At 65.2% G+C, this 174,177-nt stretch carries 151 protein-coding genes, 2 tRNA genes and 1 pseudogene (1 of these 154 running past the window's edge); 71 read left to right on the forward strand and 83 right to left on the reverse strand.

The features are described from left to right. The 4 genes from DAD99_RS02610 to nhaA all read left to right on the forward strand — a co-directional run. Positions 1-618 carry the end of an SDR family oxidoreductase gene (locus tag DAD99_RS02610; protein ID WP_309233185.1) on the forward strand. 936 nt of this gene lie to the left of the window's left edge, so only the last 618 of its 1,554 coding nucleotides appear in the window; the start codon falls outside the window, past its left edge; its stop codon occupies positions 616-618. A gap of 48 nt (positions 619-666) precedes the next feature. Then, positions 667-1,164 (forward strand): DUF2505 domain-containing protein, encoded by a 498-nt coding sequence (locus tag DAD99_RS02615; protein WP_185262984.1) that lies wholly within the window; start codon positions 667-669, stop codon positions 1,162-1,164. A 3-nt stretch (positions 1,165-1,167) separates the two neighbouring features. Further along, positions 1,168-1,389, forward strand: coding sequence for an SCO4848 family membrane protein (locus tag DAD99_RS02620; protein WP_193340218.1), 222 nt, complete (start codon positions 1,168-1,170; stop codon positions 1,387-1,389). A gap of 69 nt (positions 1,390-1,458) precedes the next feature. Continuing rightward, entirely contained in the window at positions 1,459-2,772 is a 1,314-nt protein-coding gene (gene nhaA, locus DAD99_RS02625; RefSeq protein WP_193340219.1) for a Na+/H+ antiporter NhaA, read from the forward strand. Positions 2,773-2,803: 31 nt separating this feature from the next. Here the strand turns inward: nhaA and sufU are convergent, their stop codons facing one another. The 9 genes from sufU to DAD99_RS02670 all read right to left on the reverse strand — a co-directional run bounded on the left by sufU (position 2,804) and on the right by DAD99_RS02670 (position 14,733). Beyond that, entirely contained in the window at positions 2,804-3,253 is a 450-nt protein-coding gene (gene sufU, locus DAD99_RS02630; protein ID WP_193340220.1) for a Fe-S cluster assembly sulfur transfer protein SufU, read from the reverse strand. A gap of 24 nt (positions 3,254-3,277) precedes the next feature. Beyond that, on the reverse strand, positions 3,278-4,603 hold the full coding sequence (locus DAD99_RS02635) for a SufS family cysteine desulfurase (RefSeq protein WP_193340221.1): 1,326 nt from the start codon (positions 4,601-4,603) through the stop codon (positions 3,278-3,280). A 422-nt stretch (positions 4,604-5,025) separates the two neighbouring features. Next, positions 5,026-7,746, reverse strand: a complete 2,721-nt coding sequence (locus DAD99_RS02640) for a LuxR C-terminal-related transcriptional regulator (protein WP_375372171.1) — start codon at positions 7,744-7,746, stop codon at positions 5,026-5,028. Beyond that, positions 7,733-10,471 (reverse strand): LuxR family transcriptional regulator, encoded by a 2,739-nt coding sequence (locus DAD99_RS02645; protein ID WP_193340222.1) that lies wholly within the window; start codon positions 10,469-10,471, stop codon positions 7,733-7,735. Before DAD99_RS02645 ends, DAD99_RS02640 begins: the two co-directional genes overlap by 14 nt. A gap of 114 nt (positions 10,472-10,585) precedes the next feature. Beyond that, complete coding sequence (gene pth, locus DAD99_RS02650) at positions 10,586-11,182, reverse strand: aminoacyl-tRNA hydrolase (protein ID WP_193340223.1); 597 nt, start codon at positions 11,180-11,182, stop codon at positions 10,586-10,588. Positions 11,183-11,261: 79 nt separating this feature from the next. Beyond that, on the reverse strand, positions 11,262-11,852 hold the full coding sequence (locus tag DAD99_RS02655) for a 50S ribosomal protein L25/general stress protein Ctc (protein ID WP_185262977.1): 591 nt from the start codon (positions 11,850-11,852) through the stop codon (positions 11,262-11,264). A gap of 239 nt (positions 11,853-12,091) precedes the next feature. Next, positions 12,092-13,072 carry a ribose-phosphate diphosphokinase gene (locus DAD99_RS02660; RefSeq protein ID WP_056348072.1) on the reverse strand — a complete coding sequence of 327 codons (981 nt, stop codon included), beginning with the start codon at positions 13,070-13,072 and terminating at the stop codon, positions 12,092-12,094. Continuing rightward, positions 13,072-14,553 (reverse strand): bifunctional UDP-N-acetylglucosamine diphosphorylase/glucosamine-1-phosphate N-acetyltransferase GlmU, encoded by a 1,482-nt coding sequence (gene glmU, locus DAD99_RS02665; protein ID WP_193340224.1) that lies wholly within the window; start codon positions 14,551-14,553, stop codon positions 13,072-13,074. The genes DAD99_RS02660 and glmU overlap by 1 nt, the downstream gene beginning before the upstream one ends. Positions 14,554-14,661: 108 nt before the next feature. Further along, a tRNA-Gln gene (locus DAD99_RS02670) sits at positions 14,662-14,733 on the reverse strand. A 148-nt stretch (positions 14,734-14,881) separates the two neighbouring features. Between DAD99_RS02670 and DAD99_RS02675 the strand changes: the two genes are divergently transcribed. After that, on the forward strand, positions 14,882-15,508 hold the full coding sequence (locus DAD99_RS02675; RefSeq protein ID WP_193340225.1) for a TetR/AcrR family transcriptional regulator: 627 nt from the start codon (positions 14,882-14,884) through the stop codon (positions 15,506-15,508). 74 nt (positions 15,509-15,582) lie between these two features. Here DAD99_RS02675 and DAD99_RS02680 read toward each other — a convergent pair whose 3' ends face one another. The 5 genes from DAD99_RS02680 to DAD99_RS02700 form a co-directional block, all read right to left on the reverse strand. After that, complete coding sequence (locus DAD99_RS02680; protein ID WP_185262974.1) at positions 15,583-17,409, reverse strand: ABC-F family ATP-binding cassette domain-containing protein; 1,827 nt, start codon at positions 17,407-17,409, stop codon at positions 15,583-15,585. A gap of 37 nt (positions 17,410-17,446) precedes the next feature. Further along, positions 17,447-18,409: a 4-(cytidine 5'-diphospho)-2-C-methyl-D-erythritol kinase gene (locus DAD99_RS02685; protein ID WP_193340226.1), complete on the reverse strand. Its 963-nt coding sequence runs from the start codon at positions 18,407-18,409 to the stop codon at positions 17,447-17,449. After that, complete coding sequence (gene rsmA / locus DAD99_RS02690; protein WP_185262972.1) at positions 18,406-19,278, reverse strand: 16S rRNA (adenine(1518)-N(6)/adenine(1519)-N(6))-dimethyltransferase RsmA; 873 nt, start codon at positions 19,276-19,278, stop codon at positions 18,406-18,408. Before rsmA ends, DAD99_RS02685 begins: the two co-directional genes overlap by 4 nt. A 184-nt stretch (positions 19,279-19,462) precedes the next feature. Further along, complete coding sequence (locus tag DAD99_RS02695) at positions 19,463-20,620, reverse strand: resuscitation-promoting factor (protein ID WP_193340227.1); 1,158 nt, start codon at positions 20,618-20,620, stop codon at positions 19,463-19,465. Positions 20,621-20,903: 283 nt separating this feature from the next. After that, the gene (locus DAD99_RS02700; RefSeq protein ID WP_193340228.1) at positions 20,904-21,863 is read right to left on the reverse strand and encodes a TatD family hydrolase; all 960 of its coding nucleotides are present in this window, start codon (positions 21,861-21,863) and stop codon (positions 20,904-20,906) included. Between the two features lie 164 nt (positions 21,864-22,027). On the opposite strand from DAD99_RS02700, the gene DAD99_RS02705 reads away from it, so the two are divergent. The 3 genes from DAD99_RS02705 to DAD99_RS02715 are packed head-to-tail and all read left to right on the forward strand — an operon-like array spanning position 22,028 to position 27,037. Next, entirely contained in the window at positions 22,028-23,137 is a 1,110-nt protein-coding gene (locus DAD99_RS02705; protein WP_193340229.1) for a MoxR family ATPase, read from the forward strand. 13 nt (positions 23,138-23,150) lie between these two features. Then, entirely contained in the window at positions 23,151-24,554 is a 1,404-nt protein-coding gene (locus tag DAD99_RS02710) for a DUF58 domain-containing protein (RefSeq protein WP_193340230.1), read from the forward strand. Continuing rightward, on the forward strand, positions 24,551-27,037 hold the full coding sequence (locus DAD99_RS02715; RefSeq protein WP_375372170.1) for a transglutaminaseTgpA domain-containing protein: 2,487 nt from the start codon (positions 24,551-24,553) through the stop codon (positions 27,035-27,037). The genes DAD99_RS02710 and DAD99_RS02715 overlap by 4 nt, the downstream gene beginning before the upstream one ends. An 84-nt stretch (positions 27,038-27,121) precedes the next feature. Here DAD99_RS02715 and DAD99_RS02720 read toward each other — a convergent pair whose 3' ends face one another. Next, positions 27,122-28,621: an NAD-dependent succinate-semialdehyde dehydrogenase gene (locus DAD99_RS02720; protein WP_193340231.1), complete on the reverse strand. Its 1,500-nt coding sequence runs from the start codon at positions 28,619-28,621 to the stop codon at positions 27,122-27,124. Positions 28,622-28,791: 170 nt separating this feature from the next. Then, positions 28,792-29,664, reverse strand: a complete 873-nt coding sequence (gene rsmI / locus DAD99_RS02725; RefSeq protein ID WP_193340332.1) for a 16S rRNA (cytidine(1402)-2'-O)-methyltransferase — start codon at positions 29,662-29,664, stop codon at positions 28,792-28,794. Positions 29,665-29,797: 133 nt separating this feature from the next. Here rsmI and DAD99_RS02730 point away from each other — a divergent pair, with 133 nt between their 5' ends. Continuing rightward, positions 29,798-31,480, forward strand: coding sequence for a phospholipid carrier-dependent glycosyltransferase (locus DAD99_RS02730; RefSeq protein ID WP_193340232.1), 1,683 nt, complete (start codon positions 29,798-29,800; stop codon positions 31,478-31,480). Between the two features lie 67 nt (positions 31,481-31,547). Beyond that, a pseudogene (locus tag DAD99_RS02735) lies at positions 31,548-32,966 on the forward strand (AMP-dependent synthetase/ligase); the annotation flags it as partial. A 34-nt stretch (positions 32,967-33,000) separates the two neighbouring features. On the opposite strand, the gene DAD99_RS02740 reads toward DAD99_RS02735, so the two are convergent. Both DAD99_RS02740 and DAD99_RS02745 read right to left on the reverse strand, forming a co-directional pair. Beyond that, on the reverse strand, positions 33,001-34,104 hold the full coding sequence (locus DAD99_RS02740) for a TIGR01906 family membrane protein (protein WP_193340234.1): 1,104 nt from the start codon (positions 34,102-34,104) through the stop codon (positions 33,001-33,003). Between the two features lie 123 nt (positions 34,105-34,227). Continuing rightward, on the reverse strand, positions 34,228-35,220 hold the full coding sequence (locus DAD99_RS02745) for a stage II sporulation protein M (RefSeq protein ID WP_193340235.1): 993 nt from the start codon (positions 35,218-35,220) through the stop codon (positions 34,228-34,230). Positions 35,221-35,288: 68 nt separating this feature from the next. On the opposite strand from DAD99_RS02745, the gene DAD99_RS02750 reads away from it, so the two are divergent. Further along, entirely contained in the window at positions 35,289-36,089 is an 801-nt protein-coding gene (locus DAD99_RS02750) for an RDD family protein (RefSeq protein ID WP_193340236.1), read from the forward strand. Positions 36,090-36,125: 36 nt separating this feature from the next. Here DAD99_RS02750 and DAD99_RS02755 read toward each other — a convergent pair whose 3' ends face one another. From DAD99_RS02755 to DAD99_RS02770, 4 genes are all read right to left on the reverse strand, one after another. Then, a complete protein-coding gene (locus tag DAD99_RS02755) occupies positions 36,126-37,364 on the reverse strand; it encodes an Ig-like domain-containing protein (protein WP_193340237.1) in 1,239 nt (412 codons plus the stop codon). Between the two features lie 63 nt (positions 37,365-37,427). Continuing rightward, complete coding sequence (gene ahcY, locus DAD99_RS02760) at positions 37,428-38,906, reverse strand: adenosylhomocysteinase (RefSeq protein ID WP_193340238.1); 1,479 nt, start codon at positions 38,904-38,906, stop codon at positions 37,428-37,430. Positions 38,907-39,035: 129 nt separating this feature from the next. Next, entirely contained in the window at positions 39,036-39,269 is a 234-nt protein-coding gene (locus DAD99_RS02765; RefSeq protein WP_193340239.1) for a Trm112 family protein, read from the reverse strand. Between the two features lie 80 nt (positions 39,270-39,349). After that, the gene (locus DAD99_RS02770; protein WP_185262957.1) at positions 39,350-39,739 is read right to left on the reverse strand and encodes a DUF3499 domain-containing protein; all 390 of its coding nucleotides are present in this window, start codon (positions 39,737-39,739) and stop codon (positions 39,350-39,352) included. Positions 39,740-39,859: 120 nt separating this feature from the next. On the opposite strand from DAD99_RS02770, the gene DAD99_RS02775 reads away from it, so the two are divergent. Further along, positions 39,860-40,375, forward strand: a complete 516-nt coding sequence (locus tag DAD99_RS02775) for a metallopeptidase family protein (protein ID WP_193340240.1) — start codon at positions 39,860-39,862, stop codon at positions 40,373-40,375. 4 nt (positions 40,376-40,379) lie between these two features. Here the strand turns inward: DAD99_RS02775 and DAD99_RS02780 are convergent, their stop codons facing one another. From DAD99_RS02780 to DAD99_RS22000, 3 genes are read right to left on the reverse strand one after another with little or no spacing between them, the layout of a single operon-like run. Next, positions 40,380-41,972, reverse strand: coding sequence for a DUF5719 family protein (locus DAD99_RS02780; RefSeq protein WP_227007556.1), 1,593 nt, complete (start codon positions 41,970-41,972; stop codon positions 40,380-40,382). Next, positions 41,965-45,297: a glycosyltransferase gene (locus tag DAD99_RS02785; protein ID WP_193340241.1), complete on the reverse strand. Its 3,333-nt coding sequence runs from the start codon at positions 45,295-45,297 to the stop codon at positions 41,965-41,967. The genes DAD99_RS02780 and DAD99_RS02785 overlap by 8 nt, the downstream gene beginning before the upstream one ends. 29 nt (positions 45,298-45,326) lie before the next feature. After that, positions 45,327-45,872 carry a WhiB family transcriptional regulator gene (locus DAD99_RS22000; protein WP_309233186.1) on the reverse strand — a complete coding sequence of 182 codons (546 nt, stop codon included), beginning with the start codon at positions 45,870-45,872 and terminating at the stop codon, positions 45,327-45,329. A 413-nt stretch (positions 45,873-46,285) separates the two neighbouring features. On the opposite strand from DAD99_RS22000, the gene DAD99_RS02795 reads away from it, so the two are divergent. Next, the gene (locus tag DAD99_RS02795; RefSeq protein WP_193340242.1) at positions 46,286-46,984 is read left to right on the forward strand and encodes a TIGR03089 family protein; all 699 of its coding nucleotides are present in this window, start codon (positions 46,286-46,288) and stop codon (positions 46,982-46,984) included. Positions 46,985-47,052: 68 nt separating this feature from the next. Here the strand turns inward: DAD99_RS02795 and DAD99_RS02800 are convergent, their stop codons facing one another. Next, positions 47,053-47,622: a GtrA family protein gene (locus tag DAD99_RS02800; RefSeq protein ID WP_185262952.1), complete on the reverse strand. Its 570-nt coding sequence runs from the start codon at positions 47,620-47,622 to the stop codon at positions 47,053-47,055. A gap of 172 nt (positions 47,623-47,794) precedes the next feature. Between DAD99_RS02800 and DAD99_RS02805 the strand changes: the two genes are divergently transcribed. From DAD99_RS02805 to DAD99_RS02825, 5 genes are all read left to right on the forward strand, one after another. Next, the gene (locus DAD99_RS02805) at positions 47,795-48,991 is read left to right on the forward strand and encodes a 5-(carboxyamino)imidazole ribonucleotide synthase (protein WP_185262951.1); all 1,197 of its coding nucleotides are present in this window, start codon (positions 47,795-47,797) and stop codon (positions 48,989-48,991) included. Continuing rightward, positions 48,988-49,566, forward strand: coding sequence for a 5-(carboxyamino)imidazole ribonucleotide mutase (purE, locus tag DAD99_RS02810; protein ID WP_185262950.1), 579 nt, complete (start codon positions 48,988-48,990; stop codon positions 49,564-49,566). The genes DAD99_RS02805 and purE overlap by 4 nt, the downstream gene beginning before the upstream one ends. Positions 49,567-49,576: 10 nt before the next feature. Next, complete coding sequence (locus DAD99_RS02815; protein WP_193340243.1) at positions 49,577-51,223, forward strand: LCP family protein; 1,647 nt, start codon at positions 49,577-49,579, stop codon at positions 51,221-51,223. A gap of 91 nt (positions 51,224-51,314) precedes the next feature. Next, entirely contained in the window at positions 51,315-52,565 is a 1,251-nt protein-coding gene (gene manA, locus DAD99_RS02820) for a mannose-6-phosphate isomerase, class I (protein WP_193340244.1), read from the forward strand. Positions 52,566-52,568: 3 nt separating this feature from the next. Then, positions 52,569-53,525, forward strand: coding sequence for a lipid II:glycine glycyltransferase FemX (locus DAD99_RS02825; protein ID WP_193340245.1), 957 nt, complete (start codon positions 52,569-52,571; stop codon positions 53,523-53,525). Positions 53,526-53,614: 89 nt separating this feature from the next. Here DAD99_RS02825 and glpX read toward each other — a convergent pair whose 3' ends face one another. Next, complete coding sequence (gene glpX / locus DAD99_RS02830) at positions 53,615-54,637, reverse strand: class II fructose-bisphosphatase (RefSeq protein WP_185262946.1); 1,023 nt, start codon at positions 54,635-54,637, stop codon at positions 53,615-53,617. A gap of 219 nt (positions 54,638-54,856) precedes the next feature. On the opposite strand from glpX, the gene DAD99_RS02835 reads away from it, so the two are divergent. The 4 genes from DAD99_RS02835 to DAD99_RS21475 all read left to right on the forward strand — a co-directional run bounded on the left by DAD99_RS02835 (position 54,857) and on the right by DAD99_RS21475 (position 58,307). Then, complete coding sequence (locus DAD99_RS02835) at positions 54,857-55,537, forward strand: DUF4245 domain-containing protein (protein ID WP_193340246.1); 681 nt, start codon at positions 54,857-54,859, stop codon at positions 55,535-55,537. A 9-nt stretch (positions 55,538-55,546) separates the two neighbouring features. After that, positions 55,547-56,161 (forward strand): carbonic anhydrase, encoded by a 615-nt coding sequence (locus DAD99_RS02840; protein WP_193340247.1) that lies wholly within the window; start codon positions 55,547-55,549, stop codon positions 56,159-56,161. Between the two features lie 76 nt (positions 56,162-56,237). After that, on the forward strand, positions 56,238-57,659 hold the full coding sequence (locus tag DAD99_RS02845) for a class II fumarate hydratase (RefSeq protein WP_111906278.1): 1,422 nt from the start codon (positions 56,238-56,240) through the stop codon (positions 57,657-57,659). A 54-nt stretch (positions 57,660-57,713) separates the two neighbouring features. Further along, positions 57,714-58,307: an MFS transporter gene (locus DAD99_RS21475; protein ID WP_227007557.1), complete on the forward strand. Its 594-nt coding sequence runs from the start codon at positions 57,714-57,716 to the stop codon at positions 58,305-58,307. A 167-nt stretch (positions 58,308-58,474) separates the two neighbouring features. Here DAD99_RS21475 and DAD99_RS02855 read toward each other — a convergent pair whose 3' ends face one another. Then, entirely contained in the window at positions 58,475-59,032 is a 558-nt protein-coding gene (locus DAD99_RS02855) for an A24 family peptidase (RefSeq protein ID WP_193340248.1), read from the reverse strand. A 59-nt stretch (positions 59,033-59,091) separates the two neighbouring features. Here DAD99_RS02855 and DAD99_RS02860 point away from each other — a divergent pair, with 59 nt between their 5' ends. Both DAD99_RS02860 and DAD99_RS02865 read left to right on the forward strand, forming a co-directional pair. Next, positions 59,092-59,886, forward strand: a complete 795-nt coding sequence (locus DAD99_RS02860) for a hypothetical protein (protein ID WP_193340249.1) — start codon at positions 59,092-59,094, stop codon at positions 59,884-59,886. Between the two features lie 71 nt (positions 59,887-59,957). Continuing rightward, on the forward strand, positions 59,958-60,605 hold the full coding sequence (locus DAD99_RS02865; protein ID WP_193340250.1) for a GNAT family N-acetyltransferase: 648 nt from the start codon (positions 59,958-59,960) through the stop codon (positions 60,603-60,605). Between the two features lie 70 nt (positions 60,606-60,675). Here the strand turns inward: DAD99_RS02865 and DAD99_RS02870 are convergent, their stop codons facing one another. Together DAD99_RS02870 and DAD99_RS02875 are read right to left on the reverse strand one after the other, a co-directional pair. Further along, on the reverse strand, positions 60,676-62,106 hold the full coding sequence (locus DAD99_RS02870) for a PhoH family protein (RefSeq protein ID WP_193340251.1): 1,431 nt from the start codon (positions 62,104-62,106) through the stop codon (positions 60,676-60,678). A gap of 243 nt (positions 62,107-62,349) precedes the next feature. Continuing rightward, a complete protein-coding gene (locus DAD99_RS02875; protein ID WP_185263686.1) occupies positions 62,350-63,111 on the reverse strand; it encodes an isoprenyl transferase in 762 nt (253 codons plus the stop codon). A gap of 154 nt (positions 63,112-63,265) precedes the next feature. On the opposite strand from DAD99_RS02875, the gene DAD99_RS02880 reads away from it, so the two are divergent. Beyond that, positions 63,266-63,988: a hemolysin III family protein gene (locus tag DAD99_RS02880; RefSeq protein WP_193340252.1), complete on the forward strand. Its 723-nt coding sequence runs from the start codon at positions 63,266-63,268 to the stop codon at positions 63,986-63,988. Positions 63,989-64,045: 57 nt separating this feature from the next. On the opposite strand, the gene DAD99_RS02885 is transcribed toward DAD99_RS02880, so the two are convergent. Both DAD99_RS02885 and mca read right to left on the reverse strand, forming a co-directional pair. Continuing rightward, positions 64,046-64,405, reverse strand: a complete 360-nt coding sequence (locus DAD99_RS02885) for a hypothetical protein (RefSeq protein ID WP_193340253.1) — start codon at positions 64,403-64,405, stop codon at positions 64,046-64,048. A 115-nt stretch (positions 64,406-64,520) separates the two neighbouring features. Beyond that, positions 64,521-65,426, reverse strand: a complete 906-nt coding sequence (gene mca, locus DAD99_RS02890) for a mycothiol conjugate amidase Mca (protein ID WP_193340254.1) — start codon at positions 65,424-65,426, stop codon at positions 64,521-64,523. Between the two features lie 152 nt (positions 65,427-65,578). On the opposite strand from mca, the gene DAD99_RS02895 reads away from it, so the two are divergent. Then, a complete protein-coding gene (locus DAD99_RS02895) occupies positions 65,579-66,037 on the forward strand; it encodes a DUF4307 domain-containing protein (protein WP_193340255.1) in 459 nt (152 codons plus the stop codon). Positions 66,038-66,189: 152 nt separating this feature from the next. After that, positions 66,190-66,684, forward strand: a complete 495-nt coding sequence (greA, locus tag DAD99_RS02900) for a transcription elongation factor GreA (protein WP_193340256.1) — start codon at positions 66,190-66,192, stop codon at positions 66,682-66,684. Positions 66,685-66,740: 56 nt separating this feature from the next. Here greA and DAD99_RS02905 read toward each other — a convergent pair whose 3' ends face one another. From DAD99_RS02905 to DAD99_RS02920, 4 genes are read right to left on the reverse strand one after another with little or no spacing between them, the layout of a single operon-like run. Continuing rightward, the gene (locus tag DAD99_RS02905) at positions 66,741-67,358 is read right to left on the reverse strand and encodes a rhomboid family intramembrane serine protease (RefSeq protein ID WP_193340257.1); all 618 of its coding nucleotides are present in this window, start codon (positions 67,356-67,358) and stop codon (positions 66,741-66,743) included. An 8-nt stretch (positions 67,359-67,366) separates the two neighbouring features. Next, on the reverse strand, positions 67,367-68,605 hold the full coding sequence (ilvA, locus tag DAD99_RS02910; RefSeq protein ID WP_193340258.1) for a threonine ammonia-lyase: 1,239 nt from the start codon (positions 68,603-68,605) through the stop codon (positions 67,367-67,369). A gap of 47 nt (positions 68,606-68,652) precedes the next feature. Continuing rightward, on the reverse strand, positions 68,653-69,966 hold the full coding sequence (locus DAD99_RS02915) for an AI-2E family transporter (RefSeq protein ID WP_193340259.1): 1,314 nt from the start codon (positions 69,964-69,966) through the stop codon (positions 68,653-68,655). 40 nt (positions 69,967-70,006) lie between these two features. Further along, positions 70,007-70,966 carry an aldose 1-epimerase family protein gene (locus tag DAD99_RS02920; RefSeq protein ID WP_185262934.1) on the reverse strand — a complete coding sequence of 320 codons (960 nt, stop codon included), beginning with the start codon at positions 70,964-70,966 and terminating at the stop codon, positions 70,007-70,009. A 151-nt stretch (positions 70,967-71,117) separates the two neighbouring features. On the opposite strand from DAD99_RS02920, the gene galT reads away from it, so the two are divergent. Continuing rightward, positions 71,118-72,290 (forward strand): galactose-1-phosphate uridylyltransferase, encoded by a 1,173-nt coding sequence (gene galT, locus DAD99_RS02925; protein ID WP_193340260.1) that lies wholly within the window; start codon positions 71,118-71,120, stop codon positions 72,288-72,290. A 53-nt stretch (positions 72,291-72,343) separates the two neighbouring features. Further along, entirely contained in the window at positions 72,344-73,516 is a 1,173-nt protein-coding gene (galK, locus tag DAD99_RS02930; protein WP_193340334.1) for a galactokinase, read from the forward strand. A gap of 103 nt (positions 73,517-73,619) precedes the next feature. Here galK and DAD99_RS02935 read toward each other — a convergent pair whose 3' ends face one another. Further along, positions 73,620-74,504: a Bax inhibitor-1/YccA family protein gene (locus DAD99_RS02935; protein ID WP_193340261.1), complete on the reverse strand. Its 885-nt coding sequence runs from the start codon at positions 74,502-74,504 to the stop codon at positions 73,620-73,622. Between the two features lie 498 nt (positions 74,505-75,002). Here DAD99_RS02935 and DAD99_RS02940 point away from each other — a divergent pair, with 498 nt between their 5' ends. The 4 genes from DAD99_RS02940 to DAD99_RS02955 are packed head-to-tail and all read left to right on the forward strand — an operon-like array spanning position 75,003 to position 79,050. Beyond that, the gene (locus tag DAD99_RS02940; RefSeq protein ID WP_193340335.1) at positions 75,003-76,286 is read left to right on the forward strand and encodes a branched-chain amino acid ABC transporter permease; all 1,284 of its coding nucleotides are present in this window, start codon (positions 75,003-75,005) and stop codon (positions 76,284-76,286) included. Positions 76,287-76,295: 9 nt separating this feature from the next. Then, positions 76,296-77,264: a branched-chain amino acid ABC transporter permease gene (locus tag DAD99_RS02945; protein WP_193340262.1), complete on the forward strand. Its 969-nt coding sequence runs from the start codon at positions 76,296-76,298 to the stop codon at positions 77,262-77,264. Beyond that, a complete protein-coding gene (locus DAD99_RS02950) occupies positions 77,261-78,283 on the forward strand; it encodes an ABC transporter ATP-binding protein (protein WP_193340263.1) in 1,023 nt (340 codons plus the stop codon). The genes DAD99_RS02945 and DAD99_RS02950 overlap by 4 nt, the downstream gene beginning before the upstream one ends. Continuing rightward, the gene (locus DAD99_RS02955) at positions 78,280-79,050 is read left to right on the forward strand and encodes an ABC transporter ATP-binding protein (protein ID WP_185262929.1); all 771 of its coding nucleotides are present in this window, start codon (positions 78,280-78,282) and stop codon (positions 79,048-79,050) included. Before DAD99_RS02950 ends, DAD99_RS02955 begins: the two co-directional genes overlap by 4 nt. 190 nt (positions 79,051-79,240) lie before the next feature. On the opposite strand, the gene DAD99_RS02960 is transcribed toward DAD99_RS02955, so the two are convergent. From DAD99_RS02960 to DAD99_RS03075, 24 genes are all read right to left on the reverse strand, one after another. Then, complete coding sequence (locus DAD99_RS02960) at positions 79,241-80,587, reverse strand: ABC transporter substrate-binding protein (RefSeq protein WP_193340264.1); 1,347 nt, start codon at positions 80,585-80,587, stop codon at positions 79,241-79,243. Positions 80,588-80,810: 223 nt separating this feature from the next. Further along, positions 80,811-80,884 (reverse strand) — tRNA-Leu (locus tag DAD99_RS02965). A 20-nt stretch (positions 80,885-80,904) separates the two neighbouring features. Next, positions 80,905-81,849 (reverse strand): N-acetyltransferase, encoded by a 945-nt coding sequence (locus DAD99_RS02970; protein WP_193340265.1) that lies wholly within the window; start codon positions 81,847-81,849, stop codon positions 80,905-80,907. Positions 81,850-81,957: 108 nt separating this feature from the next. Further along, on the reverse strand, positions 81,958-83,457 hold the full coding sequence (locus DAD99_RS02975) for an NAD(P)/FAD-dependent oxidoreductase (protein ID WP_193340266.1): 1,500 nt from the start codon (positions 83,455-83,457) through the stop codon (positions 81,958-81,960). A 38-nt stretch (positions 83,458-83,495) separates the two neighbouring features. Next, positions 83,496-84,872: a S8 family serine peptidase gene (locus DAD99_RS02980; RefSeq protein WP_193340267.1), complete on the reverse strand. Its 1,377-nt coding sequence runs from the start codon at positions 84,870-84,872 to the stop codon at positions 83,496-83,498. Between the two features lie 35 nt (positions 84,873-84,907). Next, a complete protein-coding gene (locus DAD99_RS02985; protein WP_193340268.1) occupies positions 84,908-85,855 on the reverse strand; it encodes a Ppx/GppA phosphatase family protein in 948 nt (315 codons plus the stop codon). Continuing rightward, positions 85,852-86,523 (reverse strand): DUF501 domain-containing protein, encoded by a 672-nt coding sequence (locus DAD99_RS02990; protein ID WP_185262923.1) that lies wholly within the window; start codon positions 86,521-86,523, stop codon positions 85,852-85,854. Before DAD99_RS02990 ends, DAD99_RS02985 begins: the two co-directional genes overlap by 4 nt. 28 nt (positions 86,524-86,551) lie before the next feature. Next, the gene (locus tag DAD99_RS02995; protein WP_193340269.1) at positions 86,552-87,217 is read right to left on the reverse strand and encodes a septum formation initiator family protein; all 666 of its coding nucleotides are present in this window, start codon (positions 87,215-87,217) and stop codon (positions 86,552-86,554) included. Between the two features lie 135 nt (positions 87,218-87,352). Then, positions 87,353-88,633: a phosphopyruvate hydratase gene (gene eno, locus DAD99_RS03000; RefSeq protein WP_056343550.1), complete on the reverse strand. Its 1,281-nt coding sequence runs from the start codon at positions 88,631-88,633 to the stop codon at positions 87,353-87,355. Between the two features lie 131 nt (positions 88,634-88,764). Further along, positions 88,765-89,349, reverse strand: a complete 585-nt coding sequence (locus tag DAD99_RS03005) for a MazG nucleotide pyrophosphohydrolase domain-containing protein (RefSeq protein WP_185263682.1) — start codon at positions 89,347-89,349, stop codon at positions 88,765-88,767. Positions 89,350-89,467: 118 nt separating this feature from the next. Beyond that, the gene (locus DAD99_RS03010; RefSeq protein ID WP_193340270.1) at positions 89,468-90,619 is read right to left on the reverse strand and encodes an adenosine deaminase; all 1,152 of its coding nucleotides are present in this window, start codon (positions 90,617-90,619) and stop codon (positions 89,468-89,470) included. Between the two features lie 39 nt (positions 90,620-90,658). Then, positions 90,659-91,387, reverse strand: a complete 729-nt coding sequence (locus DAD99_RS03015) for a DedA family protein (RefSeq protein WP_193340271.1) — start codon at positions 91,385-91,387, stop codon at positions 90,659-90,661. A gap of 105 nt (positions 91,388-91,492) precedes the next feature. Further along, positions 91,493-92,122 (reverse strand): DedA family protein, encoded by a 630-nt coding sequence (locus DAD99_RS03020; protein ID WP_193340272.1) that lies wholly within the window; start codon positions 92,120-92,122, stop codon positions 91,493-91,495. Between the two features lie 4 nt (positions 92,123-92,126). Then, the gene (locus tag DAD99_RS03025; protein WP_193340273.1) at positions 92,127-93,440 is read right to left on the reverse strand and encodes a thymidine phosphorylase; all 1,314 of its coding nucleotides are present in this window, start codon (positions 93,438-93,440) and stop codon (positions 92,127-92,129) included. Next, positions 93,437-93,853, reverse strand: a complete 417-nt coding sequence (locus DAD99_RS03030) for a cytidine deaminase (RefSeq protein ID WP_185262916.1) — start codon at positions 93,851-93,853, stop codon at positions 93,437-93,439. The genes DAD99_RS03025 and DAD99_RS03030 overlap by 4 nt, the downstream gene beginning before the upstream one ends. A gap of 5 nt (positions 93,854-93,858) precedes the next feature. After that, complete coding sequence (locus DAD99_RS03035) at positions 93,859-95,184, reverse strand: ABC transporter permease (protein WP_193340274.1); 1,326 nt, start codon at positions 95,182-95,184, stop codon at positions 93,859-93,861. Continuing rightward, positions 95,181-96,548 (reverse strand): ABC transporter permease, encoded by a 1,368-nt coding sequence (locus DAD99_RS03040; protein ID WP_185262914.1) that lies wholly within the window; start codon positions 96,546-96,548, stop codon positions 95,181-95,183. The genes DAD99_RS03035 and DAD99_RS03040 overlap by 4 nt, the downstream gene beginning before the upstream one ends. Continuing rightward, positions 96,541-98,166, reverse strand: a complete 1,626-nt coding sequence (locus tag DAD99_RS03045) for an ABC transporter ATP-binding protein (RefSeq protein ID WP_193340275.1) — start codon at positions 98,164-98,166, stop codon at positions 96,541-96,543. The genes DAD99_RS03040 and DAD99_RS03045 overlap by 8 nt, the downstream gene beginning before the upstream one ends. A 175-nt stretch (positions 98,167-98,341) precedes the next feature. Continuing rightward, a complete protein-coding gene (locus tag DAD99_RS03050; protein ID WP_193340276.1) occupies positions 98,342-99,412 on the reverse strand; it encodes a BMP family protein in 1,071 nt (356 codons plus the stop codon). A gap of 334 nt (positions 99,413-99,746) precedes the next feature. Continuing rightward, on the reverse strand, positions 99,747-100,769 hold the full coding sequence (locus DAD99_RS03055; RefSeq protein WP_193340277.1) for an NADP-dependent oxidoreductase: 1,023 nt from the start codon (positions 100,767-100,769) through the stop codon (positions 99,747-99,749). Next, the gene (locus tag DAD99_RS03060) at positions 100,766-101,197 is read right to left on the reverse strand and encodes an organic hydroperoxide resistance protein (RefSeq protein ID WP_185262910.1); all 432 of its coding nucleotides are present in this window, start codon (positions 101,195-101,197) and stop codon (positions 100,766-100,768) included. Before DAD99_RS03060 ends, DAD99_RS03055 begins: the two co-directional genes overlap by 4 nt. Before the next feature lie 44 nt (positions 101,198-101,241). Continuing rightward, positions 101,242-101,676, reverse strand: a complete 435-nt coding sequence (locus tag DAD99_RS03065) for a MarR family winged helix-turn-helix transcriptional regulator (protein ID WP_193340278.1) — start codon at positions 101,674-101,676, stop codon at positions 101,242-101,244. Between the two features lie 111 nt (positions 101,677-101,787). Next, positions 101,788-102,987 carry an amidohydrolase gene (locus DAD99_RS03070; RefSeq protein WP_193340279.1) on the reverse strand — a complete coding sequence of 400 codons (1,200 nt, stop codon included), beginning with the start codon at positions 102,985-102,987 and terminating at the stop codon, positions 101,788-101,790. An 87-nt stretch (positions 102,988-103,074) separates the two neighbouring features. After that, positions 103,075-104,208 carry a mannose-1-phosphate guanylyltransferase gene (locus DAD99_RS03075; RefSeq protein ID WP_185262907.1) on the reverse strand — a complete coding sequence of 378 codons (1,134 nt, stop codon included), beginning with the start codon at positions 104,206-104,208 and terminating at the stop codon, positions 103,075-103,077. Positions 104,209-104,464: 256 nt separating this feature from the next. On the opposite strand from DAD99_RS03075, the gene sdhC reads away from it, so the two are divergent. The 5 genes from sdhC (at position 104,465) to DAD99_RS03100 (ending at position 108,902) form a co-directional block, all read left to right on the forward strand. Further along, positions 104,465-104,845 carry a succinate dehydrogenase, cytochrome b556 subunit gene (gene sdhC, locus DAD99_RS03080; protein ID WP_082576094.1) on the forward strand — a complete coding sequence of 127 codons (381 nt, stop codon included), beginning with the start codon at positions 104,465-104,467 and terminating at the stop codon, positions 104,843-104,845. Positions 104,846-104,848: 3 nt separating this feature from the next. Further along, entirely contained in the window at positions 104,849-105,340 is a 492-nt protein-coding gene (locus DAD99_RS03085) for a succinate dehydrogenase hydrophobic membrane anchor subunit (RefSeq protein WP_193340280.1), read from the forward strand. Between the two features lie 104 nt (positions 105,341-105,444). Further along, positions 105,445-107,253, forward strand: a complete 1,809-nt coding sequence (sdhA, locus tag DAD99_RS03090; protein ID WP_185262905.1) for a succinate dehydrogenase flavoprotein subunit — start codon at positions 105,445-105,447, stop codon at positions 107,251-107,253. Position 107,254: 1 nt separating this feature from the next. Continuing rightward, on the forward strand, positions 107,255-108,037 hold the full coding sequence (locus tag DAD99_RS03095; RefSeq protein ID WP_058929685.1) for a succinate dehydrogenase iron-sulfur subunit: 783 nt from the start codon (positions 107,255-107,257) through the stop codon (positions 108,035-108,037). Positions 108,038-108,131: 94 nt separating this feature from the next. Next, complete coding sequence (locus DAD99_RS03100) at positions 108,132-108,902, forward strand: S9 family peptidase (protein WP_193340281.1); 771 nt, start codon at positions 108,132-108,134, stop codon at positions 108,900-108,902. Here the strand turns inward: DAD99_RS03100 and DAD99_RS03105 are convergent. The 7 genes from DAD99_RS03105 to glyA form a co-directional block, all read right to left on the reverse strand. After that, positions 108,859-109,941, reverse strand: a complete 1,083-nt coding sequence (locus DAD99_RS03105) for a YihY/virulence factor BrkB family protein (RefSeq protein ID WP_193340282.1) — start codon at positions 109,939-109,941, stop codon at positions 108,859-108,861. The genes DAD99_RS03100 and DAD99_RS03105 overlap by 44 nt on opposite strands. A gap of 37 nt (positions 109,942-109,978) precedes the next feature. Further along, complete coding sequence (locus DAD99_RS03110) at positions 109,979-110,578, reverse strand: 2'-5' RNA ligase family protein (protein ID WP_227007561.1); 600 nt, start codon at positions 110,576-110,578, stop codon at positions 109,979-109,981. A 4-nt stretch (positions 110,579-110,582) separates the two neighbouring features. Further along, a complete protein-coding gene (gene trpS, locus DAD99_RS03115; protein ID WP_193340284.1) occupies positions 110,583-111,626 on the reverse strand; it encodes a tryptophan--tRNA ligase in 1,044 nt (347 codons plus the stop codon). An 18-nt stretch (positions 111,627-111,644) separates the two neighbouring features. Continuing rightward, a complete protein-coding gene (locus DAD99_RS03120) occupies positions 111,645-112,478 on the reverse strand; it encodes an exodeoxyribonuclease III (protein ID WP_193340285.1) in 834 nt (277 codons plus the stop codon). 10 nt (positions 112,479-112,488) lie between these two features. Beyond that, positions 112,489-113,052: a hypothetical protein gene (locus DAD99_RS03125; RefSeq protein WP_193340286.1), complete on the reverse strand. Its 564-nt coding sequence runs from the start codon at positions 113,050-113,052 to the stop codon at positions 112,489-112,491. 139 nt (positions 113,053-113,191) lie between these two features. Next, positions 113,192-114,091 carry a bifunctional methylenetetrahydrofolate dehydrogenase/methenyltetrahydrofolate cyclohydrolase gene (locus DAD99_RS03130; RefSeq protein ID WP_185262897.1) on the reverse strand — a complete coding sequence of 300 codons (900 nt, stop codon included), beginning with the start codon at positions 114,089-114,091 and terminating at the stop codon, positions 113,192-113,194. Between the two features lie 3 nt (positions 114,092-114,094). Then, positions 114,095-115,393, reverse strand: coding sequence for a serine hydroxymethyltransferase (gene glyA / locus DAD99_RS03135; protein ID WP_219729688.1), 1,299 nt, complete (start codon positions 115,391-115,393; stop codon positions 114,095-114,097). A 257-nt stretch (positions 115,394-115,650) separates the two neighbouring features. Here glyA and purU point away from each other — a divergent pair, with 257 nt between their 5' ends. The 3 genes from purU to DAD99_RS03150 are packed head-to-tail and all read left to right on the forward strand — an operon-like array spanning position 115,651 to position 117,743. Then, positions 115,651-116,511 carry a formyltetrahydrofolate deformylase gene (purU, locus tag DAD99_RS03140; RefSeq protein WP_193340287.1) on the forward strand — a complete coding sequence of 287 codons (861 nt, stop codon included), beginning with the start codon at positions 115,651-115,653 and terminating at the stop codon, positions 116,509-116,511. Positions 116,512-116,537: 26 nt separating this feature from the next. Beyond that, complete coding sequence (locus DAD99_RS03145; protein WP_227007562.1) at positions 116,538-117,215, forward strand: class I SAM-dependent methyltransferase; 678 nt, start codon at positions 116,538-116,540, stop codon at positions 117,213-117,215. Positions 117,216-117,224: 9 nt separating this feature from the next. Further along, positions 117,225-117,743 (forward strand): gamma carbonic anhydrase family protein, encoded by a 519-nt coding sequence (locus DAD99_RS03150; protein ID WP_185262895.1) that lies wholly within the window; start codon positions 117,225-117,227, stop codon positions 117,741-117,743. On the opposite strand, the gene DAD99_RS03155 is transcribed toward DAD99_RS03150, so the two are convergent. Beyond that, positions 117,740-119,434, reverse strand: coding sequence for an NAD(P)/FAD-dependent oxidoreductase (locus DAD99_RS03155; protein WP_193340288.1), 1,695 nt, complete (start codon positions 119,432-119,434; stop codon positions 117,740-117,742). The two genes, DAD99_RS03150 and DAD99_RS03155, sit on opposite strands and share 4 nt — an antisense overlap. Further along, positions 119,431-120,969, reverse strand: coding sequence for an amino acid permease (locus DAD99_RS03160; protein ID WP_193340289.1), 1,539 nt, complete (start codon positions 120,967-120,969; stop codon positions 119,431-119,433). Before DAD99_RS03160 ends, DAD99_RS03155 begins: the two co-directional genes overlap by 4 nt. Positions 120,970-121,079: 110 nt before the next feature. On the opposite strand from DAD99_RS03160, the gene DAD99_RS03165 reads away from it, so the two are divergent. Next, a complete protein-coding gene (locus DAD99_RS03165; RefSeq protein WP_193340290.1) occupies positions 121,080-122,762 on the forward strand; it encodes a PucR family transcriptional regulator in 1,683 nt (560 codons plus the stop codon). On the opposite strand, the gene DAD99_RS03170 is transcribed toward DAD99_RS03165, so the two are convergent. Beyond that, positions 122,741-123,520: a nitrilase-related carbon-nitrogen hydrolase gene (locus tag DAD99_RS03170; RefSeq protein ID WP_193340337.1), complete on the reverse strand. Its 780-nt coding sequence runs from the start codon at positions 123,518-123,520 to the stop codon at positions 122,741-122,743. The genes DAD99_RS03165 and DAD99_RS03170 overlap by 22 nt on opposite strands. A gap of 221 nt (positions 123,521-123,741) precedes the next feature. On the opposite strand from DAD99_RS03170, the gene DAD99_RS03175 reads away from it, so the two are divergent. The 11 genes from DAD99_RS03175 (at position 123,742) to DAD99_RS03225 (ending at position 136,442) form a co-directional block, all read left to right on the forward strand. After that, a complete protein-coding gene (locus DAD99_RS03175) occupies positions 123,742-124,932 on the forward strand; it encodes an ROK family transcriptional regulator (RefSeq protein WP_193340291.1) in 1,191 nt (396 codons plus the stop codon). Between the two features lie 130 nt (positions 124,933-125,062). Continuing rightward, the gene (gene mmsA / locus DAD99_RS03180) at positions 125,063-126,619 is read left to right on the forward strand and encodes a multiple monosaccharide ABC transporter ATP-binding protein (protein ID WP_185262890.1); all 1,557 of its coding nucleotides are present in this window, start codon (positions 125,063-125,065) and stop codon (positions 126,617-126,619) included. A gap of 45 nt (positions 126,620-126,664) precedes the next feature. Continuing rightward, positions 126,665-127,933 carry a multiple monosaccharide ABC transporter permease gene (gene mmsB, locus DAD99_RS03185; RefSeq protein WP_193340292.1) on the forward strand — a complete coding sequence of 423 codons (1,269 nt, stop codon included), beginning with the start codon at positions 126,665-126,667 and terminating at the stop codon, positions 127,931-127,933. A 50-nt stretch (positions 127,934-127,983) separates the two neighbouring features. Next, positions 127,984-129,081: a sugar-binding protein gene (locus DAD99_RS03190; RefSeq protein ID WP_193340293.1), complete on the forward strand. Its 1,098-nt coding sequence runs from the start codon at positions 127,984-127,986 to the stop codon at positions 129,079-129,081. Between the two features lie 167 nt (positions 129,082-129,248). Then, a complete protein-coding gene (locus tag DAD99_RS03195; RefSeq protein WP_193340294.1) occupies positions 129,249-130,709 on the forward strand; it encodes an FtsX-like permease family protein in 1,461 nt (486 codons plus the stop codon). A gap of 2 nt (positions 130,710-130,711) precedes the next feature. Then, positions 130,712-131,401 carry an ABC transporter ATP-binding protein gene (locus DAD99_RS03200; RefSeq protein ID WP_193340295.1) on the forward strand — a complete coding sequence of 230 codons (690 nt, stop codon included), beginning with the start codon at positions 130,712-130,714 and terminating at the stop codon, positions 131,399-131,401. Between the two features lie 35 nt (positions 131,402-131,436). Continuing rightward, entirely contained in the window at positions 131,437-132,507 is a 1,071-nt protein-coding gene (locus DAD99_RS03205) for a Gfo/Idh/MocA family protein (RefSeq protein ID WP_193340296.1), read from the forward strand. Positions 132,508-132,701: 194 nt separating this feature from the next. Continuing rightward, positions 132,702-133,400 (forward strand): hypothetical protein, encoded by a 699-nt coding sequence (locus DAD99_RS03210; protein ID WP_193340297.1) that lies wholly within the window; start codon positions 132,702-132,704, stop codon positions 133,398-133,400. 301 nt (positions 133,401-133,701) lie between these two features. Continuing rightward, on the forward strand, positions 133,702-134,481 hold the full coding sequence (locus tag DAD99_RS03215) for an LPXTG cell wall anchor domain-containing protein (protein WP_193340298.1): 780 nt from the start codon (positions 133,702-133,704) through the stop codon (positions 134,479-134,481). A 267-nt stretch (positions 134,482-134,748) separates the two neighbouring features. Continuing rightward, complete coding sequence (locus DAD99_RS03220) at positions 134,749-135,963, forward strand: serine/threonine-protein kinase (protein ID WP_193340299.1); 1,215 nt, start codon at positions 134,749-134,751, stop codon at positions 135,961-135,963. Continuing rightward, positions 135,960-136,442, forward strand: a complete 483-nt coding sequence (locus DAD99_RS03225; RefSeq protein ID WP_193340300.1) for a hypothetical protein — start codon at positions 135,960-135,962, stop codon at positions 136,440-136,442. The genes DAD99_RS03220 and DAD99_RS03225 overlap by 4 nt, the downstream gene beginning before the upstream one ends. A gap of 115 nt (positions 136,443-136,557) precedes the next feature. Here DAD99_RS03225 and DAD99_RS03230 read toward each other — a convergent pair whose 3' ends face one another. Then, on the reverse strand, positions 136,558-138,777 hold the full coding sequence (locus DAD99_RS03230) for an NADP-dependent isocitrate dehydrogenase (protein ID WP_193340301.1): 2,220 nt from the start codon (positions 138,775-138,777) through the stop codon (positions 136,558-136,560). Between the two features lie 740 nt (positions 138,778-139,517). On the opposite strand from DAD99_RS03230, the gene DAD99_RS03235 reads away from it, so the two are divergent. Continuing rightward, complete coding sequence (locus DAD99_RS03235) at positions 139,518-140,504, forward strand: serine protease (RefSeq protein WP_193340302.1); 987 nt, start codon at positions 139,518-139,520, stop codon at positions 140,502-140,504. A gap of 294 nt (positions 140,505-140,798) precedes the next feature. On the opposite strand, the gene purH is transcribed toward DAD99_RS03235, so the two are convergent. Beyond that, complete coding sequence (gene purH, locus DAD99_RS03240; RefSeq protein ID WP_193340303.1) at positions 140,799-142,484, reverse strand: bifunctional phosphoribosylaminoimidazolecarboxamide formyltransferase/IMP cyclohydrolase; 1,686 nt, start codon at positions 142,482-142,484, stop codon at positions 140,799-140,801. A gap of 141 nt (positions 142,485-142,625) precedes the next feature. On the opposite strand from purH, the gene DAD99_RS03245 reads away from it, so the two are divergent. After that, positions 142,626-143,978, forward strand: a complete 1,353-nt coding sequence (locus DAD99_RS03245) for an MFS transporter (RefSeq protein WP_193340304.1) — start codon at positions 142,626-142,628, stop codon at positions 143,976-143,978. A gap of 20 nt (positions 143,979-143,998) precedes the next feature. On the opposite strand, the gene purN is transcribed toward DAD99_RS03245, so the two are convergent. Then, on the reverse strand, positions 143,999-144,562 hold the full coding sequence (gene purN, locus DAD99_RS03250; RefSeq protein ID WP_193340305.1) for a phosphoribosylglycinamide formyltransferase: 564 nt from the start codon (positions 144,560-144,562) through the stop codon (positions 143,999-144,001). Positions 144,563-144,601: 39 nt separating this feature from the next. Here purN and DAD99_RS03255 point away from each other — a divergent pair, with 39 nt between their 5' ends. Continuing rightward, on the forward strand, positions 144,602-145,030 hold the full coding sequence (locus DAD99_RS03255; protein ID WP_193340306.1) for a hypothetical protein: 429 nt from the start codon (positions 144,602-144,604) through the stop codon (positions 145,028-145,030). A gap of 54 nt (positions 145,031-145,084) precedes the next feature. Here the strand turns inward: DAD99_RS03255 and DAD99_RS03260 are convergent, their stop codons facing one another. Together DAD99_RS03260 and DAD99_RS03265 are read right to left on the reverse strand one after the other, a co-directional pair. Beyond that, positions 145,085-146,401 carry a DUF6350 family protein gene (locus tag DAD99_RS03260; RefSeq protein WP_193340307.1) on the reverse strand — a complete coding sequence of 439 codons (1,317 nt, stop codon included), beginning with the start codon at positions 146,399-146,401 and terminating at the stop codon, positions 145,085-145,087. Between the two features lie 101 nt (positions 146,402-146,502). Next, positions 146,503-146,745, reverse strand: a complete 243-nt coding sequence (locus DAD99_RS03265; protein WP_193340308.1) for a hypothetical protein — start codon at positions 146,743-146,745, stop codon at positions 146,503-146,505. 50 nt (positions 146,746-146,795) lie between these two features. Here DAD99_RS03265 and DAD99_RS03270 point away from each other — a divergent pair, with 50 nt between their 5' ends. The 8 genes from DAD99_RS03270 to DAD99_RS03305 all read left to right on the forward strand — a co-directional run bounded on the left by DAD99_RS03270 (position 146,796) and on the right by DAD99_RS03305 (position 159,345). Then, entirely contained in the window at positions 146,796-147,257 is a 462-nt protein-coding gene (locus DAD99_RS03270) for a DUF4383 domain-containing protein (RefSeq protein ID WP_193340309.1), read from the forward strand. A gap of 344 nt (positions 147,258-147,601) precedes the next feature. After that, positions 147,602-148,438 (forward strand): HNH endonuclease, encoded by an 837-nt coding sequence (locus tag DAD99_RS03275; RefSeq protein ID WP_193340310.1) that lies wholly within the window; start codon positions 147,602-147,604, stop codon positions 148,436-148,438. Positions 148,439-148,644: 206 nt separating this feature from the next. Beyond that, positions 148,645-149,799, forward strand: a complete 1,155-nt coding sequence (locus tag DAD99_RS03280) for a glycosyltransferase family 1 protein (RefSeq protein ID WP_309233188.1) — start codon at positions 148,645-148,647, stop codon at positions 149,797-149,799. Next, the gene (locus DAD99_RS03285; RefSeq protein ID WP_193340311.1) at positions 149,796-151,190 is read left to right on the forward strand and encodes a UDP-glucose/GDP-mannose dehydrogenase family protein; all 1,395 of its coding nucleotides are present in this window, start codon (positions 149,796-149,798) and stop codon (positions 151,188-151,190) included. The genes DAD99_RS03280 and DAD99_RS03285 overlap by 4 nt, the downstream gene beginning before the upstream one ends. A gap of 134 nt (positions 151,191-151,324) precedes the next feature. Next, on the forward strand, positions 151,325-153,466 hold the full coding sequence (locus DAD99_RS03290) for an EAL domain-containing protein (protein ID WP_193340312.1): 2,142 nt from the start codon (positions 151,325-151,327) through the stop codon (positions 153,464-153,466). 39 nt (positions 153,467-153,505) lie between these two features. After that, positions 153,506-154,831 carry a rhodanese-like domain-containing protein gene (locus tag DAD99_RS03295; protein ID WP_193340313.1) on the forward strand — a complete coding sequence of 442 codons (1,326 nt, stop codon included), beginning with the start codon at positions 153,506-153,508 and terminating at the stop codon, positions 154,829-154,831. Between the two features lie 102 nt (positions 154,832-154,933). Beyond that, positions 154,934-158,437, forward strand: coding sequence for a response regulator (locus tag DAD99_RS03300; protein WP_309233190.1), 3,504 nt, complete (start codon positions 154,934-154,936; stop codon positions 158,435-158,437). After that, complete coding sequence (locus tag DAD99_RS03305) at positions 158,434-159,345, forward strand: diguanylate cyclase (protein WP_185262870.1); 912 nt, start codon at positions 158,434-158,436, stop codon at positions 159,343-159,345. Before DAD99_RS03300 ends, DAD99_RS03305 begins: the two co-directional genes overlap by 4 nt. Positions 159,346-159,348: 3 nt before the next feature. Here the strand turns inward: DAD99_RS03305 and DAD99_RS03310 are convergent, their stop codons facing one another. After that, on the reverse strand, positions 159,349-159,768 hold the full coding sequence (locus DAD99_RS03310) for a hypothetical protein (RefSeq protein ID WP_193340314.1): 420 nt from the start codon (positions 159,766-159,768) through the stop codon (positions 159,349-159,351). Positions 159,769-160,019: 251 nt separating this feature from the next. Here DAD99_RS03310 and DAD99_RS03315 point away from each other — a divergent pair, with 251 nt between their 5' ends. Then, positions 160,020-160,571 (forward strand): dihydrofolate reductase family protein, encoded by a 552-nt coding sequence (locus tag DAD99_RS03315; RefSeq protein ID WP_193340340.1) that lies wholly within the window; start codon positions 160,020-160,022, stop codon positions 160,569-160,571. Positions 160,572-160,587: 16 nt separating this feature from the next. Here the strand turns inward: DAD99_RS03315 and DAD99_RS03320 are convergent, their stop codons facing one another. Beyond that, complete coding sequence (locus DAD99_RS03320; RefSeq protein ID WP_193340315.1) at positions 160,588-163,557, reverse strand: BTAD domain-containing putative transcriptional regulator; 2,970 nt, start codon at positions 163,555-163,557, stop codon at positions 160,588-160,590. Positions 163,558-163,807: 250 nt separating this feature from the next. Here DAD99_RS03320 and DAD99_RS03325 point away from each other — a divergent pair, with 250 nt between their 5' ends. Then, a complete protein-coding gene (locus DAD99_RS03325) occupies positions 163,808-164,302 on the forward strand; it encodes a hypothetical protein (protein ID WP_185262868.1) in 495 nt (164 codons plus the stop codon). A gap of 3 nt (positions 164,303-164,305) precedes the next feature. Here DAD99_RS03325 and DAD99_RS03330 read toward each other — a convergent pair whose 3' ends face one another. After that, positions 164,306-165,718: a PLP-dependent aminotransferase family protein gene (locus DAD99_RS03330; protein WP_193340316.1), complete on the reverse strand. Its 1,413-nt coding sequence runs from the start codon at positions 165,716-165,718 to the stop codon at positions 164,306-164,308. Between DAD99_RS03330 and DAD99_RS03335 the strand changes: the two genes are divergently transcribed. After that, positions 165,717-166,706 (forward strand): DMT family transporter, encoded by a 990-nt coding sequence (locus tag DAD99_RS03335; RefSeq protein WP_193340317.1) that lies wholly within the window; start codon positions 165,717-165,719, stop codon positions 166,704-166,706. The genes DAD99_RS03330 and DAD99_RS03335 overlap by 2 nt on opposite strands. 4 nt (positions 166,707-166,710) lie before the next feature. Further along, complete coding sequence (locus tag DAD99_RS03340; protein WP_193340318.1) at positions 166,711-167,334, forward strand: FMN-binding negative transcriptional regulator; 624 nt, start codon at positions 166,711-166,713, stop codon at positions 167,332-167,334. 66 nt (positions 167,335-167,400) lie between these two features. On the opposite strand, the gene DAD99_RS03345 is transcribed toward DAD99_RS03340, so the two are convergent. Both DAD99_RS03345 and DAD99_RS03350 read right to left on the reverse strand, forming a co-directional pair. Further along, on the reverse strand, positions 167,401-168,252 hold the full coding sequence (locus DAD99_RS03345) for a hypothetical protein (RefSeq protein ID WP_227007563.1): 852 nt from the start codon (positions 168,250-168,252) through the stop codon (positions 167,401-167,403). 90 nt (positions 168,253-168,342) lie between these two features. Beyond that, positions 168,343-169,161, reverse strand: a complete 819-nt coding sequence (locus DAD99_RS03350) for an SDR family NAD(P)-dependent oxidoreductase (protein WP_193340319.1) — start codon at positions 169,159-169,161, stop codon at positions 168,343-168,345. Between the two features lie 139 nt (positions 169,162-169,300). On the opposite strand from DAD99_RS03350, the gene DAD99_RS03355 reads away from it, so the two are divergent. Next, positions 169,301-169,672 carry a TfoX/Sxy family protein gene (locus DAD99_RS03355; protein ID WP_193340320.1) on the forward strand — a complete coding sequence of 124 codons (372 nt, stop codon included), beginning with the start codon at positions 169,301-169,303 and terminating at the stop codon, positions 169,670-169,672. A gap of 96 nt (positions 169,673-169,768) precedes the next feature. Here DAD99_RS03355 and DAD99_RS03360 read toward each other — a convergent pair whose 3' ends face one another. Together DAD99_RS03360 and DAD99_RS03365 are read right to left on the reverse strand one after the other, a co-directional pair. Then, entirely contained in the window at positions 169,769-171,172 is a 1,404-nt protein-coding gene (locus tag DAD99_RS03360; protein WP_193340321.1) for a GntP family permease, read from the reverse strand. A 51-nt stretch (positions 171,173-171,223) separates the two neighbouring features. Continuing rightward, positions 171,224-171,769 carry a gluconokinase gene (locus DAD99_RS03365; RefSeq protein ID WP_193340322.1) on the reverse strand — a complete coding sequence of 182 codons (546 nt, stop codon included), beginning with the start codon at positions 171,767-171,769 and terminating at the stop codon, positions 171,224-171,226. Positions 171,770-171,957: 188 nt separating this feature from the next. On the opposite strand from DAD99_RS03365, the gene DAD99_RS03370 reads away from it, so the two are divergent. Continuing rightward, a complete protein-coding gene (locus DAD99_RS03370; protein ID WP_193340323.1) occupies positions 171,958-172,692 on the forward strand; it encodes a FadR/GntR family transcriptional regulator in 735 nt (244 codons plus the stop codon). A gap of 94 nt (positions 172,693-172,786) precedes the next feature. Continuing rightward, a partial coding sequence (locus tag DAD99_RS03375; protein WP_193340324.1) for a cbb3-type cytochrome c oxidase subunit I occupies positions 172,787-174,177 on the forward strand: 1,391 nt, incomplete at its 3' end.

Here is a 174,177-nt window from a genome sequence, read left to right on the forward strand (position 1 = left end):
GTTGCCCTAGCCCTGGGCAAGGAGCGTGACGGCCAGGTGGAAACCACGTGGTCAAATGCCGGGGCGGACGCCGATCCGCTGCCCAGCGATCCGGACTGGGCAGGCCACACCGTCTACATGGATGAGCGGACTTTCCACGGGGATGTTGATGCTGCCCACGTGTGGACCATCATCGAAGGGATCGGCGGCCGGAACGGCTGGTATTCACTGCCGCTGGCCTGGCGCGTGCGGGGCTGGCTGGACAAGCTCACCGGCGGCGCGGGCCTGCTGCGGGGACGCCGGCATCCTGGCACCCTGGCCCCAGGCGAAGTGGTGGACTGGTGGCGTGTGGAACGGATAGAGCGCGGAAAACTGTTACGCCTCCGCGCAGAGATGCGCGCCCCCGGACGTGCCTGGCTTGAGCTGTCCGTGGAACCTGACGGGACGGGCAGCCGCTACCGGCAGCGGGCTATTTTCTTCCCCAAGGGCCTCAGCGGAAAGCTCTACTGGCTGGCCGTACTGCCGTTCCACAGCCTCATTTTTCCGGCGATGGCACGGAACATCACCACCGCGGCGCAGAAGATCGCCGGCGCCGACAACGCGGGGGCCGGTTCCAACAACCAGCAGGGCTCCCCGTAGGATGTGGGGAGCAAAAAGCGTTCTGACCTACACATCACTGGAGGACCCATGGCACTGAGTGCAACCACCACCCTTCCGCACGCCGTCGGCAGCGTCGCTGCTGTTTTTATCAACGAGGACTTCCAGCGGCACACCAGCCAATTCGTTGGCGGCACCCTGGAGTCTTTCGAAGTGGCCGGAGACGTTGACGGAGCATTCAGCACCACCTCGGTCCGCACCCTCCCCACCACCCGCCTGCCGGAGATCGCCCGCAAGTTCGTGGGCGAAAAGCTCACAGTGACGCAGGTGGAAAACTGGGAGGCCCCAGCGGCTGACGGTTCCCGCCAGAGCAACATCACGCTGAAGATCGCCGGCGCCCCCCTTGATGTGACCGCGGTCCAGCGGCTCGTCGCAGAGGGCGGCAGCACACGCATTGAACTCGAAGGCAACGTCACGTCCTCTGTTCCCTTCCTGGGCGGCAAAATCGCCGAGGCGGCCGAGCCCATGGTGTCCAAGGCCCTGAACATCCAGTCCCAGCAGGCCCAGGCCTGGCTCGAAAGCCACTAGGCCGTGCAGCTCCCTCTGCTTGCGGGCTGCCTGCTGATCATCGCCGGCGTCTGGTCCCTCGTGGTCTGGCCGCAGTTCCTGCGCCGAGTGATGAAGGACCCCCGGGCGCGGGACGCCGCCGGCAAGGCCACAAAGTTCCTCACCGTCCACGTGGTGCTGGTCAGCATTTCGATGGTGCTGGGAGCTGTCACCGCGGTGATCGGGGTTATGGGCCTGCTCGGGTAGGCTGTAAAGGTGCGCCGGGAAGTCTGGTCGGCAATAATTTTGCCGACCCCTTAATTCCAGGAGCCATTCATGGCCAAGCACCCTTCCCGTCCCGCTTTCGCCGCTAAGGTCCTCAGCCGCTCAAGCTACCCTGAATTCCTGCGGATCTCCGCGATCCTCAGACTGGAAACAGCCGGCGGCGCCCTCCTCTTGTTGGCGACTGCTGCCGCACTCCTCTGGGCCAACTCACCGGCGGCCGAGGGCTACTTCACACTGCGGGACCTGAAAATCGGTTACGAACCCTGGCACCTCCGGCTCTCCTTGGGGCAGTGGGCCTCCGACGGTCTCCTGGCCATCTTCTTCTTCCTGGCCGGCCTGGAACTCAAGCGGGAGTTCGTCTCCGGCGAACTTCGCAAGGTGTCCAAGGCCGTGGTTCCCGTGGCCGCGGCCGTGGGAGGGGTTGCAGTTCCCGCCCTGATCTATACGCTGGTGAACCTGGGACAGGACGCTGAGAGCCTGCGTGGCTGGGCAATTCCCACAGCCACCGATATCGCTTTTGCCCTGGCCGTCCTGGCCGTCATCAACACCCACCTGCCTGCTGCCCTCCGGACCTTCCTGCTGACCTTGGCCGTAGTGGATGACCTGCTGGCCATCGGCATCATCGCTTTCTTCTACTCGTCCGGACTGCAGCCGCTCTTCTTGCTGGCGGCACTGGTTCCGTTGGGGCTGTTTGCCCTTCTGGCCCAGAGGAGGGTCCGCAGCTGGTACCTGTTGCTGCCGCTGGCCGCCGCCACCTGGGGACTCGTGCACGCCTCCGGGATCCACGCCACGGTGGCCGGCGTGCTGCTCGCATTTGCCGTGCCGGTATTGGCGTCGCGGAATCGTGGTGAGACGGGCTCCGGGATGGCTGAGTCCTTTGAACACCGGCTCCGCCCGCTTTCGGCAGGTTTCGCCGTCCCGATCTTCGCCTTCTTTTCGGCCGGAGTAGCCGTGGGCGGCCTGGACGGCTTCCGGTCGGCCCTCGCGGATCCTGTGGCGTTGGGAATTGTGGCTGCGTTGGTAGTCGGCAAGACGGTTGGAGTGTTCGGCACTACCTACCTGATCACGAAGACCACCAGGGCAAAGCTCGACGACGGCCTCGCCTGGATCGATGTTGCCGGCCTTGCAATGTTGGCCGGAGTGGGCTTCACGGTGTCACTGCTGATCGCGGAGCTGAGCTTCGGTGCGGGCTCGGCGCACGATGACCACGCGAAGGTGGCCATCCTCACCGGATCACTGGCGGCCGCCCTGCTCGCCGCCGTGGTGCTCCGGCTGCGGAACCGGCATTACCGCGAAGTGGAAGAGACGGAACGGCGCGATGCTGACGGCGACGGCGTCCCGGACGTTTTCGAGCAGCGGCGCTGACCGCCGCGGCCCGGCTTCGGACCGTGCGGGCCTAGGTTGCCTGGTTCAGGGCGTCCTCGGCGGCCACCCAGGAAATCATGGCGCACTTAACGCGCGCGGCGTAGCGGGCCACACCCTCAAATGCCGCGGCGTCGCCCAGGATTTCGGGATCGGCGTGGACTTTCCCACGCGAGCGGAGCACTTCGCGGAAGTTGCCAATGACGGCACGCAGTTCGTCCACGGTCATTCCCTCCCCGAGTTCGCTGAGGACCGACGCCGATGCCATCGAGATGGAGCAGCCTTCGCCGTCCCAGGAAATCTGCGCCACCTTGCCGCCTTCCACAGCCACCCGCAGCGTGACTTCGTCACCGCAGACGGGGTTGAGCTGGCGGGACTGGCCCGTGGACGCCCCCGCCGGTGCGGCGATTCCTGCCAGTCCACTGCCGTGGCGGACCTTGGAATGGTCAAGGATGATCTGCTGATACAGCTGGTCAAGGCTCATTGCGGTGTACCTTCGGTGATCGCGCTAGACGCGGAAGTAGGAGCGGACTCCGGCTACGGCTTCCAGGAAGGCGTCGACGTCGTCTGTGGTGTTGTACAGGTAGGCGCTTGCCCTGGTGGTTGCGGTCAGGCCCAGGCGGCGGTGCAGCGGCTGGGCGCAATGGTGACCCACGCGGACGGCGATGCCCCGGGAATCCAGGAACTGCCCGACGTCGTGCGCGTGCACGCCATCGACGTGGAATGCGGCAAGGCCGATCCGTTCCTGTCCTGCGCTGGGCCCCAGCACGCGGATGCCGGGAATGGACTCCAGTCCCGCTACCATTCGCTGGCCGAGCTCCGATTCCCAGCGGTGCACGCGGTCCAGGCCGGTTTCCGTGAGGTAGTTGGCTGCGGCGGCCAGGGCAACCGCCTGCGAGATGCGCTGGGTACCGGCCTCGAAGCGCTGCGGGGCGGGCAGGTACTCGGCCCGTTCCATGGTCACGGTGGTGATCATGGAACCTCCGGTGAGGAACGGTGGCAGCACGTCCAGGATGTCCTGTCTACCGTAGAGGACACCGATTCCGGTGGGCGCCAGCATCTTGTGGCCGGAGAAGACGGCGAAGTCGACGTCAAGCTCCTTGACGTTCAACGGCAGGTGCGGCGCGGACTGGCAGGCGTCCAGGACCACCAGGGCTCCGGCCCGCTGCCCCAGCGCGACCAGTTCCTGCACGGGATTAATGGTGCCCAGCACGTTGGAGGCGTGGGTGAAGGCGAGGACCTTGGTTTTTTGTCCCAGGATCTGGGCCGCAATGTCCATCCGCAGGGCACCGGCGTCGTCGATGGGGATGTAGCGCAACGTGGCGCCGGTGCGGAACGCCAGTTCCTGCCAGGGGATCAGGTTGGCGTGGTGCTCCATTTCCGTCACCACGATCTGGTCACCCGGGCCCACTCCAAGCTCTTTCAGCCGCGCGTCACCGCGCCCCTGCGCCGCCCACAGCGAGGCGTTCGACAGCGCGTAGCTGATCAGGTTCAGGCCTTCGGTGGCGTTGGAGGTCCACACCGTTTCCGCGTAGTCGGCACCGATGAAGTCTGCGATGGTCTGGCGGGCATCTTCGAAAACCTCGGTTGCCTCCACTGCCAGATAGTGGGCACCGCGGTGCACGGCAGCGTTGCGCTGTTCGTAAAACTCCTGCTCAGCTTCGATGACGCTCAGCGGGTTCTGCGACGTGGCGCCCGAATCGAGGTACACCAAGGGCTGGCCGTTGACCAGTTGGCCAAGTACGGGGAAGTCGTTCCGAATCCTGAGGACTTCGGCATTATCCATGGCCGGCACTGCGCGTTCCAGCGTGGCAGGCGTTGATACTAGGGCCAAAGCGAACTCCTTGAGATGCCAATGGATTGACACTCAATTGTCCCACAACACCACTGTGGCGGCGGCCCGATGGGCAACCGCCACAGCAGCTCCGGGCTTCAGCCCGCGGAAGTGAGGGCCGGCGACGGCTGGGGGGAGAGTCTCGGTCTCAGAAGACTCCGACGTCGCCGACCCCGTTTCGATCCGGCCGCTGGGGCCGGAAGCTTGCGTCAAAACGAGGCCTAAATAGTCTGTTGGCCGGTCCGCGGTTCCTGTGACTCCGGGTTTTCCTGCCGCACTAAGTCAACCGCACACGAACGCCCGGCACACGAGTAGGCAGTACTCTAGTTTTTTGCGCCTGGGCTACGCGTTAGGCCCCGTGGATACGCATATCCGGACGTCCGCACTCCGGGGCCCGGACGGACGGCTTCCGTACGCAGTCCCTAGTGCGGAAGGGCTGTAGCCAGTTCGTCGCGGCTCCGCACGCCGAGTTTGACGTAGGTGCGGTAAAGGTGACCCTCCACGGTACGCACGGACACCATGAGCTTCTGTGCGATCTCCCGGTCGGTGAGGCCCTGCACAGCGAGCTCTACGATGTCCTGTTCCCTGCGCGTGAGGTGCACGCTCGGTGCTGCGGCGATGAAGTGGCCTTCCCGAAACCGCTCCCCCAGTTCGTGGTCACACTTCTCCCGCAGGGCCACCGCCTGACGGGCCCGCCGGCGCTCCCCGGAGCTCTCAAGGACGGTGCTCGACCGGGCGTAGGCCTCCCTCGCCAGGTTGACGAATCCGGCGCCTTCAAGCATGGCCGCCGTCTCCATGATGGAATCCGCGTCTTCGGACTCCCAATGCTCCGCCAGGGTGAGCATTGCAGCGGCCCAGGGGCCTTCAACGTTCCCCGCCAGCGTGTGGACCAAAGGGATCACGGAATGATCGCCAAGGTCCCAGCAAAGTGCCAAAAGCTCCAGAAGTGTCCCGGCTCGGCTGGTCACCTCGCGCGTGGTGGACAGTGTGTGGAGGGACGCCAGGCCTTTTCCGTCATGCGCCACATACTCTGATGCTGCTGCGGCGTAGGCTGTGGCAAGGAGTCCGAAGCCGGTGGAGCCCAAAGGTGAATCCTTGTAATCCAGCTCAAGCCGGCCGGCCTGGGCGGAGTCACCGAGCCTCGCCGCTACATAGAACGCCAGCCCGGAACCAAACCGGAACAGCTGCAACGGGTCGTTGAGCCGCAAGGTCTCCACAGCCGGTAACAGCGTTTGGTAGGCGCGTTCCATCCGCCCCTGCCGCAGCAACGAGTAGCCACGGAGTACCTCGAGGCTGCCGCTGAAATATGCGATACCCCTCGGCTGTCCGGCGGCGTAGTTCGCCAACTCCCGTTCCGCCGAATCCCACTCCCCCATGGCCAGGTAGTCTGCCACCAGCCGCCCGAGGACAAATTCATTGAAGAAGAACACGCCACCCTGCAGGGCGGGAAGTTCCGAGGCCGACAGCAATGCAGCATCCAGCCCCTGGACGGCGCGTCCGGCCGACGCGAGGGCATGGGCCAGCAGCGCGAGTCCCACAGCATGCAGGGCGTCCTCCGTAGCATCACCCCCGCGGCTGCTACGAAGTTCCTGGACCTTGGCCGCCAAAGCCTGGTGGTTGCCGGCTTCGCCAAGTTCCAACAGGTGAAGCAAGCGCTCCTGCCAGATCTTGTCAGGAGCAGCGGGTGCCTGTTGGGAATCATGCGGCACGGCCAAGGGGCCAGCAGTCATGGCACCGGCGCTCTGAAGCGCTCCGCGGGAATCGGCTGCGAATACTGCCAGCGGTGTCCCCAGAGCCTGATGTGCCATTGCCCGGAGCATCATGACCGGGACAGCCCAGGGCCCCTTCCCCAACTGCAGCCAGCACCCGTCCAGAAGCTTGGCCGCACCAACGAAGTCGCCTTCATTGAATAGGGCCCTCGCCTGGACAGCCTGCGCCTGGGGCACGAGGTCCGGGTCCGCGACCTTTGCCGCCATCGTACGGCTGCTCCAATTTCGGGAGTGGACCAAGGCGGTGCCGGCGGCCTCAAGCAGCTCGGGATCAGATATTTTGAATCCACATTCGAGGGCCCATTCCACGGCCCGCATCCTGCCTTCAGATCCTTCGGGTGCGGTTCCGAGCTGGTCCCGGATCTTTTCAAGCAGCTGCAGGCTCCGCGACACCGAGATGCTGGTGCGGAGCGCCTCTCCGAATACGGAGTTCCAGATCCGGAGTTCGGCCGGAACACCGGAATTTTCGACGATCATCTGCTGGTCCAGAAGCATGCGCACCACTTCGGCGCCAAAGGTATCCTCGATCACCTTCCGGCTCACGGGCCCGGCGAGGGCAACAAGTTTCAGGACTTCCTGTTCTTCCGGGCCGCGGCGGAGCATGTCCTTCACCACTACCTCGGTGAGCCTTGGTCCGTCGGCAGGCAAAGGGCCCAGCAGCATCCAGATCCCGTTCCGCTTTGCGAGTTGGCCCCGCTCTGCGGCATCGTGCAACAAGGCATCAAGAATCCGAGGATTTCCGCCGGAGGCACTCCAGATAGTGTCAATGGTTGCAGCGGGGACTGTTCCATCAAGGGCATGGGAGAGGACTTCCTCGATCTGCTCCCGGTTCATGGGACGCAGATCCACACGCTCGGCCAGGCCGTCGTACCAGAGCTGTGCGAGCGGCTGCGGCAGCCCGGGTCGCGGCCTGCCGGCAGCAAGCACGGTGGCCCAGCCGGCGGTGATCATGTCGGCCACAATGCTGGCCGTTGCCTCGTCCAAGTGGTGGGCGTCATCCATCATCAGAAGCAACGGGGTATCTTTGCCGCCTTTCAGCTTCTCAAAGTACCTCCACACAGACCGCAGCACAGCCACCGGAGACACCGAGTCCTCGGCAGTGAGCTCCGCGGTGTAGGGCGCCAGAACTCCAAAGGGTACGCCGGAGAGCGACGAGCTTCCATGAATCTGAACAATGATCATCTCCTGGGCAAGCCGCTCGGTGATGGCCTCGGTCAGCGTTGATTTTCCGATGCCCGGGCCCGCCATGAGGAACACTGCCTGACTCGTGCGGCTGCGGATGATATTGCAGATCCGGTCCAGCGGTTCACGCCGGCCCGTGAGGAGCCGGTACGGCGGTCCTGGTTTGGCTGCGTGGCCGCTATACGAGTCCAGTCAGATCACCCCTGGACGTTACTCCGAGTTTGGTAAAGACCTGGTAAAGGTGTCCTTCCACAGTGCGCACGGACACTCCCATCTCTACGGCAATGTCACGGTTGGACGCGCCCCGGCCTGCCAGCCGCGCGATCTGCCTCTCCCGCGCGGTCAGGAGCGGGCTGCCGCTGCTCGGTACGATCGGCAGGCTGGCAACGGTGGCTGCAAGGATGTCGAGCCGGGCCTGTGCAGTCCTGGCGGAGACCGAGTCACCGGCCTGCCGGGCGTAGTCAACGGCCAGCGCCATGCAACGGGCCTCAACAGCGTCCAGTTCGAGGGTGGCCGCCAGTTCCCCGCCGGCGAGCAACGCTTTGGCATCGCGGGTCCGGCTGCCCACGGCGATCAGCCGCGAAATTTCGGCCAAGGGGCCCTGGCGATGCCCGGCTACTTGTTCCATCAGCCGGAAGTCAGCTTCCGTGCCGTTGACTGTTGCTCCGAGCAGGCTGACCCCGGCAAGGGTGAACCTGCCTGTTGCGATGTCGCGGCGGGCGGACTGCTTGAGGCGCGTGGCTGCGTCGCTGTCCCCCAGCCAACGGGCGGCCATATCGGCACAGAATTCAGTGCGGCTCCGGGTGGCATGGTCAGCGGCACCTGCTGTCCGCTGCAGTCTGTCAAGATATTTCCGGGACTGCCCGGCATTGCCGATCTGCGCATATGCGAAGGCGATGGCAGCGTAAGAGGCGCGGAGCATGCTCTGGACGGGCCGCAGCTCCAACTGCGCAGCGGCCGAGAGCAGCGAATCAAGGGCCACGGCACCGCGGCCCGAGTACACGTAGGCGATGCCGGCAGCGAGCTCCGCGGCAGCACTCCGGTAAGGGAGCCGGTGGAATTCGCGCGCGGAAGGCGGATCCAGGAGGTCGATACACCGGCGCCACTGCCCTGCCATCAGGAGCACGTTGTACGCCCGGCCAGCGAACTTCTCACGCAGCCCCACGATCTCGCCGGCGTCCGAGATCTGCCCGCCCACCTGCCTCATCAGGCTCAGCGCGTCCATTTCCCGCCCTGTCATGGACAGTGCGCTCATGAGGATTACCGCTGAGTTCATCCTGAACCACGTATCCGGATTCTGCCCGGGGTCCGCGGCGGCTTCCAGCGCCGGCAGGGCAGCGGCGTAGTCCCCCACGAAGGCCTGGTACTCGAATTCGCTCAGGCTGATCCGGTTGGCCGCAGCAGCCAGAGGCTCCGGCCAGCCCTTCGCGATTCCCGGTTCCACGCCAAGCCGCTCCCGTGCCGTCTGCAGAAGTGCCGGCATGCGGGCGGTGTGTTCGGGGAGCCAGACCATAACCCGCGATTTGGCGGCCACCACCCGGGCGAACTCTTCAACGTCCAGGTTGTCCAGCTGCGGCTGGGAAATATCGTCCAATGCTGCCATGGCCTGCACCGGCAGGTCCATGAGCAGGTACGCTGCCGCCTTCTGCCGCTGGGCAGGCACCCATTGGGGGTCATTCCGCTTCAGTGTGTCGGCGTACTTGAGGGCAAAATGAGGGTCAAAGAGCTGCACTGCGGCTTCGGCAGCGGCCAGCGCCATGGCCGGACTCAACTCAGCCTCGCATTCCTGGGTCCAGGCGCCGAACGCCATCAGCTCCTCCACCGTCATAGTGGCAGGGTCAGGCTCCCTGCCGCCCAGGAGGAGGCTCCGCAGTTCCCGACGCCGAGTGATGCTCAGCCAGGAGCGGACAACGTCGCCGAGGTACTTTTCGCGCAGTGAAACCCATCGGTGGTCCGAAGAATCGATCTCCAGCAGGCCCGAATCCTCCATGTCCGCGACCACACCGGCACCGTAGACGGTGGTCAGTCTGGACAGTTCCACGCTGCGGGCGCAGGAGAGCATCTCAATGACGTCCCGTTCCTGCGGAGACTTCCGGGTCCACTGGGACCGGACGATGTCGTCAAGGCTGGCCGCGCCGTCGAGCACCACTTTGTCCCGCAGTGTCCAGACGGAGTCCGAAAGAACCAGGTTCCCCGAATGCTGCTGCTCGGTGGCAAGCGCCTTCAGGAGCAGCGGGTTTCCGCCAACCATGGTGTGGAAGGTGCTGACCAGGGAGGCCGACACGCGGTGGCCCAGCAGGGAAAGCAGCACCTGGCGGGTCTGCAGTTCATTAAGGTTGTCCAGCCTGACCTCGGTGAGCCGGCGGTCGCTGAGGAGCCAGTGGAAGTCGGCCGGAAGGTCGCTGATCATGGGTGCCACGGCCACAATGCGGGCGGTCCCTGTCAGGAGGATGTTGAGCAGTACGCCGGCGCTCATGTCATCAATGCCGCCCGCGGTGTCCAGGGTGATGACACACTGGCGCCCCGCTGCATCGCTTTTGATGAGGGATGTAATGCCACGGAGGATGGCTGTGGGCGAACCCATGTACGCCTGGGGAAGGCGCGCCAGCAGGAAAGCCAGGCAACCGTAGGGCGTTGTTCCGGATGACGGTCCGCTGCGCAGCTGCAACGTCCAGATATCCGGTCCCAGCTCGGAGACGGCCGTCTTGGCCAAGGAGGACTTGCCGACGCCGCGTCCGCCGGTAATGACGACTCCCAGGGATTCGAGGCTGGTCAAGGCTGTACGGACCGCATCGAGGTTGGCGCTCCGCGCGGGCACGGACCATCGCTGCGGCTCTGATACGCCAGCAGTGTCGGTGCGCAGCCCAACGTCGTTGAGCGGTGACCCACGTCCCCAGCTGAGTGGCTCGATTGACATGAACTTGTCCCCTAAATCCCACCTAAAGCGGGATAAGCCCCATCGCCCCCCCGCTTAGGAAGAAGACTACCCCTTGGCACGCGCAGGTAAACAGGGGACAGCCGGTTTAAAGTTTTATTGCTCACCGTCCGACCTGGCCGGATGGAACTTCTGCTGGGCCGCGGTCAGTCCTTCCCTGACCAGCAATTCCACGGCATCGGCCGCCTCATCGAGCAGGAACGGAAGGTCCTTGCATTCTGCAGAGCCAAAATCGCGCAGGACATAGTCTGCAGTTTCCATCCGCCCTGGCGGGCGGCCCACACCCACCCGTACCCGTAAATAATCCTTGGTGGCCAGTGCCTTGGACATGTCCCGGAGTCCGTTGTGCCCGCCCTCGCCGCCACCGCATTTCAGCTTTATGGTGTTAAACGGGATATCAATCTCATCGTGCACCGCAACAACATGGTCAGGATCAATGCCGTAAAAGTTCGCCAGGCCCGCCACCGGGCCGCCGGAAACGTTCATATAGCTCATCGGCTTGGACAGCACCACCCGTGGGCCGCCGATCCCCAGGCGCCCTTCGAGCACTTGGGCGCGTGCCTTGTGTGTTTTGAACTTGCCGCCCATCCGGCCCGCGAGTTCGTCCAGGACCATCTGGCCGACGTTGTGCCGGTTGTCCTTGTATCCGGCCCCGGGGTTACCGAGGCCAACGATCAGCCAGGTGTCAGTCATTATTCAATCCTAAGGTGGTCCGGACATGGCTGTGGCCGGACCCTGACAGGGCCCGGCCACAAATCAAACTGTGCCGTTATTATTCGGCTGAGACTGCGGCTGCGGAGTCAGCCTGTGCCTCTTCCTCAGTGACCTCAGTGGCCTCGGAGATGTGGACCACCAGTGCGTCGGCGTCGGCCAGCAGGACCGAACCCTTCGGCAGGACAAGGTCGGAAGCGTGGATGTGCTGTCCGGCGGAGCGGCCCTCGATGTCGACCTCGATGGCGGTGGGCAGGTGGGTTGCCTCGGCCTCAAGGGAGATGACGGTGAGTTCCTGGTTGAAGACGCTGCCCGGAGCCAGTTCGCCAACAATGTGAACCGGGATGTCCACGGTGACCTTCTCGCCCTTGATGACCGTCAGCAGGTCGATGTGCTCGATGATCTGCTTGATGGGGTCGCGCTGGACGTCCTTGACCAGGGCCAGGTGCTCTTCGCCGTTGACGTCCAGGGTCAGCAGGGCGTTGGCTTTGCGGACTGCCAGTGTGGTGGCCTTCGCCGGAAGCGTGATGTGGATCGGCTCGGCGCCGTGGCCGTAGATGACGGCGGGGATCAGGTTGGCCATGCGCGCGCGGCGGGCAAAGCCCTTGCCGAATTCGGTGCGTACTTCTGCTGCGAGCTTCTGCTCAGACATGTGTATCTCCTCGGAAGACTAAAAGGTGTTCGGCAAGGGCGGAGGTCTGTTACGACCTTCAACGCCGGGCGGCCGTGAGGCGGCTCTTCCAGAAGGGAGATTCAGACCCAGTCGATAACGGAGACCTGCAGTCCGGTTTCCCGGATGCTCTCCCTCGCCAAGGTATCGTCAAAAAGCTTACCAGCGCCGGGGCCAAATACTGAAAACGGGCCCGCCGCCGGCTGCAGGAGCATCGAGAATCAGGCGTTGCCGTCGAACAGGCTGGTGACAGATCCGTCGTCGAACACTTCACGGATGGCGCGGGCGATCAGCGGTGCGATAGACAGCACCGTCAACTGCGGGAACTGCTGATTCGCGGTGAGGGGCAACGTGTTGGTGACCACCACTTCGCGGGCGCCGGATTCGGAGAGCCGTTGTGCAGCAGGCTCGGAGAAGACAGCGTGCGTCGCGGCAATGATGACGTCCTTCGCCCCGGCGTTCTTCAGGACCTGGACCGCTCCGGAAATGGTGCCGCCGGTGTCGATCATGTCATCGATGAGGACGCAGGTCCGGCCCTCGATCTGGCCCACGACGGTCTTGGAGACAGCCTGGTTGGGAACGGTGAGGTCCCGGCTCTTGTGCACAAACGCCAGCGGCGCTCCGCCCAGGCGTTCGGCCCACTGCTCCGCAACGCGCACCCGGCCGGTGTCCGGGGACACGACAGTGACGTTGTCCGCCGCGACGCGGGTGCGGATGTAGTCCGCCAGGAGTGGAATGGCCATGAGGTGGTCCACGGGACCGTCGAAGAAGCCCTGGATCTGCGAGGTGTGCAGGTCAACGCTCATGATGCGGTCAGCACCGGCGGTCTTGTACAGGTCCGCCACCAGGCGGGCGGAAATCGGCTCGCGGCCGCGTCCCTTCTTGTCCTGCCGTGCGTACGGGTAGAACGGGGACACCACGGTGATGCGCTTGGCGGAGGCCCGCTTCAGCGAATCGATCATGATCAGCTGTTCCATGAGGTGGTTGTTCAGCGGCGCCGGGTGGGCCTGGATGACGAACGCGTCTGTTCCCCGGACGCTTTCGCCGGCGCGGACGTAGATCTCCCCGTTGGCGAAGTCATAGGCATCAACGGGCAGCAGCTCGGTACCCAGCTCCTTGGCGATTTCCCGCGCCAGTTCGGGGTGCGCCCGCCCAGCGGCTAGCACCAGCTTCTTCTCGCCACGTGCCGTAATTTCGCTCATTATCGCTGGTCCTCTTCTGTCGATGCCGGGGTATGTGAGGAATCTGAGGCGGCCGCCTTCGCCAGTTCAGCCGAGCGTGAGCCGGGGCGGTTAGCCACAACCCATCCCTCGGCGTTGCGCTGTGCTGCAACGGACAGGACGAGAGCCCCTGCCGGGACATCCTTGCGGATCACCGCGCCGGCGCCGCTGTAGGCACCGTCCCCCACGGTGACCGGCGCAACAAAGACCGTGTTGGAACCTGTGCGTACGCCCGAGCCGATCACCGTGCGGTGCTTCTTCTCGCCGTCGTAATTGGCCGTGATGTTGCCGCAACCAATGTTGGTGTCCTCGCCGATTTCGGCGTCACCGGCGTAGCCGAGGTGGGAAAGTTTGGAGCCTCGGCCAATCGTGACGTTCTTGGTTTCGTAGAACGCACCGATCTTGCCGGTGTCACCGAGCACGGTGCCGGGACGCAGGTACGTGAAGGGGCCTACGGCGGCGTCCGCGCCGATCACAGCGCCGGAACCGTGCGTGCGGGTCACCTTGGCGCCCTCGCCGATGCGGACATCGGTCAAGGTTGAGTCGGGGCCGACGACGGCGTCCCTCGCCACGGTGGTGGCGCCGTGCAGCTGCGTGTTCGGCAGGATACGGACGTCCTCGTCGAGGGTGACGGTCGAATCGATCCAGGTGGTGGCGGGGTCAACTATGGTGACCCCGGCGCGCATCCAGGCCTCAACGGTGCGGCGGTTCAGTTCCGCGCCGAGGGCGGAAAGCTGCACACGGTCATTGGCGCCCTCCACCTGCCAGCGGTCTTCGGTGACGACGGCAGCAACCCGGCCGCCCGACTGCCTGGCGATTCCCAGCACGTCGGTGAGGTACTTTTCACCCTGCGAGTTGTCAGTGGTGATGTGGACCAGCGCGTCACGGAGGACGTCGGCATCGAAGGCGTAGATCCCGGAATTGACCTCGCGGATCAGGCGTTCCGCTTCCGTTGCATCCTTGTGCTCGCGGATGCCGGTGACGGAGCTGTCATCACCACGGAGGATACGACCGTAGCCCGTGGCGTCAGACAGCAGCGCGGTCAGTACCGTGACGGCATTGGCCTCCCGCTCATGCGTGGCCACCAGATCCGCCAACAGGCTGCCGGTCAGGAGCGGAACATCGCCGTAAGTGACCACTACCGTGCCTGCAAGTTTTTCCTGGGCGTCCAGTGCTTGCACGGCCACCTCAACGGCGCGGCCGGTGCCGGGAACGTCGTCCTGGTCCACGATCAGGGCTTCGGGGTCAAGCTCGTTCAGGTGGCGGGCCACCAGATCCCGCTCGTGGCGGACCACCAGGGCCAGCCGTCCGGGATTAATGCTGCGGGCTGCCAGGAGGGCGTGGCCCACCATGGATCGGCCGCCGATTTCGTGAAGGATCTTCGGGGTACGGGATTTCATCCGGGTACCGGCGCCTGCTGCCAGAACAATGACGGCGGCTGGGCCGGTAGTCTCGGGGATCACGTACGGGTTCTCCTTGCTTGGTTGCGCGTTGCGCTGGGCGCGGTGCCTGCCCTGCCAGATGGCTGGCGGGCACCGAGTTCATCCTACTGGACGGTCATAGCACAGCAGTTCCGCCCATAGGATTCGAACCTATACTCCACGGCTCCAAAGGCCGGGGTGCTGCCATTACACCAGGGCGGACCATGCCATAGGCGCAAAGGCCAAGGCACAAGTATTTATTTTGCCATGGGTTCAGGGCCGCCCGCGACATTGGCAGGAATCTCGGCCGCCATGCCCCTGTGCCGCCGACGTTTCCAACTGTTCAGCGGCGCTAGGGCATGATGGAAATGTGAGCAATAACCCACCCCGGATACGGATGACAGGCGCGCAGCGGCGCAGCCAACTGGTCGACGTCGGCCGTGGCCTTTTTGCCGCGCGAGGGCTCGACGGGACCACCATTGAGGAAATTGCGGCCTGCGCCGGTGTTTCGAAGCCCGTAATCTACGAACATTTCGGCTCCAAGGAGGGCCTGTACACGCAGGTGGTGGACTTTGAGTTCCACATCCTGCTGGACTCGATCACCGCTGCCCTGACCGAAGAAGGCAAACCGCGGGTGCTGGTGGAACGCGCCGCCCTGGCCCTCCTCACCTACATCGAGGACCGTGCGGAGGGCTTCCGGATTCTGATGCGGGACGCACCGCCGTCGCAGCCCGAAGGCGCCTTCTCCACCCTGCTGTCCCAGGTCACCGCCCGCGTAGAACACATCCTGTCCGACGAATTCCACCGCCGCGGCTTCAGCGCCCGGGACGGCGCCATGTACGCCCAGATGCTCGTGGGCATGGTGGCCATGACCGGCCAATGGTGGCAGGACAGCCGCCAGCCCGACAAACACACCGTTGCCGCGCACCTGGTCAACCTCGCCTGGAACGGCCTCACCGGCCTCCAAAAAGACCCCGAACTCCGCACGGAAAGCTGAGCCGGGTTGCGTTCGAAAGCGGGATACGAGCAACGCGGAGGATGTCAGCGGCTGCCGGCGCCCCAATATCGAAGCTACTCGCCGAGAACTTCCAGGGCTTCCATCCATTCGAGTTCCAGCGCTTCGCGGTCTGTGGCGAGGTCCTTGAGTTTTTTGTTCTGGTCGGCGAGGGCGTCAAAGTCGGATTCTGCGGTGCTCCTGACCATCTGGTCGTGAATCTTTTTTTCCTGCTGCTCCAGTTTGCCCAGTTGGCGCTCGATCCGGTTTTTGGCCTTCCGGGCGTCGCGCTTTTCGGCTTCGGAGGAGCCGGACGCTGCAGGGGCGGAGCTGCCGCTCGGGCCGGTGACAGGGTTGCCGCCGCCGGTGATCGTGGAGCCGGCAAGAGCCCCTTCGCGGAGTTCGAGGTACTGGTCCACGCCGCGCGGCAGAGCGCGGATCTTGCCGTCGCCCAGCAGCGCCATCTGGTGGTCCGTCACGCGCTCCAGCAGGTAACGGTCGTGGCTGACCACAACGAGCGTGCCCGGCCAACCGTCAAGGACGTCTTCGACGGCGGCGAGGGTGTCGGTGTCGAGGTCGTTGGTGGGCTCATCGAGCATCAGCACGTTCGGCTCCCCCACCAGCAGGCGCAGGAGCTGGAGGCGCCGGCGCTCGCCGCCGGAGAGGTCCTTGACCGGGGTCCACTGCTTTTCGTTGGTGAAGCCCAGCTGCTCTACGAGCTGACCCGCCGTGAATTCCTTGCCGCCCACGTTGAAGGACCGCTTTTCACGCTCGATGACTTCGATCACGCGCAGGTCCGAGACGTCGTCGAGCTCTTTGACCTCCTGGGTCAGCACGGCGGTGACCACGGTCTTGCCGCGCTTGACCTTGCCGGATGACGGCTGAATCTCGCCGTTGAGGAGTTTCAGCAGCGTGGTCTTGCCGGCGCCGTTGACGCCCACGAGGCCCAACCGCTCACCGGGTGCAAGCCGCAGGGTGATGTTGTCGAAGAGTTTCTGTCCGGGGTCGCCGCCGAGGAAGTCCAATGAGACGTTCTCGAGGTCCAGGACGTCCTTGCCGAGCCGGGCGGTGGCCATCTTGCTCAGGGCTGTGGAGTCGCGCGGCTCGGGGACATCGGCGATGAGGGCGTTGGCGGCCTCGATGCGGAATTTAGGCTTGGCCGTGCGGGCCGGAGCGCCGCGGCGCAGCCAGGCGAGCTCCTTCTTCACGAGCATCTGGCGCTTGCCTTCCATAACATTCGCCGCGCGGTCACGCTCTGCACGGGCCAGGACGTAGGCCGCGTAGCCGCCGTCGAACGGGTCCATGATGCCATCGTGGATTTCCCAGGTCTTGGTGCAGACTTCGTCCAGGAACCAGCGGTCGTGCGTGACCACCAGGAAGGCGCCCTGGTTCGCCCGCCAGCGGGTCTTCAGGTGCCGGGACAGCCACGCGACACCTTCCACGTCGAGGTGGTTGGTCGGCTCGTCGAGCATGATGACGTCGTGGTCCTCGATCAGCAGCTTGGCCAGCGCCACCCGCCGCTTCTGCCCGCCGGAGAGTGCGTGGACGTTGGCATGCCAGTCGACGTCGGACACAAGCCCGCCCATGACTTCGCGGATCTGGGGATTGCGGGCCCATTCATAGTCGGCCTGGTCGCCGACGATCGCCGCGCCTACCGTGAGGTCGCCGTCGAGCACGTCGCTTTGGTCCAGATAACCGATGTTGACTTCGCTGCGCTTGGTCACCCGGCCCGAATCCGGGGTTGAGCGCATTGCCAGCAGGCGCATCAGCGTGGACTTGCCGTCGCCGTTCCGGCCCACCATGCCGATCCTGTCACCTTCCTCGAGTCCGAGGGTGATGCCGTCCAGGACGGTGCGCGTTGCGTACGAAACCGAAAGGTTTTCGCCGCCAAGAAGGTGTGCCAAGAGGACTGCTTTCTGCTGCTCAGTAAGGAAGGGGCTCTTAAAGGAGGGTATCGGAGATGATGCGGGCGCCGGGCACTGGCCCGTGGACAGCCAGTGCTGTCAGCCCGTAGTGCCGCAGATCCTCGGCCAGGCTTTCGGCAGCCGTTGGATTGTGCGTCAACAGTGCCACTGTGGGTCCCGAACCGGAGACAATCCCCGCGATGGCGCCATGGGACTCGCCCATTCCCAGCGTATCGCGCAGCGCGGGGGCAAGTTCAATGGAGGCCCGCTGGAGATCGTTCACAAGGACCCGGCTCAGAGCGTCCGCGTCCCCGCTCCGCAGCGCCTGCAGGATTTTGGGATCCACGGCCGTGGGCTCGGCAATGTCCAGCCCCTCGGCCTCGCGGAGCCGGTCCAGAGTGCGGAAGACTTCGGGAGTGGGCAGCCCATAGTCCGCCGCCACGAGGACCCAGTCAGTCTGGGCTTTGGCCAGGGCCGGCGAAAGGTCGTCGCCAACGCCGAGCCCGACGGCGGTTCCGCCGAGGAGGGAGAACGGGACGTCGGCACCCAGTTCAGCAGCCAGGTGTGCCAACTCGTCCCGCGACAGCCCGCTGTTCCACAGCGCATCGCAGGCCAGCAGGGTGGCCGCGGCATCGGCCGAGCCGCCACCCATGCCCCCGGCCACGGGGACCCGCTTGGTGATTTCGAGGTGCACCCCGGTGGAATGCTCGGAGACATCGGCCATGATCGCTGCGGCCTTATGGGCCAGGTTCCTCTCATCCAGCGGAATATCCACGCCGTCCAGGTCCAGCGTGCTGTCAGGACTGATGCTGACGGTGATCCCCGGCGTCTCCGTGCTGGTGGCTGCCACTTCCTCATAGAGGGAAACGGCCAGGTAGACGCTGGCAACGGAGTGGTATCCGTCCGCGCGCAACGGTCCCACGTCCAGGGAAACGTTGACCTTGCCGGGCGCCTTCACCCGGACGGTCCGCGCGGGAAACTTCCCCAAGGGTGCGTTCACGACCCGGCCTCGCGGGCTTCGGCAATCCGGGCGAAGGCGTGGATGTCCAGGACTTCGCCCCGGGCAGAAGGAGCCACTCCAGCGGCGATGAGGCAACGTTCGGCTTCGGGTGCGCCGCCGGCCCAGCCGGCCAGGGCGGCGCGCAGCGTTTTCCGGCGCTGGGCGAAGGCGGCGTCGATCACCGCGAACACCTGCTCACGGGTGGCGGTTGTTTCAGGTGGTTCGCGCCGGGTGAAGGCCACGAGTCCGGACTGGATCTTCGGCGCCGGCCAGAAGACGTTCATGCCGATCACGCCGGCCTTACGCATGCTGCTGTACCAGGCTGCCTTGACCGAGGGCACCCCGTAGGTCTTTGAGCCTGGCCCCGCAGCCAGGCGGTCGGCAACCTCGTCCTGGACCATGACCAGACCGTGCTGCAGGCTGGGGAAGTGCTGGAGCAGGTGCAGGACCACCGGCACGGCGACGTTGTAGGGCAGGTTTGCCACAATGGCGGTGGGCTCAACAGGGAGGGACGTCACCTTCATGGCGTCGGCCTGGACCAGATGGAAAGAGTCCGCCGCTTCAGGGCGCCAGGCCTTGATGGTTTCGGGCAGCTTCGCTGCCAAGACAGGGTCGATTTCAACGGCGACCACCGTCTGTGCGGCGTCCAGAAGGCCCAGGGTGAGCGACCCAAGCCCGGGCCCGACTTCCAGCACGGTCTCGGTTGGCCCAATGTTCGCAACCGAGACGATCCGGCGGATGGTATTGCCATCGATGACAAAATTCTGGCCCAAGGTCTTGGTGGGCCGGATACCGATTTCTTCCGCCAGCCGGCGTATGTCGGAGGCACCGAAGAGGGGTGCGGGCGCGGCGGCAGTCGGTTCAGTCACCTAGGTATCCTATCCCGGCCGCTGTGACGGTCCATCCGCATTCCGGGCGGATCATGCGTGTCAGGCGGCATGTGTTTCCGCTTAACGGCAGCGGCCGGCCCCGGGACAATCCGGGACCGGCCGCCGCCTCCTGCTTACCTGGCGGTTGTGGTCAGCTGCCGCCAGCGCACGTGCTTAATGGCGACTAGCTTGTAGCGGCCCAGCCACAGCCCCACGGCTGGAGGCCTCGCTGTGCGTACACGCGGTTGGCAATGTCGATCTGCTGCGCCTTGGTGGCGAGGCTGGCGTTAGGGGCGTAGGCGCCGCCGCCGGAGCCGATCCAGGTCCGAATATCGAACTGGAGGCCGCCGTAGTAGCCGTTCCCCGAGTTGATGGACCAGTTTCCGGTTGACTCACACTGGGCGATTTTGTCCCACATGGCCTCGTTCATCATGGCCGGGGCTGCGGCGCCGGTGTTCGTTCCGGCCGCGGCCACGGCCGCTGGCTTTGCCTTGGTGCCGACCGTGACCTTTTCAGTCACGGCAGGCACGGAAACTGTTTCGGAGACCAGGGTCCGAGAGGCTTCACGGCCGTCAACCATCACCAGTTTGAAGCTCTTGTCCACCTTGCCGGCCACGCCGGCCTGGGTGACCTTTTTCTCGCCCTTGAAGAGCTCGGCGCTTTCGGTGGTCATGCTGTCGAAAGCAACATTTTCAGTGGTCGCTGCGGTCTGGCTGGTATCCACCCGGGAGACCTTGACCACCATGTTGTTGACCACGTGCGCGTTGCCCGGCTGCGAGGTGCGGTCATCGACGCCTAGGGTGATGCCGGCGTCCTCCAGCACCTGGGCGACGGTCCCCGCGGTGGTGGTGGCCGTGGCGACCTTACCGTCGGCGACAATGCTGACGGACTTGGGCGTGGAGATCGATACAAAGGATCCGGCCACAGCGAGCTGGGCATCCTTGGGGACGGAGACGGAGGAGGAGCTGGCCACCCCGAGTTCGGTCACGAGGCCCGCAACATCCGGCGCCGTGGTGTTGATGGTCTTTTCGGACCCGTCCAGGCTGACCTTCACGGCCTTGGCCATGTTGACGTTTATCACGGTGCCGTTCTCCACTTTGGCGTCCGCCGGGGGCGAGACGCGGTCAGCCGACTTCAGTTCTACGCTTGCGCTTTTTACTACCTGGCCCACGGTGCCGCCGAAGGACTGGACCGAAGTCACTTTTCCATCGACGTTGAGGGTAACGGTTTTGTTATTTCCGACGAAGGCCACCAGGCCCAACACCAGCGCACAAAGCACCACCAGTTGGGTGCCCGCCTTGATAAAACTGAACTTGCCGTCCGTTGTGAAGAGCTTGACCACGATTGCCCGTAACTTTAGATCGATCCGGGCACGGGGAAAAACGCAGTAAAATGGCCGGCGCATGACCCTGGGGACAAGCTCCGGGCACCGTTGCGCCGCCACACTCCGCGCAGCAGGCAGCGGGCATCAAAGCCCTGCCCGGTCCTGCTGCGAATGGAGTGAAATTATCCGAAGGCCTTCCCCGACCCCGGCTAATAGTTTTCTACTGTAACCGTAGCGTTATAAAGCGGCCAAGAATTTTACATACGAAGTATGTGTATCTAGCAATCCGGCGAGGCCGGGATCAGTCCCAGGATCCGTACGCCCGCGCGGTATTTTCGCTGATCCGGGTGCAGAGCTCAGCGAGGTCAGTTCCTGTCAATTCGGCCATGGCGCGGACGGTGTACGGCACCATATAGCTGGCGTTTGGACGGCCACGGTGCGGATGCGGAGTCAGGAAGGGAGCATCCGTTTCCACCAGCACGAGGTCCGGGTCTGCCACCGCCAGTGCGGCGCGGAGGTTGGCTGCATTCTTGAACGTCAGCGTGCCGGCGAAGGACATGTTCCAGCCCGCGGCGTTGCAGATCCTGGCGAGCTCCTCATCACCCGAGAAGCAATGAAACACCACCCGTTCCGGAGCCCCCTCCTCGCGCAGGACCTGCACCACGTCGTCGTGAGCGTCGCGGTCGTGGATCTGCAGCGTCAGGTTCAGTCGCTTGGCGATATCGATATGCCGCCGGAACGAATAGCGCTGGTGGGCCAGGCCTTCCCCTTCCGTGCGGAAGAAATCGAGGCCGGTCTCGCCGATGGCCCTGATCCGGGGATGGGCGGCCAATCGCTCAATCTCCGTCAGCGCATCCTCCAGCTCGCCGCGCCTGGCATAGTCCGGGGCGTCGTTGGGGTGCAGTGCCACGGCGCCCAGCAACCTGCTGTCCAGGTCAACGGCGCGGACTGTGAACCGAGAGGACTCCAGGTCGCAGCCCACCTGGACAGCCCCCTGCACTCCGACGGCCTGGGCCGCATCCATCGCCGCGGCGATCCCCACGGGGCTCTCACCGTCGGGGAAGTCCAGGTGCGTATGGTTGTCCATCACGGGGACCGGCAACGGCTCCGGCGCCGGCGGATAGTGCGGCCGCGCCTGCCGCCCGGTGCCGGCTGGGGTGCAGGCCTTAGCACCGGATGCGGCCTCAGCGGCAGTATGGGCTGCATCTTCAGGGTCCGTCCCGACTGCGCGGTAGGCGGCGGGAATCAGCGAATTGCACATCCCTCAAGCCTAGCGGCGGCCGATCCCCGCAGAATTCCCGGAACTCTCTGTCAGCCAGGGCAGTTGTGTTAGTAGGCTGGTACGAACAGACGCGAACGCCCACCGCCGGGCGAAGGCAGGCCTGCTGTCCCGTTCCGGGCGATCCCCGGGCTGAAAGGTTGCAGATGGATTCCCACCGCCGCACCGCTGTCAACGAGGTAACCCCTGCCAGCCGGAACTTTTCCGCCGTGACGGAGCAAGTGGGCCACCTCAACGGCCACAAGTCAGCAGCCATGGACAGGGAAACATTCCACGCGGCCAGCCAGCGGATCCTGGCATCCATCAACACCGTCATCGACGGAAAGTCGGATGCCGCCAGGCTCGCCCTGACAGTTTTGCTGGCCCAGGGCCATCTGCTCCTGGAGGACGTGCCGGGCGTGGGCAAGACCCTTCTGGCCAAAACCCTCGCCCGGAGCATCGACTGCACGGTCAGCCGCATCCAGTTCACCCCGGACCTGCTGCCCTCGGACGTAACGGGCGTGTCCATCTATAACCAGGCGTCGCGGCTTTTCGAGTTCCGCCCGGGTGCTGTGTTCGCCAACATCGTCATTGGCGACGAAATCAACCGCGCGTCTGCCAAGACGCAATCAGCCCTCCTGGAGTGCATGGAGGAACACCAGGTCACGGTGGACGGCGACTCGTACAAACTCGACGAACCGTTCATGGTGGTGGCCACCCAGAACCCGATCGAGATGGAAGGCACCTACCCACTCCCGGAAGCCCAGCGCGACCGATTTATGGCACGGATTTCCATGGGCTATCCGGACAAGGACTCCGAGATCGAGATGCTGGAGACCCATCAGGCGACCTCCCCTTTGGCCAAGGTCTCCCCCGTGGTCACCGCAGCGGACGTCGCAGCGATGATCGCAACCGTCCAGCAGGTTTACGTATCTCAGGCGGTCAAGGAATATACCGTCTCAGTAGGCCGCGCAACGCGCGGAAGCCCCCTGCTCCGGCTGGGCGCCAGCCCACGCTCCATGCTCCAGCTGCTCCGGGCTGCGAAGGCCACAGCGGCCCTGGACGGCCGTGATTTTGTGCTGCCCGACGACGTCGTCGGCGTGGCGGAATCCGTGCTGGCCCACCGGATCATCCTGGACCGCAAGGCAGCCGGCGCCGGCGAGACGCCGCACACCGTCATCCGGGGCATCCTCTCCCGGCTCCCGGTGAACCAGGAGCCGGTTAACAACCCGGCCCGGTCATCGGCCCCGCCCGCCGGATTGCGCCGGAACCACTAGGCTGGGCCGGCACATGGCGCTGCGTGACCGACTCCCCCGGCACCTCTTCAGCCAGCGTGGCTGGGGGCTCCTGGCCGCCGGCGCCGTCTGCCTGTTGTCTGCGCAGATCATGGGGCGGCGGGATCTGCTGAGTCTGAGCGTTCTGCTCATAGTCCTTCCCCTGGTTTCGCTCGCCGGAATCAGGCTCCTCAAGCCGCGGTTCCGGGTTTACCGCGAGTTCAACCCCTCCCCGGTGGAAACCTTCGCTGCCACCACGGTTAGGCTCGCCGTGGCACGGACCGGTTCCGGTGGCGGCCGGGCCATCATGGAGGAACGGCTGCCGCCACGGTTCGGGGAATCCCCGGCCTTCCATTTTCCCGCCCGCTCCGCCAAGGGCGGGACCAGCAGGTACGAATACCATCTGCGCTCCACCAAACGCGGACAATACCTGATCGGCCCGGTGACAGCCGAGTTCACGGATCCGTTCGGGTTGTCCCTGCACCGGCGGTCAATTGACGACGGCGACACCCTCACCGTGACGCCCGCCGCCGTCGAGCTTCCCGCGACGGGCCTCGCGGGAGCCCGCGGGAACGACGGCATCACAGCCACGCGTACCCGCGCCAACCCCAGCGACGATGACGTCATGACCCGTGAATACCGCCCGGGCGATCCGATGCGCAGGGTGCATTGGGCGGCGACCGCCCACCACGGCACCCTGATGGTGCGTCAGGAGGAATCCGTCACGACGCCGGAGGCCACCGTCATCCTGGACCAACGGTTCGCGGCCTTTTCCGGCGGCCACGGTTCTGGTCTTGGGGGCGGTGCGGCCGCGGACGGCCACGAGATGATCACCAGCGGCACGTTCGAGTGGGCCGTGGTGGCCGCGATCTCCATCTGTACGCACCTGTCGGAGCGCAGCTACGCCCTCCGCCTCCTGGACCCCCGCGGCGAACCCGCGTTCCTCCGTTCCCCGTCCGCGCCGGAACCGGAGGCGGAAGAGTTCAGCGGAGTGCCCGGGCTCCAGTCGATCGCCGAAAGCCTCGCTGCCATCCAGCTCTCCGGTCCGCACCATGCTGCCCGGGACCACGGTGGCCAGGATGCCGGACCGGCTGATTTCGACGATCACCTCATGGATAAACTCTCGGCCCACCGGATGCGGGGTCCCCTTATTGCCGTGCTCGGCAGGATCTCGCCGAGCGAGGCCAGAGCCCTCGCTCCGGCGGCGGGTTACGGCGCGAATGCCTTCGCCATCATCGTTTCCGACAGGCCCGCGGATGCCGAGATCTCTTTGGAGGCCCTCCGTCGGGGCGGCTGGAGGGCAGTGGCTGTGACAACCTCGATTTCAGTCCCGGATGCCTGGACCCACTTCGACCAGGCCGGTGCTGCGCCTGCCACGGCGGCTGCAGACGTGCGCCGCGGAGCGGGGGTGGGGCGGTGACGCTGGCACCGGAACGCAACGTTTCCCGAGACAAGGCAGCCACGGGTACCCCTGGACAGGTCCCGGCACGGACGCGGGTTGGGGCGTACCCCTGGGCCATGGCCGGGGCTGTGGCCCTCGCTGTTGCGGGCGCCGCAATTTCCCTCAACGGAGTCCTACGCGGATGGGCCTGGTACTTGCCCATCCTGACCACGGTAGTGGTGGTCTGCCTGTCCATCGCCACGCTCCGCGCACTGCGGGCCCAGCCCCTTGTGGTGGCAGCCAGCGGCTTTGCGTCGCTGACCGCGGTTCTAACGCTGACGTTCTTCCGGAGCACGGCCATTGCCGGTTTCATCCCGTCCGGGGCAACCCTGGCCGAAGTGGACAGGTTCATCCGCCGGGCGAGCGAGACGGTCCTTGCGGAAAGTGCCCCGGTGGCTCCGAATGCAGGAATCGTGATGGTGTGCTGCGCAGCCCTGGGCCTGACCGTCATCCTCATCGATGCGTTGGCCGTGCCGCTTGGCATGCCGGCAACAACCGGGCTGGGCCTTCTGGCCATTCTGGTGGTCCCCGCCACGGTGAAGCCCCAGAGCGTGGGGGTTTGGGGCTTCATTGCCACGGTGGCCGGATATCTGCTGATCCTCGCGTGCAGCCAGTGGTTTGCGCCGGATTCCCGCACATCAGCCGACAGCGGCCGGAATCCCGGCCAGCTGCGGCGGGCCGTGCTGACCGGAACCGTGGCGCTGGTGGCAACCCTGGCGGTGCCGGCGGCAATTCCAGGTTTCGACCACGGCACGTTTCCGCAGGGCTCCCGGCTGAACCCTTGGGGCGCCGGCACCGGCCTGAATCCCATGATTACCCTGGGAAACAGCCTGCGGGCACCAGGCGGCAGCGGGCGGATCACCTATGCCACCAATGCGGCCGGGTCGCTCTATCTGCGGTCCGTCACTGTTGACAATTTCGACGGCGAATCCTGGGGACCTGATGACCGGGACGCCGAGCGCCGCCCCGTGGCCGGACAGCTGGAGACGGGCTACCAGATCGTCGCCGAGGAGCAACTCCGCCAGGTGACTGCCGTGGATACGGGCACGTTCACCAGCCCGTACCTGCCGTTGCCGTATGCGCCCGAGTCAATCCGCGGGCTCGACGGCTCCTGGACGTGGGACCCGGCCACGCTGGCCGTCAAGGGAACCAACACCAACTCGCGGGCACAGCAATATATTGTGGTGTCCTCGACGCCTAAGCTCACGGCCACCCTGCTTCAACAGTCCTCGCAGGCCGTGCGGGGAATCCATGATGATTTCACCAGGGTTCCCGGCAACGTCCCGGACATAGTCCGGAGCACCGCTGCGACGGTAACGGCTTCCAGCGATACGCCCTTCGCCAAGGCCATGGCCATCCAGAAATACCTTCGGTCGGGTGAGTTCACCTATTCCCTCCAGTCACCTGTCCAGGGCGGCTACGACGGGAATGGGCTTTCGGTGCTGGCCGATTTCCTGGCCCAGAAGAGCGGTTACTGCATCCACTTCTCGTCCGCGATGGCTGTAATGGCCCGCTTGGAGGGTATCCCCAGCCGCATCGCGGTGGGCTACGCGCCTGGCCGTACCACCGGTTCCACGGTTTCCGTGGCCGGGCAAGGTGCACTGCCCGAGTATGAGGTGGACGCCCGGGATGCCCATGCCTGGCCCGAACTCTACTTCCAGGGACTGGGGTGGGTGCCGTTCGAACCCACCCCGTCGCGTGGCGTTATACCTGCGTACGCCACGGAAACCAGCAACCCGGGTAGCCCCGTGTCGCTGGAAAACAACGCCGACCTCCTTCCGGGCACAACAGCCCCGGCCTCCACGCCAGGTGCGACGGCCGCGCCCCTCCCCGGTGCAGTTGGCGGCGATGGGGACGTGGGGCAGGTGCTCCTGCCGTGGCTGTTCGGGACGGCGGCCGCGCTTGGCCTTGTCCTCCTGGCGGCTTCGCCACGGCTGGTGAGGGTGGGGCGGCGTGCACGGCGGCTCCGCACCGAGGACCGGGCCCGGGAGGACGCGGTTCCGCTGGCGTGGGCTGAAATCCGCGACCTCGGAACTGACTACGGCCTGCCACCGGAATCCAGCGAAACAGCCCGAACATATTCCGCCCGGTTCCGCCAGTCATCCCTGCTCGGCGAGAGCGGTGGAATGGACGACGCCGCGCACCAGGCCATCCGCAGCCTCACCTCCGACTTCGAACGCCGGCACTACGGGCCGCCTGTCCAGGACCCAGCAGGCCGCGGCAGGACTGGGGCGATTGCCCCGCGCATCGCGGCGGTACAGCAGACCTTGCGAGCCAACGCCTCGCTCCCCCGACGCCTCCGTGCCGACTGGCTCCCGCCGTCGGTTCTGGGACTGTGGGCCTGGCTCCTGGCTGCCCCGTTTAAGAAGGTCAACAGGCTGGCACGCGGGACGGCAAACGCCGCCGCACGCTCCGGGTCGAGGGCGAGCGACCGCCTGTTCCGGCCGCGGGGCAGGCAATAGCAGCCAGCTGCCATTGCCTGCCCCGCAGGCGCTGGAGGACCCGGCTGACCGGATGATAATCCTGTCAGCCGGAGGATTGTCCGTTCAGCCGGCGTAGGGGTCCGCGATGCCGATGTACTGGGTGTATAGGTATTCCTCGATGCCCTCGAGGCCGCCTTCACGTCCCAGACCGGACTGCTTGACGCCGCCGAACGGCGCAGCGGCGTTGGAGATAACGCCGGCGTTCAGGCCGAGCATGCCGGTCTCGAGCCGTTCGCCCATCCGGATGCCGCGGTTCAGGTCGCGCGTGAACACGTACGCCACCAGCCCGTACTCGGTGTTGTTGGCCAGACGGATCGCTTCGTCCTCGGTGCCGAAGGTGATGATCGGGGCGACGGGGCCGAAGATTTCCTCGGACAGGATCCGGGTGCCTTCGGTGACGCCGGTGAGGATGGTGGGCGGGTAGAAGTAGCCTGGGCCTTCGGCCGGGGCGCCGCCCAGGACAGCTTTGGCGCCGGAGGCGACGGCGTCGGACACGAGTTCGTGGACCTTGTCCCGGCTCTTGGCATCGATCAGGGGACCCACCTTGGACTCCGGCTCGGTGCCCCGGGCGGTGGTCATCTCACCCATTTTCGCGGCAAACTTCTGGGCGAATTCGTCGGCGACGGATTCGTGGACGATGAACCGGTTCGCGGCGGTGCAGGCCTCGCCCATGTTCCGCAGCTTCGCCAGCATGGCACCGGCGACAGCAGCGTCCAGGTCGGCGTCTTCGAAGACCACGAACGGGGCGTTGCCGCCGAGTTCCATGGAAGTCCGCAGCACAGTCTCGGAGGCATCGGCGAGCAGGCGGCGTCCTACCTCGGTGGAGCCGGTGAAGGACAGCTTGCGCAGCCGCTGGTCCTTGAGCAGCGGGCCGGTGGTGGCGCCTGCAGTGGACGTGGGAATGACGTTCAGGACTCCGGCGGGCAGGCCCGCTTCCTGCATGACGGCGGCGAACAGCTGCGAGGTCAGCGGCGTGAGGTTGGCGGACTTCAGCACCATGGTGCAGCCGGCTGCGACGGCGGGGGCGATCTTGCGCGTGGCCATTGCCAGCGGGAAGTTCCACGGCGTGATCAGCAGGCACGGGCCCACCGGCTTCTTGGTCACCAGCAAACGGGACTTGCCGTCCGGGGAGACCGAGTAGCGTCCGAACGCGCGAACGGCTTCTTCGGAGAACCACCGCAGGAACTCCGCGCCGTAGGTGACCTCGCCACGGGCTTCGGCAAGCGGCTTGCCCATTTCCATGGTCATCAGCAGCGCGAAGTCCTCGGCACGCGCCGTAACCATTTCAAAGGCACGGCGGAGGATTTCACCGCGTTCACGGGCCGGAACCCTCGCCCACGACTCCTGCGCGGCGGCGGCCGCGTCCAAAGCAGCCTTGCCGTCCTCCGGGCCCGCGTCAGCGATGCTGAGCAGCACCTTACCCGTGGCGGGGTCTTCGATGTCGAACGTCTTGCCTGAAGCCGCCGGGCGCCATTCGCCGTTGATCAGCAGTCCGGTGGGAACAGAGGCCAGCAGCGCGCTTTCGCGTTCCGCGGTAACAGCTGGCAGTGCGGTGACAGTCACGTTGACTCCCTCGTCAGTAAGGTTTGGTGCAGCCACTGCACAGGCCTCGTGGCCTGCCTTCCCGGCTGATTTACTGTCAGACTACTGCCGCGGCCGCCAAAGGGTCTACGCTTGGACGCACTACAGATACCAGACACTGTTGTGCAGCTGCACAGCTGAATTTGGCGTGCTCAGCGTGCCGCGAGGACTGCCGCGTACAGCTCCCGCTTGCTGACGCGGACGTCCTCAGCGACGGCGGCCACAGCTTCCTTCAGCCGGATTCCCTGGGCCACCAGCTCGTTGACGGCGGTCACGTGGTCTTCGGGGGTCCCCGGCGCCTGCTCGGGAGCGCCGCCCAGCACCACGGCTATCTCGCCGCGGACCTCGTTGCCTTCGGCCCACAGCAACAGTTCCCCGACCGTCCCGCGGATGACTTCCTCGTAGGTCTTGGTCAGTTCGCGGCAGACGGCGATCCGCCGCTCGGCACCGAAGCGCTCACGCAGCGCCCGCAGCATCGATTCCAGGCGGTGCGGGGCCTCAAAAAACACCATGGTCCGGCGTTCCGCCGAAAGGTCCGCCAGACGCGACGCCCGTTCGCCGGCTTTCCGGGGCAGGAACCCCTCAAAACAGAAGCGGTCGGTGGGCAGGCCGGAGAGAGCCAAGGCGGTCAGTACCGCAGACGGGCCCGGGACGGCGGTCACGGTCAGTCCGGCGGCCACAGCGCCTTCCACGAGCCGGAACCCCGGGTCCGAGACCGAAGGCATGCCGGCGTCAGTGACCATCACCAGGGTTTTGCCGGCCCGGACGTGCTCCAGCAACTCCGCGGTCTTAGTGGCCTCGTTGTGCTCGTGGTAGCTGATGACCCGCCCGGCGACGGTGACTCCGAGGTTCTGGACCAGGCGGTGCAGGCGCCTGGTGTCTTCGGCGGCCACGATGTCCGCCGTACCCAGGAGTTCGATCAGGCGGGCCGACGCGTCGCCGGCATTGCCGATTGGCGTCGCCGCCAACACAATCCGGCCTGGCCCCGTGGCAACTGGTGCCGTTGCAGCCGGGTCCGCTGTCACCTGCGTCTCTGTCGCTGGCTCCTCCCCGGCGGCAACGGAAGGTTCTGCAGGGCGGGAATCGGCGAAGGTGCTGGGGTTAGGGTCCACTCCCCCAGCGTACTGCTGGCAGGGGACCCAAGCTGCAAAAGGTAGCATGGGGCTCGTGACGCAGACCTCCATGCGGCCTGCCGAGGCCGGCCAAACCAACCAGCCGGTACGAGGCCCCTGGATCGCCCGTCCGGCGAAGGCCTTCTCGTCTGCAGCCCTCCGCGAGCGCCTGATCGGAAGCACCCGCGGCTGGCGGGATTACCCGCCGTCGCTGCGTCTCTGGTTCTGGCTGGTTCCTGCCCTGACCTCCGCGCTCGGGGGCGTCCTCCGCTTTGTCCGGCTGGGCACGCCGCACAGCCTGGTCTTCGATGAAACGTATTACGTCAAGGACGCCTACTCCTACCTTGTCAGCGGGTACGAACGGGGCTGGCCGGACAAGGCCAACGACTCATTCAACGCGGGCAACCCGGCCATCCTCCTGGACACTCCCGAGTACGTGGTCCATCCGCCCGTGGGCAAATGGATGATCGCCGGTGGCATGTGGCTGTTCGGGGCCGATAATCCGTTCGGCTGGCGGTTCGCGGCCGCACTCACCGGGACCCTGTCCATCCTGCTGCTCACCCTGATTGCGCTGAAAATGTTCCGCTCAGTGCCGCTGGCTGCCGCCGCGGGCCTGCTGCTCGCCGTCGACGGCCACCACCTGGTGATGTCACGGACATCACTCCTGGACATCTTCCTGATGTTCTGGATCCTGGCCGCCTTCGGAGCATTGCTGCTGGACCGCGATGACGGTCGAAGGCGGCTGGCTACGCGGCTCGGACGGCTCGCGGCCGCGTCCACGAAGGGCCAGCCCTCACCCCGTCAGCTGCTGGCGGGACCATGGCTGGGGATCCGCTGGTGGCGTCTCGCCGCGGGAGTGTGCATAGGCCTCGCGGTGGGCACCAAATGGTCGGGCCTGTTTTTCCTCGCCGGCTTCGGGGTGCTGACGGTCCTGTGGGACCTCAATGCACGGCGCGTCGCGGGAATCCGCGGTTGGGTCAGCGGCGGAGTCATCAAGGACGGGCTCCAGGCCTTTGCCAGCATGGTTCCTGTTGCCGTGGTGGTCTACACCGCCACCTGGACGGGCTGGTTCCGTTCCGAGGGCGCCTACTTCCGGCAGTGGGCCCAGAGTAACCCCTCCGCGGAGTGGGGCTGGCTGCCTGACTCCCTGCGTTCCCTGGCGCATTACCACCTGGAGGCCTACAAATTCCATCAGGGGCTGGGCTCCGAACACCCCTACGAGGCAAGCGCCTGGAGCTGGCTGGTGATGGGCCGGCCGACGTCGTTCTTCTACCAGAAACCGGAGCAGGGCGTCCCGGGATGCGACGTGCCTAACTGCGCTTCTGCCATCCTCTCGGTGGGGAACCCGATGATCTGGTGGGGAGCGGCCATCTCGCTGGTGGTCCTGCTGTTCTGGTGGGCAGGGCGCCGTGACTGGCGTGCAGGCGCGATCCTCGCGGGTGTGGGTGCCGGCTATCTGCCGTGGTTCATGTACCCGGAGCGGACCATGTTTTTCTTTTACGCAGTCTCCTTTGAGCCTTTCCTGGTGCTCGCGCTGGTGTATTGCCTGGGCCTTGTCCTGGGCCGGGACACCGACCCTCTCTGGCGCCGGCGCTCCGGTGTTTACCTGGTGGCACTCTTCGTCGCCGGGGCAGTCCTGCTGTCCGCTTTTTTCTACCCGGTGTGGACGGCGGAGACCATCCCCTACCAGGAATGGCGCTTCCGGATGTGGATGCCGTCCTGGATCTAAGGCAGGATTGCATCAGACCCTGACCAGCCGCGAACTGCGTTGAGGCAGCGGAACGGAGACGCCACCCGTGCGAGAAGCAAGCACAAAACTCCTGGTGGAACTGGAGCCCGGCAGCAATGTCACCGATCTCCTGCGCCAGCGGGAGGCCGCCAACCCGGCCCACGCCCTCTACGCGCGCAAAGGCCCCAACGGCTGGACCGACGTTCCGGCGCAGAAATTCCTGCACGATGTGTGCGCCCTGGCCAAAGGACTGATCGCCGGCGGCCTGGAGCCCGGCGACACCGTGGCAATAATGTCCGCCACCCGCTATGAGTGGGCGCTGGTGGACTTCGCCATCTGGTTTGCCGGCGGCGTGAGCGTTCCCATCGACGAGGCCTCGACCCCCGGCCAGATGGAGTGGATCCTGCACCACTCCGGCGCGCGGCGGGTGTTCGCCGAAGACCGCGGCAAGGTGGCGATGATTAAGGGCATCCTGGAGACCTCCGCGCTGTTTAAGGACCGGCTGGTCGCCTTGGTGAGGATGGATGACCGTGGCGCTGCACCGAACCTCGCCAGCGTCTCGGCCGCCGGAATGGGCGTCACGGATGCCGAGCTGGAACGCCACCGCTCCGCCGCAGGCCTGGACGACGTCGCGTCCCTGGTCTACACCTCCGGCACCACCGGACATCCCAAAGGCTGCGAGATCACCCACGGCAACTTCGCGCTCGTGGCCGTCAACGCCGTTGCCTTTCTCCCGGACATCATCAAGGCGCAGAATGCGTGCACCCTGATGTTCCTGCCGCTGGCCAATGTGCCCGCCCACGCCGCCCAGGTTGCGTGCCTCCATGCCGGTGCTACCGTGGGCCATGTCACCGGTCCGGCTGATCTGCCGGCGGCTCTGGGCACGTTCAAACCCACGTTCCTCCTGGCGGGGTCCCGGATCTTCGCGAAGGTCCGGGCGGAGGCCGCGCACCAGGCTGCCGGGTCAGTAAACGCCGGGATCTTCAGGGCTGCGTCGGCCGCCGCCGTACGCTTCTCCACAGCACAGGACAACGCTGCCCGCGGCCGGGGCAGCGGACCGGGACTGGCGTTGCGGGCGCGGCATGCCGTCTTTAACCGACTGGCGTACCCGAACCTCCGCCAGCTTCTGGGCGGCCGGGTCCGCTACGCGGTGTCGGGCCCGGGTCCACTGGCGCCCGAGGACGCGCACTTCTTCCGCGGCTCCGGGATCCGGGTCCTTGAGTGCTACGGGCTGAGCGAAACAACGGCGCCCTGCACATCCAACACGCCCGCCCGGACCAGGGTGGGCAGCGTGGGCATCCCCCTGCCGGGCACCACTATCCGCGTGGCCGAGGACGGCGAAGTGCTGGTCAAGGGGATCGGCGTGTTCAAGGGTTACCATGCCAACGAAGCCGCCACCGCCCGGGCCTTCCTGGACGGGTTCTTCAGGACCGGAGACCTCGGCGAGCTGGACCCTGAGGGCTTCCTGACCATCACTGGCCGCAAGTAGCAGACCGCTGCTCCAAGGGCTGAGCAGCCGCTTAGGGCTGCACCTCAGAGGCGTCCTGGTCATCCTTGGCCAGCCCGCGACGGCGGCGCGTGGGCCAGGTGAGGATGAGAGTCAGGAGGGCTGCCAAGAGGACCAGTGCTGCGATGACAGTGCCGGCATCGATCCAGAACTGGCCCGGGAACAGCCTGATCAGGGTGTCTTCCAGGGCGAAGGTCCAGGAACCGCTGGCGAAGAAGATCCGGTGGAACTCGGTGAAGAACTGCTGCCAGCCGAGCACGGCCAGCGCACCAAGGCTCAGGATGATCGCCAGCGCAACGATGGATCCTGCGAACAGTCCGCGGCGCACTCCGCCGGTGCTCCGGCGGCGCAGGTAAGCGATGGCCACGAGGCTGAGGACAATCAGGAGTGCTCCCCCACCAAAGGCCGAGAGGATGACAATTTTCACGTCGGCCATGTGGCTGACTTCGCCGTCCTTGAAAAGGTCCCCGCCGCTGCGGTTGACCAGGTCGCCCAGGTACCGCGGCCCCGCCCAGTTGCTGAGGTAGTCAACCGCGTAGGACCCGTACGTCATCCGGTCGTCGGTGCTGAAGCCGTACCCGTCGCCGGGGAACCCGGGCCGGTTGTACTCGACCCACAGGAACAGCGGGCTGGTGACCGCGCGAACGGCCAGCACCAGCAGGATCACGGGGTAGAAAAGGGCCAGCAGGACTTGCCAGATGCGCGGAGCCACGGGCTTGGCGTTCGCTGCGCTTTCGCGCTCCGCGTTGCGTCGTTCCACGTCCTCCTGCGGCGGACGGACCTGCAGGGCTGACGTGGGGAGCGGCTCGCTGAAGTGGGCACCGTTTCGGGTGGCGTCCTGCGCGGACGGTTCTTTGCGGAGTGACTCTTCCACGGAAGGTACGACGGCGGGGGGTTCGACGGCGGCCTCCGCGGCTTTTCGGCCGGCGCGGCTTTCGGGCTGGTTGACACCGCCCTGAACGGAACCGGAGCTACCGGCCGGGGACGCCTCGGGAGCGCCGGAGCCGGATTCATTCAGCCAGGCAAAAGCCGGCTCGTCCGTGTCCGATGAAGTATCCAGGTCCGGATCCGGCTGCGGCTCCGTGCGTTTGGCAGGGGTCGGAGAATTGTCGTTCACAGCAGCGTCACTTCCGTTGGGGTCCGCGCTGCCGGCTCTGATCCGGGCAGCGCCGTGTATCTGATATTGAGCCTACCGCCCGCTGCTCCACGAGGGCGAGGAGCCACCCCGGCGCCAGCGGATTCATGCGGCGATTTCGCTGTATCCCGCATCACCGGCCAGCAGATCGCCGCGTTCACCGGCGTCATAGGCCCGCCTTCCCCACACCAGGACGTAGCTCCAATGGGCGGCCAGTACTGCCAGGCCGATGCCGATCTTGGCCCAAACCGGAAGTGGACTGGGCGTGACAAAGCCCTCCACCAATCCGGAGACGAACAGCACCAGCACTAAGCCCAAGGCCACGGTGATCAGCGATCTGCCTTCGTCCGCTACGGCCCGTCCCCGCGTCCGTGGTCCCGGGGACACCATGGCCCAGAAGATCCGCAAGCCCGCAGCACAGGCAACAAAAACAGCTGTGAGTTCCATCAGGCCATGCGGCAGGATGTAGGTGTAAAACACGCCCTGTTGGCCCACTGCGGCGAAGACTCCTGCAGCAATCCCGACGCCCTGGGCGTTCGTGAACAGGATCATGGGTACCCAGATACCGGTGATGCCCAGGGCCACCGCCTGGGCGCTGATCCAGGCGTTGTTGGTCCAGACGGCCCCCGCAAACGAGGCCGCAGGGTTTTCCGAATAGTAGTCAATGAAGTCTGCCTCGACGTACTGCCGGACCGCAGCCTCCGAGGCAACGGACCGCAGGGCTTCCGGGGACGTCCCGATCCAGAGCGCGTAGGCGCCGGCGACCAGGACAAATGCTGCGCCGCAGGCCAGAGTCAGCCACCGCAGGCGGTACAGGGCTGCGGGCAGGGCAGCCACGAAGAAACGGTCCAGGTCCGCCATCACGTTGGACCGCGCGCCCGTGAAACGGGTCCGGGCCTGGGCCAGGGTGGCGGACAGGGAGGCGGACAGGCCGCTCTCCGGGGCAATGGACCGGATGAACGAAAGGTGCGCCGACGTCGACTGGTAGAGCCGCAGCAGCTCATCGGCTTCGCCGCCGGTGAGGCGCCGCTTATGGGCGAGCTGGTGCAGCCTTGACCACTTGTCCCCGTTGGCGGCGGAGAAGGCATCCATATCCACGGCAACAGCCTAGCCGCCATAGACTGTGAACGTCCGCAGGATGGTTGACGAGGGATTGGGGTATCCGCTTGGGTTCGATAATCACCGGCGAGGCAGTTGTCCTGGAACTGCGCCCCGCGTCCTTCGCCGCCCGTGCCCTTGGGCTGCTGCTGGATGTGCTGTTCAACATCATCCTGCTGGTCCTGATCCTGCTGGGCATTGCAGCCGCCGGCCAGGACCTTGACGAGGCGGCAATGCGGGCGCTCACGCTGGCGAGCGTGGTCTTCTGTTTTGTGATTTTCCCCGTGGCGGTGGAGACCCTCACCCGGGGGCTCTCGCTCGGAAAACTGGCGGCCGGTCTGCGGGTGGTTCGGGACGACGGCGGCGCCATCCGGTTCCGCCATGCAGTGATCCGGGGGCTGACCGGGTTCCTGGAAATCTACCTGACCCTTGGCGGGCTCGCCATCGGCGTCGCCCTCTTCAACAGCCGCTCCAAGCGGCTGGGTGACATCCTCGCCGGCACGTATGCGCTGCGTCGGCGGGTGCCAGTCGAGGCGCCGGTCCACGTCCTTGTTCCCCCACAGCTTCAGGCCTGGGCCTCAGCAGCGGACATCGGCCGGATTCCGGACGCCACCGCTCGGCAGGCTGCCCAATTCATCCGGCAGGCCGGCCGCATGGCACCCCTGTCCGCCGCCGGAATGGCCGCATCGATCGCCACGGAACTGGCCGGGCATGTGGCCCCGCCGCCGCCCCCGGGAACCAGCCCGGACCATTACCTGGCAGCAGTTACCGCCGAACGCCGGCACCGCGAACTTGCGCGGTTGCGGCAGGCCCGGCGCCGGAACTCGGCCACGGCGGAGCGGTTGGGCCGCCTGCCGTTCGGCCCGTAGGGCCGGACGTGTTCCTGGTCGCAGGCCGAACGGTTCCTAGTTGTTGTACTCAGCCCAGGGGATGTTCCAGTCGCCGTAGCCGTCGTCGACGGCGGCGTAGTCGCCTTCGGTGTTGACGATCTGAACCACATCGCCGGTGGTCATGTTGTCGAAAACCCAGGCGGCGCCGTCGGGAGCGAACCCGATGCAGCCGTGCGAGACGTTCGTGTTGCCGATGTATGGGAACGCGGACTCCAACGCCTGGTGGAGGTAGGCACCGCTCAGCGTGAGGCGGATGGAATATTCGACGTCCACTTCGCCGTAGTAGGCGGGATCGCCGGGCTTGAGTCCGATGCTGGCGGCCCGGAAGTGGTCATAGCGGTTCTTCTCCATCAGGACCCCGTAGCCACGCGCTGACGGGAAGCGTTTGTCACCCATGCTGACCGGGAGAGTTTTCACTACCTGGTCGTTGACGCTGAGCGTGAAGGTGTGGGCGGTGGCGTCGGCGATGGCCACCCGCTTGTCACCGAAATTGACCGTGACTTTTTTGTTGAAGTTGGCAATCTGGCCGTTGCCGAGGTCCACGCCGAAGAGCTGCATGTCCATGGTGACAGTGGAGTTCGCCGCCCAGAAGGCCTCGGGGCGGTACCGGACCATGGTGTCGCTGAACCAGTGGAAGGCTCCGGCCTGCCCTGCGCTGGATGTGATTTTGATGGCTTTCTCCACGGCATCCCGGTTGACTACCGGTTCGCTGAAGATGACCTGCAGCGGCTGGCCCACGCCAACCTTCATCCCGTCCAGGGGGTAGATCGCGGCGTCCGCCTCATGGGTGCTGGATACCGTACTGAACGAGTTAGTGGTGCTCGTTTCCCGTCCCGCACCGTCGGTGACCACATATGTGTAGCTGTATTCGGTGTTGAATTTCAGGGGATCCGTCGCAGTCCAGCTGCTGCCGTCCCCGGCGAAGGTACCGTGGACGGCTTCACCGGCTGTGCTGGTCAGGGTGACGCTCTCGATCCGACCGTTGCCCACCGTGAGGGACACGGATGCGGCCGGGTTAACCTGCTTCGCGGCGTTGGCCGGCGTGACGTCCACCTTGACCGGGGCCACCACGGGCGATGCCAGTCCCGGCGCGGACCGGGCTGCTGAGCTGGCTTCGGACTCCAGTCCGCCGCGCGCGAAGCCCGGCGCGACGGCGGCGAAAACTCCGCCCATCGCGGCAAGGACGCACACGGCTGCCACCAAAAGAATCTTCCTGGCGGTCCCCCTCCGGCGTGGCTTATCAACAGGTTCCATGGTCCGATCTTAATACTTGGACGTAACAGCGCCGGGTACGGTTGGTACCCGGGGAGTCACACGTCAGTAACGATAGTGCTCGGGCTTGTACGGTCCGGCGATGTCCAGGTCCAGGTAGTCGGCCTGTTCCTTGGAGAGTTCCGTGAGCTCCACGTCGAGGGCGTCGAGGTGCAGCCGGGCAACCTTTTCGTCCAGGATCTTGGGAAGGACGTAGACCTGGTTGTTGTATTCGCGTTCGCCTTCGGGCTGGTCCCGCTTGGTCCACAGCTCGATCTGGGCGATGGTCTGGTTGGCGAACGAGTTGCTCATCACGAAAGACGGGTGACCGGTTGCGTTGCCCAGGTTCAGCAGGCGCCCCTCGGACAGGACGATGATGGAGCGCTCTTCCGAGGTTCCGGCGTCGAGCACCCATTCGTGTACCTGGGGCTTGATTTCCACCTTCCTGATGCCAGGGATCCGCGCCAGGCCGGCCATGTCGATCTCGTTGTCGAAGTGGCCGATGTTCCCTACGATGGCTTTGTCCCGCATGCCGGCCATGTGTTCGGCCAGGATGACGTCCTTGTTGCCGGTTGTGGTGATGAAGATGTGGCCTTGGCTCAGCACCGACTCAAGCTTGGCGACCTGGTAGCCGTCCATGGCTGCCTGGAGGGCGCAGATGGGATCGATCTCGGTGACGATGACGCGCGACCCCTGGCCCCGGAATGCTTCTGCGGCTCCCTTGCCAACATCGCCATAACCGCAGACGACGGCCACCTTGCCACCCATCAGGACATCGGTGGCGCGGTTGATGCCGTCAGGCAGCGAGTGGCGGATGCCGTACTTGTTGTCGAACTTGCTCTTGGTGACCGAGTCGTTGACGTTGATGGCCGGGAACAGCAGCTTGCCCTGCTCAGCCAGCTGGTAGAGACGGTGCACGCCGGTGGTGGTTTCCTCGGTGACGCCGCGCAGCCCGGCCCCGATCCGGGTCCACCGCTGAGGATCTTCCTGCAGCGAGGCGCGAAGCACGTCCAGGAAGATCCGGCCTTCCTCGGACTCGTCCTCGCCTGTCGCCGGCACGGCGCCGGCGGCTTCGAACTCAACCCCCTTGTGGACCAGCATGGTGGCGTCGCCGCCGTCGTCAAGGATCATGTTCGGGCCAAGCTCCGGGTTGGTGTCCGCACCCGGCCAAGCCAGGATCTGTTGGGCAGTCCACCAGTATTCCTCCAGCGTTTCGCCCTTCCAGGCGAACACCGGGACACCCTGCGGGTCCTCGACCGTTCCCGAGCCCACCACGACGGCCGCGGCGGCGTCGTCCTGGGTGGAGAAGATGTTGCAGGAGGCCCAGCGGACCTCGGCACCAAGAGCTGTGAGGGTTTCGATCAGGACGGCGGTCTGCACCGTCATGTGCAGGGATCCGGCGATCCGGGCGCCCTTCAACGGCTGGGTGGGCCCAAACTCCTTGCGGAGTGACATCAGGCCGGGCATTTCGTGCTCGGCCAGGCGGATCTGGTGGCGGCCGGCTTCGGCCAGCGATATGTCGGCTACTTTGTAGTCAAATGTCATGGGGTTCCTTTGCTTTGTCCGATGGCGGCGACGGCGTTGAAGCGTCTGCGCGAAAGTCGACTGCTGGTGGTGGTGCGGGTTGTCCATGCCCTGCGTGGGCAGTACCTGCGGTTTGGTCCGCAGCCGGGTTTAGTCCGTGGCCGGCCGGACAGCGGGATCGTGCTGGTCCGAGCCGGCAGCAGTAGCGGCCTGGAGAAGTTCCGGCGGCAGCAGCAGCGGGATACCGTCCTCGATCGGGTAGCGCAGCTTCACGCCCGATTCTCCGGCCGCCGTCGACACAAGCTCTTCGCCTTCCTGGACCACGGGCGAACCGGTCACGGGACAGCGGAGGACGGACAACAGTTCAGGACTGATCTTTGGCATGATTGGTGCTCCCGACAGGGGCGCGCGTTCGCGCCGTTGGCTGACTGATTAGCAGGTTCCAGCCTACCGCCAGATCCGCCTCAGGAAGGTTCGCGCAGTGCGCGCAGATGCCCCCGGCGGACGCCTTCCGTGCCGGCTGGGGCCTCCAGCGCTGAATGCGAGACCCGCTGGCCCGGCGTGGTCAGCTGCTTGGGCGGCTGTCCCGCCGCTTCGCGGACCGCGTTGGCAAGGGCCAGGAGGTCGTCCGGTCCCGGCTGCTGCGGGCTCGTCGGCATCGCCAAACGAAGCACTTCCCAGCCGCGGGGCACCGTCAGGGACCCTGCGTGCTGCTCGCACAAATCGTAACAATGAGGCTCGGCGTAGGTGGCAAGCGGACCCAGGACAGCGGTGGAATCGGCATAGACGTACGTCAAAGTTGCCACCGCCGACTGACGGCAGGCTGACCTTGAACATTGACGGATAGCTCCCACGACATCACAGACTACTCCGTATCCTTGCCCGTTCGGAGTATTTGCCGAAACGAGCGCCGCGCCCCGGCACGCAAACCGGGGTATGTCGCGTAATTCTGCGCCCGGGTTTACAGTCAAGGTATGCAGTCATCGAACCAAGATTCAGCTTTTTCGGTCCGTTTGGCTGACCCGGATGTCCGCGCCGCAGAAACGGGCTCGGGTTCGCCCGGCCGCAGCTTTGCGATGCGCCGCCGGAACCGCCACGGCCGCGGCCTGCGCGGGGAGCTGATGTTGCCCACACTCCCCGGATATCGGACGCGCTCAGACCGCTTTGATGAGATGGTGCTGGATTCCGCGCAGCGGCTCCACGACATCTGGGGCAAAACGCTCGACGGCGTACGGTTTGCCGTTGACGAAATACCCCCTCAGCTGGAGCGGTTGGTGGCGGACGCCGCACAGCCTCCCATGGGCTCTTACACCCCCGCCACAGCCGAGGAGGGCCCTGTGATCACCCTGTACCGGCGGGTAGTTGAGCAGGGTTGCGGCAGCCGGGAGGAACTCCAGGACCTGGTGCACGACGTTGTGGTGGAACACACCGCCGAAATGCTTGGCGTGGCGCCGGAAACTCTGGATCCGGTTTACCGCCGCCGGTACTGACCGGTCAGTATCCCAGGGAGACTGGCACCTTTTCTTGCCCTGAAGCGGCCGGGGTAAAGGCCACCGTGGAAATGTCGTCCCGGCCCTCCTGCTGCAGGAGCAGCGCGCCGTAGGCGGCGTCACCTGACGCGGAGACAACGTAGGCCACTACTTCCGACCCGTCCACCTTCTCGGGGACCTTGATGGACGTTGTGGTGCCGCCGGCGACGTCGGCAGTTGCGGCAGCGCGGATCTTGCCGTCCGCGGTGATGGCAGCGTAGGTGACCGTGGCCCGGTTCTCGAGGACGCCGAACACCAGGATCCGGTCACCGCCCTGGGGCACGGGCACCACGTGCTGGCTTCCCAGCCGGACACCGGAGGCAGCCCAGGCCACGTCCGAGGCTTTCTCGTTCGTGACGCCCCGCGTGATGCGGGCTGCAGCCACAAAAGACACGTCCGAACTGGCGGACACCGTGTAGTGGCCGGCAGGGACACCCGCCAGCGAAATCTCGGTGACAGCCCCGGCTTTTGCCGTGACCACACCGCCGCCGGGTAAGGCTTTCTGGCCGTCCCGGCCGAAGAGCTTGACCTCCACTACCGCATCCGACGGTCCGGGCACCGTGATCGCCAGCGCAGGGCCAGCGTCGTTGTAGCCGCTGGTTCCCGTGAGGGCAGAGATCGCGCCGGCGTCCTGGATGTCTACCGCGGTCATGACCTGCCGTGCGGCAGGAGCGGCCCCAGGAGCGATGAAGTCGATGCCGCCGGGCGTCAGTCCCCGCAGGACACTCTGCTGGATGGCCGCGGCCACCGGACCGCCTGCGCTCCGGACATGAACCGTGAGCTGAGCTTCACCGGGGGTCAGGCCAGCCAGGACTATTGAGCGGGTACCTCCCGGCGCAACCAGCAGACCCCTGCTGCCCGGCGCCTGGATCTGGCCCTTGCTGCCGAAGAGCTCCAGGCTGACGGTGGCAGGTGTGCTTGAAGCGTTGCTGAGCAGCAGGACGGAAGTGCGGCCCACAGTGGTGCTTGCGCCCGAGAGCCAGAGATCGTTTGCGGGCGGCTGGCAGTTGGCAGCGGCCGAGCCCTGCAGGTCACCGTCCGTGGCAGTGAATTTCATAACACCGGCGGCGGAGGGTTTCTGGCTGGCCTGGGCGTCGGCGCTCAGGAGGGTGGCATCATCCACGCTGTGCCCGGCGAGGACGCCGGCGGTCAGGTCCTGGGGACCTGTCCCCTGGCCGGGCTGGCTGCCGTCCTTGGCGATCTCGACGGCGGGCGTCCCGTCAAGCGCGGCGAGCCTGCTCCCGGGAAGAACCCCGCCGGGGGCGCTCAGGACGGCGCCCGTGACGGTGCTCTTCGCCGTCGCGGATTCAGGGCTGAACTGGGGATCAGTGCCCGCCTCAGTCCCTTCGAGCAGGCGGGCAGGGCCAGCACATACCTCTGTGCTGGCGCCAGCGGGAACAGCTACCAGCACGGCTGGAATACTGCGGCTGCCCGCCGGCTGCGGAGCCACCGACGCGGCAGCGAGCACCGCACCGGCCGCGGCCACAATCGCCACAGCCGAGACCAGGCCTGCCAGCATCTGCTTGCGCGGGGTCCTGCGGGCTGCGTCCTTATGCATTCTGGTGTTCCTTACGCAAAGATCCTTCGTCCCTCGACAGCCCGGTGTTGGGCCGGCGTGCGGGCATGGGAATGGCGAGCATTACAGTGAGTCCGATCACCGTGATCTGTGCGATTCCGGACCAAAGTGCCCCGGGCGCCTCGTAGCGGATGGTCAGCTGTCCGGCGGAGGCCGGCAAGGTGAACGCCTGGGCCGAGCCGGACGTCGTTGCCGTGAGCCTCCGCCCGTCGAACCAGGCGCTCCATCCCGGGTCCGGCCGTTCGGCGAGCACCACCAGCCGCCCTTCCGGTCCCCCGGCGACGGCGGTGTCGACGTCGTCGTACTTGGACGGCAAGAGCGCCACCGTGGCTCCGGCCCCGTCCACAATCCTGACGCGATGGGCGACGTCGGCAGGCTGCAGCACAGGCTGGTTCAGCGGCGTAATCCGCCAGAGCCAGCCGACATCCGTCTGGCCGACGGCAACGAGCCCCGGCACGGCGTCCATTCTGCTGGCCGTCAGCTGGGCGGCCGTATCTGCCGAGCGCAGCACCACGAACCCGGCGCCCAGGCGCTCAAGCCCGGGCCGGGGATCCACACCCTGCCCGGCCACCAGGGTGGCCACGACGCTTCGGATAGACGCCGTGACGTCGTCGTCCTCCCTGACCGTCTCCTGGCCGGGTGCGCCCAGAATGTTCCGGGCTGCGGCGATGGCTGACATGCTGTCCAGCGTGGTCCCGGCGCCGCGCATCAGGGCCGCGTCATAGGCGCCGTTTTCCTGGGTGCTGATCAGCAGCGTGCGTGCCTGTTCCGGCCCGGTGCCCCGGTCGATGGCCGTAGCGGGAAGCGTCCGGGCACTGCCTGCCTCAACCAGGCGGGGCGTTCCCAGCGCAGGACCGGACGCCACCTCTGCGGGGCGGGCCGTGGCTGTGGAACGGAGCAGGTTCTGCGCCGACCACACCGCCATGCCGGCCAGCGGACCTGCCAGCAGCACCACCATGGCAAGCGCCGTCGCGGAGCGGAGCGCCACCGTGCGCCGAATACTGGGCGAGGCTGCCCGGTCTGCGGCATCAAGCAACCGCTCGGCACCGATCAGGGCTGCTCCGAGCAGTGCGAACCCGCCGGCCGAGATGGCCGGACCGGTGAACGGTGTCACCAGAGTGTCCGCAGTGGCGCCGGTGGCAACGTGCCCGGCCAGCCAGCCACCGGCGAAGATCACCAGGGCCGCCACCCAGAGAACACGTGCGGTCCTGCTGCGCTTACCCGGGAGGAAAAGGGCGGCAACGGCCAGCAGCAGGACGGGAACGGCCAGCAGCAGTGCGAGCACGAGTGCCCACGGGATGGCCTGGCCGCTGAAGAACGGAAGGCCTGACAATCCACCTTCGGCGGAGAACAGCAGCGGCTGGCCCAGGAATTGCTGCCATAGCGGGGCTGCCTCGAACCCCAGCGGAACACCCGGGTCTGCCAGTAAGGCCCGCGGCCGGTCGATGACGGATAGGCCGAAGGGAAGAAAGAGCGCGGCGCTGGGCAGCAGGGCCCACCACACGGTGCGTCCACGGCGGCCAAGCATCAGCCCGCAGAGCACGATAAGCACCGTGGCGGGAATCAGCAGCGAGGGCGCCGACGCGGTCACAACGCCCAGCACCAACCCCGCGGCGGCGGCGGCAGTCCAGGACGGCATGCCATTGATCCCCGGCCGTGCAGGAGGTTTTTCAGTGAAACGCCGGTCATCCGGGGACGGGACAATAAAACGTCCGTGGCCCACGGCCGACCCAGTGGCTCGCAAAAGCGCCAGAACCAGCAGCGGAATCATGATGTGGGCCACCAGGGCACCCGCGCGGCCTTGGTTCAGCGCTATCTGCAAGGCCGGAGCGGCCGCCCAGAAGAGCGCGGCAACGAGTCGGAAGCGGCGCCGGATGGTCAGGCCACCGGCCGCAAACCACGCCGTCAGGCCGGCCAGCGGAGCGGCGAGCAGTAGGAGCCACGCCATGGCCGCGTTGGCATCTCCCCCGCCGAGCAGGCCAAGGATCCACAGCACATAGCCGAAAGGGTCTCCCCTACCCGGAAGCCCTGCTCCCAAGCTGATCCACCAGCTGGACGCGTGGTGCCAGACTTCGCCGAGGGTAGAGGAGACCGGAATGAGGCCTCCACCCGAAACGGCTTCGGCCCGGAACAGCCCGCTGAGAGCCGTGAGGGAAGCCACGGACGCGATAAGCACGGCGGCGAGGGCGCCGGTCCCCACCCAACCCCGTTCGCTGGTGGTCAGCGCAGCGAAGTCATCTGCTGCGTCCCCTGTTGGCTGGTCCGCCATGGGGTCATGGACCAGGCCGTCGGCCGGGGAGTTGTCGGCGCCCAGAGCCTCCATGAGGGAGCGGCGGTGGTTCCAGACTTCACGCCGCGGCGTCTGCAGCTTCTTGATGACCGACCGCCGGATCCGCCGGCTGCTGGCCGCCGTCCTGCGTGCCTTGGCGACGGCACCGGGCCGGGCCAGGGCAGCGAACGTGGCCACCAGCTGGGAGAAACCATGCCCGGGATCCTTGACGGCAATGCTCAGCACAAGTTTGAAGAGGCTGCCCAGCAGCGCCCCGGCCGCATGGACGGGCACCTTCCAGAGCGGGGCATGCTTGAGGCGCAGATGGACCTGGGCTTTCCGCGCTGCGGCGGCGTTTCCCTGGGCATGGGGCCGATGTGCTACGTGGAACATCCGCGCAGTGGGAACCACCACCACGCGGTGCCCGGCAAGGCGGTTGCGCCAGCAGAAGTCGACGTCGTCGCCGGTGCCGGGCAGTGCGGGGTCGAACCCTTTCAGGAGCTCCCAAATGTCCCTGCGGACCAGCATGCCGGCCGAGTTCACCGCAAAGGTGTCAGTGCGGCCGTTGTACTGGCCCTGGTCCAGTTCGTCGGCATCGATCAGGGTAAGCCGCTCGGCCCAGCGGCTGGTGGAGAGCCCGACGTCGATCAGCCGGCGTTCGGTGTGCCAGTCCAGTTGCTTGCAGCCAGCCACTGTCACGGACGGTGCGCGTTCCACGGCACTAAGGAGCTCGGCCAACGCCTCCGGCGCCGGGGCCGCATCGTCGTGAATCAGCCAGATCCACTCTGTGGCGGCTCGCTGGGACCGGCCTTCCCAGGGCGCGTGGGTGTCGAGTCCGGCCCGTACGGCGCCGCCCATACCGCTCTTGCCCTGCGGGAAGGTGCTCACATTGGTTACGCCGAAGGCCCGCTCCAGGAGGACAGCGGAGTCGTCTCTCGATCCCGTGTCCACCCCGATATGGGAATCCGCGGGCCGGGTCTGGTCCGCGACGGCAGCCAGGGTTCTGGGGAGATAGGCACTGCCGTTGTGGGACACCACAACGGCAGTGACGTGTACTTCCTGAAGAATTAGATTGCTCGCTTCCTTAGCCGCCGGCGCTCACGCTCGGAAAGGCCACCCCAAATGCCAAACCGTTCGTCGTTTGCCAGCGCGTATTCCAGGCACTGCGACCGCACATTGCATGCACCGCAGACCTTCTTGGCGTCGCGCGTGGATCCGCCCTTCTCCGGGAAGAAGGCCTCCGGATCCGTTTGCGCGCACAATGCATCAGTCTGCCAGCCGAGTTCGCCTTCGTCGTCGAAGTCCTGCCGGAATGGCAGTCCGATCCACACCGGCTGGGTGCTTGTCCCCTGTGCCGGGGTGCGCAGTTCCATGGGCGGATCCAGGTCGTCATCGTCCTGGTCGTGTCCGCCGTCAAGAAGTGCTTCGTGCGCCGCCAGGAAGGCCGTGGCCTGGTCCTGGAGGGAGTCTTTGGTGTTGCGGTTGTAGCGGTCCACCGCGTCAGGATCGGCAGGATCCACATACCAGTCGCTCGGTACCCCCCGTGCGCGGTATTTAGCCGTTGCCAGGCCGGCGACGACGGCATCTTCATGGATACGCTCTGCTTGCCCCACGGCGACCCTCCTGAAAGTTGCAGTCCCTGCCTGGATCCTTGGACACTCGGTTGTGTGCCTGAATTTATGCAGCGACTTTCTATATCTAATTACACGTGTGTAACTAGTGGGGAGTCAAGCCGTGGACGGGATAATAATCAACTTTCCGAGCCAATTGCTGGCACGCCACGCCCGGGAGTTTTCCGAAGGCCCGGCGCGCCGGAGGCCTGACGGTCCGCATCGGCACGCAAAGTGCCCCCGTTCCGCTGAATAGCGGTCAAAAATACAGGCGCGGCCCGAATAAGACAAATAAGATGACAAACATGCTGTGAGTAACATCACAGCGCTGCTGGACCCTCCTGCGCTCTTGAGGGACTCCGCGCGGGGCATCCCCGCCAAGGACGCCCCATCAGCGTCCGTGACAAGATAAAGCCATGAGTATCCCGGCGATAGATCTGATGACCCTCCTGCGTTCCGGCCACGCCACGTCGCCCCGCCTGACCTGGTACGGCCCGGACTCCGAGCGCGTGGAACTCTCCGGCCGCGTGTTGGACAACTGGGTGGCAAAAACAAGTAATCTGCTGCAGGACGAACTCGACGCAGAACCCGGTATGCGGCTGAACCTTGATTTGCCAGCCCACTGGAAGTCAATGATCTGGGCGCTGGCCGCCTGGCAGCTGGGCATGGAAACAGTGCTCGACGGCCGGGAGGCGGAACTCCTCGTCACCGACCGGCCCGGAACCGTTGAGGGAAAGTACGACGCCGTCATAGCCGTCGCGCTGCCCGCGCTGGCGATGCGGTGGCCGGGTGAGCTGCCTGCCGGAGTCCTCGACTACGCCGCCGAGGTGCGCTCCCACGGTGACGTCTTCATGGCGCACACGGATCCGTCGGCCGCCGCCTGCGCCATTCGGGCCGGAGCAGGCCAGCAGCACATCCACGAAGGCCTGATCTCTGGCTTTGCGGCCCCGCATGAGGAAGGCGTCAGGCTTCTGGTCCCTGCTGCCGAAGGTCTGGAACCGGCGCTGGCGAACTCGCTCGGCGCGTGGCACAGCGGCGGCTCAGTGGTGCTGGCGCACCCCGATGTGGAGCTTACGGACAAGCTGCTGACCGCGGAACGCATCCACGGCAAGTAGCCCCGCCTGCGTCCGCGGGTACCGGCTGTGTCAAGTAGCCCCGCCTGCGTCCGCGGGTACCGGCTGTGTCAGGGCTGCCGGCGGCTTTTCGGTAAGTCCCCGTCCGGCTGCTCCCCCCGCAGGGCGGCGGCGGCCTTCTCCTGGTGGTGCCGCTCGATGAGCTCGTGGTCGTGTGAGAACTCCGGCTCCTGGTCCAGTTCTTCGTTGAAGACCCAGAACCGGTAAGCGAAGAAGCGGAAGATGGTGCCCAGGACCAGGCCCACCACGCTGCCGGCAATAAAGAGCGAGGGTTTGTCGTTCAGGTCCAGGATGTACTTCGCGAACCAGACGCAGCCTGAGGCGATCAGGAGTCCCACCAGGTTCATGATGGCAAAGAGCACGGCCTCGCGGGCCACATTGGCCTGCTTGCGGTGGCGGAACGTCCAGTAGCGGTTGGCAACCCACGAGAAGACACTGGCCACGACGGTTGCCACGGCCTTGGCCCACACCTCGCTGCCGTGCATCGGACCGGTGAACAGCCAAATGAAGATTGCCGAGTCAATGACGAACGCCACACCGCCTACGGCACCGAACTTGGCTACTTCACGCCAAAATAGCGAGGCAAGTCCCCGGATACGATCTGAAAGTGCGCTAAACATGACCCTCCATGGCCGTCCGTTCAATGGGCCACACGGCCAGAGGTCCATTTTAGACCCGAAAACAGTGAACCGGCCCCCGCAGAGTGCAGGGTGGTGACGGAAATCCCCGAAAAGCGGGACCCTCGGCGTCCCAAAGCCCGGATCCGGTGAGCTTTTCTGTAGGCTGGCATATGTGACTTTTCCAGTAATCGGCGTTGTTGGCGGCGGCCAACTCGCGCGCATGATGGCCCCGGCCGCTACCGCCCTTGGCTTTGAACTCCGTGTCCTGGCTGAGGCGGAGGACGTTTCAGCCGTATCGGCTGTGTCCACTTCACCAGTGGGTGACTACAAGGACCTCCAGACACTCCTCGACTTCGCGGACGGCCTGGATGTCATGACGTTCGACCACGAACACGTCCCCACGGACCACCTCCGGGCCCTTTTGGCCGCCGGAGTCAATGTCCAGCCCGGTCCGGATGCCCTGGTTAATGCCCAGGACAAACTGGTGATGCGGGCTGCCATCGACAGCCTGGGTCTCCCAAACCCCACTTGGGCTGCCGTGGCTGACGTCGCCGCGCTCGTGGCCTTCGGCGATGAAACCGGTTGGCCCGTTGTCCTCAAAATGCCCCGCGGCGGCTACGACGGCAAGGGCGTACGGATCATCGATTCCGCCGACGCTGCCGAAGAGGCTGCTCCGTGGTTCGAGGCCATGAGCCCGCTCCTCGCCGAAGCCAAGGTTGAGTTCAGCCGCGAATTGTCCGCACTGGTGGCCCGGACACCGGGCGGCGAAGCGAGGGCGTGGCCAGTGGTGCACACCATCCAGGTAGATGGTGTTTGCGACGAAGTCATTGCCCCTGCCCTGGACATCCCCCTCGAAGTCGCCGCGGCCGCGGAAGACGCGGCGCTGCGCGTCGCCTCGGAACTGGGCGTCACCGGAGTGATGGCGGCGGAACTCTTTGAAACGCCGGGCTCCGGCGTCGGCTTCCTGATCAACGAACTCGCCATGCGGCCCCATAACACCGGCCACTGGACCCAGGACGGTTCCGTTACCAGCCAGTTTGAGCAGCACCTGCGGGCGGTCCTTGACTTACCGTTGGGTGCCACCGACATTCTGGGTCCGGTAGTGGTCATGAAGAACTTCCTCGGCGGCGCCAACCAGGACCTGTTTTCCGCCTACCCTGCCGCCCTTGCCAGCGAGCCGGCCGCCAAGGTCCACTGCTACGGCAAGTCCGTGCGTCCGGGACGCAAGATTGGCCATGTCAACCTGGTCGGGACCTCCACGGATGTTGTGGACTCGGTCCGGCAACGCGCAACCCGGGTGGCGGCCATCATCCGCGATGGCCGGGTTCCCGCCGAAGAATCAGCACGGATTTCCGAGGAGAACGCATGACCACCGAAACCACCGCCGGCACCGGCCCACGTCCCATCGTTGGGCTGGTCATGGGCTCAGACTCGGATTGGCCGGTCATGGAAGCTGCCGCGGATGCACTGGCTGAGTTCGGCATCCCCTTCGAAGCCGATGTGGTCTCCGCTCACCGGATGCCCACCGAAATGATCCGGTACGGACAGACAGCCCACGAGCGCGGGCTCCGGGTCATCATCGCCGGCGCCGGCGGAGCCGCCCACCTTCCAGGCATGCTGGCAAGCGTGACGCCCCTGCCCGTCATCGGCGTCCCGGTCCCCCTGAAGACCCTGGACGGTATGGATTCCCTCCTCTCCATCGTGCAAATGCCGGCCGGCGTCCCCGTAGCCACCGTGTCCATTGCCGGTGCCCGGAACGCAGGCCTGCTCGCGGTCCGGATCCTCGCGTCGGGAACGGACCAGCTGGCAGCCGCGCTCCGCGCCGACCTCATGGACTTCGCCCAGGAACTCAACGACGCCGCCACCCGCAAGGGAGCCAACCTCAGGCAAAAGGTCAGCGAAGTCTTCGCCGACGGCAATGGTGTTCTCCGGGGCAGCCGTTAAGGAACCCGACATGTCCAGAAGCGAACCGCAGCAGCCAGCAACCGGCACAGTCATGACTGATCCTGTCCGGTATCCGTCCAGCGCCTCCGTGCCATTCCGGACCAAACGGGGCTTGGCCCTGGTCCTGATGACCCTCCTGGTGCCCGGCAGCGCCCAAATTGTGGCCGGCGACCGCAAGCTCGGCCGCGTTGCGCTGCGCGTCACCCTCAGCGCGTGGGCTTTGCTGGCGGTCACCCTGCTGCTGCTGGCAGTGAACCGGTCGCTCCTGATCAACATCCTCACCAATCCGTTTGCCTCGCTGGTGATCATCCTGGTCCTGGTCGCGCTGGCGCTCGGATGGGCATTCCTGTTCATCAACACACTCCGGCTGATCCGCCCCGTCCTGCTGGCACCGGCGGCGCGTCCCGCCGTCGGCATCGCCCTGGTCCTTGCCCTGGTCCTGAGCAGCGGCACCCTTGGGTATGCCGCGTACCTGCTGAACGTGGGCCGCAACGCCATCGGCAGCATCTTCGCTGGGGGCCCAACGATCGATCCCGCGGACGGCCGCTACAACTTCCTGATGATGGGCGGTGACGCCGGCGACGACCGCACAGGCAGGCGCCCGGACAGCCTCTCCGTGCTCAGCGTGGACGCCAAGACCGGCCAGACTGCCATCATCTCAGTGCCGCGCAACCTGCAGAACGCCCAGTTCAGCGAAGGCTCGCCCATGCGCAAGATCTACCCTGACGGCTACGACTGCGGCGACGAGTGCCTCATCAACGCCATCAACACCGAAGTGACAAACGAGCACGCGGACCTCTACCCGGGTGTAGACGACCCCGGTGCGCAGGCGACTCTCGAAGCAGTCTCCGGAACCCTCGGCATCACCGTACAGGCCTACGTCCTGGTGGATATGGCGGGCTTCGCCAAACTCATTGACGCGATGGGCGGCATCAAAATCAAGGCCGGCGGCTGGGTTCCGATGAGCGGTTTCTTCGACGAGGTTACCCGCACCCATGGCATGCCATTGGGCTGGATTCCTGCCGGTGACCAAACACTCGACGGCGAGCACGCCCTTTGGTACGGCAGGTCCCGCGAATACGTCGACGACTATTCCCGGATCCAGCGTCAGCAGTGCGTCCAGCAGGCCATGCTGAAGCAGCTGGACCCTCCCACGCTGCTGTCCAAATTCGAGGACATCGCCAGCGCAGGCACCAAGGTTGTGGAGTCCAACATTTCCTCGTCCCAACTCGGCAGCTTTGTGGATCTCGCCACGAAGGCCAAGGGGCAGGAGGTCAAGCGGCTCACCATCGGCCCGCCCGACTTCGACGCGTCCTTCTCCACGGTGCCTGACTTTGACATCATCCACGCCAAGGTGAACCAGCTGCTGGCATCAGCTTCGGGCCCACAGGCTGCTGCGCCCGTTGACAGCATGGTGCAGGCATCAAGCGTGGGCGGAGGCCTGCAGGCGTCCTCTCCATTGCGGCCGGCCGCCGGCCTGCCAGCGGGATCGGCCGCGCAGCAAACCCCGCCGCCGTCGTCCGACTTCACCCCCGTGACTACAACGCCCGACGGCGAGCCGATCACCGAGGAGCTGCTGAGCCAGCTCAAGCGCGAGGGTAACGAAGAAGCTATCCGCCAACTCGTGGCCACCAACGGCAAGTGCGCGCCACTCTAGGCCCAGCGCCTTCGCCGGCATCCCGGCCGCAGCACCTGACTGCACGAACACGAAGACCTTAAGACCTGTAGACCAAGAATGGACACCGGCTGTGTACGAAATTGAGAACGTCCTCCGCGACTATGCCTGGGGATCCACCACCGCGATCGCAGGGCTGCTGGGACGCCCCGAGTCCGGCCGGCCGGAAGCCGAGCTCTGGATCGGAGCCCATCCCGGCGCCCCTTCCATGGCCCGCCGGGCGGACGGCTCCGTGGCAGCGCTGGACGCCTTGATTGCCGAAGATCCGGAACATTTCCTGGGCAGCGAATCCGTGGCAGAGTTTGGCCCACGGCTCCCCTTCCTGACCAAGATCCTTGCTGCCGCCCAACCTCTGTCGCTCCAGGTCCACCCCAGCATTGAACAGGCCAAAGTAGGATTCGCCCGGGAGAATGCTGAAGGCATTGCGCCCGATGCCGATCACCGCAACTACCGCGATGACAACCACAAGCCCGAAATGCTCTTTGCGCTGACGCCGTTCGAAGCGTTGTGCGGGTTCCGGGCGCCGGCTGCAACCCGGAAGATCCTGCTCCACCTTGCCGCCCGCTTCGAATTGGTGGAAGCCGGGATCCCGCCCCTGCTGCTGGAACTGCTGGAGATCCTGGAAAACCCCGATGAGGACGCCGGTCTCAAGAGTGCCTTCGAGCGGCTGATCAAGGGCGGCGACGACGTCTCGCACACCACAGCATTGGTGGCGGCCGTCCTGGTCTCCGGCGCTCCGCTGGCACCCTACCAAGCGGAACTTTCCACGGTCATCAGTCTCAACGAGAAGTACCCGGGCGATCCTGGCGTGCTGATTTCGCTGCTGCTGAACAGGATTTCACTGGCCCCGGGCGAGGCCGTCTACCTCCCCGCGGGCAAAGTGCATGCTTACCTGCACGGCATGGGTGTCGAGGTCATGGCGTCCTCGGACAACGTGCTTCGGGGCGGGCTGACGCCGAAGTACGTCGACGTACCCGAGCTGCTCCGGACCGCCGAATTCCAGTCGGTGGCCATCCCCAGGCTGACGCCGGAATTCTCCAGCCTTGGCCAGGAGCTCTATCAGCCGCCCTTCCGGGAGTTCCAGCTTCAACGGATCGAACTGGCACCCCGCGCGGAGCCGGTCCCGCTGGCACAGGCGGGCGCAGTCGTTGTTATTGTTGTTGCAGGTTCGGTGTATCTCGATTCGCCAAAGGGCGATCTGCAGCTGACCCGCGGCGGCAGCGCCTTCCTGCCGGCCGCGGAAGCACCGGTCAATGTCCACCCCGTGGCCGGGGCAGAGTCACCGGCCATTGCCTTCGCCGTGACCACATCCCTGAAGGCCTGAACCGTGGAATTCTTCCTGCAGACACCCGCTTGGGCGGAAGTCCAGACTTCCCTGGGCCGCACCGTCCATCAGCAGTCAGGTCCGGGCTGGAGCTTCCTGGCCGTGGAGGAGAAAAACCCTGCCGGCAAGGTCCTCTACGCCCCCTATGGACCCGTGGCATCCTCGGCGGAGACGTTCGACGCCGCCCTGGCCGCCCTGGTTGCCACCGCACGGTCGTGTGGGGCGGTGTTTGTCCGGATTGAGCCGGTGTCCGCGGGGCTTGAGTTGCCGGCCGCCGCGGAGCTCAGCCGGCGCGGCCTTCAGCCGGCGCCGGTGAACCAGCAGCCTGAACTCAGCTGGATCGTGGACCTCGAAGGTGACTTCAAGGACGTCCTGGCCGCGATGAAACCCGTGAACCGGAACCTCTACCGGAACATCCACAAGAAGGGCGTGACCTTCCGGACGTCGAAGGACCCGGAAGACATCAGTATCCTGCTGGAATTCCTGCATATGACGGCCCGGCGGAACGGTTTCAAGCCGCAGAGCGACGAGTACCTGACCCAGGTGGCAGCCTCCCTGATGCCCGCCGGCGCAGCCACGCTGTTCATCGCCGAGCTGACCGGCGAGCCGATCGCTGCAGCCTTCGCCTACGATTCCGCAGACACCAGGACGTATGCCCATGCCGCCTTGGATGATACCCACCGCAAGCTCAGCGCGGGCATACCGCTCCTGGTGACCCTGATGGCGGACGCCAAGGACCGGGGCCTGAAACACGTGGATCTTTGGGGCGTTGCGCCCGCGGATCAGCCCGACCACAAATGGGCGGGATTCACCGCGTTCAAGAAGTCCTTCGGCGGCCACGAGGTGGCGTACCCCGGCACCTGGGACCTCCCGGTGCAAAAGCTCCGGTATAACGCGTACCAACTGGCCCGCAAGCTGCGCGATAAGCTGCGTGCCCTCCGCTCCCCCGCCTCACCTTAAACGCGGGCTGGCAGCTGATGACGCCAAATCAGGAATTTGGGGGTCATTAGCTGCCAGTTCGCGCAGGAGGACGCGGGGTGAAGAGCCTGCTAGCTCTTGCGGGCGTAGCCTTCCCACTTGCTGGCCTGGTGCTCGCCGTCAACAAAGCGGATGGTGCCGGACTTGGAGCGCATCACGATGGACTGGGTGAGGACCTTGTCCTTGGAGTAGCGAACGCCCTTGAGGAGGTCGCCGTCGGTGATGCCGGTGGCCGCGAAGTAGCAGTTGTCGCTGGACACGAGGTCATTGGTGGACAGCACTCGGTCGAGGTCGTGGCCGGCGTCGATCGCCTTCTGCTTCTCGTCGTCGCTGGTGGGCCACAGCCGGCCTTGGATAACGCCGCCGAGCGACTTGATGGCGCAGGCTGCAACGATGCCTTCCGGGGTGCCGCCGATGCCCATGAGGGCGTCGACGCCGGTGCCGGAGCGGGCCGCGGCAATGGCGCCGGCTACGTCGCCGTCCATGATGAACTTGGTGCGCGCACCGGCTTCACGGATCTCTTCGACCAGGGGGCGGTGGCGATCGCGGTCAAGGATCATGACGTTGAGCTGGTTGACCTTCACGCCCTTGGCCTTGGCGATGAGGTGGAGGTTCTGCTTGACCGGGAGGCGGAGGTCCACCATGTCGGCGGCTTCCGGGCCGGTGACCAGTTTTTCCATGTAGAACACGGCGGACGGATCGAACATGGAGCCGCGCTCTGCTACGGCGAGGACTGCCAGGGCGTTGTTGATGCCGAGCGCGGTCAGGCGCGTTCCGTCGATCGGGTCCACGGCAACGTCGCACTCAGGACCGGTGCCGTCGCCAACATGTTCGCCGTTGAACAACATGGGGGCTTCGTCTTTTTCGCCCTCGCCGATGACCACAACACCGTTGAAGTGGACCGTGTGAAGGAAGGAGCGCATAGCGTCAACCGCCGCGCCGTCAGCCTTGTTTTTGTCGCCGAAACCAACCCAGTGGCCACCGGCGATGGCCGCGGCCTCGGTGACGCGGACAAGCTCAAGTGCGAGGTTGCGGTCTGGCTCGTCGATGCCCACGGCCAGGGAGGGGGAAATCGTGGAGTACTGCTGGGTCATAGGCGCTGGTGACACGTGAACCTCTTCTTCGAGTGGCGATCATTGGACCCGCTCGGCCGGATTCAGCCGGTGCGGTGATTCCTCTGGTACTGATCATAGTCTGGGCGGCGCCTTCAGGGTGTGGCATGACGCAGTCGTGCAACATGGGCCTTCGGCCTCCCGCACTCCCCCGACTGTGAGTTGGGCCTGAACATGGGCGACTATAGAGAGGTGAGCGAAATGCAGGAAACGACCAGTCCCGGACCGAACCCCTCCGACTCCGGAGCAAACGGCGATGGCGCAGGCACTGCCGAGACAGCCCCCGTCCGCCCAGTGATCCCCGCCGCAGCGGCAAAGCGCGCCAATGCCTCCGTGATCGGCATGGTCGTTGCCCTGGTGGTCAGCATCGCCGCCTTCCTGCCCGTTATCCTGATGAACCCCCTCCCCAAGAGCGACGGATTCCGCCCGGACATCGATGTCAGCGCCGTGGCCCGGAACGCCACGGATGTGGCGGGATTCACACCTGTAACACCGGACACCGGCAAGTCGTTCACGTCCAACTACGCACGTTGGGAGTCCGGCAGCGGCAGCGGCGTTCCCACCTGGGAGGTTGGCTACCTGACCCCGAAGGAGTCCTTCATCGGCCTGGTCCAGACCCGCCAGCCCAACCCCACCTGGCTCGTCCAGCAGACCAGGAGCGCTCCCGTTACGGGAACGCGTGCGGCGGGCGGGCAGGACTGGAAACTGCATGACACCGGCAAAGGCGAAAAGAGCATGGTGCTGAATTACCGCGGAACCACTGTAGTCCTGACGGGGAGCGCCCAGCTGGACGAATTCGCTGAACTCGCCGCCGCCGTCGTGCAGTCCATGGAAGCCAATCCGGCTGTCACAGTTTCGCCGTCAGCCAGTACCGCCCCGTAAAGTAAGCCCGTGGCTACTTATCTGACCCCTGCCCTCGCCTGGCGCCGTATGCGCGAAGGCAACGAACGCTTTGTTGCCGGCGAATCGTCGCACCCGAACCAGGACGCGCCGCGCCGGTCGTCGCTGGTGGAAAACCAGAACCCGTTTGCCGTGATCTTCGGCTGCTCGGACTCACGGCTCGCCGCCGAGATCATCTTCGACCTGGGGCTGGGGGACGCCTTTGTGGTGCGCACCGCCGGCCAGGTAATTGACGACGCCGTATTGGGCTCCCTCGAGTACAGCATCAGCGTGCTGGGGGTTCCGCTGATCGTGGTGCTGGGGCATGACAGCTGCGGCGCTGTGAGTGCCACCAAGTCCGCAGTGGACACCGGCAACATGCCGGTGGGCTTTATACGGGACCTGGTGGAGCGCATCACGCCTTCGGTACTGACGTCCATGCGGAACGGCGAGCACGAGGTCAACGACATGGTGGTGGAGCACGTCAAGCAGACGTCCCAGCGCCTGGTGGACAGCTCCCGTGTGATTTCCACCGCAATCGAGAACGGCCGCGCCGCGGTGATCGGCCTCTCCTACAGCCTCGCCGAGGGCCGCGCGAACGTGGTTTCCGGGATCGGCGACGTCTAGGCCCAGCCTGAATCGTTGCCCGTAGCATGCGGTTCACGGTTTTAGTCCGGGCCCCGGATCGCCCTAAGCTAGCCCCATGACTTCCACTGAAGAATTCCGCATTGAACACGACACGATGGGCGAAGTCCGCGTCCCCGTGAACGCCCTGTACCGTGCACAGACGCAGCGTGCAGTTGAAAACTTCCCCATCTCCGGCAAGACCCTGGAACGGGCGCACATCGAGGCGCTCGCGCGGGTCAAGAAGGCTGCCGCGCAGGCCAACGCAGAACTTGGGGTGCTCGACGGCGAGCTGGCCAAGGCGATCGCAGCGGCTGCGGATGAGGTAGCTGCCGGTAAGTACGACGGCGACTTCCCCATCGACGTTTTCCAGACCGGCTCCGGCACGTCCTCGAACATGAACACCAACGAGGTCATCGCCGAGCTGGCCACCCGTGCCCTCAAGGCCGCCGGCAGCGACAAGGTTGTCCACCCGAATGACCACGTCAACGCCTCGCAGTCCTCCAACGACGTCTTCCCAACGTCGGTCCACGTTGCCGCCACCTCGGCCCTGATCAACGACCTCATCCCGGCGCTCGGCTACCTGGCCGAGTCCTTGGAGCGCAAGGCCGTGGAGTTCAAGGACGTCGTCAAGTCCGGCCGCACCCACCTCATGGACGCCACCCCGGTGACGCTCGGCCAGGAGTTCGGCGGCTACGCAGCCCAGGTCCGCTACGGCATCGAACGCATCAACGCCGCCCTCCCCCGCGTCGCCGAAGTTCCGCTCGGGGGCACCGCTGTGGGCACGGGCATCAACACCCCTGCCGGCTTCCCGGAGCGAGTCATCGAACTGCTCGCCACGGATACCGGACTGCCTCTGACCGAAGCCCGCGACCACTTCGAGGCGCAGGCCAACCGCGACGGCCTCATCGAAGGCTCCAGCCAGCTGCGCAACATCGCGATCTCGTTCATGAAGATCAACAATGACCTCCGCTGGATGGGCTCCGGCCCCAACACCGGCCTTGGCGAAATCGCCATCCCGGACCTGCAGCCGGGCTCCTCGATCATGCCGGGCAAGGTTAATCCGGTCATCTGCGAGGCGTCCATCATGGTCTGCGCCCAGGTCATCGGCAACGACACCGCCATCGCATGGTCCGGCACCAACGGCGCCTTCGAGCTCAACGTCGGCATCCCCGTTATGGCCGCCAACCTGCTCGAGTCCATCCGGCTGCTGGCCAACACCAGCCGGGTCATGGCGGACAAGATGATCGACGGTATCACCGCCAACGTGGAGCGCGCCCGCTTCCTGGCCGAGGCGTCCCCCTCGATCGTGACGCCGCTAAACAAGTACATCGGCTACGAGAACGCGGCGAAGATCGCCAAGAAGGCCGTGGCCGAGGGCCTCACCATCCGTGAGACCGTCGTCGCCATGGGCTTCCTGGAGCGCGGCGAGGTCACCGAAGAGCAGCTGGACACCGCGCTGGACGTTATGTCCATGACGCGCCCGCCGCACAAGGCATGACCCCCGGTATCTAGGCACTCAGCACCAACCTACGACGGCGGCCGGCACCTTCCCATGGAGGGCGCCGGCCGCCGTCGTTCGTCGCGCGAGCTGGCGGAGATCTCGCGCCGCACGTTCTTCAATTACTTCCCCACAAAGGAAGACGCCATCCTCGGCCACGTGGAAGATGAAATCCCCCGGGATGTCATCGACGGCTTCATGGCCGGCGGTGCGTCTTCCCCGTCGGGAGAGATCTCCCCGGACCTCTTCCAGGACCTGATCGGACTCTCGCTGAAACTGTCCGAAAACATGGCAGCCTCCGAAGAGGAGACCCGTCAGCTGATCGGCGTGATCAAGAAGGAACCGCTGCTGCTGACCCAGAAGCGCATCTGGATTATCTTCTCGGCGCTCATTGCCGGCGTGCTGCACTCCAGCCTCGACCAGACCATCGTCTCGACCGCCATGCCCACCATCGTGATGCCTATCTACAGCAAGTTCGGGGACGTCCTCGGCCGCCGGAACCCGTTCCTCATTGCCATTGAGCTGTTTACCCTTGCGTCAGTGGGTTGCGCCCTGGCCACAGATTTCTGGGGCTTTGTGATCTTCCGCGCCATCCAGGGCCTGGGCGGCAACGCATACGCGGACTCCCTCGCTCCGGTCTTCTCATAGCTGGCCTCCCGACGCCGCTGACCGGCGTCGTACGGCTGTGAGCCGTAGCGGCGGAAGCCGCAACAATAGCCGGCAGGGGCGCCACGATCTTGGGGGTTGCGGCGCCCCTGTTGTATGTCACCGTAGAGCTGCTCCGTCACGGCTCGAAATGGGCATGCCGGACCGCGTCAGGCAGGCAGCAGCATGGCCGCGGCGGCACCGGCGAGCATAAACGGGCCAAACGGGATCGAAGATTTCAAGGTGCCGCGGCGGGCCGCCAGCAGGGCCATAGACCAGAGGCCCCCCAGCAGGAAAGCTGCAAACGTCCCGGCAAAGACGTGGACCCAGCCAAGATAGCCAAGATACATTCCCAGGACGCCGGCCAGTTTCACGTCGCCAAAGCCCATGCCGGGCGGGTAGACCATCCGCAGGACAAAATAGAACGCCCACAAAACCGCCCCGCCGGCCAGGATGCGCAGCGCCGGGATCCCCAGGAGCTCGGCAGCACCGTCAGGTGACCCCAGGATCGCGGCGGGACCCGCAATCACGTGCACCAAGGCAGCCGCGAGCAACAGGAACCCGGCCACGCCGTACGAGGGGAAGACAATCCGGTTGGGCAGCAGGTGGTGGCGCACGTCAATAACCGTCAGGCGGACTGCCATGACAAAAAAGTAGGCGCAAGCGGCCAGTGCCAGCCAGAACGCCAGCGGGGTGGCGTCCCACAGTCCATCGAGTCGTCGGATCACCCCTCGGATGCTACTGGATTGGTGCGCCGCACCGCAGAACCCACGCGTAAACTGTGGATATGTCGACATGGGACACCAGGCGCCGGCCGGATCCGGAGGGCAGCGCTGACGCTGCGGACCTGAGCACCATGTTCCGGAACCTTTGCCGGTCTTCCCCCTGGAAGTGGCAGTCACTGCGCTTTGAATACTGGGATGAACCGTTTTCCGACGTCCCAGACCCGTCCGCACCGCTGGTCCGCGCCTGGCTCCGCCGGCCCGGTGCGCTTCGTCTGGAAACCGCTGACCGGCTTGTCCTCCACAGCACCACCGGAATCAACGATTCCAAGGACGGGTTGTACGTCAGCGCCACCCGGAAGTCCTGGCTGTTGCCGCCCCACTTGGTGGCGCCTGTTTACGACGACGGTGGCCTGGTCAGGCGCCGTCCGGAGGCAGCATACGGCGAGCCTGGCTTCGGAAACGGCCGCTTCTCGGCCGCCCTCGATCCCGTGGAACTCGCCGGGAACGCGCCGGTCCCGATCGAGTTCCCGGGGACCAACGCCGTGGAGATCGACGCCGTTAGCCGCGTGGATCACGCTGGCCGGCCGGCACTGGAGGCAATTGTGACGCCTTCGGCGTCCTATCGTTCCGTGTATCCTGCCGCCTCGCTCTGCCTGCCCGGCAGCAACCGCGTGCGGATCGACCTGGAGACGGGCGTCTGCGTTGCCACCCGGTCGCTGGAAGCGGCAGCCCCGAATTATGGGCACTGGATCCGGATCCTCGCCGTGGATGAATACATGCTGGACGACCTTTTTGTGGCCGAGTCCATGAACCTCACGGACGTCCGCCGCCACATCAGCTGGGACATCCGCACCTGATCGCAGCTCCCCCTCCGGCCATCACCGGCGGTTGACAAGCCCCGTGGCCGGCCCTGGGCTAGGCTTCCCTGATGACCGCGCTGACTTCCATCTGGCCCCTCTTCGGCCTCGAGCTGACCACACCCCGCCTGGTGCTGCGACCCATTGCCGACGCCGACATTCCTGCCGCGGTTGAAGCGGCAGCGAGCGGGGTCCACGAACCCGGCCGGAACCCCTTCAGCACGCCGTGGACAGAACTGCCGGCAGAAACTCTGGGGCACAACATGGCGCAGTGGTACTGGCGCTGCCGCGGCCAGGCCACGCCGGAGGACTGGACCCTGCTCCTGGGCATCTGGTACCTGAACGAATTCATCGGCTGCCAGGACATCGGCGCCAAGGACTTCGCAACCCTCAAGACCGTCAGCACCGGCTCATGGCTCAAGCAGTCCCTCCACGGTCAGGGCCTCGGCACTGAGATGCGGGCCGCCGTCGCACTCTACGCGTTCGACTGGCTCGGCGCCGAAGTGGCCGAGTCCGAAGCCGCCGCCTGGAACGCCGCATCCCTGGGAGTGTCCCGCTCCCTCGGCTATGAACTCAACGGCGTCTACAGGCACTCCTGGGGCGGCAAGGCCGTGGAAGTCCAAAAAGTGCGCCTCACCCCCGCAACCTTCAAACGCCCCGACTGGACCCTGAAGGTAGAGGGCCACGATGCCGCAGCCAAGTTCCTCGGGGCTCGCTGAGGGCACTTCCGATGGAGAAGGGCCGTGGCCCGACGAGCGGAACCACGGCCCTCGCTACCGGATCGTATGGCTAGATTTCGGCGCCCTCCAGCAGTTCTGTTACCAGGGCTGCGATCGGGGAGCGTTCGGAGCGCGTCAGGGTGATGTGGCCGAAGAGAGGGTGTCCTTTCAGGGTTTCGACGACTGCGGCAATACCGTCGTGCCGGCCGACGCGCAGGTTGTCACGCTGGGCGACGTCGTGGGTGAGGACGATCTTGGAGTTCTGGCCGATTCGGCTCATCACGGTGAGGAGGACGTTCTTCTCAAGTGACTGGGCCTCATCAACGATCACGAACGCGTCGTGCAGGGAGCGTCCGCGGATGTGCGTCAGCGGCATAACCTCCAGCATGCCGCGGTCCATGACTTCTTCCACGACTTCCTGGCTGACCAGGGCGCCGAGTGTGTCAAAGACCGCCTGTGCCCAGGGGTTCATCTTTTCCGACTCGGAGCCGGGCAGGTAGCCGAGTTCCTGGCCACCTACGGCGTAGAGGGGGCGGAACACGATCACCTTGCGGTGCTCGCGGCGTTCCAGCACCGCTTCCAGGCCGGCGCACAGGGCCAGCGCGGACTTGCCGGTGCCGGCCCGTCCGCCGACCGAAACGATTCCGACGGCGGGGTCCATCAGCATGTCGATGGCCAACCGCTGCTCCGCGGAGCGTCCGTGGAGCCCGAACACGTCCCGGTCCCCCTTGACCAGCCGCACCTGCTTGTCGGCGCCCACCCGGCCCAGGGCTGAGCCCCGGTTGGAGAGGATCACCAGCCCGGTGTTGACCGGCATTTCCGCGGCTGCGGGGATGAAGACAGGCTCGTGGCCGTACAGAGTGGAGATTTCTTCCTCGCTGGCTTCCACCTCGGCTACGCCGGTCCAGCCCGAATCCTTCACGAGCTCGTTGCGGTATTCGTCGGCCGTAAGTCCCATGGCGGAGGCCTTGACCCGCATGGGGAGATCCTTCGAAACCACCGTGACGTTCCGGCCTTCATTGGCCAGGTTCTTGGCCACGGCAAGTATCCGGCTGTCGTTGTCGCCACTGCGGAAACCCAACGGAAGCACGTCGGCGGAAATGTGGTTCAACTCCACCAGCAGCGTGCCGCCCTCGTTTCCGATGGGAATGGGTTTGCTCAGGCCACCATGTTTCACCCGGAGGTCATCGAGCAGCCGGAGCGCTGTGCGGGCAAAGTAGCCCAGCTCGGGGTCGTGCCGTTTCCCCTCAAGTTCCGTGATGACAACGATCGGAACAATGACTTCGTGCTCTGCGAAGCGGAGCAGCGCCCGTGGATCCGAGAGCAGGACGGAGGTGTCAATGACGAAGGTGCTAATGGTGGCGTCCCTTCCGGAGACAGCAAAACCGGCCGCAGATTTTTCGTCTGCTGCACCGGTTTGTGAGGTGGCTCGCGTGGTGCGAGAGGTAGCTTTCTGTCCCTGGTCAAAAACGGCCTCGGGCAGTTGTTCAGAAATAGCCACATCGACTCCAGCCCCGGGCACGCGCCCGGAATTGTTATTGGTGAGGCGGCTCGGCCTGGAGGCCGGGTCCGGCCTCCCATACAACCGGTGCGAAATTTCGCTCCATGTACTGGCCTCCCCGATCAGCCGGCGTTTTTGCCTGCTGATGGATACAACGTAAATCCCCGCCCAGTAATTTCCGGTGCCATCCGTCGGCGATTCCTGTTGCGGCCGTGTGAATTCCGCGTGAACGGCGCTGACAGATCAGGTGCCGAAGCGCCGCTGCCGGCCTGCATAGTCCCGGAGGGCGCGAAGGAAATCCACTTTGCGGAAAGCGGGCCACAACGCCTCGCAGAAGTAGAACTCACTGTACGCACTTTGCCACATCAGGAACCCTGACAGCCGCTGCTCCCCGGACGTTCTGATGACCAGGTCCGGATCCGGCTGGCCGCGCGTATAAAGGAAGCGGGAAATATCGTCGACGGACAGCGAGTCAGCGAGCACCGAAATGTCAGACCCCTTGGCTACGGCGTCGTGAAGCAGCTCCCGCACGGCGTCGACGATCTCGCGGCGTCCGCCGTAGCCCACCGCAACGTTGACATGGATCTTTTCGCGAACCGGCGTGCGGGCCGTGAGCTTGTTGAGCCGGTCAGCCAGGTAGTCGGGCAGGAGCTCGGGGGCGCCCATGGCGTGGACCGAGATGTTGGCGTCCTCGTCCAGACGGTCCAGGGTGTTGGCGATGATGCCCATCAGAAGATCCAGCTCCTCGCTGGACCGGCTCATGTTGTCCGTGGACAGCATGTACAGCGTGACCACCTTGACCCCGAGTTCCTGGCACCAGCCCAGGAACTCATGGATCTTGTCCGCGCCGGCCTGGTGGCCCTGGCTGGTGGGTGCATTGAACTGCTTGGCCCAGCGGCGGTTGCCGTCCACCATCACGCCGATGTGCTTGGGAATGCGGCCGCCGGCAAGCTCGCTGAGCAGCCGCCTTTCGTAGAAGCCATAAAGGAACCCGCGAAATTCCACGAGGAGACTCACCTGACTTCCGTTGCTGTTCGACGGCATTGCACATCCTAGGCTACCGTCCGGGACCGGAGCGGGTGCGCCGGGACGTGCCCGGATGACCCGTCATGATCGTTACCCATGAGTAACTTACGCAAAGAGGGGATATTCTGAACCCATGAACAGCCAGACTCCTGACGGCTCCCGCGCGCCCTCCGCGGACCACGGCAACAGCGCCCTGGACGACGCCGCTGTCCGGCTGGCCGAACTCCTGATGATCAAGCCCAAGTGGCGCGGTTGGATCCACAGCGTCACGGCGCCGCTGGCTCTGGCCGCGGGGATCATCCTGGTGGTCCTTGCCCCGACTACGGACCGCAAGATCACCTCGGCAATCTACGCCGCTACCGGCGTCCTGCTATTTGGCATCAGTGCCATCTACCACCGCGGCAACTGGTCCCCCGGCGTGAAGATTGTGCTCAAGCGCTTGGACCACACCAACATCATGCTGGTCATCGCCGGCAGCTACACGCCCTTGGCCTGGTCGCTCCTGGAGCAACCCAAGGCGGTCCTGCTGCTCTGGGTCATCTGGTCCGGGGCCGTCCTCGGCGTGCTGTTCAGGCTGCTGTGGACGGACGCCCCGCGCTGGCTGTACGTGCCCATCTACATTGCACTCGGCTGCGGGTCGCTGTTCTACCTGCCCGAATTCTTCGCGGCCAGCGTCCCGGCGGCCATTCTGATCTGCGTGGGCGGAATCCTGTACATCACCGGCGCGGTATTCTACGCGCTTAAGAAGCCCAACTTCAGCTACGAGCACTTCGGCTTCCACGAACTCTTCCACGCACTGACAGTCCTGGCATTCGCAACACACTTTACGGCGATCGCCATCGCAGTCCTCAGTTGACCTGGCGGGAACCGTGAACTGGCGGAAACCGGTGGGTGCGCGAGAAGTCGGCCCGCCTTAGTCGCGGGGCTGGGACCGATCGGCCGGCTGGCCCTGCCCATTGCCTTCGAGGCCAGCCTCGCCGCCTTCAGCATCCGGCTCCCCGGCAGCACGGAGTCCGTCGTGGTCGTCGGCGGCTTCGATGTCCGCGGCCGCTGCCGCTGCCTGGCGCTCTTCTTCCACCTGCGCGCGGTAGCGGACGCGGCGGATGCGGCGGACCATGTCCACAATCAGCAGCGTGGTGGCCAGCACAAAGAAGGCCGTCATGATGAAGCCCCACAGGCCCGGGGTGATCTGGTCCTCGGAGAGGCCCTCACGCAGGCCGGGCGTCGGCAGTGGTGAGGGAGCGGTGGTCAGGGCGAGGAGCATGTGATGCACGGTTCAAACCTTCTGTGGAAACTGATGGGCAGCCGGCCGGTGATTCCGGAGGCGGGTCCGCGGGACCCGGACCAGCCCACTGCTTTTCTACACGGCATAGAATATGCTGCCGTCTCTATCTTAGCCCGGCGAAAAGGTCCTTTTCGGGCAATACTGCGGGGACCCTGGACTCGATCAGGGAGTAGTCTTCCCAGGGCCACACGCGGCGCTGCATTTCGGCCGAGACAGCAAAGAAGAACCCCAGCGGGTCCACCTGCGTGCGGTGCGCGCGGAGGGCGTCGTCGCGGGCCTCAAAAAAGTCCCCGCAGTCGATCTGCGTTGTGGTGGCATGGGCACCCCGCGGCGGCGTGTGGCCCTCCGCGTCCTTTTCCAGCCAGGCGGCAAGCCGCTGGGCGTACGGGGACTGCAGGCCCGCTTCCTCCAGGGCAAAATGCAATGCGCGGAACCGGTCCGGGCTGAACGCCCTGTCGTAGTAGAGCTTGCTTGGTTCCCAGGCGGCACCGGCGTCCGGATACCTGTCCGGGTCACCCGCAGCCGCAAACGCCTCCACTGCCACCCGGTGCGCCATGATGTGGTCCGGGTGCGGGTATCCTCCGTTTTCGTCATAGCTGACGATCACCTGCGGCTTGAAGTCCCGGACCAGCCGCACCAGCGGCGCCGCGGCTCGCGCCAGCGGCTGGACGGCAAAGGATCCCGCGGGCAGCGGCGGCAGGGGGTCGCCCTCGGGCAGCCCGGAATCCGTGAATCCGAGCCAGCGCTGTTTGATGCCAAGTACATTGGCCGCCTGGTCCATCTCCAGCCGGCGCGCCCCTGCCATGTCCCGCTTGGGATGCGGATCACCTTCCACGGCAGGGTTTTGGATATCGCCGCGGGATCCGTCGGTGCAGGTGGCCACCATGACTTCCACCCCGGCGGCGGCGTACATCGCCATGGTGGCCGCGCCCTTGCTGGACTCGTCGTCCGGGTGCGCATGAACGGCTAGCAGCCTCAGCGGTGCCGGGGTATGCGTGGACGCTGTCATCGAAGGACGGCTCCTTATTCTTCTGCGGCTGCTGTGACGGCCACTGGACTGACGGGACTGCATATAACGGGACAGGCGGAATATCTGCGCGGGAGAGGGGTTGCGGATCCGCCACGGACAGCCATGGACCGGAACCGAACTAAACTGGACTGGTGACTACCCACGAACAGCCCGCAGTGTCCCCGCCCGCAGACACTAGCCTAGCCAATCGTTATGGCAGTAAAAAGCCGTCCCTCCCGCCGGCGGTCAAACGTGGCATCGCCGTAGCGGCGCTGGCGGCCGGAGTAGGGTTTATGGCCTGGGTCTCCACGTCGAACGCTGTCTCGGACGTGACGTTCAAGGACGTCGGATTCAGCACCATTGATGCCACTGCGGCAGAGGTTGATTTCCAGGTCACCAGGGACCCGGGAACGGCCGTCAAGTGCGCTGTGAAGGCCCTCGACTCCAAGTTCGCCGTGGTGGGTTGGAAAGTCGTGGACATCCCGCCGGGGGAAGCTAACGGAACGGCCGACGGCGGCAGGACAGTTTCGCAGCGCGTGGCCCTTCGGACGGAGTCCTTGTCCGTTTCGGGCGTAGTGGACGACTGCTGGATTCCGCGCGCCGGGACGTAGCACCATGTGATCTGTGCCCTATCCCGGTTGGGTATGTCCAGAGTATTGACTACAATGGGTCAATACCTCTACCCCGCTGAGCTGGTTGCTGAGTTCCACAAGTGGCCACCGTTGCGGGGTCTTTTGCATGTATGACCATTTAGGAGAAGTCCGTGTCTACCACCAACAGCGCGCCTGCAGCCTGGCTCACCCAGGAAGCTTTTGACCGCCTGAAGGCAGAGCTGGACCACCTTTCCGGCCCTGGCCGTGCGGAGATTGTCCAGAAGATTGAAGCGGCCCGGCAAGAGGGCGACCTGAAGGAAAACGGCGGCTACCATGCGGCCAAAGAAGAGCAGGGCAAGATCGAAGCCCGGATCCGCCAGCTGACCGCGCTCCTGCGAGATGCCCACGTAGGAGAGTCCCCCGCTGACGACGGCATCGTCGAGCCCGGCATGCTCGTTGTTGCCCTCATCGCCGGCGACGAAGAGACATTCCTGCTGGGGTCCCGCGAAATCGCCGGCGATTCCGATCTGGACGTGTTCAGCGAGAAGTCACCCCTCGGCGCCGCAATCGTCGGCCACAAAGAGGGTGCGAAGCTCAGCTACACTGCGCCGAACGGCAAGGACATCACGGTCGAAATCATCTCCGCCAAGCCGTATACAGGCTAACGCGTCACACTGAATGCGCTTCAGGCCTTACAGGCCTGGCCAAACGTCGGCCCCCGTCAGGAGGCCGGCGTTTTTGCGTGCTTGGGGCGCAGCAACAGGGCAGCGACAACTCCGCCTGCCGCCCCGCCGAGGTGCGCCTGCCAGGAGATGTAGCTGCCCATGATCGGCAACACACCGAGCAGGATGCCGCCGTAGACCATAAACAGCACCACGGCGAGCAGGATCTGCCGCCAGCTGTGGTTGAAGAAACCCCGCACCAGAAGGAAGGCGAACAACCCGAAAACCAGGCCCGAGGCGCCAACTGTGATGCCGCCGTCGCCAATCAGCCACACCGTCAGCCCGGAGCCCAGCCAGCTGAATCCGAGGGCCGTCAGGAACACCCGCACGCCTGACAGGAACACCAGGAAGCCGAAGACAATCAGGGGCAGGGCATTGGAGAGCAGATGGTTCAGATTGGCGTGCAGCAGCGGGAACGTCAGGATGTCCAGCAACCCGTCAGCGGACCGCGGCCGGAGCCCGAATGTACGGTTCAGGGCGTGCAGGGTCAGCATGTTGAACAGTTCGATGACAAAGAGCAGGGCCACAAAGCCGCCGGCCACCAACAGCCCCGCTTTAGCCCGCGAGGCTGTGGTTTCCCGGTTCCGCGGCTTTCCGTCCCCCATCGGGTCAAGCATGGCTGCTCCTAATGCACCACAATGGGCTGGAAGCCCTCGGCACGGAGGGCGCCGAGGACCTGCTCACAATGTTCGTGGCCCTTGGTTTCGAGGTTCACGGTAATGGAAACGTCGCCCATGCTGATGGAGCCGCCAACGCGGGTGTGGTCCAGGCCAGTGACGTTCGCATCGTTTTCGGCGATGATGCGGGCGATGGTGGCCAGCGAGCCCGGCCGGTCATCCAGCATCATCCGCACTGTCATGTAGCGCCCGGCGGCGGACAGGCCCCGCTGAATGACTTTAAGCATCAGCATCGGATCGATGTTCCCGCCGGACAGGATCACGGCCGTAGTCCCGGGGTTTTCGATTTTGCCATCCATCAAGGCGGCAACCCCCACCGCCCCGGCGGGTTCCACCACCATCTTGGCCCGTTCCAGCAGGAAGATCAGGGCGCGTGCCAGGGAATCCTCACTGACCGTGACAACATCATCCACGAGCTCACGGATGATACTGAAGGGCAGCTGTCCGGGCCGACCCACGGCGATACCGTCAGCCATGGTGGACACTTTCTTCAGCGGAACCAGTGCGTCGGCGGCGAGTGACGGCGGATAAGCCGCAGCATTTTCGGCCTGGACACCGATGATGCGGATTTCCCGCCCAATTTCCCTGGCCCGGGCCTTGACGGCTACAGCGACTCCGGCCAGCAGCCCGCCGCCGCCCACTCCCATCAGGATGGTATCCACGTTGGGGATCTGCTCGAGAATCTCCAGGCCTATGGTTCCCTGGCCGGACACCACATCCACGTTGTCAAAGGGGTGCACAAACACCATGCCGGATTCGTTGGCGTAGCGCTGCGCCTCGGCGAGAGCCTCATCCACGTTGTGGCCGTGGAGGATGACTTCTGCGCCGTGGCTGCGGGTGGCCGCCAGTTTCGGAAGGGCTACGCCCAGAGGCATGTAGATGCGGGCTTTGATGCCCAGGCTTTTGGCTGCTACGGCCACGCCCTGGGCGTGGTTTCCGGCTGATGCGGCCACCACCCCCCGCTTTTTCTCCTCGGCCGAGAGCTTGGCCATGCGGACATACGCACCGCGGACCTTGAATGATCCCGCCCGCTGCAGGTTTTCGCACTTGAAGTAGACGTCGCCGCCCACCATCCCGCCCAGGGCCCGTGACGATTCCACCGGGGTCCGCATAATAATCCCCTCGAGCAGCTTCTGCGCCTCCAGGACATCGTCCAGCGTGACGGGAAGGGTTTCAAGGGTGTTCACGGACTTATTCTCCTTGGGTGGATACGGCTCCGGCGCCTTGGCTCATCTCAGGCCTCGGCGTCCGGATTGGCTGCTTCTGTGCTGGCTGCGGCGTCCTTGCCGCGCTTGGGTCTGCCGCCCGGCAACCGGACATCCCTGATGGAGTCATCATGGTCCAGGCCTGGCGTCACGGTCCCACCGGGGATTGCCAGCACCTGTTCATGTTCCCACGTTCTGGCGGCGATGTAGCGAATCGAGGAGTTTGCTACGGCGAGGATGGGCACCGAGAACAGCGCGCCGGGGATACCCGCAAGGTACGAACCCGCCGCCACGGAGAGGATCACCGCCACCGGATGCAGGGACACGGCCTTGCCCATCACGAGTGGTTGCAGGATGTGGCTCTCCAGCTGCTGGACCAGCAGCACGATAGCCAGCATGATCAGGGCATTGACCGGACCGTTGGCCACCAGGGCCAGGAGGACGGCGATGGCCCCGGTCACCAGAGCGCCGACCACCGGGATAAAGGAGCCGATGAACACGAGCACGCTCAACGGCAGGGCCAGCGGCACCCCGATGATGGCCGCGCCGGCGCCGATGCCTACAGCGTCAACAAACGCAACAAACATCTGGATCCGTGCGTAGCTGACCATGGAAGCCCAGCCCTTGCGCCCGGCACCGAAGGTTGCTGCACGCGCTTTCTTCGGGAGGAGGCGGACCAGGAACGCCCAGATCCTGTCGCCTTCGAGCAGGAAGAAGATCAGGATGAACAGGGCCAGCACCATTCCCGCGGCGAAGTGGCCGGCGGTGCTGCCAAAGGACAACGCACCGCTGAGGATGCTGCTGCTGTTGTCCTGGAGTGCGGTGGTTGCTTCCTTGAGGTACTGGTCGATCTGGTCAGCGGTGAGGTGCAGGGGTCCGGCGGCCAGCCAGTCCTGGATCTGAGTCACGCCCGCCAGCGACTGGGACCACAATTCGCCAAAACCCGAAGCCAACTGGCGTCCCACCAGGGAAAGGGCACCAACGATCACCCCGATGAAACCCACCACCGTGATGGCCACCGCGGCGCCGTTTGGCAGCCTCCTGCTCCGTAGCCAGCGCACCACGGGGCTCAGGAGTCCGGCCAGCAGGGCGGCCACCATAACGGGGATAATCAGGAAGCTGATCCGGCTGAGCAGCCAGATCAGGGCGCCGGCCATCAGCAGGATAAGGACGAGCCGCCAGGCCCACGACGCTGCGATCCGGATGCCGTACGGAATGTCCTGCTCCAGATCCCGGTCTGCACGCACGCTGCTAGGGAGGGCAGTTTCCACCGGCCGGGCCGTGTTGGGCGGCGTGCCGGTGGGCGCTGAAGCGTATGGGGCGGCGTCCTTGTCTGGCGTCATAGCCTAATACTTCCTCAGCACCGGCCCTTATGCGAAACGGCTACCCGGCCCCGCCCAGGGCAGCCTCAATCCCCCAGGCCATCGTGAACGTTTCTCCGGCCGGGAGCCAGCGGAGCCCGTCACCGGAGTTGAAGGCATTGGCCGGACCGGTCATAGGTTCGATGGCCACCGCCTTGGGCCTGCCGGGCAGTTCAGTCGTTACGAAGACGTGGACGTAGCCGCAGGATTCGTCCTGCCACAAGGTCACGCTGCGGCCGTCAGGTGCGCTGAGCACGTGGCGGGCCGCCCCGCCGTCGAACGTTATGTCCGTCAAGGCGACGTCGACCTCGAGGCCCCCCAGCCGTTGACCGTTGCGGAAGTCACTGTCCCCGCTAACGGGTTCGGAGCTGCGCGGGATCAGGCGTTCGTCCGCCACCAGGCGGGTATCGGCGGCAACGGTCAGGGTCAGGTGGTCCACGTCCGCATCGCCCAGCCGCAGGTATGGGTGGGCGCCCAGGACGAACGGCGCCGGGGCGTTGGAATCGTTGACCAGCGTCTGGCGGACTTCCAGACCAAGATCCTCAGTCAGGAAGTACTGGACCCGGTGCCGCACCAGGAACGGGTAGCCATGCTGCGGGAAGACCGTCGCCTCGAGGGTCACTGAATATTGCGATTCATCAACCAGACTGTAGGCGGAGTTGCGGAGCAGTCCATGGCTGGCGTTGTTCCGCGAAACCTCCGTGATGTCCAGCTGCTGCTTCTTTCCGTCGAGGTACCAGACCCCGTCCTCCACCCTGTTTGCCCAGGGCGCGAGAGTGATCCCGGCGGCACCGGGAGAAATCTCTGCGTCCCCATACGTCTCGGTGAGCAGGACACCTGCGCGGCTGTACAGCCGCAGGCCGGCCGCCAGCTCAGTCACTACGGCCAACGCGTCGCCCCTGCGGAGTTCGTACTGCCGGCCGGTGGCGTAGGTCTGGAATCCGGCGGGAATGCCCGCGTCCGGGGTTGCACTCGAAGTCATGAGCACCACCGTAACAGGGGGCACGGCCGGCCTGCCATTGCCGCAAATGTTATCTTTTGTGTGAAACTATTCTTTTTTGAGCGAAATGTGGGATGATCGAGGCAACGGACGCCCGCCATCTGCCGGCACCAGCACGCAAAGGACCCCCGCCATGACAGGTATCACCACCACCACGCTCGCCGATGGCCGGGAGCTGATCTACTTCGACGACGGCGCAACCGCCCAGCCCCGCACAGCGTCCACCACCACCGATCACCGGACCCTGCCGGAGCGCGGCCAGCCCGGCGAGGTCCGGTTCGATGCCCTCACCGACGAGTGGGTGGCCGTCGCAGCCCACCGGCAGTCCCGCACGCACCTCCCGCCGGCCGACCAGTGCCCCATCTGCCCCACGACGCCGAACAACCCCTCCGAGATCCCCGCCCCCGACTACGACGTTGTGGTGTTTGAAAACCGCTTCCCGTCGCTGGGTCCGGCGGTGGGACCTGTGCCGTCCGCCCCGGCCTGGGGCACCACGGGGCCTGCCTACGGACGCTGCGAAGTAGTCGCCTTCACGCCAGAGCACACGGGATCCTTCAGCGGCCTGAGTGAGGCGCGCGCCCGGACTGTCGTAGAGGCGTTGGCGCACCGCACCGAAGCCCTCAGCAAACTGCCAGGGATCAAGCAGGTGTTCCCGTTCGAAAACCGGGGGGCCGACATCGGCGTCACGCTTCACCACCCGCACGGGCAGATCTATGCGTATCCTTACGTCACCCCCCGCGCAGGGGTCATCGGAGCGGCAGCACGCAAGTTCTATGATGGGTCGGACGGGCGGCAGACGCTCACGGGCTCGCTGCTGCGGGCAGAACGGGAGGACGGGAGCCGAATGGTGATGGAGGGCGAGAACTTCAGCGCCTACGTACCGTTCGCTGCCCGCTGGCCGTTGGAGATTCACCTGGTGCCGCACCGGCAGGTGCCCGACCTGGCCGCCCTGAGCGGGGAGGAAAGGGACGAACTGGCGCATGTCTACCTTGACCTGCTTAAACGGCTCGATGCGCTGTATCCGACGCCGACACCCTACATATCAGCCTGGCACCAGGCCCCCCTCGACGACCTCCTGCGCCCCGCCAGCTACCTGCACCTCCAGCTGACGTCGCCCCGCCGGGCAGCGGACAAGCTCAAGTTCCTGGCCGGCTCCGAGGCCGCCATGGGCGCCTTCATCAACGACACCACCCCGGAAAGCGTCGCGGAGCGGCTCCGTGCCGTGGTGGTCCCCGAGTCCAACCCGTTCCCTGCCACGACCGCCCCCGCCCCCCTGGGGGCACTGCCTGAAGGAGCACACGCGTGAGCGCCTCCCCTGACCCATTGGCTGCCCAGCTGGCCAGCCCGCCGGAATCCGGCATGGCGAACCTGCGCACAGCACAGCCCGGCATGGCGGATCTGTCCGCCCGCTTCGAGCAGGAGTTCGGCAGGCTGCCCGACGGCGTCTGGCAGGCACCGGGACGCGTGAACCTCATCGGCGAGCACACCGACTACAACGAGGGGTTTGTGCTCCCGTTCGCGATCGACAAGACCGCACGGGTGGCTGTCGGAGTCCGTCCGGACTCCACGGTCAGGCTCCTGTCCACTTACGGCGACCACGGCATGGTCAGCACCGACCTCGGCTCTTTGGCCGCAGCTTCCGCCAAGGGCTGGACGAAGTATCCACTGGGTGTGATGTGGGCGTTGCAACAGCAGGGCATCACCGTTCCCGGGGTGGATCTGCTGCTTGACTCCACCGTTCCCTTGGGAGCCGGCCTGTCCTCGTCGCACGCGATCGAGTGCGCAGTCATCTCGGCGCTCAACGACCTGACGGGAGCCGGACTGGAGGCGGAGGAGATGGTCCTGATCACCCAGCGGGCGGAGAACGACTTTGTTGGCGCACCGACGGGCATCATGGACCAGTCAGCGTCGCTGCGCGGCTCAAAGGGGCATGCCGTGTTCCTGGACTGCCGTGACCAAAGCGTCCAGCTGGTTCCCTTCGAAGCAGAACCAGCGGGGCTGGTGATGCTGGTCATCGACACCAAGGTCTCCCACTCACACTCCGACGGCGGCTACGCCTCGCGCCGCGCGTCCTGCGAACTGGGCGCCGAGGTCATGGGCGTCAAGGCACTGCGTGACGTCCGGTTGGAGGACCTGGACGAAGCCGCCGGCCTCCTGGACGAGGTCACTTACCGGCGGGTGCGCCATATCGTGACCGAAAACGACCGCGTGCTGCAGACCGTGGAGCTGCTGGCCAGTGCGGGCCCGGGTTCCATCGGTGCCCTGCTGGACGCCAGCCATGCTTCCATGCGGGACGACTTTGAGATCTCGTGCCCGGAGCTGGATCTTGCCGTGTCCACTTCCCGTGCCAACGGGGCGATCGGCGCCCGGATGACCGGCGGCGGCTTCGGCGGGGCAGCGATTGCGCTCACGCCGGTGACATCCGAGCAGCTGGTGCGTGCCGCCGTCGTGCGTGCCTTCGCAGACGCCGGCTACGCTGCACCTGACATCTTCACCGTGACCCCGGCAGCAGGAGCAATGCGCATTTCGTAGCGCGGATACCCGCAAAAAAGAGGGCCCCACCTGATGCGAAATGCATCGGTGGGGCCCCCTTGCTGTTGGACAGAATTACGACGGCGGACGCGGGGTTTTGTTGTCAGTCCTCGCCGCGGAGGATGGCCAGGACACGGATGATCTCAACGTAGAGCCAGACCAGCGTGACCGTCAGCCCGAAGGCGGCGGTCCACGAGAAGCGCTGAGGTGCGCCGCTCTGCACGCCGGCTTCGATGCTGGTGAAGTCCATCACCAGCGAGAACGCGGCCAGACCGATGGCCAGGATGCCGATGACAACACCAATGATGCCGCTGCGCAGGCCGAAGGGTTCCGTCGTCATACCCGTCATCATCATCACGAGGTTGACCACGGAGAACAGTCCGTAACCCACCATGGCGATCATGAAGAACTTCATGGCCTTGGGCGACGCGCGCACCTTGCCGCTCTTGAACAGGAGCAGCGTCACGGTGAACACGGACAACGTGCCGATGACGGCCTGCAGCCCGACACCCGGGTACATCAGGTCGAGTACACGGGTGAGCCCACCGAGGAACAGGCCTTCGAGTCCGGCATAGGCCAGGATCAGGGCTGGTGATGGCTGCTTCTTGAACGTGTTGACCAGTGCCAGGACAAAGCCGCCCAGTGCACCGACGATCATCAGCATGCTGGCCAGCCCCAGGCTGACGAACATCGTCACTGCGGCACCTGCCAACAGGACTCCGAGGCAGGCCGCTGTCTTGACGATTACATCGTCGTACGTCATCCGGCCGGTGTCCGCGGGACCTGCGGCCGGCTGGTTGTACATCTGGCGCAGCTGCTCATCGGACATGTTCTGCTGCTGGCCCCAGCCATTCTGGGGATCCATGACCTGGCCGGGAGCCCGCTGGCCGTACTGTGCCTGTCCGTAGGGTGCCTGCGGGACACGCGGTGCCTGCGTTGCTCCACGGAAATTCTTTCCGTTGAAGATCGGGTTTCCGCCAAGTGCCATTGCTGGTGTCCTCCAAGTAAAGGGTTGAGTCGTGACTTACGAACCACGCTACCAATATCTACGCGCCCGCGCGCCAATAAGTTCCCCGCTCATGGCGCCGAAACCCAACCGTGATGCATCCGGGTGGACGGACGCCCGCTCCCCAGGGCCGCGCGTGGACCAGGGTGTTCCATGAGGAATACCGCGAAACAACAGAAGTTTCTTTGCGAACACTTTGCCGAAGCGCCATGACCGTGACGCAGTTGTTATGCGATCGCTACCAGACGGTCTCACTGCAGCCTCAAATTTGCCCCTGACGAGCTGTAACATAAACCACACGCGGTGACGGATATCACAATCGGGCCCCCAACCTGAACAATGCACCACCATCCGTCCCGCGACGTTTGCAGTGGTTGCAATGGCGCACCCTTGGCCACCCCACCCAAGTGGAGGATTTTCATTTTGAGAAGTACACCCAACGGCTTGCCGACCAGACGGCGGGGCGGATCGCTGAAAGTGATAGGGGCCATCTTTGCCTCTGTCGTGGCGATACTGCTCGTCGTCGCGCCGGCATCACAGGCCACCTCGCCGTCGCCGACACCATCCCCGTCGATTACGTCTTTCCAGAACAACATCAGCGGCTTCCTAAGGGATGACGAGCGCGCCCCGATCGCCGATGTGACCATAACAGCAAGGAACGGGGACTTCGAAGGGTCTACCAAATCATCGGCCAACGGGTCGTGGAGCATTGGGGTCCCGGTTCAGGGCACCTACGAGATCGAACTGGACGAATCGACCCTGCCAGAGGGCATCAAACTCGCGGACGGCCAGGAAAACCCCCGCAGCGTCACGTTCAGCCAGACCTCGAACCTCTCCGTGATTTTCGCATTCGGTAAGGGGATCGTGGTCCAGCAGCAGGATTTCGGCCAAAATCTTCTCAACCGTCTCGTGGCTGGGCTGAGTTTTGGCCTCCTGTTGGCGCTGGCTTCCGTGGGACTTTCCCTAATCTTCGGAACTACGGGGCTGACGAACTTCGCCCATGGCGAAATGGTCACCCTGGGCGCAGTGCTGGTCTTCGCCTTTAACGCCATAGGACTCCCCTTCTGGCTTGCCTTGATCCTTTCGCTCCTCGGCGGTGGCCTCTTCGGCTACGTCCAGGACGCCGGACTCTGGAAGCCGCTTCGCCGCCGGGGAACGGGACTCGTGCCCATGATGATCGTCAGCATCGGACTCGCCCTCGCCGTGCGCTATGTCATCCAGTTCTTCTTTGGCGGCGCCACGCAGCAACTGCCGTTTGCCCAGAGCGCAGAAATCCAACTGGGTCCGGTATCCATCTCGCCCAACAACCTCTGGTCGCTCATCATCAGTGCTGTAGTGATCGTTCTGATCGGAATCGTGCTTTTGAAAACCCGGCTAGGCAAGGCCACCCGCGCGGTGGCTGACAACCCTGCCTTGGCGGCCGCCTCCGGCATCGACGTCGACTCGGTCATCCGGATCGTCTGGGTCACCGGCGGCATGCTCGCCTCCCTCGGCGGAATCTTATGGGCTTACTACCGGCCAGGCGTGACCTTCGACATGGGTTCGCAGATCCTGCTGCTCATCTTCGCCGGCGTGACCCTGGGCGGCCTCGGCACCGTCTTCGGCGCCCTCATCGGGTCCATCATCGTCGGCATCTTCGTGGAGCTGACCACCGTTTTCGGCCTCGCTGCCGACCTCAAGTATGTGGGAGCACTGTTCATCATGATTGTTGTCCTCTTGTTCCGGCCACAGGGCATCCTGGGTCGTCGCGAGCGCGTAGGTTAGGAGACAGCCATGGATTTCGGATTCATTCTCTCCAGCGCTGCCGGCGAACTCTTCAGCCCGACCACCGCGGCCTATGCTCTTGCGGCTCTCGGACTGGCGGTTCACTTCGGCTACTCAGGCCTGCTGAATTTTGGCCAGGCCGGCTTTATGGCGGTGGGCGCCTACGGCTTCGCCATCTCGACGCTCACCTTTGGCGTCCCCTTCTTTGTGGGCGTGATCATCGCCGTGATCTGCTCGGCCATCTTCGCGATGCTCCTGGGCATACCGACCCTGCGGCTGCGCGCGGACTACCTGGCCATCGTTACGATCGCGGCCGCGGAAATCGTCCGCTACATTGTCACGACCAACCAGCTGACCGCCGTGACCGGGTCGGCCAACGGCCTGGCCGCCTTCGAAGGCGGGTTCTACGACATGAACCCGTTCCCCGCGGGCTCGTACATGGGCATGAACAACCGCGACTTCTTCATCCGCATAGTCGGCTGGGGCCTTGTCATCCTCTGCTGCACCCTGGTGTGGCTGCTGATGAGGAGCCCCTGGGGCCGCGTACTCAAAGGCATCCGCGAGGACGAAAACGCGGTCCGGTCCCTCGGCAAGAACGTTTACGCCTACAAAATGCAGGCCCTCATCATCGGCGGCGTGCTCGGCGCCCTGGCGGGCATGATCTTTACCCTCCCCCGCGGCGCAGTCCAGCCGGCCAACTACGGCACCGAACTGACGTTCTTCCTGTACACCTGCCTGCTGCTCGGCGGCCTCGGCACGGTGCTGGGACCCGTCATCGGCGCGATGATCTTCTGGGTGGTGCTGTCCCTCACACAGGGCATCCTGTACGGCCTGATCGAATCCGGCGCCGTCACCTGGCTGAACACAGTCCAGGCCGGCCAGCTGCGTTACATCCTTGTGGGTGTCGCACTGATGATGCTGATGATCTTCAGGCCCCAGGGCGTCTTCGGCAACAAGAAGGAGCTGGCGTTCGCATGAGCACGCATAGCGAAGAACCCCGCCCGTCGGAGGAAATTAACTACATGACGGACACGCGTCCGATCGCCGCCGGGGACGCCGCTCCCGGCTGCAAGAAGCGCGATCCGATCGTGGTGGCGGAAAACGTCACCCGCAGCTTCGGCGGCATCAACGCTGTCGACGTCGAATACCTGGAGATCCCGCGGCACAAGATCACAGCGCTGATAGGCCCGAACGGTGCAGGTAAGACCACCCTCTTCAATCTGCTGACCGGATTCGACATGCCGAACTCGGGCAAATGGCAGTTCGAAGGCCACAGCCTTGCCGGCGTTTCACCTTACAAAGTGGCACGTATGGGGATGGTGAGGACCTTCCAGCTGACCAAGGTCATGGGAAAGCTCACCGTCATGGAGAACATGCGGCTCGGCGGCTCGGAACAGCCCGGAGAGCGCCTCTCCAAGGCTCTTTTCAAGGGCCTCTGGGGCGGCCGGGAAAAGGAGATCACCGCCCAGGCGAACGTCCTGCTTGAGAAATTCAAGCTGGACACCAAGAAGGACGACTACGCTGCCTCCCTTTCCGGAGGCCAGCGGAAGCTCCTGGAAATGGCACGTTCGCTGATGGTCAGGCCCAAGCTGGTCATGCTGGACGAACCCATGGCAGGCGTCAACCCGGCGCTGACCCAGTCCCTCCTGGACCACATCAAGAACCTCAAGGCGGAAGGCATGACCGTGCTGTTCGTGGAGCACGACATGAACATGGTGCGCCACATTGCCGATTGGGTTGTGGTGATGGCCGAAGGAAAGATCGTGGCCGAGGGCCCTCCCGGCGAAGTCATGAAGAACCCGGCCGTCATCGACGCTTATCTGGGTGCCCATCACGACGTGGACCTTGGCGACACCGAGGGCATCAAGGAGCTAGCAGCCGAGCTGGTGGCCGACAAGGAATCGATTGTCGGAACTGAGAACGCGGGCATCATCGCCATCGATGTCGTCGCCGCCGAACCAGACGAACCCCGCCATAAGGGAAAGGACAGCGAATGAGTGCTACAAGCGCGGCTCCGGCCGCAAGCAGTGCAGGCTCCCAGGACTCCGTAGTTAAGGTGACGGACCTTGTCGCTGGCTACCTTCCGGGTGTGAACATCCTGAACGGCTGCAGCATCGAAGCCCGCAAGGGTGAACTGATCGGCATTATTGGTCCTAACGGTGCCGGCAAATCGACGCTTCTCAAGGCCATGTTCGGTCTGGTGAAAGTCCATTCGGGCACAGTTGTGGTGCGTGGCCAGGACATCACCGGGCTCAAAGCCAACAAGTTGGTGACCAAGGGCGTGGGATTCGTCCCGCAAAACAATAATGTGTTCGCCACGCTGACTATCGAAGAGAACATGCAGATGGGCATGTTCCAGCGCCCCAAAGACTTCGCCGAGCGGTTTGATTTTGTGACCAGCCTGTTCCCCGAACTCGGCAAGCGCCGGGCCCAGCGGGCCGGGTCGCTCTCCGGCGGCGAACGCCAGATGGTGGCCATGGGCCGGGCGCTGATGATGGAGCCCGCAGTCCTGCTCCTTGATGAGCCCTCCGCAGGTCTCTCTCCCGTCAAGCAGGACGAAACCTTCCTGCGGGTGCACGAGATCAACCGGGCAGGCGTCTCGGTGATCATGGTGGAACAGAATGCCCGCCGTTGCCTCCAGATCTGCGACCGCGCCTATGTGCTTGACCAAGGCAGGGACGCTTACACCGGAACCGGCCGGGAACTGATGAAGGACCCAAAGGTGATCCAGCTCTACCTGGGTACCTTGGCTGACGAGGTCTAGTCCGTTCCGAAAGGCGCAGAAGGGCCGTCACCGTCCGGTGGCGGCCCTTTCTGCGGGCGCTGGGCCGTGAGGAGACCACCAAGGGCTTGCTGAGGCGCCTGAAGCACTGAGGCGCCCGAAGCCGAGCTTCGGGCAGCAGAAAGCCCCCGTCCGGCTGGACGGGGGCTTTCGCGTCTAGGTTGTCGCGGCTTTACAGCTTGCCGAATTCTTCCTTGGACGGTGCGTACTTATTGTCGTCCTGGTACTCGTAGATGCCGATGTAGGCTTCCGTCGGATCGCCGGCATCGGAGAAGGTCACCGGACCTGACTGGCCGTCGTAGTCGATGTCCTTGCCGTTGCGAAGCAGCGTGACGCAGGAAGCGAAGCTGTTGCACTTCTCACCCGTCTCCGAGACTGCTTTGAGCTGCTTGGCAATTTCAACGCCATTGGTGCTCTTGGCTGCCTCAGCGGCAAGTGCAATCAGGTTTACAGCATCGTAGGATTCACCTGCGTAGCTGTAGTCCTTCAGGGCCGGATCAATGGCAAGCAGTTTCTGCTTGAACGCATCCTTGGCGAACGTGCCCGGGATGGTTCCCTGGGCGCCCTTCAACGTCCCGGCCTCGAAATCCTTGCTGTAGTCGGAGGTGTTGCCGTCTACAAGGAACATTTGGGTGGGTTTGACACCCTTGCCCGTCATCAGCGGCACAATGCTCTTGGCCTGGTCGAAGGTGATCAGTGCAATTGCGTCGGGCTTGGCCGCGATGACCTTGTCCACCTGGCTGCTGAACTGCGAGTCGCCCTCATTGAACAGCTCCTCGGCAACCACCTTGCCGCCGGCCGCTTCGAAGGCGGATTTGACGTTGCTGGCCAGACCGGTTCCGTAGGCGTCGTTAAGTACGATCATGCCGACCGTCTGTGCACCACACGTAGCCATATAATTGCCCAAGACCTTACCCTGCAGCACATCCGAGGGTGCTGTACGCCAGTAAAGGCCCTTGTCATCCCAAGTGGTGAAATCCGGGGAGGTGTTGGCAGGTGAGAACTGGATAACGCCGGCACCGATGATCTGGTTGATGACCGTCTTGGAGACACCGGAAGACGCCGCGCCGATGATGGCGCTAACGCCCTGGCCGAGAAGCGCACTGGTGGACTGCGTGGCGATATCTGTCTTGGTGTCGCCGGAGTCGCGGTGTATCACTTCCACAGGCTGGCCCAGAACGCCCCCGGCATCGTTGACTTCCTTGATGCCAAGATTGACACCGGCAATTTCAGGCGGCCCAAGGAAAGCCAGCGATCCGGTGGTGGGTAGCAGGGAGCCGATCTTGAGCGGCGTTTCCGTGATGGTTGTGGCCGGCGGAACAGCGCCTCCACCGCCGGCCTGCGCGGTGCTTTCGGGAGCCGCGCTGGGAGCGGGGCAGGAGATCCCAGTTGCTGACGTGGTGGTTTCTGTCGAGCTCGGAGTGGAGGTACCACCACAGGCCGTGGCCAGAAAGGCGACGCCGACGCTAAGCGCTGTGAGCTTGGCAAGACGGGGTGCCGCCGGGGAAAGTGAAATCATTGACAATCTCCTGGATCGAAAGGTGCGAACGGCCTTTGACGCGGATGATCAGGTGTTCCTGATTTAACTTCAAGCTAATGCAAATCCGCCGAGGATATAAGTGACTGAGGTCACATCCTTATAACAGTCGTTGCATATGCGGAATCAACGGAGGCAATGCTCCGTCCGAGGTCATGAGGGATGCGCGGGAGGCCGCAAGGGGGCGCCGCGGGGGAAAAGTTTGTACCCCAGGTGGGACTCGAACCCACAACACGCGGATTTTAAGTCCGCTGCCTCTGCCAATTGGGCTACTGGGGCGCCCGGTCTATGGTATCCCGTCATTTGCCCGCAAGCGGCGCGGCGTACCGGAACGTTCCGTGGACCCCGCCGGGCCAGACTGCCAATGGGAGCAGCTGGAAGTGGTCACCCCAGGCCTCGTCGGGCGGCAGCACGCCGAAGGACGCGGCCGGGACAAAGCCGAACCGCGGGTAGTAGTCGGTGCTGCCCAGCAACGCAATCCCGCCCTCCCCTGCTGTGTTGGCCCGCGCGATGGTGTCATTCATGAGGGCGCTGCCGATCCCATGGCGCTGCAGCCTGGGAGTCACCCCGATGGGCCCGAGCCCAAGCAACCCGTAGTCGCCCACCCACCCGCGCGTGCTGATCACATGGCCGACTATTTCGTCGTCGATCACGGCCACCACGCTGAACCCGGGCAGGTACTCCTCGCAGTCGAAGAGCTGGCGGAGCATCTCTACCTCCTCAGGCTCCCCGTCCACCAGCAGGCCTGTGATGGGGGAGACCGCGAAGGCATCGGCCGTCAACGCGAGGATCTTGTCCCTGTCCGCAGCCGTCTCGTTTCGGAGGAGCAGCGCGGGCCGCGGCACGTGCCTGCTGGCCGCCGACAGCTCAGCGAGTAATTCGACGGCGCGTGGCGCGTCCGCCACCGGCACCAACAGGTGGTCATGGTGGAAGCCGGCCAGCACGTTGCAGCTGATCCTGGCGTCGGTCAGGGCTTTCCCGACGGCTGCGGTCAGGCCGACAGCTTCCAGCGCGGAGTGTACTTCGAGGGTGATCCACGCGGCCACAAAGTCGTAGTGCAGCCCCAGGCTGTCCGCCCTTTCCCGGGGCAGAACCACCGTCAGGCCCTCGGCCTCGCGCACGGCAGCTTCGATTCCGGGCTCAAGTGGCCTGCCATGCGGCCACAGGACGTAGACGTACTCCCCCTCCCGCAGTACCGGTTTCAGTGTTGCCAGCAGGGTCTGGAGGTTCTTTTCGCCAGTCATGGTGCCAGTCTAGAAGGGACATTCGGCGGGATACACAAAACAGCGGCCATCCCCCTTAAGGGGACAGCCGCCGTCGGGCGTTACAAATGCTGCGTCAGGATGCCAGTGTTACTTGGCGTCCGCGGTGACCGACTGTTTGGGGTCCACGCTGGTGGCCTCCGCAGAGCCCGGCTTTGCCGCCACTGCGGATGCGTCCGGCGTGCTCGCCGCCGGAGCAGGCGCAGCTGCAGCCGGCTTGGGAGCCGGTGTGGCGGCGGCCAGGAAGGCACCGCGCGGGTTATCGAGGTCGATCAGCTGGGTGGTGTCGCGGCCCATAAAGAACGCGAGGATCCAACCCATGATGACTCGGACCTTGCGCTCCATGGTGGGCATGGCCATGCCGTGGTAGCCGCGGTGGGCCAGCCAGGCGAGCGGGCCCTTGAGGCCTATGCGGCCCACGAGGTTGATGTTCGCAACACCCTTCCACTCGCCGAAACCAGCCACAGCACCCAGGTTCTTGTGCTTGTAGTCCTTCAGCGGCTTGTCCCAGCGCGAAGCCCACAGGTTCTTGGCGAGGCGCTTGGCCTGGCGCAGTGCGTGCTGGGCGTTCGGGACGCAGGTGCCGTCCGGCAGTCCGCTACCCGTGAGGTCCGGCACTGCGGCGATGTCACCGGCGGCCCAGGCGTTGTCGATGATGCCTTCATCGCCAGCGATGCGGAGGTCCGGCAGGACACGGACGCGGCCGCGCGGTTCCAGCGGGAAGTCGGAGGAGCGGATCATCGGGTTGGCCTGCACGCCGGCAGTCCAGACGAGCGTGTCGGCTTCGAATTCCTGGGCCAGGGACTTGTCCGGGAGGTTGATGAGCTTCAGGGAGCCCTCAGCGCTGTCCAGGGAGGTGTTCAGCAGGACCTCGATGCCGCGGCTGCGGAGATGCTCCACAACCCACTCGGCCTGCGGCGCAGTGACCTCGGGCATGATGCGGCCCATGGCTTCAACCAGGACGAAGCGCACTTCTTCCTGACGGATGCGGGGGTTGTTCTTGACCGCGGCGCGGGCCAGGTCTTCCATTTCGGTGATGCACTCGATGCCGGCGAAGCCGCCACCAACGACCACGAAGGTCAGTGCCTTGGCGCGGGCAGCCGGATCCGCGATGGTGGACGCGGCTTCGATACGCTCCAACACCTTGTTGCGAAGGGCCACAGCCTCTTCGATGGTCTTCAGGCCAATGCCCTTATCCGCCAGGCCCTTGATCGGGAAGGTGCGGGTGATGGCGCCTGCAGCCACCACGATGTCGAAGTAGGGGATCTCGATGTGTTCTCCGCCATCCGCGGGCGCCACGACGGCGGTGCGGTTGGCGTGGTCGATCGAGGTGACGCTGCCCTGGATGAGTTCAGTCTGCTTCAGGTGCTGGCGGTGCGAGACCACTGCGTGGCGGGCCTCGATGTTGCCGCCGGCCACTTCGGGCAGGAAGGGCTGATAAGTCATGTAGGGCAGTGGATCCACGAGGGTGACGATGCCACCGGCATTCGCGATCTTCTTCTGCAGTTTGAGTGCTACGTACAGGCCGACGTATCCGCCGCCGACGACGAGTACCCTGGGACGGTCCTGGAGCTCTGGGGTGGTTGCCATGATTTAAGGATACAGCAGTTTGTGAAAATCTTCACTAACTACGTTTTGCCGCCCGAATCAACGGTTTGGAAGGCTCCGGTGTCCGGTTCTTCGAGCGCCGTTCCTGGGTTTCGGGCCGCCCGGCGCAGCTGTACGACGGCCGCAGCGATGATCGCCAGAAATAGTGCCACTGAACCGACCACGACGGCGGCGCCAACGGCGCTGTCACGCTGTGAGGGCGCCTCCGCCGCGGGTACAGTGGGCTCGGGCAGGGTGGGAACGGCACTGGCCACTTCGTCTGTGGGCACCGGCGCCGGTGCACCCAGGTTGCCGCGCCGGTGTACCCTGATCCAGTCCGAGATGGAACCGAGCGGGTTGGTGGCGGCTTCCGGTACGGAGTCCTTTAGGGCGGCCTCGGCGTTCAGCACGCCAAAGCCGTACAGCGGGTCTTTTCCGGCAGGACCGGCGTCCTTGGCCGTGCTGACGATCCGGTTGATGACCTGTTTGGCGCTCATCTCGGGCCACTTGGAACGGATGAGTGCTGCCACGCCGGCAACGATCGGGGCAGCTCCGGAAGTTCCCGCCCATTCCGCATAACCACCGCCGGGCAGCCCGCCCAGCAGGTTTTCAGCCGGGGCCGCCACGCCGATGCTGATCCCCTGGGAAGACGAGTCGACGCTCGCCATGCCCTTGCGGTCCAGGCCGGCAACCGTGAGGACGCCGGGGATGGTGGCCGGCGCACCCACCTGAAGGTTGCCGCCTATCCGGTTTCCGGCGGCGGCCACGATGACCACATCCTTCTGTTCGGCATAGAGGAAGGCAGCATCCCAGCTCTGGGGCCACTGCGGCGTGGTGCTGCCCAGCGAAATGTTGATGACTTTGGCCCCGTTGTCCACGGCCCAACGGACCGCTTCCGGGATCTGGTCCTGATCGCTCTTGCCCGCGGGGTTGGTCGATCCGAGCCACGTTGAGACGGACAGGATCTCAGCTTCAGGAGCCACCCCAATCATGCCGTCCGGCCCGGCGGTGGCAGCTGGGCCTGGACTGGGCGATGCGGTGGCGCCTGCCGGCTGGTGTCCGCGGCCGGCCAGTATGGTGGCGACCAGCGTCCCGTGTTCAGGCTTTACGCCCAGGCTTTTCTGGCCGTTGGGGCTGCCTGCCCCGGACACGTCGAAGCCTCCGGTGACGGCGCCCTTCAGGTCCGGGTGCTGGGCGTCCACACCGCTGTCGATCACCGCGATTTTCACACCGGCACCCTCGGAAACCTCCCAGGCCTTCGTGATTCCGGATTCGCCAAGCCAGTACTCTTTGTCCCGTTCAGCGTCGGCCCTGGCCGCAGGCGCAAAAGTCAGTCCGGCGGCCAGGCTGGCGCCGGCAAGGGTTATCGCCAGGAGAGCTGACGCGGCCCGGCGGAACCGTGCGTTTGCTCTGGTCATATGGGTTTCCCATGCTTGGTTGGCTGATGGCCTGGTTACTGGAGGCTCAGGGCAATTCCGTCAAGAATATCGTGTTCGCTGGCCGTGGCCGTCACGATCCGGCCGGCGGTGAGTTCATTCAGCCGCTCGAGGATGCGCCGCCACACCAGTCCGCCGGCGCCCATAACGTCAACGCGGCCGGGGTGCATGTACGCCAGGCCGGCCCGTTCTCCCCTGGTCATGTGCAGGAGGTCGGTGGCGGCTTCGGTAAGGCTGCCGATGGACAGTTCCGTCCCGTGGATGGCCGCCGGCGAATACGCCGGCAGCCGCAGGGCGTGGGCGGTGATGGTGGTGATCGAGCCGGCCACCCCGACGACGGCGGTGGCGCGTTCCAGGGGAACGTCCAGCCCCGCCAGGGTGATGGCGGCGTCGACGTCGGCTTCCGCGGCGGCGATCTGTTCCGCCGTGGGCGGATCGTTCTTCAGGTGCCGTTCGGTCAGCCGGACGCAGCCGACATCCACGGACTTCGCGGCCGTGACTCCGCCGGCGGTGCCGAGGACGAACTCGGTGCTTCCGCCGCCGAGGTCAACTACCAGCACGTGCTCGCCGTCAAGGATGGGCAGGACGCTGCTGGCCCCGGCGAAGGACAGGGCAGCTTCTTCATCACCCGAGATGACCTCAGGCTCAACGCCCAGCAGGTCCCGGATCCCGTCGACAAAAACCTGGCGGTTGCGCGCGTCCCGGCTGGCCGACGTTGCTACAAAACGGATGGACTCCGCACCGTGTTCGCGGATCATTGCGGCGTAATCCGCGGTGGCCGCGAAGGTTCGCTCCAACGCTTCAGGGGCGAGTTCGCCGGTGGCGTCCACGCCCTGGCCCAGCCGGACAACCCGCATGTCCCGGACGACGTCGGTGAGCGTCGTTGTGCCGTTGCTGCGGTCGATGCCGGCGATGAGCAGGCGGAGCGAGTTCGTGCCGCAGTCGATGGCGGCGACGCGGGTCATGCCCCTGCCTCGTCAGTGGCTGCGGTGTTGCGGACCGGAGCGGGCCGGCCCACGATTTCCGGCAGGCCCTGGGGTCCGTGCCGGCTGAGATCCTTTGACGGGGCCTCCCCTGCGGTGTCCCAGGCGCCGTCGCAATAGCAGCGGTCCGCCGTCCACCATTCGCTGATTCCGGCAATGGCCTCATCTCCCAGCGGATTCACGCCGGGCCCTGCCGCGAGTGAGTGGCCCACCAGGACGTGGAGGCATTTGACCCGGGTGGGCATGCCACCGGCGGAGATGCCGTCAATCTCCGGGACGGCTCCGATGCCGGAACGCTCACCTATGGCCGCGCGGGCCCCGAGATAGTCCTCGTGCGCTGCACGATAGGCGGCCGCAAGCGGCTCCTCGTCGTTCAGGCGTTCGTTCATGTCGTTCATCAGCCCGGCGGCTTCCAGCCGGGAAACCGCGGAGGTGATGACGGGATGCGTCAGATAGAACGTGGTGGGAAACGGTGTGCCGTTGCTCAGCCGCGGCGCGGTGGCAGCGACGAGGGGGTTGCCGCAGACGCAGCGCGCCGGGATCTCCACCACATCGCGCACGGGCCGTCCCAACTGTCTGCTGAGTACTTCAAGATCATGTGCTGATGGCTGGCGGGACTTCTCCGGCGCAGTCGCCGTGTTTTTTTCCACTGGCGCGGGCCATCCTTCCTCTAGCTGTTCAGTCTGTGGCTGCACGCCTGATGGACTCCCACAGGGAATCCACCCACGGCAGATCGGCGGGGTCTTGTGCTGCTGTGGCGGTCAGGCTACTGCTTGTTCCGGCCGGCAGATCGGTGCCGAAGACCCAGTAGCCGGATTCACCCGGCATAACCATGTTAATGCGGTCGCGGGCCTGCTGTTTCACGTAGTTCGGATCCTGCCACCGTGAGATCTGCTGCCGCAGGCCGTCCTGCTCGGTCTGGCGGGCGGCGATATCGGCGCTGAGGGCGGCGAGTTCGGCGCGTTTGTCGAAGAAAATCTTCACCGTGGGCGCCAGCATGATGGTGATGGCAATCACAACCACAGCGAGTGCCAGCATGCGGCCGGAGAAGGCCTTGGCGGGCACCGGCTGGGTGTCATCGTGCGTGGTGTCGGGCTTCGGCGTCTTGCCCGCGGTGTTACGGCTGTGTCCGCTCCCCTGCCCTTTACTGGCCGGGAGCCTGGTGTCCGATGCGGACGTTCGGGCGCTGAACGCCTGGCCGGTTTTGCCTTTGGTCCCGCTCTTTGCGCCGCTGGCTGTAGCGCCAAAATCGGCGCGGATGACGCCGCCGGCTTCCGCGGCCGGGTCCGTTGTGGCCTGATGCCTCGAAGCGGCCTTGGGAACTTTGGGACGGCGGGTAGCCATGACACTCCTGAAACGTACGGCCTGCCTCTGGCCGCATCTCTGCGCTTGATGCCGGCTCTATCAATGCCGGCTAAAACAAAAACCGGTGGCTATGGTCTTTCAACCATAGCCACCGGTCAGAGGTTTACGCGGCTACTAGCCCTTGAAACGCGGGAAGGCGCTGCGGCCGGCGTAGCGTGCGGCGTCGTCGAGTTCCTCTTCGATGCGCAGCAGCTGGTTGTACTTGGCAACGCGCTCGGAGCGTGCCGGCGCGCCGGTCTTGATCTGGCCGGCGTTGGTGGCCACCGAGATGTCGGCGATGGTGGTGTCCTCGGTCTCGCCGGAGCGGTGCGAGGTGATGGTGGTGTAACCGGCGCGCTGGGCCAGGCTGACGGCGTCCAGCGTTTCGGTCAGTGAACCGATCTGGTTGACCTTGACCAGCAGCGAGTTGGCGGTCTTGGTGTCGATGCCGCGCTGCAGGATGGCCGGGTTGGTGACGAAGAGGTCATCGCCCACGAGCTGGACCTTGTCACCGATGCTGTCGGTGAGGGTCTTCCAGCCGTCCCAGTCGTTCTCATCCAGGGGATCCTCGATGGAAACCAGCGGGTAGTCTGCCACGAGCTCGGCGTAGTAGGCGCTCATCTCGGTGGCGGACAGTGCCTTGCCTTCGAACTGGTAGGCGCCGTCCTTGAAGAACTCGGAGGAGGCGACGTCCAGCGCCAAGGCGATGTCCTTACCCGGGGTGTAGCCGGCGTTGGTGATGGCTTCCTGGATCAGGTCCAGGGCGGCACGGTTGGACGGCAGGTTCGGCGCGAAGCCACCTTCGTCACCGAGGCCGGTGGACAGGCCCTTTGCCTGCAGGACGGACTTGAGGTTGTGGTAAACCTCAACGCCCCAGCGGAGGCCCTCGGAGAAGGTCTCTGCGCCGATCGGGACAATCATGAATTCCTGGATGTCTACGTCGGAGTCGGCGTGGGAGCCACCGTTGAGAATGTTCATCAGCGGAACCGGCAGGACGTGCGCGTTGGGGCCGCCCAGGTACTTGTACAGCGGCAGGTCTGCGGAGGCGGCAGCTGCATTGGCAACGGCCAGCGAAACGCCCAGGATGGCGTTGGCGCCGAGCTTGGCCTTGTTGGGCGTGCCGTCCAGATCAATCATGGCCTGGTCGATGCTGCGCTGGTCGGTGGCGTCGAAGCCGGTCAGTGCCGGAGCGATCTGGTCGATGACAGCGTCAACGGCCTTCTGGACACCCTTGCCGAGGTAACGTCCCTTATCTCCGTCACGGAGCTCAACAGCTTCATGCTCGCCGGTGGAGGCACCGGAGGGTACTGCCGCGCGGCCGATCTGGCCGTCGGAAAGCAGTACTTCAACTTCTACGGTCGGGTTTCCGCGGGAATCGAGGATTTCGCGGGCGTGGATGGCATCGATAAGCGCCATGGATGTGCTCCTTATGGGCGATTTTGGGGGAACGAACAGCTGGAAAAAGCGTTAAATCTGGGACGTCCTCGTCAGGACCAAGCCTAGTCGAGAGTGGTGCAGGTTACGGAACTCTATCCATCACCCGGACGTCATGATGGTGCCACGAACTGCCGCCGGATGGCGCCACGAAGGGCGCGTTCGGCGTCGAATCCGCTGGCACGTGCGGAGCCGACGACGGCGAGCAGCAGGTCGCCGAGCTCCTCCTCCGTCGTTGCGGTCTCCACTTCCGGGGTTTCCCTCCCCGATCGCTCAACCACAGATCCGGCCCGCTCGGCCCGGTCAAGGAACTTCTGCGCCTTCGCCAGGGCCGGCAGTGCGTCCGGGATCCCTTCAAAAGGCCCCGTACGCTCCGGACGTTCCGCGGTCTTCACGGCGTCCCACTTCCGGACGATCTCCGCCACCGAGGCAGGGAAACTGTCCTGCAGCGTGCCGTCGGGCCGGAAGACATGCGGATTGCGGCGGACCATTTTGGCACTCAGCCCGCGTGCGACGTCGTCGAACGTGAATGTGCCGCGCTCTTCGGCGAGCCGGGCGTGCAGCACCACCTGAAGCAGCACATCGCCCAGTTCGCCGCGGAGCTCGGCGTCACCCGCGCCGGTCTCGATGGTCTCGGCAACCTCGAAAGCCTCCTCCAGGAGGTACTCCACCAGCGAGGCATGTGTAAGGGCGGCCATCCACGGGCAGTGCTCGCGCAGCTGGGCTACGATCCCCAGCAGCTCCCCCAGCTCGCAGGCTCGCCCGGGGACCCCTGCCGCCGTGGGCCCATCCAGGAGCCGTTCCATGGGAGCCTGCTCAGCCAAGGTTGTCGTAGGCGTCGTTGATGTATTCCACCAACGCTTCCTTCTCTTCAAGCGGCAGGAAGGATGCCTCGGCAGCGTTAAGCGTGAGCTCCAGCAGATCGTCGAGGTCGTAGTCGAAGGTTTCCACGAGGAGCTCGAACTCGTCTGTCAGGGTGACACCGCTCATCAGCCGGTTGTCGGTGTTGATGGTGACGTTAAAGCCCAGCTGGTACAGCATGTCCAGCGGGTGGCTCTCGATGCCCTCGCCAAAACCGGCGATCGCTCCGGTCTGGAGGTTCGACGACGGGCAGATTTCCAGGGCGATGCCGCGGTCGCGGATCCAGCTGGACAGGTCGCCCAGGGTGACCAGGCCGATGTTGTCCTCGTCGCTCTCCGTCCTGTCGTCGTCTTCGTCGTCGAACTCCACCATGATGTCCTCGGCGATCCGGACGCCATGGCCCAGCCGCAGTGCCCGGCCGTCAACGAGGGCGGACTGGATGCTTTCGAGCCCGGCGGCTTCGCCGGCGTGCACGGTCGCGGGGAAGTTGTGCTGGGCGAGGTAGGTGAAGGCGTCCTTGAACCTGGACGGGAGGAAGCCGTCTTCGGCTCCGGCAATGTCAAAGCCCACAGCGCCCTTGTTGCGGTGGCGGACAGCGAGTTCGGCGATTTCCTGGCCACGGTCTGCGTGGCGCATGGCTGTGATCAGCTGACCCACCTGGATTTCGCGGCCGCTCTCGGTCACGGCGTCCACGCCGGCTTCGAGGCCTTCCTGGACGGCTTCAACAACCTCGTCCAGGGACAGGCCCTCTTGGAGGTGCTGCTCCGGCGCCCAGCGCACTTCGCCGTACACCACTCCGTCGTCCGCGAGGTCTTCGACGAATTCCTTGGCGACGCGGATGAGGCCTTCCTTCGTCTGCATCACGGCGACTGTATGGTCGAACGTCTCCAGATACCGCACCAGTGAGCCGGAGTCCGCGGATTCGCGGAACCACTCGCCCAGGGCAACAGGGTCGGAGGAGGGCAGCCTGTGGCCAACGGCCTCGGCCAGTTCGATGATGGTGGCTGGTCGGAGACCACCGTCCAGATGGTCGTGGAGCGAAACCTTAGGCAGGCTCTTCAGGTCGAAATCGATGGCAGGGGCAGCGTCAACAATAGGCTCAGTCACCTTCCAACCTTAGGGTCGGCAGGCGCCTTATGCCAGCCGCTACTTTCCGCGTTGCTCCGCATCAGCCGGCGCCGGGGCCACCATCGGGGCAGCCGCTTTGTGCGCCGGCAGGGCGCCTTCCGGCCCGCCGTCGAGCCATTCATCCACGGTTTCGGCGTCATTGCGCGCCAGACGCTTATGCCACCAACGCAGCAGGTGGTCGATCAGGACGCCGAGGACGATGGCGAACACCACGGCAATGCCCGCGCTGAGCAGTGGGTTGTCGTGAAGCCACGGGAAGGAACTGGCCAGCAGCCCGATGCCGATGGAATACCCTACCCAGGTGAAACAGGCGAAAGCGTCCAGCAGGAAGAACCGGCGGTGCGCAAAACCGGTACTGCCGGCCACATAGTTAACCGCCACCCGGCCCCAGGGAATATAGCGCGCCGTGAAAATCAGGACGGCGCCGCGCTTTTCGAGTTCATACCGTGCCCAGCCAAAGGCCTTCTGCACCTTGGGTCGGCGCATCCACTTCCAGCGGTCAAGGCCGATCCTGCGGCCAAGCATAAAGGCCATGTTGTCACCGGCCATGGCACCGATCAGAGCAGTCGCGCCCAGAATCCAGAGATTCGGTTCACCGCTGTGCCGGGAAAACGCGGCCAGCGCCACGATAAGGGTCTCGCTGGGAACCACCATGGCGAAGCCGTCAATGAAGAAGAACACAAGAAGGACCGGGTAGATCCACCATTGGCCCGCTGCATGGAGCACGGCCTCATTAATAAACTCCACGCGGGTCTTGCTCCTAGACGAAATGATGCAGCCGGAAGTGACGTTAATCGCTCTTCAGTGTCCCATGCCCGGGACGTCGCCCGCTACGCTCGGACGCCGCAAACCCTAGGCTTCCGGATCCTTCAGCCGCTCCACCACAGGAACCTTTCCCCGGATGCGGTTAATGATCAGATCCACCAAGATTCCAAGGCCCACAGCGCAGACGATTGCGATGGCCGCGCCGAGCAGATGGTTGTTTTCAAACCACTGGCCGAAGAACAGCCCGATACCCACGGAGTAAGAGGCCCAGAGCGCGGCGGAAAGCACCGTCAGGCCAGCGAAACGCCGGTGCGGATAGCGGGTCACGCCGGCCGTGAGATTGACGGCAACCCTGCCGATGGGAATGAACCGCGCCACGAGGATCAGCGACGCCGGCCGTTTCCTGAGCTCGTCGCCTGCCCAGCGGAACGCCCCTTGCATACGCGGTCCGCGCATCCAGTGCCAGCGCCGGGTACCCACCCGGCGCCCGATGAAGTAGGCGATGTTGTCGCCTGAGAAGGCGCCCAGGGCCGCGACGGCCATCAGCATCCACGGATTGGGGACGTCCGCGGTGGCGGCGACTGCGGCCAGGCCCACCACCACGGATTCGCTGGGGATCGGCGGGAAAAACCCGTCAATCAGGCAGCAGGCCAGCACAAGGAGGAGAACCCACGGCTGCCCGGCGGCAGTGAGGATAAAGTCATTGATGGCCTGCATTGTCCTATGCTATTCGGTCGATGATGAGCTGTTGCGCCGGGCGTGCCCCTTCCGGGGCGATCGTCACGGCGCGTTCAAGGGCTTCCTTGGCGCGGGCGAACTTATCCGGCGTGTCCGTGAGCAGCGTCATGAGCGGCTCACCGGCACGGACCATGGCACCGGGCTTTGCGTGCATGCGGATTCCGGCCCCTGCCTGGACGGCGTCCTCCTTGCGGGCGCGCCCCGCCCCGAGACGCCATGCCGCAACGCCCACTGCCAGCGCATCGAGCTCAACCAGGACACCATCGGCCGGGGCATAAATGACCTCGGATTCCCTGGCGACCGGCAGCTTGGCGCGCGGGTCTCCGCCCTGCGCCTCGATCATCCGGTTCCAGACGTCCATGGCGCGGCCATCATTCAACGCGGCGCGCGGATCGGCGTCATGGACGCCGGCGCAGGCCAGCATCTCTTCGGCCAGCCGGACGGTGAGTTCGACGACGTCCTCCGGGCCGCCGCCAGCCAGGACCTCCACGGATTCGCCCACTTCGATCGCGTTGCCCGCGGTGAGGCCGAGCGGGGTGCTCATGTTGGTCAGCAACGCCACGGTGTTCACGCCCGCGTCCTTGCCAAGGGCCACCATGGTTTCGGCCAGTTCGCGTGCCCGGGCCTCGTCCTTCATAAACGCCCCGCTGCCCACCTTGACGTCCAGAACCAGGGACGCCGTGCCTTCGGCGATCTTCTTACTCATGATCGAGGAGGCGATCAGCGGGATCGCCTCCACCGTGCCGGTGACGTCACGCAGTGCGTAGAGCTTCTTGTCCGCGGGGGCCAGCCCCGCCCCGGCAGCGCAGATCACGGCGCCGATGTCCTGAAGCTGGGTCATCATTTCGCCGTTGCTGAGGGCCGCCCGCCAGCCGGGGATCGACTCCAGCTTGTCCAAGGTGCCTCCGGTGTGGCCAAGGCCGCGGCCGGACAGCTGCGGCACGGCCACGCCGAACACAGCCACCAGGGGAGCCAGCGGAAGCGTGATCTTGTCTCCCACTCCCCCGGTGGAATGCTTGTCGGTAGTGGGTTTCAGGCCGCCGTCGGGCCGCCGGAGGCCACTGAAGTCCATCCGTTCCCCCGAGGCGATCATGGCGGCCGTCCAGCGCGAAATTTCGGCACGGTCCATGCCGTTGAGCAGGATGGCCATGTTCAACGCGGCCATCTGTTCGTCCGCGATGACCCCGCGCGTGTAGGCGTCGATGGTCCAGTCGATCTGTTCCGGGCTGAGGACGCCCCGGTCCCGCTTGGTGCGGATGATATCGACGGCATCGAATGCCTCAGTTGCCTGTGTCACCTTGGGTCCTCCAGGTTTTGGGGACCAAAGGCGTCGGGCAGCACCTGGTCCATGGTTTTGATGCCGTGGGTGGTCATAAGCTCCATGTCGGGGGCGCGGAATTCATAGAGAAGTTGCCGGCAGCGGCCACACGGCATCAGGACGTTTCCGGCGGAGTCCACACAGTAGAAGGCGCGCAGCAGCCCACCGCCGGTCATGTGCAGGTTTCCCACCAGTGCGCATTCAGCGCACAGGGTGAGCCCGTAGCTGGCGTTCTCCACGTTGCAGCCGCTGACCAGCCTGCCGTCCTCCGTGATGGCCGCGGCCCCCACCGGAAACTTCGAATACGGGACATAGGCCTTTTTCATGGCGTCTACGGCCGCCGCCTCGAGGGCCCGCCAATCGACGCCGAGCGAAGCCCGATGCTGTTCCATGGCCGTCATCCTTTGACGTACGGGATGCCGCTGGCCGCCGGTGGCCTGGACCGGCCCACCAGCCCGGCCACGGCCAGCACTGTCACCAGGTAGGGCAGCATGGCCATGAACTGGCTCGGCACCGGGGTTCCGATGATAGTCACAATGCTCTGCAGGTTGTCTGCGAAGCCGAACAACAGGGCGGCGAAAAAGGCCCCTATAGGGTTCCAGCGTCCGAAAATCAGCGCGGCGAGTGCAATGAAGCCTCGTCCGCCGGAAATCTCCTTCGTGAAGCTGTCGATGGCCACGAGCGTGAAGAATGAACCGCCGATACCGGCGATGGCGCCCCCCAGCGTGACGTTCCAAAAACGCGTCGCATTAACATTAATGCCCATTGTGTCGGCGGCCTGCGGGTGTTCCCCCACGGCCCGGACCCGCAGGCCCCATCTGGTTTTGAACAGCCCAACCCATACGACAATGACGGCAACGTACATCAGGTAGCCCACCACCGACTGCTTAAACAGGATGGGACCGAGGATCGGAATGCCGGAGAGAATGGGAACCTCTACGATGTCCAGGCCGGGCGGTGAGTTGAACCTGGCTTTATCCGCCTGCATAACGGTGCTGAACAGGAAGCCCGTGACACCGGAAACCAGGACGTTGAGTACTACGCCGACGATAATCTGGTTGACCAGGTACTTGATGCTGAACACAGCGAGCACCATGGACACCGCTGCGCCGGCCACAGCAGCCGCGAGCAGCCCCACGAAGGGGTTCTGTGTAATGCTGGCCACGATTGCCGCGGTGAAGGCACCGCCCAGGAGTTGGCCTTCGATCGCGATGTTGACCACCCCGACGCGTTCGCACAATACGCCGGACAGCGAGCCGAAAACCAGCGGGACGGCCAGGGTGACCGAACCGGCGATGAGCCCGGCCAGCGAAATGCTGGGCGTCCGGGCACCGCCAACTACCCAGATCAGGAAGGCTGCCACGAACAGCACCGTAAAGGTGATGGTCAGCCAGGCCGGGACCGGCCGGGCCTTGGTCTTCAGATAGACGGCGTAGGCCGCCAGCCCAAGCATAAGGACCGAGAGGACAATACCGCCCGGCATCGCCGGAACTTCCAGCGCAGGGAGTTGGAAGAAATCCCCGCCGGTGGAAACTCCGAACCTGGCGGTCTGCGCTGACCCCATCAGGCCGAAGAAAATGAAGGCCACGAGTCCCAGCCCCGACAGCAGGACTGGAGTTTTCCAAAGCACCGGTTTGCCGGACGCGGCCTGCGCGTCGCTGGACTCCGGCGCTGTTCCGGGCGTTCCGCGTCCCGGCACGGGCGATGTTGCTGTTGCGCTCACGCTGCGCCTCCGGTGGTTGCTGCCTGCTGGGATTTTCCGGCCCTGGCCGGTTTCTTGCGTCGGGGGTTCAGCCCGAAGACTGCCCGTACCAACGGAGGTGCCGCGATAAAGAGGACGATCAGCGACTGGACCACCAGGACAATGTCGATGGGGGTCCCGGTCTGGATCTGCATCTGCACGGCACCGGCACGGAAGGCACCGAACAGCAGGCCGGCAGCGAAGGTGCCCCACGGCGTCGAACGTCCAAGCAGCGCCACCGTGATGGCGTCAAACCCGTACGTCGCCGCCACCCCATCGGTAAGGACCTTTTCCGTGCCCGCCACCTGGGCTACGCCCGACATTCCGGCGAGCGCACCGGCTATTGCCATGACCAGGATGGTGGACCGCGGGACGTTGATTCCCGCGGTCAGCGCGGCCTTCGGGTTGGCCCCGACGGCCCGGAATTCAAAGCCGACGGTAGAACGGTTCAGCAGCCACCACACCAGGACGGTGGCCGCGATGGCCAGGACAAACCCAAGGTGCAGGCGGTACTGGGAGCCGAAAATCTGGGGGTAGATCGCGGTGGGATCCAGGATAGGCGAGATCGGGTTGGACTCCCCCGGGCGCTGGAACGCCGGAGTGTTCAGCAGGTACCGCAGGAAGTAGAGGGCGATGTAGTTGAACATGATGGTCAGGATGACTTCGTGGGCGCCGGTCCGGGCTTTGAGAAGGCCTACCAGGCCACCCCAGAGCGCACCACCAACGATGCCGGCAACGAGCACCAGCAAAAGGTGCAGGCCCAGGGGAAGGTGCAGGGCAAAACCAACCCAGGCCGCCAGGATGCCGGCCATAATGATCTGCCCTTGGGCACCAATGTTGAACAGGCCTGCCCGGAATGCGAGCGCAACGCCGAGGCCAGCCGTGATGAGCGGCGTGGCGATGGTGAGGGTGTCCATCAGCGGCGCGAACCGGACGGCCAGGTTCGAACCCTTGGGGTTGAAGACGGACCCTTGGAACAAGGCCACGTAGGACCGGGTGGCAGCGTCCCAGACAGCAAAAAGGAAATCGGTGGGCCGGGCGAAAAGGTAGGCCGAGGTGGCGCTGACGCGTGCGTCCGTGGTGGCAATAAGTAGCCCGCCGATGACGAGGGCCAGCAGCACCGCCAGGACCGAGACCATGCCGCTGCCGGTGAAAATCTTCCGGACCAGCGTGTCCGGTCCCCCGGGCAGCTTTCCGCTTTGGGCGCTGGCAGGAACGGCTGAAGGGCTGATGGCTCCGCCGGCCGTGTCCACCGCCACCCCGGCGGCGTTTTCTCCGGCCGCCGGGGTGGGCGCGTCCGGTTTAGGGTGCTGGTCTGCATGCTTAGGGGGATGCTCTTCAGGCATGATCGCCTCCTTCGGCGCGGGAGGTTCCGCGGCTTTCTGCGGCCGCGGAGTCAGTAAGGTCAGCGGATGGCGTGTCAGCGCCGGTCGGTGACTTCGTGTTGTCTGCGCTGGCGGCATCTTCCGGTGAGATGCCCGCCATCATCAGGCCCAGGACGTCGCGTCCGGTTCCTGCGGGAACGATTCCTACGAGCTTGCCCTTGTAGAGCACAGCGATGCGGTCAGCCAGTTCCATGACCTCATCCAGTTCCGTGGAGATGATCATGACAGGCGTGCCCTGGTCCCGTTCCGCGACGATCCGTTTGTGCAGGAACTCGATGGACCCCACGTCTACACCCCGGGTGGGCTGCGATGCGATGAAGAGGCGCAGCGGCCGGGACAGCTCCCGTGCCATGACCACTTTCTGCTGGTTTCCGCCGGACAGCGTGCCGGCAGCCAGGAGGCCCGACGTCGTCCGCACGTCGAACTCATCGATCCGCGACTTCGCGTTCTCCAGGACCTTCGCCGGGCTCATGCTGATGCCCTTGGCAAACGGCGGCTGATCGTAACGGTCAAGGACCAGGTTTTCGGCGATCGAGAACGTGCCGATGAGGCCATCAACAGACCGGTCTTCCGGGACGAAGCCGACGCCGGCGTTCAGTACGTCCTTCACGCTGCGCCCAACGAGTTCTACGTTGTCCAGCAGGACGGAGCCCTGCACGCGCTCCTGCAGTCCAAGGATGGCTTCGGTCAGTTCCGTCTGGCCGTTGCCCTGGACGCCCGCGACGGCCAGGATCTCTCCGCGCGCAATGTCGAAGCTGATGCCGTCCACAGTGTGCTGCCCGTTCGGAGCTATGACCGTGAGGTCCTTGACCTGGAAGGTCTTCTCTTTGGGGTTGGCGGGGGCTTTGTCGAGCGTGAGGCTGACGGCACGTCCCACCATCATGGAGGCCAGCTCCGCTGTGGAGTCGCCGGGAGCGGCGGAACCCACTACCTTGCCGCGCCGGATCACAGTGATGGTGTCCGAGACAGCCTTCACTTCGCGCAGCTTGTGCGAAATGAAGACAAGTGAGGTTCCGTTGGACTTAAGCTGGCGCATGATGTCCAGGAGTTCATCTGTTTCCTGGGGCGTCAGCACAGCAGTGGGCTCATCCAGGATCAGTACCTTGGCGTCGCGGACCAATGCCTTGATGATTTCCACGCGCTGCTGGACGCCCACGGGGAGGTCCTCCACCAGCGCGTCCGGATCGACGTCGAACCCGTAGCGGTCAGAAATCTGTTTGATCTTGCGGCGGGTATCCTCCAGGTCGAGGAAACCGCCGGCGTTGGTGGTCTCGGCCCCGAGAGCCACGTTCTCCGCAACGGTGAAAACAGGGACCAGCATGAAGTGCTGGTGGACCATGCCGATCCCGGCCGCCATGGCGTCGCCTGGCCCGCGGAAGGAAACGGGTTTGTCATCGATGAGGATCTCACCTTCGGAAGGCTCGTAGAGCCCGTACAGCACATTCATCAGGGTGGACTTGCCGGCCCCGTTCTCGCCCAGCAGACAGTGGATCTGTCCGGGTTCAACCACCACGTCAATGTGATCGTTGGCGAGCAGGGAGCCGAAGCGTTTGGTGATCCCTCTGAGTTCAAGTTTCAAAACTCTGACCAATCTCGAAGCGTCCGTACACGAACCGGACGGGATATGAGGCTGCAGCAACAGCCTAGTGCCTGCGGCCCCGGCGGGCGGCAGCGCTGAGGCAAGCATTCCAACGCAAAGCGCCACCTCCCGGGCGGTCGATGACCAACCCGGGGGTGGCGCTTGGCGAGGATGACTATGCCTTGGGACTTGCCGCTGACTCGATCTTCAGCTTCCCGTCGACGATGTCCTTTTTGAGCTGGTCCAGCTCCGCCTTCAGATCGGCAGAAACCTGGGAGTCGAAGCTGTGGAACGGTGCCAGCTGGACGCCGCCGTTAGCCAGAGTGCCAACGTACGGCGTGTTGGTGAACTTCCCGTCCTTGTCTTCCTTCACGACGGTCTCAACCGCCTCACCCATGAGCTTCATGACCGAGGACAGCATGATGTCCTTGTATTCCGGTGCAGTCAGGAATCCATCGGAGTCGACCCAGATCATCTTGACGTCCTTGCCGGCCGTCTTCGCTTCGTTCAGCGCGGCGCCGGCGCCCTTGCCCACCGGACCGGCTACGGGCATCACAATGTCCGCTCCCTGGTCCAGGAAGTTCCGTGTGAGCTGCTTGCCGACGTCCTGCTTTTCGAAGTCACCGGTAAAGCTGCCGTCTTGTGCGGTCTTGTCCCAGCCAAGGACCTTGACGCTGGTGCCCTTCTTCTCGTTGTAGTACTTCACGCCGTCGGCGTAGCCGTCCATGAAGATGGTTACCGTGGGGATCTTGATGCCGCCGAAGGTGGCAACAGTTCCGGTCTTGGTGGTGCCTGCGGCGAGGTATCCGGCGAGGAAGGCAGCCTGGGCGGTGTCGTAGATGATGGGCTTGACGTTGCTGATGGGCGGGTCGTAGGCGAAGTCGATGATGGCAAAGTGGCTGTCCGGGTTTGCCGCGGCCTGGGTCTTGGTGGCGTCACCCAGCAGGAAGCCGACGGTCAGGGTGAGGTCGCAGTTTGCGGCAACCATGGCACGGAGGTTTGGTTCGAAGTCGTTATTGGTCTTGGACTCGACCTGGTTGACCTTGATGCCCAGGTCGGCCTCAGCCTTCTTCAGGCCCTCATAAGAGGACTGGTTGAATGACTGGTCATCGAATCCGCCGGAGTCAGAGACGATGCAGCCGGTGTAGTCACTGGCCGTGGCGGTGGCGGTGCTTCCGGCCTCGGGGGCCGCGCCGCAGCCAGTCAGCAGAAGCGCCGTGGCACCCACTGAGGCTACGCCGACCATTGAACCGCGTTTGAATTTAGCGCGCAGTGTGTTCTTCAATTTTCCTCCAGGAGAGAGTGGCGCTACGACTCGAATTCAATGAGTGTCCGTTTCTACACTGAAATTCTGTTTTCACTGAGGGCTTCGCAGCACTGCGCCGAAGCGCACTGATAGCAGCAACATTAGTGGGCCGCGACACATCCGCTACCCCATTGGAGCAGGATCCTGAAGATTGTTGAGAACTTGTTACCAACCAGTAGAAGGCGTCTTGGCCGGACCCCTTTGGTTAAGTACGAACGGACACTTGGGACCCGCCGGGAGGGGTCCCAAGTGTCCGTTCGCACTGGTGGGGAGCTTAGACGCGCACCAGCATCTTGCCGGTGTTCGCGCCCTCGAGCAGATCCATGAAGGCCTGGGGCGCATTCTCCAGTCCATCCACCACAGTCTCGTCGTACTGGACTGAACCGTCCGCAAGCCAGGCTGACATTTTCCCGAAGAATTCAGCACTGTGCTGGCGCTGTCCACTGACCAGGAACCCGCGCAGGGTGAGCTGCTTGCCAATGGCGAGCATGAGGTTCCGCGGGGCCGGTGTGGGTTCGGTGGAGTTGTACTGGGCGATGGCGCCGCACATGGCCACGCGGCCGTCCACGTTAAGGACAGTCAGGGCGGCTTCCAGGTGCTCGCCGCCCACGTTATCGAAATACACATCAATCCCTACGGGTCCTGCGGCCTGCGCAAGCTGTTCGCGCACCGGCCCGTCGTTGTAGTTGAACGCGGCGTCGAAGCCCAGTTCCAGGAGCCGGGCCACCTTCTCCGGGGTTCCTGCGCTGCCGATGACCCTCGAAGCGCCCATCGCCTTGGCGATCTGGCCAACAAGCGAGCCCACGGCGCCTGCAGCACCGGATACAAATACGGCATCGCCGGGTTTGAACTCGGCCACTTTGAGCAGCCCGGTGTAGGCCGTCAGCCCTGTCATGCCCAGCGCGCCAAGGTACGCCGACGCTGGAGCAAGGTCCCTGCGGGCAATCGAGGTTGCCCCTGCTTCCAGGACCGCGAATTCCCGCCAGCCAAGTTGATGTACGACGGCGTCCCCCACCTTTCGCCCCTCGGCCCGGGACGCGATGACCTCACCGATTGCGCCGCCGTCGAGCGCTGTATCCAGCGCGAACGGCGCGGAGTACGACTTGACGTCATTCATGCGGCCGCGCATGTAGGGGTCCACGGAGATGTAGAGGTTGCGGACCAGGATCTGGCCGTCCTGAAGCGCCGGCAGCGGTGACTCTGCCAGCTGGAAGTTCTCACTGACGGGACGCCCTACCGGACGTGAGGCCAGGCGGATTTCACGGGTGGACGTGGGCAGTGCAGTTGTCAGGCTCATGCTGCGAACTCCAGGATCTTGATGTCCACGGTCATGTTTCCGCGGGTGGCGTTGGAATAGGGGCAGATCTGGTGGGCTTTGGCTACCAGGGACTCGGCGGTGGCGAGGTCCAGGGCCGGGACGGCGATTTCGAGTTCGGCCGCGAGGCCGTAACCTATGCCGTCGTCCAGGGCGCCGAAGTGGATCTTGGCGGCCACCGCCGAGTCGGTGAGGTCGGCACGTTCCTTGCGCCCGACAAGGCGGAGTGCCGAGTGGAAGCACGCGGCGTAGCCGGCGGCAAACAGCTGCTCCGGGTTTGTGCCCAGGCCATCACCGCCAAGCTCCACGGGACTGGCAAGACTGACCTCCAGCTTCCCATCCTTGGTGCGCGCGTTGCCGTCGCGGCCCTCGCCTGAAGCCAGGGCCTCGGCAGTGTAGAGAGTCTTCATATACGGTCCGTCCTGTTGGATGTGAAACTCGAAAATCTTGCGGCTCAGTGCGCGCGGTGAAGGGCTTCGGTGAGCCTTTCCAGAGTGGTGCGAAGCTGTTCCAGCTCATCGGCCGACAAACCGGCGGCGTCCGCCAGGTGCCGTGGAATCGCGTTGGCTTTGCTGCTGAGCGAGCGTCCGGCCGGGGTCAGATGTACTGCCACGCGGCGCTCGTCCTCCCCGGACCGGCGGCGCTCCACGAGCCCCATGGCCTCGAGTCGCTTGAGCAGCGGCGACAGCGTGCCTGAGTCAAGACCCAGCTCCTCGCCGAGCTCCTTGACGCCCTTCGGCTCCGATTCCCATAGGACCAGCATCACCAGATACTGCGGGTACGTCAGGCCGAGGTCTTCCAGGACGGGGCGGTAGACCGCTGTTGCCGCGCGGGACGCGGAGTACAGGGCAAAACACACCTGGCGGTCGAGGCGGGGGGCTTCACTCACACCTAAGACGATAGTCCACAATTCAATTGTGCACAACTTACCTCATTAAAAAAAGCGCGTATTGGAGGCTTAAGTGTCCGTTCGCGCCAGGTCAGGGGCGCGGTGCGGGGGCTAAAGGTCGCGGATGGTCCGGAGGGCTGCCGCGGTGAGGACCTGGATACCCAGGCCCAGGGCACGTTCGTCCAGGATGTAGTCACCGCGGTGCAGGTCATACTCTTCGCCGCCCGGGGTTTTGGTGCCCAGGCGCATCATCGCGCCGGGACGTTCAGCCAGGAACCAGGCGAAATCCTCACCACCCATGGACTGCGGCGTCAGCACCACGGCGCCCTCACCGATTTCAGCGCGGGCCGCAGCCTCGATCAGCGCTGTCTCGTCCTCAGAGTTCACCACCGGCGGGACACCCCTGGTGTGTTCCAGATGGACCTCCACTCCATAGGGCGCGGCCACCTGCTGCACGACTTCATCCAGGAGCTCGCCGGCGTCATGCCAGGCATCGCGGTCGAGGCAGCGCATGGTGCCTGACATGTAACCGGTGCCCGGGATGGCATTGGGTGCCGATCCGGCGTTGATCTGGCCCCAGACCACGGATACTCCGCTGCGGACATCCACCCGGCGTGAAAGCACGGCCGGAACGTTGACCGCGATCTGCGCCAGGGCGAAGACCAGGTCCTCGGTAAGGTGCGGGCGGGACGTATGGCCGCCGCGGCCGCTCAGCTCGATCTTGATGGTGTCCGAAGCGGACGTAATTGCGCCGATGCGCGTACCGATGCGTCCGACGTCGATCCTCGGGTCACAGTGCAGCGCAAATATGCGCGGCACACCCTCCAGGACGCCCTGCTCGATGCAGGAAAGCGCGCCGCCCGGCATGGTTTCCTCGGCCGGCTGGAAGATGATCCGAACGGAACCGCCCAGCGGCGACTCCTGATGCATGCTCTGGAGGACCAGGGCAACGCCGAGCATGGTGGCAGTGTGGACATCGTGTCCGCACGCATGGGTGACGCCATGGTTCTTGGAGGCAAACGGCAGGCCCGTTTCCTCGATGATTGGCAGGGCGTCAATATCGCCGCGGAGCGCTGTGGCGATGGGCCCCTCGCCGATGTCGACGGTGAGGCCGGTACCTTCAAGCCGCCGCGGGGACAGTCCGGCTGCTTCGAGCCGCTCCACCAGCTTGTCCGTGGTGCGGAATTCCTTGAAGGAAAGCTCGGGGTGCGCATGCAAATCCCGGCGGAAGTCGATCAGCTCCGGCAGGAGGGGTTCCAACCATGGCCGCACTAATGCGGTGGGCTCGGCTTCAGTAGTGTAATTACGCACTCATTTACTCTAGCGAGCGTCCACGGAATAGCGTCATCAGGGCGGGCGCGTTACAGATTGTGCCGCGGCTGAACACTCCCGACCGGGTTACAGAACGTCGGTATCGCCACTGGCCTTGAGCGCGTCAACGGCTCCCTTCACCCGCTGCGCGTGCTGCTTGGTGGTCACCAGGAGGGCATCGCCCGTGTCAACGATGACCACGTCCTTGATGCCGATCAGGGCGATCACGCGCTTCGTGTCCGAAACCACCACACCGCTCGCGTTTTCGGTGAAAACCCGGGCGCCTTCACCGATAACGGTGACGTCATCGACTTCCCGCGCACTGTTGAGCCGGCCCACCGAAGCAAAGTCCCCGACGTCGTCCCAACCGAAGGTGCCCGGCACAACGGCAACATCGCCGGCAGCGGCGGCAGGCTCGGCCACCGCATAGTCAATGGCGATCTTGGGCAACGTGGGCCAGACGCGGGCTGTGACGGCGTCACGTTCGGGAGTGTCCCAGGCCTGGGCGATCTCCTGGAGGCCCTTGAACAGCTCCGGCTGGTTGGCCTCAAGGTGCCTCAGCATCAGGGCAACGGGAGCCACGAACATTCCTGCGTTCCAGACATACTCGCCGCTGTCCACATACTGCTGGGCAACTTCCTCGTCCGGCTTTTCCACGAACTCCACCACGGCCTGGGCGCTGGGCGCACCGTTGATGTGGAGCGCCTCGCCGGCGCGGATGTAGCCGAAGCCCGTGGACGGGTGCGTCGGCTTGATGCCGATCGTCACGATCTTGCCGGCGGCAGCCGTGTGGATGGCCTCGCGGACGGCTGCCTGGAAGAGGTGGTCAGGACTGATGACCTGGTCCGCGGCGAAGGAACCCATGATGGTGTCCGGGTCGCGCTCATACAGGATGGCGGCAGCCAGGCCGATGGCGGCGCCGGAATCCTTGGGCTCGCTCTCCAGGACCAGGTCCGACTCCTGGACCTCGGGCAGTTGCCGGCAGACGGCGGCCCGGTGCGCAGTGCCGGTCACCACAAGGACGTTCCTGCCTGCGAGCGGCTCCAGCCGGTCGTAGGTTGCGCGCAGCAAAGTGCTGCCGGACCCCGTGAGGTCGTGCAGGAATTTTGGAGCGGCTGCTCGCGACAGGGGCCAAAGGCGGGTCCCCACTCCGCCTGCCGGAATCACCGCAATGAAGCGGTTCAGGGGTGAATCCGGGCTTGTCACTGTGTCTGTACTCATCACCGCCTACTTTAGCTGACGAGCCGTGAACTGCCCCTTCAGAACCCTCCGCCAACGCCCGAGGGCGCGCCTTAGTGTGGTGTTCGTCTCATATGCAGGCAAAACGCGGGCATTGCGGGTCACCAAGGAGTTCCTAAATTGAATAAGCTGTGAGCGAAGCCTAGATTTAGGCCTGAGCTACGAGTTGCTCTCGCAGCAGGCGTTCCCCCCGCGTGGATCTCATGCCAGCGCCGCTGTGTTGCAGGGAGGTTTATCAGTGCCGACAAAACCAGCTGGCACCTTGTACCGCGGCCGTGAAGGCATGTGGTCCTGGGTAGGACACCGGATTACCGGTGTAGTGATCTTTTTCTTCTTGTTGGTCCATGTGCTGGACACCTCATTGGTGCGTGTGTCTCCGGAGGCCTACACGGCTGTCATCGGTGCCTACAAGAACCCCCTTATGGCCCTGGGTGAAACGGGCCTGGTTGCCGCGATTGTTTTCCACGCCTTTAACGGCCTGCGGATTATCGCCGTCGACTTCTGGAAGAAGGGCGCCAAGTACCAGCGCCAGATGCTGTGGACCGTCCTGGCCCTGTGGGTAGTTGTTATGGTCGGCTTCTCCATCCGCCACCTTTCCCTCGCACTCGGAGGTCACTAAGCCATGACTGCAACTATCGACAGCCCACGCAGTGGGAAAAACAGCAGTGGGAAAAACAGCAGCGGCAAGATCTCCCCCCAGTACCGCCGCACGGGCGCCAGCCGGGGCAACTTCGAAATGTTCGCGTGGCTGTTCATGCGCCTGTCCGGCGTAGTGCTGGTGGTGCTCATCTTCGGGCACCTCTTCGTGAACCTCCTGGTGGGTGAGGGCATCCGCGCCATCGACTTCGGCTTCGTCGCCGGCAAGTGGGCTGACCCGTTCTGGCAGGTCTGGGACCTCGCCATGCTGTGGCTGGCCATGCTGCACGGCACCAACGGCGTACGCACCATCATCAACGACTACGCCGAGAAGGATTCCACCCGTCTCTGGCTCAAGATCGTCCTCTACGCGGCCACCACCGTGATCATCGTCCTTGGCACCCTGGTGATCTTCACTTTCAACCCGTGCCCCGTGGTTGACGGCGTTCCGCTGCCCGGCGGCTTCTGCCCCTCGTAGCCAGTTCAGCCGCTGCCCGCGGTGAGCCGCAGGCTGTGTTTTGCGGTGCAGGCAACGCCCGCCCGTTGTTTTATAGCGAATTTTGAGAGAAAGAGCGCCCAAGTATGCAGGTCCATAAGTACGACGTAGTCATCGTCGGTGCCGGTGGCGCTGGCATGCGCGCCGCGATCGAGTCCGGTCAGCGCGCGCGAACAGCAGTACTGACCAAGCTCTACCCCACCCGCTCGCACACCGGTGCTGCGCAGGGTGGCATGTGTGCGGCCCTTGCCAATGTCGAAGAAGACAACTGGGAATGGCACACGTTCGACACCATTAAGGGCGGCGACTACCTGGTTGACCAGGACGCCGCCGAGGTCATGGCGAAGGAAGCCATCGACGCCGTGCTGGACCTGGAAAAGATGGGCCTGCCGTTCAACCGCACGCCCGAAGGCCGGATCGACCAGCGCCGCTTCGGCGGCCACACCCGTGACCACGGCAAGGCACCCGTACGCCGTGCCTGCTACGCAGCAGACCGCACCGGCCACATGATCCTGCAGACGCTGTACCAGAACTGCGTCAAGCACAACGTGGAGTTCTACAACGAGTACTACGTCCTGGACCTCCTGACGGTCGAGGAAGACGCGGTCCGCGAGGACGGCACGCCGTACAAACAGAAGCGTGTTGCCGGCGTCGTGTCCTATGACCTCGCCTCCGGTGAGCTGCACGTGTTCCAGGCCAAGTCCGTGATCTTCGCTTCCGGCGGCGCCGGCAAGGTCTTCAAGACCACCTCCAACGCCCACACCCTGACCGGTGACGGCATGGGCATCGCCTTCCGCCGTGGCATCCCGCTGGAGGACATGGAGTTCTTCCAGTTCCACCCGACAGGCCTCGCCGGCCTGGGCATCCTGCTTTCCGAAGCCGCACGCGGCGAGGGCGCTATCCTGCGTAACTCCGAGGGTGAACGCTTTATGGAGCGCTACGCCCCTACTATCAAGGACCTGGCACCGCGTGACATCGTGGCCCGCTCCATGGCCAACGAAGTCCGTGAAGGCCGCGGCTGCGGCCCCAACAAGGACTACGTCCTCCTGGACCTGACCCACCTGGAGCCGGCGCACATCGATGCCAAACTCCCTGACATCACCGAGTTCGCCCGCACCTACCTGGGTGTGGAACCGTACACAGAGCCGGTTCCGGTGTTCCCCACGGCGCACTACGCCATGGGCGGCATCCCCACCAACATCACCACCGAAGTCCTGCAGGACAACGACACCGTCATCCCGGGCCTGTACGCCGCCGGCGAGGTTGCCTGCGTTTCGGTCCACGGTTCCAACCGCCTGGGCACCAACTCACTGCTGGACATCAACGTGTTCGGCAAGCGCGCCGGCATCGCTGCCGCCGAGTACGCCAAGACTGCTGACTTCGTGGACCTCCCGGAGGACCCGGAGGCTTACACCATCGAGCTGCTGGATATTGCCCGCAACGGCAACGGCGACGAGAAGGTGGCGGTAATCCGCAAGGAGCTCCAGGACACCATGGACGCCAACATGCAGGTGTTCCGTACGGCTGACACGCTGAACCAGGTCCTGAGGGACATCGAGTCCTTCGAGGCGCGGTACAAGAAGATCAGCGTCCAGGACAAGGGCAAGCGCTTCAACCTGGACCTGCTCGAGGCCGTCGAGCTGGGCTTCCTGCTGGAACTGGCCAAGGTCATGACCGTGGCGGCCCTGCACCGGGAGGAATCCCGCGGCGGACACTTCCGCGAGGACTTCCCGGAACGCGACGACGAAAAATTCATGAAGCACTCCATGGCGTACAAGGATGACCGCGCCCCGGCCGACGGCACCGCGGGGACCGCGGAAACAACAGCCGGCATCCGTCTGGGCACCAAACCGGTTGTCTTTACCCGCTACGAGCCGATGGTGAGGAAGTACTAAGATGACCGCTGAACTTGCTGAACCAGCCTCCAAGATCGAACTGCCCGCACACATCGGAGGCGGCGGAGAGATCCCCACGTTCGACGTCACCCTGCGCGTCCGCCGTTACAACCCTGAGGTGTCCGAGGACGCCACCTGGGACGACTTCAAGGTGACCATGTACGGCACCGACCGCGTGCTGGACGCCCTGCACAAGGTCAAGTGGGAAATTGACGGCAGCGTTTCATTCCGCCGTTCCTGCGCCCACGGTGTCTGCGGTTCCGATGCCATGCGCATCAACGGCCGCAACCGCCTTGCCTGCAAGACGCTCCTGAAGGACTTGGACACCACCAAGCCCATCACCGTTGAGCCCATCAAGGGCCTGCCGGTGGAGAAGGACCTGATCGTGGACATGGAGCCGTTCTTCCAGTCCTTCCGCGAAGTCATGCCGTTCCTGATCAACAAGGGCCACGAACCCACCAAGGAACGCCTGCAGTCCGCCGAGGACCGTGAACGTTTCGACGACACCACCAAGTGCATCCTCTGCGCGGCGTGCACGTCCTCCTGCCCGGTGTTCTGGACCGATGGCCAGTACTTCGGCCCGGCCGCGATCGTCAACGCCCACCGCTTCATCTTCGATTCCCGTGATGATGCCGGCGACATGCGTCTGGAAATCCTGAACGACAAGGAAGGCGTGTGGCGTTGCCGCACCACCTTCAACTGCTCCGAAGCATGCCCACGTGGCATCCAGGTGACCCAGGCAATTGCCGAGGTCAAGCAGGCAATTCTCTCCCGTAAGATCTAATTCAGGTTCTTGCTTACGACGGCGTCACCCACCTTAGGTGGGATGGGCGCCGTCGTTGTTTAAGACCTGACGCCACCAACGAAAGCAGCACGCGATGTCCCGCTCCGAAAAAGTCAGCTTCGAAGGATCCACCGGCGAGCTCCTGTCCGGCATCATCGATATCCCGGAGGGGCCGGTGCGGGGCTGGGGCGTGTTCTCCCACGGTTTCACGCTGGGCAAGGACAGCCCGGCGGCGTCCCGCATGTGCAAAGCCCTGGCTGACACCGGCATCGGGATGCTCCGGTTCGACAACCTGGGGCTGGGCGAGTCCGCAGGTTATTGGTCGGAGGGCTCCTTCAGCCACAAGGTGGCGGACACCGTGGTGGCCGCCGAGTTCATGCGCAGCCAGGGGAAGGCCATCTCCCTGCTGGTGGGCCATTCCTTCGGTGGCGCGGCGGTGCTTTCGGCCGCCCGCCAGATCCCGGAGCTGGACGCGGTCGCAACAGTGGCTGCACCGTTCTCACCCAAGCACGTGGCCCACGTCTTTGACGCCGCACTGGACAAGATCCTGAGCGAGGGCAGCGCGGAAGTGGACCTTGGCGGGAAACGGGTGGAGATCCGGAAGCACTTTGTGGAGGACCTGGAGAACGCGGACCTCACGGACTGCATCCGGCAACTGCACAAGCCGCTGATGGTGCTCCACTCCCCCACGGACAACACCGTGGGCATCGAGAACGCCAGCACCATTTTCCAGACGGCACGCCATCCACGGAACTTCGTCTCCCTCGAGGGCAGCGACCATCTGCTGACCGGCAAGGGCCAGGCGGCCCGGGCGGCCAGGATTATTTCTGCCTGGGCCGACCAGTACCTCGACGCCGGGAAGTAACTGCCGGGCTTCCTGGGTGCCCCGCACCGGGGCGCTTTCCGTCGACGTGGCCCTCCAGTGGAACCTTTCCAGGCTGGACCTGCCGGGAGCCCCACAGGGCCTTGTCCTGGCCGGCAGGCGCGTTCCTGAGGTCCGCTTCGCGGATGGTGGACCAGCCGGCGGACACCAGGTAGACCTGGCTGACCAGGTTGAACCAGATCAGCAGGCCGATGATGATGGCGAACGGGGCCAGGATGGGGTTCCGTCCCGCGCCGGCCAGCAGTTCGGTGCTGAACACCTGCAGGACCGTGGTGCCCACGGCGGCAAGGATGGTTCCCTCCAGGAATGCCCGCCGGGAGAGCTTGAGGCCACCGGCCAGCCGGAACATGATGACCGCCGTGACCCAGTTGAGTGTGAGCGGCACACCGATCTTTACAACGGTGGTCAGCGGACCTGCCACCGCCGGATCCAGCTGCAGGAAGTCGGTGACCCAGCCGGCCGCCGTGCCGAACACCAGGGATGCCCCGGCACTGATCACCAGGGCCACTCCCAGGAGCAGGAGGGTGCCGGCGTCGCGGAATTTGAGGACAATCGGATTGATCTTCAGGGGCGGCAGCTGCACCACGCCGCGCAGGCCGTCGCGGATCCCGGCGATCCAGCGCAGCGACGTGATGACTGTAACCACGGCCGCAATCACGGCAGTCCAGCCGAGGCCGTCCGGGTTCAGGAGGTCCGTCGGATCAACCAGCCCTTCTCCCCCGCGCACCTTCAGCAGTCCGGGTGCGCTTTGGGCCACGCTGCCGATGATGGTGTCCAGCAGGGCGGGCTGTCCCCGCAGCACCAGGCCGGCAACGGAGAAACCCGTGGCCAGCAGGCCCGTGATGGAGAAGAACATATTGAAGCCGATGCCGGCGCTCATCAACGGGCCGTGCTGGAGGTTGTAGTGCTGCCAGGCGCGCATCGGGCGGAAGGTATTTAGCCGGGCAAGCAGCCACTGCAGCATCGCCAGCGAGGTGGCCACCGGGCCGCCGTCGGACCTTCTGGCCTTGCCCCACTCCATCCGTTTCTGGATGACGGCCAGCTTCAGGCGGACATGTTCAGTGGGGAGCGGTGGCTCCGTTTGCGTCGGCGTCCGCGGCGAAGGACCCGCCGTCGTCGTCAGTTTCGGTCCCAAAGTCCAACTCTTCCCGTAGCTGCCAGATGCCGTCGGCATCGTGCTCGTAGAGTCCCATGCTAACCACCGGGAACGTCGCCCGGTAACTTTCAAGCACCGTTTCGGCTTCGTCCAGGCTTTCGGGCGCAACATCGTGGGCGATGGTGACATGCGGGTGGTAGGAGAAGGGCAGTTCGCGGTGCAGCGGTCCCGTCTGGAGTTTTTCGTGCAGCTCCACGCAGGACTCGAACCCGTCCTCCACGTTGATGTAAACCACCGGGGACACCGGCCGGAAGGTTCCGGTCCCGGCAATGGTGACCATAAACGGGACCTGCCGCCGCGCCACCTCGCGGACGTGCTCCTCAGTGGCTGCCCAGTCCTGGGTGGGTGTGGTGGTGACCAGCGTGATGTGCGCCGGTATTACCCCGGCCATGGGGTCCCCGAAGGAAGCGCGCCACCGTTGAAGTTCCTCGGCGATGGCAGGGGGAAAGCCCAGAATGACGCCTACGCTCATTCCTTCACTGACATTGCTGGCGGCGGACATCGAGCTAGCGGACTCCTGCAAGGCTGAGGGACGGCAGGAAGCCCATGCGCTCATAGACCTGACCAAGGGTCACTGCGGCGATTTCCCTGGCCCGTTCGGCACCCTGGGCCAGGAGCCGGTCCAGCTCGGCCGGGTCGGCCATCAGTTCATTGGTGCGGTTCCGCAGCGGCGTGATGAAGTCCACCATGACCTCCGCGAGGTCCACTTTCAGGTGGCCGTACATCTTGCCCTCGTACGCAGCCTCCAGCTCGGCCACGGACTTCCCGGTGAGGGTGGAGTAGATGGTGAGGAGGTTGGAGATCCCGGGCTTGGCTTCGGCATCGAACCGGACCTCGGACCCGGTGTCGGTGACCGCGGACTTGATGCGCTTGGCCGCGAGCTTGGGATCCTCCAGCAGCTGGATGGAACCGTTAGGCGACTCCCCCGTTTTGGACATCTTGGCGCTGGGGTTCTGCAGGTCGTAGATCTTGGCGCTGGCCTTGAGGATGGTGGCCTCCGGCACAGTGAACGTGTGGCCGTAGCGTGTGTTGAAGCGCTGGGCCAGGTTGCGGGTAAGCTCCAGATGCTGCCGCTGGTCCTCGCCCACCGGCACGAGGTCCGTCTGGTACAGCAGGATGTCTGCTGCCATGAGCGTGGGGTATGCGAACAGGCCAAGCGTCGCGGCGTCCGAGCCCGACTTCTGCGTCTTGTCCTTGAACTGGGTCATCCGGGATGCCTCGCCGAAACCGGTGATGCAGTTCAGGGCCCAGGCCAGCTGGGCGTGCTCGGGGACATGGGACTGCACAAAGAAGATGCTCTTGTCCGGGTCGATGCCGGCGGCGATGTACTGCGCGGCAACCACACGGGTGCGCTTGGCCAGTTCGGCGGGATCGAAGTCCACCGTGATGGCGTGAAGGTCCGGGATGAAGAAGACGGCATCATATTCGGCTTGCATGTCCACCCAGTTGCGGACAGCGCCAATGTAGTTGCCCAGGTGCAGGGAGTCGGCCGTGGGCTTGGCCCCTGAGAGGATGCGTTTTTTGGTCACCGGTGAAGTCGGGCTAGTCATGGGAAGAACCTTCGGGGCTTAGAGCCGGTAGTCCACTACCAGCGGAGCATGGTCAGAGAAGCGGGTGTCCCACGAGGGCGCCCGGTCAACCACTGCCGAAAACGCGGCGGCGGCGAGTGCCGGGGTTGCCATGTGGTAGTCGATGCGCCATCCGGTGTCGTTGTCGAACGCCTGGCCACGCTGCGACCACCAGGTGTAGGGGCCGTCGACGTCTCCAGCAAGGCCCCGGTGGACATCCTTCCAGCCGATGTCCTCGCCGAAGAAGCGGTCAAAGTAGGCGCGCTCGTCAGGCAGGAAGCCGGCCTTCTTGACGTTGCCCTTCCAGTTCCTGATGTCCCGCTCGGTGTGGCCCACGTTCAGGTCGCCCACCACGAGGGCGTGGTCGCTGTGCTTGGTCAGTTCCGGCAATCTGGTGGTCATGACGTCCAGGAAGCGGTACTTGTCCACCTGCTTCGGGGTTCCCACGTCGCCGGAGTGCACGTAGGCGCTGGCGACGGTCAGCTGCGCGGGGTTCCCAGCGGCGTCAGCCACCCTGAAATCAGCCTCAACCCAGCGGCCGGCGGTGGCGAAGTAGTCGTCGCCGATGCCGTTGCGGGTGTCCAGCGGCTCGTCACGGGACGCAATGGCGACGCCCGCGCGGCCTTTGGCCTCGGCTTCGGCGTGCAGGATGTGCCAGCCATCACCGAGCAGCTGGCGCACGATCGCATCAGGCGCCCGGACTTCCTGGAGGCAGAGAATGTCCACCTCGCGGGGCTCCAGCCATGCCGCCATACCGTTCTTGTAGGCAGCCCGGAGGCCGTTGACGTTGACTGATGCGATGCGAAGGTGGTCCTTCTTCAATGCCGAGATCACCCGCACCACTCTAGTCGATGATGGTTCCGCTGACCGGGTCGCCGGTGCCGCCGCCGGCGCGGATCATGTCGCGGGCGTTGGTGGCGGTGATCTCGATGGTCTCCAGCGCGCGGCGGATCGTGTCCTGGTCCGCGGCCTCACCCTTGGCGCGCTCCTTCTCCACCACCTGGATCTGCACCTGGACGATCTTGAACGAGTGGTCCAGCTTGAGGTCGCGGACCCCGTCCGCTTCGGTGCGTTCGTACACCACCCGCGTGCCGCCATGGTCGGCCGAGGACGACGACGGTGCGCGGCCGGCTGCAGTGTTGAAGGCGTTCTGGGCCTCGGTCAGCTTGGCGCCGGCTTTTTTGGCGGCCTTCTGGATGCTGAACACAACAAAGGCTGCGAGGGCCAGCCAGAACGCGGCGATGATGGCGACAACCCAGCCCACGACATCGTTCTGGTTGGCCGCAAAGATCACGGCAACGAGGAAAGCGATGACAAAAACCATTATTCCCGGGCCACTGATCCTGAGCATGGAGAAGCCGCCCTTGGACCGGCCGGACGGAGTTTGAGGGTTACCCAGAGATCGCATGGGTCCATTGTCTCAAACGCCGCGGCGCAACAAGGCACCTTCTTCCCCCGGCGAACACCACATGCCTGCCGTTAAAGCCCGACGGCGGCCCGCGCCCTTCGCGAGAAGGTGCGGGACCGCCGTCGTACTGTTCTTGCTGCTAGACGAGCCCTGCCTGGCGTTCCGCGGTTTCCACCACGTTGGCCAGCAGCATGGCGCGGGTCATCGGCCCCACGCCGCCCGGGTTCGGGGAGATCCATGCGGCGACGTCAGCAGCGGCGGGGTCCACGTCTCCGGTGACCACCGCCTTGCCGTTGCCGTCGTCCACTCGGCTCACGCCGACGTCGAGCACTATGGCGCCCGGTTTCAGGTCCGCCGCCCTGATCATGTGCGGGACGCCCGCAGCAGCGATCACGACGTCGGCCTGGCGGACTTCGGCGGCCAGGTCCACGGTCCCGGTGTGCGCCAGGATGACCGTGGCGTTGACGTCCTTGCGGGTCAGAAGCAGCCCGACGGGCCGGCCGATGGTCACACCGCGGCCCACCACCAGGACGCGCTTGCCCTTGAGGCTGATGCCGTGCCGGGTGAGCAGCTCCACGCAGCCCTTGGGCGTGCACGGCAGCGGCGATGTCATGGGTCCGCTGACGTTGGCCACCAGGCGGCCCAGGTTCATCGGGTGCAGGCCGTCGGCGTCCTTTTCCGGATCCATTGCCTCCAGGATGACGTCCTGGTTGATGTGCTTGGGCAAGGGCAGCTGCACGATGTAGCCGGTGCACTCCGGGTTCCCGTTCAGCTCACGGACCACGGCCAGGAGTTCGTCCTGCGTGGTTTCCTCGGGGAGGTCGCGACGGATGGACGTGATGCCCACCTCGGCGCAGTCCTTGTGCTTGCCGCCCACATACCAGGTGCTCCCGGGGTCGGAGCCCACCAAAATGGTGCCCAGTCCGGGGGTGACACCCTTGGCCTTGAGTGCGGCCACGCGGTCGGTCAGTTCGGCCTTGATGGCAGCGGCGGAAGCCTTGCCGTCAAGAATCTGTGCAGTTCCAGTCTCAGTGGTCATGTATTACCACTGCTCGTGCTGCGGGTACAGCGGGAAATCGGCGGCGAGCTTGTCCACGCGGGACTGCAGGGCGTCCACGTCCGTGGCGGAGCCAGCCTTCAGGGCGGTGGCGATGATCTCGGCCACCTCGGTGAACTCCTCGGCGCCGAAGCCGCGGGTGGCCAGTGCCGGGGTGCCGATGCGCAGGCCGGAGGTGACCATCGGCGGGCGCGGGTCGAACGGGACCGCGTTGCGGTTCACGGTGATGCCCACGGAGTGCAGGAGGTCCTCGGCCTGCTGGCCGTCCAGCTGGGAGTTGCGCAGGTCCACCAGGACCAGGTGCACGTCCGTGCCGCCGGTCAGGACGGAGACCCCTGCTTCGGCGACGTCGGCTTGGTTGAGGCGGTCGGCAATGATCTTGGCGCCTTCGAGGACACGTTCCTGGCGCTCCTTGAATTCCTCGGTGCCGGCGATCTTGAAGGCCACGGCCTTGGCCGCGATGACGTGCATGAGCGGGCCGCCCTGCTGGCCCGGGAAGACGTTGGAATTGATCTTCTTTGCCCACTCCTGCTTGGCCAGGATCACACCGGAGCGGGGGCCGGCGAGGGTCTTGTGCACGGTGGAGGTGACGACGTCGGAGTGCGGCACCGGGCTCGGGTGCAGGCCGGCTGCCACCAGTCCGGCGAAGTGGGCCATGTCGGTCCAGAGCAGCGCGCCCACTTCATCCGCGATGGAGCGGAAGGCTGCGAAGTCCAGGTGGCGCGGGTAGGCGGACCAGCCGGCAATGATGACCTGGGGCTTCTCGGCGATGGCCTGCTCGCGCAGCTTGTCCATGTCAACGCGAAAGTTGTCCGGCTCCACCTGGTAGGCAGCAACGTTGTAGAGCTTGCCGGAGAAGTTGAGCTTCATGCCGTGGGTCAGGTGGCCGCCGTGAGCCAGGGAGAGGCCCAGGATTTTGTCACCTGGGGTGATCATGGCGGACAGTGCTGCGGCGTTGGCCTGCGCACCGGAGTGCGGCTGGACGTTGGCGTACTCGGCACCGAACAGTGCCTTGACGCGGTCGATGGCCAGCTGCTCGGCGATGTCCACATATTCGCAGCCGCCGTAGTATCGGCGGCCCGGGTATCCCTCGGCGTACTTGTTGGTCAGGACCGAGCCCTGGGCTTCCATCACGGCGCGCGGGGCGAAGTTTTCGGAGGCGATCATTTCCAGGGTGCCGCGCTGGCGGCCAAGTTCCTGGTTGAGGACTGCGGCGATTTCGGGATCGAGCTCGGCCAGCGACTGGTTGCTGACGGCGGCTGTTGTGGTGGCGGTAGTAGTCACGAAAAACTCCTGGTCAGGGATACGGGCACTGCTAAGGTCAGGCTACCGGCTGGCGCACCCCACCGCCCCTTGATGACAGGGCGTGAAAGTGAGCTGCATCCTTAAAGGGTGCAGCTCCGGTAAGACATGACCCTCGGCCCAGGCGTACGATCCGTGGTCTTCGTGATTGCCACTCCCTGGTGGTTAGCCACCCAACGCCAGTTGCGACCCCACCAGACTACCAAACGCAGACGGGCAGCGCGGGTAGGCTTGTAGTCGTGACTGAAGAGCAGCTGAACCGAGCTTACGTATTGACATTGTCCTGCCCGGACCGCCCCGGAATCGTCCACGCCGTGGCCGGTGCGCTGCTGGTGGCGGGTTGTAATATTTTGGACTCGCAGCAGTACGGCAGCCCCGCAACCGGCAACTTCTTTATGCGGGTGGAAGCAACCACGACGGCCTCCCGGGCCGAAGTCCAGGCAGCCCTTGGGCCGGTGGCCCACTCCTTCGGCATGCGGTGGAGCCTCAACCCCGTGGGCCAGAAGGTGCGTACGCTGCTGATGGCCAGCACGTCCGCGCACTGCCTCAACGACATCCTGTTCCAGCAGCGTTCCGGTACCCTGCCCATCGAGATCCCTGCTATTGTCTCCAACCACCGTGACCTGGCCGGGCTGGCCGAGTTTTACGGCATCCCGTTCCACCACATCCCGGTCGCTCCGGACACCAAGGCCCAGGCCGAGGACAAGCTCCGCGCCCTCATGGCCGAGCACGATATCGAGCTGACCGTCCTGGCCCGCTACATGCAGATCATTTCGGATGAGCTGTGCGCGGACCTTACCGGCAAGGCCATCAATATCCACCACTCATTCCTGCCGTCCTTCAAGGGCGCCAAACCCTACCACCAGGCCCATGCCCGCGGCGTCAAGCTGATCGGCGCCACCGCCCACTACGTCACCGCCGCCCTGGACGAGGGGCCGATCATCGAGCAGGAAGTCATCCGCGTGGACCACGCCCGGACCCCGGAGCAGTTCGTGCAGATGGGCCGGGACGTTGAAGGCCGTACTCTGACGCAGGCCGTCCAATGGCATGCCGAACACCGCGTGCTGCTGGACGGCAACCGGACAGTCGTCTTTAACTAAGCGGACTCTCACTAAAGGACTGGGCCATGGAGCCAGCTGAGGCGGCGATGGAGGAACACGGGAGCGAGCAGCGTCTCGCCGAGTTCTACAACCGCCGCGCCGCGTCCGGCTGGGATCATCCCCTGTCGCCCCGGCGGGTGGAACAGCGCGAACTGTTCATCAGCCTGCTGAAATCCGAAGCCCGCCACGACATCCTGGAAATAGGCACGGGCACCGGACTGGACGGGCTGAAGTTTGTCCAGGCCGGAATCCATTACACCGGCGTTGACCTCGCCGAGGTCCACGTCCGGCAGGCCCGGTCCAAAGGCCTCGACGTCTCGGTGGCAAGCGCCCGGAGCCTGCCGTTCGCCGATGGCGCGTTTCCCGCGGTCTGGTCAATGAGCACGCTGCTGCACATCCCCGCCGCCGATATCGACGGCGTCCTGCATGAACTGGTGCGCGTTGCGGCACCCAACGCGCCCATCGCCGTCGGCCTCTGGTCCGGTGACGACGAAGAAGGTCTGAACCCGGAGGACGATCTCGAACCCCGCTTCTTCAGCCGGCGCCGCGACCAAACAGTACGGCGGATTTTCGGACGGCACGGCACGATCGAGGATTTTGTCACCTGGCCGGAGGGCACGGGCGAAGAATCCGGCCCGGGCGCCGGGAACTGGACGCAGCACTACCAGTTCCTGATCCTCCGCACCCCTGCGCAGATGTCCTAGGCTTGGCCCATGGCTCCCCTTTACGATTTCGCCGGCGAATCACCGGCCGTTCATGCATCCGCCTTCATCGCCCCGACGGCGTCGATCATCGGCAAGGCCACGCTCGCTTTGGATTCGAGCGCCTTTTATGGTGTTTCAGTCCGGGCGGACACGGCCGCCATCAGCGTCGGCGCCGGCAGTAACCTGCAGGACAACGTGGTCCTCCACGCAGATCCGGGCTTCCCCTGCACAGTCGGCGCGGGCGTCAGCGTGGGTCACGCCGCCGTCGTCCACGGCTGCACGGTGGAGGACAACTGCCTGATCGGCATGGGTGCCACCGTCCTCAACGGAGCGGTGATTGGCACAGGCTCCCTCGTAGCAGCCGGCGCGGTGGTCCTGGAAGGGACGGTTGTGCCGCCCCGGTCACTCGTGGCCGGGGTCCCCGCTAAGGTACGGCGGGAACTCACCGACGAGGAGTTCGACGGCGTCAGGCAGAACGCCGTCCGGTACGTCGAACTGGCGCGGGCGCACCGGGAGCTGCACGCTTAGTCGAGGCTGATCGGCCCGATGGCGTCCAGGAGTTCGCCGGGACCTGGATTGCCCGGCGCCGAGGACCCGCCCAGATGGTTCACCACACCCCACACAGCGTTCAGGCCGGTGGTCACAGCGCCTTCGGCCCAGCCCGCGGTGAAGGACACGTCGTCACCGGCGAGGAAGATCCCGCGCTGGGATTCGGGCAGTTTGTCCTGCTTGAAGTGCGTGAAGAGGCGCTGTTGGTAGCGGTAATGCCCCGGCAGGTTCGCCTTGAAGGCCCCCATGAAGTTGGGGTCCGCTTCCCAGGAAACGGTGATTGGCTGGCCCACGATGTGGCTGGCAATATCCACGTTCGGGTATATCTGCTCCAGCGAGTGCAGCATCAGCTCAACCCGCTCGTCGGCATCCAGCGACAGCCATTTGAGCGCGTCATCGTTCCACGTGTAGGAAAGCAGGATCACGGCGGGCTTGTCCGGGCCGTCATCCAGGAGGTACGTGGCCCTGTTCAGCCGGTCCGTCAGGGTCATGGACAGGACCTCACGGCCGGTGTCCGGATCGATGTCCTTCCAGAACGGCCGGTCCACCATCACAAACGTCTTGGACGACTGCATGTAGTGTGAGCGCTCGATCGCGGTCCACAGTTCGGCCGGGAACAGTGCCTCCTCGGTGTGGATTCGCGTGGACAGCAGCCACGACTGGCACGTGGTCACCACGGCAGGGTAGCTTGCCTCGCGGCCCCAGCGCTCCCGGATCCGGAGGTCGCCGTCGGCATCGCGGCTGATCTTGCCCACAGCCCCGCGGGGCGAGCCTGAGTGGAGCGACGCCAGGGACGTTCCGTCCGGCCAGTGGGCCATGCCCGACGGCGCGTGCTGCCACAGTGCCTCGGGGAGCCGTTGGGCTCCCCCGCTGATGAGCCGGTGCTGGTCATCGGCGTCGGTGTAGACCACGCGGAGAATTTCCAGGATGGAATTGGGGAAGTCTGTGTCCCAGCCGCCGGTGCCGAAGCCCACCTGGCCGAAAGCCTCCCGGTGCGCAAAGCCGGCTTCCTTGAAGGACTCGCTCCCGGCGATGAACCCGTAGAAGGTCTGCTCGTCCATGAGTGGCAGCAGTTCGTTCCACAGGTCCTTGATCCGGCCGGTGTCGCGGGCCCGGATGGCCTCCTGCATTTCGACGAACTTCGCGCCGTCGTTCACTGCGGCCTTCCAGGCATCGGCAACCTCGCGGAAGAACGGCGGCAGGTCCTGGGCGGTCTCGGCGTAGTACTTCTGGCCGGCCAGTTCGATCACGGTACTGGAGGTGACGGGTGCCAGCGGGTTGGGGAAATCCTGGGTGTCCAGTCCCAGCAGGTCAACGTAGTGGTAAAAGGCCCTGCCGGACACGGGGAACCGCATCCCGCCAAGATCGGCCACCACGCCGGGAGCGGACGTGAAACTGGCGGTCCGCAGGCGGCCGCCGATCTGGTCCGCTTCGTAGACAACAGGACGCAAGCCCATCTTCATCAGTTCGTACGCCGTGACGAGGCCCGAAAGGCCTGCCCCTACAACAGCGACTTCGGTACCGTAAAGCTCCGGCGGAACCGAGCCGAGCCCTGCCGGGTGGGCCAGGTAGTGGTCGTAGCTGAACGGAAAATCGGGGTTCAGCATAGTGATGGGGCCAGCCTGGGTGCTGGCCGGGTCGGAAGCCGGGAGTTCGGTGGCGACGGTCATGAAAGCTCTGCCTTCGTTGGTTCGGGGGTGGACAGCGTTGAAGATTCCGGCCTGCTCAGCTCACGGTATTCCTCCAGGCTCAGCGCCGCCACCCTGGAGTTCCGGCGCCCATAGCCGAAGTAGGCCGCCAGGCCCACCAGCATCCAGATTCCGAAGGTCACCCAGGTCTCGGCCCCGAGATTGGCCATGAGGTACGCGCACATCAGGGCGCCCAGGATCGGGGTCAGGGGGAAAAGCGGCACGCGGAACGTACGCTCCAGCTCGGGCCGGGTGCGGCGCAGGTAGATCACGGCCACGTTGACCAGGGCGAAGGCGAACAGGGTTCCGATGCTCGTGGCGTCGGCCAGGGCACCAAGCGGGACCAGCCCGGCGGTGAGGGCGACGGCGGTGCCCACCAGGAGCGTGCCGGCCGCGGGGGTGCCGGTACGGCGGGAGACGCGGCCGAAGACCTTCGGAATGAGCCCGTCGCGGGACATGGAGAGCAGGATGCGGGTCTGGCCGTACAGCACAGTCAGGACGATGCTCGCGATCGCCAGCACGGCGCCGACGGCGAAGACAAAGGCGACCCAGGGCTGGCCGGTGGTTTCTTCCAGGATCTTCACGAGGGCCGCTTCGGTGCCGTCGAACCAGCCCCAGGGGCGGGCGCCGATGGCTGCGACGGCCACCAGGACGTAGATGGTGGTGACGATGACCATGGAGAGCATGATGGCGCGGGGCAGGTCGCGCTTGGGGTTGCGGGCTTCCTCGCCGGCGGTGGAGGCGGCGTCGAAGCCGATGTAGGAGAAGAAGACCCGGGACGCGGCCGCGGAGACTCCGGCGGCGCCCATCGGCATGAGCGGTTCGAAGTTGCCCGCGTTGAAAGCGGTGAAGGCCACGACGCAGAAAAAGAGGAGGATACCCACCTTCACCACAACGATGGACGTGTTGATCCAGGCGCTTTCCTTGGCTCCGCGGACCAGCAGGATGGTTGCCAGCACCACGATGACCATGGCAGGGATATTGACCAGGCCGCCGCCGCCCGGGGGCTGGGACACGGCGTCAGGCAGGACCTGCCCGAACACGGCCAGGGCCTCGTTCACGTACTGGCCCGCGCCCACGGCAACAGCCGCGACGGAGACGGCGTACTCGAGGACCAGGCACCAGCCGCAGATCCAGGCCATGCCTTCGCCCATCGTGGCGTAGGTGTACGAATAACTGGAACCGGAGACGGGGACCATGCCCGCCATTTCTGCATAAGAGACGGCTGAAAGCAGCGCGGCGAACCCGGCGATGGCGAACGAGATCCAGATGGCGGGCCCGGCCAGCGGAACAGATTCGCCGAGGATCACCAGGATGCCGGTCCCCAGGGTGGCGCCGACGCTGATCATGGTCAGCTGCAGGACCCCGAAGCTGCGGACCAGCTTCGGTCCGCCATGGCCGCTTTCCGCTTCGCTGACCATCTGTCCGATCGGCTTCCGGCGAAGCAGTTGCGCGCCCAGCCCGGGACGGCCGGCTGCGCGGCCTGTGGCAGGTCCGGAGAGTGTTGGCACAGTCATCGTTGACGTCCGTTCGTGAGTAGTTGTCGGTTTCCCTTATCCAGCGTAGGGCTGTGAGCCGCATCTCAGGGATGTGCAAAGTGACCTATAGTTTTCAATCATGAGACGTAATGCACCAAACTTTGCCAGCGCCGGACACGTCGGCGAGGGCTCCTTCCGTGCAGCCTGATGCCGCGGACCACCTGGATGCGGTGACCCTGGGCCAGTTTTTGGCAGCACTCCCCCGGGACCTCAGGGTCCTGCACGATGCTGGTAATTCCAGCGCGCCGTTGCGCTGGGTGGAACCCAGCGAGCTGGAGGATCCCACGCCCTACCTGCTGGACGGGGAGTTCGTCCTCACGGCGGGACTGCCGTTCCTGGACGACGGCGGCACCAAGGAGCGGGCGGAAGCGTACGTCCGGCGGCTGGTCGGCGCAGGCGTCGCCGCCTTGGGATTTGGCCTGGAGCCCTACTTCGACGACGTTCCGGACCACGTACTTTCAGCCTGCCAAACCCATCAGCTCACCCTGGTGCAGATCCCCAGCAGCGTCCCCTTCGCCGCCATCGGCCTGGAGTTCTCCCAGCTCCTGGAATCCGGAAATGCCCGGGTCTTCCGCCAGCTGGCGGAGACCAATCGACGACTGATGCGGGCTGTGCTGTCGGCCAGGCCCGAGCACGAGCTCCTGTCCGAGCTGGCACAGCAGGTTCCGGTGTGGGCCCAGCTTTTCGGTGCGGACGGACGCGTGCGGGCCCGTGCGGCAGCGGCCGGGACCGGCGGGACCGGCCCTGCCGCCACCGTCGAGCCTTCTGCCCTGCAACCCATGCTCAAGCGGCTGCTGGCAGGCAACGGCCCGCGGGTGGAGGCAGACTCGTTTCCGACGGACGGTTCGGCCTTCGTCTTCGGCCATCCTCTCCGGAGCACCAAAGACGCCACCCTCGGGGCCCTCATCCTGGGCACGGACAAGCCGCTGACCCCGGCGCAGAACAGCGTGGTGTCCTCGGTGGTGGGGCTGCTGGAACTGCTGGTGCGACAACGCACCAGCGGCTCGCTCGCCCCCAGCCAGCTGGCAACGGCGCTCCTGCTGCGTCCGGAGAGTCTGGCCTCCGGATCAAGCCGGCGGCTGAACGTCCTTAGGGACCTCCTGGCCCAAAGCGTTTCCGGAACCCTGTCCGGTGCCCTGCGGGTGGTTCAGGGCGTCCGCGCGGATGCTGCGCCGACCGCGTCGCCGGACGGGCCGGTCCGGGAACTGCTGCAGTGGCGCAGGCTGTTCGACACGAAGATGGTGGAACTGACGGAATACGGATTTGCCGCCGTCACGCGGTTCAAAGTGGACGACACGCTGCTGCACGAGGTGGAGGACCTGGGCTGGCGCCTGGTGGTGGGCGATCCCACCGAAATGGCCGGCCTTCCTGCCGCCTACCAGCGCGCGGCGTCGCTGCGATCCCGTGTCCAGGCAAGCGGAGAAAGCGTGCGAGTGGATGACGTCACGTGGTCAGTCGCGGGACTGTTGGGCCGCAGCGCCGGCACCATGCTTGCCGCCCGGCTGCTGGAACCGGTCCTGGCGCAGGAGCCTGACCGCCGCAACTCCCAGCTGATCGTCCTGAAGTCATGGCTGGGCGAAAACGGCAACTGGGATGCCACCGCCAAAGCCCTCGGGATGCACCGGAACAGCGTGCGGCGCCAGATCAATGCACTGGCCGAGCTGCTGGCCATGGACCTGGGCTCCGCCCAAGTGCGCGCTGAACTGTGGATTGCACTGCAGTACGTGGACGGCCTCGAGGGCGGGGTGCCTCAGATACCCCAGGACCGGTAGAGCTCCGGGCGGCGTTCGCGGAGATAGGGCACCACGCCACGGGCATTTCGTGCAGCGTCCGGATCCACCTCGGCGTACAGGAGTTCGGCTCCCGGTCCCGCCGCGGCCAGCAGCGAACCGTCCGGCCCGGCGATGACGCTACCGCCCAGGAATTCGCAGCCGTCCTCGTTTCCGGAGTGGTTGGCATAGGCGATGGTCAGTTGACTCTCGAGCGCGCGGGCGCGGAGCAGGACCTGGGGGACGGTCTCGAAGCCGTGCGCCAGCGCAGTGGGCACCAGGAGCAGCTCTGCTCCAGCCAGTGCCGCCGCCCTGACCGCCTCCGGAAATTCCACGTCGTAGCAGATCACCATCGACGTTCGGAACCCGTTGAAGTCGACGACGGCGGGACCCGTCTCCGCGGGGCTGAACGCCTCGCGTTCGCCATCACCGAAGAGGTGCACCTTAGCGTAGTTGAGAAGCTCAGTGCCGGTGGCGTCCACCAGCGTGGAGGTGATGTGCCAATTGCCCCTGTCCGTGACTGCCGGCAGGCTGTAGGCCAGTCCGATCCCGTGGCGGCGGGCGATCCCCGACAGCGTTTCCCTGATGGCGGGAAGCCCGGAGGGGTCTAGGTCCGTGCGGAGCCGCAGCGGCGCATAGCCCACGGGAAAAAGCTCCGGGGTGACCAGGACCGCTGCGCCGTCAGCAGCGGCCGCCTGGGCAGCGGCATCCAGGGCAGCGCAGTTTGCATCCACGTCCAGTACTCGGGCGTTCGCCTGCATCAGGGCCAGCAGCACCGTTTCCACCTCACATGATCGGGACAGCCGAAGGAAGTATTCGGCCGCTTTGTCCAGCCTAACCACCGGCCGCGATCGGTTTCGGGGCCAATTGCACCACCGACGCCACAGGACGGACGGTTCGTCCCATAGCTATTTGTCTCATCCAGCAGACTCCTTGCGTTAACTTCTTGACTACAAGAGTCAAGTAGGGCAATCTTCTTTTCATGTCCGCCACACCGCGCTCGACGAGGAGCAAGCCAAAGAATCCGGGATCCCAGTCAGCTCTCCGGCAACTGAACCAGCAACGGATCATCGAGACCCTCATGAGCGGCCCGTCCACGCAGGCCGAGCTTGCGCGCCAGACCGGGCTATCCACTGCAACGGTGTCCAACATCGTCAAAATCATGCAGGACGCGGGCCTGGCGTCAACCGAACCGATCACCAGTTCCGGCCGCCGGGCGCTCAACGTGAGGCTCAACAGCAACGGCGCGGTCGCCGTGGGTATCGACTTCGGCAGGCGGCATCTCCGTGTGGTCCTGGCGTCCCTGAGCTACCACGTGATCGCCGAGGAATCAGTCCTGCTCCCCTTGGGCCACCAGGCCGAGGAAGGCATCCAGGCGGCGGTTGTGCTGCTGGATAAACTGCTCCAGGAAGGCGGCGTGGACCGGAGCCTGGTGGTAGGTGCCGGCGTCGGAATCCCTGGACCCATCGACCGCCGGACCGGGACCGTCGCGCAGGGCGCCATCCTCCCGGAATGGGTGGGCATCAACATCCTCCAACACCTGGAAGACACCCTCAAAATCCCCATTTTTGTTGACAACGACGCCAATCTTGGTGCTTGGTCGGAGGTCACGTGGGGGCCACATACGGGGGTCAGTAACCTGATGTTCCTCAAGATCGGCTCTGGCATCGGCGCAGGCCTGATCCTCAACGGTGCCCCCTACTACGGCACAGTAGGCATCACCGGTGAAATAGGCCATGCCACTATCCATGAACACGGTCTTGTGTGCCGCTGCGGCAACCGTGGCTGCCTGGAAACCATCGCCTCCACCACCACCATGATCGAGCTGCTCGGACGCGGGGAAGACCCTCCCCTCACGCCTGCGGACATCGTCCGGAAGGCCCTGGCACGCGACTCCGCGACACTGCGCGTGGTGGACGATGCAGGCCTGGCAGTGGGGCGCGCCCTGGGCAACGTAGCGAACCTGATCAACCCTGAAGTCATCGTGGTGGGAGGCCCGCTCGCGGGCCTGGGTGAGTTGCTGCTCGACCCCATTCGACGGGGGCTGATCCGGCATGCAGTACCGGTGATCGGCGAGACCACCACACTGACGATGTCCTCACTCGGGGACCGCGCGGAGGCTTTGGGAGCAGCCGCGCTGGTGTTCCAATACGCCGGCATCCGGCGTACGTAGCCGTTTCGTTATCCCCGAAGTTGCGTTAAAGACTTGACGATAACCGGTGTGATCCAGTTTACTTTTCCATCAGACCACCTTGCGCTTTGCTGGGCGGACAAAGAAGTCACCATGGGAGGCGTAAGGGCATATGACGTCCCACACCACACACAGCGATCCGATCATTCTCGAGATGCGTTCCATCACCAAGGAATTCCCCGGAGTCAAGGCACTCGACCAGGTCAGCCTCCGGGTCAAAGCCGGAGAAGTCCACGCCATCTGCGGCGAAAACGGCGCCGGCAAGTCGACCCTCATGAAGGTCCTCTCCGGCGTCTACCCCCACGGCACTTACAACGGCGACATCGTCTACCAGAACGAAGTCCAGCAGTTTAAGGACATCAGGGCCAGCGAACACGCCGGAATTGCGATCATCCACCAGGAGCTCGCCCTGATCCCGGAGCTCTCCATCATGGAGAACATCTTCCTCGGCAACGAGCCCACCAAGCGTGGCGTCATTAATTGGGATGAGGCCCGCAGCCGCTCCATCGAGCTCTTGGCCCGCGTCGGGCTCCGCGAGGATCCCGACACTCCGATCAAAGAAATCGGCGTCGGCAAGCAGCAACTCGTGGAAATCGCGAAGGCGCTCAATAAGTCCGTGAAGATCCTCATCCTTGACGAGCCCACGGCGGCCCTGAACGAGTCCGACTCCCAGCACCTGCTGGACCTGATTCTGGGCCTGAAGGGCAAAGGGATCACCTCAATCATCATCTCGCACAAGCTCAACGAGATCGAACAGATCGCGGACTCCATCACCATCATCCGCGACGGCAAGACGATCGAGACCCTTGATGTCAAGGCCGACGGTGTCGACGAGGACAGGATCATCAAGGGCATGGTCGGCCGGACCCTGGAGTCACGTTTCCCGGAACATGAACCGAAAATCGGCGAAGTGCTCTTCGAAGTCAAAAACTGGACCGTGGGCCATCCGCAGATCGAGGACCGCCTGGTCTGCAAGGGCTCGAACTTCCACGTCCGCAGCGGCGAGATCGTCGGTTTTGCCGGCCTGATGGGTGCTGGCCGGACCGAGCTTGCCAGGTCAATCTTCGGCCGGTCCTACGGACGTTTCATTTCCGGCCACCTCTACAAAGAGGGCAAGGAAATCACCCTGAAGAGCGTCCGGCAGGCCATCGACGCCGGCCTCGGTTACGTCACCGAAGACCGGAAGTCGCTCGGGCTGAACCTGCTCGACGACATCAAGACCACGACGGTGTCCGCCAACCTGGAAAAGATCAGCAAGCGCTCGGTCGTCGATGACAACCAGGAATTTGCCGTTGCCGAGGATTACCGGAAGTCGCTGCGCACCAAGACCCCGTCCGTGGAGGAAGGGGTCGCGAAGCTCTCGGGCGGCAACCAGCAGAAGGTGGTGCTGGCTAAATGGATGTTCACCGATCCGGACCTGCTGATCCTTGACGAACCGACCCGCGGGATCGACGTCGGCGCAAAGTATGAGATTTATGGCATCATCCAGCAGCTGGCGAACCAAGGGAAGGGCATCATAGTCATTTCCTCCGAGCTGCCGGAACTGCTGGGCCTCTCGGACCGCATTTACACCATCTTTGAGGGCGCCATCACCGGTGTCCTCAACAAGGAGGAAGCCAGCCAGGAAAGCCTGATGAAACTGATGACCTCCGCCCGCAAGGCCGCCTGACTTTCTGGAACATTCCAGACCCTTCCAGACACAAGGACTGACACAATGAACGCGTTAAAGAAGCTCTTTGGCGGCAACACCCGCCAATTCGGCATGATTTTTGCCCTCGTGGCACTGATCATCTTCTTCCAGGTGGCCACCGGCGGCAATACGCTCACCTCAGGCAACGTCATCAACCTCTTCAACGGCAACTCCTACATCCTGATCCTGGCCATCGGCATGGTGCTGGTGATCATCGCTGGGCACATCGATCTGTCCGTCGGTTCCGTCGCCGCCGTCGTGGGCGTTTCGGTGGCCATGGCCATGCGGGACTGGGGACTTCCCTGGTACGCCGGTGTGCTGCTGGGCCTCGCCCTCGGCGCGCTGATCGGGATGTGGCAAGGCTTCTGGACGGCCTACGTCGGTATCCCCGCCTTCATCGTGACGCTGGCCGGCATGCTGCTGTTCCGCGGCTTGAACCAGTTCATCGGCAAGTCCAACACCATCCCGGTCCCCCGCGATTTCCAGTATCTGGGCTCCGGCTACCTCCCGGAGGTGGGGCCGGACACCGGCTTTAACAACCTCACTCTGTTGCTTGGCCTCGCCGGAGTTGCGTTCGTCATCTTCAGTGCCGTGCGCTCCCGCTCCCACGCCAAGGCCATCGGCGCCCACGTCCCCGAAGCCTGGGTCGTGATCACCAAGCTGGTCCTGGTGTGCGGCGCCATCCTTTTCGCCACGTATCTGTTCGCCACCGGCCGTCCCGGCACTTCGTTCCCCATCCCGGGGCTCATCCTGGCGCTCCTCGTGCTGATTTACGGTTTCGTCTCCTCCAAGACGATCGTCGGACGCCACGTCTATGCCGTCGGTGGCAACCGCCATGCGGCCGAACTGTCGGGCGTGCAGTCCAAGAAGATCAACTTCCTGGTGATGATGAACATGTCAGTCCTCGCCGGCCTTGCGGGCATGATCTTCGTTGGCCGCTCCACCGCTTCCGGGCCGTTCGACGGCGTCGGCTGGGAACTGGACGCCATCGCGGCCGTGTTCATCGGCGGCGCAGCAGTCACCGGCGGCGTCGGCACCGTGATCGGCTCGATAGTCGGTGGCCTGGTGATGGCCGTCCTGAACAACGGCCTGCAGCTGCTCGGAATCGGCGCCGACCTGACCCAGATCATCAAGGGCCTCGTCCTGCTGATCGCGGTGGCCTTCGATGTCTATAACAAGTCCCAGGGCAAGAAGTCCATCATCGGCTTGATGATGAAGAACTTCGGCCGGAACAACGAGATCAAGCCCGACGAGACGACCAGCACCAAAGAAGTCATCCACCGCGAAGCCTGATCGGCTCCCCCACATTTCCTCCACACCACCTATAGAAAGAGAACCAAGCAATGCAAATGATTGGTAAAGCAGGAAAGGTAGCGGCGATCGCCGCCATCGCAGCACTGGCGCTGACGGCCTGCGGCCGCACGGAACCCACCACCCCCGGCGGCGCCTCAGGCGCAGCAGGATTCCCGCAGGACTCCTCGATCGGCGTCGCGCTCCCGCAGAAGACCAGCGAAAACTGGGTCCTGGCCGAGAAGCTGTTCAACGACGGCCTCAACAGCGCTGGCTTCAAGGCCGACGTACAGTTTGCCAACGGCGGCGTCTCCGAGCAGCAGAACCAGATCAGCGCCATGGTCACCAAGGGCGCCAAGGTCATCATCGTCGGCGCCATCGACGGCGCCCAGCTCGGCACCCAGCTCCGGCAGGCCAAAGACGCCGGCGCGACCATCATCGCGTACGACCGTCTGCTGCTGAACACCGAGAACGTGGACTACTACGTGGCCTACGACAACTTCAAGGTCGGCGAGCTGCAGGGCCAGGCGCTGCTGGACGGAATGAAGGCCAAGAAGCCCGAGGGTCCGTACAACATCGAGCTCTTCGCCGGTTCCCCGGATGACGCCAATGCGAAGGTCTTCTTCGACGGCGCCATGAGCATCCTGCAGCCGAAGATCGACGACGGCACCCTCACGGTCATGTCCGGACAGACCTCGTTCGAACAGGCCGTCACCCAGGGCTGGAAGGCCGAGAACGCCCAGCGGCGTACGGACACCCTGTTGGCAGGCACGTACGGCAGCGCCACGCTGGACGGCGTACTGTCCCCGAACGACACGCTGGCCCGCGCAGTCCTGACCTCCGTCAAGGCCGCCGGCAAGCCGCTGCCTGTCATCACGGGCCAGGACTCCGAGGTTGAGTCCGTCAAGTCCATCATGGCTGGTGAGCAGTACTCCACCATCAACAAGGACACCCGCAAGCTCGTTGAGCACGCGATCACCATGGTCAAGGACCTGCAGGCAGGCAAGACGCCCGAGGTCAACGATGACAAGTCCTACGACAACGGCACGAAGGTCGTTCCGGCGTTCCTGCTGGAGCCGGTCATCGTAACGGCAGCAAACGTCAAGACGGCCTACACCGACGATCCGGTACTCGGCCCGATCACCAAGTAACACCGAACGCGGACATGCCCCGGCCCCCACAGGGAGCCGGGGCATTCTGCCTTAAGCGGCCAGCCTTCACAGCGTAAACATAGGTTCGCCCGTCGTCCTGCACAGGCCCGGAAGGGAGGGTTGGAGCAGATGCCGGCCTTCCGCCGGCCCCAGATCCTAGGAGTACAGTGAGCGTCCTTGCCCGGAGTGTAGGCAATGCCTTCAGAAACAAGGTTCGAACGGCTGCGGTGGTGGCAGTCCTGGCCGTCGCGATCGGACTAGCATTGGCCATGCTGGTGGCCAACCAGGCCGTCGGAGCCAAAGTCCAGGAGCTGAACGCATCCGTCGGGACCGTCCTGACCGTCAACCCGGCTGGCGGCCAGGGCTTCGAAGGCGGCGGCGAACCGCTGACTGCCGAGCAGGCCGCCACCGCAGCTGCCGTCCCCAACGTCAGTTCCGTCGTCGGAACCGGTGCACTCAGGCTGCGGAACGCTGCCGAAGCCGCTGCGCAGACGGCGGCCGGCGGCCAGGTTAGCCCCGGCGGCGGCCAAGGCGGTCCCGGTGGACAGAGTGCCACAACGCTGACAACCAGCCTGACCGCGGCCATCGACGCAGGCACGCTGGGCGGCAGGAACCAGGCCGCGAACGGCACCACCGGAACCACCACCGCGCAGGCTGTACGCTCGCTTCCCATCACCGCAACCGGTATCGGCAGCGAAGTGGACAGCACCGGCAAGGCCCTGACCATCACCGAAGGCACCGGGCTCGGCGACTACACGGATGAATCCGCCAACGCCCTCCTGGGAACCACTCTGGCCGAGAAGAACAACCTGGCCGTCGGTTCCACGTTCACCATCAACGACCAGGCGTTCACCGTGGCCGGCCTGTTCGATTCCGGCACCGCGTTCGGCAACAATGCCCTGTACCTGACCCTCCCAACGGCCCAGACTGTCGCGGAACTGCCGGGCGAGCTGTCATCGATGATCGTGACGGTGGACAGCTTGGAAAACCTCGAGACCGCCAAGACCGCGCTTGCGTCTGCCCTGGGCACCGACAAGGCCGACGTCACCCAGGGCCAGAACCTGGAGTCCGCCGTCAGCTCGCTTGGCAGCGTCAAGAACATCTCCTTCATCGCCTTCGTCGCAGCCCTGGGCACCGCTGGACTGATCATCCTGCTGATCATGGTCATGCTGGTCCGCGAGCGCCGCCGGGAAATCGGTGTCCTGAAGGCGATCGGAGCCCCTAACCGGACCATCGGCCTGCAGTTCGTGCTGGAGGCGCTGGTACTGGTGGCCATGGGCAGCGCGGTGGGCGCCGCCGTCGCCTCCTTTGCCAGCGGAGGCATCGCTTCCGCCCTGATCAGCACTAACACCACGACGACGGCGGCCGCCACCACCGGTCGCGCGGCCGCCATGGCCGGCGCTGCCGGCGGCGCTGGAATGCCGGGCGGCGGTACCGGCTTCCCCGGCGGCCAGGGAGGACCCCTTGGCGGGGCTTCCCAGCTGCTGACATCGGTCACCGCCAGCGCCTCCCCCGGCGTCATCGCCGCCGGGATCGCAGCGGTGTTCGGCGTGGCCATCATCGGCGCGCTGGTCCCGGCACTGCTCACGGCACGCATCCGTCCCATCGAAGTCCTGCGAGGAGAATAGCCATGATTGAAGTCAAGAACCTGGTCCGCACTTTCAACTCCGGTGACCGCACCATCAAGCCGGTCAACGATGTCAGTTTTGTTCTGGAGCAGGGCACTACGGCCTCCATCGTCGGCAAAAGCGGCAGCGGCAAGAGCACACTGTTGTCCCTCCTGGGTGCGCTGGACAAACCCACCAGCGGAGACGTCGTCGTCAACGGCGTGAGCCTGGCCGGGATGCCGGACGGCAAGCTGACTGAGTACCGCCGCCGGGATATCGGGTTCGTTTTCCAGCAGTTCAACCTGATCCCCAACCTTTCCGCGATGGACAACGTCATGCTGCCCATGGAGTTCGCGGGCATGCGCAGGGCAGAGCGTCGGCAGCGGGCAATGGACCTTCTGGAGCAGGTGCAGCTGGACCCGGAGAAACAGGTGCGCCGCATCAACCGGCTATCCGGTGGCGAGCAGCAGCGTGTGGCAATCGCCCGCGCGCTGGCCAACGAACCCAGGCTGATCCTTGCGGACGAGCCCACCGGCAACCTGGACGAGCAGACCGGCGATCACATCATCGAACTGCTCAGCTCGCTCAGCCGTGACCACAACACCACTATCCTTGTGGTCACCCACGACAAGGCGTTGGCCAACAAGACGGACCGCCGCTTCAGGCTCCAGCAGGGCAGACTGGCGGAAGAACCGGCACGCGCACTGGTCTGACGTCTGAAGTAGTACTGGATGAGAGGATGGTCACCATGAGTGCGCCCATTGCCACACCGTGGCTGTCCAGTCAGCCCGACCAGGATCCCCGGTCCGGCACCGGAAAACGCCTGCGGTGGGGTGTCATAGCCACAGGCGGGATCGCGCGGTCGGTCTCGCAGGACCTGGCACTGCTTTCTGACGCCGAGCCCTACGCCGTCAGTTCCCGTTCACAGGGCACCGCGGAGAAATTCGCCACGGACTACGGTTTCACCAAGGCATACGGAGACCACGACGGCGTGCCCGGCTACCAGCGGCTGCTCGCCGATGAGTCGGTGGAAGTCGTCTACGTCGCCACACCGCACGCCCAACACCACGAGATTGTGCTTGCTGCGCTCAATGCGGGCAAGCACGTCCTGTGCGAAAAGGCGTTCACCATCAATGCCAGGGAAGCGAGTGAGCTCGCCGCGATTGCCCGGGAACGGAAGCTCTTCCTCATGGAGGCCGTGTGGTCCCGCTTCCTCCCGGGCATGCAGCGGGCGTTCGAGATTGCCGCATCCGGGGAGCTCGGGGACGTGCACTGGGTGACCGCTGACCTGGGCTTTCCCGCACCCTATTCCCCGACGTCCAGGCTGTGGGCCAGGCAGGATGGTGGCGGCGCCCTCCTGGACATCTCGGTCTACCCCCTGCTGTGGGCGGTGGGTACGCTGGGTTTCCCGCAGACCGTCAGTGCCACCGGCTGCATTAATGACGACGGCGTAGACGCCCAGAATGCTCTGACGCTCGGCTACAGCCATGGGGCTCAGGCCCAGCTGACGTCCTCGCTCCTGGCCCACGGTCCGCGGACGGCAACCGTGGCGGGTAGCCTGGGCTACCTCCAGAGCGTCGGTTCAATCAACAATCCGCGGGAGCTGGTGATCGGCATCGGCCGGGAAGGGCTGCGCTCGGAGACGTTCGACGTCGTCGGCATCGGCTATACCTACGAACTGCGCGAGGTGACCCGTTGCATCCAGCAGGGGCTCACGGAGAGCCCCGTTATGCCGCTGGAGGATTCCATCAAGACGATGCGGCTCTTTGACGGAGTGCGCGGGCAGCTGGGCGTCAGCTACCCAAACGATGCCCACTGAATTACCGGATTCTTCCCGTTTCGGGACTGTGACTTCCTTTGTAAACAGGTCTGACGATCGACATTCGGTTATCGATGGGTGAGTGACAAAGTAGTAAATATGCTGGTTGTATTTTCCATTTCCCTAGACTTGCTCCACGCGGGAGTCTTGGGCTGATGAAATCGTAGGTCTCAACCGTACTGGGGGTGGTACGCATGGCTAAAGTCCGACAGCCGTGGCGCGCGCTCCGGCCGCTGCTCCTCGCAGGTGCGGTAACCGCTACCTGGCTGACACTCTACGCGTCTGCCGCAACGGCGGACTCTTCGAGGGATTCCAGGTCCCTTCCGGACGGCGCCAACTCACCGGTTTCTTCCCTGACAGGGCCATTACCGGGTGCCTTTTCCCCCATTCTTGACGCCGGCTCGCCGGCTCCTTCACCCACCGGACTCCTGCACCCCGTAACGGGCAATGTGGCGGGCACAGCGGATCAGCTAATTGCCGCGGTCCCTGTGGTGACGAGCGTGGTTCCGGCGGGCACCGTCACGGCCGTGGCCGTCCCGGTTGCTGCAGTGGTGGATACCGCTGCAGTTGACCTGATTGAGACAGTCGCCCCGCCCCTCACCGACGCTGCACCGGTTCTTGAGCCTGTTCTGAAACCCGTGGTGGACCTGGTAGAGGTGACCGTCCTGTCCGCACCGGTCACGCTGCCCGGGCTGGTGCCGCTTGAAGTGACTGCCGTTGCCGGCGAGACCTTGGCGGTCACGGACGCCCCCGCTGCAGCAGGGCACGTCACAACTGATGCCGTCACGAACTCCCCCGGCTCTGCCGACAAATTGCTTGCCGTCACGGGAACGTCGTCGCTGCCGGTTGCAGCCGGCACAGAAATGCACGCAGTCCCGGCAGAAAGCCCTTAGACCACGGATCCTTTCACTCCTCCGGCTCCTGCCCCGGCAGGCCCAGCGTCGGGGGCAGGGAGCGGCGCCTCGCCCTCCGGCGCCTCAGGCGCTGCTGCCTGGCTGGACGAGTTCGGTTTCAACGTGCCGGTCCTGGCAGTCTTTCCCATCAGCGGATCATCTGAGCATGCCCCTTCACCGGTGTCATTCGACCCGGGTTCCTCTCCTGACTAGTTGAGCCCTGCCTGCCCTTCTCCATGGGCAGAACACGGTCTCAAGGCGCTGACCGGCGCCCAAAATCAGTTTCTCAGGAGAGAACATCATGAATTGCAACCTTCGCAGAGGGCTGCTCAGCACCCTCTTCACCGGCGGGCTACTCGCCTTCGGCGCCACCGCAGCCAGTGCCGCGGACACAACGAACGGACCGGACCTTTCCGTATCAGCCCTGGTCTCAGCCGCGGCATCCGTTGACACGACGTCGTTGGGTCTGCTGGGTGGCCCAACGCAGTCGGATGCAGCGGATGTCGCCGCTGTAGTCGACGCCAATCTTGGACTCGGCGACGGCCTTCTTGGCAGCACTGACGGCAGCGGAACGGACACCACCAACGCTGACGTCGCCGCAGCAGCGGACATCAACCTCGGCCTCGGCCTCGGCCTCGGTGACAGCATCCTCGGCGGCACCGACGGCGCTCTCGACGCTGCGGTTGACGTAGATCTGGGCCTGGACACGTCCGGCGTCCTTGATGATGTGAATGTTGGTCTTGATGCATGCGTCATCATCGGCGGCGGACCCGACGGCTGCGGAACCCCGGGTACGGAAACCACCGACCCGGGAACCGGCACGACCGGTGACACTGACACCACCGACCCGGGAACCGGTACTGACGGCACCACGGGAGCTGGCACCACCGGCATCACCGTTCTTCCCGCTGGCAACACCACGGGTTCGGTATCTGCCGCGGTGAACACCACGGGCAACACCACAAGCCAGGGCGGCGCCACCATGCTGGCCAAGACGGGCATGGATGCTTCCCTTATCCCGCTCGCCCTTATCCTGCTGCTTGCCGGACTGCTGATGCTCAAGCGTCGCCGAAAGGCCTAAGCGGACGTGGCCCTCAGCGGGCGGCGACAACTAAAACCGTCAACATACCGGCTCGGCCGTTCGCGGCATAACCAGCTTTTCCAATAGGAGGTGGTCACCGGAGAACTCAACTACCTGCAGTAGTCCTTGTGGCCCGAAGGCCTGGCTGAAAGTCCCAATCACTTCTCAGCCGGGCCGTCGGCGTGCCGGCAGGCGGCTTAACGGATGCCTTACCGGCCGGTATTATTGGGGAAGAACAGTGCCGCAGCGCACCGGGAGGAACTGGTCATGGTGGCGGATTCGCCTAGCTCCATTAAGAATGAAGTGCTCGGCGGACGCTATCGGCTGGCTGACATAGTCGGCCGCGGCGGCATGTCAACCGTCTACCGCGCCCGGGACGAAAACCTGGGCCGGGATGTCGCCCTGAAGCTCTTTGCCCCACAGGCGCCTGATGCCAATGAGCTCAAGCGCCAGGAAGCCGAAATCCAGCTGCTGGCAACGCTCAACCATCCCAGCCTGGTCACGCTGTTCGACGCAGGCATCGATACGCGTGTCCTGGCCGAACCTCGCCCCTTCCTGACTATGGAACTCGTGGAGGGCCAGGACCTCCGCAGCCGGATCAGGCACAGTGCAGTTCCTTTGGACGAACTTGCAGTCATCGGGGCAGGCATAGCTGACGCGCTGGCCTACGTGCACGGCTTAGGCATCATCCACCGCGACATCAAGCCCGGGAACATCCTGCTCGTGCAGATCCGTCCGGGCGAGCCTTTACGCGCCAAACTCACCGATTTTGGCATTGCCAGGATCGCGGATGCAGCCCGGCTGACCGCCACGGGGACCATGGTTGGAACGGCCGCGTACCTCAGCCCGGAGCAGGCCATGGGTTCTCCCTTGTCGGCCGCCACTGACATCTACTCGCTGGGTCTGGTTCTCCTGGAATGCGTCAAGCAGACCGTTGAGTTCCCGGGCAGCGCAGTTGAATCCGCAGTGGCCAGGTTGCACCGGACGCCCGAGATCCCTGCTGACCTTCCGGCGGAGTGGGCTGATCTGATCCGTTCCATGACTGCCATCGAACCGCTGGAACGTCCCGTCGCGGCCGACGTTGAATCCGTTCTGCGCCAAGCCCTGGTGTCACCCGTGTCAGCACCGGGCGAGCTTGAACCGGAGACAACCCGAGTACTCCCGGCCATGCCGTTCAGGCCGCCGTCCATCGCCATCACGGCTGAATCCGACCTGCCGGTAGTCCGTGCCAGCAGGACACAACGGGACGCCACCCGCCGTTCCGACCCGCGCAGCCGGGTCCCGGACTTGTCCCGTCTTCGCCACACCGGAAGGCGGTTCTGGACGGTCATCGCGCTGGGCGTTCTCTCCGCTGGAGCAGCCGGAACGGCGCTGACCTACAGCCTGGCACCTGAGCCAACGCCCGACGTCGTTCCTTACCCCGCCGTCACCGGCACTTTGGGCGACCACCTCAAGGAACTTCAGGAGAGCGTGAAACCATGAGCAGTGCACAGAATCACCGCTGGCGTTCTGCGGCAGCCCAGGGCCTCACAGCTGTCACAGCCGTCCTGCTGGCCGTTTCGTTGGCAGCGTGCGGCCCGGCTGAGACCGGCCTGCAACGTGATTCCGCCCGCCAACTCCAGGAACGGGTCCTCCGCGTCAGCCAGGCTGCCGCCGCCAACGACCTTTCCGGCGGGCTGGCGGCCCTGGAGAGCCTCGAGGCCGATCTCGAGTCCGCTGTGGGGAGCGGAAAGGTTACGGAGGAACGCCGGCGTAGCATCACCACGGCCGCTGCCGCTGTCCGCGCAGACCTGACAGCGGCCAAGGCCGAAGCCGACGCCGCGGCCGCGAAGGCTGCAGAGGACGCGGCCGCGGCACAAAAGCAGGCGGAAGCGGATGCCGCTGCGGCTGAGGCCGCCAAGGTGGCCACGGCACCGGCATCTGAAGGCAAGGGAAATAAAGGCAAGGGCAAGGGCGACTAAGGTCAGACGGCGTGGAGGGTTATTAACCCGCCCATGCTTCATCCCGTACGATCGAAAAGACAAAAAAGCGGCGCCCCGGTTCCCCGGGGCGCCGCCTCTTAAGGTTCGGCTCCGCTTAGCCCAGGGTCGCAATAACCTTGTTCAGAGTCGCAGACGGACGCATCACGGCTGAGGCCTTGGCCTCATCCGGACGGTAGTAACCGCCGACGTCCACCGCTGAGCCCTGCACCGCGGCCAGTTCGCCGACGATAGTGTCCTCGTTGGACGAAAGCTCCTTGGCCACAGCCGCGAACGATGCCGCCAGTTCCGTGTCCTCGGTCTGCTTGGCCAGTTCCTCGGCCCAGTAGCGTGCGAGGAAGTAGTGGCTGCCACGGTTGTCCAGCTCGCCGGCGCGGCGGCTCGGGGACTTGTTTTCCAGCAGGAAGGTTCCAGTCGCCTTGTCCAGAGTGTCTGCCAGGACCTGCGCGCGGGCGTTGTCCGTGGTAGTCGCCAGGTGTTCGAAGCTGACGGCCAAAGCCAGGAATTCACCCAGGCTGTCCCAGCGCAGGTGGTTTTCCTTGAGCAGCTGCTGGACGTGCTTGGGGGCCGATCCGCCGGCGCCGGTCTCGAAGAGTCCGCCACCGTTCATCAGGGGAACAACCGAGAGCATCTTGGCGCTGGTGCCCAGTTCCAGGATGGGGAACAGGTCCGTGAGGTAGTCACGCAGCACGTTGCCGGAGACGGAGATGGTGTCCTCGCCCTTGCGGATGCGCTCCAGGGTGAAGGTCGTTGCCTTCATCGGAGACATGATTTCGATCTGCAAACCCTCGGTGTCATGGTCCTTGAGGTATTCGTTGACCTTGGCGATGAGGTTGGTGTCGTGCGCGCGGGACTCGTCCAGCCAGAACACTGCGGGCGTCTTGGAGGCGCGGGCGCGGGTGACGGCAAGCTTGACCCAGTCGCGGATGGGGGCATCCTTGGTCTGGCAGGCGCGCCAGATGTCACCCGAGGCAACCTCGTGTTCGATCAGCACAGCACCGGAGCCGTCCACGATCTGCACCGTCCCGGCTTCCTGGATCTCGAACGTCTTGTCATGGCTGCCGTATTCCTCGGCGGCCTGGGCCATCAGGCCCACGTTCGGGACGGTGCCCATGGTGGTGGGGTCAAAGGCGCCGTGGGCGCGGCAGTCATCCAGGACAACCTGGTAGATGCCGGCGTAGGAGCTGTCCGGAAGGACCGCCAGGGTGTCGGCTTCCTGGCCTTCCGGGCCCCACATGTGGCCGGAGGAGCGGATCATGGCGGGCATGGAAGCGTCCACGATGATGTCGGAGGGAACGTTCAGGCTGGTGATGCCCTTGTCCGAGTCCACCATGGCCAGGGCGGGACCGTCGTCGAGGCCCTTCTGAATGAGCGCCTTCACACCTGCACGGACGTCCTCCGGCAGCTCCTCGAGGCCGCTCAGGATGGCGGCCAGGCCGTTGTTGGCGCTCAAACCGGCAGCGGTGAGCTGCTTGCCATAGGTCTCGAACAGTTCGGAGAAATAGGCCTTCACGACATGGCCGAAGATGATGGGGTCCGAGACCTTCATCATGGTGGCCTTCAGGTGCGCGGAGAACAGGACGCCCTCATCCTTGGCACGGACTACCTGGGCTACCAGGAACTCGTCCAGTGCCGCGGCGCGCATGACTGTGCCGTCGATGACTTCGCCGGCCAGCACGGGGAAGTCCTTCTTCAGGACCTTGACCGAGCCGTCTTCGCGGACCAGCTGGATGGCGATGGTTCCGTCGGCCCCGATGACCACGGACTTCTCGTTCGCGCGGAAGTCGTCAGCGGTCATGGTGGCGACGTTGGTCTTGGACTCCGCGGACCAGGCACCCATGGAGTGCGGGTTCTGGCGGGCGTAGTTCTTCACGGACAGCGGCGCACGGCGGTCCGAGTTTCCCTCGCGCAGGACCGGGTTCACAGCGGAGCCCTTGATCTTGTCGTAGCGGGAGCGGACGGCCGTCTCTTCGTCGGAGGAGGGGTTGTCCGGGTAGTCGGGCAGGTTGTAGCCTTGGCCCTGGAGTTCGGCGATGGCGGCCTTCAGCTGCGGGATGGAAGCGCTGATGTTGGGCAGCTTGATGATGTTGGCATCCGGCGACTTTGCCAGTTCACCGAGTTCAGCAAGGGCGTCGCCGATCTGCTGTTCCGGGGTGAGGTAGTCACCGAACACGGAGATGATGCGGCCTGCGAGCGAAATGTCACGGGTCTCCACCTCCACACCTGCGGTCGAAGCAAACGCCTCGATGATCGGCAAGAACGAATAAGTAGCCAGCATCGGCGCTTCGTCGGTGTGGGTATAGATAATCTTGGACATGCGCGGGCGTCTCCCTGGAGGTCGGCTGATTTCTTGGAAATTTGTTCTATTTCACCACCCCTAACTTACCTGAGTACATGCTGTTGGACCCTACCCACAGCCGTAGGCGCCGCTCCGTTACTGCCGGATTACAGCGTTGGAAAACTCTCGACGGCGCGGCGCACACCGGCGGCAATCCGCCGTCGCGCGGTGCTTTCAGGAGTTTCGGGCGTAGCCCGCCAGGGCACCAGTTCAGTCAGCGCCTCCTGTGGGGAACATCACTGGGCCAGATCTGCGCATACTTGGGATCGCGGCGGCGAAGCTCCGAGGTTGCGGTGAAAGTGTGAACCGGGTCAACGTCTCGTAGCCGTAAGGCTTCAGTCTGGGCTGCCAGGCCATTGGCAGCCTCCTGCGGGTCGGCGGCGGAGAAGTGACGGCCACGGGCGGCGGACTTCTTGGCTGGTCTACGGAAGGAAAACATGGCGAGGGCCCCAAATCTCTTACGTGTCCGGAGCCCAGTCGGACAATCATTGCTGTGCTTCAAAATTAGTCCTGAACGTCAGTCCCCGCCAGAACCGGCGCCCGATCTAAAGGCGGTCTGCGGGATTTTTGTGGTCAAGCTGCGGCTTTCGTGCAGGTCAGGGCCTGACCATACATGAGACGTCACTACTATTTACAAAGTTGTCATAGCCGGATAAATTCGGTAGGTCACTCGGCGGGCTTGACTGGAGCCCTCCCCCACCCGTTTAGACAGGACAACCATGACACGTACGAGGTCTCTGGCTACCCGCCTTCTGAGCCTTTCCGCAGCCGCGCTCCTGGCGTTGACCACGGCCGGCGGAGCATCGGCAGCACCGACCCCATCCGGGGACAAAGGGCAAGCCTCCGTCACCAGCACTGCAGTGGACAGCACCGGTGCGGCAGACTACTGGACATCAGACCGCATGCGCGCCGCGATTCCCGGTGACGTCTTGGCCGGCAAGGCACTGGAGCGCGGCAACACGTCCAGCGCCGCGACGGTGGAGAAGGGCAAAAACACCAAGGTCCAGGCCGCCAAGGGCAAGACCACCATCGCCGTCAACGAAAACCCCGTCGACCACATCGGCAAGGTGTTCTTCACCCTCGGCGGCACCAACTACGTCTGTTCAGGCAACGCCGTGGTTTCGGCCAACAAGAGCACCGTCGCCACGGCCGGCCACTGCCTCAACGAGGGTCCCGGAACTTTTGCTGCCAATTTCATTTTTGTTCCTGCCTACCTGGACGGCGCCGCCCCCTACGGCCGGTGGAGCGCCAAGGCCCTTTACGCTCCCGGCCAGTGGAGTGGCTCAGGCGACATGCAATACGACACCGGCTTCGCGGTCGTCAACCAGCTCAACGGCCAGTACCTCTCTGACGTCGTGACCGGATCCGGCGTCGAATTCAACGCAGCCCGCGGCCTGACATACAAGTCCTACGGCTACCCCGCAGCTTCGCCCTTCAACGGCGAGACGCTCAAGAGCTGCTACGGCACCGCGTCGGACGACAGGCGCAATCCCCAGTTCAATTCGCAAGGCATAGCTTGCGATATGACCGGCGGATCCTCCGGCGGTCCCTGGTTCATCCAGGGCAGCACCCCCGAAACCAGCGGTTCTAACGGCCTGCAGAACTCCATCAACAGCTACGGATACAACAGCGGTTCCGCCGTAATGTACGGCCCATACTGGGGCACCGTCATCCAGCAGACCTACGCCAGTGCGGCCGCTTCCTAAGGAAACCTCGCCAGGCGGCGAATCCGTCAGCCACAGCGAGCTTGCCGCGTCGCACGAGGAGATCCTCGAGTACTGGACCAAACAGCGAATGGCCGACGCAAAGCCCCGGGAGCTCCGGCTTCCGGAAGGAGGTCCGCGCCTCATGCAGCGGGGCGCGGACCCCATACAACGTCCTTCGTAGCTGCCCATTAAAGCCCGACGGCGCCTGTCCCTTGCTGGGGACAGGCGCCGTCGACGTTAACCGTGGGCGGGAGCCGGTGGGTGGGCCCACGCCGGCGAGGGACCCGGTGGGGACTAGTGGAAGAAGTGGCGTGCACCCGTGAAGTACATGGTGACGCCGGCCGCGTTGGCTGCGGCCACGACTTCCTCATCCCGGACGGAACCCCCCGGCTGCACCACGGCGCGGACTCCCGCGTCGATCAGGATCTGCAGGCCGTCAGCGAACGGGAAGAATGCGTCGGAAGCAGCGACGGCACCGAGGGCGCGCTGCGGTGCGCCGCTGGCGTTGGCGTTTGACGCACCGCCAGCACCTTCGACGTCGGACTCCACCGAAACGCCCAGCGTGTTGGCCCGCTCCACGGCCAACTTGCAGGAATCCAGGCGGTTGACCTGGCCCATGCCGATGCCAACTGCGGCACCGTGGTTCGCGAGCAGAATGGCGTTGGACTTTGCGGCGCGGCAGGCGGTCCAGGCGAAGGCGAGGTCCGCGAGGGTCTTTTCGTCAGCGGCTTCGCCGGCGGCGAGGGTCCAGTTCGCGGGGTCGTCGCCGTCGGCGTCCACCTTGTCGCTCATCTGTACCAGGACGCCGCCGGAAACCTGGCGCATTTCTGCCGGGTAGCGGCCGTAGCCTTCGGGCAGGGCCAGCAGGCGGATGTTCTTCTTCTTGGCGAGGATCTCAACGGCCTCGGGCTCGAAGTCCGGGGCAATGACAACCTCGGTGAAGATGCCGGCAACGGTCTGTGCCATGGCGGCGGTGACCGTCCGGTTGGCAGCGATGACACCGCCAAAGGCCGAAACGGGGTCGCAGGCGTGGGCCTTGGCGTGGGCATCAGCGATCGGGTCTGCAGCACCCGTGGAACCAACGGCGACACCGCACGGGTTGGCGTGCTTGATGATGGCGACGGCGGGCTCGGCGAAGTCGAACGCGGCGCGGAGGGCGGCGTCGGCGTCCACAAAGTTGTTGTAGCTCATGGCCTTGCCGTGCAGCTGATCGGCCTGTGCGATGCCGGCCGGGGCTGCCTTGTCCACATACAGCGCAGCCTGCTGGTGCGGGTTTTCCCCGTAGCGGAGGACCTCGGATCGCTCCAGCGACAGGCCCGCGTAGGCAGGCCAGTCGATAATGCCGTCGCCGTCTTCATCCAGGAACTGGCTGGCAGTCCAGGTGGCAACGGCGTTGTCGTAGGAGGCGGTGTGGGCAAACGCCTTGGCGGCCAGCCGGCGTCGGGTCTTCAGGTCAAAGCCGCCCTCAGCGGCGGCGATGACCACGGATCCGTAGAACGTGGGGTCAACAACAATGGCGACGGCGGCGTGGTTCTTGGCTGCCGATCGCACCATCGCGGGGCCGCCGATGTCGATCTGCTCAACGACATCGTCCTGCGGGGCGCCGGACTTCACGGTCTCAACGAACGGGTAGAGGTTCACCACCACCAGGTCGAAGGTTTCGATCTCCATTTTGGTCAACGTGTCCATGTGGGCCGGGACGCGGCGGTCGGCCAGGATGCCGCCGTGGACGCGCGGGTGCAGGGTCTTGACGCGGCCATCCAGCATTTCGGGGGACCCGGTGACTTCTTCGACCTCCTGGACCGGGATGCCGGCCGCGGCGATCTTCTTGGCCGTGGAACCGGTGGAAACGATCTTCACGCCGGCCGCGTGCAGGCCCTTCGCGAGCTCCTCCAGACCGGTCTTGTCGTAAACCGAGATCAGCGCCCGGCGGATGGGAACACGGTCGATGGATACACGGTCAGGCTGCGTGACGCTCACAAAAAGTCTCCGTCTGATCTCGCGGAACAGTGCCGCGGTTGGTGGGGATAGGCCCAGTTTATCGTGTTGCGCAGGTTGCCCCGCTTGCGGCGGCAGTGTGGACGTCAGTGGGCACGGTTAGAGTTTTCACAGGAGGCTGCGATGAATACTTACACCACTGTGCCCAGCGGCGAACAGGTGGTCCAGGAACTGCCCTGGCGTTGGAAAGTCCAGGGCAGGATCTTCGTGATCGGCGGCCTCGGCTTTATGTTCGATGCGTGGGACGTGACGCTCAACGGCATCCTGATTCCGCTGCTCTCGACGCACTGGGCCCTGGCCCCCGGCGAAGTGGCCTGGGTGGGTACGTCCAACCTGATCGGCATGGCCGTGGGCGCGTTTGTGTGGGGCACCATCGCGGACACGATCGGGCGGAAGAAGGCGTTTACGGCCACGCTGCTGATCTTCTCGCTCTTCACCGTGCTGGGCGCGTTCTCCCCCGATTTCATCTGGTTCTGCGTGTTCCGATTTATGGCCGGCTTCGGTCTGGGCGGCTGCATACCGGTGGACTACGCGCTGGTGGGAGAGTTCACACCACGCAAGCAGCGCGGGAAAGTCCTCACCGCGATGGACGGCTGGTGGCCGGTGGGCGCGGCCCTTGCCGGCTTTGTCTCAGCCGGGCTCGTGGCCGTGTTCGGCGACTGGCGGCTGACCATGCTGGTGATGGTGCTGCCTGCTCTTCTCGTGTTCTGGGTCAGGCGCAGCGTTCCGGAGTCTCCGCTGTTTCTCATCCGCAAGGGCCGCCGCGACGAAGCGGCCAAGGTCATCGACGCCCTCGTGGCCGCAACCGGTGCCGAACCGCGCGCCTACAGCCTTCCCGACGCCCAGGAAGTCCCGCGGCTCTCCGCGGGCAGCGCCTGGCACCAGCTGCGGCTGGTGTGGCAGTTCAGCTGGAAGATCACCACCGCGGCGTGGGCTTTGTTCTTCAGCATCCTGCTGGTCTACTACCTGTCCCTGACATGGATGCCGCGGATCCTGATCGGTGCGGGCTTCGCCGAATACAAGGCATTTGTGACCACGGCGTCCATGGCGGCGGTTGGACTTTTGGGTGTTGTTGTTGCCGCGCTGCTGGTGGAGCGTGTGGGCCGCAAATGGATCCTTGCCATCACGGGCCCGCTGTCCGCGCTGACCCTGGTGATCGTGGCGATTGTGGTGGACATCCCGACGGCGGCGGTGTTCTGGCTGCTGGTGTTCGGCTTTGTGGTGCAGATAGCGATTCCGGTGCTCTACGCCTATGTGTCAGAGCTCTATCCGACCGAGCTCCGCGGCACTGGTTTCGGCTGGGCATCGACGTTTTCGCGGCTGGGGGCAGGTTTTGGGCCGCTCATTTTCGCGAACTACTTCTGGCCCGAGCTAGGTCTGGCCACGTCCTTCGCCCTGGCCGGCGGGCTGGTGCTGGTGGCTGTCCTGTGGATGGCGTTCTTCTCCCCTGAGACCAAGCAGCGCCGCCTCGAGTAGCCCCCGTAGTCGCCCGAAAATCAGGCGGCCGCCAGGGCAGCCAGCGTGTTGACCAGAAGGCGGCGCTCCACGACCTTGATGCGTTCGTGCAGGGATTCTTCGGTGTCTCCCGGTTCAATCGCCACGGCTTCCTGGGCGATGATGGGCCCGGTATCCACCCCGGCGTCGGCCCAGTGCACCGTGCAGCCGGTGACCTTGACACCGTAGGCCATGGCATCGCGGACGCCGTGGGCGCCGGGGAAGGCGGGCAGCAGGGCCGGGTGGGTGTTGAGGTACTTGCCCTCGAAAGCTGCGATGAAGTCGGCGCTGACGATGCGCATGAAGCCGGAGGAGACCACCACGTCCGGGGCGTAGGATGCCACCCGGGCGGTCAGCGCGGCATCCCATTCGTCGCGCGTGGGGAAGGAGTTGAAGTTGACCACAAATGTCTCCAGCCCGGCTTCCGAGGAGCGTTCAACGCCGTAGGTCCCCTCCCGGTCGGCACCCACCGCCGCGATTTCCACGTCCAGCTCCCCTGCCTTAACGGCGTCGATGACTGACTGGAGATTGGACCCGGTACCGGAAACGAGGACTACGATGCGCATGGGTCTAGCTTATGGGCACGCTCGCGTAGGCTGGAAAACATGAACAACACCCCGGAACCGGCTGGCCAGCAACGGACCAAACAGCCGCTCAGCGAGGCCGCCAAGGACTCGCTCACCAAAACCCGCAACCTGTTCCGGACCTTTATTGTCACCGTGCTGGGCGCCTTCTTCGTCTACCAGCTCGACGTCAGCTACCTCTGGCTCACCGGCATCCTGACCGCCGCGAGCTTTGTGCTGGGTATCCTCCTGCTGGTCCGGTCGGCCAGGCTCAAGGAGTCCAAACTTGTCCTGTTCGGCACCATCTCGGGACTGGTGGTGTCGCTGATCCTGCTGCTGGTCATCCTGACGACGGCACTGTTCTTCCGCCAGGTCCAGGACTTTCAGACCTGCTCGCGGCAGGCCATCACGGACCAGGCGCTCTCCAAATGCCGGATCCAGCTGGAAAACTCGCTGCCCGGGCTCCCGTAGCAGCCCCAAGCCAACGCCAGCCCCAGCGGCAGCGGCAGCGGCAGCCAGGAAAGATTAGCGGCTCAGCTGAGATTCCTCATCCACGTGCTGTTGGCGTTCCAGCCACGGTCCGGCCGCGTAACCGATCACGACGCCGATGCCCACCTCCGCGGCAATCCAGAGTCCCATCCACAAGGGGTCCGGTCCGATGGAGGTGAGGCGGCCGAGGCCGGCAGAGCCGCGGGCCAGCCAGGCCAGCCCCGCGGCCAGCAGCCCGGACACAACCCCTACCAGCGCGCCGAGGGCTAGGGTGGACACCGTGGCCGTGAACCAGCGCGCGTCAATCTTGATGGAGAGCCATTCGTCAAAGTGGTTTTCGCCTTCGCGCAGGAACCACCAGCCAGCCAGGATACCCGCCAATACCGGCACTGCCAGGGCCACGAACCCGTAATCCAGCGGACCCGACGGGATGGCAGCGAAGACCGGGATGGACGGGAGCGGCCCGGTGGCGGTGCCCAGCGGACCCACCTGCGAGCCAACGCCCAGGGCAAAACCCGAGCCCGAGACCCAGGCCAGCGCAAAAATCACCAGGTTGGGCAGGTACCCAAGCTGCGCGATGGTGAGCGCCGCACCCCCTACCGCGCCGGCGTCGAGCGCGTCATAGACGGCAATAACCAGGTTCCAGTGGATGAAGAGGTCCACCGCCAGAAGCGCACCTGCGAGCGCAAACGCCGCCAGTAACGCGACACAGCCCGCCTTGGCCGCGGAGCCGAAATACGAGCCGGCCCAGCGGGAATGCTGACTGGTGCGCGAGATCCAGTCCACGGCGTCGACGCCGATCAGCCGGCTCCATGAGCCTGCCTCACGTCGGGCGCCGATCACCATGCCGAGGGCGAACGGGATCAGCGGGATGAGCATGGCGAACCAGATGTTGATGACGACGTCGGCGGTGCGGCATACAAAGCCGGTGGCCGCGCCGAACGCCGAGTAGACCAGCCAGGACCCGAGCAGCGCCTGCCACAGCTGGTCCGTATAGGAGGCCCGGGCAAGGCGTCGCCCCGCGCGCCAGGCGAGCAGGAATGGAATCAAGGTCAGGCCGAGGGGCACCAGGGTCAGCAGGCCGGAGCCTGAACCGCCGGCCGCGCCAGCCTCACCGGAGACAACGGTGAGCTGCAGCGGCACCCCGTGAATCAGCAGCCAGCCCTGGCCGGCGAGGCGGGCCAGGGCATCAAACGCGGTGTTCTGGAACCCGGCTGTGGCCCAGACGGCCACAATGGGTACCACCGCCAGGAGCGCGGAGATGATGGCGGCCTGCGCCGTTTCGAGGCCTCCCTGCAGCCACAAGGGCATGGGAAGGCCACGGTCTCCGGTCTGATCAGCGCGCAGTTTCATCGTGTCCCATGGTGTCACGGCCGGGCCGTCGGACCGGGCTTCGACAGGCTCATTCTCCCTGCGGGACGTGCCTCACCAGAGTTCGTAGTCCGCGGTGCTGATCATGAACCCGCGTCCGGTGCTGAGGTGCGCGCAGCCCATGCGTCCCGCGGCGCCACGTCGCGCGGTTCAGGGGCCGGCCCGCGGGCGTTCCCGGCGACGAGGTAGGCGGAGTTCCAGCAGCCAGAGTTCCCGGCGGAGTCCCCGGCGCAGCAGCGGACGACGACGGTGGTAAGGCACCCGCCGGTGATGGCGCCGTCATCGGGAGTCCAGTCTGTCCGGGCTTGATCCGGCGCTTTTTTCACAGGACCGCCGTAAAATTGGAATGTCCGCAATCACGGTTGGAGGCAGAAAAATGACTACCGCATCCCCACATGCACACGGCGTTCATTTTGGGCGCGCAGACGTCCAGAACGCCGGCATGGGAGCAGGTATCGTCTTGTTGTTGGTGGGTGTCCTGGGATTTATCCCCGGCGTCACCACTCAGTACAGCGAATTGATGTTCCTGGGACCTGATTCCCATGCGATGTTCCTTGGCCTGTTCCAGGTGTCCATGCTGCTCAATATCGTGCAGTTGGCCATTGGTGCCACGGGCTGGGCGATGGCCCGGACCGAACATGGCGCACGGAACTTCCTCATCGGGGCAGGCGCGCTGTACATCGTCCTCGCCATTTTCGGTCTCAGTGTCGGTGTGGGTTCTGCGGCCAATTTCCTGTCGCTCAACATGGCTGACAACTGGACCCACTTGGTGCTGGGCGCAGTGATGGTTGCTGCTGGCTGGCTGTTCTCACGGAACATGTCCAGCGAGAGGAAATAGCCCGGAAATGACAGGCCGGGATACAGGAGCCGCGAATGAGAAATGATCCATAAGTTCTGAATTTTCGTCCTACTGCCGGTGCAGTTGCCGCGTTCCGCGAACAGCTGCACCGGCTTCTTTGCGCCCACCCAACCCGCCGACGGCGACGCGGGGCCCCGACGGTACGCGGTTAGCGGGCGTGGAGGTCCGGAAACGAGGCCCACCCGCTGACGCGAACCGGCTTTACTAACGTCAAAATTCGGTTTTGCGGGTATTAGCTGCCGGTTCGCACGTGGAAGTCAGGGCCGCAAGGTGGCTGTCCGCGCCAAGGCGCCACAGGCCTTTGGGCCTGCAACAATGGCCCCATGAGCGACATCATCCTGGGCTGGGACCCGGCCGGCCGGAACCGCTGGAATTACGCAGCCGTTATCGAACAGGTCGCCGCGACAGGGCTGCAACTGGAGCCCTGGAGCGTGGGCCGAAGCGTTGCCGCCGGCACCGGCGTGTGGCTGGTCCTGATGGGAGCCCACGGTCCCGGTTTGATCGGCCATGGCGTTGTCCTGTCGGAGTCCGAGCCCACCCCGGATCAGCCTGAATGCACCGTGCAGGTGGCGTTCGATGCGCTCCTGCCGCTGGGCGACCACGTGCCAGCCGCGGTCCTCGACGAAGCGGTGCCTGGCGTCGCGTGGGACAGCGCCGAAACCGAATGCATGGCGCTCGGACCTGGCGATGCGGCGGTCATCCGCAGCGTTTGGGCCACACACGGGCCAACGCAAGGACCGGACCCCACCCAGCCTGTGCCCGGCACGTACCCGGAGACCGCCGTCGTGCGCGTCAGCGCCAACCGCTACGAGCACGACCCCGTGGCGCGGCGGGCCTGCATCGCGCACCGCGGCACCAACTGTGCGGCCTGCGGGTTCTCCTTCGAATTGGCGTACGGGAAGCTCGGCAAGGACTTCATCGATGTCCACCATGTGGTGCCGGCGTCCCAGCTTGGCATCGGCTATCTGCTGGACCCGCTCACGGACCTGGTTCCGCTGTGCGCCAACTGCCACGCCATGGCGCACCACGGGGTGACCACGCCCCGCACTGAAGCGGAGCTGCGGCAACTCATGGCCACTGCGGGCTTCCTCCGCGGAACCACCGTTGCCCCTGAGGAGATCGAAGCCCAGCGGGTTGCCCGCGAGATCCTCGGCACATAATCAAACAGCCCGCGCTCTGGACTCTTGGGCGGGTGCGAACGGCCAACGCCCGCCGGACGGAGCTGACTGCGCAGGCGAACGCCACCGCTGCTGCAGCCGCGGCCGGAGCCACGAAGGACCTCGAGGGCTGATCTGTTAACCCAACCTTTCCCTCCGCTCAACCCGCGTGACCCCGCCCCGTCAGGCGGCGCGCCCACCGTGGAGGGGTGAGGATCGCAATTGTTGCCGAGTCATTCCTGCCGCTGATGAACGGGGTGACCCACTCCATCCTGAGGGTGCTTGAACACCTGAAGGATCAGGGTCACGAGGTCCTGGTCATCGCCCCTTCCACCCATGCGGTCGCCGAGTTCCCGGGACCCGCAGAGGTGGTTCACGGCGCAACGGTACACCGGGTTCCTGCCGTCCCGCTGGCCGGCTACACCAACGTGCGAGTGGCGATGGGCGGTGTGTACCGGGTCAAGCGAATCCTTGCCGACTACGCACCCGACGTCGTCCACCTCGCATCGCCGTTCATCCTCGGGTGGCGTGCAGTGCAGGCCGCGCATCATTTGGGGATCCCCACCATAGCCATCTACCAGACCGAGGTTCCCAGCTACGCCGCCCGGTATGGTGTGCCGTACCTGGAGAACTGGGCGTGGAACCGGGTGGAAAACATCCACCTGCTGGCCACCCGGACCCTGGTGCCGTCCACTTTCGCGCTGAACCAGTTGCGCGGCCGCGGGATTCCGCGGGTAGGCATGTGGCGGCGCGGTGTGGATACCGCGCGGTTTTCGCCGGAAAAGCGCGACGCCGGGTGGCGGGCAACGGTTGCCCCCGGCGGTGAGCGGATCATCGGCTACGTGGGCCGGCTGGCTGTCGAAAAACAGGTGGAGGACCTCGCCGCGCTCGCCAACGTCCCGAATACCAGGCTGGTGATTGTGGGCGACGGACCCCAGCAGTCCGCGTTACAGGAAGCCCTGCCGGACGCCGTGTTCACGGGGTTCCTCGGCGGTGAGGAGCTGGCGAGGGCGCTGGCGTCCTTCGACCTTTTTGTCCATCCCGGCGAGTTCGAGACGTTCTGCCAGACCATCCAGGAGGCAATGGCATCGGGGGTACCGGTGGTGGCCACCGGGCGCGGCGGGCCCCTGGACCTGGTGGAAAACTCCCGCACGGGCTGGCTGTACCGGCCCGGCGACCTGGCCGGCTTCCGAGCCCGGGTGATGGACCTGATGGGCGACGACGCCAAGCGCCGCGCGTTCGCCACGGCAGCGCACGCCTCGGTCCAGGCACGGACTTGGCCGGTGCTGTGTGCCCAGCTTGAGGAGCAATACCGCGAAGTACTGTCTGTGTCCTCTATCTCCGGAAGTGTAGCGTCCCTGTGAAAATATCAGTGATCGGCTGCGGCTACCTCGGCGCAGTGCACGCCGCCACGCTCGCATCCATGGGCCACACCGTGGTGGGCATCGACGTGGACGCCACCAAAGTGGACCAGCTGGGGCGCGGCCTGGCCCCCTTCTTCGAACCCGGCCTGGACGAACTGCTCCGTGACGGACGCAGCACCGGCCGCCTCACGTTCTCCACCGACGTCGCCGCTGCCGCCGGCGCCCAGGTCCACTTCCTGTGCGTCGGGACACCGCAGTCCAAAACGTCCGACGGCGCCGACCTCACCTTTCTCGTTTCAGCCACCGAGGCGCTGCTCCCCCACCTGGCGAGGGGCGCCGTCGTCGTCGGTAAATCAACGGTGCCCGTGGGCACGGTGGACATGCTCCAGGGCGTCCTTGCAGGGCGGCCGGACGTGCAGCTGGGCTGGAACCCGGAGTTCCTGCGCCAAGGCACCGCGGTGAAGGACTCGCTGGTGCCGGACCGGCTGGTCTACGGCGTGGCGGGCGGACGCAGCGCGGCGTTCAACCCCAGGACGGGGGCGCCGCGTGGGGTGACGGCTGCGCTGGATGCCGTATATGAGCCGCTGCTGAACGCCGGCATTCCGCGACTGGTGTGCAACTTTGCCACCGCGGAGCTGATCAAGTCGGCCGCCAACGCCTTCCTGGCCACGAAGGTCAGCTTCATCAACGCCATCGCCGAACTGTGCGACGCGTCCGGCGCGGACGTGGCCGAACTCAGCGAGGCTATGGGCATGGACCCGAGGATCGGCAACCGCTACATGCATGCCGGGCTGGGCTTCGGCGGCGGGTGCCTGCCCAAGGACATCCGCAGCCTCCGCAGCCAGGCCGCCGCGCTGGGCGTGGACCCGGTCAACGACTGGATGGGCGTGGTGGATGCCATCAACGTCCGTCAGCGGACCCGGACCGTGTCGCTTGCCGCGGAGCTGTGCGGCGGCGGGCTCCCCGGACGCGCCGTTACCATCCTCGGCGCCTCCTTCAAGCCAGAGACCGATGACATCCGCGACTCCCCCGCCCTGGACGTCGCGGCCCAACTGGCAGCCGCCGGCGCGCAGGTCACGGTGACCGATCCGAAAGCCGTGAACCACGCGTGGCTGCGGTATCCGCAACTGCGGTTCGAAGCCTCCGCAACCCGGGCTTTGGAAGGTGCGGAGCTGGTCCTCTTGCTCACCGAGTGGGACGAGTACCAGCGCCTGAGCCCTGCCGTTGCGGGCGCTTTGGTACGACGCCGGGTGGTCCTGGATGCGCGAAACGTACTGGACGTTGTGGCTTGGCAGGCGGAGGGCTGGGTGGTCCGCGGCCTGGGCACCAACGCCGCTGCCGCTGCGGGTCTTGTTTCCGCGCCTGGCCTGACGGGAATGCGTAACTCTTAGCCCGTTTCCACCGCCGCGGCCCAGCAGAAGCCTGAATTCCCGGGCCTCCATTCCCAAGGGCCACTCAAAAGTCACGCATTTTTTGTACCGGGATCACAACCCGCCCTTTATGATGTGCGTGGGGGTGGTAGCGCATGGGGGGTTCCAGGCGGCGGGACGAAGATGTGGGCGCGCAAAACTTCGGAGCGCTTCTTGATGCCAGCCCGGACGCACTCATAACGGTCAACGCGGACGGAACCATCAAAATGGCCAACGCGGCGGCCAGCAAGCTGTTTGGCTACACGCGCCATCAGCTGATCGGCAGCGACCACGGGCTGCTCCTGTCGGACGGGTTCCGGAATGAAACACGGCTGCTTCAGGAGCACCTGCAGGCGCAGCCGGATGAAGCGCCGCTGCCGCGGGAAGTCTACGGACTGCACCGGGACGGTACAGAGTTCGCCGCCGAGGTGGCAGGCGCACTGCTGGACAACGGCGGATCCCAGGTTTTGCTGGTCTCAGTCCGGAGCACGGAACACCGCAAAGGAGCTGACGCCGACCTCCGCGAGGCCATGTCGCTGCTGACGGCCACGCTCGAATCCACGGCGGACGGCATCCTGGTGATCAACGCCGACGGCAGTGTTACCGGGTTCAATGACCAGTTCCTGAAAATGTGGGCCATTCCGCCCGAGTTACTCGATGGCGACACTGATGAACCGATCATGCGGCTGATCATCTCGCAGGTTGCGAAGCCGGAGGCGTTTATGGCCCGGCTCGCAGAGGTTGCGGAGAACCCGGGGGCCGAAAGCCATGATGTGCTGGACTTCAGGGACGGCCGGACCTTGGAACGGTATTCGCGCCCGCAACGGGTGGGCGAGAGGATCGCGGGCCGAGTGTGGAGCTTCAGGGATGTCACGCCGCGCAGGCTGGCGCAGGAGCAAGCCGAGCAGGCCCTGATTGACCTGGCGGCTCAGGCGGAACAGCTGCGGACCCTGGCTTTCCAGGATCCGCTCACCGGGCTGGCAAACCGGGCGGTGTTCAACCAGTCCCTCACGGAGGCCCTCACCGAACCACGCTTCAAGACCGTGGATGTCCTGCTTATCGACCTGGACGATTTCAAGGAAGTCAACGACATCCTTGGCCATCAGGCAGGCGATGACATGTTGGTGGAAGTGGGACGCCGGCTCCGCGGCTGCGTCCCCACCGCGGACGTGGTGGCCCGCCTCGGCGGCGACGAGTTTGTGGTGCTGCTGACGGCCTGCCCCGACGCCGATGCCATTGCCGCCTGCATCGTCCGCTGCCTGCACGTCCCCGTAACCATTAACGGCACGTTGATGCGGCCGAGCCTCAGCCTGGGGCTCGCCTCCATTGGCAAGGAGGCAATGGTCGCCTCCGAATTGCTTCGTGAGGCGGATATCGCCATGTACGCGGCCAAGGCAGCCGGTAAGAACCGTTTCCTGCGCTTCCATCCGGAGATGATGACTGCCCTGGTGCAGCGCACGGTGATGGAAGCAGCACTCCAGCTCGCGGTGACGCGCGGTGAGATCTCGGTGGCATTCCAGCCGATTGTCTCGCCGCGGATCGGGCTCGCCGTCCAGTTCGAGGCCCTGGCACGGTGGGACCACGACGGCGGGCGCATCCCGCCGTCGGACTTTATCCCGATGGCGGAGCGGTGCGGCCTGATCGGCGAAATCGGCAACGAAGTCATGGGGCTCAGCCTGGTGCAGCTGGCGCCGTGGCTGCGTGCAGATCCGTCGCGGTCCCTCGCGGTGAATGTGTCCGGCATGCAGCTGCAGGAACCGAATTTTGCCGACGGCGTCCTCCGCCTGGCAGCGGCCTGTGGCGTGGGCGCGTACCAGCTGGTCCTGGAAGTCACCGAGAGCGTGTTTTTCGACCCTGACTGCGGCCTGATCCGGCAACTCAGCAGCCTGCGCGAGGCCGGCGTCCGGGTGGCCCTGGATGACTTCGGCACGGGCTATTCGTCGCTGGGCCGGCTGCAGGACCTGCCGGTGGACACCGTAAAAATCGACCGCACGTTTGTGTCCATGGTGCGGACGGGACAAGAACGGCTGCCTATCCTCAGCTCCATGATCAACATGGCGCACAGCCTGGGCCTGACCGTCACCGCCGAAGGCGTTGAAACGGCCGTGCAGGCAGATTACCTCACCGCGCTGGATTGCGACTCGTTGCAGGGATACCTTTTCTCGCTGCCTGAGTCCGGCCATCGGCTGGAGCTGGCCGGACGGCAGGCGGAGGACGCCCTGGCAGCCTTGGCGGCGCGGCGGCCAAAGACCGGCTGACCGGAGCATGTTATGCGCCTGCGGGAGGACAATGAACCTATGGACGTCGTTGTCATCGAAACACGGCCGCTCGGGGACCGCAGCTACCTGGTCCACGACGGCGAGGTGGCCCTGGTCATCGACCCGCAGCGGGACACGGACCGGGTGGAGGCCGCGGCCGCGGACGCCAACGTCCGGATCACCCACGTTGCCGAAACCCACCTGCACAACGACTACCTCACTGGCGGGCTCATCCTGGCCCGGGCGCACGGTGCCGAGTATCTGGTCAGCGCAAACGACGACGTCGGGTTTGAACGCACACCAATAGCCGACGGCGGCACGGCCCAGGTGGGACGGCTCACCGTGAAGGCCCTGGCCACTCCCGGCCACACCCACCACCACCTCAGCTATGTGGTCAGCGACGGCGAGCAGCAGGCCGTGTTCTCGGGCGGCAGCTTGCTGTACGGGTCGGTGGGGCGCACCGATCTGGTCAGCGGCGAGGACACGGAACGGCTCACCCACGCCCAGTACTCCTCGGTCCGCCGTCTGGCCGCCGAGGCCAAGCCGGACGCCGCTTTGTACCCCACGCACGGGTTCGGCTCGTTCTGTTCGACCGGGCCGGCGTCGAGCGTCCACGCCTCCACGATTGCCGAACAGCAGGAGGCCAACCACGCGTTTACGGACGCCGATGAGGACCACTTTGTGCGGGAGCTCATCAACAACCTGACCGCCTACCCGTCCTACTACGCGCATATGGCCCCCGCGAACCGGACGGGACCGGGGCCGGCGGACCTCACCGTACCGGAATCCGTAGATCCGGTGGAGCTCAGCCGCCGGCTTGCCGACGGCGAATGGGTGGTGGACCTGCGCCACCGCGTGGCCTTCGCCAGCAGCCATCTGCAGGGCTCGGTGAGTTTCGAGTACGGCCGCGGCTCCAGCTTCACCGCATACCTGGGCTGGGTCCTGCCCTGGAACCAAGGGCTGACGCTGGTGGGACCAGTGGAGGACGTCGAAAAGGCCATCCGGGACCTGACCCGCATCGGCATTGACTCCCCCGATGCCGCCCTCGGAACGGACCCGTCGGAACTCGCCCCGGGCACCGCCGTCGTGCATTATCCGCGTGTGGACTGGACCGAAATGCTGCACGGGCGCGGGCCCGCGGACGTGGTGCTGGACGTTCGCCGGACGGATGAGTACGACGCCGGCCACCTCGCCGGGGCGGTGAACATCCCGCTGCATGAGCTGCTGCCGCGGATGGCCGAGATTCCGGCGGGCACGGTGTGGGTGCACTGCGCCACCGGATACCGCTCCGGGGTGGCGGCAAGCCTGCTGCAGCGCGCGGGCCGGGAGGTAGTTCATGTGGACGCGAAGTACGGTCCTTCTTGACTTGTGAGGGATATCATAGGGATGCGTCTCTGCCCAGGTCTCGGGCGGGCCCAGGTCTCGCTTTTTCGTGGGTGACGGGCGCACCTATGGGGAGGGATCCGCGTGTCTCACACCGGTCTTCTGGAAAAACGTCCCGCCATCAGTAGGAGCACGGCCAGGCTGGGTTGGCTGATCGCGCTTGGTGCTGTTGTGCTGGGTGTTCTTGGACTGTATTTTGCCGCCAACAGCGGCACGACCACGGCCGTGGTGGCGGGTGACTTCGCCATCCTCATTGCCGCCGTGCTGGCAGGCCGAAGCTGCGCCAGCGCCGCCTGGCGCGGTGGGGTGAACGCCCGGGCCTGGACCCTGATGTCGGTGGCCGCTTACGTATGGGCGGCCGGTATGGCGGTGTGGACCTACCTAGGCCTCACCAACGACCACGTGTACCCGTTCCCCTCCTTGGCCGATGCCCTGTTCCTCGCGCATTCGGTGCCGGCTGCCCTCGCGCTTTTCAGCTTCAGGCGCCCAGGCGGCACCACCCGCGCGGGACTGGCACGGACGGTGCTGGACGCCGCGGTGATCGCCGGCTCAGTCCTGGTGGTCAGCTGGTACACGGCGCTGGGCCCGGCGTTCAGCGCGGAAGGTGACCTCCTGACCCGGCTCACGTCCATGGGCTACCCCGTGATGGACATGGTCATCACGTCCCTGGTGCTTGCCCTGGGGATGCGCCGGCAGCCCGGCGAACGGCTGCCGTGGATGTGTTTCGGCGGCGGCCTGCTGTTGCTCACCATCACCGACAGCACCTATGTGAAGCTGACGTTCGACGGCGTCACGGGCGTCACGGGATCGCCCCTCGCCCTTGGCTGGATCGGCGCCTTCCTCCTGATTGCGCTGGCACCGCTGCTCCCCTATGCGGAGAAACCCCGGCAGGACCGCAAGGCGTTTGCGCTGGCCCTTGAACTGCTCCCCTACGCGCCGATCCTGGTGGCAGTGGTGGTAGTCGCAGCCCCGCACGTGCACGAGATGAGTGCCTTCCTATTGGTGGTGGCCAGGGTCACGGTGGCCCTCATCCTGGTCCGCCAGGTGCTGATCATCATCGAAAACCTCACCCTTACCACCGGGCTGGAGCAGGAGGTTGCTGCCCGGACGGCGGAGCTCGAGGGACTCGGCGCGATTGTGAATTCATCTGCCAACGCCATTATGGGCACCACCCCTGACGGTGTGATCTCCAGTTGGAACCCGGGTGCTGAGAAGGTCTACGGCTACACATCGGCTGAGGTGATAGGGCGGCATGCCGGCTTTCTGCTGCCGCCGGAACGCCGCGGGCGGGTGGCGGAAGTCCTCGCCTCCGTCGCCGCAGGTGGCGAAGCCCAGACCTTCGAAAGCGAGCATGTCCGCAAGGACGGCACCAGGGTCCCGGTAGCGATAACCGCCTCCCCCATCCGCGATGGTCAACGTGTGCGCGGTGTCGCGAGCATAGCCCAGGATATGACTGTACGCAGGGCAGCCGAGAAGGAACTCGAGGCGGCCCGCGAGGCTGCACTGGAATCCACCCGTCTCAAGTCCGAGTTCCTGGCGACGATGAGCCACGAGATCCGCACGCCCATGAACGGCGTGGTGGGGCTGACGGCACTTTTGCTGGAGACACCGCTGGACCAAACTCAAAAGCAGTACGCCCAGGGCATCAAGGGCGCCGGTGAGGCGCTGCTGTCCCTCATCAACGACATCCTGGATTTCTCCAAACTCGAAGCCGGGAAGGTTGACCTGGATATCCGCGCCTTCGATCCCCGCGTCATGGTGGAGGAAGTGGCGGGCTTGCTGACCGAGCCCGCGCAGGCCAAGAACCTGGAGCTGATCGCCTACTGCGAACCGGACGTTCCGGCCAGGCTGCACGGTGATTCCGGCCGGATCCGCCAGATCCTGCTGAACCTCGCCTCCAACGCCGTGAAGTTCACGGCGGCCGGGGAAGTTTCCATCCGTGTGACCACCGAGACGCCGGACGCGAAACCAGGAGCCACCGCCATGGTCTGCTTCGAAGTCAGCGATACCGGCATCGGCATCGACCCCGCGCACCACGCGCGGCTGTTCGAATCCTTCTCCCAGGCCGATGCTTCCACAACCCGGCGCTACGGCGGCACCGGCCTGGGTCTGGCCATCTGCAGCCGGCTCACCGATGCCATGGACGGCGAGATCGGGCTGGACAGCTCTCCGGGCCAGGGCAGCACGTTCTGGTTCCGCATCCCTGTGCCCGTGGCCCCGCCGTCAACGCATCCCGTACCGGCGGCCGGTTTCCTCACCGGGCTGCGTGTCCTGGTGGTGGACGACAACGCCACCAACCGCCTGGTGCTGGAATCCCAACTGCGCGGCTGGAAGTTGCAGCCGGAGGCGGTCCCGGATGCCCGGGCCGCATTGGCCCGCGCCCACGAAGCCGCAGCGGACGGCATTCCTTTCCACCTCGCCGTACTGGACCTCTGCATGCCCGATACCGACGGACTGGAGCTGGCCCGCGAACTCAAGGCCGACGGCGCACTGGCGGACATCGAGCTGATCATGCTCACGTCCACCATGCAGGTCAACGCCGCCGAAATCGCCGACGCCGGAGTCCGCGAATGGCTCATGAAACCGGTCCGCAGCTCTGAGTTCTACAACCGCCTGGTCCGGCTGATGTCCACGAGTGAACACCACGCCCCGGCGCTTTCCGCGTCCGGCCGGCCTTCCGACGCGGACCTGACTGCTGAGTTGTCGTCTGAGCCGCTCGCCCACTCCTCCGCTGGGCTGTCCCTTCGAGGGAGGCCCCCTGCGCCGTCACGGGGCCGCATCCTTGTGGTGGAGGACAACGAAGTGAACCAGCTCGTGGCCCGCGCCACGGTGGCCAAGTTTGGTTACGCCGTGGATGTAGTTGCCGATGGAGCAGAGGCCGTAGCCGCCACCGCCAGTACGCGGTACGCCGCCGTCCTGATGGACTGCCACATGCCGGTGATGGACGGGTTCGAGGCTACCCGCGTCATCCGGCGGCGCGACGGGGCCAGCCATCTCCCCATCATCGCCATGACCGCCGGCGCCCTGGACGGAGACCGGGAACGCTGCCTCGCGGCAGGCATGGACGATTACCTCTCCAAGCCGGTGGACGCTGCCGAGCTTGAAGCAGCCCTCGCCCGCTGGGTCCCCGAGCAAGCGCCGCTCTCTACGCCGCAAGAGCCGGAGGCTAGTCGGCTGGAGGACGCTCCCCAGTTGGAGGCACCTCAGCTGCTGGCCGTCACCGGTGGAGGTGCGCCGGCCCTTGACGCGGAGCGGCTCGCCATGTTGCGCGGCCTCGGCCCGGAGGACGGCCTGGGCTTGCTTCCCGCCACGACGGAAGCATTCCGGAAGGACGTTCCCGCACGTCTCGCGGCGTTGCACGAAGCGGTGACCGACGGCGGCGGGCCGGCCCTGGCGCAGGCGGCGCACGCACTGAAGGGTGCGGCGGCCAACATCGGCGCCACCGCCGTCGCCAGACTGTGCGGGGAACTGGAGGCGATGGGACGCAGCGGCAAGCTCGACGGCGGCCCGCAGCTGGTCTCCCGGCTGGAAGGTGAGCTCGTGCGGGTGGACTTTGAACTCAACTTAGCGCTGGAGGTGGCACAGTGAAAGTCCTGGTGGCAGATGACGATCCGGGCTCGCTCCTGGTGGCACGCGCCGCCGTCGAACGCTCCGGGCATGACTGCCTGACGGCGGCGGACGGTGACGAGGCGTGGGCCCTGTACCTGGAACACCAGCCCGATGTTGTGGTCACGGACTGGATGATGCCCGGCATGGACGGGCTGGCGTTGTGCCGGGCCATCCGGGCGCGCGAGGCTGACCTGTACACGTATATCGTGCTTCTGACATCGCAGGGATCCCGGGACGATGTGCTCGCCGGACTCGAAGCCGGGGCAGACGACTACGTCACGAAGCCGCTGGACCCGTTCGTCCTGCATGCGCGTCTCCTTGTGGCACTCCGGGTGACTACGCTGCATGCGGACCTGGCGCATTACCGGAAAGTGCTTTCGCAGCAGGCGCGGACCGATCCGCTCACCGGCCTGCACAACCGGCTCAAGCTCTCCGAGGATCTCGGGCAACTGCATGCGCGCAGCCAGCGGTACACGGAGGGGTACTGCGTGGCCATGTGCGACGTGGACAACTTCAAGAGCTACAACGACATCTACGGGCACCAGGCGGGCGATCTCGCGCTGCGGGCCGTGGCGAAGGCGCTGGTGGGTGCGGCCCGGAGGAGCGACGGCGTGTACCGGTACGGCGGCGAGGAGTTCCTGCTGGTGCTGCCGAACCAGTCGCAGCTGAGCGCCAAGGCCTTTATGGAGCGGGCACTGGACAGCGTGCGCGAGCTGGAGATTGTCCACTCCGGGGACCCGCTGGGGCAGCTGACGCTAAGCGCCGGGATTTCCGCGTTCACCGCCGAGCACCGGGCCGATGCCGCCACCCTCCTGGGCGAAGCGGACGCGGCACTTTATGCTGCCAAGGCGGCCGGCCGGAACCGGGTGGAGCTGGCGCTGCAGTAGCGGCTACGCCGCTTTTTTTCGCTGCTTCGTTTGAGCCGGCTGCTTCTTGCCGGGCTGCTGCTGCACCGGATGGCGTTTCACAGGCTGCTGCTGAGTGACCGGGCGGTGCTGCGCGGGCTGTTTGGGGGCGGACTGCTTCGGGGCTTCAGGCTCGGCGGGCTGCTCCAACTCAACCAACGCGTACATGCGGTTGCGGCGCCAGCGGCGGACCAGGTCCATGCCGGCCAGGACGCCTGCCAGCGGCGTCAGGACAGCCGCGGCGTAGACGAACAGCATCCAGGTCAGGGTGGCCATGGGCGGCTGGTTGTTGTTCAGCAGCGAGAGCCCGCCGAACATGGCAATCACCCAGAACAGCAACACTGCCGTCAGCACCGCGGCCGCCGGGAAGTACTGGTTGCGTAGGATTTTCTTCAGGGTTTCCATGCATTTCCTCCTGTCTGGCCGGGGTGCGGCGAGAGGCCGCATGAACACCAGTATGCGGCTGCCGGTCCGTAGATTTGCGCAACACGCAGGCGGTGGTGACGAACGTAACTGCGGCCAGGTTGGGGCCGGTGATAAAGCCCATCGTGATCCAGGGTTTCGACAGGCTCATGCACCGGCTGGGGCTTCCGCACTAAGGGCACAGCCAATACTGTGGATGCCATCTGCCCTTGACCTTGACCTTGGAGGACCTTATGCGCAAAGTCACGTCCGGCCTGTTCCACTCCGTTGATGGCGTGGTGTCAGACCCATTCCGATGGCAGTTCGACAGCTTCGACGACGACCTCGGCAAGGGCCTGACCGGCATGATGGAACGCGTGGACACCGTGGTGCTGGGCCGCGTGAGTTACCAGGAGTGGGCCGGCTACTGGCCAACAGCCACCGCGGACAATGACTTCGCCGGCTTCATCAACCCGGTGGAGAAGTTTGTGGCCTCCCGGACCCTGTCCGAGCCGCTCGAGTGGCAGAACTCGCACCTGATCGAGGGACCGCTGGAGGAATTCGTGGCCGGCCTGAAAGCGCGCGACGGCGGCGAGATCGCCGTGACCGGCAGCATTTCGGTGGTGCGCCAATTGCTGTTCGCCGGGCTGCTGGACGAGCTGACCCTGATGACCCACCCTGTGGTGGCCGGCAGCGGCAGTAAGCTGTTCGAGGACGGGGACCCCGTGACGCGGCTCGCCCTGAAGGACCAGTACCGGACCACGAAGGGCAACGTCATCAGCACCTACGGCCTGCTGGGCGAATAACGGGCAAACGCGGCCGTCACCACGGCGCCGCGCTCAGGGCACTTTCTGCAGATTGGTCAGAACGTGAATGAATGTGCTGGTCGGCGACGGATTCCTGCTGCCTGCCCTCTTGCCTGGTGCGGAGCAAGTCCTTGACGATCTGGGTGAGGGTCAGAGCCTGCCCGGCCGTCCAGGCCAGGCCGAAACCGATCGCACCGGCCTCGGAGCGCGCCCTGGTAATGATCGATTCGATGCGGTGCTGTTCTGCAGGGTGGAGCGGAATGCCCCGGTCGGTGCGGTAGGAGTCGGCGGCCGCCAGCACGCGAATAGCAAGCTCGACGCCATGCCCGGCCACGTAGACGCCGGCCAATGACTCGAGGAAACCCACGAGGTTGCCCTGTGCACCCAACTCGAATCCGGCGTCGACCGCCTCGAGGAGCAGCCGCTCCGCGGCGTCGTATTCGCCGGCCCGCTCTGCGTTTTCGGCCAGGTTAGTCAAAACCACCCCGAGGGCCCATCGATCGCCGAGCGGTCGTACAAGCCTGACGCTCTCGCGACTCAGGTCAAGGGCTCGCGCGTGGTCACCGGCGTAGAAGGCTAACCGCTCCAGAACAACGAATGCGGCAGCGCGAGTCCGGGGGCTGGCATGAGGTATGGCCAATGCTTCGGCAGCGAGTTGGTGGGCGGTGACGGCGTCGTTGAGCTCCATCGCCTGCACGGCCAGGCACATCGTGGTCCAGGCGGCGCCTTCTTCGTTGCCAGCCCTCTGGAATGCCTCAAGCGCGCGGTGGTGAAGGTCGGCCGCCGCGTCGTTGCGACCGAGGAGCCAACACAGAGTCGCTGCTCCACTGAGTGCAGGGGCTTGGAGCGAAGGTGGAGCGTCGGGTGCGCCCGCGACCAGCTTGAGGGCGATCTCGCATTGCTCGGCCACGTCCTCGGTGAGCTCCCAGTAATGCCAGAGTTGCCCGACCATTCGAAGCGCCAGGTCCGTGGAGCCATCCGGCCCCGTTGCCCACAACAGTGCGGCGCGCAAATCGGGTGTATCAGCATTCAGCAGCCGGAAGGCGTCCACTTGCTCGCGCCCCCACAGCTGTGGGCCGACAGACTCAGCGAGGCCGAGGTAGTACTCAGCATGCCGGCGCCGAACGGCCGACACATCGTTGAGCACCCGGAGCCGGTCACGGGCAAACTCGCGAATCGAATGCAGCATCGACACGCGGATTTGTCCCGCGGGATCGGTATAGCGATGCAACAGGCTATGGCGGGCTAGGGAGATGAGCAAGTCTTCAGGCATCGTTTCCGTGCCCGGAGGCTGAGCACAGATGCTATTGACTGCCGCCATAGTCGGATCGCCAGCGAAGACGCCGAGCTGATCGAACAGCCGCCGCTCAGCCTTACGCAACAGCTGGTGGCTCCACTCGATCGTGGCCGTGACTGTCCGCTGGCGGTCCGGAAGGTCGCGGAAGGCTGCCGGCAGCGCGGCAAGGCTGACCTCCAAGTCGTCCAGGAGCTCAGTCTCACTGCGATCCCGCAACTGGGCGGCTGCCAGTTCGATTGCCAGCGGAAGGCCGTCCAGGCGGTGGCACAGACGGGTCAGAACAGCCGCGTTGCCGTGGTCGAGATCGAAATGCGGACGGACTGCCCGGCCACGGGCCAGGAGCAGCTTCACGGCCGGCACCTCCCGTAGCAGTGGCGGCGGGAGGGGCTGGTCAATCGGGGGCAGAGCCAACGGTGCGAGCTCATATTCGTATTCGGCGCGCAGTCCAAGTCTTCGTCGGCTGGTGGTCATGATCCGCAGGTCGGGGGCGGCGGTGAGCATGCCAAGCACCACCGGCCACGCCTCCTCCAGATGTTCGAAGTTGTCCAAAACCAACAACAGCCGGCGCGAGTGTAAGAAGCGAGCCGCGACCTTCAGCGGGTCTTCTCCGGCCCGGTCCTGCAAGCCGAGCGCAGCAACTATGGCGGCCGGCACTTGTTGAGTCTGGGTGAGCGGTGCGAAATTGACCCAGCCCACGCCGTCGGCCATTCGCTCACCGAGCTGGGCCGCTGCTGCCAAGGCCAATCTGGTCTTGCCGGTCCCGCCGGCGCCCGTTACGGTAACCAGCCTGCACCCCTCCGCGGCATACATTGAGCACAGCTCTCTTACCTCTGCATCCCGCCCGACGAACGGGGTGAGTTCGGCCGGGAGGTTGTCCAGCCGTTGCCTGATCCTGCGGTGTCCGTCAGCGGCGGGGGCCGCAAGCAAGGCTTCCTGCCGAAGGACCTGGCCTTCCAGTTCCTGGAGGCGTGCACCGGGATCAATACCCAGTTCCTCGACGAAGATGCTCCGCGCTTGACGGCATGCCGCCAAAGCATCGGCCTGCCGGTCAGAGCGGTACAAGGCGAGCGCAAGTGAGGCCCACAGTCGCTCCCGGTATGGATGCCGGGACACGAGCCGCTGCAGCTCCCCCACCAAAGTGCCGTGTCGGCCCAAAGCGAGCTCTACGTCGATGAGGTCTTGGTGCGCGTCCAGCCGGGCTTCCTCCAGTGCGTCCAGGTCCGGGCGCAGAAGCTCGACGTCGGCAAGGTCCGGGAAAGCGGCCCCTTTGAAGAGCTCTACAGCCTGGCGCAGATATTCGGTGCCTCCGGCCAAATCCCCTGCCTGCACGGCCAGTTCACCGGCGGTGACGTGTTCGCGGAACTGCAGGAGGTCGAGCTCGTCCTCGGTGACTGTCAGCAGGTAACCGCCCGGCCGGCTTGCCAGGCGCTGGGTAGCAACCCCCTTGGACCGGTCCGGTTGGAGCAGGCGCCGCAGGTTGGCAGCGTACACCTGCAGCTGCAGGCCCGGCCGCGCGGGCGGGCGGCCGTCCCAGACGGCTTCAGTCAGGAAGTCAGTGGAGACCACCGAGTTTGCCCGCAGGGCCAGGCATTCAAGAACGATCCGCAGCTTCCCCCTGCCCACAATGACCGGCGCCCCGTCGGCAACAACTTCCAGCGGGCCCAGGGTCCTGATCCACAATGCGCCCATCGCCAAGCACCCCTCACCGACCGGCCGCTGGCCCGGACCTGGTCGGCCCGGTACCGCGGAGCTCATCGACCAGCGACCCCATAGCGCCCGCCCTGACACCCGATGCGGCCTGGAAATTCCGGCCACAACAACCCCATCATGCTCCCGAGGCAGGCGAAGGGTCCAGTAGTCCGCGGGCGATTAAGGACCGGTTAAGCCCTGCGGGCCACGCTGAGAAAACCAACCCGAAATACGTCCGAAAGGAAATCCCATGAAAACCAGCAGCATTACTCGCAGCTTGGCCTTGTCTGCCCTTGCAGCAGGTGCCCTCGTCGCGCCCGCCCACCCGGCTATTGCCGCCGCTGCTCCCCAACCGATTGCAGTCTCATACTACGAGTCATGCCCGGGCTTCAAAGTGTTGGTGACGGCTGATGGCAAGGTCGGGGTTATCGACCTGCCCGGTGACCGAGCCAAGATCATCTGGCCGGGCTTGACTGTCACTCTCACGGCAAAATCAGGGGAATCCATAACCTACGAGGGCGCCTCGGGCGTGACCCACATTAAGCCAGCCTCCGATGGCGGCCAGTACGTTACCGCGACGGGACGCAACATCATCACCGTTCCTAAGGCAAACGGGCATCCTCTGGGGGTGTACTTCACCATCGGTACCGTCAACTGGACCCTCAACGCCGACGGAACCGAACGCGGAGGCATGTTCACCGGTACCGGCACAGTGGTTGACGTCTGCGCCGAACTGGCCAGCTGAGTCCTAGGCCCTGTTCCGTTCCAGTGACTGGCCGATGATCCGGGCGCCTTCAGGAAAGGCGCCCGGATTCGTCCCCGAGTAGTTGAGCCGGATGAACGGCCCTGCCGGTTCGGCCGGGAACCATTCGTTGCCGCCGGCGATGATCACCCCGGCGGTTTCACAGTCGCGGGTCAGCCGTTCGAGGTCGGTCCCGTCTGGCAGCCGCGCCCACAGGTTCAGGCCGCCCTTGGGCACCTGCTCGATATGGGCCTGCGGGGCGTGCTGGCGCAGGCTGGTGACCAGCAGGTCACGGCGCGACTCGAGCTGGTGGCGGAGGCTGCGGAGGTGCGTCTGCCATCCGGGCTGCGTGACGACGTCGAGCGCTGCCGCCTGGAGCAACCCGCTGACGTACATCGATTCCGCCGCCCGGTCCGCCAGGATGCGCTCCCTCGCCGGACCACGGGCGATGACCGCGGCGACACGGATCGACGGTGACACGCTCTTGGTCAGCGAGCGCAGGTAGACCACGTGGCCGGAGTCGTCGCGGGAGGCGACGGGCACGGGGTTGGAGGTGATGCCGAAATCGTGCGCCCAGTCGTCCTCCACCAGGAACGCCCCCTTCGCGCGGACCACGTCCAGGACCTGTTCACGCCGTTCGGCAGACCACTGCGCGCCCGTGGGGTTGGCGTAGTTGGGCTGCGCATAGAACAGCCGCGCGCCGGACTCCTCAAAGGCGCGGGCCAGCTCGGCCGGGTCCGGTCCGTCCGGTCCGCTGGGCACCGGGACAATGCGCACGCCGGCCTGCGCTGCGGCCAGGATGGCACCCCAATAGGACGGCGATTCCATCAGCAACGGCTGTCCGCGGCCGGCGAGTGCGCTGAAAATGGAGCTCAGCCCGCTTTGACTTCCAGGGAGTACGACGACGTCGCTCGGGTTCGGCGGAGTGGTCCCGGCCGGCGTCGAGGCACCGAGTTCGTGCGCGAACCACGATTGCAGTTCCGGCAGGCCGGCTGCGGGCGGACGGAACAATGCAGCGTCGCCGCGGGCTGCCCGGGCAAGGGCGGCCCGCACCAGCCGCTCGGGCAGGAGTTCGCGGTCTGGGTAGCCGGAGTGGAAGGAGATGGCATCGTTGGCCACGTTGCGCATGGTGCTGGACGCCGGCGGCGGCGGCGCCAGCGGCGAACGGAGGGCCGCCGTCTGCCAGCCGTAATCGGAAGGTCGGGCGCTCCGGACGGCGCGCACAAAGGTCCCCACGCCGGGCCGGCTCTCGATCAGCCCCTGTGCCGAGAGCGTCTGCAGGGCCTTCTGCACCGTGACGGGACTGGCCTGGTACTCGGCCACCAGCGAGCGCGTGGACGGCAGCTTCGCACCGGGCGCGGCCGAAGAAATCCATTTCTTCAGGTGCGCCACAATCCGGGAACTGCTATCGTTATTCATGAGAAACAATAGTAGCGCTACTACGCTTTTACCGCCAGTGATACCGTCCGGCCAGCCCACCGGACTCTGGTGGGGTCTCATCGGAGTAGCGGCCTTCTCCTTCACGGTTCCGTTCACGAAGGTGGCCGTCGAGTCCCTGTCCCCGCTGTTTATCGGGTCAGGCCGTGCGGTGGTAGCCGCCATCCTCGCCGCCTTCGCGCTCGCCCTCACCCGGCAGCGGCTCCCCCACGGCACGCAGTGGGCGCGCCTCGCCGTGGTGGCCGGCGGCATCGTCGTCGGGTTTCCCCTGCTGACCTCCTTCGCGCTCACCACCACGCCGGCCAGTCACGGCGCCGTGGTGATCGCCCTGTTGCCCGCCGCGACGGCGACCGTGGCTGTTCTGCGCGGGCGCGAGCATCCCCCGCTGGCGTTCTGGCTCATCACCGGCGTGGGCGGGCTGGCCGCAATAGCCTTCGGATCCCTGCAGTCCGGCGGGTTCGGACAGCTGCACTGGTCCGACCTGCTGCTCCTCGGCGCAGTGGTGGCCGCGGCCATCGGCTATGCGGAAGGTGGCCTGCTGGCCCGCGAGCTGGGCGCCTGGCAGACCGTGTCCTGGGCGCTGTTGCTGGCGTCGCCGCTGATGGTGTTCCTGGTGGCGGTGTCCGTGGCGCAGCAGCCGCCGTCGGGCACACCGGTCCAGTGGTTGGCCTTTGCGTACCTCGGCGTGGTCAGCATGTTCCTCGGCTTCTTTGCCTGGTACCGCGGCCTGGCCATCGGCCCCATGGCCCAGGTCAGCCAGATCCAGCTTGTGCAGCCTGTGCTGAGCATCTGCTGGGCGGGTCTCCTGCTCGGCGAGTCGCTGACGTGGCGCACCATCGTGGGCGGCCTGGCCGTCATCCTCTGCGCCGGCGCCGCGGTACGGGTCAGGCTCAAGCCGGCGCCCCCTCAGCCCGCCGCCCTCCAGCCCGTCCTCCCCGCCACAAAGCAGCTCGAGCCTGCAAAGGATTAGCACCATGTACACGCCAGCCCATTTTGACGCCGGCCCCGACGCCGTCCAGGAACTACTCACCCGGCCGGGCGCAGCCAACCTGGTCACCATGACCTCACAGGGCCTGCTCGCCACGCTGCTGCCGTTCGTGTACGACCCCTCGGTGGGCGAACGCGGCGCGTTGCACACCCACGTCGCCAGGAACAACCCCCAGTGGTCCGAACCGGCCATCGGGGAATCCCTGATGATCATCCAGGGCACGGACGCCTACATATCGCCGTCCTGGTATGCGTCCAAGGCCGAGCACGGACGCGTGGTCCCCACGTGGAACTACTCCACGGCGCACGTTTACGGCACCCTCGTGATCCATGACGATCCGGCGTGGATTGAAGGCCAGGTCAGGCGGCTGACCAACGTCAATGAAGCGGACTTTGAGCACCCATGGAGCGTGGACGATGCGCCGGAGCGCTACATTTCGGGCCAGCTTCGCGCCATCGTGGGCCTCGAACTGGTTATCACCAGGATCGAGGCGAAGACCAAGCTGAGCCAGAACCGATCCGCGGCGGATGTGGACGGCGTGGTCGCAGGAGTCAGCGCACGGGGGCAGGCGGTGAGCGCCTCCAATATCGAGCGGGCCCGGCCGCAATAAAGGGCAACGAAAAAGAGGACGACGTCGGCACTCCCATGAGTGCCGCCGTCGTCCTCTATGCAAAACCTACGGTGTGCTGGTGGACGTTGTTGTCGGCGAGGGGCTCATGTCCCCTTCCGCCTCGGTGGCGGTAGGCGATGCACTCGAGGTGGGGCTCGCCGTGCCTGTCGAGGAGCCGGTCGAGGTGCCGGTCGGCGAGGAGGCAGCTGAGCCGCCGTCGGCCTTGGCGAGAACCTCGTTCACGAGGTCCTCAAGCTCCTTCTGGTCGTCATCGCCCAGATCGGACCCGCCCTTGGTGGCCACCACCAGCAGCCTGCCCTCCGCAGCGGAGACCTGCATCAGCTTCTCGTTGGTACCCTGGCCGCCCATGCTCAGGGTGGCGAAGGTCTTCGCACCATCCGTTTCCGCCTGCAGTTCCTCGCTGGACACCTCGTAGCGCTGGCCCAGTGCCTCGACGCTGAAGTTGGCGCACTGGTCCATCTTGGCGCTCACTTCCTGGAGCAGTTCGACGGCGTCAGGGCCTTCGCTGCCGGACTGGGCCGACAAAGTGCGCGGCTGGGCGCTCTCGGAGAGGGCGACTGCCACGTCGCCGTTGTCCACCTTGTCGAGGAGCCCGGCAGTGGCGATGGACTTGCAGTCCTGAGGGTCCACCGTCGCCGTGCTCAGCAGCAGGTTGGCGATGTTGCTGCCCTGAGCCACTTGGTCCTGGGAATAGAGCTTTAGTTCGTTGCCTTCCGCATCCCGCATGCCGGCGATGAGTTCGCGCAGTTCATCGTCGCTGTAGACCTTGTCGGCTGCCGCCGCGCTGGTGGTGGCGGTGCCTGTGGGTGAGGGGCTCTGTCCGCCTTCTCCGCCTGTGCACGCCGCCAGGGCCAGAATGCTTGCTGCGGCCAGGCCAATCGCTGAAGTACTGCGCATCGAAACCACTCCTCAAGGATAGGAAGCATACTTGCGGTTTCTAGGTTAGGCCGTTTTAGCTGCCTATCCAACAGGGCGCGGCAAAGCGGCTCAGCGTGCGACGAGCGCCTCACTTGCCTCCCACAGACCCTGCGCCAGCTCGGCGTCGTACGCCTGTGCGTTGGCCTTCGCCAGGGCGCGCTTGGCGTAGTAGGCGCCGGAGATCCAGTCGGTTCCGGCGGTGCCGTTGATGAGCCAGAGCAGGGTGTCGGCGCCCTGGTCCGGGGTGAGCATAAAACGGTTGAGCAGCGTCTTGTAGGCATGCCGCATGGGGCTGGTGGACGCTGCCGCGAAGTTTGTGCGGACTACGCCCGGGTGGAACGCCGCCGTCGTGATTCCCTGCTCGCCGAAGCGGCGGTGCAGCTCGGACGTGAAGAGGATGTTGGCGAGTTTGGCCGTGCCATAGGCGCGATTGGTGGAGTAGCTGTGCTCCGATTTGAGGTCGAAGAGATCCAATTTGCCGAAGCCGTTGGCGGCGCTGGCCGTGTTGATGACCTTGGCGTTGCTGGCGGTGAGGACGTCCATCAGCTCGGTGGTGAGCAAAAACGGCGCCAGATGGTTGATCTGGAAGGTGGATTCGTTGCCGTCCACCGTGAGCTGGTGCCTGCCCATGATGCCTCCGGCGTTGTTGGCCAGGACATCGATCCGTTCGTAGTCGTCTTTCAGCTGCGCGGCGAGGGTGCGGACCTGGCCCAGGTCGGCGAAGTCGCTGACGAAATAATCGGCGTTGAGCTCCTTCGCGATGGCCTGGGTCTTCTCCTCGGAACGGCCGACGACGACCACCCGGTCGCCTGCCTGCGTCAGCGTCTTCGCGACTGCCGCGCCGATGCCGTCGCTGGCGCCGGTGATCACAATGGTGCGCTGGGTCAAGGGATGTCCTTTGGTTGGGGTGGGAACCTGAGAAGTGGGTGCGGACTCCTGCCAGCCTAGCGGTAGCCAATTCTGTCGCCGGCGCCCGAACGGGCATAAGCTGCACAAAGAATCACACCGCAACCCTGGGAGAACCACCATGGAGATGGCCAAAGCGTCCGACGAAGCCAAGGAGCGCTTCCGCTCAGTTGCGCCGGCCAACCCTGAGGTGGTGGTCAAGCCCATGTTCGGCAACCTGGGGGCCTTCGTCAACGGCAACATGTTCGCCGGCCTGTTCGGCGCCACCATCGGGGTGAAGCTCTCCGACGCCGACCGGCAGGAGCTCGAAAGCACCGAGCAGACAGTCCCTTTCGGCCCGGCGGAGCGGCCCATGGGCGGCTACACCGGACTCCCCGAGACGTGGAACGCCGACGGTGACAATGCACGGGCAAAGGCCTGGGTGGGGAAGGCCTTCGAATACGTCGCGGAGCTCCCGCCCAAAGCGCCGAAAGCAGCCAAACCCCGCAAGTAGGGGCGCCCAGGAATACGACGACGACGGCGGGGTGGCCAGAATTTCCCTGGACGCCCCGCCGTCGTACTTCCGTCAGCCGTGGCTGGAGTCAGATCGCTAACCCGCCACGCCGGCGAGCAGGAAAATGACGGCCGCGATGGCGAAGCCCATAACACCGATCAGCGTTTCCATGACGGTCCAGGTCTTCAGCGTGGTTTTGACGTCCATGCCGAAGAAACGGCCCACCAGCCAGAAGCCGGAGTCGTTGACGTGGGAGACCACCACGGAGCCTGCCGCCACGGCGATGACCAGGGCGGCGACCTGCATGCCGTTCAGCCCCGCCAGTGCTACGGCCGGGGCGATAAGGCCCGCGGTGGTGGTCAGGGCCACGGTTGCCGAACCCTGGGCGATGCGCAGGATGGCGGCGATAAGGAAGCCGGCCAGGATCAGCGGGATGCCCAGGTTGCCCAGGACATCTGCCAGCGCGGCACCGATGCCGGACGCGCGGAGCACGCCGCCGAACATGCCGCCGGCGCCGGTGATCAGGATGACCGAGCAGACCGGGCCCAGCGAGGATTCGAGCAGCTTCTCCAGGGCGCCGGCCTCGGTGCCGCGGCGGGCACCGAGCACAAACATGGCCACGAGCACGGCGATCAGCAGGGCCACCGGGGTTTCACCGATGGTGCGCAGGACCTGGAACCACTGTTCCTTCTTGACGGCTGCGTCCAGGACGCCGGAGGACGCGAGGGTGTTCAGGCCGGTGTTGATGAAGATCAGGACGAGCGGCAGGAGCAGGAGGCCGATGATGGTGCGGAAACGCGGCGGGTTGGCCTCGGCTTCGGCGCTGGCGTGGCCCAGGATTTCCGGTACCGGGAGGACCAGTTTCTTGCCGGTCCAAAGGCCGAACAGGTAGGCGGTGACATACCAGGTGGGGATGGCGGCGATGAGACCGGCAATCAGGACCAGGCCGATATTGGCATCAAAGAAGGCTGCAGCAGAGACCGGACCCGGGTGCGGCGGCAGGAAGATGTGCATCACGGAGAATGCACCGGCGGCCGGGAGGCCGTAGCGCAGCACTCCCCCGCCCAGGCGGTGGGCCACGGCGAAGACCACGGGCAGCATAACTACCAGGCCGGCGTCGAAGAAGATGGGGAAGCCGAAGATCAGGGAGGCGAGGCCCAGTGCGAACGGGGCACGCTTTTCACCGAAGACACCGATCAGGTAGTCCGCCAGCACTTTGGCACCGCCGCTGGTTTCAACGATGCGGCCGAGCATTGCGCCCAGGCCAACGAGGAGGGCCACGGTGCCCAGGGTTGTGCCGAACCCGTTTATCAGCACCGGTACCACCTGGTTGGCAGGGATTCCGGTGGAAAATGCCGTCGCGAGGCTGACCGCGATCAGGGCGATCAGCGCGTGCATCCGCAGCTTGATGATCAGGAACAGCAGTACGACGATCGCTGCTGTTGCGATGAGCAGCAGCGGGCCTGCGCCCAGCGTCTGGGTCCATCCTTCGATGACCATGGTTCTCCTTTGAAACAGAATTTATTGGGGTTTGTGAAAATTTGGGCGGGCTCAGCAGTCGGTGAGTTCCGCCTGGGCGGGAAGCGTGAGGCCTGCCAGCACGGCGGCGACGATCTTTTCCGGGGAGTTGGAGATGTCCAGGCGGAGGCTGCCGGCGGCAAGTTCCTGGTCGGTCAGAGGTTCCAGGGTGGCCAGCTGGCTGGGCAGGAGGGTGGGCGGCATGAAATGGCCTTCGCGGCCCTGCATGCGCTGGCCGATCAGGTCGGCGCCGCCGTCGAGGTGGATGAACAGGACCCGGCCCTGTGCTTCGGAGAGCAGGCGGCGGTAGCTGAGCTTGAGCGCAGAGCAGGTGAGCACGGTGCTTTCCCCGGCAGCGGCATGTGCGCTCATCCAGTTCTGGATTTCCTGCAACCAGGGCCAGCGGTCCTCGTCCTGCAGGGGAATGCCCTGGGTCATCCTGTCGATGTTGGACTGGGTGTGGAACTCGTCCGCTTCGGCACAGGCCCAGCCAAGCTGCCGGGAAAGAGCTGCCGCAATGGTGGACTTGCCGGAACCGGCAACGCCCATCACCACCAGGTGCGTGGCTGGATACTGCATGTTTACCTCCGAAGACGCCGTTGGCTAAGTGAAGAACGCTTTAAGCGCACCTCACAGGGAACTGCGCCGGGAGATAAGGTATCACCATTTAGAGCCATAGATACTATCTTTGAGTGTCACAAGTCATACCTTTGGCTTAATCTTCGGTATCCTGTGAGTGCGCTGCGGCGCATAGAGAGGCAGGAAACATGTCGACGGCGACAGTGGACCACGCGGATACCGCGGACGACGGCGGGGCTTCCCCCGCGATGCATGAACGCGTTCTGGAGTCGGTTGGCGTCGCCATCGCATCCGGGAGCCTCCCACCGGGAAGCCGGCTTACGCTTGAGGGCATCCAGCTGGAGTACGGGATTTCCCGCACTGTCGCGCGGGACACTATGAAAGTGCTCGAATCCATGAACCTGGTGTACTCACGGCGGCGGGTGGGCATCGTGGTGCAGGAGCGCGGGCTGTGGAACGTTTACGATCCCAAGCTGGTGAGGTGGCGCCTCGCATCGGCCAACCGCGCCGAGCAGTACGGCAGCCTCACGGAGCTGCGCATCGCCGTCGAGCCGATTGCGGCTGCAGGTGCTGCCCGCCGGGCGAGCGCGGCCGAACGGGCCAGGCTGGTTTTTCTGGCTGCAGAGCTGCGGCGGCTGGGTGAAGCCGGCGAACTCGAGGCGTTCCTGTCGGTAGACATCGAGTTCCACTGCCTGCTGCTCGAAAGCTGTGGCAACGAGATGTTCACCGCATTGGAAGGCATGGTGGCCGAGGTGCTCACCAGCCGGACCAAACAGGGTCTCATGCCCTTCAAGCCGCGGAACGAAGCGTTGCAGGCCCACGAGGATGTTGCGGCAGCGGTGGCCCGCGGTGACGCTGTGGCGGCGGAGACCGCAGTCCACCACATCCTGGACGAGGTCCGGAACGCGATGGGCCTGCACTGACTCTTCCGGGACGCCGCGTAAGTGAGTAGCCTGCACTTAGGGGCTCATGCAAAGGGTCCAACCATGCCGTGCAGACTAATCTGTGAGGTGAAAAATGGCCATCACCGGACATTCACGACTAGGGACCGCTTCAACGGCCGCTCCCCCGGTGGTACCGCTGCGTAAAGGCTCCATGGTGGTCGGCTGGCTCACCTCCACCGACCACAAGGTCATCGGGTACATGTACCTGATCGCCTCATTTGTGTTCTTCATGCTGGCCGGCGTTATGGCCCTGCTCATCCGGGCCGAGCTCTTCGAACCTGGCATGCAGATCCTGCAGACCAAGGAGCAGTACAACCAGCTGTTCACGATGCACGGCACCATGATGCTGCTGATGTTCGCCACCCCGCTGTTCGCCGGCTTCACCAACTTCATCATGCCGCTGCAGATCGGTGCCCCCGACGTCGCGTTCCCACGGCTGAACGCCCTGGCCTTCTGGTTCTTCCTCTTCGGCTCCACCATCGCCGTCGCGGGCTTCATCACCCCGCAGGGCGCTGCTGCGTTCGGCTGGTTCGCGTACGCGCCGTTGAATAACACCACGTTCACCCCCGGCGTGGGCGGTGACCTGTGGGTCTTCGGCCTGGCGCTGTCCGGCTTCGGCACTATCCTGGGTGCGGTCAACTTCATCACCACCATCATCTGCATGCGCGCTCCGGGCATGACCATGTGGCGGATGCCCATCTTCACCTGGAACGCCCTGGTGACGTCCATCCTGGTCATCATGGCCTTCCCGCCGCTCGCGGCGGCCCTGTTTGCCCTGGGGGCCGACCGCAAGTTTGGTGCACACATCTATGATCCGGAGAACGGCGGCGCGGTGCTGTGGCAGCACCTGTTCTGGTTTTTCGGCCATCCCGAGGTGTACATCATCGCGCTGCCGTTCTTCGGCATTGTGTCCGAGATCTTCCCGGTCTTCAGCCGGAAGCCGATCTTCGGCTACAAGGGCCTTATCTATGCCACCATCTCCATCGCAGCCCTGTCCATGACCGTGTGGGCGCACCACATGTACGTGACCGGCTCGGTCCTGCTGCCGTTCTTCTCCTTCATGACCATGCTCATCGCAGTCCCCACCGGCGTGAAGTTCTTCAACTGGATCGGCACCATGTGGCGGGGGTCCTTGACGTTCGAGACTCCCATGCTGTGGAGCCTGGGCTTCCTCATCACCTTCCTCTTCGGTGGCCTGACCGGCATCATCCTGGCGTCGCCGCCGCTGGACTTCCACGTGTCTGACTCCTACTTTGTGGTGGCGCACTTCCACTACGTGGTCTTCGGCACGGTGGTGTTCGCGATGTTCGCAGGCTTCTACTTCTGGTGGCCAAAATTCACCGGCAAGATGCTCAACGAGCGCCTCGGAAAGATCCACTTCTGGATGCTGTTCCTTGGCTTCCACGGCACGTTCCTGATCCAGCACTGGCTAGGGGTCATGGGCATGCCCCGCCGCTACGCCGA

This window comes from Pseudarthrobacter sp. AB1 (assembly GCF_014926485.1).
GTDB lineage: Bacteria > Actinomycetota > Actinomycetes > Actinomycetales > Micrococcaceae > Arthrobacter.

Bases quoted from the DNA above. Each gene is read 5' to 3' on its own strand.
- DAD99_RS03340 (WP_193340318.1), top strand. From the start codon at position 166,711: ATGTACACGCCAGCCCATTTTGACGCCGGCCCCGACGCCGTCCAGGAA.
- DAD99_RS03095 (WP_058929685.1), top strand. From the start codon at position 107,255: ATGACCGCTGAACTTGCTGAACCAGCCTCCAAGATCGAACTGCCCGCA.
- DAD99_RS03040 (WP_185262914.1), bottom strand. From the start codon at position 96,548: ATGCCTGAAGAGCATCCCCCTAAGCATGCAGACCAGCACCCTAAACCG.
- DAD99_RS02915 (WP_193340259.1), bottom strand. From the start codon at position 69,966: ATGACGCCAGACAAGGACGCCGCCCCATACGCTTCAGCGCCCACCGGC.
- DAD99_RS03060 (WP_185262910.1), bottom strand. From the start codon at position 101,197: ATGAAGACTCTCTACACTGCCGAGGCCCTGGCTTCAGGCGAGGGCCGC.
- DAD99_RS02710 (WP_193340230.1), top strand. From the start codon at position 23,151: ATGGCGCTGCGTGACCGACTCCCCCGGCACCTCTTCAGCCAGCGTGGC.
- mmsB (WP_193340292.1), top strand. From the start codon at position 126,665: ATGAACGCGTTAAAGAAGCTCTTTGGCGGCAACACCCGCCAATTCGGC.
- DAD99_RS03220 (WP_193340299.1), top strand. From the start codon at position 134,749: ATGGTGGCGGATTCGCCTAGCTCCATTAAGAATGAAGTGCTCGGCGGA.
- DAD99_RS03050 (WP_193340276.1), bottom strand. From the start codon at position 99,412: ATGGTCGGCGTAGCCTCAGTGGGTGCCACGGCGCTTCTGCTGACTGGC.
- glpX (WP_185262946.1), bottom strand. From the start codon at position 54,637: ATGACCCAGCAGTACTCCACGATTTCCCCCTCCCTGGCCGTGGGCATC.
- DAD99_RS03290 (WP_193340312.1), top strand. From the start codon at position 151,325: ATGGGGGGTTCCAGGCGGCGGGACGAAGATGTGGGCGCGCAAAACTTC.
- DAD99_RS03330 (WP_193340316.1), bottom strand. From the start codon at position 165,718: ATGAATAACGATAGCAGTTCCCGGATTGTGGCGCACCTGAAGAAATGG.
- DAD99_RS03205 (WP_193340296.1), top strand. From the start codon at position 131,437: ATGAGTGCGCCCATTGCCACACCGTGGCTGTCCAGTCAGCCCGACCAG.
- DAD99_RS02880 (WP_193340252.1), top strand. From the start codon at position 63,266: ATGAACAGCCAGACTCCTGACGGCTCCCGCGCGCCCTCCGCGGACCAC.
- DAD99_RS03005 (WP_185263682.1), bottom strand. From the start codon at position 89,349: ATGGCCGCCCTTACACATGCCTCGCTGGTGGAGTACCTCCTGGAGGAG.
- DAD99_RS02655 (WP_185262977.1), bottom strand. From the start codon at position 11,852: ATGTCTGAGCAGAAGCTCGCAGCAGAAGTACGCACCGAATTCGGCAAG.
- sdhA (WP_185262905.1), top strand. From the start codon at position 105,445: ATGCAGGTCCATAAGTACGACGTAGTCATCGTCGGTGCCGGTGGCGCT.
- DAD99_RS02645 (WP_193340222.1), bottom strand. From the start codon at position 10,471: ATGTCAATCGAGCCACTCAGCTGGGGACGTGGGTCACCGCTCAACGAC.
- galK (WP_193340334.1), top strand. From the start codon at position 72,344: ATGGCGAACCTGCGCACAGCACAGCCCGGCATGGCGGATCTGTCCGCC.
- DAD99_RS02905 (WP_193340257.1), bottom strand. From the start codon at position 67,358: ATGCTTGACCCGATGGGGGACGGAAAGCCGCGGAACCGGGAAACCACA.
- DAD99_RS03020 (WP_193340272.1), bottom strand. From the start codon at position 92,122: ATGCAGGCCATCAATGACTTTATCCTCACTGCCGCCGGGCAGCCGTGG.
- ahcY (WP_193340238.1), bottom strand. From the start codon at position 38,906: ATGACATTTGACTACAAAGTAGCCGACATATCGCTGGCCGAAGCCGGC.
- mmsA (WP_185262890.1), top strand. From the start codon at position 125,063: ATGACGTCCCACACCACACACAGCGATCCGATCATTCTCGAGATGCGT.
- DAD99_RS02815 (WP_193340243.1), top strand. From the start codon at position 49,577: ATGTCCAGAAGCGAACCGCAGCAGCCAGCAACCGGCACAGTCATGACT.
- DAD99_RS03325 (WP_185262868.1), top strand. From the start codon at position 163,808: ATGAAAACCAGCAGCATTACTCGCAGCTTGGCCTTGTCTGCCCTTGCA.
- purN (WP_193340305.1), bottom strand. From the start codon at position 144,562: ATGCGCATCGTAGTCCTCGTTTCCGGTACCGGGTCCAATCTCCAGTCA.
- DAD99_RS03175 (WP_193340291.1), top strand. From the start codon at position 123,742: ATGTCCGCCACACCGCGCTCGACGAGGAGCAAGCCAAAGAATCCGGGA.
- DAD99_RS02775 (WP_193340240.1), top strand. From the start codon at position 39,860: ATGCAGTCATCGAACCAAGATTCAGCTTTTTCGGTCCGTTTGGCTGAC.
- sufU (WP_193340220.1), bottom strand. From the start codon at position 3,253: ATGAGCCTTGACCAGCTGTATCAGCAGATCATCCTTGACCATTCCAAG.
- DAD99_RS02755 (WP_193340237.1), bottom strand. From the start codon at position 37,364: ATGGAACCTGTTGATAAGCCACGCCGGAGGGGGACCGCCAGGAAGATT.
- DAD99_RS03030 (WP_185262916.1), bottom strand. From the start codon at position 93,853: ATGGAACAGCATCGGGCTTCGCTCGGCGTCGATTGGCGGGCCCTCGAG.
- DAD99_RS03105 (WP_193340282.1), bottom strand. From the start codon at position 109,941: ATGGAGTGGGGCAAGGCCAGAAGGTCCGACGGCGGCCCGGTGGCCACC.
- DAD99_RS03150 (WP_185262895.1), top strand. From the start codon at position 117,225: ATGGCTCCCCTTTACGATTTCGCCGGCGAATCACCGGCCGTTCATGCA.
- DAD99_RS02920 (WP_185262934.1), bottom strand. From the start codon at position 70,966: ATGACTTCGAGTGCAACCCCGGACGCGGGCATTCCCGCCGGATTCCAG.
- DAD99_RS02955 (WP_185262929.1), top strand. From the start codon at position 78,280: ATGAGTGCTACAAGCGCGGCTCCGGCCGCAAGCAGTGCAGGCTCCCAG.
- DAD99_RS03365 (WP_193340322.1), bottom strand. From the start codon at position 171,769: ATGCAGTATCCAGCCACGCACCTGGTGGTGATGGGCGTTGCCGGTTCC.
- DAD99_RS03245 (WP_193340304.1), top strand. From the start codon at position 142,626: ATGAATACTTACACCACTGTGCCCAGCGGCGAACAGGTGGTCCAGGAA.
- DAD99_RS03345 (WP_227007563.1), bottom strand. From the start codon at position 168,252: ATGCGCAGTACTTCAGCGATTGGCCTGGCCGCAGCAAGCATTCTGGCC.
- DAD99_RS03100 (WP_193340281.1), top strand. From the start codon at position 108,132: ATGTCCCGCTCCGAAAAAGTCAGCTTCGAAGGATCCACCGGCGAGCTC.
- DAD99_RS03200 (WP_193340295.1), top strand. From the start codon at position 130,712: ATGATTGAAGTCAAGAACCTGGTCCGCACTTTCAACTCCGGTGACCGC.
- DAD99_RS03225 (WP_193340300.1), top strand. From the start codon at position 135,960: ATGAGCAGTGCACAGAATCACCGCTGGCGTTCTGCGGCAGCCCAGGGC.
- DAD99_RS02980 (WP_193340267.1), bottom strand. From the start codon at position 84,872: ATGACCAGAGCAAACGCACGGTTCCGCCGGGCCGCGTCAGCTCTCCTG.
- DAD99_RS02845 (WP_111906278.1), top strand. From the start codon at position 56,238: ATGACTTCCACTGAAGAATTCCGCATTGAACACGACACGATGGGCGAA.
- trpS (WP_193340284.1), bottom strand. From the start codon at position 111,626: ATGACTAGCCCGACTTCACCGGTGACCAAAAAACGCATCCTCTCAGGG.
- DAD99_RS02985 (WP_193340268.1), bottom strand. From the start codon at position 85,855: ATGACCCGCGTCGCCGCCATCGACTGCGGCACGAACTCGCTCCGCCTG.
- DAD99_RS02800 (WP_185262952.1), bottom strand. From the start codon at position 47,622: ATGTTTAGCGCACTTTCAGATCGTATCCGGGGACTTGCCTCGCTATTT.
- DAD99_RS03360 (WP_193340321.1), bottom strand. From the start codon at position 171,172: ATGGTCATCGAAGGATGGACCCAGACGCTGGGCGCAGGCCCGCTGCTG.
- DAD99_RS03085 (WP_193340280.1), top strand. From the start codon at position 104,849: ATGACTGCAACTATCGACAGCCCACGCAGTGGGAAAAACAGCAGTGGG.
- DAD99_RS03075 (WP_185262907.1), bottom strand. From the start codon at position 104,208: ATGAGTACAGACACAGTGACAAGCCCGGATTCACCCCTGAACCGCTTC.
- DAD99_RS03370 (WP_193340323.1), top strand. From the start codon at position 171,958: ATGTCGACGGCGACAGTGGACCACGCGGATACCGCGGACGACGGCGGG.
- DAD99_RS03270 (WP_193340309.1), top strand. From the start codon at position 146,796: ATGACTACCGCATCCCCACATGCACACGGCGTTCATTTTGGGCGCGCA.
- DAD99_RS03145 (WP_227007562.1), top strand. From the start codon at position 116,538: ATGGAGCCAGCTGAGGCGGCGATGGAGGAACACGGGAGCGAGCAGCGT.
- DAD99_RS02960 (WP_193340264.1), bottom strand. From the start codon at position 80,587: ATGATTTCACTTTCCCCGGCGGCACCCCGTCTTGCCAAGCTCACAGCG.
- galT (WP_193340260.1), top strand. From the start codon at position 71,118: ATGACAGGTATCACCACCACCACGCTCGCCGATGGCCGGGAGCTGATC.
- DAD99_RS02835 (WP_193340246.1), top strand. From the start codon at position 54,857: ATGCAGGAAACGACCAGTCCCGGACCGAACCCCTCCGACTCCGGAGCA.
- DAD99_RS03210 (WP_193340297.1), top strand. From the start codon at position 132,702: ATGGCTAAAGTCCGACAGCCGTGGCGCGCGCTCCGGCCGCTGCTCCTC.
- DAD99_RS02660 (WP_056348072.1), bottom strand. From the start codon at position 13,072: ATGAGCGAAATTACGGCACGTGGCGAGAAGAAGCTGGTGCTAGCCGCT.
- DAD99_RS03110 (WP_227007561.1), bottom strand. From the start codon at position 110,578: ATGTCCGCCGCCAGCAATGTCAGTGAAGGAATGAGCGTAGGCGTCATT.
- DAD99_RS02945 (WP_193340262.1), top strand. From the start codon at position 76,296: ATGGATTTCGGATTCATTCTCTCCAGCGCTGCCGGCGAACTCTTCAGC.
- DAD99_RS02935 (WP_193340261.1), bottom strand. From the start codon at position 74,504: ATGGCACTTGGCGGAAACCCGATCTTCAACGGAAAGAATTTCCGTGGA.
- DAD99_RS02730 (WP_193340232.1), top strand. From the start codon at position 29,798: ATGGGGCTCGTGACGCAGACCTCCATGCGGCCTGCCGAGGCCGGCCAA.
- DAD99_RS02970 (WP_193340265.1), bottom strand. From the start codon at position 81,849: ATGACTGGCGAAAAGAACCTCCAGACCCTGCTGGCAACACTGAAACCG.
- DAD99_RS02615 (WP_185262984.1), top strand. From the start codon at position 667: ATGGCACTGAGTGCAACCACCACCCTTCCGCACGCCGTCGGCAGCGTC.
- DAD99_RS03255 (WP_193340306.1), top strand. From the start codon at position 144,602: ATGAACAACACCCCGGAACCGGCTGGCCAGCAACGGACCAAACAGCCG.
- DAD99_RS02795 (WP_193340242.1), top strand. From the start codon at position 46,286: ATGAGTATCCCGGCGATAGATCTGATGACCCTCCTGCGTTCCGGCCAC.
- DAD99_RS03310 (WP_193340314.1), bottom strand. From the start codon at position 159,768: ATGGAAACCCTGAAGAAAATCCTACGCAACCAGTACTTCCCGGCGGCC.
- DAD99_RS02865 (WP_193340250.1), top strand. From the start codon at position 59,958: ATGACCGCGCTGACTTCCATCTGGCCCCTCTTCGGCCTCGAGCTGACC.
- DAD99_RS03315 (WP_193340340.1), top strand. From the start codon at position 160,020: ATGCGCAAAGTCACGTCCGGCCTGTTCCACTCCGTTGATGGCGTGGTG.
- mca (WP_193340254.1), bottom strand. From the start codon at position 65,426: ATGACAGCGTCCACGCATACCCCGGCACCGCTGAGGCTGCTAGCCGTT.
- DAD99_RS03355 (WP_193340320.1), top strand. From the start codon at position 169,301: ATGGAGATGGCCAAAGCGTCCGACGAAGCCAAGGAGCGCTTCCGCTCA.
- DAD99_RS03165 (WP_193340290.1), top strand. From the start codon at position 121,080: ATGCACCAAACTTTGCCAGCGCCGGACACGTCGGCGAGGGCTCCTTCC.
- DAD99_RS03125 (WP_193340286.1), bottom strand. From the start codon at position 113,052: ATGCGATCTCTGGGTAACCCTCAAACTCCGTCCGGCCGGTCCAAGGGC.
- DAD99_RS02700 (WP_193340228.1), bottom strand. From the start codon at position 21,863: ATGTGCAATTCGCTGATTCCCGCCGCCTACCGCGCAGTCGGGACGGAC.
- DAD99_RS03055 (WP_193340277.1), bottom strand. From the start codon at position 100,769: ATGAGCCTGACAACTGCACTGCCCACGTCCACCCGTGAAATCCGCCTG.
- nhaA (WP_193340219.1), top strand. From the start codon at position 1,459: ATGGCCAAGCACCCTTCCCGTCCCGCTTTCGCCGCTAAGGTCCTCAGC.
- DAD99_RS02950 (WP_193340263.1), top strand. From the start codon at position 77,261: ATGAGCACGCATAGCGAAGAACCCCGCCCGTCGGAGGAAATTAACTAC.
- DAD99_RS03190 (WP_193340293.1), top strand. From the start codon at position 127,984: ATGCAAATGATTGGTAAAGCAGGAAAGGTAGCGGCGATCGCCGCCATC.
- DAD99_RS03215 (WP_193340298.1), top strand. From the start codon at position 133,702: ATGAATTGCAACCTTCGCAGAGGGCTGCTCAGCACCCTCTTCACCGGC.
- DAD99_RS03130 (WP_185262897.1), bottom strand. From the start codon at position 114,091: ATGACCACTGAGACTGGAACTGCACAGATTCTTGACGGCAAGGCTTCC.
- DAD99_RS03275 (WP_193340310.1), top strand. From the start codon at position 147,602: ATGAGCGACATCATCCTGGGCTGGGACCCGGCCGGCCGGAACCGCTGG.
- DAD99_RS03235 (WP_193340302.1), top strand. From the start codon at position 139,518: ATGACACGTACGAGGTCTCTGGCTACCCGCCTTCTGAGCCTTTCCGCA.
- DAD99_RS03155 (WP_193340288.1), bottom strand. From the start codon at position 119,434: ATGACCGTCGCCACCGAACTCCCGGCTTCCGACCCGGCCAGCACCCAG.
- DAD99_RS03320 (WP_193340315.1), bottom strand. From the start codon at position 163,557: ATGGGCGCATTGTGGATCAGGACCCTGGGCCCGCTGGAAGTTGTTGCC.
- DAD99_RS02765 (WP_193340239.1), bottom strand. From the start codon at position 39,269: ATGCCAAAGATCAGTCCTGAACTGTTGTCCGTCCTCCGCTGTCCCGTG.
- DAD99_RS03335 (WP_193340317.1), top strand. From the start codon at position 165,717: ATGAGAAACAATAGTAGCGCTACTACGCTTTTACCGCCAGTGATACCG.
- eno (WP_056343550.1), bottom strand. From the start codon at position 88,633: ATGGCGCTTATCGATGCCATCCACGCCCGCGAAATCCTCGATTCCCGC.
- DAD99_RS02975 (WP_193340266.1), bottom strand. From the start codon at position 83,457: ATGGCAACCACCCCAGAGCTCCAGGACCGTCCCAGGGTACTCGTCGTC.
- DAD99_RS03295 (WP_193340313.1), top strand. From the start codon at position 153,506: ATGGACGTCGTTGTCATCGAAACACGGCCGCTCGGGGACCGCAGCTAC.
- DAD99_RS21475 (WP_227007557.1), top strand. From the start codon at position 57,714: ATGGAGGGCGCCGGCCGCCGTCGTTCGTCGCGCGAGCTGGCGGAGATC.
- DAD99_RS03160 (WP_193340289.1), bottom strand. From the start codon at position 120,969: ATGACTGTGCCAACACTCTCCGGACCTGCCACAGGCCGCGCAGCCGGC.
- DAD99_RS02780 (WP_227007556.1), bottom strand. From the start codon at position 41,972: ATGCATAAGGACGCAGCCCGCAGGACCCCGCGCAAGCAGATGCTGGCA.
- DAD99_RS02860 (WP_193340249.1), top strand. From the start codon at position 59,092: ATGTCGACATGGGACACCAGGCGCCGGCCGGATCCGGAGGGCAGCGCT.
- DAD99_RS02995 (WP_193340269.1), bottom strand. From the start codon at position 87,217: ATGGCTACCCGCCGTCCCAAAGTTCCCAAGGCCGCTTCGAGGCATCAG.
- purE (WP_185262950.1), top strand. From the start codon at position 48,988: ATGACCACCGAAACCACCGCCGGCACCGGCCCACGTCCCATCGTTGGG.
- DAD99_RS03230 (WP_193340301.1), bottom strand. From the start codon at position 138,777: ATGTCCAAGATTATCTATACCCACACCGACGAAGCGCCGATGCTGGCT.
- pth (WP_193340223.1), bottom strand. From the start codon at position 11,182: ATGACTGACACCTGGCTGATCGTTGGCCTCGGTAACCCCGGGGCCGGA.
- DAD99_RS02705 (WP_193340229.1), top strand. From the start codon at position 22,028: ATGGATTCCCACCGCCGCACCGCTGTCAACGAGGTAACCCCTGCCAGC.
- DAD99_RS03170 (WP_193340337.1), bottom strand. From the start codon at position 123,520: ATGCAGGCGAACGCCCGAGTACTGGACGTGGATGCAAACTGCGCTGCC.
- DAD99_RS03260 (WP_193340307.1), bottom strand. From the start codon at position 146,401: ATGAAACTGCGCGCTGATCAGACCGGAGACCGTGGCCTTCCCATGCCC.